Annotated in this window: 200 protein-coding genes and 2 pseudogenes (2 of these 202 cut by a window edge); 99 read left to right on the top strand and 103 right to left on the bottom strand. The window is 65.5% G+C overall.

The features are described from left to right. A protein-coding gene (locus tag IB261_RS17515; protein WP_192382698.1) for a hypothetical protein crosses the window boundary here: on the top strand, positions 1-442 show its 3' portion. 428 nt of this gene lie to the left of the window's left edge; 442 of the gene's 870 nt are visible here — the last part of the coding sequence; its start codon lies beyond the left edge, outside the window; it ends in the stop codon at positions 440-442. A 59-nt stretch (positions 443-501) separates the two neighbouring features. Here the strand turns inward: IB261_RS17515 and IB261_RS17510 are convergent, their stop codons facing one another. From IB261_RS17510 to IB261_RS17500, 3 genes are all read right to left on the bottom strand, one after another. Then, entirely contained in the window at positions 502-828 is a 327-nt protein-coding gene (locus IB261_RS17510; RefSeq protein ID WP_192382697.1) for a hypothetical protein, read from the bottom strand. A 5-nt stretch (positions 829-833) separates the two neighbouring features. Continuing rightward, a complete protein-coding gene (locus IB261_RS17505) occupies positions 834-1,433 on the bottom strand; it encodes an NAD(P)H-binding protein (protein ID WP_192382696.1) in 600 nt (199 codons plus the stop codon). A gap of 94 nt (positions 1,434-1,527) precedes the next feature. Continuing rightward, the gene (locus IB261_RS17500) at positions 1,528-2,316 is read right to left on the bottom strand and encodes an AraC family transcriptional regulator (RefSeq protein WP_192382695.1); all 789 of its coding nucleotides are present in this window, start codon (positions 2,314-2,316) and stop codon (positions 1,528-1,530) included. 143 nt (positions 2,317-2,459) lie between these two features. Here IB261_RS17500 and IB261_RS17495 point away from each other — a divergent pair, with 143 nt between their 5' ends. Further along, entirely contained in the window at positions 2,460-2,813 is a 354-nt protein-coding gene (locus tag IB261_RS17495) for a VOC family protein (RefSeq protein ID WP_081518306.1), read from the top strand. On the opposite strand, the gene IB261_RS17490 is transcribed toward IB261_RS17495, so the two are convergent. Then, positions 2,783-3,673: a LysR family transcriptional regulator gene (locus IB261_RS17490; protein ID WP_081518305.1), complete on the bottom strand. Its 891-nt coding sequence runs from the start codon at positions 3,671-3,673 to the stop codon at positions 2,783-2,785. The genes IB261_RS17495 and IB261_RS17490 overlap by 31 nt on opposite strands. Positions 3,674-3,814: 141 nt before the next feature. On the opposite strand from IB261_RS17490, the gene IB261_RS17485 reads away from it, so the two are divergent. Both IB261_RS17485 and IB261_RS17480 read left to right on the top strand, forming a co-directional pair. Beyond that, entirely contained in the window at positions 3,815-5,362 is a 1,548-nt protein-coding gene (locus IB261_RS17485; protein ID WP_192382694.1) for an MFS transporter, read from the top strand. Positions 5,363-5,515: 153 nt separating this feature from the next. Further along, on the top strand, positions 5,516-5,767 hold the full coding sequence (locus IB261_RS17480; RefSeq protein ID WP_192210771.1) for a hypothetical protein: 252 nt from the start codon (positions 5,516-5,518) through the stop codon (positions 5,765-5,767). Positions 5,768-5,785: 18 nt separating this feature from the next. Here IB261_RS17480 and IB261_RS17475 read toward each other — a convergent pair whose 3' ends face one another. Then, positions 5,786-6,367: a sugar O-acetyltransferase gene (locus IB261_RS17475; RefSeq protein WP_192382693.1), complete on the bottom strand. Its 582-nt coding sequence runs from the start codon at positions 6,365-6,367 to the stop codon at positions 5,786-5,788. Positions 6,368-6,566: 199 nt separating this feature from the next. Here IB261_RS17475 and IB261_RS17470 point away from each other — a divergent pair, with 199 nt between their 5' ends. The 7 genes from IB261_RS17470 to ocd all read left to right on the top strand — a co-directional run bounded on the left by IB261_RS17470 (position 6,567) and on the right by ocd (position 13,598). Then, entirely contained in the window at positions 6,567-7,424 is an 858-nt protein-coding gene (locus IB261_RS17470; protein ID WP_192382692.1) for a MurR/RpiR family transcriptional regulator, read from the top strand. A gap of 2 nt (positions 7,425-7,426) precedes the next feature. Then, positions 7,427-8,068, top strand: coding sequence for a cysteine hydrolase family protein (locus tag IB261_RS17465; protein ID WP_081518701.1), 642 nt, complete (start codon positions 7,427-7,429; stop codon positions 8,066-8,068). 15 nt (positions 8,069-8,083) lie between these two features. Beyond that, a complete protein-coding gene (locus tag IB261_RS17460; protein WP_192382691.1) occupies positions 8,084-9,424 on the top strand; it encodes a glutamine synthetase family protein in 1,341 nt (446 codons plus the stop codon). Continuing rightward, positions 9,408-10,151 carry an N-formylglutamate amidohydrolase gene (locus IB261_RS17455; RefSeq protein ID WP_192382690.1) on the top strand — a complete coding sequence of 248 codons (744 nt, stop codon included), beginning with the start codon at positions 9,408-9,410 and terminating at the stop codon, positions 10,149-10,151. Before IB261_RS17460 ends, IB261_RS17455 begins: the two co-directional genes overlap by 17 nt. Before the next feature lie 127 nt (positions 10,152-10,278). Further along, complete coding sequence (locus IB261_RS17450; protein WP_192382689.1) at positions 10,279-11,622, top strand: APC family permease; 1,344 nt, start codon at positions 10,279-10,281, stop codon at positions 11,620-11,622. Positions 11,623-11,741: 119 nt separating this feature from the next. After that, entirely contained in the window at positions 11,742-12,227 is a 486-nt protein-coding gene (locus IB261_RS17445) for an Lrp/AsnC family transcriptional regulator (protein ID WP_081518297.1), read from the top strand. A gap of 309 nt (positions 12,228-12,536) precedes the next feature. Continuing rightward, the gene (gene ocd, locus IB261_RS17440) at positions 12,537-13,598 is read left to right on the top strand and encodes an ornithine cyclodeaminase (protein ID WP_192382688.1); all 1,062 of its coding nucleotides are present in this window, start codon (positions 12,537-12,539) and stop codon (positions 13,596-13,598) included. Positions 13,599-13,601: 3 nt separating this feature from the next. Here the strand turns inward: ocd and IB261_RS17435 are convergent, their stop codons facing one another. Next, on the bottom strand, positions 13,602-14,549 hold the full coding sequence (locus tag IB261_RS17435; protein WP_192382687.1) for a LysR substrate-binding domain-containing protein: 948 nt from the start codon (positions 14,547-14,549) through the stop codon (positions 13,602-13,604). 130 nt (positions 14,550-14,679) lie between these two features. Between IB261_RS17435 and IB261_RS17430 the strand changes: the two genes are divergently transcribed. After that, positions 14,680-16,278 carry a zinc-binding metallopeptidase family protein gene (locus tag IB261_RS17430; protein WP_192382686.1) on the top strand — a complete coding sequence of 533 codons (1,599 nt, stop codon included), beginning with the start codon at positions 14,680-14,682 and terminating at the stop codon, positions 16,276-16,278. Between the two features lie 111 nt (positions 16,279-16,389). On the opposite strand, the gene IB261_RS17425 is transcribed toward IB261_RS17430, so the two are convergent. The 5 genes from IB261_RS17425 to IB261_RS17405 all read right to left on the bottom strand — a co-directional run bounded on the left by IB261_RS17425 (position 16,390) and on the right by IB261_RS17405 (position 21,484). After that, the gene (locus IB261_RS17425; RefSeq protein ID WP_192382685.1) at positions 16,390-16,638 is read right to left on the bottom strand and encodes a hypothetical protein; all 249 of its coding nucleotides are present in this window, start codon (positions 16,636-16,638) and stop codon (positions 16,390-16,392) included. 14 nt (positions 16,639-16,652) lie between these two features. Continuing rightward, positions 16,653-18,689 carry a pyridoxamine 5'-phosphate oxidase family protein gene (locus tag IB261_RS17420; RefSeq protein ID WP_192382684.1) on the bottom strand — a complete coding sequence of 679 codons (2,037 nt, stop codon included), beginning with the start codon at positions 18,687-18,689 and terminating at the stop codon, positions 16,653-16,655. Between the two features lie 55 nt (positions 18,690-18,744). Continuing rightward, a complete protein-coding gene (locus IB261_RS17415; RefSeq protein WP_081518291.1) occupies positions 18,745-19,368 on the bottom strand; it encodes a glutathione S-transferase family protein in 624 nt (207 codons plus the stop codon). Between the two features lie 305 nt (positions 19,369-19,673). Beyond that, positions 19,674-20,576, bottom strand: coding sequence for a LysR family transcriptional regulator (locus IB261_RS17410; protein WP_192382683.1), 903 nt, complete (start codon positions 20,574-20,576; stop codon positions 19,674-19,676). Further along, entirely contained in the window at positions 20,573-21,484 is a 912-nt protein-coding gene (locus tag IB261_RS17405; RefSeq protein WP_192382682.1) for a LysR family transcriptional regulator, read from the bottom strand. Before IB261_RS17405 ends, IB261_RS17410 begins: the two co-directional genes overlap by 4 nt. 190 nt (positions 21,485-21,674) lie before the next feature. Between IB261_RS17405 and IB261_RS17400 the strand changes: the two genes are divergently transcribed. The 5 genes from IB261_RS17400 to IB261_RS17380 all read left to right on the top strand — a co-directional run bounded on the left by IB261_RS17400 (position 21,675) and on the right by IB261_RS17380 (position 27,620). Further along, complete coding sequence (locus IB261_RS17400) at positions 21,675-22,559, top strand: DMT family transporter (protein ID WP_192382681.1); 885 nt, start codon at positions 21,675-21,677, stop codon at positions 22,557-22,559. A gap of 292 nt (positions 22,560-22,851) precedes the next feature. Beyond that, positions 22,852-23,601: a creatininase family protein gene (locus tag IB261_RS17395; protein ID WP_151187432.1), complete on the top strand. Its 750-nt coding sequence runs from the start codon at positions 22,852-22,854 to the stop codon at positions 23,599-23,601. Between the two features lie 174 nt (positions 23,602-23,775). After that, entirely contained in the window at positions 23,776-24,165 is a 390-nt protein-coding gene (locus IB261_RS17390; RefSeq protein WP_151187431.1) for a hypothetical protein, read from the top strand. A 23-nt stretch (positions 24,166-24,188) separates the two neighbouring features. Beyond that, positions 24,189-24,605: an organic hydroperoxide resistance protein gene (locus IB261_RS17385; protein ID WP_192382680.1), complete on the top strand. Its 417-nt coding sequence runs from the start codon at positions 24,189-24,191 to the stop codon at positions 24,603-24,605. A gap of 141 nt (positions 24,606-24,746) precedes the next feature. Continuing rightward, on the top strand, positions 24,747-27,620 hold the full coding sequence (locus IB261_RS17380) for an ATP-binding protein (protein WP_192382679.1): 2,874 nt from the start codon (positions 24,747-24,749) through the stop codon (positions 27,618-27,620). A 6-nt stretch (positions 27,621-27,626) separates the two neighbouring features. On the opposite strand, the gene IB261_RS17375 is transcribed toward IB261_RS17380, so the two are convergent. The 3 genes from IB261_RS17375 to IB261_RS17365 all read right to left on the bottom strand — a co-directional run bounded on the left by IB261_RS17375 (position 27,627) and on the right by IB261_RS17365 (position 31,527). Further along, a complete protein-coding gene (locus IB261_RS17375; RefSeq protein ID WP_225606074.1) occupies positions 27,627-28,271 on the bottom strand; it encodes a response regulator transcription factor in 645 nt (214 codons plus the stop codon). Positions 28,272-28,345: 74 nt separating this feature from the next. Beyond that, a complete protein-coding gene (locus IB261_RS17370) occupies positions 28,346-28,717 on the bottom strand; it encodes a response regulator transcription factor (protein ID WP_151187427.1) in 372 nt (123 codons plus the stop codon). Further along, entirely contained in the window at positions 28,717-31,527 is a 2,811-nt protein-coding gene (locus IB261_RS17365; protein WP_192382677.1) for a PAS domain-containing protein, read from the bottom strand. Before IB261_RS17365 ends, IB261_RS17370 begins: the two co-directional genes overlap by 1 nt. Positions 31,528-31,748: 221 nt before the next feature. Between IB261_RS17365 and IB261_RS17360 the strand changes: the two genes are divergently transcribed. The 5 genes from IB261_RS17360 (at position 31,749) to IB261_RS17340 (ending at position 36,428) form a co-directional block, all read left to right on the top strand. Next, the gene (locus IB261_RS17360) at positions 31,749-33,098 is read left to right on the top strand and encodes an epoxide hydrolase family protein (protein WP_225594933.1); all 1,350 of its coding nucleotides are present in this window, start codon (positions 31,749-31,751) and stop codon (positions 33,096-33,098) included. A gap of 57 nt (positions 33,099-33,155) precedes the next feature. Beyond that, positions 33,156-34,163: an alpha/beta fold hydrolase gene (locus IB261_RS17355; protein ID WP_081518699.1), complete on the top strand. Its 1,008-nt coding sequence runs from the start codon at positions 33,156-33,158 to the stop codon at positions 34,161-34,163. A 14-nt stretch (positions 34,164-34,177) separates the two neighbouring features. After that, positions 34,178-34,678, top strand: a complete 501-nt coding sequence (locus tag IB261_RS17350; RefSeq protein ID WP_081518280.1) for a cytochrome P460 family protein — start codon at positions 34,178-34,180, stop codon at positions 34,676-34,678. Between the two features lie 57 nt (positions 34,679-34,735). Then, positions 34,736-35,572 (top strand): oxidoreductase, encoded by an 837-nt coding sequence (locus IB261_RS17345; RefSeq protein WP_192382676.1) that lies wholly within the window; start codon positions 34,736-34,738, stop codon positions 35,570-35,572. An 82-nt stretch (positions 35,573-35,654) separates the two neighbouring features. Continuing rightward, positions 35,655-36,428, top strand: coding sequence for an alpha/beta fold hydrolase (locus IB261_RS17340; protein WP_192382675.1), 774 nt, complete (start codon positions 35,655-35,657; stop codon positions 36,426-36,428). Between the two features lie 219 nt (positions 36,429-36,647). Here IB261_RS17340 and IB261_RS17335 read toward each other — a convergent pair whose 3' ends face one another. Both IB261_RS17335 and IB261_RS17330 read right to left on the bottom strand, forming a co-directional pair. Next, a complete protein-coding gene (locus IB261_RS17335) occupies positions 36,648-37,166 on the bottom strand; it encodes a ProQ/FinO family protein (protein ID WP_081518277.1) in 519 nt (172 codons plus the stop codon). A gap of 345 nt (positions 37,167-37,511) precedes the next feature. Beyond that, positions 37,512-37,943, bottom strand: coding sequence for a hypothetical protein (locus IB261_RS17330; protein ID WP_192382674.1), 432 nt, complete (start codon positions 37,941-37,943; stop codon positions 37,512-37,514). A gap of 377 nt (positions 37,944-38,320) precedes the next feature. Here IB261_RS17330 and IB261_RS17325 point away from each other — a divergent pair, with 377 nt between their 5' ends. After that, positions 38,321-39,247, top strand: coding sequence for a cation diffusion facilitator family transporter (locus IB261_RS17325; protein ID WP_192382673.1), 927 nt, complete (start codon positions 38,321-38,323; stop codon positions 39,245-39,247). A 45-nt stretch (positions 39,248-39,292) separates the two neighbouring features. Here the strand turns inward: IB261_RS17325 and IB261_RS17320 are convergent, their stop codons facing one another. Beyond that, positions 39,293-40,336: a helix-turn-helix transcriptional regulator gene (locus tag IB261_RS17320; RefSeq protein ID WP_177429489.1), complete on the bottom strand. Its 1,044-nt coding sequence runs from the start codon at positions 40,334-40,336 to the stop codon at positions 39,293-39,295. 135 nt (positions 40,337-40,471) lie between these two features. Between IB261_RS17320 and IB261_RS17315 the strand changes: the two genes are divergently transcribed. The 4 genes from IB261_RS17315 (at position 40,472) to IB261_RS17300 (ending at position 46,255) form a co-directional block, all read left to right on the top strand. Then, positions 40,472-42,292: a DUF1302 domain-containing protein gene (locus IB261_RS17315; protein ID WP_192382672.1), complete on the top strand. Its 1,821-nt coding sequence runs from the start codon at positions 40,472-40,474 to the stop codon at positions 42,290-42,292. Between the two features lie 2 nt (positions 42,293-42,294). Then, positions 42,295-43,641, top strand: a complete 1,347-nt coding sequence (locus IB261_RS17310; RefSeq protein WP_192382671.1) for a DUF1329 domain-containing protein — start codon at positions 42,295-42,297, stop codon at positions 43,639-43,641. 61 nt (positions 43,642-43,702) lie between these two features. Beyond that, positions 43,703-45,085: a DUF1254 domain-containing protein gene (locus tag IB261_RS17305; protein ID WP_192382670.1), complete on the top strand. Its 1,383-nt coding sequence runs from the start codon at positions 43,703-43,705 to the stop codon at positions 45,083-45,085. Positions 45,086-45,265: 180 nt separating this feature from the next. After that, entirely contained in the window at positions 45,266-46,255 is a 990-nt protein-coding gene (locus IB261_RS17300) for an AraC family transcriptional regulator (RefSeq protein ID WP_192382669.1), read from the top strand. On the opposite strand, the gene IB261_RS17295 is transcribed toward IB261_RS17300, so the two are convergent. The 3 genes from IB261_RS17295 to IB261_RS17285 form a co-directional block, all read right to left on the bottom strand. After that, positions 46,252-46,785 carry a GNAT family N-acetyltransferase gene (locus tag IB261_RS17295; RefSeq protein ID WP_151187417.1) on the bottom strand — a complete coding sequence of 178 codons (534 nt, stop codon included), beginning with the start codon at positions 46,783-46,785 and terminating at the stop codon, positions 46,252-46,254. The genes IB261_RS17300 and IB261_RS17295 overlap by 4 nt on opposite strands. Positions 46,786-46,878: 93 nt before the next feature. Then, a complete protein-coding gene (locus IB261_RS17290) occupies positions 46,879-48,165 on the bottom strand; it encodes a glycosyltransferase (RefSeq protein ID WP_192382668.1) in 1,287 nt (428 codons plus the stop codon). A gap of 86 nt (positions 48,166-48,251) precedes the next feature. Next, a complete protein-coding gene (locus IB261_RS17285) occupies positions 48,252-49,184 on the bottom strand; it encodes a GntR family transcriptional regulator (protein ID WP_151187415.1) in 933 nt (310 codons plus the stop codon). Between the two features lie 199 nt (positions 49,185-49,383). On the opposite strand from IB261_RS17285, the gene IB261_RS17280 reads away from it, so the two are divergent. From IB261_RS17280 to IB261_RS17240, 9 genes are all read left to right on the top strand, one after another. Next, entirely contained in the window at positions 49,384-50,433 is a 1,050-nt protein-coding gene (locus tag IB261_RS17280) for a polyamine ABC transporter substrate-binding protein (RefSeq protein WP_017519222.1), read from the top strand. Positions 50,434-50,605: 172 nt separating this feature from the next. Next, a complete protein-coding gene (locus IB261_RS17275; RefSeq protein WP_081518266.1) occupies positions 50,606-51,478 on the top strand; it encodes an ABC transporter permease in 873 nt (290 codons plus the stop codon). Continuing rightward, complete coding sequence (locus IB261_RS17270; RefSeq protein ID WP_081518265.1) at positions 51,471-52,286, top strand: ABC transporter permease; 816 nt, start codon at positions 51,471-51,473, stop codon at positions 52,284-52,286. Before IB261_RS17275 ends, IB261_RS17270 begins: the two co-directional genes overlap by 8 nt. Continuing rightward, complete coding sequence (locus IB261_RS17265) at positions 52,279-53,358, top strand: ABC transporter ATP-binding protein (protein WP_192210758.1); 1,080 nt, start codon at positions 52,279-52,281, stop codon at positions 53,356-53,358. The genes IB261_RS17270 and IB261_RS17265 overlap by 8 nt, the downstream gene beginning before the upstream one ends. Positions 53,359-53,390: 32 nt before the next feature. After that, positions 53,391-54,695: a nucleotide disphospho-sugar-binding domain-containing protein gene (locus IB261_RS17260; protein WP_081518263.1), complete on the top strand. Its 1,305-nt coding sequence runs from the start codon at positions 53,391-53,393 to the stop codon at positions 54,693-54,695. After that, positions 54,688-55,068, top strand: coding sequence for a cupin domain-containing protein (locus IB261_RS17255; protein ID WP_081518262.1), 381 nt, complete (start codon positions 54,688-54,690; stop codon positions 55,066-55,068). Before IB261_RS17260 ends, IB261_RS17255 begins: the two co-directional genes overlap by 8 nt. 221 nt (positions 55,069-55,289) lie before the next feature. Next, positions 55,290-55,634, top strand: a complete 345-nt coding sequence (locus tag IB261_RS17250; RefSeq protein ID WP_081518261.1) for a cupin domain-containing protein — start codon at positions 55,290-55,292, stop codon at positions 55,632-55,634. Positions 55,635-55,638: 4 nt separating this feature from the next. Beyond that, on the top strand, positions 55,639-56,691 hold the full coding sequence (locus tag IB261_RS17245) for an aminoglycoside phosphotransferase family protein (RefSeq protein ID WP_081518260.1): 1,053 nt from the start codon (positions 55,639-55,641) through the stop codon (positions 56,689-56,691). Then, complete coding sequence (locus IB261_RS17240) at positions 56,688-58,190, top strand: aldehyde dehydrogenase family protein (RefSeq protein ID WP_192382667.1); 1,503 nt, start codon at positions 56,688-56,690, stop codon at positions 58,188-58,190. Before IB261_RS17245 ends, IB261_RS17240 begins: the two co-directional genes overlap by 4 nt. A 7-nt stretch (positions 58,191-58,197) precedes the next feature. Here IB261_RS17240 and IB261_RS17235 read toward each other — a convergent pair whose 3' ends face one another. The 4 genes from IB261_RS17235 to IB261_RS17220 all read right to left on the bottom strand — a co-directional run bounded on the left by IB261_RS17235 (position 58,198) and on the right by IB261_RS17220 (position 61,740). Then, positions 58,198-58,794 carry a GNAT family N-acetyltransferase gene (locus IB261_RS17235; protein ID WP_192382666.1) on the bottom strand — a complete coding sequence of 199 codons (597 nt, stop codon included), beginning with the start codon at positions 58,792-58,794 and terminating at the stop codon, positions 58,198-58,200. Between the two features lie 111 nt (positions 58,795-58,905). Beyond that, positions 58,906-59,580 carry a polysaccharide lyase family 7 protein gene (locus IB261_RS17230; RefSeq protein ID WP_081518257.1) on the bottom strand — a complete coding sequence of 225 codons (675 nt, stop codon included), beginning with the start codon at positions 59,578-59,580 and terminating at the stop codon, positions 58,906-58,908. A gap of 98 nt (positions 59,581-59,678) precedes the next feature. Further along, a complete protein-coding gene (locus tag IB261_RS17225) occupies positions 59,679-60,365 on the bottom strand; it encodes a response regulator (protein ID WP_192382665.1) in 687 nt (228 codons plus the stop codon). Positions 60,366-60,417: 52 nt separating this feature from the next. Further along, positions 60,418-61,740, bottom strand: coding sequence for a CapA family protein (locus tag IB261_RS17220; protein ID WP_192382664.1), 1,323 nt, complete (start codon positions 61,738-61,740; stop codon positions 60,418-60,420). 296 nt (positions 61,741-62,036) lie between these two features. On the opposite strand from IB261_RS17220, the gene IB261_RS17215 reads away from it, so the two are divergent. The 6 genes from IB261_RS17215 to IB261_RS17190 all read left to right on the top strand — a co-directional run bounded on the left by IB261_RS17215 (position 62,037) and on the right by IB261_RS17190 (position 70,299). Further along, entirely contained in the window at positions 62,037-63,890 is a 1,854-nt protein-coding gene (locus IB261_RS17215; protein ID WP_081518697.1) for a DUF1302 domain-containing protein, read from the top strand. A 27-nt stretch (positions 63,891-63,917) separates the two neighbouring features. Then, positions 63,918-65,276: a DUF1329 domain-containing protein gene (locus IB261_RS17210; RefSeq protein ID WP_151187408.1), complete on the top strand. Its 1,359-nt coding sequence runs from the start codon at positions 63,918-63,920 to the stop codon at positions 65,274-65,276. 347 nt (positions 65,277-65,623) lie between these two features. Then, entirely contained in the window at positions 65,624-66,529 is a 906-nt protein-coding gene (locus tag IB261_RS17205) for a LysR family transcriptional regulator (RefSeq protein WP_081518253.1), read from the top strand. Between the two features lie 123 nt (positions 66,530-66,652). Next, the gene (locus tag IB261_RS17200) at positions 66,653-67,861 is read left to right on the top strand and encodes a M20 aminoacylase family protein (RefSeq protein ID WP_192382663.1); all 1,209 of its coding nucleotides are present in this window, start codon (positions 66,653-66,655) and stop codon (positions 67,859-67,861) included. Further along, positions 67,858-69,132: an MFS transporter gene (locus tag IB261_RS17195; protein WP_138216978.1), complete on the top strand. Its 1,275-nt coding sequence runs from the start codon at positions 67,858-67,860 to the stop codon at positions 69,130-69,132. The genes IB261_RS17200 and IB261_RS17195 overlap by 4 nt, the downstream gene beginning before the upstream one ends. 57 nt (positions 69,133-69,189) lie before the next feature. Then, the gene (locus IB261_RS17190; RefSeq protein WP_192382662.1) at positions 69,190-70,299 is read left to right on the top strand and encodes a M14 family metallopeptidase; all 1,110 of its coding nucleotides are present in this window, start codon (positions 69,190-69,192) and stop codon (positions 70,297-70,299) included. Here IB261_RS17190 and IB261_RS17185 read toward each other — a convergent pair. The 5 genes from IB261_RS17185 to IB261_RS17165 all read right to left on the bottom strand — a co-directional run bounded on the left by IB261_RS17185 (position 70,269) and on the right by IB261_RS17165 (position 73,661). Then, positions 70,269-70,784 (bottom strand): GNAT family N-acetyltransferase, encoded by a 516-nt coding sequence (locus tag IB261_RS17185; protein ID WP_192382661.1) that lies wholly within the window; start codon positions 70,782-70,784, stop codon positions 70,269-70,271. The genes IB261_RS17190 and IB261_RS17185 overlap by 31 nt on opposite strands. 96 nt (positions 70,785-70,880) lie before the next feature. Then, complete coding sequence (locus IB261_RS17180; RefSeq protein WP_024762799.1) at positions 70,881-71,060, bottom strand: hypothetical protein; 180 nt, start codon at positions 71,058-71,060, stop codon at positions 70,881-70,883. Positions 71,061-71,225: 165 nt separating this feature from the next. Next, entirely contained in the window at positions 71,226-71,672 is a 447-nt protein-coding gene (locus tag IB261_RS17175; RefSeq protein ID WP_192382660.1) for a hypothetical protein, read from the bottom strand. 608 nt (positions 71,673-72,280) lie between these two features. Next, positions 72,281-72,502: a hypothetical protein gene (locus tag IB261_RS17170; RefSeq protein WP_138216975.1), complete on the bottom strand. Its 222-nt coding sequence runs from the start codon at positions 72,500-72,502 to the stop codon at positions 72,281-72,283. Between the two features lie 490 nt (positions 72,503-72,992). After that, complete coding sequence (locus IB261_RS17165; protein WP_494515517.1) at positions 72,993-73,661, bottom strand: helix-turn-helix domain-containing protein; 669 nt, start codon at positions 73,659-73,661, stop codon at positions 72,993-72,995. A 196-nt stretch (positions 73,662-73,857) separates the two neighbouring features. Between IB261_RS17165 and IB261_RS17160 the strand changes: the two genes are divergently transcribed. From IB261_RS17160 to IB261_RS17125, 8 genes are all read left to right on the top strand, one after another. After that, positions 73,858-74,754 carry an ABC transporter substrate-binding protein gene (locus tag IB261_RS17160; protein ID WP_242015438.1) on the top strand — a complete coding sequence of 299 codons (897 nt, stop codon included), beginning with the start codon at positions 73,858-73,860 and terminating at the stop codon, positions 74,752-74,754. Between the two features lie 10 nt (positions 74,755-74,764). Further along, positions 74,765-75,517 carry an ABC transporter permease gene (locus IB261_RS17155; protein WP_192382659.1) on the top strand — a complete coding sequence of 251 codons (753 nt, stop codon included), beginning with the start codon at positions 74,765-74,767 and terminating at the stop codon, positions 75,515-75,517. Continuing rightward, on the top strand, positions 75,510-76,199 hold the full coding sequence (locus tag IB261_RS17150) for an ATP-binding cassette domain-containing protein (protein ID WP_138216971.1): 690 nt from the start codon (positions 75,510-75,512) through the stop codon (positions 76,197-76,199). The genes IB261_RS17155 and IB261_RS17150 overlap by 8 nt, the downstream gene beginning before the upstream one ends. Then, complete coding sequence (locus IB261_RS17145) at positions 76,196-76,639, top strand: CopD family copper resistance protein (RefSeq protein WP_138216970.1); 444 nt, start codon at positions 76,196-76,198, stop codon at positions 76,637-76,639. The genes IB261_RS17150 and IB261_RS17145 overlap by 4 nt, the downstream gene beginning before the upstream one ends. A gap of 28 nt (positions 76,640-76,667) precedes the next feature. Next, positions 76,668-78,782: a TonB-dependent receptor family protein gene (locus IB261_RS17140; protein ID WP_138216969.1), complete on the top strand. Its 2,115-nt coding sequence runs from the start codon at positions 76,668-76,670 to the stop codon at positions 78,780-78,782. Positions 78,783-79,268: 486 nt separating this feature from the next. Further along, positions 79,269-79,784, top strand: a complete 516-nt coding sequence (locus IB261_RS17135; protein ID WP_138216965.1) for a hypothetical protein — start codon at positions 79,269-79,271, stop codon at positions 79,782-79,784. A 190-nt stretch (positions 79,785-79,974) separates the two neighbouring features. Continuing rightward, the gene (locus tag IB261_RS17130) at positions 79,975-80,634 is read left to right on the top strand and encodes a hypothetical protein (RefSeq protein WP_138216964.1); all 660 of its coding nucleotides are present in this window, start codon (positions 79,975-79,977) and stop codon (positions 80,632-80,634) included. Between the two features lie 242 nt (positions 80,635-80,876). Next, positions 80,877-81,272 (top strand): DUF4280 domain-containing protein, encoded by a 396-nt coding sequence (locus IB261_RS17125; protein ID WP_192382658.1) that lies wholly within the window; start codon positions 80,877-80,879, stop codon positions 81,270-81,272. 6 nt (positions 81,273-81,278) lie between these two features. Here IB261_RS17125 and IB261_RS17120 read toward each other — a convergent pair whose 3' ends face one another. The 10 genes from IB261_RS17120 to tssB all read right to left on the bottom strand — a co-directional run bounded on the left by IB261_RS17120 (position 81,279) and on the right by tssB (position 93,403). Further along, complete coding sequence (locus IB261_RS17120) at positions 81,279-81,824, bottom strand: toxin-antitoxin system YwqK family antitoxin (protein WP_192382657.1); 546 nt, start codon at positions 81,822-81,824, stop codon at positions 81,279-81,281. Positions 81,825-81,834: 10 nt separating this feature from the next. Then, entirely contained in the window at positions 81,835-83,841 is a 2,007-nt protein-coding gene (tssI, locus tag IB261_RS17115; RefSeq protein WP_192382656.1) for a type VI secretion system tip protein TssI/VgrG, read from the bottom strand. An 18-nt stretch (positions 83,842-83,859) separates the two neighbouring features. After that, positions 83,860-84,927 carry a hypothetical protein gene (locus IB261_RS17110; protein ID WP_192382655.1) on the bottom strand — a complete coding sequence of 356 codons (1,068 nt, stop codon included), beginning with the start codon at positions 84,925-84,927 and terminating at the stop codon, positions 83,860-83,862. 57 nt (positions 84,928-84,984) lie between these two features. After that, positions 84,985-87,522, bottom strand: coding sequence for a type VI secretion system ATPase TssH (gene tssH, locus IB261_RS17105; RefSeq protein WP_192382654.1), 2,538 nt, complete (start codon positions 87,520-87,522; stop codon positions 84,985-84,987). Beyond that, complete coding sequence (tssG, locus tag IB261_RS17100) at positions 87,522-88,535, bottom strand: type VI secretion system baseplate subunit TssG (protein WP_192382653.1); 1,014 nt, start codon at positions 88,533-88,535, stop codon at positions 87,522-87,524. Before tssG ends, tssH begins: the two co-directional genes overlap by 1 nt. Next, positions 88,499-90,325 (bottom strand): type VI secretion system baseplate subunit TssF, encoded by a 1,827-nt coding sequence (tssF, locus tag IB261_RS17095; protein WP_192382652.1) that lies wholly within the window; start codon positions 90,323-90,325, stop codon positions 88,499-88,501. Before tssF ends, tssG begins: the two co-directional genes overlap by 37 nt. Continuing rightward, positions 90,309-90,737, bottom strand: a complete 429-nt coding sequence (tssE, locus tag IB261_RS17090) for a type VI secretion system baseplate subunit TssE (protein WP_192382651.1) — start codon at positions 90,735-90,737, stop codon at positions 90,309-90,311. Before tssE ends, tssF begins: the two co-directional genes overlap by 17 nt. Before the next feature lie 12 nt (positions 90,738-90,749). Further along, positions 90,750-91,247, bottom strand: a complete 498-nt coding sequence (locus tag IB261_RS17085; RefSeq protein WP_045209415.1) for an Hcp family type VI secretion system effector — start codon at positions 91,245-91,247, stop codon at positions 90,750-90,752. Positions 91,248-91,317: 70 nt separating this feature from the next. Beyond that, on the bottom strand, positions 91,318-92,805 hold the full coding sequence (gene tssC / locus IB261_RS17080; protein ID WP_138214555.1) for a type VI secretion system contractile sheath large subunit: 1,488 nt from the start codon (positions 92,803-92,805) through the stop codon (positions 91,318-91,320). Between the two features lie 25 nt (positions 92,806-92,830). Continuing rightward, a complete protein-coding gene (gene tssB, locus IB261_RS17075) occupies positions 92,831-93,403 on the bottom strand; it encodes a type VI secretion system contractile sheath small subunit (RefSeq protein WP_169938042.1) in 573 nt (190 codons plus the stop codon). A 226-nt stretch (positions 93,404-93,629) separates the two neighbouring features. Between tssB and IB261_RS17070 the strand changes: the two genes are divergently transcribed. The 6 genes from IB261_RS17070 to IB261_RS17045 all read left to right on the top strand — a co-directional run bounded on the left by IB261_RS17070 (position 93,630) and on the right by IB261_RS17045 (position 102,615). Beyond that, entirely contained in the window at positions 93,630-94,085 is a 456-nt protein-coding gene (locus tag IB261_RS17070) for a type VI secretion protein (RefSeq protein WP_192382650.1), read from the top strand. A 56-nt stretch (positions 94,086-94,141) separates the two neighbouring features. Next, on the top strand, positions 94,142-95,473 hold the full coding sequence (gene tssK, locus IB261_RS17065; RefSeq protein WP_192382649.1) for a type VI secretion system baseplate subunit TssK: 1,332 nt from the start codon (positions 94,142-94,144) through the stop codon (positions 95,471-95,473). Between the two features lie 15 nt (positions 95,474-95,488). Then, entirely contained in the window at positions 95,489-96,259 is a 771-nt protein-coding gene (locus IB261_RS17060) for a DotU family type IV/VI secretion system protein (RefSeq protein WP_192382648.1), read from the top strand. Beyond that, the gene (locus tag IB261_RS17055) at positions 96,256-100,080 is read left to right on the top strand and encodes a type VI secretion system protein (protein WP_192382647.1); all 3,825 of its coding nucleotides are present in this window, start codon (positions 96,256-96,258) and stop codon (positions 100,078-100,080) included. Before IB261_RS17060 ends, IB261_RS17055 begins: the two co-directional genes overlap by 4 nt. Next, positions 100,077-101,132: a type VI secretion system protein TssA gene (gene tssA, locus IB261_RS17050; protein ID WP_192382646.1), complete on the top strand. Its 1,056-nt coding sequence runs from the start codon at positions 100,077-100,079 to the stop codon at positions 101,130-101,132. Before IB261_RS17055 ends, tssA begins: the two co-directional genes overlap by 4 nt. 280 nt (positions 101,133-101,412) lie before the next feature. Then, the gene (locus tag IB261_RS17045; RefSeq protein ID WP_192382645.1) at positions 101,413-102,615 is read left to right on the top strand and encodes a hypothetical protein; all 1,203 of its coding nucleotides are present in this window, start codon (positions 101,413-101,415) and stop codon (positions 102,613-102,615) included. Positions 102,616-103,550: 935 nt separating this feature from the next. Here IB261_RS17045 and IB261_RS17040 read toward each other — a convergent pair. After that, positions 103,551-103,850: a hypothetical protein gene (locus IB261_RS17040; protein ID WP_192382644.1), complete on the bottom strand. Its 300-nt coding sequence runs from the start codon at positions 103,848-103,850 to the stop codon at positions 103,551-103,553. A 148-nt stretch (positions 103,851-103,998) separates the two neighbouring features. Between IB261_RS17040 and IB261_RS17035 the strand changes: the two genes are divergently transcribed. Then, complete coding sequence (locus tag IB261_RS17035) at positions 103,999-104,217, top strand: hypothetical protein (RefSeq protein ID WP_192382643.1); 219 nt, start codon at positions 103,999-104,001, stop codon at positions 104,215-104,217. Positions 104,218-104,503: 286 nt separating this feature from the next. On the opposite strand, the gene IB261_RS17030 is transcribed toward IB261_RS17035, so the two are convergent. Both IB261_RS17030 and IB261_RS17025 read right to left on the bottom strand, forming a co-directional pair. Then, positions 104,504-105,538, bottom strand: coding sequence for an AraC family transcriptional regulator (locus IB261_RS17030; protein WP_192382642.1), 1,035 nt, complete (start codon positions 105,536-105,538; stop codon positions 104,504-104,506). A gap of 52 nt (positions 105,539-105,590) precedes the next feature. Next, complete coding sequence (locus IB261_RS17025) at positions 105,591-106,529, bottom strand: LysR family transcriptional regulator (RefSeq protein WP_192382641.1); 939 nt, start codon at positions 106,527-106,529, stop codon at positions 105,591-105,593. Positions 106,530-106,625: 96 nt separating this feature from the next. On the opposite strand from IB261_RS17025, the gene IB261_RS17020 reads away from it, so the two are divergent. The 6 genes from IB261_RS17020 to IB261_RS16995 all read left to right on the top strand — a co-directional run bounded on the left by IB261_RS17020 (position 106,626) and on the right by IB261_RS16995 (position 114,062). Then, the gene (locus tag IB261_RS17020) at positions 106,626-107,471 is read left to right on the top strand and encodes an AraC family transcriptional regulator ligand-binding domain-containing protein (protein ID WP_192382640.1); all 846 of its coding nucleotides are present in this window, start codon (positions 106,626-106,628) and stop codon (positions 107,469-107,471) included. Between the two features lie 84 nt (positions 107,472-107,555). Next, complete coding sequence (locus tag IB261_RS17015; RefSeq protein WP_225606071.1) at positions 107,556-109,385, top strand: DUF1302 domain-containing protein; 1,830 nt, start codon at positions 107,556-107,558, stop codon at positions 109,383-109,385. A gap of 11 nt (positions 109,386-109,396) precedes the next feature. Beyond that, positions 109,397-110,734 (top strand): DUF1329 domain-containing protein, encoded by a 1,338-nt coding sequence (locus tag IB261_RS17010; RefSeq protein ID WP_192382639.1) that lies wholly within the window; start codon positions 109,397-109,399, stop codon positions 110,732-110,734. A 223-nt stretch (positions 110,735-110,957) separates the two neighbouring features. Further along, entirely contained in the window at positions 110,958-112,301 is a 1,344-nt protein-coding gene (locus IB261_RS17005) for a DUF1254 domain-containing protein (protein WP_192382638.1), read from the top strand. A 3-nt stretch (positions 112,302-112,304) separates the two neighbouring features. Beyond that, positions 112,305-113,711 carry a DUF1254 domain-containing protein gene (locus tag IB261_RS17000; protein WP_192382637.1) on the top strand — a complete coding sequence of 469 codons (1,407 nt, stop codon included), beginning with the start codon at positions 112,305-112,307 and terminating at the stop codon, positions 113,709-113,711. Positions 113,712-113,744: 33 nt separating this feature from the next. Continuing rightward, a complete protein-coding gene (locus IB261_RS16995; protein ID WP_225606070.1) occupies positions 113,745-114,062 on the top strand; it encodes an autotransporter domain-containing protein in 318 nt (105 codons plus the stop codon). 454 nt (positions 114,063-114,516) lie between these two features. Here the strand turns inward: IB261_RS16995 and IB261_RS16990 are convergent, their stop codons facing one another. The 3 genes and pseudogenes from IB261_RS16990 to IB261_RS16980 all read right to left on the bottom strand — a co-directional run. Beyond that, positions 114,517-114,738: a hypothetical protein gene (locus tag IB261_RS16990; protein ID WP_192382636.1), complete on the bottom strand. Its 222-nt coding sequence runs from the start codon at positions 114,736-114,738 to the stop codon at positions 114,517-114,519. 453 nt (positions 114,739-115,191) lie between these two features. Next, positions 115,192-115,701, bottom strand: coding sequence for a hypothetical protein (locus IB261_RS16985; RefSeq protein ID WP_192382635.1), 510 nt, complete (start codon positions 115,699-115,701; stop codon positions 115,192-115,194). 71 nt (positions 115,702-115,772) lie between these two features. Beyond that, positions 115,773-115,991 (bottom strand): annotated as a pseudogene (locus IB261_RS16980) (anti-virulence regulator CigR family protein); the annotation flags it as partial. Between the two features lie 326 nt (positions 115,992-116,317). Between IB261_RS16980 and IB261_RS16975 the strand changes: the two are divergent. Next, positions 116,318-116,467 (top strand): annotated as a pseudogene (locus IB261_RS16975) (hypothetical protein); the annotation flags it as partial. A 728-nt stretch (positions 116,468-117,195) separates the two neighbouring features. On the opposite strand, the gene IB261_RS16970 reads toward IB261_RS16975, so the two are convergent. After that, positions 117,196-118,083: a LysR family transcriptional regulator gene (locus tag IB261_RS16970; RefSeq protein ID WP_138216960.1), complete on the bottom strand. Its 888-nt coding sequence runs from the start codon at positions 118,081-118,083 to the stop codon at positions 117,196-117,198. Positions 118,084-118,179: 96 nt separating this feature from the next. Between IB261_RS16970 and IB261_RS16965 the strand changes: the two genes are divergently transcribed. The 5 genes from IB261_RS16965 to IB261_RS16945 all read left to right on the top strand — a co-directional run bounded on the left by IB261_RS16965 (position 118,180) and on the right by IB261_RS16945 (position 122,464). Next, entirely contained in the window at positions 118,180-118,680 is a 501-nt protein-coding gene (locus IB261_RS16965) for a lactoylglutathione lyase family protein (RefSeq protein WP_192382633.1), read from the top strand. Beyond that, positions 118,677-119,648: a zinc-binding dehydrogenase gene (locus IB261_RS16960; protein ID WP_192382632.1), complete on the top strand. Its 972-nt coding sequence runs from the start codon at positions 118,677-118,679 to the stop codon at positions 119,646-119,648. Before IB261_RS16965 ends, IB261_RS16960 begins: the two co-directional genes overlap by 4 nt. 11 nt (positions 119,649-119,659) lie before the next feature. Next, positions 119,660-120,757, top strand: a complete 1,098-nt coding sequence (locus IB261_RS16955) for an NADH:flavin oxidoreductase/NADH oxidase (RefSeq protein ID WP_192382631.1) — start codon at positions 119,660-119,662, stop codon at positions 120,755-120,757. 24 nt (positions 120,758-120,781) lie between these two features. Further along, positions 120,782-121,804 carry a YncE family protein gene (locus tag IB261_RS16950; RefSeq protein ID WP_192382630.1) on the top strand — a complete coding sequence of 341 codons (1,023 nt, stop codon included), beginning with the start codon at positions 120,782-120,784 and terminating at the stop codon, positions 121,802-121,804. 147 nt (positions 121,805-121,951) lie between these two features. Then, positions 121,952-122,464 (top strand): SRPBCC family protein, encoded by a 513-nt coding sequence (locus IB261_RS16945; protein ID WP_192382806.1) that lies wholly within the window; start codon positions 121,952-121,954, stop codon positions 122,462-122,464. Between the two features lie 222 nt (positions 122,465-122,686). Here IB261_RS16945 and IB261_RS16940 read toward each other — a convergent pair whose 3' ends face one another. From IB261_RS16940 to IB261_RS16915, 6 genes are all read right to left on the bottom strand, one after another. Continuing rightward, a complete protein-coding gene (locus tag IB261_RS16940) occupies positions 122,687-124,288 on the bottom strand; it encodes an aldehyde dehydrogenase family protein (RefSeq protein ID WP_225606069.1) in 1,602 nt (533 codons plus the stop codon). Then, positions 124,281-125,582, bottom strand: a complete 1,302-nt coding sequence (locus tag IB261_RS16935) for an NAD(P)/FAD-dependent oxidoreductase (RefSeq protein ID WP_192382629.1) — start codon at positions 125,580-125,582, stop codon at positions 124,281-124,283. Before IB261_RS16935 ends, IB261_RS16940 begins: the two co-directional genes overlap by 8 nt. Before the next feature lie 14 nt (positions 125,583-125,596). Further along, entirely contained in the window at positions 125,597-126,934 is a 1,338-nt protein-coding gene (locus IB261_RS16930) for an aspartate aminotransferase family protein (protein ID WP_043089917.1), read from the bottom strand. A 56-nt stretch (positions 126,935-126,990) separates the two neighbouring features. Beyond that, positions 126,991-128,409 carry an amino acid permease gene (locus IB261_RS16925; RefSeq protein ID WP_192382628.1) on the bottom strand — a complete coding sequence of 473 codons (1,419 nt, stop codon included), beginning with the start codon at positions 128,407-128,409 and terminating at the stop codon, positions 126,991-126,993. Positions 128,410-128,586: 177 nt separating this feature from the next. Beyond that, positions 128,587-129,459, bottom strand: a complete 873-nt coding sequence (locus IB261_RS16920) for a MurR/RpiR family transcriptional regulator (protein ID WP_192382627.1) — start codon at positions 129,457-129,459, stop codon at positions 128,587-128,589. A 255-nt stretch (positions 129,460-129,714) separates the two neighbouring features. Beyond that, complete coding sequence (locus IB261_RS16915) at positions 129,715-130,596, bottom strand: alpha/beta fold hydrolase (RefSeq protein WP_138216832.1); 882 nt, start codon at positions 130,594-130,596, stop codon at positions 129,715-129,717. Between the two features lie 131 nt (positions 130,597-130,727). Here IB261_RS16915 and IB261_RS16910 point away from each other — a divergent pair, with 131 nt between their 5' ends. After that, complete coding sequence (locus tag IB261_RS16910) at positions 130,728-131,312, top strand: CGNR zinc finger domain-containing protein (protein ID WP_138216831.1); 585 nt, start codon at positions 130,728-130,730, stop codon at positions 131,310-131,312. Positions 131,313-131,638: 326 nt separating this feature from the next. Here IB261_RS16910 and IB261_RS16905 read toward each other — a convergent pair whose 3' ends face one another. From IB261_RS16905 to IB261_RS16885, 5 genes are all read right to left on the bottom strand, one after another. After that, the gene (locus IB261_RS16905; protein ID WP_138216850.1) at positions 131,639-131,806 is read right to left on the bottom strand and encodes a carbon storage regulator; all 168 of its coding nucleotides are present in this window, start codon (positions 131,804-131,806) and stop codon (positions 131,639-131,641) included. Between the two features lie 68 nt (positions 131,807-131,874). Further along, a complete protein-coding gene (locus IB261_RS16900; protein ID WP_151187358.1) occupies positions 131,875-132,786 on the bottom strand; it encodes a recombination directionality factor in 912 nt (303 codons plus the stop codon). A 79-nt stretch (positions 132,787-132,865) separates the two neighbouring features. Further along, a complete protein-coding gene (locus IB261_RS16895; protein ID WP_138216828.1) occupies positions 132,866-133,870 on the bottom strand; it encodes a YqaJ viral recombinase family nuclease in 1,005 nt (334 codons plus the stop codon). An 82-nt stretch (positions 133,871-133,952) separates the two neighbouring features. Continuing rightward, positions 133,953-134,546 (bottom strand): DUF4339 domain-containing protein, encoded by a 594-nt coding sequence (locus IB261_RS16890; protein WP_138216827.1) that lies wholly within the window; start codon positions 134,544-134,546, stop codon positions 133,953-133,955. A 70-nt stretch (positions 134,547-134,616) separates the two neighbouring features. Beyond that, a complete protein-coding gene (locus tag IB261_RS16885; protein WP_138216826.1) occupies positions 134,617-135,279 on the bottom strand; it encodes a hypothetical protein in 663 nt (220 codons plus the stop codon). Between the two features lie 195 nt (positions 135,280-135,474). Between IB261_RS16885 and IB261_RS16880 the strand changes: the two genes are divergently transcribed. Next, a complete protein-coding gene (locus IB261_RS16880; RefSeq protein ID WP_138216825.1) occupies positions 135,475-135,705 on the top strand; it encodes a helix-turn-helix domain-containing protein in 231 nt (76 codons plus the stop codon). Positions 135,706-135,755: 50 nt separating this feature from the next. Here the strand turns inward: IB261_RS16880 and IB261_RS16875 are convergent, their stop codons facing one another. The 6 genes from IB261_RS16875 to IB261_RS16850 form a co-directional block, all read right to left on the bottom strand. After that, a complete protein-coding gene (locus tag IB261_RS16875) occupies positions 135,756-136,724 on the bottom strand; it encodes a DUF932 domain-containing protein (protein ID WP_151187356.1) in 969 nt (322 codons plus the stop codon). A gap of 1,109 nt (positions 136,725-137,833) precedes the next feature. Then, positions 137,834-139,513 (bottom strand): YfjI family protein, encoded by a 1,680-nt coding sequence (locus tag IB261_RS16870; protein WP_138216822.1) that lies wholly within the window; start codon positions 139,511-139,513, stop codon positions 137,834-137,836. Between the two features lie 778 nt (positions 139,514-140,291). Beyond that, the gene (locus tag IB261_RS16865) at positions 140,292-140,591 is read right to left on the bottom strand and encodes a DDE-type integrase/transposase/recombinase (RefSeq protein ID WP_138216820.1); all 300 of its coding nucleotides are present in this window, start codon (positions 140,589-140,591) and stop codon (positions 140,292-140,294) included. A 46-nt stretch (positions 140,592-140,637) separates the two neighbouring features. Further along, positions 140,638-140,769 (bottom strand): hypothetical protein, encoded by a 132-nt coding sequence (locus tag IB261_RS16860; protein WP_353620486.1) that lies wholly within the window; start codon positions 140,767-140,769, stop codon positions 140,638-140,640. Between the two features lie 50 nt (positions 140,770-140,819). Further along, the gene (locus tag IB261_RS16855; RefSeq protein ID WP_138216818.1) at positions 140,820-141,302 is read right to left on the bottom strand and encodes a transposase; all 483 of its coding nucleotides are present in this window, start codon (positions 141,300-141,302) and stop codon (positions 140,820-140,822) included. 106 nt (positions 141,303-141,408) lie between these two features. Continuing rightward, positions 141,409-141,750 (bottom strand): hypothetical protein, encoded by a 342-nt coding sequence (locus tag IB261_RS16850; RefSeq protein ID WP_138216817.1) that lies wholly within the window; start codon positions 141,748-141,750, stop codon positions 141,409-141,411. 108 nt (positions 141,751-141,858) lie between these two features. Between IB261_RS16850 and IB261_RS16845 the strand changes: the two genes are divergently transcribed. Beyond that, positions 141,859-142,632: an ABC transporter ATP-binding protein gene (locus IB261_RS16845; RefSeq protein WP_192382626.1), complete on the top strand. Its 774-nt coding sequence runs from the start codon at positions 141,859-141,861 to the stop codon at positions 142,630-142,632. Between the two features lie 52 nt (positions 142,633-142,684). On the opposite strand, the gene IB261_RS16840 is transcribed toward IB261_RS16845, so the two are convergent. The 3 genes from IB261_RS16840 to IB261_RS16830 are packed head-to-tail and all read right to left on the bottom strand — an operon-like array spanning position 142,685 to position 144,935. Beyond that, positions 142,685-143,035, bottom strand: coding sequence for a hydroxyisourate hydrolase (locus tag IB261_RS16840; RefSeq protein WP_138216815.1), 351 nt, complete (start codon positions 143,033-143,035; stop codon positions 142,685-142,687). Next, the gene (locus IB261_RS16835; protein WP_138216814.1) at positions 143,032-143,541 is read right to left on the bottom strand and encodes a nucleoside deaminase; all 510 of its coding nucleotides are present in this window, start codon (positions 143,539-143,541) and stop codon (positions 143,032-143,034) included. The genes IB261_RS16840 and IB261_RS16835 overlap by 4 nt, the downstream gene beginning before the upstream one ends. A gap of 56 nt (positions 143,542-143,597) precedes the next feature. Beyond that, complete coding sequence (locus IB261_RS16830) at positions 143,598-144,935, bottom strand: nucleobase:cation symporter-2 family protein (RefSeq protein WP_138216813.1); 1,338 nt, start codon at positions 144,933-144,935, stop codon at positions 143,598-143,600. 175 nt (positions 144,936-145,110) lie between these two features. Between IB261_RS16830 and IB261_RS16825 the strand changes: the two genes are divergently transcribed. Next, positions 145,111-146,025, top strand: coding sequence for a LysR family transcriptional regulator (locus IB261_RS16825; RefSeq protein ID WP_138216812.1), 915 nt, complete (start codon positions 145,111-145,113; stop codon positions 146,023-146,025). A gap of 46 nt (positions 146,026-146,071) precedes the next feature. On the opposite strand, the gene IB261_RS16820 is transcribed toward IB261_RS16825, so the two are convergent. The 20 genes from IB261_RS16820 to IB261_RS16725 all read right to left on the bottom strand — a co-directional run bounded on the left by IB261_RS16820 (position 146,072) and on the right by IB261_RS16725 (position 169,896). Next, a complete protein-coding gene (locus IB261_RS16820; RefSeq protein ID WP_138216811.1) occupies positions 146,072-147,697 on the bottom strand; it encodes an alpha/beta hydrolase in 1,626 nt (541 codons plus the stop codon). Then, positions 147,694-148,890: an MFS transporter gene (locus IB261_RS16815; RefSeq protein WP_138216810.1), complete on the bottom strand. Its 1,197-nt coding sequence runs from the start codon at positions 148,888-148,890 to the stop codon at positions 147,694-147,696. The genes IB261_RS16820 and IB261_RS16815 overlap by 4 nt, the downstream gene beginning before the upstream one ends. A 1-nt stretch (position 148,891) precedes the next feature. After that, the gene (locus IB261_RS16810; RefSeq protein WP_138216809.1) at positions 148,892-149,083 is read right to left on the bottom strand and encodes a hypothetical protein; all 192 of its coding nucleotides are present in this window, start codon (positions 149,081-149,083) and stop codon (positions 148,892-148,894) included. Continuing rightward, positions 149,080-150,231: a PepSY-associated TM helix domain-containing protein gene (locus tag IB261_RS16805; protein WP_138216808.1), complete on the bottom strand. Its 1,152-nt coding sequence runs from the start codon at positions 150,229-150,231 to the stop codon at positions 149,080-149,082. Before IB261_RS16805 ends, IB261_RS16810 begins: the two co-directional genes overlap by 4 nt. A gap of 18 nt (positions 150,232-150,249) precedes the next feature. After that, positions 150,250-152,658 carry a TonB-dependent receptor gene (locus tag IB261_RS16800; RefSeq protein WP_225606067.1) on the bottom strand — a complete coding sequence of 803 codons (2,409 nt, stop codon included), beginning with the start codon at positions 152,656-152,658 and terminating at the stop codon, positions 150,250-150,252. Between the two features lie 124 nt (positions 152,659-152,782). Continuing rightward, positions 152,783-153,721: a FecR domain-containing protein gene (locus IB261_RS16795; RefSeq protein ID WP_192382625.1), complete on the bottom strand. Its 939-nt coding sequence runs from the start codon at positions 153,719-153,721 to the stop codon at positions 152,783-152,785. Next, positions 153,718-154,224, bottom strand: a complete 507-nt coding sequence (locus tag IB261_RS16790) for a sigma-70 family RNA polymerase sigma factor (RefSeq protein ID WP_192382624.1) — start codon at positions 154,222-154,224, stop codon at positions 153,718-153,720. The genes IB261_RS16795 and IB261_RS16790 overlap by 4 nt, the downstream gene beginning before the upstream one ends. 93 nt (positions 154,225-154,317) lie before the next feature. After that, a complete protein-coding gene (locus IB261_RS16785; RefSeq protein WP_138216805.1) occupies positions 154,318-155,259 on the bottom strand; it encodes an aldo/keto reductase in 942 nt (313 codons plus the stop codon). A gap of 10 nt (positions 155,260-155,269) precedes the next feature. Further along, the gene (locus IB261_RS16780; RefSeq protein WP_192382623.1) at positions 155,270-156,886 is read right to left on the bottom strand and encodes a gamma-glutamyltransferase family protein; all 1,617 of its coding nucleotides are present in this window, start codon (positions 156,884-156,886) and stop codon (positions 155,270-155,272) included. A gap of 18 nt (positions 156,887-156,904) precedes the next feature. Further along, positions 156,905-157,999, bottom strand: a complete 1,095-nt coding sequence (locus IB261_RS16775; RefSeq protein WP_192223659.1) for a polyamine ABC transporter substrate-binding protein — start codon at positions 157,997-157,999, stop codon at positions 156,905-156,907. Between the two features lie 15 nt (positions 158,000-158,014). Further along, positions 158,015-158,794, bottom strand: a complete 780-nt coding sequence (locus IB261_RS16770; RefSeq protein WP_081518195.1) for an amino acid ABC transporter ATP-binding protein — start codon at positions 158,792-158,794, stop codon at positions 158,015-158,017. Between the two features lies 1 nt (position 158,795). Continuing rightward, complete coding sequence (locus tag IB261_RS16765; RefSeq protein WP_192382622.1) at positions 158,796-159,563, bottom strand: amino acid ABC transporter permease; 768 nt, start codon at positions 159,561-159,563, stop codon at positions 158,796-158,798. An 11-nt stretch (positions 159,564-159,574) separates the two neighbouring features. After that, positions 159,575-160,381: an ABC transporter substrate-binding protein gene (locus tag IB261_RS16760; RefSeq protein WP_081518193.1), complete on the bottom strand. Its 807-nt coding sequence runs from the start codon at positions 160,379-160,381 to the stop codon at positions 159,575-159,577. A gap of 129 nt (positions 160,382-160,510) precedes the next feature. Continuing rightward, the gene (locus IB261_RS16755) at positions 160,511-161,176 is read right to left on the bottom strand and encodes a GntR family transcriptional regulator (RefSeq protein ID WP_081518192.1); all 666 of its coding nucleotides are present in this window, start codon (positions 161,174-161,176) and stop codon (positions 160,511-160,513) included. A 340-nt stretch (positions 161,177-161,516) separates the two neighbouring features. After that, complete coding sequence (locus IB261_RS16750) at positions 161,517-163,490, bottom strand: PhoX family protein (RefSeq protein ID WP_192382621.1); 1,974 nt, start codon at positions 163,488-163,490, stop codon at positions 161,517-161,519. Then, positions 163,487-164,245, bottom strand: coding sequence for an energy transducer TonB (locus IB261_RS16745; protein WP_318652468.1), 759 nt, complete (start codon positions 164,243-164,245; stop codon positions 163,487-163,489). Before IB261_RS16745 ends, IB261_RS16750 begins: the two co-directional genes overlap by 4 nt. Next, the gene (gene tolR / locus IB261_RS16740; RefSeq protein WP_017516969.1) at positions 164,242-164,679 is read right to left on the bottom strand and encodes a protein TolR; all 438 of its coding nucleotides are present in this window, start codon (positions 164,677-164,679) and stop codon (positions 164,242-164,244) included. Before tolR ends, IB261_RS16745 begins: the two co-directional genes overlap by 4 nt. A gap of 13 nt (positions 164,680-164,692) precedes the next feature. Beyond that, positions 164,693-165,397 (bottom strand): protein TolQ, encoded by a 705-nt coding sequence (gene tolQ / locus IB261_RS16735; RefSeq protein ID WP_151187332.1) that lies wholly within the window; start codon positions 165,395-165,397, stop codon positions 164,693-164,695. A gap of 43 nt (positions 165,398-165,440) precedes the next feature. Continuing rightward, on the bottom strand, positions 165,441-167,324 hold the full coding sequence (locus IB261_RS16730; protein WP_192382620.1) for a phytase: 1,884 nt from the start codon (positions 167,322-167,324) through the stop codon (positions 165,441-165,443). Between the two features lie 58 nt (positions 167,325-167,382). Continuing rightward, a complete protein-coding gene (locus IB261_RS16725; protein ID WP_192382619.1) occupies positions 167,383-169,896 on the bottom strand; it encodes a TonB-dependent receptor in 2,514 nt (837 codons plus the stop codon). A 348-nt stretch (positions 169,897-170,244) separates the two neighbouring features. On the opposite strand from IB261_RS16725, the gene IB261_RS16720 reads away from it, so the two are divergent. The 7 genes from IB261_RS16720 to IB261_RS16690 all read left to right on the top strand — a co-directional run bounded on the left by IB261_RS16720 (position 170,245) and on the right by IB261_RS16690 (position 191,223). Then, on the top strand, positions 170,245-171,165 hold the full coding sequence (locus tag IB261_RS16720; RefSeq protein WP_192382618.1) for a GGDEF domain-containing protein: 921 nt from the start codon (positions 170,245-170,247) through the stop codon (positions 171,163-171,165). A 10-nt stretch (positions 171,166-171,175) separates the two neighbouring features. Beyond that, positions 171,176-172,246 (top strand): AraC family transcriptional regulator, encoded by a 1,071-nt coding sequence (locus IB261_RS16715; RefSeq protein WP_037005978.1) that lies wholly within the window; start codon positions 171,176-171,178, stop codon positions 172,244-172,246. Positions 172,247-172,539: 293 nt separating this feature from the next. Further along, the gene (gene mqo / locus IB261_RS16710) at positions 172,540-174,174 is read left to right on the top strand and encodes a malate dehydrogenase (quinone) (RefSeq protein WP_192382617.1); all 1,635 of its coding nucleotides are present in this window, start codon (positions 172,540-172,542) and stop codon (positions 174,172-174,174) included. Between the two features lie 814 nt (positions 174,175-174,988). Beyond that, a complete protein-coding gene (locus tag IB261_RS16705; RefSeq protein WP_192382616.1) occupies positions 174,989-186,622 on the top strand; it encodes an Ig-like domain-containing protein in 11,634 nt (3,877 codons plus the stop codon). A gap of 17 nt (positions 186,623-186,639) precedes the next feature. Beyond that, a complete protein-coding gene (locus IB261_RS16700; protein WP_192223653.1) occupies positions 186,640-187,884 on the top strand; it encodes a TolC family protein in 1,245 nt (414 codons plus the stop codon). Continuing rightward, entirely contained in the window at positions 187,884-190,043 is a 2,160-nt protein-coding gene (locus IB261_RS16695; protein WP_192382615.1) for a type I secretion system permease/ATPase, read from the top strand. Before IB261_RS16700 ends, IB261_RS16695 begins: the two co-directional genes overlap by 1 nt. Then, positions 190,033-191,223, top strand: a complete 1,191-nt coding sequence (locus IB261_RS16690) for a beta-barrel domain-containing protein (RefSeq protein WP_192382614.1) — start codon at positions 190,033-190,035, stop codon at positions 191,221-191,223. Before IB261_RS16695 ends, IB261_RS16690 begins: the two co-directional genes overlap by 11 nt. Positions 191,224-191,498: 275 nt before the next feature. On the opposite strand, the gene IB261_RS16685 is transcribed toward IB261_RS16690, so the two are convergent. From IB261_RS16685 to ccoN, 5 genes are all read right to left on the bottom strand, one after another. Further along, positions 191,499-192,158, bottom strand: a complete 660-nt coding sequence (locus tag IB261_RS16685) for a hypothetical protein (protein WP_192382613.1) — start codon at positions 192,156-192,158, stop codon at positions 191,499-191,501. Positions 192,159-192,271: 113 nt separating this feature from the next. Further along, positions 192,272-193,132, bottom strand: a complete 861-nt coding sequence (locus tag IB261_RS16680) for a LysR family transcriptional regulator (RefSeq protein WP_151187316.1) — start codon at positions 193,130-193,132, stop codon at positions 192,272-192,274. 74 nt (positions 193,133-193,206) lie between these two features. Next, complete coding sequence (locus IB261_RS16675; protein WP_192382612.1) at positions 193,207-194,340, bottom strand: HPP family protein; 1,134 nt, start codon at positions 194,338-194,340, stop codon at positions 193,207-193,209. Positions 194,341-194,463: 123 nt separating this feature from the next. Next, positions 194,464-194,667, bottom strand: coding sequence for a hypothetical protein (locus IB261_RS16670; protein WP_081519702.1), 204 nt, complete (start codon positions 194,665-194,667; stop codon positions 194,464-194,466). Positions 194,668-194,677: 10 nt separating this feature from the next. Further along, positions 194,678-196,123, bottom strand: a complete 1,446-nt coding sequence (ccoN, locus tag IB261_RS16665; protein WP_192382611.1) for a cytochrome-c oxidase, cbb3-type subunit I — start codon at positions 196,121-196,123, stop codon at positions 194,678-194,680. A 381-nt stretch (positions 196,124-196,504) separates the two neighbouring features. Between ccoN and IB261_RS16660 the strand changes: the two genes are divergently transcribed. From IB261_RS16660 to IB261_RS16630, 7 genes are all read left to right on the top strand, one after another. Continuing rightward, complete coding sequence (locus IB261_RS16660; protein WP_192382610.1) at positions 196,505-196,876, top strand: DUF6306 domain-containing protein; 372 nt, start codon at positions 196,505-196,507, stop codon at positions 196,874-196,876. 212 nt (positions 196,877-197,088) lie between these two features. Beyond that, complete coding sequence (locus IB261_RS16655; RefSeq protein WP_081519704.1) at positions 197,089-197,829, top strand: FadR/GntR family transcriptional regulator; 741 nt, start codon at positions 197,089-197,091, stop codon at positions 197,827-197,829. Between the two features lie 138 nt (positions 197,830-197,967). Further along, positions 197,968-198,879, top strand: coding sequence for a 5-dehydro-4-deoxyglucarate dehydratase (kdgD, locus tag IB261_RS16650; protein ID WP_081519705.1), 912 nt, complete (start codon positions 197,968-197,970; stop codon positions 198,877-198,879). A gap of 13 nt (positions 198,880-198,892) precedes the next feature. Further along, entirely contained in the window at positions 198,893-200,332 is a 1,440-nt protein-coding gene (locus tag IB261_RS16645) for an aldehyde dehydrogenase family protein (RefSeq protein ID WP_081519706.1), read from the top strand. 542 nt (positions 200,333-200,874) lie between these two features. Then, positions 200,875-202,239, top strand: coding sequence for an MFS transporter (locus IB261_RS16640; protein WP_192382609.1), 1,365 nt, complete (start codon positions 200,875-200,877; stop codon positions 202,237-202,239). Positions 202,240-202,271: 32 nt separating this feature from the next. Beyond that, on the top strand, positions 202,272-203,828 hold the full coding sequence (gene garD / locus IB261_RS16635; RefSeq protein WP_081519708.1) for a galactarate dehydratase: 1,557 nt from the start codon (positions 202,272-202,274) through the stop codon (positions 203,826-203,828). A 138-nt stretch (positions 203,829-203,966) separates the two neighbouring features. Next, on the top strand, positions 203,967-205,334 hold the full coding sequence (locus tag IB261_RS16630) for an OprD family porin (protein ID WP_192382608.1): 1,368 nt from the start codon (positions 203,967-203,969) through the stop codon (positions 205,332-205,334). A 194-nt stretch (positions 205,335-205,528) separates the two neighbouring features. On the opposite strand, the gene IB261_RS16625 is transcribed toward IB261_RS16630, so the two are convergent. Together IB261_RS16625 and IB261_RS16620 are read right to left on the bottom strand one after the other, a co-directional pair. Then, on the bottom strand, positions 205,529-208,255 hold the full coding sequence (locus IB261_RS16625; protein ID WP_081519710.1) for a cation-transporting P-type ATPase: 2,727 nt from the start codon (positions 208,253-208,255) through the stop codon (positions 205,529-205,531). Positions 208,256-208,444: 189 nt separating this feature from the next. After that, entirely contained in the window at positions 208,445-209,008 is a 564-nt protein-coding gene (locus IB261_RS16620) for an AraC family transcriptional regulator (RefSeq protein WP_192382607.1), read from the bottom strand. A 215-nt stretch (positions 209,009-209,223) separates the two neighbouring features. Here IB261_RS16620 and IB261_RS16615 point away from each other — a divergent pair, with 215 nt between their 5' ends. Next, positions 209,224-210,135, top strand: a complete 912-nt coding sequence (locus tag IB261_RS16615; protein WP_151187304.1) for a LysR substrate-binding domain-containing protein — start codon at positions 209,224-209,226, stop codon at positions 210,133-210,135. Positions 210,136-210,468: 333 nt separating this feature from the next. Here IB261_RS16615 and IB261_RS16610 read toward each other — a convergent pair whose 3' ends face one another. Beyond that, the gene (locus IB261_RS16610) at positions 210,469-211,341 is read right to left on the bottom strand and encodes a LysR family transcriptional regulator (RefSeq protein ID WP_192382803.1); all 873 of its coding nucleotides are present in this window, start codon (positions 211,339-211,341) and stop codon (positions 210,469-210,471) included. A gap of 134 nt (positions 211,342-211,475) precedes the next feature. On the opposite strand from IB261_RS16610, the gene IB261_RS16605 reads away from it, so the two are divergent. Next, on the top strand, positions 211,476-212,684 hold the full coding sequence (locus tag IB261_RS16605) for a YbfB/YjiJ family MFS transporter (protein ID WP_192382606.1): 1,209 nt from the start codon (positions 211,476-211,478) through the stop codon (positions 212,682-212,684). Position 212,685: 1 nt separating this feature from the next. Here the strand turns inward: IB261_RS16605 and IB261_RS16600 are convergent, their stop codons facing one another. The 3 genes from IB261_RS16600 to IB261_RS16590 are packed head-to-tail and all read right to left on the bottom strand — an operon-like array spanning position 212,686 to position 215,086. Beyond that, positions 212,686-213,957: an OprD family porin gene (locus IB261_RS16600; protein WP_192382605.1), complete on the bottom strand. Its 1,272-nt coding sequence runs from the start codon at positions 213,955-213,957 to the stop codon at positions 212,686-212,688. Next, positions 213,954-214,370, bottom strand: coding sequence for a DoxX family protein (locus IB261_RS16595; RefSeq protein ID WP_081520540.1), 417 nt, complete (start codon positions 214,368-214,370; stop codon positions 213,954-213,956). Before IB261_RS16595 ends, IB261_RS16600 begins: the two co-directional genes overlap by 4 nt. Before the next feature lie 59 nt (positions 214,371-214,429). Then, positions 214,430-215,086, bottom strand: a complete 657-nt coding sequence (locus tag IB261_RS16590; protein ID WP_151187302.1) for a hydrolase — start codon at positions 215,084-215,086, stop codon at positions 214,430-214,432. 348 nt (positions 215,087-215,434) lie between these two features. Here IB261_RS16590 and IB261_RS16585 point away from each other — a divergent pair, with 348 nt between their 5' ends. Together IB261_RS16585 and IB261_RS16580 are read left to right on the top strand one after the other, a co-directional pair. Continuing rightward, a complete protein-coding gene (locus IB261_RS16585; RefSeq protein WP_192382604.1) occupies positions 215,435-216,391 on the top strand; it encodes a GlxA family transcriptional regulator in 957 nt (318 codons plus the stop codon). Between the two features lie 204 nt (positions 216,392-216,595). Beyond that, entirely contained in the window at positions 216,596-217,975 is a 1,380-nt protein-coding gene (locus IB261_RS16580; RefSeq protein ID WP_192382603.1) for an ATP-binding protein, read from the top strand. A 32-nt stretch (positions 217,976-218,007) separates the two neighbouring features. Here the strand turns inward: IB261_RS16580 and IB261_RS16575 are convergent, their stop codons facing one another. Further along, a complete protein-coding gene (locus IB261_RS16575) occupies positions 218,008-219,069 on the bottom strand; it encodes an ABC transporter substrate-binding protein (RefSeq protein ID WP_081520536.1) in 1,062 nt (353 codons plus the stop codon). A 258-nt stretch (positions 219,070-219,327) separates the two neighbouring features. Between IB261_RS16575 and IB261_RS16570 the strand changes: the two genes are divergently transcribed. The 3 genes from IB261_RS16570 to IB261_RS16560 are packed head-to-tail and all read left to right on the top strand — an operon-like array spanning position 219,328 to position 223,427. Continuing rightward, positions 219,328-220,944 (top strand): ABC transporter permease, encoded by a 1,617-nt coding sequence (locus tag IB261_RS16570; protein ID WP_225606066.1) that lies wholly within the window; start codon positions 219,328-219,330, stop codon positions 220,942-220,944. Then, positions 220,941-221,768, top strand: a complete 828-nt coding sequence (locus IB261_RS16565; protein WP_192382602.1) for an ABC transporter ATP-binding protein — start codon at positions 220,941-220,943, stop codon at positions 221,766-221,768. Before IB261_RS16570 ends, IB261_RS16565 begins: the two co-directional genes overlap by 4 nt. A 48-nt stretch (positions 221,769-221,816) precedes the next feature. Then, a complete protein-coding gene (locus IB261_RS16560; RefSeq protein ID WP_192210944.1) occupies positions 221,817-223,427 on the top strand; it encodes an arylsulfatase in 1,611 nt (536 codons plus the stop codon). Positions 223,428-223,598: 171 nt separating this feature from the next. On the opposite strand, the gene IB261_RS16555 is transcribed toward IB261_RS16560, so the two are convergent. Together IB261_RS16555 and IB261_RS16550 are read right to left on the bottom strand one after the other, a co-directional pair. Continuing rightward, complete coding sequence (locus IB261_RS16555; protein ID WP_167523197.1) at positions 223,599-223,751, bottom strand: hypothetical protein; 153 nt, start codon at positions 223,749-223,751, stop codon at positions 223,599-223,601. A gap of 2 nt (positions 223,752-223,753) precedes the next feature. After that, positions 223,754-224,131, bottom strand: a complete 378-nt coding sequence (locus tag IB261_RS16550; protein WP_151187296.1) for a DUF3509 domain-containing protein — start codon at positions 224,129-224,131, stop codon at positions 223,754-223,756. A 413-nt stretch (positions 224,132-224,544) separates the two neighbouring features. On the opposite strand from IB261_RS16550, the gene IB261_RS16545 reads away from it, so the two are divergent. Continuing rightward, positions 224,545-224,772, top strand: a complete 228-nt coding sequence (locus IB261_RS16545; protein WP_081520531.1) for a hypothetical protein — start codon at positions 224,545-224,547, stop codon at positions 224,770-224,772. A 43-nt stretch (positions 224,773-224,815) separates the two neighbouring features. On the opposite strand, the gene IB261_RS16540 is transcribed toward IB261_RS16545, so the two are convergent. Continuing rightward, positions 224,816-225,133, bottom strand: a complete 318-nt coding sequence (locus IB261_RS16540; RefSeq protein WP_192210945.1) for an ElaB/YgaM/YqjD family protein — start codon at positions 225,131-225,133, stop codon at positions 224,816-224,818. 354 nt (positions 225,134-225,487) lie between these two features. On the opposite strand from IB261_RS16540, the gene IB261_RS16535 reads away from it, so the two are divergent. The 3 genes from IB261_RS16535 (at position 225,488) to IB261_RS16525 (ending at position 227,552) form a co-directional block, all read left to right on the top strand. Next, a complete protein-coding gene (locus IB261_RS16535; protein WP_192382601.1) occupies positions 225,488-225,937 on the top strand; it encodes a GNAT family N-acetyltransferase in 450 nt (149 codons plus the stop codon). Continuing rightward, complete coding sequence (locus IB261_RS16530; RefSeq protein ID WP_225606065.1) at positions 225,931-226,242, top strand: DUF2388 domain-containing protein; 312 nt, start codon at positions 225,931-225,933, stop codon at positions 226,240-226,242. Before IB261_RS16535 ends, IB261_RS16530 begins: the two co-directional genes overlap by 7 nt. 200 nt (positions 226,243-226,442) lie before the next feature. Beyond that, a complete protein-coding gene (locus IB261_RS16525; protein WP_192382600.1) occupies positions 226,443-227,552 on the top strand; it encodes an alkene reductase in 1,110 nt (369 codons plus the stop codon). A gap of 248 nt (positions 227,553-227,800) precedes the next feature. Here IB261_RS16525 and IB261_RS16520 read toward each other — a convergent pair whose 3' ends face one another. Next, positions 227,801-228,205 carry a hypothetical protein gene (locus tag IB261_RS16520; protein WP_081520527.1) on the bottom strand — a complete coding sequence of 135 codons (405 nt, stop codon included), beginning with the start codon at positions 228,203-228,205 and terminating at the stop codon, positions 227,801-227,803. Between the two features lie 128 nt (positions 228,206-228,333). Next, complete coding sequence (gstA, locus tag IB261_RS16515) at positions 228,334-228,942, bottom strand: glutathione transferase GstA (protein ID WP_192223635.1); 609 nt, start codon at positions 228,940-228,942, stop codon at positions 228,334-228,336. Between the two features lie 109 nt (positions 228,943-229,051). Here gstA and IB261_RS16510 point away from each other — a divergent pair, with 109 nt between their 5' ends. Next, a protein-coding gene (locus tag IB261_RS16510) for a winged helix-turn-helix transcriptional regulator (protein WP_081520525.1) crosses the window boundary here: on the top strand, positions 229,052-229,167 show its start. The gene runs 208 nt beyond the window's last position; 116 of the gene's 324 nt are visible here — the first part of the coding sequence; its start codon is at positions 229,052-229,054; the stop codon falls past the right edge of the window.

The following is a 229,167-nucleotide window of genomic DNA, read 5'->3' as shown; positions in this document are numbered from 1 at the left end:
GCGCAAAGGCGCCGACGGCAAGCTGCAGGTCGACCAGGCCCGCCTGGGCGAAGTCATGGCCGTGCGCATGGCCCTGGCCCGCACCGACGCCGAGTACTTCACCCTGATCGCCGAGAAACTGCAGCAGACTCCCGGTCTCACCGATGCCCAGTACCAGTCACGCACCCGCGAGCTGTTCTCCGAACTGGCGCCGGCCTACCTCAAGCGCGTGAAGGAGCAGATGCCGCCGGCTGGCACCCGCTTCGACCTGAAGCAGATGGACAGCGAGCGCTTCGCCTTCAGCACCTCCAACGGCGGTGAATACGAATACACCAGCGACGGCATGACCCTGCGCCAGGACAACATCACCTGGTACGGCGATGGCCAGCTGATGGGCCAGCCGCATACGCTGAAGGTGGCCTATTACCCCCATGCAGTCACTCAGGTCGTGGATCACCCCTGAGGCTCGAGGGCGCGACGGACGGTGGTCCAGGCCATCGTCCGCCGTCGCACCGCTTTCACTCATACCCCCGGCCGGCTGTCGCTGCGGCTTTCGCGCATGATCCGGCGCAATCCATACGCCACTCCCGCCCCCAGCATTGCGCCCAGCAGCGTGGCAAGCAGCTCCGCCAGCAGGCCGATGGCGCTGTCGATGCTCATGCTCCGCAGGTAATTGCCCAGCTCCGGCCATAACCCGAGCCAGAGGCCGACGAACACCAGCACCAGGTCATACCAGATACCGCTGACGCCGGCCGGGCGATAGCCGCGCACGAAGAGGATGAAGGCGCTGAAGGCCAGCGCCAGTAGCAGGGTGCCGAGAAACTGGCTGAGTGCATCGGGGCCGGACATGGCGGCTACTCCTCACCGCTGCGCAGACGCAGGCACTGGCCGCTGTGCAGGCTCAGCTGCATCTCGTCCAGCAACGCCTCGGCGTAAGACAGCGCCAGGGCGGAGTCCTCGGCGGAGGCGCTTCCGGCGCGGCTGAAGTCGTCGATGCGCAGGCCCTCGGGCATTGGCGGTGCTTCCACCAGTGTCCAGTCCAGGCCGCTCACTTCGAGGCTGCGGGCGAGGCCGGCGCCGAGTTGTTCCTGTTCGGCATCGGCAGGTTCCACCAGCCAGCCCCAATGGCCCACCAGCAGCAGGCGCGGGACTTCCGCGCGCAACGCACCCTCGATCAGCGCGCCGCACTGCGGCGGCAGCTCTTGCGCTGGCTGGTCGGCGAGGAAGGCGAAGACTACATCCAACCCCGAAACGGCCTGGCTGACCACGATGGACGAGTCCAGGCTGCCCAGCTTGCAGCGCAGGCCGGGGCGCGCACGCAGGCGGTTGAGGTCGTCGAGCAGCACGGTCACCTCGTGCTGGCGTTGCAGGGCGCCTGCTATCAGCGCCTGGCCGAAGCTGCCCGAGGGTTTGAACAGTCCCAGCTTGAGGGTCGGGGTTTCCAGGTTGTGCATGGAGGCTCCTTCGACAGCGGTGGTTCGACGGATGCGACATGTGCATATCGAAGGAGAGGGCCGGCGAGGGTTCAGTCCGATTGCGCCAGCGGTGCTAGGCGGTCACCGCAGTGCTGTCCGCCGAGGCCTGGTAGCTGCTGGGTGCCACGCCCAGGCTGCGGCGGAACATGCTGGAGAAGGCGCTCGGGCTGTCGTAGCCCAGCTCCAGCGCCACGCGGGTGACCGGGTTGCCCGCCGCCAGCCGGGTGACGGCGGCGAGCAGGCAGGCCTGCTGGCGCCAGGCGCCGAAGGAGAGGCCGGTCTGCTGGCGGAACAGCCGACTGAAGGTGCGCGTGCTGCAATGCAGCTCGCCGGCCCAGCGCTCCGCGGTGACGTCGATGGCCGGTGCGCGCAGGAACTCCCGGCACAGCTCCAGCAGGCGCGGGTGCGCCGGCAGGGGGGCAAACAGCGGCAGGCTCGGCGCCTGGCGCAGCTCGTGGAGCAGCAGGCGGATCAGGTCGCCGTCGCGGCCGCGCTCGTCGTGCAGCGCCGGCACCTCGACGCTGGCCAGCAGCAGGTGATGCAGCAGCGGCGAGACGGTCAGCGCCTGGCACAGCAGGGTGTCGCGCACCGGCACCTGCGGGTCGATGTACAGACTGCGTGTGCTGACCCCGCGCATCAGCACACGGTGCTGCTTGCCGGCGGGAATCCACACGCCGCTGTAGGGCGGGATCACCCAGGCGCCGTCCTCGGTCTCCACCTCCATCAGCCCGCTCATGCCATAGAGGAACTGCGCCCGGCGGTGGGCGTGGGGCTTGAGCAGCGTGCCGAGCGGATAATCGGTGCCGATGGCGAGCACAGCGCGGTCGACGTCGTCGACGCTGGCGAGGGGGATGTTGAGCATGGTGGCGAATCTGGCTGAGTCGCGATGATTATTCGTCAATCGGCGTAAAATGGCCAATCAGCCTGCGGCCGACCGGCGCGGTGCGCTTTGCTCGCGGGGATTTGCCGTAGGATCAGGCCGACAGGACTTGCCAGGAGGCGACTATGGGTATCCGCGGGAACGACCGTCAGATCGACAACATCGAGTTCAACGTCAGCGACATCGCGCGCAGCAAGGCCTTCTACGGTAGCGCCTTTGGCTGGAGCTTCACCGACTACGGTCCCACCTACAGCGAATTCAGCGACGGTCGCCTCACCGGCGGTTTCACCACCGGCGAACCGGTGCGCCCCGGCGGTCCGCTGGTGATCCTCTACGCCGATGACCTGGCACAGACCCAGGCCCGCCTGGAGGCGGCTGGCGCCACCATCAGCCGCGCGACCTTCGCCTTCCCCGGCGGCCGGCGCTTCCATTTCATCGACCCGGACGGCTACGAGCTCGCGGTGTGGTCGGCGGACTGAGCCCGGACCTGTTCGATATAGCGCCGCACCAGCGGTGATTTCTCGAAGCGCCGGTGCAGCAGTGACAGCCACGAGCGCGGCGCGCAGTCGGCGAGCGGACGGTAGTTCACCTGCGGCAATTGCACCCGGCGCACCACGGACTCGGGGACGATGGCGACGCCGCGGCCGAGGGACACCAGCGCGATCACCGCGACCAGGCTGCCCGGCTGCTGCCCCAGGCGCGGGGCAAAGCCGCCGGCGCTGGCCACTTCCAGCGTGCCGGAGATCTGCTCCGGAAGGATGAAGGTTTCACCACTCAAGCGCGCGGCGCGAATCTCCGGCAGCTCGTTGAGGCGCGAGGAAGCGGGCAGGGCGAGGACGAAGCCTTCCTCCTGCAGGGCGATGGCTTCCAGCTCCTCCGGCAGGCTCATCGGCGAGCGCACGTAGGCGAGGTCGAGCGTACCGTCGCGTACCTGCGCCGGCAGTTGCGCCATGGGCGCTTCGCTGATGTCCAGGTCCACCGCCGGTAGGGCTCGGGTGAATTCCTCGACATGCTGCTGCAGCACACCGGAGTAAGCCGCCGAGGCCACGTAGCCCAGGCGCAGATGCCCGGTTTCGCCCCGGCCGGCGCGCTGCGCGCCCAGTTGCGCGGCGTCGAACTGGCGTACCGCGAGTCCGGCTTCCGCCAGCAGGGCTTCGCCAGCGGCGGTCAGGCGCACCTCGCGCTGGCTACGCTGGAACAGCAGCACGCCCAGCTCCTTTTCCATGTCCTGGATCTGCCGGCTCAGGGTTGGCGGGGCGATGCCCAGCTGTTCGGCCGCGCGGGTGAAGTGGCCGTGGTGGGCGACGCTGAGGAAGTAGCGGAAATGACGGATTTCCATGTTCGTTAGTCGCAGGCTAATGACGAAGGCCGCCGTGGCTAACAAGCCCGGCGCACGCGGGCGTTACCGTGGAGGCAACACTACAAGGCTGGCGCGACGAGGGCAAAACCCGGCGCGCCGGCCAGCGCGGGAAGCCTTGCCATGTCCGACCCTGTGATTCGCCCACGACCCTCCGCCCGTTTCACCCTGCTGACCGCTTCGGCGGTGTGCGCGCTGATCATCCTCGACACCAACATCGTCGCGGTTTCGCTGCCGAGCATCGCCCGCGATCTGTCCGGCTCCTTCGCCGATATCGAGTGGGTGGTCAGCGCCTACCTGCTGGCCTTCGCCGCCTGCCTGCTGCCCGCCGGCAGCCTGGCCGACCGTTTCGGCCGGCGGCGCATGCTGCTGCTCGGGCTGGTGCTGTTCGGCGCAGCCTCGCTGGCCTGCGGTGCGGCGCCGAGCCTGCTGTTCCTGGATATCGCCCGCGCCGCCAAGGGAGTCGGTGCCGCGCTGTTGCTGACCTCGGCGCTGGCCGCCATCGGCCATCGCTTCCACGAACCCGAGGAGCGCCTGCGCGCCTGGGCCTTCTGGGGCGCGTGCATGGGCGCCACCATCACCTTCGCGCCGCTGCTGGGCGGGGTGATATCCGCCACCCTGGGCTGGCGCTGGATCTTCTACCTCAATCTGCCGCTGGTGGTGCTGCTGGGGGCGATGGCGCTGCGCAGCATCGAGGAGTCCCGCGACAGCGCTGCCGCGCGCCTCGACCCGCTGGGCAGCCTGACCTTCGCTGGCGGCCTGGGCTACCTGATATGGGCGCTGATCGATGGCAACCGCGTCGGCTGGGACAGCCCGCCGACCCTCGCGCGGTTGCTGGTCAGCGCCGGCCTGCTGGGCCTGTTCGTGCTGGTGGAGCGCAGCCAGGCGCGGCCGATGATCGACCTGCGGCTGATGCGCAGCGGCCGCTTCATCGGCGCCTTGCTCGGCATGTTCGCCTACGCCGCCTGTGCCCAGGTGATGATGACTCTGCTACCGCTGTACCTGCAGAACGGACTGCAGCTGTCGGCGGTGGCGGCGGGCGCGGGGATGCTGCCGTTCGCCGTGGCGATGCTGCTGGCGCCAAGGGTGGGTATGCGCCTGAGTGGACGCTTCAGCCCGGCGCAGATTTTTGCCTTCGGCCTGGTGCTGGTCGGCGCGGGCAACCTGCTGTGCGCGCTGGCGGCCGGGCAGCGCGGCTACCTGGCCTTCGCCCTCGCCAGCCTGGTGCTGGGTGCCGGCGCCGGGCTGCTCAACGGCGACACGCAGAAGAACATCATGGCCTGCGTGCCCCGCGAGCGCACCGGCATGGCCTCGGGGTTGAGCACCACCACGCGCTTCGCCGCCATCGTGCTGGCCATCGGCATTCTCGGCGGCGTCCTGGCCGCACGCAGCGCCCAGTTGCTGCGCGACGCACTGGCAAAGCTTGCCCCTGCGCAACTGGACAAGGCTGCCGAGATGGCGACCCGCGCGGCGGCGGGTGACTTCACGGCGGCGCTGTCGCTGGTCGATCCGACACTGCGTGATGCGCTGGCGCCCGCAGTGCGCCAGGCCTTCATCGGCGGTTTCGAGGGTGTATTGCTGGCGGCGGGTGTCGCGGCGCTGGTGTTCGCCGTGCTGGTGGGCACGCTGCTCAAGCGGCCGATGCCGGCGCATGAGCCGGTGCCGGCCTGAAACGGCCGTTTGTCCGTTAGCCGACGGGACGGCGGTGGTTGCCGGAACTGTGGTTCGTTCGGCCGGGTCAGGAATCAGGAAGAGTGCGCGTTGTGCGCCTCGTCGCCGCCATCCAGAGCAGAACGGGCCATCCGCGGCCAGGGGGAGAAGCGCATGCAGCAGTCAGTCGAGCCGGAATTCATGGCGCCCAGTGAATACCTGACGTCCACGGGCGTCGCCGTGTTGATGTCGCCGCGTTACATCGCCCCGGGGAAGGTCGGCGAGGTGCTGCTGTCGCTGGCCAAGATGCCGGCCGGCGTGTCGCCGCTGGATGTGGTGGTCGGCCCGTGGGAGTCCCACGAGGAAGCCTTCCAGGCGTCCCATGACGCCGCCGAGCGCTGGGTCGAGCGCCTCGACGACGCCTGAGTCAACGTGGTACGGCCGTCAGCGGTAGCGCTGGCGGTCCGCCTCGCTGATCGGCCGGGTGACTCGCGCCGGGTTCCCGGCCGCCAGTACGCCTTCGGGGATGTCACGCACCACCACGGCGCCGGCGCCGATCACGCTGTTCGCGCCGATGCTCACGCCGGGGAGGATGTTCACCCCGGCGCCGATCCATACGTTGTCGCCGATGCTCACCGGGTGCGCGTACTCCAACCCCTGGTTGCGCCGCTCGGCGTCCAGCGGGTGGCCCGCCGTGTAGATGCCGACGTTGGGCGCGATGAACACGTTGTCGCCGATTGTGACCCTGGCGCCATCGAGGATCACCAGGTTGACGTTGGCGTAGAAGCGCTCGCCGATCTCGATGTTGAAGCCGTAGTCGCAATGCAGCGGGCCTTCGATCACGAAGCCTTCGCCGATGCGCGCGAACAGCTCGCGGAGAATTGCCTCGCGGCGCTCGCCGTCATCCGGGTGGCTGTGGTTGAACTCGAAGAGCTTCGCCTTGGCCTCGGCGCGCTGGCGCAGTACCTGCGGGTCGTGGTTGGCGTCGTAGAGCAGCCCGGCGGCAGCTTTTTCCAGTTCGTTCATCGAGGCGGGTCCTTGTTGCGTTGAGAGGTGTTCGACGCGCACAGGGCAAGCCGGTTCCCTCCCCGGGCAACAGCCTCCAGGGCTCTGTGTCGCGGAGCGGAAGAGTGCGTCGGTGATTTGTAGTGAATACTACAAAAAATACGTATTGAAAGTTTCTGAAGCGCATTATACAAATTACGCCATAACAAGAGGCGCCTCCATGCTCACACTCAAAGATCGCCTGAATTCCCCGGAAGTCGAACTCACCAAGGCCGAACGCAAGGTCCTGCGCGCCTTGCTCGACGACTACCCGCGCGCCGGCCTCGGGCCGATGTCGCGCCTCGCGCGCCAGGCCGGGGTCAGCGACCCCAGCATCCTGCGCCTGGTGAAGAAGCTTGGCTTCAGTGGCTACAGCGACTTCCAGAACGCGCTGATGGCCGAGGTGGATGACCGCCTGCGCTCGCCGCGCACCCTGCTTGCCGGGCGCCGCGAGGGCATGAGCCGCGACGACGTCTGGTCCAATTACCTGAGCGACGCCAGCGAAGGCATCCAGCGCACCCTGGCGCTGACCCAGGCCGACGACGTGCGCCTGCTCGGCGACTGGCTGCTCGACCCCAGGCTGCGCGTGCTCTGCCACGGCGGTCGCTTCAGCCGCTTCCTCGCCGGCTATCTGGTGGCGCACCTGCGCATGCTGCGCAGCGGTTGCCTGTTGCTGGACGACGGCGCCGCACTGCCCGACCAGTTGGGCGACATCGACCGCCAGACCCTGGTGGTGGTGTTCGACTACCGCCGCTACCAGGCCCAGGCGCTGGGCGTGACCCGTGCGGCCAAGGCCCGTGGCGCCCGCGTGGTGCTGTTCACCGATATCTATGACTCGCCGCTGCGCGAGTTCGCCGACCTGATCATCAGTGCCCCGGTGGAATCCCCATCGCCCTTCGACACCCTGGTGCCGACCATGGCCCAGGTCGAGGCGCTGATCGCCAGCCTGGTAGCGCGCATGGACGGCCAGCTCGACGAACGCCTGGAAGGCATCGACCACCTGAGAGCTGCCTTCGGCAGCCACATCCTCGAGGAATGACCGTGTTCAGCTTGCCCCACCAATCGCCCCGTGACCTTCCGTTCACTCGCGGCCAGACCGCCATCCTGTTCGTCGACATGCAGAACGCCTGGGTCATCCCCGGCCGCGATGCTCATGTCGATCCAGCGACGCACCGCTACTTCTACGACCGTGTCGAGGCGAGCGTGATACCCAACCAGCAGCGCCTGCTGGCGGCCATGCGCGAGGTGGGCGGGGAGGTGCTGCACACCATCATCGAGAGCCTCACCGCCGATGGCCGTGACCGCTCGCTGGACCACAAGCTCTCCGACATGCACCTGCCCAAGGGCAGCCCGGACGCCCAGGTGATCGACGCCCTGGCGCCGCGCGAGAACGAGATCGTGCTGCCGAAGACGTCCTCGGGAGTCTTCAACTCCACCGCCATCGACTACGTGCTGCGCAACCTGAATACCCGCCACCTGATCATCTGCGGCGTGGTCACCGACCAGTGCGTGGACATGGCCGTGCGCGACGCCGCCGACCGTGGCTACCTCGTCACCCTGGTCGAGGACGCCTGCGCCACCCACACCGCCGAACGCCACCAGGCCTGCCTGGAAGCGATCAAGGGCTACTGCTGGATCGCCGACACCGACAGCGTGCTGGCCCGTATCGCCGCGCTGGCCTGAGGCCGGGAGAACGTCATGAGTCAGAACAATAACAATCCCGCTCCGATGCGCCTGACCAGCTTCGTCACCACCGACCTCTGCGGCATCACCCGTGGCCGCTCGCTTCCCGAATCGGAAGTCGCCGAGCAGCTTGTCACTGGTTGTGGCTGGGTGCCCGCCAACAGCGCGCTGACGCCCCAGGACATCATCGCCGACGACAATCCCTGGGGCAGTCACGGCGACTTGCGCCTGCTGCCCGACCCGAGCAGCCGGGTGCGTCTTGAATACGGCCCGGACGCCCAGGCCGCGCCGCTGGATTACCTGCACGGCGACCTGGTGACCACCACCGGCGCGCCCTGGCCGGTGTGCCCGCGCACGCTGCTGTGCGAGGAGATCGCCCGCTACCGGGAGCTCGATCTGCAAGTCACCGCCGCCTTCGAACACGAATTCAACCTGCTGGGCCTGGCGGACGAACACGCCGCCGCTTTCTCCCTGCAAGCCCAGCGGCAAACCGGCAACTTCGGCGGCTGGCTGATGAGCGCGCTGGAACAGATCGGCGCCGAGCCGGAAATGTTCCTGCCCGAGTACGGCCGCAACCAGTACGAAGTCACCTGCCGGCCGACCCAGGGCGTTGCTGCGGCCGACCGCGCAGTGAACGTCCGCGAAGTCACCCGCGAGATCGCCCGCCAGTTCGGCTGGCGCAGCACCTTCACGCCGCTGCTGGCGCCCGGCGCTGTGACCAACGGCGTGCACCTGCACCTGAGCCTGCAGCGCCTGGACGGCACCCCGGTGTTCTACGACGAAGCCGCGCCGACCAACCTGTCGAAGCTCGCCGAACACTGGGCCGCTGGAGTACTGCGCCACCTGCCGGCGCTGTGCGCGCTCACCGCACCGACGGCGGTGTCCTACCTGCGGCTGAAGCCGCACCACTGGAGCGCCGCCTACGCCTGCCTGGGGCTGCGCAACCGCGAAGCCGCGCTGCGCATCTGCCCGGTGGTGGAAATTGGCGGCAAACCCAAGGCGCGCCAGTTCAACCTGGAATTCCGCCCCATGGACGCCACTGCCAGCCCGCACCTGGCCATGGCCGCCGTGCTGATTGCCGGGCGCCTGGGCATGCAGCAGGAACTGCCGCTGTCGGCGGTCACCGATGTCGATCCGCACAGTCTCAGCGACGCCCAGCGCGAGGAGCTGGGGATCAAATCGCTGCCGGGTTCGCTGGAGGAGGCCCAGCGCCTGCTGCTCGCCGATAGCGAACTGTGCGCCCAGCTGCCGCCCGCGCTGCTGCAGACCTACGTCTCCATGAAGCGCCAGGAACAGGCCCTGACCCGTGAACTCAGCGAAGAACAACTCTGTGAATCCTATGCAAAGTTCTACTGAATCCGGTCTCTTCCGGCGTCCGCCGTTCGAGATCGTCAATCCGCAGGGCAGGAGCCCGGTGCTGCTGGTCTGCGAGCACGCCAGCCGCTACATCCCCGAGGAACTGGCACAGCTGGGCCTCGACGATGCGGCCGCTGCCGAGCACATCGCCTGGGACATCGGCGCGCTGGACCTGGCCCGCGAGCTGTCGGCGCGCCTGGACGCCACGCTGCTGGTGGCCAACTACTCGCGCCTGCTGATCGACCTCAACCGCCCGCTGTCCGCGCCGGACCTGATTCCCGAGCACAGCGAGATCTACCCGATCCCCGGCAACCGCAACCTGAGCGCGGCGGCCCGGCAGGAGAGGGTGGCGAGCCTGTTCGAACCCTTCCACCGGCAACTCACCGCGCTGCTCGACGAGCGCCTGGCGGCCGGCCGGCCGACCCGTCTGGTCGGCGTACACAGCTTCACCCCGAGCTATCGCGGCGAACCGCGTCCGTGGGTCGCCGGGGTGCTCTACGCAAAAGCCGAAGCCTATGCCCAGCGCATGGTCGCCGGGCTACGCGAAAGCGGCGAAGAAATCGGCGCCAACCAGCCCTATGTGATCGACCCGCTGGAGGACATGACGGTCCCGGTGCATGGCGACGAGCGCGGCGTGGACGCCGTGCTGATCGAAATCCGCAATGACGGACTGCGGACCCCGCAAGGGGTGGAAGCCTGGGCAGTACGCCTGGCTCCCTGGCTCTGAGGACCCAAGCCCGGCCAGCCATCTTCTGGCGAGTGCGTTCGGCCGGCCGGGCAGGTTCTGAAAACAACAACAATTCAGCGCATGAGCGCCGAACCCTGAATGCTGCCGTTCCCAGAGGAAGTGCCCCGTGGCTATCGAACAGTTCGGATACAAGCAACAACTGCGCCGCAGCCTGACGCTCGGCGACCTGGTGATCTACGGGATGATCTTCATGATCCCGATCGCTCCCTTCGGCGTTTACGGCTGGGTGCATGCCGACGCCCACGGCATGGTGCCCATGGCCTACCTGGTGGGCATGGTGGCGATGCTTTTCACGGCGCTCAGCTATGGCGCGATGTCCCGCGCGTTTCCCATCGCCGGCTCCGTGTACTCCTACGCCCAGCGCGGCATCCACCCCAATGTTGGCTTCATCGCCGGCTGGGTCCTGCTGCTGGACTACCTGCTGATTCCGCCGCTGCTCTACGTGTTCAGTGCGCTGGCGCTGAACCACCTGTTCCCGGCGATCCCCAAGCTGGTGTTCATGCTGATCTTCCTGGTGTCCGCCACGCTCATCAACCTGCGCGGCATCACCCTGGCGGCGCGCTTCAACCTGCTGTTCCTGATCGCCGAACTGGCGGTGCTGGCGATCTTCCTGGCGGTGGGTTACCACGCGCTGGAAGGCGGCCTGGGCAATGGCCGGCTGACGCTGGAACCGCTGCTGCAGCCGGAGCATTTCAACCTCGGCCTGGTGATGAAGGCGGTGTCCATCGCGGTGCTGTCGTTCCTCGGCTTCGATGCGATCTCCACCCTCGCCGAAGAGGTCAAGGGCGACCCGGCCAAGCAGATCGGCCGCGCCTCGCTGATCGCGCTGTTCGTCATGGGCGCTATCTTCATCGTGCAGACCTGGCTGGCCACTGACCTGGCTGCGGGCATGACCTTCAAGTCGGCGGACACCGCCTTCTACGAGATCGCCGAAGCGGCCGGCGGCAGCTGGCTCTCCACGCTGACGGCGGTGTCCACCGCGCTGGCCTGGGGCGTGACTGTGTCGATCACCTCGCAAGCCGCCGTTTCGCGCCTGCTGTACTCAATGGCCCGCGACGGCAAGCTGCCGCGTGTGCTGGCCAAGGTGCATCCGAAGTACCAGACCCCGCACATCAGCCTGTACCTGGTCGGCGTGCTGTCGCTGGGCATCGGTATCTACTTCCTCGATTCGCCGGACGTGCTCACCTCGCTGGTCAACTTCGGCGCGCTGACCGGCTTCTGTCTGCTGCACCTGGCGGTGATCAACCACTACTTCATCCGCCAGAAGAGCGGCCAGGTGCTGCGCCACCTGGTGTTCCCGCTGGTTGGCCTGGTGATCATCGCCTACGTGCTGTTCAGCATGAGCCGCGAGGCGCAGGAGCTGGGCGCAGGCTGGATCGCCATCGGCCTGGTGTACCTCGCGGTGCTCAGCCGACGCGGCAACGGCAGCGAGCTGGCGCGGGAAATCTGAAGGGGTGCGCCGTGCTGTCGCAGACGGCACGGCGCGCTTTGACAGACGGCGGGGCGTGCCCCATAAAGATCGGGCGGTGCAGGGACGCCGCCAACACCGACGAACCAGCGTGAAACAGCATGAGCAGGAAAGATCAGGACAGTACGCCCTTCACCCTGGACCGCATCGACGAGGAGATCATCCGCATCCTCCGTCACCAGGGCCGCATCACCTACGGCAAGCTGTCCGCGCTGGTCCACCTCACCCCGCGCCCCTGCCAGGAGCGCGTCCGCAAGCTGGAGCGGCACGGCATCATCCGCGGCTATGGCGCCGTCATCGACGAACAGAAGATCGCCTCGGGCCTGTCGCTGCTGGTGCTGGTCGCGTTGTCCAACCAGAGTGGCCGCACCGCGCAGAAGGCCTTCGAGGCACGCATGATCGCCTGCCCGGAAGTGCTGCACTGCCAGCTGATCAGCGGGACCTTCGACTACAGCGTGCGCATGCGCTGCCGCGACATGGAGCACTACCGCGCGCTCACCGAAACCTGGCTGAACGATGAGAGCCTGCACATCGACAAGCTGGTTGCCCACCCTGAGCTGACGACTATCAAGGAGTCCGCCAGCTAGCGCTGTGGACTCGCTTTTCTCCTGCGTTTTCCTCCGCTGATATCCCCCCGCCAGCGGCTGCCTCAAGCACAGCCGAATCGGCTGTCGTGACCCTTCAATACAGCCGTATCGGCCGGTGAAGCCTTGCATTACAGCCGGGTTTTCCCCTTGCCCGGTGGGAGAATCGTGTGGCCCCTCTCCTGAAGTGCAGACCTGATCCAGGGCCTCTGCGACGTTGTTGTGCCCGCTGTTCGAGGCATGCTGGAGCGGGGCGGTGCCGTTCGAATACACCGACAGAAAAGTCCAATCACAACAATCGGAGGTCCCACCATGACTCGCTTCGTCGACGTCCCCACGATGTCCCAACTGGTCCAGCAGATCGGTGTCGCCCGCTTCATCGGCGAACTTGCCGACACCATTGCCCAGGATTTCGTGCGCTGGGAATCCTTCGACAAATCCGCCCGCGTCGCCAACCACTCCGAGATCGGCGTCATCGAACTGATGCCGGTATCCGACACCGCCCGCTATGCCTTCAAGTACGTCAACGGCCACCCGCAGAACACCCAGCGCGGCCTGTTCACCGTCATGGCCTTCGGCGTGCTGGCCGATGTCGAGACGGGCTACCCGGTGCTGCTCTCTGAGCTGACCGTGGCCACCGCGCTGCGCACCTGCGCCACCTCGCTGATGGCTGCCCGCGCGCTGGCCCGCCCGGATTCGCGACGTATGGCGCTGATCGGCAACGGCGCACAGAGCGAGTTCCAGGCCCTGGCCTTCCATCACCACCTGGGCATCGAGGAAATCGCCGTCTACGACATCGATCCGCAGGCCACCGAGAAGCTGATCCGCAACCTGGCGGATGTCCCCAACCTGAAGATCATCCGCGCCGGCTCCACCGCCGAAGCGGTGCGCGGCGCCGACATCGTCACTACGGTGACCGCCGACAAGGCCTACGCGACCATTCTTACCCCGGAGATGATCGAGCCGGGCATGCACATCAACGGCGTGGGCGGCGACTGCCCGGGCAAGACCGAACTGCACGCCGACGTCCTGCGCGCCGGCAAGGTGTTCGTCGAGTACGAGCCGCAGTCCCGCGTCGAGGGCGAGATCCAGCAGATGCCGGCGGACTTCCCGGTGAACGATCTGTGGCGCGTGCTTACCGGCCAGCTCGCCGGGCGCGACAGCGCCGAGCAGGTGACCATCTTCGATTCGGTCGGCTTCGCCCTCGAAGACTATTCCGTGCTGCGCTACGTGAACGAGCAGGCCAGCCGCCTGGGTCTGGGCGAGCGCATCGACCTGGTGCCCTGGAGCGAGGAGGAGGACAACGACCCCAAGGACCTGTTCCGCTACACCCGCTCCGCCAAGGCGCGCAAAGGGCTGCGGCGCATCGCCTGATGTTCAGCGCGCCAGCTCTGCCTCTGGTGGAATCGCCAGGGGCGGGCGGCTGAGGTCGCTGGCGCTCTGCGTGGTGGCGACGACGCGGGCCTTCAGCCATTGGCTGAAGGCTTTCACCACCGCACGTTCGGCCTTCACCGGGTCGGTCACCAGGAAGTAGCCGCGGCTGGACTGGATGGTGATGTCGAACGGGCGCACCAGCAGGCCACGGGCGAGGGCATCGCCGCTGAGCAGGTTGTCGCCGATGGCCACGCCCTGGGCGGCGATGCACGCGGTGATGGTGCAGGGCGCATCGGCGAACAGCACGCCGGAGCGGTGATCGATGGCACTCGCGCCCACCGCGCCGAGCCACAGGCGCCAGTCGGCAAAATCATTCATGTGCAGCAGCGTGTAGTGGGCCAGGTCCGCCGGCTGCTGCAGGCCGCCGCGCGAGTGGATCAGGCGTGGGCTGCAGACCGGGAAGAAGTGCAGGGCCACCAGTTGCTCCACCGTCTGGTTCGGCCAGTCGCCGCTGCCGTAGGCGATGAACAGGTCGGCGTCGCTGGCGCTGGTGTCCTGCGGCACGCGCGGCGTCACTACGTGCAGTTGCACCTGCGGGTACTGCGCGAGGAAGTCGCCCAGGTGCTGGCACAGCCAGTAGGTGGCGAAACCGGGATTGCAGCTCACGCACAACGGGCCGCTGACCTGCTGCTCGTCGAAGCTGCTGCCGGCCAGTTGCACCTCCGCGAGGATGCGCCGCACGTCGCGGGCATACCTTTCCCCCCGATAGGTCAGGCGAATGCCGCGCCCGGTGCGCTCGGTCAGGGCGAAGCCGAGGCGCTCCTCCAGCGTGGCGATGCGGTGGCTGACCGCGCTGCGGGTGAGGTTCAGCTCCGTTGCGGCGGCAGACACGCTGCCCATCCGGGCCACGGCATCCAGCGCCCGCAGGGCGGTCATCGAGGGAAAGTGCATGGGGATTCCAATGGGTGATTGGTGAAACTATCAGGACATGAGGTGGCGAAATCCTGCGCTTGTTGCAAATTCCGCTTCACCAATACTAGGCCACACGACAACAACAACAGGCAACGATGAGGAAGCCGCCATGTCGAAATTCAAGGCCTACGTCCAGCAGTGGATCGACGAACACCGCCAGCAATTGTCCGACTGGCACCAGGTGATCTGGCATTTCGCCGAGCCGGCGTTCCGCGAGTACAAGTCCTGCGCGTGGTACGTGGAGCTGCTGCGTAACGAAGGCTTCACCGTGGAAGAGGGCAGCGGCGGCATGCCCACCGCCTTCGTCGCCACTTTCATCAATGGCGATGGCAGCCAGGGTGACGGGCCGATCCTCGCTACCTACGCCGAATACGACGCCGTGCCCGGCAACTGCCAGGCGGCGGCGACCAGGCCGATGCCACGCGATGGCCTGTCCAGGTACGCGCCGGGCCACACCGACCCGCACTCCGCGCTGGGTATCAGCGCCCTGGGCGGGGTGCTGGCGGCCAAGGCGGCGATGCTGGAATTTGGCATCGCCGGCACCATCAAATTCTTCGGCGAGCCGGCGGAAAAGCTGCGCGCCTCCAAGCCGGTGCACGCCGCCAAGGGCTACTACGACGACCTCGACGCCGCCGTCAGCTTCCATCCCACCTACATGCTGCCGCTGAACAACACCACCACCTGGGACACCCACTGCGGCATCGCCTACTCGTACATCTACACCTTCACCTGCGAGGACCCGCAGAACTGGATCGCTGCCGACCGCTACAGCCCGATCCCGCAGAACCACCTGGCCGCCCGTGCTCCTGGCGCCAATGATGCGCTGGTGCACTTCTACACCCTGAACGAGAGCCTGCGCCGTTCGACCCTGCCGTTCACCGGGCTGTGGAGCTTCAACGAAGCCATCCTCACTGCCGGGCAAGCTACCGCCGACAACCTGCCGCCGCACATCTCGCAGATCCAGTACCTGCTGCGCTGCGACTCCATCGAGCAGGCCGAGACCATCTCCACGGTGATGGACAACAACGCCGCCGCCGCGGCCATGGCCACCGGCTGCCAGTGGAAGAAGACCTGGGTCTGCAAGTCCCGTGGCGGGCTGGCCAACCATGCGCTGGCCCAGGCCTGCTACGACAACCTCGCCGCCATCGGCGCGCCGAGCTGGGGCGAGCAGGCCATCGCGGTGGCGCGGGAAATCCAGGTGAACCTCGGCCTGGAGCCCATGGACGAACCCTTCCTGCCGGCCACCCAGGCGCTGATCGAACCCCAGGAATGCGAGCGGCAGATGCGCCTGCAGATGCCGGCCTGGCAGAAGTACCTGACCTCCGACGACTACCCCGAATACACCTGGCACTGCCCGACCGTGCGCCTCTATGTGGCCCGGCCGATGCTCAGCGCGCCAGCCGGCTTCACCTACCCGGACTGGGTGTCCAACGCCCTGGGCGGCATCCGCGAGACCATCGACCCGATGATAGATGTGGCCTCGAAGACCATCGGCAGCACGCTGATCGAGCTGTTTACCGATGCCGACCTGCTGGCCGAGGCGACCCGCGAATTCAACCAGCGCACCGGCGGCGGCATCGGCGGCGAACAGTGGCAGGCGCCGCTGCTGCCGAAGGACTTCAAGGTCCCGCACCGCTTCCGCTGGCCGGAGTACATCCGCACGGTGCGCGGCGAGGAGTGGTGGATTCCGGCGCGCGAGGACGAGTGATCCCGAGCTACCGAACCCGCCAGGAAATGCGCACGTAGGATGGGTGGAGTGCAGCGATACACATCGATCCCTGCCTGCGATACAGCATGGGTATCGCAGGCTCCACCCATCCTACGTTGGCGTTCCCTTGTGATTTGGCGTGGTTGGTTGTGAGCGTTTGAACCAGCGGACCAGTGCCGCGCTAATCTCCATGGCGCGCGAGCGCGACGGACAGCCCGGCGTCGAGAGCAGCTGTGGCAGCAGGAAACCCACTTCCGCTTCGTTCGGCCCGCAGAGACCCGGCGCGGCCGATTCGAAGACTTCCTCGTCCCAACGCGGGAAGCGCTCGCTCCCGCTTTCGAATGCAGTCAGTGCGTTCATGATCGTTTCGCCTCCTAGAGGTCCAGCACCAGCGGTTGCACGCCGCTGTCGTCCTGCGCCGGGATGGCGCAGCAGATCAGTACGCTGCCCGCTTCGGGCAGTTCCGCCGGTGGATTGGGGTAGTGCACCTGGCCGCTGACGATCTTCGTCCTGCAGGTGCCGCAGGAGCCGCCGCGGCAGCTGAAGTCGGGTGCCAGCCCCCGGGCCTCGGCCAGCTCCAGCAGGCTGCCGCTCTCGGGCTTCCAGCGGGCCTCCTTGGCCGAGCCGGCGAAGTACACCGGCACCGGTTCGGTGGCAGCGGGCGGCTGCATCAGCGTCGGCTCCTGGCCGTCACCCCGGCGCTTGAGCGTCGAGGGACCGAAGGTTTCGGCATGGATGCGTGCGTCGGCGATGCTCAGGCCGCGCAGGCCGTCGTAGATCGCCTGGGTGAATTCGCCGGGGCCGCAGACATAGAAGTCGTAATCGTCCAGCGGCAGCCGCGCCTTGATCGCCTCGATATCCAGGCGCCCAACCTGTTCGAAGTCGCGACCGGCCAGCGCTTCGGGCTCCGGACGGCTGAGTGCGCGGTGGACCAGCAGTTGCGGCGCGCGCTGGCGCAGCTCGGCGATCTCGCGCTGGAACGGTAACTGGCCCAGCGTCCGCGCAGACTGGAACAGGTGAACACGCCGCGCCGGGCCTGCCACCAGCTCGCGCAGCATCGACAGCAGCGGGGTGATGCCCACGCCAGCGCCGATCAGCACCACTGGCCGTGTGCTGTCGCTTTTCAGGGTGAAGCTGCCCATGGGGGCGCGGACCTGCAGGTGATCGCCGACAGCAATCCTTTCATGCAGGTACCGGGACGCCGGGCCCTGGGCCTTTACGCTGATGCGCAATTGGCCGTCAGACGGCGCGCTGGAGAGGCTGTAGGTGCGGATCAGCGCCTGTTCGCCGGCCGCCAGGCGCACCGGCAGGTGCTGGCCCGGAACGAAACTCACGGCGAGGCCGGTGGGTGGTTGCAGGTAGAACGAGCGGATGTCTTCGCTTTCCGGTTCCACGCGCAGCACCTGCCAGTCCTGCCACTGTTGGCGCTGCTCGCGCTCCTGCAGTCTGGCGTCGGCCTCGGCCCAGGTGCCGGTCATCAGGCTGGTGGGCGAGTACTCGCGGAAGTTCCAGCGCAGCGCCAGGGCGTTGCGGCGCAGCACCGCGTGCTGTACGTCCAGGGTCCACAGGCGTTCGGCGCCTTCGAAGGCCGCCAGCAGCGGGCTGTCGAAGAGGATTTCGGTGCGGCCGTGAACCTGCAGCACGTCACCGCTGGTGAAGTCGACGAACAGCAGCCCCGCCTGCGGGTTGGCCTGCAGGTTGCCGAGGGTGTTGAAGTGCAGGTTGCCGGCATAGTCGGGGATGGTCAGGCGATTACCGTCGACCCGGACGAAGCCGGGGCGGCCGCCGCGATGGGAGACGTCCCCCGAGCGCTCGCCGTCCTCGTGCTGGACATAGCTGGCGACGAAGAAGGTGTCGGCGTTGCGGATGATGGTTGCCAGCTCCACGTTCAGCGCACCGAAATCCTCACGCGGGGCGCGCTGGCTGTAGCGCTGCTCGTCGCGGCTCCACTCGCGCTTCTGGATGTACTGCGGGCAGTTGCCGAAGGAGTGCTCGACCGCCACCGTCAACAGGCCGCCATCCACTTCGCGGAGGACGCCGTTCATACGGTTGCGCCGGCGGGTGTGCAGCTCGATGCCCAGCAGGCCGATCGGGTGGCCGGCTTGCAGGCCGCTGACGGCGGGGTCCTGGCTGTCGGGGACGCTGTCGAGCAGCAGGCTTTTCGGGTCGGGCGAGGTGACGAAGCCTTCCGCACCTTCGAGCAGGGTTGCCCAGGGCCGACCCTGGTCATCCACGGCGCCGGCGATGATGAAGGGCAGCTGATGGTAGAACTCACGGTGCTGGTCGGGCATGTAGTCGCGGATGACTTTCTGGCCATGGACTTCCATGCGCTCGGCGACGCCGACGCGCTCCTGGATCGCCTTCTCGCCGGCGTGCCAGGGGGAAGTACGGTGTTTGGGCAGCTGGAACATGACGGGCACCTCGCGACGAAGGGGCTGCCGGGTCACCCCGGCAGCGAAGGTTGCATCAGGCTTGCAGGCCGATGGCGGTGCGCTGCATCGGTACGAAGTGCGGCAGGGCCTCCACGCGGGCCAGCCAGGCGCGCAGGTTGGGGTAGTCCTGCAGGGAGACGTTGCCCTCCGGCGCATGGGAAATGTAGGAGTAGTTGGACACGTCGGCGATGGTCGCCTCGCTGCCGGCCAGGAAGGGCGTCTTCGCCAGTTCGCGTTCCATCACCTGGAACAGGGTGTGGGCGCGGGTGGCGACTTCCTCGGGGTTGAAGGCGGCGCCGAACACGGTGATCAGCCGCGCAGCGGCCGGGCCGTAGGCAACTTGCCCGGCGGCGACCGACAGCCAGCGCTGCACGCGGGCGGCGCCCAGCGGGTCTTCCGGCAGCCAGCGGCCGTTGCCGTATTTTTTCGCCAGGTAGACCAGGATGGCGTTGGAGTCGGAGACGATGACGCCTTCGTCATCGATCACCGGCACCTGGCCGAAAGGGTTCAGGGCGAGGAAATCCGGGTGCTTGTGGGCGCCCTTGGCGAGGTCCACCGAGATCAGTTCGGTGGGCAGCTGCAGCAGCGAGAGCATCAGCTCGACGCGGTGGGCGTGGCCGGACAGCGGGTGGCGGAAGAGTTTGATGGTGTGGGACATGACCGTGACTCCGTTGGCTTGAGTGGGTGGGCAGCGCGAGTCGGTCCGGGGCGGGTTGCTCGAGCTGATGGGTGAATGCTGCGCCCGATGGCCGGCGCGCAGAATCACCACGGCGGGCAATCCAGCGTTTCAGAATTCGGAAGAATGGGCGGTGCAGGTGAATGCCGGTGGCGTTTGCATGCGGGGTGGGCGCCGGCCCTGCCGGCGGATCGCGGGCATGGCCCGCTCCTACAGGGGGCTTGGCGTGTAGGCGCCGGCCCTGCCTGCGACAGCCCGAGCGGCGGGGCCACAGGCGAGGGGCGAACCTACCCGCGCAACGCCGGATGCGCCCGCAGGCGCGGCACCACGAAATCGAGGAAGGTACGCACCCGCGCTGCCGCGCGGCGGCCTTCGCGGTAGATCAGCTGCACCGGCAACCCTGGCGCCGCGTAGTCCTGCAACACCACCTGCAGGTCCCCGCTGCTCAGTTCGGCATGGGCCTCGTGGCTCATGCAGCGGGTCAGCCCGAGCCCCAGGCTGGCAGCGCGGATTGCCGCGTGGGTGGTGCTGCACGCCAGCTTCGGTGAGAGACGCACCGAACGCGGCGCGCCCTGATGACGGAAGCGCCATTCGCTGACAGCGCCCTGGCTCCCGGCGACGATGATGCGGTGCGCCTTGAGGTCTTCCGGCGCCCGCGGCACGCCATGGCGTGCAAGGTAGTCGGGCGATGCGCAGATCACCGGCCGCACCGTGCCCACCGGCAAGGCGAAGCCGGACGAGTCGGGCAAGGTGCCTATCACCAGCGCCACATCGATGCCGTCTTCCAGCAGACGCGGCAGGTCCTCGCGGTGACGGCTGACCAGGCGTACATCGGGAAAGGCCGCCAGGTAGTCCAGCGCGATGGGCGCGAAGAGGCGGTCGGCCATCAGCAGCGGCAATGTCAGGTTCAACTGCCCGGCAGGGTGGGCCTGCAAGCCGTCGAGCGAGCCTTCCGCCTCATCGATACCCTGGAGAATCTGCCGGCAACTGGCGGCGAAGGCTTCGCCACTGGCGCTCAGCTCGACCCCACGCGGGCCGCGCAGCAGCAACTCGCATTGCAGGCGGGACTCCAAAGCGGCAACCAGGCGCATCACCGTCGCGGTGGACAGCTCCAGCCGACGCGCGCCCGCGGCGAGGCTGCCGGAGCGCGCCACGGCGTCGAACGCCTGCATTTCCCGGTAGCGGCTCACGGCTGTGTGGCTTGCAGGGCCGGGTCGGCGCGCAGGCGTTCCGCGCAATGCGTGACGAAGCTGCGAACCTTCGCCGGCAGCCGCGTGCTGTCCTGATAAAGCAGGTGGATCGGCAATGGCGCCGTGGCGAACTCGTCGAGGACGATCTCCAGCTCGCCACGCGCCACGGCCTCGGCGGCCTGGTAGGAGAGGACGCGGGTGAAGCCGCCGCCCAGGCGCGCGGCGTGGATGGCGGCGTTGTTCGAGCTGACCACGAAACGCGACGGTGGGCGCAGGGTCAGCGGGCCGTCCGCGGTGACGAACTGCCAGTCGGTGAGCAGCACGCTGGTGGCGGCCATCACCACCGGCACGTCGAGCAGTTCGTTGGGGTGCTGCGGGCGGCCGTGGCGCTCGAGAAAGGCCGGGGAGGCACAGACCACCGGGCGGATTTCGCCGACTTTCAGCGCGGTCAGGCTGCCCTCGGGCAGTTGGCCGATGCGCACGGCGACGTCGATGCCCTCGTCAAGCATGTTCACCACGCGATCGACCAGCAGCGCGTTGACCGTCACCTCGGGATGGGCTTCCAGGTAGCCGGCGATCAGCGGGATCAGGTACAGCTCGCCGAACAGCACCGGGGCGGTCACCGCCAGGTTGCCGCGCGGTCGCAGGGCGCTGCCGGAGGCCAGCTCCTCGGCTTCTTCGAGTTCCTGGAGGATGCGCCGGCAGTCCTCGACATAGCGCTGGCCGGCCTCGGTCAGCCGCACGCTGCGGGTGCTGCGGGCCAGCAGCAGGGTACCCAGGCGCTGCTCCAGCGCGGCGATGGCGCGGGTCACGCTGGGCGGCGACAGGCCCAGCTGCTTGGCGCCAGCGGCAAAGCTGCCGGCTTCGGCCACGGCCAGCAGCACTGTCATTTCCTGAAACCTGTCCATGGATCACCGTTGTCGCCTTGAGCGGGTCGCCAGACTGTAGTGGGAAGCCGCGCCGGTTTGAAGTGCCGGCGGCTTGCGGGCGACATCGGCGTGCTTGCCAGCGCCCTGTGGCTTGACCGCGCCCCGGCCACTCCGGCACAAGCGCTGGAGGCGCCCGCCGCGAGGCCGCCACCGCCAAGAGCCTTCTCCCATGACCAGCAAGACCTCGGCCACCGCGCTGGCCGCTGCGAACAATCCGCGCCTGGGCATCGCCCTGTGCCTGCTGTCGATGCTCATCTTCGCCTGCCAGGACGGCATCACCAAGGTGCTGGTCCGCCACTTGCCGGTGGCCGAACTGGTGATGGTGCGCTACTGGGTGTTCGTGCTGTTCGCGCTCATCGTCTGTCGCTCCCAGGGCGGCGCGCGCGCGGCCAGCCGCAGCGCCAGTCCCTGGCAGCAGGTGGTCCGCGCGTTGCTGGGCGTAGGCGAGATCGCCATCTTCGGCCTGGCCCTGCGCTACCTCGGGTTGGCCGAGACCCACGCGCTCTACGCGGTCTTCCCGCTGATGACGCTGGGCCTGGCGCGGCTGTTCCTCGGCGAGCGGATGGTCGGCCGGCAATGGCTGGCGGCGGCGGTGGGTTTTGGCGGTACGCTGCTGATCCTGCGCCCCGGCATGGGCGTGTTCGAGCCCGCGGCGCTGATCCCGCTGGCGGCGGCGCTGACCTTCGCCTTCTTCAACATCCTCTCGCGGCGTATCAGCCAGACCGACTCCTTCGCCACCACCACCCTGTACATGGCCGTGGTCGGCGCCGTGGCGGCCACCTCCGCCGGGCTTCCTGCGTGGGTCACGCCGACGCCCCACGAAGCGATGCTGATGTCGATCGTCGCCGTCTCCGGGGTGATCGCTCAGCTGCTGCTGATCCAGGCGCTGAAGTACGCCCAGGCCTCGACGCTGCAGCCGTTCAACTACTCGCTGCTGGCCTTCGCCACGCTGATCGGCCTCATCGTCTTCGGCGAGACGCCGACCCTCTGGACCCTCACCGGCGCGCTGCTGATCCTGCTGGCGGGGTTGTATTCGATCCGGCCGAAAGGTTAGCCCCTGATGCCTCTGCGCCGGGCTGTCGCAGGCATGGCCAGCTCCTACACCAGCCTCGTACTCCGTGCCCCCTTGTAGAAGCGGGCCATGCCCGCAAACGGCGGACAAGGTCCGCCGTCACCCAGGCGCGCCAACCCTCCGATAGACACCATGGTGCAATGTCCGACGTCTCGGCCTTCGTGGTGTCATTTCCGGCAGGGGAAACCCGGCCATAGCTCCGAGAACCCCGCAGTCCGAACGTGCGCCGCACGCTCATCCCACCCAGGCGAACCCGTCGAATCGCGAGGTCTCCATGCTCCTACCCCTTTGCACCTGGTCCGAAATCGAGCAATTCCTTGGCCGCAGCCGGACCATCGTCATCCCCATCGGCTCCAACGAGCAGCACGGCCCCATCGGCCTGCTGGGGACCGACTGGATGTGCCCGGAAATCATCGCCCACGAAGCGCAGAAGTCGGCGGACATCCTCATCGCGCCGACCTTCAACATCGGCATGGCGCAGCATCACCTGGGCTTTCCCGGCACCATCACGCTGCGCCCCTCGACCTTCATCGCCGCCATCTGCGACTGGGTGAATTCCCTGGCTGCCCACGGCTTCGAGAAAATCCTCTTCCTCAATGGCCACGGCGGTAACGTCGCCTCCATCGAGGCCGCCTTCTCCGAACTCTACGCCCAGGCCAGCTTTGCCCGCCGCCCGGCCGGCTTCGCCCTGAAGCTGTGCAACTGGTGGGACCTGGAAGGCGTCGGCGAGCTGGCCAACCGGCAGTTCCCCAAGGGCCATGGCATTCACGCCACGCCTTCGGAGATCGCCGTGACCCAGTGGGCCTATCCGCAGCACATCAAGTCGGCCGAGTACTCGCCGCCGATCGCCAACTGGGGCCCGATCCGCGAAGCGGCGGACTTCCGCGCGCGCCATCCGGACGGCCGCATGGGCTCCGATCCGGGCCTTGCCACGCCGGAGAAGGGGCGCGAGCTGGTGATGCTCGCCGCCCTCGGACTGGTGCAGGCGGTCGAGGCCTTCAGCGGGGAACCCTCGCCGTTCTGAGTGCCATCCGCCGCTGCGTTACCTCACGCAAACCCGAGCCTCGCTCGGGTTTCTGTTTTTTTGCGCCGCGCAAAGCCGGCCAGCTAACAAGAGCTAACAGCAGATAACTCGCCCGATTGCGCCGGCCTTGCCACTCTGGCAACCGGGTGTCATTGGCTAACCAGGGAGGCCTCCATGACCCAGCATGATGGCTGCATGAATCTGGCGGGGCGGCGCAGCAATGCCGAATTCGGCGCGTTGATCCTCGGCTCCGGCGAGCACGACGAGGTGGCATCGCGCCAGCTGTACATGGCCGTGCTGCCGCTGCTCATCGCCTTCTTCGAGGGCCAGGCGCAGGCCGGGCGCATCGGCCAGCAGGATATGGGCGACCTGCTGCGCGCCACCCTGCGACAGGTTGGCCGACAGCGCGCCAGCTACGACCCGGCCGTGCCTTTTCGCGCCTGGCTGCTGGAGCTGGCTCGGCATGAACTGAGCGCCCACCGTTGCGCGCTGCCGGCCGCAGGGCCCGTCGTGTGTGAAGCGCAGAAACCGGCGCGGCGCAGGCGTACCGCCGCCGCCCACTGAGTCCAGGTTTTCAGGAAGACCCGATGCAGTCGATCGAGAAGGTTCTCTACACCGCCCGCGTGCATACCCGTGGCGGCCGTGATGGTGAAGCACGCAGTGATGATGGTCGGTTGCAGGTTCGGCTGACGCCACCGGGAGCACCGGGGGAGGGAAGCAACCCCGAGCAGTTGTTCGCCGCTGGCTGGTCGGCCTGCTTCATCGGCGCGCTGCGGCATGCCGCGAATGCGCGCAAGCAGGAGTTCCCGGCGGACACGACGGTGGATGCCGAGGTGGAGTTGATGCACGGCGAGCAGGGTTTCTTCCTGCGGGCCCACCTGGCGGTCCACCTGCCGGGGCTGGACCCTGAACTGGCGCAGCGGCTGCTGGATGCCGCACAGCAGAGTTGCCCCTACTCGAAAGCGCTGCGGGGCAATGTCGCCGTCACCCTGAGCCTGTGCTGATGGGGCATCGCCACCGGCCCTTGGGCGTGACAGCCCGCATAAAAGGTCACGCAAAGGCTTGATCGCGTGCTCGAAACTCCTATCCTGCTAGGACTTGCGGGCCAGTCTCGCGCCCACTCCCTCTGTCGGAAGAGACGCCCCGTGGAGTCCGCAGCGGACGATCTGTCCTCCTCACTCAAAACGCCGGTCGAATTCGGCCCGTTCCGGGTCGTGCCCGGCAAGCGCCTGCTCACCCGTGATGCGCAGCCGATGGATATCGGCGGGCGAGCCTTCGACCTGCTGCTCGCCCTGCTGGAAAAGCCCGGTCGCGTGCTCTCCAAGCGTGAACTGCTCAAGCGCGTGTGGCCCGACATGGTGGTGGAAGAGGGTAGCCTGCGCTTCCACATGACCGGCCTGCGCCGCGCCCTGGGCGACGGCGAGGACGGCGCGCGCTACATCGCCACCCAGGTGGGTGTCGGCTATGCCTTCGTCGCACCGGTGAATCTTGGTAGCGAAGCGGTGTCGGCAGCGCCGCCGGTAATGAGCATGGGCGAAGGCGTCGGCAGCTTGCCGCCGCGGGTGAAGCTGATCGGCCGCGAGGCCGATGTGCAGATGATCCTGCAGCGCCTGCGCGAGCCCCGCCTGTTCACCATCGTCGGCACCGGCGGAGTCGGCAAGACCAGCCTGGCCAACGAAGTGGGCCACCGACTGGCCGCCGAACGCCGGCAGGCCGTGCGCTTCATCGACCTGGCGCAAATCGAGGATGAGCAGCTGGTGGCCTCGGCGCTGGCCGCCTCGGTGGGTGTGCCGGTGCAGTCCGAGGACCCGCTGGCGGTGCTGCTGGCGCACCTCCGGGGCCAGGACCTGCTGCTGATCGTCGACAACTGCGAGCACGTGGTGGACGTGGTGTCCGCGCTGGCCGAGCGTATTCGCGATGCCGCTCCCGGCGTCGGCCTGCTGGCCACCAGCCGCGAGCCGCTGCGCGCGCGGGACGAAGAGGCGCACTGGCTGGGCCCGCTGGATTTCCCCGAAGACCCGCAAGGCTTGCCGGCAGAAGATTTGCTGGCGTTCCCCGCCGTGCGGCTGTTCGTCGAGCGCGCCGAGGCCGCCAACGCCTCGCTGCAACTGCAGGACGGCGACGCCGACCTGATTGCCGACATGTGCCGGCGCCTGGGTGGCATGGCCTTGCCCATCGAACTGGCGGCGGTCCGGGTGGCCATCCATGGAGTGAAGGCCACCCATTCGCTGCTGGGCGAACGCTTCTCCCTGGGCTGGTCCGGCCGGCGCACCGCGCAGCCGCGCCACCAGACGCTGCGCGCCATGCTGGACTGGAGCTACGGGCTGTTGTCCGGCAGCGAGAAACTGGTGTTCGACCGCCTTTCGGTCTTCGTCGGGCCGTTCTCCCAGGAGGCGGCCGCGCAGGTCGTCGCCGATGCACGGATCGATGCGCTGGAAGCGGCTGCCATCCTCGATGAGCTGACCGCCAAGGGCCTCGTGGCGGTGGACCGCAGCGAGGCCGCCACGGCCTATCGATTGCTGGAAATGACCCGCGCCTTCGCCCGCGAAAAGGCTGCTGCCCATGGCCATGAGGAGGCGCACGCCCTGGCCTTCCGTCACGCCGCCTATTACCTGTGGTTGCTGGAGCAACTGGGTAGTGTGCCCGAGGTCATCTACGCAGGCTGTGCGCGTCTGGCCAGCCAGCTGGGCAACGTGCGCAGCGCGCTGGAGTGGAGCTTCGGCCCGCAGGGCGACCCTGGCCTGGCACTTCCGCTGGCTGCGGCCAGCGCGCCGCTGTTCCTGCATTATTCACTGCAGGTGGAATGCCGTACCTGGTGCGCTCGGGCCACCGAGTTGCTGGAGCTGGGCTACTTCGGCACGCCCACCGAAATGGAGCTGCAGGCGGCCCTCGGGCTGGTGCTGATGTTCACCCGCGGCAACAGCGAGGCCGCCGGCAAGGCCCTGCTTCGCGCGCTGGAAATCGCCGAGGCGCTGGGCGACCACTGGGCCGAACTGCGGGTGCTCGGGCGCCTGCAGATCTTCTACGAACGCATCGGTGACTTCGCCTCTTCGCTGGCCTGGGCGGAGCGCGCGGTGCTGGTCGGCGATACTCTGGGCGAGCCGGAAGCAGTGGCCGTGGCTGCCTCGCTCGCCGGTATCTCCCATCACCTGTTGGGCGACCAGCAGCGGGCGCGCGAGGAGCTGGAAAAGTCCCTGCGCAACAGCCTGCCTTCCGAACGCAGCCGCACGTTGCACTATGGCTTCGACCACCACAACCGCACGGGCCTCGCCCTGGCGCGCACGCTCTGGCTGCTGGGTTGCGCCGACCAGTCGCGGCGCTGGGCGGACCAGGTGGAAGCCGAGGCGGCGGAGCTCAATCATCCGGCCACCCATTGCATCGCCCTGGTGTGGACGCTGTGCATCCATCTCTGGACCGGCGAGCTGGACAAGGCCGAGCGCAGCCTGGCGACCTTCAGCCGGATCGCCGAGGCCAACGCTTTCGCCCCCTATCAGGCCGCGACCCCGGGCCTGCGCGCGGCCATCGCCATTCGCCGCGAACAACCCGGCGACGCGGTGCGCCAACTGGAAGAAAGCCTCACGCGCCTGCACGGCATGCGCTACGAGTTGCTGACCACCTCCTTCGAGATCGCCCTGGCCGAAGGCCTGATCCTTGCCGGCGAACACCGCCGCGCGCTGGGCGTGGCGCGGCGCTGCATCGCGCACTGCCGTAGCAGCGGCGATGCCTATGCCTTGCCGGAGCTGATGCGTATCGAGGCGCAGATCATCGCTGCGCTGGGCGAGGAGGGGGATCAGGTGGTGGAGCGTGTTCTCCAGGAATCGCTGGCGATGGCCGGCGAACAGGGCGCGTTCGCCTGGGTCTTGCGTTCGAGCCTGGACCTGGCACGGCTGCGCGCGAAGCAAGGGGATGTGGCCCAAGCGCTGGCGCTGCTGGAAGCCTGCCAGCCCGAAGAAGGCCTGGACACGCTCGACGTCTGCCAGCTGGAAGCTTTGCGGCGGGCGCTGGGCGCTACCGCCTGAGCGATATCAGCGGCTCTCGGCCGGCCCGATGGCGAGCAATGCCGCCATGTTCACCAGGTCCGGCAGCGTGCGCGCCTGCATCTTGCGCATGACCCGGCCACGGTGCGCCTTCACGGTGATCTCGCTGATGCCCAGGTCGGCGGCAACCTGCTTGTTCAGCCGGCCGGCCACCACCATCTCCAGCACTTCCCGCTCGCGGCTGGTGAGCAGGGCGTAAGCCTGGCGCAGGGCGTCGAGGCGGGACTGCTGGCCGAGCGCTGCGCGGCTGTGTTCCAGGGCGTCGGTGATGGCCTGCAGCAGCGTATCGCTGTCGAACGGCTTGGTGAGGAACTCCACCGCGCCAGCTTTCATCGCGCGCACGGTGAGCGGTACGTCGCCGTAGCCGGTGATGAAGATGATCGGCATCGCCGGGCGCGCACCGGCCACGCTGCTTTGCAGGTCGAGGCCGTTGAGGTCCGGCAGGTTGACGTCCAGCACCAGGCAGCACGGCGCGAGGCTCGGTGGCTGGTCGAGGAAGGCGCTGGCGGCCTCGAACAGCACCGGCTGCCAGCCAGCCGAGCGGATCAGCAATTCCAGTGACTCGCGCACCGAGATGTCGTCGTCGACCACGTAGACAATGGGTGTCGCCTCTGGCTTGGGCCGGGTTTCCATGCGCGGGGATGAGCCTGGATGAGGTGGGGAGTGGTGCAACATGCCATGTCCTCCGAGTGGCGTCGACCGGGCTGTCAGCCGACCGGCAGGGCGGCGCTGAGCGCCTTGAGCAGTTCCGCTTCGCTGAACGGCTTGAGCAGGCAGGCCACCGCGCCCTGGGCAATCAGGCGCGGGCAGGTGGTCGCGTCGCTGTAGGCGGTGATGAAGATGATCGGTACGGGGATCGCGCGCGCGGCCAGCTCCTTCTGCAGCTGCGGCCCGCTCATGCCCGGCATCGACACGTCGAGGATCAGGCAGCGGGTGCGCAGCAGGGCGTCCGAGGCGAGGAAGTCCTCCGCGCAGGAGAACGCGTTCACCTCGAAGCCGAACTCGCGCAGCAGGTCCGGCAGGGATTCGCGCACCGATTCGTCGTCATCGACCACCGACACGAGCAGGGGCGTGGCCATCAGCAGATCTCCGTCGGTTGGTCGTGGCTGGTCGGTGCCGGCGTCAGTGCCTGCGGCAGCGCGAAGATGAAGGTGGAGCCCGGCCCGTCGTGGGTGGTAGCCCAGACCCGGCCGGCGTGGTGCTCGATGATCGAGCGGCTGACCCACAGGCCGATGCCCATGCCCGACTGCTTGGTGCTGAAGAAGGCATCGAACAGGCGCCCGGCGTCCTCCGGCGCGAAGCCCGCGCCGTTGTCGCGGACCGCCAGGAAGATGCTCGCGTCCAGGTCATGGCCGGTGCTGATACGCAGCTGGCGCGGGCGGTCGTGCACGTCGTCCAGCGCATCGATGGCGTTGAGGATGAGGTTGAGGATCACCTGTTGCAGCTGCACGCGGTCGCCGCTCACGGCGGGCAACCCTGCCTGCAGCGTGGGCAGCACCGTGACACCGTGGCGCTGCAGCTCGTTGTGCAGCATGGCGATGACTTCCCGCGTGGCCTCGTTCAGGTCCACCTGTTCGCTGACCGTTTCGTGGCGGGCGAACAGGGCGCGCAGGCGCTTGATCACATCCGCCGCGCGGTTGCCGTCGCGGATGGTGCGCCGCGCGGTTTCCCGAGCACCTTCCAGATTGGGAGTTTGCGCACCCAGCATGCGCAGGCAGGTGCTGGCATTGGTGATGATGCCCGACAGCGGCTGGTTGACCTCATGGGCGATGGACGCAGTCAGCGCGCCCAGGCTGGCGACGCGGGCGACATGTGCCAGTTCGGCGCGGGTCCGGTGCAGGGTCTCCTCGGCGAGGCGGCGCTGGGTGACGTCCTGCGCCGTGGCGATGTACAGCAGCGCGCCGTCGGCTTCGCGGGTGGCCTGGGCGACCAGGTGGACGTGGCGCACGGCGCCGCTGGGGAGCAGCAGCCGGTGTTCATGCTCGAAGTCGCAGCCGTCGCGGCGCTGGCGCCTGAGCATGGCTTCCACCGTGGCGCGGTCGTCCGGGTGGATGCGCGAGAAGATCAGATCGAAGCCCGGCGTCAGGCCCGGCTGCAGGTCGAGGAGCCGGTAGATTTCTTCCGACCAGGCGATCTCGTCGTTATCCACGCGCCAGGAGAAGGTGCCGGTGAGGCTGATGCGCTGGGCCTTGGCCAGGAAGGCTTCGCTCTGGCGCAGGGCCGCTTCGCTGCGCGCGCGGTCGATGGCGATGCTGGCGAGGTGGGTGAACTGCGAAATGAGCGCGCACTGGTTTTCGGCCACCTTCTGGGGCTGGCCGAAATAGACCGAGAGGATGCCGCTCACTTCGCCGTGGTTGGACACCACCGGGATGGCCGCCAGCGCGCGCAGCCCGCAAGCCTGCGCGTGTTGCCGCCAGGCGGGCCAGCGCGTTTCGCCGTCCAGGTCGTCGATCTGCACGGTGGCGTTTCCGAGCACGGCTTGCGCTTGCGGGCTGCTGAGCGCGTCCACCGGCTGGCCGTCCGTGCCGCCATACATCGAAGTCGGCAGGTGCGGTGCGGCGCCGGCCTGCAGGCGCAGCGTCGCTTCTGGCAAGCGGCCATGGCGCGGCGCGACCAGGGTGATGGCGCAGCGGCTGCCCTCGAGGTTGGCTTCCACCAGTTGGCAAAGGGTTTCCAGCACCTGCGGCAGGGCGCAGCCGCCGGCCATCAGGCCGAGCAGGCGTTTTTCGCCGGCCAGCAGCAGCTCGGCGCGCTTGCGCACATGGATGTCGGTGTTGCCGCCGTACCATTTCAGCACGCGGCCAGCCGCGTCCAGCTGGGGCACCGCGCGGATGAGGAACCAGCGGTAGCTGCCGTCGAAGCGGCGCAGGCGCGCTTCGAACTCGCCGGCGCTGCCCGCTTCCAGCAGGCCCTGCCAGTAGACGCCCAGTGCCGGCGCGTCCTCGGGGTGCAGGGCGGTCATCCAGCCAACGCCGGCGGCGCTTTCCGGGGTCATGCCGGTGTAGTCGAACCAGCGCTGGTTGAGGAACTCCACGCTGCCGCCCGGATCGGTGCGCCAGACGAAGCCGGGCACGGCGTCGATCAGGGTGCGCAGGCGGTCCTCGGAAACGCTGACCTCTTCCAGTGCCTGGGCCAGCGACTTCTGCGCCTGGGCGATCAAGGCCTGGTCGCGCCGCTGTTCGTCGATGTCCACCTTCAGCACGAACCAGCGCTGAATACGCCCCTCGGCATCGCGGTGGGGCAGGCCGCGCACGTGGAACCAGCGGTAGATGCCGTCCGCGCCGCGCACCCGCTGCTGGAAGTTGTACGGATCGCCGCTGGCCACCGAGTGCTTCCAGGCGGCCAGCGCGCAGGGCAGGTCTTCGGGGTGGATGGTGTCGGAGCTGGTCCAGCGTCGCAGCTGATCGAAGCTGGCGCCGAGGTACTCGCGGTTGTGCCGGTTGACGCACTCCAGCTCGCCGGTGGGCGTCATCAGCGAGATCAGCGCGGGAATGCTGTCGATCAGGTCCTGTGTCTCGCGCGTCACGGTCAGGGGCGGCGCCGGCAGCAGGTCCTCGATGTCGATGCTCTGGCCGCACCAGCCGGTGGGCTCGCCGAGGTCATTGGTGAGCGGGCGGGCGCGCAGCAGGAAGCGGCGATAGACACCGTCGTGCCGGCGCAGGCGGGCCTGCAGGTCATGGGCGACGCCGGACTGGCGGATGGCGCTCCAGGCGTGCTGCAGCGCCGGCAGGTCGTCGGGATGCACCAGCGCCTGCCAGGCATGCTCGCCGAGGGCGTCGGGGGCGCGCCCGGCATAGAGGCGCCAGGCCTGGTTGACGCTTTCCAGGCGGCCTTCGACGCTGGCGGTCCACGCCATGTCGGGCAGCTTGTCGACGACTTCGTTGTGCATACCGGTCCTCTCCCGGCGCTAGCCGTGGGGCGAGCATGCGCCTTGCTGGCGGGGCTGCCAATGATACCTAGGTGTCGGCCGCGGCACCGCAAGTGCGTCACGCGCCGGGCCCGATACCAAGGTATCGACCGACACCATGGTGCAATCGCGGCACCTCCCGGGCTTTGTTGAGATCGCTGCAGGTCGCCGATCCGTCGGCCAGTGACTCAGGGAGATCGACCATGCCTGCCGCCTTGTTATCGCCTCACCTTCGCCGCCGCTTCAGCCGCACGCTCATGGCCTCCGCCGTGGGCCTGTTCCTGCTCGGTGACGGCCAGCATCACCTGCTCCAACAGACCTTTGCCGCGACCGCCAGCAGCGCCGCCACCGCCGATGACAGCGTGCGGCCGTTCCGCATCCAGGTGCCGCAGGAACAACTGGACGATCTGCGCCGGCGCATCGCCGCGACGCGCTGGCCGGACCGCGAGACGGTCAACGATGCCTCGCAGGGCATCCAGCTGGAGAAAGTCCGAGCGCTGGTGGACTACTGGGGCAAGGACTATGACTGGCGCCGCGCCGAAGCCCGGCTCAACGCGCTGCCGCAGTTCATCACCCGTATCGATGGCGTGGACATCCAGTTCATCCACGTGCGTTCGAAAGAGCCGCATGCCATGCCGCTGATTCTCACTCACGGCTGGCCCGGCTCGCCGCTGGAGTTCCTCAAGACCATCGGCCCGCTGACCGACCCGGTGGCTTATGGCGGGCGCGCGGAAGACGCCTTCGACGTGGTGATCCCGGCGATCCCCGGCCATGGCTTTTCCGGCAGGCCGACCGCCACCGGCTGGGGCCCGGACCGGGTGGCCCGCGCCTGGGACGTGCTGATGAAGCGCCTGGGCTACAGCCACTATGTGTCCCAGGGTGGCGACCATGGCTCGGTGATCTCCGATGCCCTCGGCCGCCTGGCCCCGCCCGGCCTGCTGGGCATCCACCTGAACATGCCGGCGACGGTGCCGCCGGAACTGGTCGGGCCGATCAACAGCGGCGCTCCGGCTCCAGCCGGGCTGGGCGCCGACGAGCGCCGCGCCTTCGACGCGCTGAGTACCTTCTTCGGCCGCAATGCCGCCTACGGCGCGATGATGGTGACCCGCCCGCAGACCATCGGCTATTCCCTGGCCGATTCGCCCGCCGGCATGGCCGCGTGGATGTACGAGAAATTCGCCGCCTGGACCGACAGCGGTGGCGAGCCCGAGCGCGTGCTGAGCCGCGACGAGATGCTCGACGACATCTCGCTCTACTGGTTGACCAACACCGGCGCTTCCTCCTCGCGCTTCTACTGGGAGAACAACAACAACAACTTCAGCGCCGCCGCGCAGAAGACCTCGCAGATCAAGGTGCCGGTGGCCATCACCGTATTCCCCGGCGAGATCTACCGGGCGCCGAAAAGCTGGGCGCAGCGCGCCTATCCCTCGCTGGATTACTTCCACGCGGTGGACAAGGGCGGCCACTTCGCCGCCTGGGAGCAACCTCAGCTGTTCAGCGAGGAACTGCGCGAAGCGTTCCGCCCGCTGCGAGCTGGCCTCACCAGCCACTGAACCCGCCGAATGCCGGCAACCATCGGGCAGGCCGAACGCCTGCCCTGGAGAACCCTGATGACCCTGTTCAAGCATCCGCACCTCGGCGCCTCGGCGCTGGCCATCGCCCTGGCGCAATTCACCTCCTGCTCGGTGGCGCAGGCCGCTACCGCGCCATCGACCGACCCGGCGTTCGGCACGCTCAAGCACGTCGACGCCGGCCTGCTCAACGTCGCCTACGCCGAAGCCGGCCCGGCCGATGGTCCGGTGGTGATCCTGCTGCACGGCTGGCCGTACGACATCCACAGCTACACCGAGGTGGCGCCGCAACTGGCCGCCAAGGGCTATCACGTGCTGGTTCCCTATGCCCGCGGCTACGGCGAAACGCGCTTCCTCTCCGCCTCGACCCGGCGCAATGGCGAGCCGGCCGCGCTGGCGGTGGACGTCATCGACTTCATGGATGCACTGAAGATCAAGAGCGCCGTGCTGGCCGGCTACGACTGGGGCGCGCGCTCGGCTGACATCGTCGCGGCGCTCTGGCCGGAGCGGGTGAAGGCGCTGGTGTCGGTCAGCGGTTACCTGATCGGCAGCCAGGAAGCGGGCAAGGCGCCGCTGCCGCCAGCCGCCGAGCTGCAGTGGTGGTACCAGTTCTACTTCTCCACCGAGCGCGGCAAGGCCGGCTACGACAAGTACCGCCACGAGTTCGCCAGGCTGATCTGGCAACTGGCTTCGCCGCAGTGGAAGTTCGACGACGCCACCTTCGAACGCAGCGCCCAGGCCCTGGACAACCCCGACCACGGCGCGATCTCCATCCACAACTATCGCTGGCGCCTGAACCTTGCCGAAGGCGAACCGCGCTACGCGGAGCTGGAGAAGAAACTCGCAGCCTTCCCGAGCATCAAGGTGCCGACCATCACCCTCGAAGGCGACGCCAATGGCGCGCCGCACCCGCCGGCCGAGGCCTACGCCAAACGCTTCAGCGGCAAGTACGAGTACCGCCTGATCACCGGCGGTATCGGCCACAACCTGCCGCAGGAGGCGCCGGACGCCTTCGTCAAGGCGGTGGTCGACGCCGATCATCTGTGAGCCGGAGAGCCGCCATGAACATCACTGGAAACACGCTGCGCCGTATCGCCCTGACCGGCTTCGCCCTGCTGGTGGCGACAGGCGCCAGGGCCGACGGTGACGCCTCGCCGATCTACGGCGTGCGCATGCCCGAGGGCTACCGCAATTGGCAGCTGGTGGCGCCCGCCCAGGAGGCGGCGCCGCTGAACGAACTGCGCGCCGTGCTGGGTAACGACATCGCCATGAAGGCCTACCGCGCCGGCACCTTGCCGTTCCCTGACGGCAGCGTGCTGGCCAAGCTCGCCTGGAAGCACGTGCAGTCGCCGGAGTTCGAGCCGGCGTCGATCCCCGGCGCGGCCACCACCGTGCAGTTCATGGTCAAGGACTCGAAGAAGTACGCGGCTACCGGCGGCTGGGGCTTCGCCCGCTTCATCGACGGCAAGCCCGCCGATGAAGCGCAGCACCAGACCTGCCTGGCCTGCCACCAGGCGCGGGTGAAGGACCACGACCTGGTCTTCACCCGCTACGCACCCTGATAGCTGCTCCTGAGCACTGCACCTTGAGCGCTACACCTTGAGAGAAGTGGAGGTCCCATGAACCAACGATGGCTGATCACCGGTTGCTCCCGCGGCCTGGGCCGCGCGTTGGCCGAGGCCGTGCTGCAGGCCGGGCACCGCCTGCTGGCCACCGCCCGCGATCCGGATGCCCTGGCGGACCTCGCCCGGATCTACCCGCAGACGCTGCGCCTGGCGCCGCTGGACGTCACCGACCCGGCCGCCGCGCAGGACGCCGTGGCGCAGATGGTCGAGGAATTCGGCGGGCTCGACGTGCTGGTCAACAACGCCGGCTACGGCAATATCAACTCGGTGGAGGACACCTCGCTGGAAGCGTTCCGCCGGGAGATCGAGACCAACCTGTTCGGCACCATCATCGTCACCAAGGCGGCGATCCCGGTTCTGCGCCGACAGCGCAGCGGCCACATCATCCAGCTGTCATCGGTGGGCGGGCGGATCGGCGCACCAGGGCGTGCGCCCTATTCGGCGGCGAAGTGGGGCGTGGAAGGCTTCTCCGAAGTGCTGGCACGCGAGATGGCGCAGGTCGGCGTGCGGGTGACGATCATCGAGCCCGGCGGACTGCGCACCGACTTCGCCGGTGCTTCGACGACGCTATCGGAAGGGCGCCTCGAGTACGACGCCGTGGTCGGTGCGGTGGCGCGCCGGCAGCGCGTCTACGACGGTCAGCAACCGGGCGATCCGCAACGCGCCGCGCAGGCGATCCTCGCGGTGGCCTGGATGGATCGTCCGCCGTTGCGCCTGGCCCTGGGCAGCGATGCGCTGCAGGCCATCGAGAACGCCGACAAGGCACGCCTGGCTGAGCTGCGCCTGTGGCGCGAGCTTAGCCAGTCCAGCGATTTTCCCCGCTCGGCATGAGCGTTCCCCGCACGGTCCGAGATTCCCCCGAGCCGCCGTGCGGGGCTTTTTATTCCTCACATCCTCAGCAAGGAGATCCACCATGAAGACGACCCTCACCGCCCTGGCGCTCGCCAGCGGCCTGCTGGCCGGCAGCGCCTTTGCGGCCACGGTGAAACCGACCGTGGTGCTGGTACACGGCGCCTTTGCCGACGCGTCCAGCTGGAACGGCGTGACCCGCATCCTGGAAAAGGACGGCTACAGCGTGATCGCCGCCGCCAATCCGCTGCGCGGCGTGGCCAGCGACGGCGCCTACATCGGCAACATAGTCGGCAGCGTCAAGGGCCCGGTGGTGTTGGTGGGGCATTCCTACGGCGGCAACGTGATCAGCGCGGCGGCCAGCGACCGGGACAACGTCAAGGCGCTGGTCTACGTCGCCGCGTTCGCCCCGCAGAAAGGGGAGAGCGCTGCCGAACTGGCCGGTAAGTTCCCCGGCAGCACCCTCGGCCCGACCCTGGCCGCCCCGGTGGCGCTGGCCGATGGCGGCAAGGACCTGTACATCCAGCAGGACAAGTTTCACGACCAGTTCGCCGCCGATGTTCCTGCCGGCGAAGCCGCGCTGATGGCGGCAGCGCAGCGGCCGGTCACCGAGGCGGCGTTGAACGAGAAGGCCGGTGCGGCTGCCTGGACGGCCATTCCGTCGTGGTTCGTCTATGGCGATGCGGACCGCAACATTCCGACGCAGGCGATGGCCTTCATGGCCCAGCGCGCCCAGGCGAAGGACGTCGAGGTGGTCAGCGGGGCTTCCCATGTGGTGATGGTCTCGCACCCCGAGGCGGTGGCGCGCTCCATCGAGAAGGCGGCTACCGGCTACTGATTGCCGGGAGCAGGTTGTTGCGTGACGGCTGGCGCTTCACTGCGCTGGTACCATCGGAGACAGCGGGGCAAATGGCTTCTGCCAGGTGTGGGTTCAACCCGTGAACGCAACACGCAGAACCCTGTGTGAGCAGAGGCAGCTTCCGACCTGAAGCGGACTGCCATATCGGCCAATCCCCCATCCGGGTGATGGCCGATACGATTCGGTGCGCGAGCGAGCTCAGTCGGGGGTCTGAGCTGCGTTGGTCTCAGCAGCGGAATCGGCAGCGACCGGAGTGCGGTTCTTCAACTTCTCGCGATTCCGACGTTCCTGGCTGCGATGACGGGCAGCCTGCTGCTTCGCATGCAGGGCCTGGGCGGCGGTCACGGTGCCGACGGGCTGGCCGTTCAAGTCCAGACGCGGCGCGTTCTCCACCATGCTGGCCCAGTATCGGGTTCCCTTGCACCAGGCCGCGACGCCCAGTTTGAGCTGCTCGCTGGTAATCCCCAGTTGCGCCAGGTGTTGCTCGGCATCCTTGAGAATCCCCTCCTTGAGCGGAACCTTGGGCGCCGGATTCACCGGGAAAGCCAACGGGAAATGCCGCTGCAAGCGCCAGATCGCTTCCAGCGCAGGATCCTGCTCGCGAGGTTTCTCCTGCGGTGTGGTCTTCGGCTTGCGGCGCTTCTCGTTAGCGGCCTTGGCCTGCTCTTTTTCAGCCCGCAGGCGGTCACGTAGCCCAGCTAGTTGTTCAAAACCCATCGTTCAATTCACAGCTTCGAGGTTGATTGCGTGGTGCAAGGTTATTCCATACAGCTCTCGGGATCACCTGTATCAGCACAATTCGTCGCTGTTTTCGTCGGTTAAGGGTGAATTCGCAGCCGACAGAGGCTCGGCGCAAAGCCTTCCGGAGGGCCGAGTGGCTGATCCTCAAACCGTCGCCGGGTGCAGATGAATCTCTACATGGCCTTGCTGGGCGCGGGTCGATGCACTGGGTGTTCCTGCTGGCGTGCCTGGTCAGCGCGGTGGCCTTCGCGCTGTCGTGGTTGCTGCAAGAGGTGCCGCTGCGCAAGGCCTGAGCTTGCTCGGAAGAGGCAGCGCTGCTGACTACTGTCCCGCATTCAGGCGAAGGGCTGCGCTCTGCCGGCGCAGGTAGACAAATGCCAGGACGTAGGGGACCACGGCAAGGAAGGCGCAAGCCAGGAAGGGGAGCGAAAGGTGGTTCAACGCCGGGGTGAGGCTCAAATCCATGCTTTGCATGATGTAGGGGAGTGTACCGAGGATGCCGCATGCGACGGTCCCGGAAACGGCGCTGACCGCATAAAGCAGAAGAATCAGCCATTGCCCTGTGCTGCCCTTCTCGGCGGGCTTCAATAGCAGGAGTGCGTACGCGAACGAGATCAGCGAAAGGCCCACGAGCAACATCGTCAAGGGCAGGCTGTTGGGGTAGTGCTTGACCCCGTTCAGCAGATTGAACGCACCTGACAGTGCGCTGATGACGGAAACCGCAAACATGACCGCGAGATTGACGCTCCGCATGACGCTTCCTTGTGTGTGGCGATAAGCGCGTGAAACGAACGGACCGTGCCGGGCGTTCGTGCCGGGTGTCGCTGCAGTTCCTTGAGCAATCCCCACCAGCGCTGGCCTGTCGGCAAACCGGGTGAGCGGCTGGTTGCGTGCAGCTTACGAAGACACCGGCAACCTGTCCATTGGGCAGCCGGCCTGGGCCTCACTGATCGCCGAGGCCCGTTTCCGCAGAGCACTTGCCTTGCGAAAGTGCATAGCGACTTTGCCCAGGCGCCAATAGCCTTGGTGCGGGCGCTGGCATATAGTCGCGCCCCCCAGCGAAGCCGCCAGCTCCCATCGGGCCTCCATCCGGCTACGCAACCACTCAAGGCGCGAGGAGCACGCCAGTCATGAAAACAGAACAGGGCATCCTGCGGCTTTCCATCATCGTTACCGTCCTGCTGGCCGGTTTCGGGATCATCGTCGGCCTGCTTTCGGGATCCTTCTCCATCGTCTTCGACGGCGTGTACTCCCTGGCCGATGCCAGCATGAGCGGCCTGGCACTGATGGTGGCGACCCTGATCCGCCGCCATACCACCGAGGGCGACGCCAGCCGGCGTCTGGCCGAGCGGTTCAACATGGGCTTCTGGCACCTGGAACCCATGGTGCTGGCGCTCAACGGCACGCTGCTGTCAGGCGTCACGCTGTACGCGCTGATCAACGCCATCGGCCGGTTGCTGACGGGCGGCCATGCGCTGGAGTTCGGTTTCGCCATCCTCTACGCGGCAGTTGCCACGCTGGTCTGTTTCGCCCTGGCGGCGGTGCAGTTCCGCGCCAACAAACGCATCGGCTCGGACTTCGTCACCCTCGACGCGAAGTCCTGGGTGATGTCCGGCAGCATTTCCCTGGCCTTGCTGATCGCCTTCCTGGTCGGTGATGTGGCCACAGTGAGCGGCTACGCGCACATCGGCCCTTATGTCGACCCGGCGGTGCTGGCGCTGATCTGCCTGGTGATTCTGCCGATTCCCTTCCTGACCATCCGCCAGGCCTTCAAGGACATCCTCCTGGTCACCCCGCCGGAGCTCAAGGAGCACGTCGACGAGGTGGCCGCGGCTGTCGTCTCGCAGCATGGCTTCCTGGCGTACCAGGCCTACGTCGCCAAGGTCGGGCGAGCGCAGCAGATCGAGCTGTATTTCATCGTTCCGCCGGACTGGCCGGCGCAGACGCTCGCCGAATGGGACAGGCTGCGCGACGAGATCGGCGAGGCCATCGGCGGCGAAGGCCCCAATCGCTGGCTGACCATCGCCTTCACCACTGACCCGCTCTGGACCCGCTGAGGGGTATTGGGGCCGGGGATTGCCGCCGCTCGCGCGGCGATCGCCTCATTGCCTCTGCATCCGGTACGCGCCGGGCGTGGCGCCATACCAGCGGCGGAAGGCGCGGATGAAGCTGGACTGTTCATCGAAGCCGAGCCGGTCGGCGATCTCGGCGATGGTGCTGGCGGTGGCTTGCAGCAGGTCCACCGCCAGCAGGCGTCGGTGCTCCTCGACAATGCGGCCGTAGGACCAGCCATCGCGCTGCAATGCGCGGTGCAGAGTGCGCGGCGTCATGTGCAGACGAGTCGCTACTTCATCCAGCCCCGGATTGTCCGCCAGCCTGTGCAGGACCTCGGCGCACACGCGCTCAAGCTCCGAGCCGGTTTCGGTCTGCGCGGCGTACTCGCGCAATGACAGCTTCAGCGCTTCATGGATGGCCGGGCTGCCCCCATCGCGTGGTTCCTGCAGGGCGGCGAGGTCAAGGAGCATTTCGTCCCGGCAGGAGGAGAACACCACCGGTGCCCGGATGACCTGCAACCAGGGCCGCGGATCGGACGGCTCCGGGCGCCGCAGGCGCACTTCGCGCAATGCCGGCAATGCACCGGGAGCGCTGCGCAGGTGGCGCAGTTGGCGAACCATCCAGTAGTCCACTTCAGGAAGGGCCAGCTGATAATCGTTGACGGGCCGAAGAGTCAGTCGCAGGCAGTCGCCATGCTGTTCGAGCCGCTGCTCGAAATGTGCGGCGACCAGTGGCCAGAAGTGCAGCATCTGCTGCAACGCCGAATAGCGATCCGGCATCAGCTGCATCAGATAGGCCAGACCCTGCATCTGCACCGGGTCCAGTTGCCGGGCCAGCTCCAGGCCGATGGCCGGGTCCGCGCTCTGCTCCAGTGCCACTTCCCAGAAGCGCCGCGCGAGAAACAGTGGCAGGCGCAGATTGCCCGCGCGCAAGGCCGCAGGATCGACACCCCACGCCGGGAAGAAATGCGCCAGGTCCACGCCCTGGTCCTCCAGCCCCTGTACCCACGACAGGATGATGGAGCCGCATAAGGCCCCCCTATGTCGGTGCTCGGGAAAACTATTTGTCCCTTCCAGACTATCTGCCGACACCGCGCTGCTCCCATCTTGCCCACGGGCTGCGGTCACTCCGCACCCGGGACTGGAATTTAGTGGGCGCCTCTGTCGCCGGCAACTCCCCCGAGTCCCTCGACCTGCCAACTACAACAACTACAGGTACGTCTCAGCATGAATCACCTTCTGCATGCCCGGGGAATCGCACGCCCCAGCCTGCTGGCGCTGTGCATCGGCGCCGCCATCAGCCCAGGCGCCCACGGCGTCACCTGGCAGCTCAACGATGACTGGAGCGCCACCTCCAATACCACGCTCAGCCTCGGCACCAGCTGGGCTCTGGATGCTCCCGACAAGCACCTGCTGACCGCGGCCGATGCGCGCAGCATCGGCCGCGAGGGCAGCGGCATCAACTACAACGGCGACGACGGCAAGCTCAACTACCGCCGCAACGAGACAATCTCCACGCTGTTCAAGGGCCTGACCGACCTGGATGTGCAGGACGGCAACCAGGGCGTGTTCCTGCGCTTCAAGTACTGGTACGACCAGGCGATGGAGGAGGGCAATGGCGACTTCCAGCGTTTCGACGATTCCGGCTGGCAGGACCTGGCCAGATTCAAGGGCTTCGAGAACCTCGACGCCTACGTCTGGAAGGACTTCCAGGTTGCCGATCGCAAGCTGGGTGTGAAGGTCGGCAAGCAGGTACTCAGCTGGGGCGAGGCGCTGTTCCTGCAGAACGGCATCAACGCCATCAACCCGCTGGATGCATCGGCTTTCAACCGCCCCGGCGTCGAGCTCAAGGAAGGCCAGCTGCCGGTGGAGATGGTCAGCTTCAACTACGACCTCGCGGACTCGCTCAGCCTCGAGGGCTTCTGGCAGTACAACTTCCGCCCGACGGTGCTGGATGGCTGCGGCACCTTCTTCAGCAGCAATGACAACATCGCCGAAGGTTGCCAGGTCGATTACATGGTTTCCGGCGGCACCGGCACCACCGGCCAGGCGCTGGCCCAGGGGCGTTACCTGCAGCGCACCAGCACCGACTACCCCAGCGATACCGGCCAGTACGGCCTGGCCATGCACTACGTGATCGAAGCGCTCAACGACGCGGACCTGGGTGTCTACTACGCCAACTACCACAGCCGTACGCCGCTGATTAACGGGGTGATCGCCCGCAAAGGGCCAGTATCGGCCTCACGCACCAACCTCAATACCGGTGACTACTTCACCGTCTACCCCGAAGACATCCATATGTTCGGCCTGAGCATGAGCGGCGTAGCGGGCACCACCGCGTTGTTCGGCGAACTCAGCTACCGGCCGAACATGCCGCTGGGCTACAACCCCGCGGACCTGGTGGCACTGCTCTCCGGGCAGGCCAATACGCCGATCCTGCCGATGACCGCCGCCGAGCTCGGCGCCGCCAGGGGCGATGAAGTGCAGGGCTACGTGCGCTTGCCAGTCTGGCAGTTCAGCCTTGGCGCCACCGACACGGTGAACAACGTCCTGGGCGCTACTCGCCTGGCCTGGGCAGGAGAGGCGGGGGCCAACCTGCTCCAGGGCATCGGTGATGATCGCCTCGGCCGCGCCGGCTCGTTCGGCCGCACGCCGCCCTCCAATGGCGTGCAGTGCAGTGCTGCCTCCGCAGCCGGTATTCCCGGTGGTGTGACGGCCGCGCAGCTGGCCGACTACAACGCCGACAACTGCAACACCGACGGGCTGATGAGTCACTTCTCCTGGGGCTATCGCCTGCGCCTGGCGCTGAACTACGAGGACCTGCTGCCGGCGACGGTGGTTACACCCTCGATCAACTGGCGCCACGACGTGCAGGGCTACGGCCCGAACTTCCAGGAAGGCCAGCAGGCGGCAGGACTCGCCCTGACCTTCGACTACCGCAACAACTACTCGCTGGAGCTGGCCTACAACAGCTTCTTCGGCTCCAACGAGTTCTCCACTGTCGATGACCGTGACTTCGCCTCTGTCACCCTGAAAGCGAGCTTCTAGCCATGCGCCCACTTCTTTGCAAACTTTCCCTGGCGGTCGCTCTCGTAGCCGCTTGCGGCCTGGCGCAAGCCAAGCAGACCGACGCCGCATTGCTCGACGGCAAGCTCACTCCGGTAGGCGCCGAACGCGCCGCGAACGCCGACGGCAGCATTCCTGCCTGGACTGGCGGCATGAAGGCCGGCGCCGCCGCCATTGCCGGCAATGGCGACTACAGCGACCCGTTTGCCAGCGAGCAGCCGCTGTATGTGGTCAGCAAGGCCAATCTGGCGCAGTACAAGGACCTGCTCAGCCCCGGCCAGCAGGCCATGTTCGTCCGCTACCCCGACTACCGCATGCGTGTCTTCCCCAGTCACCGCAGCGCGGTCATTCCCCAGGCGTACCTGGATGAATCGCGCAAGAACCTCACCCAGACAGGCCTGGCAGACAACGGCAACGGCCTGACCAACTATCACTTCGGCGTTCCCTTCCCTGAACCCACCGAGGCGCTGGAAGTGCTGTGGAACCACATCACCCGTTACCGCGGTGGCTCGATCGCGCGTGACTTCTCCTCGGCCACCGTGCAGGCCAAGGGCGACTACACGCTGGTCACCTACAGGCAACTGGTGGGCTTCCGCGAGAAAATCAGCGACCTCGAACCGGAAGCGAACCTGCTGTTCTACACCCGTGTGCAGACCAACAGCCCGTCACGTTATGCCGGCGAAGTGACGCTGGTACAGGAGCCGATCAACCAGGTCAGCACCCCGCGTGCAGCCTGGCAGTACAACCCCGGCCAGCGCCGCGTGCGTCGCGCGCCGACTGTGGCCTACGACAACAGCGCGCGGTACAGCTTCGGCCAGGTGGTTTCCGACAGCGTCGATGGCTTCAATGGTGCGCCCGATCGCTACGACTGGAAGCTGATCGGCAAGCGCGAAATGCTGGTGGGCTACAACGCCTTCGGCCTCGCCAGCAAGCAGGTCGGCTACGACCAGATGCTCAAGCCGGGCTACATCAACCCGGACGTCAACCGCTACGAGAAACACCGAGTGTGGGTCATCGAGGCCACCCTCAAGCCGGGAGCCCGGCATGTCTACGGCAAGCGTCGCTTCTACATCGACGAAGACACCTGGCAGGTCATGGCCAGCGACATCTACGACAACCGTGGCGAGCTGTGGCGCAACTACGAGTCGTTCCTGACCATGTACCACGACCTGCAGCTGCCGATGACCGCGGCCGAAGCCACCTATGACCTGATCTCCGGGATCTATGCGGTGAACTACCTGACCAACGCGATCGGTCACCGCGCCGAGTTCGGCAAGGAAGTGAAGGAGGCCGAGTTCACCCCGGCCGAACTCAAGCGACTGGGCAAGTAAGCGCGGGCAGGGGCCATGAGGCACGGCCCCTGCGAACCCTACCTCTGAGGATCGATCACAGATGCCATTCTCCAAGCGAACCCGAATCGGCCTGGGGCTGACCGGTGCTGTGCTGTTGGCCGCCGCTGGTGCCGGCTACAGCCTTTATCAACAAGCCCGCGCTACAGCCGAGGCCTACGCCTTCGGCTACCCGCTGGTGATCATGGAGCTGACCAAGCAATACCAGCTTGGTCGCGGCCAGACTTCGGTGAACCAACTCAATCACCGTCTGCGCTTCCCCGATTACCGTTTCAACAGCGTCGTCGCGCCCAACGTCGACACGCTCTATTCGCTGTCTCACCTGGACCTGCGATCGGGGCCGGTGGTGCTGAGTGTTCCCGACACGGACGGGTACTACTACATGATGCCGATCCTGGATGCCTGGACCAACGTGGTGGCCAGCCCCGGCACCCGTACCCAGGGCAGCAAGGCCGGGCGCTTCCTGATCGCCGGCCCGCACTGGCAGGGCACTCTGCCGGAGGGCATGCAGCTCATCCGGGTGCCCACGCAGATGGCCTGGATCATCGGCCGCTTCAAGAGCCACGGCCCGAGCGACTACGCCGAGATCAACGCCCTGCAACGCCAGTTCGACCTGCGTCCGCTCGAGCAGGGACAGAAGGCTTCACAGCCGGACCCGGCCATGGCCAGGTTGCCGAAGCTGAGCGACGACCTGCCGCCGGACCAGCAGTTGCAGGGCTGGACCCAGGATGAATTCTTCTCGACCTTCTGCCAGTTGCTCGCGGACAACCCGCCCAGCGGTCTCGACGACGAGCAGATGCGCCGCATCAAAAACGCTGGCCTGGTCAGCGCGGACTGCAAGCCCCATCAATCTGCCTGGCAGCGCCTGGGCAGCCGCATCGGCTACCGCAAGGTCACCGACCTGATGGCGCATTCCGAGGAGCTGCGCGACAAGCTGCCCACGGTCAACGGCTGGAGGGTCAGCTACGACATGGGGGCATATGCGGACCGTTATGCCCAGCGAGCGCTGGTGGCGAAAATGGGCCTGGGTGCCAACACGGCGGACGACGCGATCTATCCCAATACCCGTGCCGACAAGGATGGCCAGCTGCTCAGCGGACGGCATCGCTACGTGATCCACTTCGACAAGGCACAGCTGCCACCGGTGAAGGGTTTCTGGTCGCTCACGCTGTACAACCCCCAGCTGCTGCTCGCCGACAACCCGCTGAACCGCTACGCCGTCGGCGACCGTGACGATCTGCACTACAACGCCGACGGCTCGCTGGACCTGTACATCCAGCACGAAGCGCCCGAGCGCCCGGAGTTGCGCAGCAACTGGCTGCCTGCGCCGGACAGCGAGTTCAGCCTGTTCCTGCGCCTCTACTGGCCGAAGCCGGAGGTCCTCCAGCGTGACTGGCAACCGCCGCTGGTGCAGCGGGAGTCCTGATTCATCGTGCGACTGCTCCTTTGTGCCCCGGCCCCCACCGGGGCTTTTTTTGCAGGGGAGGTTGAATGCGCTGCGCGCCGCGGCCATGCTCGTTTCAGAGCCACCGTCCGTCAGCCGAACATGAAGCGCACTTCCCCTGTCTCACTGCCGCCCAGCACACAGGCTACTGTCGTGCGCTGCATGGCGACCACCCTGGGCCAGCACTACGGGATCGATCCCATTCCGGTGCTCAGGCGCGCAGGGATCGATCCGGGCATCATGCAGGAGGTCGACGCACGCCTGCCCATCACCTCGCTCAGCCCTCTGTGGTTGCTCTGCGCAGAAGTCACTGGCGACGCGAACTTCGGCATCCGCGCGGCACGTTACCACCTGTCCGCCAACCTCTACGGGATGGACCTGGCGCTATACGCCTGCACCACGCTCGGCGAGGCTGTACAGCGCCATGTGCAGCTGGTCAACCTGGCCAGCACCGTAGGCCAGCCGCTGTTGATACAGGACGAGCGGAGTGACTGGCGGATGGAGTTCCACCTCAATGGTGGTTACACGCCCACCGACATTGCCCGCGACTTCTACTGGCATTTCCACGTACGCATGTTCGAACGCCTGACGGGAAAGCCGGCTGCCACATTCATGCGCGGTATCGAGCTGGCCCGGAGGAGCCCGGCGGACCGGCAGGAGTGGGACGCGCTGAATGTACGGGTCAGCTTCGATCAGCCGCTGAGCGCCTTTGTGTTCCACAATGCTTCCTGGGATTTGCCTCTGCCGGGGGCCAACCCGCGCCTGCTTGCCCAGGTGGAACGCCCCATTCTGCAGTACCTGGCCCAGCACGGCATGCCGCTGCCGCTCAGCGCCCTGCGCGCGCGCCTGGCGGAATTGCTCACCGGGCCGAGTTCACTGGAGGAGCTGGCGGGGCATCTGGATATTGCCCGTGGGCAGCTCGAGACGGCCTTGCAGCAGCACGGCCTGAGCTTTGCCCAGCTGCTCGACCAGACGCGGGAGGCGCAGGCGCTGCAACTGCTACGCGATCCGCAGTGGTCGATGGAGCAGATCGCCGAGCGAATCGGCTTCAGCAGCGCCAGCAGCCTGATCCGCGCCTTCCGCCGCTGGCAGGACTGCACGCCGCTGGCCTGGCGCAAGCGCTGGCTGTCGCAGGAGTCGGGGCGGGTCTAGGCGCTGCCCCAGCGCTGGCGCGGCAACTCATAGCAGAGCCAGGATGCGGGTGTGCCGGAGAGGTCCAGGTCCGCCTGATAGGCCAACCTCGCGCCCAGCTTGGCCGTGCCTTTCTGCGAGCGGATATTGCTCGGCGCGATGTGGAACCACACGCGCTCGAAATGCTGGAAGGCATGGCCGAGCATCAGCGTCTTCAGCTCGCGGTTGGTCGCGCCGCCCCAGTAGCGGTGGTTGATGAAGGTGAAGCCGATGCCGATGTCGGCCGGCTGGTCCGGTACCGGGTAGTAGCGCGAGCAGCCGATGGCCGCGCCTGTCTGTCGGTCGAGGATCAGCAGGCAGCCGCCGGCCTGTACCAGGAACTGGAAGTAGGGCTCGAAGACTTCGCGGCGATAGCGCTCGGTGGCCGGGTGGCCGGCCCAGGTTTCCGGCGCACTGGCAGCGGCGAACAACGAGTCGAAATCATCGGCGCGCAGCGGGCGCAATTGCAGGGTGTCGCCGAGCAGGGTCGGCTGGTCATCGAAGGCGGTCATGCCGGGCTCCAGGGTGGCTGGAGCCCAGCTTAAGGGGGGAATGGTCCGTCGCCGAGTGCCAATCGCCAGTACTTCGACAGAGCCAATCCGTTGTCAGTCGGCGCAGATGCCGAGGATCGCCCGCGCCGCCGTTTCGGTGCCGCGCGAGGCCTGCATCTGCTCGCGCACGGTGCTCAGGCGTTGCGCCATGGCCTTGTCCGCGAGCAGTTCGGCAAGGGCGGCGGGCAGCGCCGCCAGCGGGTCCTCGAAGCGCGGCAGGTAGCGCGCCACGCCGACTTCCTCGGCGCGCCGGGCGTTGTCGTGGCCGTCCCAGCAATAGGGGATGATCACCGACGGCAGGCCGAAATACAGCGCTTCGCAGAAGCTGTTGTTGCCGCCGTGATGGATGAACAGCTGGCACTCGCGCAGCACCGCCGGCTGCGGATACCAGCTGTCGAGGTAGACGTTGTCCGGCACCGTGTCGTAGTGCTCGCGGTAGGCGCCGACGTTGATCAGGAAGCGGTACGGCAGCTGCGCCACGGCATCGATCAGCCGGCGCATCATCGCCACGTCGGCGGCGCCCAGGCTGCCGAAGCTCACGTAGATCAGCGGCGCATCGTCATGGCGGGGGAACTGCGGCGGGATGTATGGCGCCTCGCTGCGCACGCAGCCGTCGAGGTACAGGTAGCGCTCGGCCGGCAGCGGCTTCTCGCGCTCGTAGCGCACCGGCGTTGGCGACAGCAGCAGGTTGAGCCAGGGCGAGTCCTCGAGGAACTGGCCGGCGGGCAGGGCGGGGTGGCCGCACTCGGCGAGGAAGCGGGCGAAGCGCTCGTGTGCCGGCCTGGTCGCGTGCAGGTAGTGCTCGCGGTAAGTCGAGCAGGCCTGAGCATCGCTGCTGCTGGCGCCGGACAGGTACGGCGGCACGGCAGCATCGGGCAGCTCGGTTTCCGCGCAGGAGACCATGCGCACCCAGGGGCAGCCGGCGGCGGCGATGGCCGGGAAGCTGACCACGTTGTCCAGCACGATGGCGTCGGGCTTGAGCCGGGCGAGCAACTGCTGCAACGGCTTTTCCGACTCGATGGCGGTGTCGATGATGGCTTCCCAGGCCGGCGCCACGTAGCTGTCGATCTGCGCCAGGGGCGGCTGGTCGAAGTACGGCACGTTGCGCTCGATGAAGCGCTCCCAGTAGTGCTGGTGGTCGGCGGCGGAGAGCGGCGAGTCCAGCTGCAGTGGGTACTCGGCGAAGCCGTACTCGGCGAAGATGCCCTGGAAGTGCGCATGGCAGATGAACACCGGGCGGGCGCCGAGCTCGCGCAGGGCCTGGGCGATGCCGATGCAGTTCAGCGCGGCGCCGAAGCTGGCCTCGGGGAAGAAGGCGATGGTTCTTGTTCTTTGCGTCATGGGCACATCCGGGTGTTGCTCACGGGCACTGCGTGAAACTGATACTGCATTTTTTCGTTAAAAAAAACACCGCGAAGTAAAAATAATCAGCGGCGCCCCAGGGCGAACGACTGCGGAATCCCGCGGTTGGCGGTCTGCGGCCGTTGCGCGAAGGACAGCCGCAGGTGCAGGCGCATCAGGTCGGCGGCGACTTCCAGCTGGCCGCGTTCGATCTGCTCGATGATCCGCAGGTGCTCGCGCAGGGCTTCCTGCAGGCGGTGCACGCTGACCATCGGCAGCAGGTTGGGCAGGCGGCGCAGGCGCTGGTGCTGCAGCAGGGCGTCGCCGACGAAGCGGTTGCCGCAGCCCTGGGCGATCAGTTCGTGGAAGCCGATGTCCAGCTCGCGGAACTGCGCCACGTCGAAGCGCTCGATGGGCGCACTGAGTAAGTCTTCCATGGCGCCGCGCAGTAGGGCGAGGCGCGCCAGATCAGGGTCGAAGCCGGGCGCCAGCAGCGCTTCCGGCTCCAGGATCAGCCGGTAGCGCAGGCTGTCTTCGAGCGCCGCGAGGTTGTTCAGCAGCGGGCGGAACGACCAGCTCTGCCCGGCGCCGCGCTCCAGCACCTGGTCTTCGCTGAGCTGCGCGAGGACCTTCTGCGCGGCGGCGCGGCCGATGTCGTAGCGGCGCATCAGCTCGCTGGCGCTGAGGCTGTTGCCCAGCCGCCCTGCCATGCGGTCGCGCAGTACCGAGGCGGCCAGCGCCTGTTCCTCGGCCTGGGGCAGGGCGGGGCCGAGTACCTGGGCGGAAGGGTCGGCGGCGAGGCGATAGCCCTTGCCCGGCTCGTGGGCCACCAGTTGCTGTTCCAGCAGCAGGTCCAGCCCCGCGCGGATCAGCGTGCGCGATACGCCGAAGGTGCGCGCCAGTTGCTGCTCGGACAGGCCGTCGCCATCTCCCAGCCCGGTGTCCTGGGCGTGCTCGATGATCCGCCGGGCCAGTTCCAGGTGGTTGGTGCGCGGTCTTTTCTCGGTGTCCTTGCTCAAGCGGCTTCTCTCCAGCAGGCCCCGGCAGGCGTGTCGCCGCGGGGCGACCCCTTATGCCACAGCGTGGGTGGTCCAACAAGAATGCAAGAAATGGTTGACTTCGCCAGTGGTTCGGTTTTTATTTTGAAAAAAAGACATGTAGTACGCTTTTCGTTCCGCTGCCGTCGACACAACAACAACCAATCGTCAGGTGCGCAAGATGAAGCTGAAGACCATGCTCTACGCAGGGGCAACCCTCGCGCTCACGCTGTCCGCCACCACGGCCAGTGCCAAGGATCTGGTGATCTCCATCTGGGACGGCTACATGGCCCCGGACAACCTGGAGAAGTTCCAGAAGGCCACCGGGCTCGAAGCCGACAAATCCCTTCACGCCACCAACGAAGAGATCATGGGCAAGCTCATGGCCTCCGGCGGCGAAGGCTATGACGTGGTGTTCGTTTCCTCGCCCTTTGCCGAGATCCTGCACAAGCAGGGCCTGCTCGCCGAGATCGATCCGGCCAAGGTGCCGAACCTGAAGAATCTCTACCCCGAAGCGCAGAAGCTCGAATACGACGTCGGCAATCACTTCTCCGTGCCTTACACCTGGGGCACCACCGGCATCTGCTACCGCTCGGACAAGGTCAGCCCGGCGCCTTCGAGCTGGAGCGACCTGCTCAAGCCCTCCGACGCCCTCAAGGGCAAGACCACCATGCTCGCCACCGACCGCTGGCTGTTGGGCGCGGGCTTCCTCGCCAACGGCTGGTCGGTGAACGACGGCAACCCGGACCAGATCAACGCGGTGCGCGACCAGCTGATCGCCACCAAGAAACGCCTGCTGTCCTTCGACGACACCACCTTCTACTCCAAGCTGGCCTCGGGCGAGGCGCTGATGGCCCACGCCTGGGACGGCTGGTGCAACTACGGCACCCAGGCCAACGAGTCGATCAAGTTCGTCGTGCCCAAGGAAGGTTCCGACCTCTGGGTGGACACCATGGTCGTGCTGAAAAGCTCGAAGAACCCCGACGCCGCCTACCGCTTCATCAACTACATGCTGGAGCCGGCGAACCACGCCTGGGTCGCCGAGAACATCCTCTACAAGGTGCCCAACCAGGCGGCGATGGCGACCTTGAAGCCCGACCTGCTGGCCAAGTACCCGAACCTCACCACCACGCCGGCCGAACTGGTCAAGCAGCAGCAGTTGCGTGACGTCGGCGGCTCCACGCAGAAGGCCTATACCCGCGCCGTGACCGAGATCATGGCTGCACAGTAGGGCCGGCTGCGCGTCGGCGATGCTGCGTTGAGAACAAGCGCGGGCTTGCTTATTTACATCCGCGCCCACGCTTGTTCTCGCCTTGCCTCGCTCTAGCTCGCTCGCCCCACAAGTTCACTGTATTCAATAACCCTGAAGCACCCCGCCTGGCGTGGGGTTGGGGGAACTACGCATGACCGCTTTGTCCGCCGACCGGAAACTCTCGGCCTGGCTGCTCGCGCCCGGCCTTGGCTGGCTGGCCCTGTTCCTGCTGCTGCCGTGCCTGCTGGTGCTGGTCTACAGCTTCCTCGAGCGTGGTGCCTATGGCGGCATCGACTACGTGTTCACCTGGGAAAACTACCGCCGCGCGGTGGACCCGCTGTACCTCGACATCCTCCTGCGCTCGGCGAAGATCGCCGGCCTCGCCACGCTGTTCGCGGTGCTCATCGGCTACCCGGCGGCCTACGCGATCACCCGCAGCACTCCGCGCCGGCAGGCGGTGTTCCTGTTCCTGGTGATGCTGCCGTTCTGGAGCAACTACCTGATCCGCACCTACGCCTGGATCGTGCTGCTCAACCGCGAAGGCCTGCTCAACCGGCTGTTCAATCTGCTCGGCTACAGCGGCGAGCCGATCAGCCTGCTGTACACCGACGCCACCGTGGTGCTCGGGCTGGTCTACAACTACATCCCCTTCGTCATCCTCGCCATCTACAGCTCGCTGTCGCGCATCGACAACGAACTCTGGGAAGCCTCGCGGGACCTCGGCGCCTCCGGCTGGACCACCTTTCGCCGGGTGATCCTGCCGCTGTCGGTGCCGGGCGTGGCCGCCGGCGCGGTGTTTGTCTTCGTGCTCTCCATCGGCAACTTCATCACCGCCGACCTCTTGGGCGGCAAGCAGGTGCAGATGGTCGGCAACCTGATCTACGCGCAGTTCCTCACTGCCCGCGACTGGCCGTTCGGCGCGGCGCTGAGCTTCTTCCTGATCGGCATCATGATGCTGTTGCTGTTCATCCAGGCCATGGTCTCGCGCCGGGCCCAGGGTGCGGAGGGCGAACGCCATGCGTAACTCCAGCAACGTCTCCGGCATCGCCCTCGGCGCGCACCTGTGGCTGGTGTACGCCTTCCTCTATGTACCGATCCTGGTGCTGATCCTGCTGTCGTTCAACGCCAGCGGCCTGCCCACCGCCTGGGGCGGCGCGTCGCTGAAGTGGTACGCCAAGCTGCTGGCCAACGCCTCGATCCAGCACGCGGCGCTGAACACCCTGATCGTCGCGCTGACCTCCACCTTCATCGCTTGCGTGCTGGGTACGCTACTCGCCCTCGGGGTGGAGATGCGCGCGCGCAACAACCCCGGCAAGAAGGGCGCGAACCTCGCCGATACGCTGCTGATGGCGCCGATGATCATCCCCGACATCGTCCTGGCCATCGCGCTGCTGAGCTTCTTCAACCTGCTGAAGATGAGCCTGGGGCTGCACTCGATCATCCTCAGCCACGTGGTGTTCAACATCGCCTTCGTCTGCGCGGTGGTGCGCACGCGGCTCAAGCATTTCGACTACTCGATCCTCGAAGCCTCCATCGACCTCGGTGCCGGCTGGTTCACCACCGCGCGCCGCGTGCTGCTGCCGGCGATCTTCCCCGGCGTGATGGCCGGCGGGCTGCTGGCATTCACCCTGTCGGTGGACGAATTCATCATCGCCTTCTTCAACTCCGGTTCCGGCAGCGCGTCCACCACGCTGCCGATGCAGATCTACTCGATGATCCGCTTCGGCGTGACCCCGGAAATCAACGCCCTCGCCACCCTGGTGATGCTGGTCAGCTTCACCGCGCTGTTCGCCTCCCAACGTCTGAACAAGGTGCCCAAAGCCCATGACTAAGTCATCCGACCTGCTCGTGCTGGAGCAGGTGAGCAAATCCTACGGCGAGGGCCTGACGGCGGTGGACCAGGTGTCGCTGAGCATCCGCGAGAACGAGTTCTTCGCGCTGCTCGGTCCCTCCGGCTGCGGCAAGACCACCCTGATGCGCATGATCGCCGGCTTCGAGACGCCCAGCTCCGGCGCGATCTATCTCAACGGCCAGGACATCTCGCCGCTGCCGCCGAACAAGCGCCCGCTGAACCTGATGTTCCAGTCCTATGCGCTGTTTCCCAACATGACCGTGCGCGGCAACATTGCCTACGGTCTGGAGATGGAAAAGCTGCCGGCCGCTGAAATCCGCCAGCGCGTCGATGCGGTGCTGGAAACCGCGCAGCTCGGCTCGCTGGCCAACCGCCGGCCGGACCAGCTCTCCGGCGGCCAGCGCCAACGCGTTGCCCTGGCCCGCGCGCTGGTCAAGCGCCCGCGCGTGCTACTGCTGGACGAACCCCTCGGCGCGCTGGACAAGAAGCTGCGCGAAAAGATGCAGCTGGAGCTCAAGCGCCTGCAGCACGAGAGCGGCATCACTTTCATCATGGTCACCCACGACCAGGAAGAAGCCCTGGTCATGTCCGACCGCATGGCCGTGCTGCGTGACGGCAAGGTCTGCCAGTGCGGCAGCCCCAGTGAACTCTACGAGAACCCAGGCAGCCGCTTCGTTGCCGACTTCATCGGCGTCAGCAACCTGATCGAAGGCCGCCGCGTGGGCACCAATCGCCTGCAGGCCGGCGACCAGGTGCTGAACATCGAGACCACCGCCGAGTCCAGCCCGGAGAGCGTGACCCTCGCGCTGCGTCCGGAACGTCTGCGCGTGCTCACCGACGCCACGCCGGCCACCGACAACCAGATTCACGGCGAGGTGGCCGAAGTGGCCTACCACGGCCTGGACACCAACCTGCACGTGAACACGGCGCTCTCCAGCAAGCCGCTGATCGTCCGCGTGCCGTCCTCGGACTACGACTTCTTGCGCCTTGCCGCCGGCATGCCGGTGCGCCTGGGCTGGGATGCGCGGCACGGCCGCGTGCTGACTCACTGATCGCCTTAGAACAAGACTGACTGGAGAGCACCATGAGTAGTGAACGCAAGGTCATCGCATTCTTCCCCGAGGCCGCCTACGGCCCGGCCCTCAATTCCGTAGGCATCGCCCAGGCCTGCGAGGCGATGGGGCACAAGGCGGTGTTCCTCACCGATCCGGGGATGACCGGGGTGTACTCGGCCTACGGCTTCGAGGAGCACTACGTGAACATGTCCGAGCCGATGCCGGCCGAGGAAATGGCGCGCTACTGGACCGACTTCATCAACGGTCACATCCCCAACTTCCGCAAGGCGCCGATCGACCAGCTCGACAACTACGTGAAGGAGTGCTGGGAGGCCATCGTCTCCACCTCCAAGTGGGCGCAGAAGGAGCTGCCGGCGATCCTCGACCGGATCAAGCCGGACCTGATCTGCGTGGACAACGTGATCCTCTTTCCGGCCATCAAGCACTACGGCAAGCCCTGGGTGCGGATCATCTCCTGCTCGGAAAACGAAGTGCACGACCCGGACATCCCGCCGTACCTGTCGGGCATGAGCGTCGATGACAAGGACGGCCACGCGCGCTTCCAGAAGCGCTTCGAGGAAGTGATCGCGCCGATCCACGCCGACTTCAACGACTTCCTCGCCGAGTGTGGCGAGCGGCCGTATCCGCTGGGCACCTTCTTCGAAGAGTCGCCCTACATGAACCTGCTGCTCTACCCGGACCCGGTGAAGTTCGAACGTCGCCACCCGCTGCCGGCGCGGCAGTTCCATTACCTGCAGGGCTGTGTGCGCACCGACAAGCCCTATGAAATCCCGCAGTTCAAGGCGCACAACGACAAGCCGCTGCTGTATGTCAGCTTCGGCAGCCTGGGCTCGGGCGACGTCGAGCTGCTCAAGCGCCTGGTCACCACCATCGGCAAGCTGCCGTACCGCGCGCTGTTCAACGTCGGCGAGCACGTGGAGAAGTACACCGACCTGCCGGACAACGTGATCGTCTCCAACTGGTACCCACAGCCCTCGGTGATCGCCCAGGTCGACGGGGTGATCCACCACGGCGGCAACAACAGCTTCACCGAGTGCCTGTTCTTCGGTAAGCCGGCCATCGTCATGCCCTACGTCTGGGACGGCCACGACAACGCCATGCGCGCCCAGGAAAGCGGCCACGGCCTGCGCATGGACCGCTACGACTGGAGCGAGGAAGACCTGGCGCGCAACATCGCCCAGCTGCTGGGTGACCAGCTGATGCAGGGGCGCCTGGCGCGCACCAGCGACTACATGCGCTCGCGCAAGGGCCCGGAAGACGCTGCGCGCATCCTCGACCAGTTGGTGCAGGGCAAGGCGGTGAACCATGCCTGAGTTCAAGGCCGCTTCCTTCAATGGAGAGAGCACCGCGCCGCACATCCGCGGCGCCCGCGACTACGACGACCTGGTGGACTGGGGCGTGCAGTCCGACGCGCTGGAGGGTGTCTCGCACTCCAGCGGCCGGCTGCTGTTCAAGGGCCCGAACAACAGCCCGGAAACCGGCCTGTGGGTCTGCACCCCCGGCCGCTGGCGGCTGTCGATCCCGCGCGACGAGCTCTGCCACTTCGTCGCCGGCAGCGCCACCTACCGCTCCGACGAGGGCGAGGTGATCGAGGTCGAGCCCGACACCCTGGTGCTGTTCCCGGCCGGCTGGACCGGCGAATGCACCGTGCACAGCACGCTGCGCAATCTCTACATGCTGGCCTGAACCCGTAGGGCGGATAACGCCCCAGGCGTTATCCGCCGTCGATTTCCACCCGAACCCATCGGCGGATAACCGCGAGCGGTTATGCGCCCTACAAAGGGGAGTGAGTTCGTAGGGCGCATAACGCCACAAGCGTTATCCGCCGTCGATTTCCACCGATCCCACCGGCGAATGACCACGAGCGGTTATGCGCCCCATACGATTCGACCCATCAGGAGTGAACGATGAAGACCCCCGTTATCTACCGCCCGCTGCAGGTCACCGAACTCAAGGACTGGGGCGTGATCCCGACCATGCTCGAGGGCGAGTCCCATGTCAGCGGCGTGGTCCTGCACAAGGGGCCCGAAGGCCAGTCCGAATGCGGCATCTGGCACTGCACGCCGGGCAAGTGGTTCTGCCACGTGACCAGCGACGAGTTCTGCCACTTCCTCGAGGGCCGTTGCACCTACGTGCACGAGTCCGGCGAGGTGATCGAGATCGAGCCGGACACCGCGGCCTTCTTCCCCAAGGACTGGAAGGGCGTGTGCACCGTGCACGAGACCATCAAGAAGGTCTACATGATCCGGTGATGCCATGAACCTGCCCTGCGAAACCACCCGTGCCGCTGCCCGCGAGACCTTCCTCGCCGGCAGCGGCCTGTCCGGCGCGGCCATCACCGCGCTGCCGGCGGACGCCTCGATGCGGCGCTATTTCCGCCTCGACGGCAAAGGACTGCTGCTGATGGATTCGCCTCCCGGCGCCGAGCCGCTGGCCCCTTACCTGCGGGTGGCGCAGCTGCTGCGCGACTGCGGGCTGTCGGCGCCCAGCGTGCTGGCCGCCGACCGCGAGCTGGGTCTGGCGCTGGTGGAGGACTTCGGACAGGCCACCTATACCCGGTTGCTTGCCGACGGCCATGACGAGGTGGCGCTGTACCGCCTTGCCGTGGATGCCCTGGTGCGCCTGCACCGCGCGGGCCCCCAGGCCGCCGAAGGCGTGGCGGCCTACGACGGGCAGAAACTGGGCGATGAAGCGGCGCTGTTCATTGACTGGTATGCGCCACTGCTGGTGGGCGAGCAGGCTGCCGCGAAGCTGCGCGAGCGCTATCTGGCGGAGTTCGCCGCGCTCTGGCGCGATGTCTCGCTGCGCCGTGAAGTGCTGGTGCTGCGCGACTACCACGTCGACAACCTGATGCTGCTGGAGGGCAGGGCGGGCGTGGCGGCGTGCGGGCTGCTGGACTTCCAGGACGCGCTGTTCGGCGCGCCGGCCTATGACCTCATGTCCCTGCTCGAAGACGCGCGCCGCGATATTCCCGAAACCCTGCGCGTGACCCTGCTCACCCATTACCTCAGCCAGCGCCCGGAAGTGGACGGCCGGCGCTTCATGGCCGACTTCCAGGTGCTCGCCGCACAGCGCCACGCCAAGGTGCTGGGCATCTTCGTGCGCCTGGCCAAACGCGACGGCAAGCACGGCTACCTCAAGCATCTGCCGCGCGTGCTGCGGCTGTTCCAGCGCGCGCTCGACAGCGAACAGTTGCGCCCGCTGGCAGCGCTGCTCGACACCCATCTGCCGAACTGGCGCCAGGGGCTTGAGAGCGACGTGATCGCCCAGCGCCTGGCCTCATCCGAATCCCTGCGGAGCATTCCATGACCGACTTTCACGTTGATCTGCCCCTGCGCTTCATCGGCCCGCAATACCAGGGCGTGGCGACGCAGCGCCTGCGCGACATCATCAACCCCGCCGACCTCACCCCGGTCGGACGCATCGCCCTGTGCGACGCGGAAGACGTGGACGCCACCATCGACGCGGCCAACGCCGCCCAGCGCGAGTGGAAGCGCGTGGACGCGAAGTCCCGCGCGGCTATCCTTCACCAGCTGGCCAACGCTATCGAAACCGACCAGGCCACCCAGCGCGAAGTGGCGCGGCTGATGACCCTGGAAATGGGCAAGCCATTCCCCGAAGCCATGGGCGAGCTGGCCAACTGCGCGCCGATTTTCCGCTATTACGCCGAGATGGCCCGCGACGAGGCCGGCAAGGTCGCCGGCACCACGCAGCTCGGCTCGTTCCAGCATGTGCGCTACGAACCCTACGGCGTCAGCGTGCACATCATGCCGTTCAACTTCCCCATCCTGCTGATGTGCTGGACCCTGGCCGCCTCGCTGGCGGCGGGCAACGCCTGCATCGTCAAGCCGGCGGAAAGCACCACGCTGTGCACGCTGAAGTTCATGCAGCACTTCAAGGTGCTGCCGGCGGGCATGGTCAGCTGCGTGCCGGGCGACGCCAGCACTGCGCAGCGCCTGGTGCAGTCCGAGCGTACCCACGCCGTGGCCTTCACCGGCAGCGTCGCCGCCGGCAAGGCGGTGGCGGTGGCCTGCGCCGAGCGGATGAAACCGGCGGTGATCGAGGCCGGCGGCAGCGACCCGATGATCATCTCCCGCCACGCGCCGCTGGAAGTCGCGGCGGCCGGCGCGGTGACCGCAGCCTTCCACCTGAGCGGGCAGATCTGCACCTCGGCGGAGCGCTTCTATGTTGTCGATGAAGTCCATGACGAGTTCGTCGCGCGCTTCGTCGAGCGCACCCGCGCGTTGCGCATCGGCCACGGCCTGGAGCGTTCCGAGATCGGTCCGATGGTCAGCGAGGCGGCCCGCGCCAAGGTCATCCGCCTGGTGGACGACGCCATAGCCAAGGGCGCCACGCTGGTCTGCGGCGGGCGCATTCCCGAACAGTTCCCGGTGGGCTGGTATTACGAGCCGACCATCCTCACCGACGTCACCCCGGCCATGGCGATCTTCCATGAGGAGTGCTTCGGCCCGGTGGCGGCGATCTGCAAGGTGAAGGACTTCGACGAGGCGGTCCGGCTGGCCAACGACTCGCCCTTCGGTCTGGGCGCCTCGCTGTTCTCCACCGACCTGGCCGAAGCCATGGAAGCGGCGGATCGCCTGGAGGCGGGGATGGTCTGGGTGAACAACCCGCTGATCGACAACGATGCGTTGCCGTTCGGCGGCTGGAAGATGTCCGGCATGGGTCGCGAGCTGGGCCGCCAGGGGCTGGATGCGTTCCGCCGCTCGAAGATGGTGATCATCGACCACCAGCCGCAGATTCACTCCTGGTGGTACCCGTACAGCGACGAGGTGTTCTACCAGGGCTGAGCGGCCATCAGGTCGGGGCGCGGCCGAGCCTTTCCAGCAGCCGTGCCTTCACCTCCGGCCACTCGCTGTCGATGATGCTGAAGCGCACCGAGTTGCGCTTGCGGCCGTCGGGCATGATGCGCTCGTGGCGGACGACGCCTTCCTGCACCGCGCCCAGGCGCAGGATGGCGGCGCGGGACTTCTCGTTCAGCTCGTCGGTGGTGAACTGCACGCGCACGCAGTCGAGTTCCTCGAAGGCGTAGGTGAGCAGCAGGAGCTTGGCCTCGCTGTTGATCTGCGTGCGCTGCGCCGACAGCGCGAGCCAGGTGTGGCCGATCTCCAGCTTGCGGTTGGCGCGGTCGACCTTCCAGAAACGGGTGCTGCCGACGACCCTGCCGGTGCGCCGGTCGAGGATGGCGAAGGGCAGGACGCTGCCTTCCTCCAGGCCCTTTTCGGCCTTGGCGATATAGCCCGCGACGGTATCCGGGCCGGGTACCACCGTGACCTTGAGGTTCCACAGTTCGCCATCGGCGGCGGCGTCGAGCAGCCCCTGCGCGTGTTCCGCGCGCAGGGGCAGGAGTTCGACGTGCTGGCCTGTCAGATGGGGGCAGGTGAGGGCGGGCATACGGACGGGCTCTGGGTGCGACGATCCCACAGCCTACCGGATGCCGGTGCTTTTCTGTAGGAGCGGGCCATGCCCGCGAACAGCGCCTGTAAGGCGCCGCTTTCCCCGCACTCACGCATGCCTGATCTGCAGGTCCTTGATCACGCACACCGAAGCATCGCTAGCCAGGGTCGTGTCGGTAAAATCGATCTGGTTGTAGACCCCGCCGTGGAAATCGAAAACCCGTGCTGCCCAGCTGACATCCAGCGGCATCGAAGGCACCGCCGAATTACGCCCGTTGCAGCTGGCCTGCACCGTCAGCATCAGGCTGGACGTGGCGAGGATCAGGATGTCGAACTCCGCACCCAGCGGCACGTTGTCCAGCACGGTGCTGTTCACCGGCGTGGTCTGGTTGAAGTTCTGGCGGAAGCCCATGGTCAGCTTGCCCTTCTGCCAGAACACCTTGAGCAGCGGGCTGTCGTCGTCCTTCACGTGCATCTGCGCCACCACTACCTTCTGTGCCGAGTTCACCTGGGTGACCTTCATCAATTGGTGGTTCACATGCTCGGTGGCGCCGCTCAGGGCCCAGTAGATCGGTTCCTTCCATTCGCAGCGGGTGCGGTGGACGCTCTTGCTCGCCACGCCCTTGGTCGGCGCGGTGAGTTGCAGGCTGCCGTCGGGCAGGCGGGTGACCAGGTTCGGGTACTGCGCCAGCGCCTGCGGGCCGGGAATCTCGATGGAGACGGTGTCGGTCGGGGTCTTGCCCACGGGCAGGGCGATATTGAGGTTGTCGATGCTGACGGTCATGCCGGGCACTCCTGCGGCGGTGAGGGTGCCTGGTTTGACTGGACGGAGTTCCCCGCGCGACGAATTTTCGGCCGGGCGGTCATGCGGACTAAGCGCTGTCAGCCGACGAAGCGATAGCCCTTGCCGCGCACCGTGACGATCAGCGGACTTGGCGGGTCCTGGTCCAGCTTGGCGCGCAGGTGGGCGACGCGTACGTCCACCGAGCGGTCCAGGCCGTCCCAGGTGATGCCGCGCAGCGCCAGGAGCAGGTCGTCGCGGCTGAGGGTCTGGCCGGCGTGGGCGACGAGTTGCCAGAGCAGGTCGAACTCGGCGCCGGTCAGGTCGATGCGCGAGCCGTTGCGCCGCACTTCGCGCTGGCGGGCATCGAGCACCAGTCCGGAGCGCTCCAGGCGGTCAGTCGGCTCGGGTACGTTTCGTGGCCGTCGCAACAGGGTCCGCACGCGGGCCAGCAGCAGGCTCGGGCGCACCGGTTTGCAGACGTAGTCGTCCGCGCCGTTCTCCAGGCCGTCGATCTGCTCGGTGTCTTCGGAGCGCGCGCTGAGCATGAGGATCGCGCCCTGGTAGCGCGGACGGAGGCGACGGCAGATGGAAAGGCCATCCTCGCCGGGCAGCATACGGTCGAGGATCACCAGGTCCGGGCGCTCGTCCAGCACCCGGTCGGCGGCGCGTGCGCCGTCAGGCTCGATGCCGGCGCAGAGGCCGTGGTGTTCGAGGAAGTCGCGGGTGAGGGCGGCGAGGCGCAGGTCGTCCTCGACGATGAGAATGCGTGGGCTGGTCATGGGCATCGCAGAAGAAAGAAGGGCGCCGGGCAGCTTGTGGCCGCCCGGCGCTGCGGCATCAGAGTGTGACGCGCGCAATCGAGCCGTCTACCGACAGCCGAGTACCGTAGGGTTCCGACAGCGCGGCGAAGCGCTGCAGGATCGCTTGTGCGTGTTCGCCTTCGGCCAGGCGTGGGCGGCCACGGCGGTGTACCGCCTCGCCCAGGCCCAGGCTCACCGGGTGCAGTTCAATGCCGGTGAGGCGGCGGCCGTCGAACTGGCAGACCGGCACCAGGCTCTCCCAGAAGCGCGCATCGGAGGGGAAGCTGCGGGTGTCGTTCTGGGTGCGCTGCAGGAACACCTTCGAAGGCGTCTGGTTGCGGTCCACGCGGAATTGCTCGTAGCTGTCCGCCGGCAGGCGCTCCACCAGCTCGTTCTGGCCGATGAAGTTGCCCAGGCTGTAGAAGATCGGCTTGCCGTTGTAGATCTCCATGCCGCGCAACAGGTGCGGGCCGTGGCCGACCACGATATCGACGCCGGCGTCGATCATGCGCCGGGCTACCGGCTGGATGAATTCGGCAGCCACTTCCAGGTCCCACTCACCCTTGGCGTCGTGGCCCAGTTCGTGGGCGTGGATGCTCAGCACCACCACGTCGGACAGCGTCCGTGCTTCCTCGACCCAACGCAGGATGTCGTCCATGTCCTTCTTGCGCGGCACGGTGCGCAGGCGCGCGCTCTCGCCCTGGCGGAACAGCAGCGGGGTGAAGGGGCCGAACACCGCCAGCGACGGATCGGGGATCGGGTGGGCGAAGCCCAGGTCCACCGCGCCCTGGTACAGACGGTCCAGGCCGAGGCTGGCGATGATGCCCCGCATGGCTTCCATCTGTGCGCCGTCGAGCTGGTGCACGGTGTCGTAGCGCAGCGGGTTGAGACCGGGGCGGCCGGGCATGTCGCGGGTCTGCTCGCTGGCTTCCTGGCCTTTGCCGAAGGTGGAGGTGCAGGCCAGCAGCGAGACGGTGCCGGCAGGCTTGGTGCAGTACACCGGGCGGCGGGCTTCCTCGAGGTTGCGGCCGGTGCCGGCGAACAGCAGCTCGCGCTTGTCCAGCTGTGCGTGGGCGGCCTGCAGACCGGCGATGCCGTAGTCCAGGCTGTGGTTGTTGGCGGTGGAGAACAGGTCGAAGCCGCCCTCCACCAGCTCGTCGAGCACCCACGACGGCGCACCGAAGTGCGAGCCGCCGCTTTCCAGCACGGCGTCGCCCTGGAAGTCGTTGGGCAGCACTTCCAGGTTGGTGAAGCTGACGTCGGCGCCGCGCAGCAGGTCGAACAGCGGGAGCAGGGTTTGGTCTTCGCGGCTGTTCAGGCGGCGCTGCAGGATGCTGTCGCCGGTCAACGCAATCTTCATGGTCCACCTCAGGGTCGGGGAGTCGCTGATGGCGGCGGACTTTAGGGCAATGTGCGGCCCGGGTCGGCTGAATCCTGGGTATCGCGATAGCCGTCGGTTATCACCCGCAGAGCCGCACCCGCAAAGCCTCGCGCGCTGCGAGACGGCGGCGTTTTCATTCTGGCTATGGGCATCACTTTTTTTCAGAAGTCAGCATTGTGACAGCGCTCTAACCTGCGCTCGCCTCCCGGCCCAAGAGCCGCGGAGCAGGGGTGGCACGGCTTGCCGTGACCAGCACGATCCAGGCGGAGAGCAGCATGAAAAAAACAATAACCGGCGCCGCAGGCTTCAAGCCGCACGCGCTGGCGCTGGCTACCAGCATGGCCCTTGGCGGGGCATCTTCGGCTCAGGCAGTGAGCTTCAACGTGGGGGAAATCGAGGGTCGCTTCGACTCGACCCTGTCCATTGGCGCAAGCTGGGCGATGGACAGCCCGGACAAGAAATTCATCGGCACCCGCAACGGCGGCACGGCGTCCAGCCAGACCTCCGATGACGGCCGGCTGAACTTCAAGCGCGGCGAGACCTTCTCCAAGATCTTCAAGGGCCTGCACGACCTGGAGCTGAAGTACGGCGACAGTGGCCTGTTCCTGCGTGGCAAGTACTGGTACGACTTCGAACTGAAGGACGAACACCGTCCGCTCTATGACATCGACGACAGCGGCCGCGATACCGCCGCCCAGTCTTCCGGCGCCGAGCTGCTCGACGCCTTCCTCTACCACAACTACGAACTGCAGGACCGGCCGGGTACCGTGCGCGTGGGCCGCCAGGTGGTGAGCTGGGGCGAGAGCACCTTCATCCAGAACGGCATCAACTCGATCAACCCGGCGGACGTCGCCGCGCTGCGTCGACCCGGTTCCGAGGTGAAGGAAGCGCTGATCCCGGTGAGCATGCTGTACTTCAACCAGGGGCTCACCGACACCCTGTCCATGGAGGCCTTCTACCAGCTGGAGTGGGAGAAGACTGTGCCGGACAACTGCGGCACCTTCTTCGGCAGCGACGTGGCCGCCAAGGGCTGCGACATCAACATGGCGGTGAACGGCAGCGACTTCGACCGTGACATCGATGGCACCGGCATCCGTGGCGGCTACGGCTATGTGCCGCGTGGCAAGGACCACGACGCCCGCGACGGCGGCCAGTTCGGCGTGGCGCTGCGCTGGATGTATAACGACACCGAGTTCTCCGCCTATGCGATGAACTACCACAGCCGCACGCCGACCAGTAACTGGGTGGTGGGCAAGGGCGCGCTGGCCGACCCGGTCGGCGGGCTGATCGGGCAGGGCGGCGTGAGCACCGCGCGCTGGTACCTGGACTACCCCGAGGACATCCGCCTTTACGGCCTGGGCTTCAACACCACCTGGGGCAGCACCGCGGTGCAGGGCGAGATCAGCTACCGGCCGAACATGCCGCTGGGCATCAACTCCAGCGACGTCTCCGGCGCCGCCACCCTCGGCTCGGCGGCGACCAGCCCGCTGGTCAACGGTGGCCTGCCGATCTTCTCCAGCGGCTGGGCCGACTCGGCCTACGGTTCGCTGATCCAGGGTTACGAGCGCAAGCCGTTTACCCAGGCGCAGATGACCTTCACCAACACCTTCGACCAGATCGAACTGATCGGCGCCGAGCGCCTGACCCTGGTGGGCGAGATCGGCTTCAGCCACATCGCCGACCTGGGCTCCACCGACGGCTCCGACCTGCGCTTCGGCCGCAGCAGCGTATACGGCAACGGTGAGCTGGCCAGTGCCGGCACCTCGGCGCTGCTGGGGCTGTCGGGCAACGCGATCTGCCAGAAGGTGGTGAACACCGCCAACCCCGGCCAGTGCGATGACAAGGGCTTCTACACCCAGAACTCCTGGGGTTACCGCGTGCGCGCGGGCCTGGAATACAACGACCTGCTCGGTGGCGTTTCGCTGCGCCCGAACCTGGCGTTCTCCCACGACGTGCAGGGCTACGGCCCGACCTTCAACGAGGGCGACAAGTCGGTCAGCGTCGGCGTCGATGCCGAGTACCTGAGCCGCTACACCGCCAGCATCAGTTACACCGACTACTTCGGCGGTGATTACAACGTCAACACCGACCGCGATTTCCTCGCCGTCAGCATGGGCGTCAGCTTCTGATGCCCGCCAGCCCCCTGAGGTAAAAGCATGAACAACAAACAATGGTTGCAGGCCGGCTGCCTGACGCTGAGCCTGCTCGCCGGGCAGGTCATGGCCGCAGTCGGCGCCGACCAGGCCGCGCGCCTGGGCAATGAACTCACCCCGATTGGCGCCGAGAAAGCGGGCAACGCCGACGGCAGCATCCCGGCCTGGACCGGTGGCTTGGCGCTGAACGCTGGCACGGTCGACGCTGGCGGCTTCCTCGCCGACCCCTATGCCGCGGACAAGCCGCTGTTCACCATCACTGCGCAGAACGCCAGCCAGTACCAGGACAAGCTCACGCCGGGGCAGCTGGCGATGTTCCAGCGCTTCCCCGAGACCTACCGCATTCCGGTCTACCCCAGCCACCGTAGTGCGAGCTACCCGCAGGCGGTGATCGACGCGGCGAAGAAGAATGCCACGGCGACCTCCCTGGCCGAAGGCGGCAACGGCCTGACCAACTTCAGCATGACCATCCCGTTCCCGATCCCGCAGAACGGCCTGGAAGTCATCTGGAATCACGTCACCCGTTACCGGGGCAACGCGATGCTGCGCACCACCGCGCAGATGAACCCGCAAACCAACGGCGCCTACACCATCAGCTACATGAAGGAGCAGTTCGCCTTCCCGTTCGGGCTCAAGGACTACGACCCGGCGAAGATGGACAACATCCTCTACTACTTCCGCCAGGAAATTCTCTCGCCGCCGCGCCGCGCAGGCAGCGTGATGCTGGTGCTGGAGACCATCGACCAGGTCAAGGAACCGCGCATGGCGTGGATGTACAACGCCGGCCAGCGCCGCGTGCGCCGAGCCCCGCAGGTGGGCTACGACAGCCCCGGCGCGGAAGGCATGCGGACCTACGACGACTTCGACATGTTCAACGGCGCACCGGATCGTTACGACTGGAAGCTGGTGGGCAAGAAGGAGCTGTACATCCCCTACAACAGCTTCGCGCTCGACTCGCCTGCGCTGAAGTACGACGACATCGTCAAGCCCGGCCACCTGAACCCGGACCACACCCGCTACGAACTGCACCGCGTGTGGCACGTGGTGGCGACCCTGAAGCCGGGTCAGCGGCACATCTACAGCAAGCGTGACCTGTACATCGACGAGGACAGCTGGCAGATCGCCGAGGCTGACGCCTACGACGGCCGTGGCAGCCTCTGGCGGGTGTCCGAGGGCCATGCGCGGCCGTTCTACGACCAGCAGTTCACCTGGCTGACGGCGGAGACCCACTATGACGTGCTGTCCGGCCGCTACACGGTGTCCGGTCTGCGCAACGAGGAGAAGAGCAGTTACGACTTTGCGGTGAAGGCCAGCAGCAACGACTTCACCCCCAACGCCTTGCGCGCCACCGGCATCCGCTGACGGCGGGCTTGACTGGCGCTCACCGGCGCTCCGATGTGTTTATCAGCGGCCTTCGGGCCGCTTTTTTTTGTGGCTCGCGCAATCACCTGTAGGAGCGGGCCATGCCCGCGAATCCACCCACCCGCACAGTGGCAACAGGAAAACCTCGTCGTAGGATGGCGTGGAGCGCAGCGGTGCCCATGCTGGCGATGCACGAAACTCCCAGAGATGCCCACCGCCTGAATCAGCCGGCAAAAACACCCCCGCGACCCACCAGTCCACCCGCGTTTACCAACCGTTACTCACGCCGGCCTCGATTTTGCTTTATGTTCCGACCTGTTACCGATCCCCGAGCCGACGACCACTCCATGAAGTTGCATCAACTCCGCGCCATCGTCGCCATCTGCGAAAGCGGCAGTATCCAGGAAGCTTCGCGCCTGCTGCACATCTCCCAGCCCGCCCTGTCCAAGAGCATCAAGGAGCTGGAGGCCGAGCTGGGCGTGCCGCTGCTGGTGCGTTCCAACCGTGGCATCACCGCCACCGAATACGGCGAGCGGCTGGTGCGCCGTGCCCGCCTGGTGGTCGAGGAAGTGCGACGCGCGCGGGACGAGATCGAGACGCTGAAGGGCGCCATGGATGGCCGCGTGGCCATCGGGGTGTCACCGGTGACGCCCAGTCAGCAGTTCGCCAGTTGTCTGCTGCGTTACCGCAAGCGCTACCCCAAGGTGCAACTGCAGATCAGCGAACTGCGCCCGGCCAAGCTGCTCGAAGGACTGCGCGAAGGCCAGCTGGACCTGGTGCTGACCTCGCAGCCCTCGTCACGCAACGTCGACGGCTTCCATTGGCAGGAACTCTACGCCCAGCCCACTACGCTGGCGGTACGCAAGGGCCATCCGCTGCGCAACGCGCGCTCGCTGCACGAGCTGCTCGACGAGGAGTGGCTGGTGCCCGATTCGCTGGATGTGTCCCTCGCCGGGCAGATGTTCGAGCAGTACCAGGTGCGCCACCCCGAGCGCGTCATCGAGTGCGCCTCGGTGGTGCTCTACGCGGAGCTGGCGGCCAACACCGACGCGGTGAGCTTCTGGTCGCGACGGGTGTTCGACCTGCCTATCGTCTCCGGTACCCTGGACGCGCTGGACATCGCCGAGACGGTGCCGGGCACCGACATTTCCCTGGTCTGCCGTCCGCCGGAGCTGATGACCCGCGAGGCGCAGACCCTGGTGGACGAGCTGGTCTACGCCTTCAAGGGTCCGCACCTGCGCAAGGCCGACTGATCCTGGCTGGATGAAAGCCCGTCTCGATAACCAGCCTTGATAAGCATGCGCGAAGGTCATTATTCAGCGCCTCGCGCGTGGGGCATCCTGCCGGCCACATCAGAACAATGAGCAGGATGCGGCATGAGTCAGCACCCCCTTACCCAGCACGAGACAGTCGAAAGACTATTCGCTTCCCAGGAAGCCTTCGCCCGGATTCGTCGGGACCTTCACCAGTATCCCGAACTGGGCTTCGAGGAGGCACGCACCGCCGCCATCGTTGCCGGCTACCTGCGCGAATGGGGCTATGAAGTCCATGAAGGCGTGGGTGGCACCGGCGTGGTCGGTGTGCTGCGCCAGGGCAGCAGTGCGCGCAGCATCGGCATTCGTGCCGACATGGATGCATTGCCCATCGACGAAGCCAGCGGCGTACCCTACGCCAGCCAGCACGCCGGCCGCATGCACGCCTGTGGGCACGACGGGCACACCGCCATCCTGCTCTGCGCCGCCCGCGACCTGGCCGAGCAGCGCCACTTCGACGGCACCCTCAACCTGATCTTCCAGCCCGCCGAGGAAACCCTGGGTGGCGCCGTGGCAATGATGGACGACGGCCTGTTCGAGCGTTTCCCCTGCGACGCGGTGTACGCGCTGCACAACGCGCCGGGCCTGCCGGTGGGCTGCTTCCTGACTCGCGAGGGCGCGCTGACGGCATCCTCGGATCGCGTGTCGATCCGCCTGACCGGTGTCGGCGGCCATGGCGCCATGCCGCACCTGACCAAAGACCCGATTGTCGCCGCCGCCGAGCTGGTGCTGGCGCTGCAAAGCATTGTGGCGCGCAACGTGCCGTCCACCGAAGTGGCCGTAGTGACCGTGGGGATGCTCAAGGCAGGGGAGGCGGCAAACGTGATTCCCGACCACGCCGACCTGCGCCTGAGCGTGCGCGCCACCAAGCCGGAAGTGCGTGAGTTGCTCAAGCAGCGCATCGGCGAGATCACCCGTGGCGTCGCCGCCGTGCACGGCATGGAACTGCACTACGAGTACGAGGAGCTGGTGCCGGTGCTGGTCAATACGCCGGAGGAAACCCGCCTCGCACGCCAGGTGCTGACCGAACTGGTCGGCCCGCAGCGCCTGCAGTCCGATATCCCTTCGGGCTTCCTCGGCAGCGAGGATTTCGCCTGGATGCTGGAGCGCCGTCCCGGTTGCTACATCGCCCTGGGCAACGGCAACAGCGGCCCCAGCGGCTGCATGGTCCACAACCCCGGCTACGACTTCAACGACGGCGCCATTCCCTTCGGCGCGGCGCTCTGGGTGCGGCTGGTGGAGACTTCGCTGTCGAGAGGGGGGCAGGCATGAAACAGCGCACCGTAGTCCTCATCCTGCTGATGCTGGTGATGGTCATCAGCGTACTGGACAAGACCATCTTCGCCTTCGCCGGCGCGCAGATCATCGACGAGCTGAAGCTCTCGCCAACCGAGTTCGGCTTCATCGGCAGCGCGTTCTTCTTCCTCTATTCGATCTCCGGCGTGCTGGTGGGCTTCCTCGCCAACCGCTTCCCGACACGCTGGATTCTCGCCGGCATGTCGGTGGTCTGGATGGCCTCGCAACTGCTGGTGGCGCTGTCCAGCGGCTTCGCCGCGCTGGTCGCCGGGCGCCTGCTGCTGGGCGCCGGCACCGGGCCGGGCACGGCGGTTACCCAGCACGCCTGCTTCAAGTGGTTCGGCCCGAAGGAGCGTGTGCTGCCCTCGGCGCTGATCCAGGTGTCGATCATGCTCGGCGCGGTACTTGGCGCGCTAAGCCTGCCGCTGGCGATCCAGCACTTCGGCTGGCGCACCGCGTACTTCCTGCTGGCGCTGCTCGGGCTGGTCTGGCTGGTCGTCTGGCTGATCTTCGGCCGTGAAGGCCAGCAGACCGAGGAAGAGGGGCCGGGTTCGTCACTGCGCCTGCCGTACAGCCGCCTGCTGCTCAACCGCAGTTTCATCTGGATCACCCTGATGGGCTTCCTCAGCTACCTGCCCACTGCGCTGGTGTACAGCTGGGTGCCGGTGTACCTGCAGAAGGGCCAGGGCATGACGCCCATGCAGTCGGGCTACACGGTGATGGTGGTGACGGTCGGGGTGATCCTTGCCAACCTGCTGCTCTCCACGCTCTCCCAGCGGGCGATGAAGCGCGGCGCCTCGGTGCAGCGCGCCATGGTGCTGCCGCCGATGGCCTTCGCAGCGGTCGCCGGTGTTGCCTTCTGCGCGCTGACCCTGCTGCACGGCGATCGCCTGGCGATCCTGGTGCTCTACGCCCTGGGCGCGATCCTGGTGAACGTCCTGCCGACCTTCTGCAACACCCTGGTCGCCTACATCGCCCCGAGTGCCCAGCGTGGCTCTATGCTGGCCATTCACATTGGCGGCATGACCAGCGCCGGCATGCTCGCGCCCTGGATCGTCGGCCAGTTGGTCGAGCTGCGCGGCGGTGACATCGCCCATGGCTTCGAGACGGCGCTTGGCCTGTTCGGCGTGCTCACCGTGGTCGGCGCAATCCTCGGCTGCCGGATCATCGCCCCCGAGCGCACCCGCCAGTCCCTGCAGGGCGCGCACAGCGAAGCGCCGCTGCCCGGTGCGGTCGGCCACGCCTGATATTCCCCGAAGGGCCCGCCCAGCGGGCCCCGCAACATCCAATCATCCGGAGCGGTGATGAACCCGTCTGCCTGTTTTTCCCAGAGCTACGCCGAAGCGCGTGGCAAGTTTCTCGCCGCGTGCCTGTCCGCCGGCCTGGTCGTCGAATCCCACCGCCACCCGCTGGCCGGCCGCGATGGCGAACCGCTCGCGCTGGACGTGGCACGCAGTGGTCCGCGCGATGCGCAGAACCTGCTGATCATCAGCAGCGGCTGTCATGGAGTGGAAGGTTTCTGCGGCTCGGCGGTGCAGGTTGCGCTGCTCAATGATCCCGACTGGCTGGAACAATGCGCCAAGGCCGACTGCGCGGTGCTCTACCTGCACGCGGCCAACCCTTACGGTTTTTCCTGGTGGCGGCGCTGGACCCACGAGAACGTCGACCTCAACCGCAACTTCATCGACTTCTCCCAGCCGCGACAGCGCAACCAGGCCTACGCGGCGCTCGACCCGATCCTGATCCCGCGCCGCTGGCCGTCCTTCGCCAGCCACCTGCGCCTGCTGCGCTACGCCATGCGCCACGGCCGCAAGCAACTGCAGGCGGCCATATCCAGCGGCCAGGACAGCCATCCCAACGGCCTGTTCTACATCGGCGCCAAACCGACCTGGAGCAACCAGGCCGTGCGCCAGGTGCTGCGCCAGCATGCCCGGGACTGCGCACGACTGGGCTGGATCGACGTGCACACCGGCCTTGGGCCCAAAGGCCACGGCGAGCGCATCTATGTGGGCGGGAACGATCCGCAGACGCTGGCGCGCACGCGCCGCTGGTGGAGCAATGAGGTGACTTCGGCGCACGAAGGGGGATCGGTGTCGGTGCAGCTGCAGGGGCAGATGATCCTCAGCGCTGCGAGCGAGTGTCCGCAGGCCGAGCTGACCGCCATCGCCCTGGAGTTCGGCACGCTGCCGGGGCTCAAGGTGCTCAAGGCGCTGCGCGCGGACCAGTGGCTGGCCAACAACCCCGGCGTACCGGCGGAGAAAGCCCTGCGCATCCATCGCCAGCTGCGTGATGCCTTCTACGTGGACGAGGACGGCTGGAAGCGCCAGGTGCTGGAGCAGGCCGGCGAAGCGGCACGGCAAGCCCTCGCCGGTCTGGGCGAAGCTCAGGCGGCGCCGGTTCGCGCGTCCAGGTAACAGATCGTCGTGCGCCGCGACCCATAGGGGCGGCGCTGCGGGTCGGCGAAGGTTTCCAGCTCGTCGAAGCCGGCCTTGCGCATCATCCCGGCGGAGCCGGGGTTCTCCTCGTGGCGCTCGATGTAGATGTCGGGCAGGCCACGGGCGAGCAGATCGGCAATGGCCGCGCGCAGCAGGCGCGTACCCAGGCCGCGCCCGGCTTCGCCGCGATGCACCGTGGCCTCGGCGATATAGGCGTGACGCGGGCGCCCTTCGTGCTGGAAGCGGCCGAACGCAGCGCTTTCATGGAAGGTCACCAGGCCGCGCAGCTCATCGCCATCCACTGCGACCAGCGCCCAGACCGTCCCCGTGGCGATGCCCTGGAAGTGCTCGCGAACCGGACCGTCGGGCAGGAAGTTCCAGTCGTTGGGGCCGTGCTCGAAGATCAGGTCCAGCATGGCCGGAACGTCATCAGCGGTGGCGGGGCAAATCTGCAGGTCGGCCATGGTGCTTTCCTTGAAGTCGGGACGAACGACTCTAGCCACGGTCGTTGCCCGGTTGCAGGCACAGTGGCGCAGGAAAACTGTACGGGTAGGGCCGGATCAGCGGCCGGGCAGCATCGGCGTCAGGTGCAGGATGTTCAGCAGGTGCGGAACGCGCAGCGGGTAGCAGGCCTGCAGGCGCACGCGCGCTTCGGAGAGGGTCATCTGACGGGAAAACGAGCGCAGCACGGTCTTGCCCAGGCAGTGACCGTCCTGAAAATGCACGAGGAATTCATTCATGGCGAAGCGACAACGAGGAAACACGCACGAGGTGGCGCACAGGGCGCGAATAATAGCGACTTCGACGCGTTCATCGTTGCCATAAATCATCCTTTGCAGGAACTGTCCGACGGAACGCTCGTTCCGCCACCGGCCGAACCGACGACCGGCGGCGTCGGAAAAGGCCTATAGCCCAGAAGCATGCTCGTAAGAGTAGTCCAGGCGCAGCACGTTGTAGTCCAGCCGCATGCCAAAGGCGTGCATGAAGAAGGCTTCCAACTGCAGTTCCAGCGAGCGCGAGGTCAGCGTCGACAGACGCGCGCCCTGGCGGCGTGTGCGGCGGTTCACCGCGGTAAACTCCTCATGGACTATGCCCTGGGCGGCCGGGTCGGCGATCAGTCGGTAGCAACTGTCCGGAAGGTCATCACGCTGGGTAGCGCTAAGGCTGAGTTCGGGGTGGCCGTCAGCGTTGGTGATCAGTTCCACGCTACAGCGCAGGCCTCGGTCGCGGGCGAAGCGCGAGGCCTCTTCGAAGGCCGGCAGGGCCTTCTGCAGGACCTGGATCTCGAAGGCGAGGAGGAATTGCTCGTCGAATTCGACGTCCTGGGTGTTCCGGGCTGCCTGGTTCAACATCGCCGGCATCTCCTGTGTCGATGAAACGAGAAAACTTTCGTAAGCGAGTCGGGATCGCCAAAGTTTCGTCATCGCGGCATTGCAGGACACAACGCACACACAGTCGGCCAGCAATGCCATTTGCCTGAACGAAAGGCCATCACACTTAAGCGGCGTACGACTGTCAATGAGCATTCCTGCATAACGGCGTCCCCCTGCAATAGCCAAGCGTGCACACGCCTGGGGCGCGGCCTGTTGTTGCCACGGCCGGCAGGATCGAAGGCAGGTGTAAAGCTGTCGTTACGGATGGCGCCCGCCCGCCGAGACTTCGGACGGGCGGGCATGTCCGCTCAGAACGTGAAGTCATCCACGGCAAGGGCCGCGCGGGTAATATGTCCGTCTCTGGCGGCTGGCCCCCCCCTACGGAGGCTTGACAATCCGCCCCTCATGGATCTCCTGGACGAACCCCTCCAGGGGGGCGGCATCTTGCTCCTGCTGACTGGCCATTGCGCGCAACTCAGTCCTAACCTCAGGCACCCGAAGGGCGGGCGCATTCAACCGATCGGCTACCGAGGCGTTGTTGAATGAAGTAGTGCGCAGCGCAGTAATCTGCTGCTTCTCCGCGCTATTCAATCCAATACCCGAATGCTGCCGCCTTGGGTTCGCTCAGCCAGCGTCCGGAGCTTGTCGGCGTCATCCTTCAGCAGGGCTATCACGTCGGCAATATTCGCCGCGTAACCCGCCGGCAACTCTTGTATCGCCTGGTCAAGAACCATTGCGATCGATTCACTGTGAAACGCCAGCTCAGCGAAGGTCACCCGCAATTGTTGAGTAGAGTAGTCCAATGGCATCGCAGCCTCTCCGTGATTAGTGGCGCTCACACCAGTGAGTCGCCATTTCGATCGCATGGCGCCTTGCATCAGCAAAGCACTCCCATGGCCCTGTGGCTGAGCAAACAATCTGGTCAGAAACGCTCACCTGCACTTCGCGTGGCACTAGATCGCCAGGGGCGCCCCACTCAAGTTCAATGAGCGTCTTAGCCCCTGTCGGGTGGACGTAGCTGATCGGGCCTGACCTGTCCGTTATTAGGTGCATGTCAACCCCGGTCGTCCCGAGTCCAGATATCAGCAATAGTCCATCAAGGTGTTCATTTCCATTTCACAAGCTGCTAAGCCACCGACGGATATGGCGTATGGGAAGGCTTGCTAAGCAACGATGGGCAGACCCATTGGCTGTTCAAGGCCGTTTGCCTACGCTGGTCAAGGACAGCTACCGACCCATAGCGGGGTCTCAGGTTGTTGTTAGGGCTAGATGCCTGCTGCAGGCCGATGGGCGGCCATCTCAGAAAGAACGCACCGCCGGGCTGGCCAACTCCTGCAGGTAAGTGAGATCGCATAGCAGCCATTGCCGGAGCCGGCCCTGGATGCGCCCCGCGTGCTGCCAGTCGGAGAGCAGCCGACTCAGGGATTCAGGACGAATGCCCAGGTGCGTGGCGAGTTGGCGTTGGCTGATCGGCAGATTGAGACACTCGCCCTGGCGACGGTGCAGGCCGAGCAGATAGGCGGCCAGACGCTGGGAGGCGGAACTCGCCGTCAGCCAGTCGACCTCGTTGACCTGGCGGTAGAGGCGCAGGCTGAGATTTTCCAGCATGCGCATGGCCAGCGGCGGATGGCCCTCGCAGGCCTTGCGCAGTGCGATGCGGCTCAGTCGGAAGAATTCTCCGCTGTCCTGGCTGCGGGCGTTCATCGGGTAGCGGCCGTGGGGCATGAACATCGCCGCTTCGGCGATCAACTGGCCTTCGCGGAACAGGTGGAAGACGCGCTCCTCGCCATCGCAGGTGAAGCGCAGCATTTCCACACAGCCACGCCGTACCAGCAGGAAATGCTCGGCGGGATCGCCTTCGCGGAACAGCAGCCTGCCGGCCTCAGCGCGTAACAGGGTCGCCGATTCACATAATCCGGCCATGAGGGCGTCCGGCAGGTCGGCGAACTGGGGGAGGGCACCGAGCAACCGCTGGCATTCACCGCGATCTGGCGCGAACTTAACATTTGTCATTCGTGATGAGCGTGCAGGCTGCAATTATTTGCGAATGAAGATAAGACTTATTCGCATATCAATCAATCGGAGGCTTTCGCGCCTCTTCCTTTCACTTGCACTGGTCGCCTGCACCTGTCTGACTTCACCCGGCGGCATGGCTCGGGAAAAGGTGTTGCGGTTGGGTGGCCCCGGCGCGGTGGTCAGCTTTCCGCTGCTGCACATGGTGGAAACCAACGCCCTGGCGGAGTACGCCGAGCGCGTCGAGTTCCGGCTCTGGCAGAACCCCGATCAGTTGCGCGTGCTGCTGGCCAAGAACGAACTCGACTACAGCGCCGCCCCGGTGAACCTGCCGGCGCTGATGGCGGGGCGCGGGCAGCCCGTGCGGCTGCTCAATGTCTCGGTGTGGGGAATCATCTGGCTGGTAAGCCGCGACCCACAGGTGAAGGGCTTCGCCGACCTCTCCGGCAAGGACGTGGTGCTGCCTTTCCAGCGCGACCTGCCGGCGATCCTGATCGATGAGCTATTGCTCAGCCATGGCCTGGAGCCGGGCAAGGACCTGACGCTGCGGCCGGTCCGCGACGGCCAGGACGCCCAGGCGCTGCTGCTGGCAGGTCGTGCCGATCACGCCCTGCTGGTGGAGCCGGCGGTGTCCCTGCTGCTTTGGCGCAACCGCAGCGAGGGTGGGGCGCCGCTCTACCGCGTGCAGAGTCTGGAAAGCGCCTGGAAGCAGGCTTTCCCTCTGCAACCTGAACTGCCTCAGGCAGGACTGATGAGCAGCCCACAGCGCGCCGAGGACGGCGAGTTGGCGCGCGCTGTGGAGGCCGCCTACGCCGAGTCCGCCCGCTGGTGCAGTACGCAGCCGCGGAACTGCGCGGAACTGGTGCATCGGCACCTGCCGCACCTGCCGGTGGAGGCGGTAGAGGAGTCCATCCGCGTCACGCGCCTGGACAGTGTTGCCGCCAGCGCCGCGCGCGGGCCACTGGAGGCGCTGTTCGGCCTGATCGCCGAACGCCATCCGCAGGCCATCGGTGGCTCTATGCCGCCTGCCAGCTTCTATGGGCCGTGAGATGAGCCGAATGACTTCCCGACGCTGGGCCGTGCTGGGTGGCGCCCTGTTGCTGGTGGGCTGGCAACTGCTGGCGATGCGCCTGGGCTCGCTGCTCATGGCAACTCCCTGGCAGACGCTGCAAGCCATGGCCCGCCTGCCTTTCGAGGCCGACTTCCGTCTTCATGCCGGCACCAGTCTGCTGCGCATTGTCCTGGGCGTTGGCCTGGGTTGCCTGCTGGGCTTCTGTCTGGGCTTGCTGGCCGGGCTGGACGCTCGTGTACGTGGCCTGCTGGAGCCGTTGCGCTGGCTGCTGATGTCGGTTCCGCCAGTGGTGGTCGTGGTGCTGGCGATGCTCTGGGTCGGGCTCGGCTCGGCCATGGTGGTGCTTATCAGCGTTCTCATGCTGGCGCCGGGCATGTACGTGAACACAGTCAAGGGCATGCAGATGGTCGACCGTGGTCTGCTGGAGATGGCGCGGGTCTACCGCTTCAGTCCCTGGCAGAAGTTGCGGCGGCTCTACATCCCTTCACTGACCGCGCCGCTTGGAGCGGCACTGTTGATCGCTACCTGCGGCGGCGTGCGTCTGGTGGTGATGGCTGAAGTGCTTGGCGCGGAAAGTGGAGCCGGTTTCGCGCTGGCTAACGGGCGCAGCACGTTCGACAGCGCCGGGCTGTATGCCTGGACTCTGCTGATCCTACTGCTGGTCGCTGCACTGGAGTTCCTCCTGCTGCAGCCGCTGCAGCGGCGCATGGGCCGTTGGCAGGAGGCCGCCCATGCTTGAGTGGTACGGAGTCGATCTGCGGCTGGGCGAACGGCGCGTACTCGCCGACGCTTCCCTGCGCCTGCTACCCGGTGAGCGGGTTGGCATTCTCGGGCCCAGCGGCGCCGGCAAGAGCAGCCTGTTGCGCCTGGCGGCCGGCCTCCTGAGGCCCCATCGGGGGCAAGCGGACAACGGATTTCGCCATCCCGTGCTGGCCTTCCAGGAGCCGCGCCTGCTGCCCTGGTGCCGGGTTGCGGAAAACCTGGAAATCCCTCTGCGCGCCATCGGCCACGACCGTGCAACGGCGCGTCGGCTGGCCAGCCATTGGTTGGAGCGCGTCGGCCTCGCCGGGCATGAGGGTGCCTGGCCGAATCAGCTGTCCGGCGGCATGGCCCAGCGTGTTGCCCTGGCGCGCGCCTTCTCGGTCGAGCCGGACCTGCTGCTGCTCGACGAGCCATTCAGCGCGCTGGACCCGGCCCTGCGCGAGTCGCTGCTCGATCTCTGCCGCGACTGGTTGGCCAGCTCGGGTGCGGCCCTGCTGTGCGTCAGCCACCACCCCGGCGAGCTGGTCGGCCTCGTCGAGCGCTTCGTGCTGGTCAACGACGGCTCGCTTCGCCCCTTCGACCTCAGTGGACACACCGCCGATCAAGCGGCGGCGGTCCTTCATCAGACCCTGCTGGCCCTGGAGATACCCGCGCCATGATCTATCCGATCCTGCTGACCCTGCACCTGTTCGCCGCGCTGATGTTCATCGGCACGGTGTTCTTCGAGGTGCTGATCTTCGAGAGCGTGCGCAAGCACGTGCCGGCCGCGGTAATGCGCCAGGTGGAGCAGGGCATCGGCAAGCGTGCGCGGCGGCTGATGCCCTGGGTGTTGCTGGTGCTGTTCAGTGCCGGCCTGGGCATGGTCTGGACGCGCTACCTGCCGCTGCTGGCAGACCCGCTGGCGTCCTCCTTCGGCACCTTGCTGAGCCTGAAGATCCTCCTCGCCCTGAGCGTACTCGGGCACTTCTTCACCGCCATGTTCCTGCTCTACAGCGGGCGCATGAACTCGACGTATTTCCGCCGGATTCACCTGAGTGTCTTCAGCCACATGGTCGGCATCGTGCTGCTGGCCAAGGGCATGTTCTACCTGAGCTGGTAAGCCAGATTTCGTGCAGACGGAGCTTGTCATGAGTCGTTGCTTGTCCCCCAAACGCCACTTCCCTTCGAAACTCTCTTTCCCCCTGCTGGCCCTCGGCCTGCTGCCCCTGGCGGCGGTGGCGGAAGATCGCCTCGAGCTGGAGCCGATGCAGATCAGCGAGAAAAGCCCCGCGCCGGTCAGTGTGTCGGCGCAGGCCGAACGCCAGCGTCTGGCCCGCGTGCCCGGCGGCACCAACCTCGTCGAGCCACAGCAGGAGACGCGGCTGGCGACCCTGCGCGACGCGCTGGACTACCAGCCCGGCCTGGTGATCCAGGACTTCTTCGGCGGCACCGACCAGCCGCGCCTGAACATTCGCGGCTCGGGCATCCAGAGCAATCCGGTCAACCGGGGCGTGCTGTTGCTGCAGGACGGCCTGCCGCTCAACGAGGCCGATGGATCCTTCATCATCGGCCTGCTGGAGCCACGCAATGCCTCGTGGATCAGTGCCCGACGCGGTGCTAACGCCGGCAGTCCCGGTGCGACCGCGCTGGGCGGCGAGCTGGAGTTCAATTCGCTGACCGGCGCCGACGAATCCGGACGCGTCCGACTGGAGGCCGGCAGCTTCGGCCGCCAGGGCCTGCAGGCCGCCGCCGGGCTGGATGGACGCGGGCACGATGCGCGGGTGAGCGTCAGCCATGACGAGTACGACGGCTATCGTCATCACTCCGCTTCCCATCGCACCGTGGTGCAGAGCAACTTCGGCCTGGACCTGGGCAACGGTGTGCAGAACCGCAGCTACCTGTCCTATAGCGACCTGACCTTCGAGATCCCCAACGTCATCACCAAGGCGCGTCTGAAGGACGATCCACGCAGCGTGCTGGGTGACGGCAACACCGCGCAGGACCGCCTGCTCAACGTCTACAAGCGCGACCCGCACCGCGACACCCAGCAGCTGCGCCTGGCCAACCGTACGCAGTGGAACGGCGCGGGCTGGCAGCAGAGCTTCGGTGTCTACGGGCAGAACACCCAGGACGATTTCACCGACCCGCTCAGCCACACCCTGACCGACAGCGATACCCTCGGCGCGCAATGGCTTCTCGAAGGCGAACAGCGACTGTTCGGCTACCGCCTGGGCGCCAGTTGGTCCTACAGCGACATGACACGCGAGCTGTACGCCAACAACCCGCAGAACGGCAGCCGCATGCAGCGCTTCGGCAACTTCGACCTGGAGGCGTCCAATCTCGATCTGCTGCTCGGCCTGGACTGGCACCTGGCGCCGGACTGGACCCTGGTCACCGAGGTGAAGTGGAGCGATGTCCGTCGTGATGCGGACTCGCGTGATGGCGCCGGTCATCTCGACCAGGGCTGGAACTTCGCCACGCCGAAGATCGGCTTGAACTGGACGCCCAGCCCGGACCTGCGCTGGTACGCCAACATCAGCCGCAGCCACGAAGCGCCGACATTCTGGGAAATCGTTTCCGCCGAAGTCTCTCCCGCGGCCCCCGCGGCGGCACAAGCGCAGCTGGTCGACCTCGACGTGCAGCGCGCGACCACGTACGAGATTGGTGGCACCGGTCGAATCGCCCAGACCGACTGGAGCCTGACGCTGTACCAGAGCAATGTGGAAGACGAACTGATCTCCACCAGCGATGCCTACGGGGTGAAGGTGGGGACCTACAACTACGGCTCGCGTACCCGCCACCGCGGCGTTGAGGCCGGGATCAACGGCATGCTACCGACGGCGGCGCGCATCGGCGGCGACCTGGCCTATCGGGTGGCATGGACCTTCAGTGATTTCCGCTTCCGCGGTGGTGAGTTCCAGGGCAACCAGATCGCTGGCGTGCCGCGTCAGCTGTGGTCGGCCGAGCTGCTCTACCGGCGCGGGCCGTGGAGCGTCGGACCGAACCTGCGCTGGCTGCCGCAGGACACGCCGACCGACCACGCCAACACCCGCAACAACTACCAGGACTCCTACGCGCTCTGGGGGCTCAAGGCCAGCTACAAGGCGAGCGAAGGGCTGAGCGTCTACGTACAGGGCGACAACCTGGCGGACAAGACCTATGCCAGCAGCTACGTGATCCGCAACCGTGCCGACGCCAGCCAGCCGACCTTCCTCAGCGGTAATGGGCGCAGCCTGAGCGTGGGGGCCGAGTATGCGTTCTAGGTGCTGCGACGTAAAAATCGCGGCGTATCTGGCGGTGAGCTGCAGCAACCAGGCCTCACCGCACACTGCTTCAATAAAGTGAATTTTCGATTCCGGCTAGTTTCAGTCACTGGGCGGTAGACAAGGAGCGCGGTTGCGGAATTCATGGCGCAGGTTGGTATATCGATCGCTTGGAGACTGCGTAACTACGGGGTCTCAGGCGAACGAAGAACAACCACCCAGGGGAATCCTCGTAGATAGTGGTAAAGCGGGGCTCGAATCACTCTCATCGGCCCCTAGTGCCTTAGGGGCCTCACTCGCTTCCGGCGACAGCTACCGACCCATAGCCGCCGCTTGTGGGTGACTTGAGCTTGTCTGCAGACGGCATCCATAATCATCCGGGACACGTTACTCGCGACTCCGTAGCCTAGAAGGAATCACCGCTTCTGGCGCACTACTCCTAATCTCATTTCAATATTCCAGCCTGAAGAAATGGAAGTATTGTTCATGGAAAGAAAACGTAATGCTGATGGGAGTTTGGAAGAGTCAAAAGCCTCTCCCGCCTGTACGCATTCAAACGCCAAAGATGGACTCATCCATGAGGCTCGGCTGTTGATCCTCGCTTACCGAATAGGCGCAGCACCTCTAGCAGCGTTGATTGCATGGGCTGATGAGAAAATACTGGAATGGACCGAGCCACCAGGCTTTGTCATTGATCTTGCTTTAGGGATGATCCCTGAAGTTCCTCAGGAGCTGGATGTCAAACGCAACAGAGTTAGCAGTCTGGAGTGTTCGCAGTTGATTCTTGGGATCTCAGATGAGCTGTCAAAGGGGCGGATAGACCTGAACGAGTTCGGGCGCCGATGCTACGAGCTTGCCCTGATTACAAACGGCCGGAACCAGGACTTGCTGCACTGGATTTCGGATGAGCTCTATTTGTGCAACGAAGGGATAAAGTCTTTTCAAGAGTCAGAAGAGTCCATCAGGTCAGCCATCAGTGAAGTCGCTGCAGCCAGTAATTGACAACACTCTCTGTTTTGCTAACGCCCTGCGCCGCCGCCCCACCCCCTATGAGCTGAAGGGTCGCGTCTGGTTGATTGCGACCCCTGACGAGAGGCCGCTACCGACCCCAAGAGGGGCATCGCTCCAGCGCGCAATACGTATTACCCTCCAGCTTAAGCCAGGGTGGCAGGATTGAGTAAGGTACTCAGTGATGCAAGCTTCTACTTTTGAGATGCTACGGATAGAGCATATTCACGACATTGTATTGCCGAGCGTGGAAACTTGCCTGAAGCCGTTGGGCTTCGAGACTCAGGGGCCTTTGCGGTGGATTCGAAGCACCGATGCTCCGATTCGTCAGTGCTTTCGTCTAGAGCAGTGGAAAGGCGGCATTCTTTCTCCCACATGGGGGCTTTCGCTGGATTTTGTTCCCCACCTATCTGGCAATCAAATCAAGTGGCATCGCACTCCCAAATCAGCCCTGCCCGACCTCACCTTCGACCCGCGTGACAGGTCAATGGAGGTTTCTTACATGCGGGGGATTGACGAAGTAGCACAACTCGTCCCGAGTGTGATGCAAGAAGCTGTCATACAGGCGGGGTATTTCTGGGAGAGCGCTCGTTCAATCGATCAATTGCCAGAGGTATTTGCAGGGGTGAAGAGACATTTGTCCTCCGGTGGGCTGGGCTTCTATAACTTCAGGCAACATCCCATCGCGTACGCATTTGTTCTCGCCATGAACGGCCACCCGGACCTTGCTGAAGCAGAGTTCCAGAAATACACCGAAGGACTACCCAGTACTACCCGAGCTAAGCTGCGAGAGATTTTTGTAGCTGCAGGCGGGCGCCCAAACCAATATGCTGCCTCGACTTAGGAATTTTGGATGGCCGCTCCTGGCCGATTGCTGCTCCTGGCGAGAGGCCGCTACCGACCCACATATGCCGTCATGCAATAGCGCCAGTCCCAGCACCAGCAACTGATGGCCGAAGCACAACCTTGAACGGGCTAATCTACCTGTCACAAGCGTTGGCGTTTGGAAGGGCTATATTTCACCCACTCATCCTCAACTGCGACACGAAGGAAGGCTTGCCAGACGAAGGTAGGCGAGGTGACTCCATGGGCTGTCCCCAGGTCTGCAGCGGCGCGACGCTGCAATGCAGTTTCGGTGTTGCTCCGTCGGCGCTCAACGTACTGCCGGTCAATCGCACCCTTACCGGGGGTATGCCGGCAGCCAACCTGCAGGATCACATCCCTCTGCTGAATATCTTGCCTTTCGGCATGTGCACCAGCCCAGCCAATCCGACGGTGGCCGCCGCTACTGCAGCCGCCCTCGGGGTACTGACGCCAATGCCCTGCATACCGGCCACCGCCGCGCCGTGGATACCCGGCGGTCCGCCCACGACGCTGCTGGGCGGGATGCCGGCGCTGGATGCCAACGGCACACTGATGTGCACCTGGGGCGGGGCGATCAAGGTGGTGTTTCCCGGCCAGGTGCAGATGCTGATTCCCTGATTTGGATCAGGCTTCGCTGGGCTCGCCGCGGTTGCCCAGCCACCAGCGCAGCCGCGAAATGGGTTTGCCGTTTTCGTCCAGCGGGCGACCATCCTCGGCATAGGCGCGTGGCTGATCCAGTGGCGCACCTTTCACGTAGCGTGCCTCCTGCGCCAGTTGGCCGTTGCCATGGAAGCGGCGGAACGGGCCCTCCTGTACACCCTCGCGGTAGAAAGCCTGCTCGGCAAGCGTGCCATCGGCGAGATAGCTACAGGCCTCGCCGTGCATCAGCCCGTCGCGATAACCCACCTTGCGCTGCAGCCAGCCTTCGGCCGCGAAGAAGCGCGCCTCGCCCTGCAGGCGTCCACGTACGTAGGGCAGCCGCGCGCTGGCCTGGCCGTTGGGGTGATAGAGCGTGCTGGTGCCGTGCAGCTCGCCTTCGCGATAGTCCAGGCTGGCCTGCGGGCGGCCGCGCTCGCTGATGCGCAGCGGGCCTTCCAGTTCGCCGTCCTGCAGGCGGCCCTGCAGGGTGCTGTCGCCACGCTTGAGATCGAGGGATGCGCTGTTGCCCATGTCGTTGCCCCTAGTTGATCTTCACCAGGCCACCCTTGAGGGTCAGCATGCCGCCGCCGTCCACCGTCTGCTCGGCGGCGGCCTTGTTGGTGAGGCTGACGCCGGCGTCGTTGGTCAGGGTGGTACCGGCCTTGTTGGTGAGCGAGGTGCCCGCCTGGTTGGTCAGGGACGTCCCCGCCTTGCTGGTCACCGAAGTACCGGCCTGGGCGGCGAGATCGGCGTCGGTTTTCAGCGTCAGGCTGCCGCCACTCTGCAGGGTGAGGGTGCCGCTGACCTTGATAGTGAGGTTGCCGTCCACCGTCAGCTCGAAATTGCCACTGACCTGGTGGCTGTAGTTGCCGCCAGTGCTGTGGGTCTGGTCGGCGCCGACCTTCACCGTACGGGTGTCCTTCACGTCCAGCGCGTCGCTGCCGGTCTGGATGGTCACGCTGCGCTTGCCCTTTTCCAGGGTGATGGTCTCGTCGCCTTCCTTCACCGTGCGGGTGCGGGCGTTCTGCACCGTGAGCGTTTCGTCGTGGCCGATGGTGGCGGTGCTGTCGTTGAGCACGTTCACCTTCATGTCCTTCTGTGCCTGCAGGAAGACTTCCTCGGCATCTTTCTTGTCCTCGAAGCGCAGCTCGTTGAAGCCACCGCCACCCTTGGACGAGTTGGTCTTGATGCCGGATTGTGTCTGGTTGTCCGGCAGCGCATAGGGCAGGGCGTTGTCGCCGTTGTAGACGCAACCGGTCACCAGCGGACGGTCCGGGTCGCCGTCGATGAAGGTGACGATCACCTCCTGGCCTATGCGTGGGATGAATTGCATGCCGAAACCCTTGCCGCTCCACGGCAGTACCACGCGCACCCAGCAGGACGAGGCTTCGTCGTTCTTGCCCTCGAGGTCCCAGGGGAACTGGATCTTGATGCGGCCGTACTGGTCGGTCCAGATCTCCTCGCCGGCCTTGCCCACCACCTTGGCGGTCTGGGTGTGCATGCGCGGCTTGGGCGTGGTGCGGGAAGGGCGGTAGGCAGTGGACTTGGGGATGGCCTCGAAGCGATTGCTGTAGTGCTCGTGGTCGGCCTCGTGGGTCACCGAGGTCAGTACCCAGTCGATATTCAGGCTGGCGTCGTCATGCCCGGTGAGGGTGAACCAGTGCCCCGGCACCAACCAGCGGCAGTCGCTCTCGCCGATCAGGCGCTTCTCCTGGCTGCGCAGGCCGTCCACCCGCTGCTTGGTCAGCGCATCGCCGCGGGCCTTGGCGGTATAGCCACCGGGATGTTCGTACTGCGCGCGCGGCCCGGCCTCGGCCTGTGCCTGGGAGTAGAGCGAGGTGGTGGGCGTGGTGAACTCGTAGTCGGTGGCGCTGTAGGTCCCGGCAACCGCCTGCAGGCAGTACTGCGCCGAACGGATGCCGTGCAGTTCGCGTACGCCGATCTCCTGTCCCAGGTATGGCACCTTCGGCCCGTTGGGGATGGGCGGGAAGGCGTCGTTGCTGTCCGCCAGCACCAGCGTGTGCTTGCCCTCTTCGTGGGTGAAGAACCAGAAGATGCCTTCTTCCTCCAGCAGCCGCGAGACGAAGGCGAAGTCGGTTTCGCCGTACTGCACACAATACTCGCGCGGCTCGTAACTGCCGCTCAGTGACAGCTTGAAGTCGGTGAAGCCGTGGGCCTTGAAGACGGTGGTAACGATGTCGCTGGTGGCGAGGTTCTGGAATACCCGGTTGTTGCTGGCCAGGGTCAGCCACCAGAGCCAAGGGCGCAGCACCAACTGATAGCACTCGGCGGTGGCGTTGGCGGGGAGCTGGTGGATTTCGGCGATGAGGGCGTCGAGGGGGCGTTGCTGGGCGTCGTTGTGGAGTGTGGCGGTGATATGAGAGGCCACCGTACTGGAAAGCGAGAGTGGACTTGTGCTAATGCCAATTAGATACAAGTTGACGAAGTTGCTCAACGCTTCGTGCCCTGAAACTGTTTGCGCACGGAGCCCCGTCAGCGCTGTTGCCGTGACGGAGATGCTAGTGGTGGCATCAATGGGGTGAGGCATATTGATCTTAATATTCTGTTAATAGAATGGCCTGTCGGTGTTGTGGGTGTTTTTGAAGTGTGGGTCTAGGCCTAGGTCGAGTTCGATCTCCCAATAGTTGAGGTCGCATTCTCCAGATGTCGTTTTCTTATATGGTTTAAGTAGCTCGAAGCTATCGCCCCAAAAAAAACCGACCTGACGCTGCTTTACGCAAGAATTGGAGCTATCGCTACAGGCATGAATAAGATATCCGGATTTTTTTGTAGTAAGAGATGCCTCCCTTTCCCTTACTGAGGCAGAGGTGATTATGTGAATGTCAGGTTCGCCGTAGTGCGGAGTGTCGCGGGCAGCGGTTTTATATACATGGTCAAGGCATATTTCAATTCCGCAGCGAATTGATCGATGTCTTGTGTTCGTTGTTTTTATGTCAAATCGTCCATCTTTACTTCCTGGAATGTGGACGGTTTGTCCGTTAGTAAGAACTTCGTGGAAGTCTCCTTTCTTGTTGTATTTGCACAATATTTCTCCGTCGAGAAAGACGTATGCAGTGTTGCGTCCGATGTAACTGGCTGTCGGGGCGGTGGGTAAGCCGTTGGTTTCTCCTACTTGGGTTAACTTCTCGTTTGTGGTGAGCGCGTTGCGACCCGCGCTAGAGCCAGAAAGTTGGTCATTAATGGCAATTCCAACTAGCGTTGGATACGCCTTTAAAGCTTGAATTGCCTTTTGTTGGCGGGTTAAAGGATTTGTTGAGAACGAATACCACTCGCGATTCAGGGTTTTTTGCCAAGCTATTGTTCCTGGTATGAAGACTACTCCTGGATTAGCCTCGCTGTAGTTTTTAAGTTCGGCAAGAAGTAGGTTCTTTTGATCTGAGCTAAGATGCCGTTGATCGCCATATTTATGGGCGCCATCTGGAGCTTGTTCGGCAAAATAATATTCCGGGGCTACAAATATTCCTGCTGGCTTGTCGGTAAGTGGGAGCTTTGTATTTATCTCTTTATAAGCCTCATCCATTGCGGCTTTTAGTTTTTTTTCGCGAACAGCAACAGACCAGTGCTGCATGGCTTGAGTATTCATTGACCAAATGGCCACGATCATCTTTTTCATCGAAAACTCCACCTGTCAGATCAGCAAATGGTATGGGGTGTGGATGTCTCGTTGATCCTATTCCAATACCCACTCCGCCAACTTCCCTGTCACTTCCGCCATCAGCACATTCTCGATATCCCTTGCCCCCGCCGAGCTGCATTTGGCGAGCACGGCCTTGACGATCGCCTGGTCGAAATCGAACTGTTTCCCGGTCGCCGCCTTGTAGCGCTCACGCAGTTTTTCCAGCTTGGCGACGACGATGCCTTCCAGCGTCGCTTCCTCCAGCGGTCGATAGGGCACCACCGTCATGCGCGCCAGGAAGGCGGCACGGAAGGCTTGCAGCAGCACCTTGCGCAGGCGTTCGTCGGCGATCTGTTCGGGTGGGACGTCCAGCAGCAATTCGGCGGCGACGTTGCTGGTGGCGAGGATCACGGTGTTCTTGAAGTCCACCACCAGGCCGGTGCCGTCTTCCATCACACCCTTGTCGAAGACGTTGTAGAAGGCCTCCAGCACGTCGGGGTGGGCCTTTTCGATTTCGTCCAGCAGCACCACCGAGTAGGGGCGGCGGCGCACGGCTTCGGTGAGCACGCCGCCGGTGCCGTAGCCGACGTAGCCGGGCGGGGCGCCCTTGAGTTGGCTGACGGTATGGGCTTCCTGATACTCGGAAAGGTTGATGCTGATGAGGTTGCGCTCGCCGCCATAGAGGGCATCAGCCAGGGCGTAGGCGGTCTCGGTCTTGCCCACGCCGGTGGGGCCGAGCAGGAGGAACACGCCCACCGGTTTGGCCGGGTCGGTGAGGCCGGCGCGGTAGGCCTGGATGCGCTGGGCGATGGTGCCCAGCGCGGCTTCCTGGCCCATCACCCGCTGGCCCATGCGCTGGGCCAGGGTGCGGATGGCGTGGGCTTCGTCGGCGAGCATCTTGCCCACTGGGATGCCGGTCCAGCCCGCGATCACCGCGGCGACGGTCTTCGAGTCGACCTGTTCGGGAACTAGCGGATCGTCCTCGCGGATGGCATCGAGGCCGGCTTCCAGGCGCGCCAGTTCGGCGGCCAGGTGGTCGATGCGTCCGTCGAGTTCCTCGTCGGGTTTAGCGGCGTCGGCGCTCTCGCTCAGGGTCAGCAGTTCGCGGCGTGATTGCAGCAGCTCGCGCACGGCTTCGCGCTCCTCGCCCCAGCGTTTTTCCAGGGCACGGATGGCCGACAGGTTGCCCACTGACTCCTGCTCCAGGCCGGTAATGCGCGCGCTGTGGTCCAGGCCGGTGGCCTGCTCGCGGCGCAGGCGTTGCAGCTCTTCCTCCACTGCCAGTTCGCGGTGGCGCAGGTTCTCCAGAGCCGGCGGCACGTCGTGCTGGGCCAGGGCGACGCGGGCGCAGGCGGTGTCCAGCACGCTGATGGCCTTGTCCGGCAACTGGCGGCCGGAGATGTAGCGGTGCGACAGTTTGACCGCGTCCTGAATGGCCACGTCCAGTACCTGCACGCCGTGGTGCTGTTCGAGTTTGGCGGCGACGCCGCGCAGCATGTCGACGGCGGTAGCCTCGTCGGGCTCCTCGACCTGCACCAGCTGGAAGCGCCGGGCCAGCGCCGGGTCCTTCTCGAAATACTTCTTGTATTCCAGCCAGGTGGTGGCGGCCAGGGTGCGCAGTTCGCCACGGGCCAGCGCCGGCTTGAGCAGGTTGGCGGCGTCGCTGCCACCTTCCGCGCCCCCTGCGCCGATCAGGGTGTGGGCCTCGTCGATGAACAGGATGATCGGCTGTTCGCTGTTGCGCACTGCATCAATCACGCCTTTCAGGCGCTGTTCGAACTCGCCCTTGACCCCGGCGCCGGCCTGCAGCAGGCCGAGGTCCAGGACGCGCAGCACCACGCCTTGCAGGGGCGGCGGCACCTCACCGGCGGCGATGCGCAGGGCCAGGCCTTCCACCACTGCGGTTTTGCCGACACCGGGGGCGCCGACCAGGATCGGGTTGTTCTGCCGGCGGCGCAGGAGGATGTCCACGCATTGGCGGATCTCGCCGTCGCGCCCGACTATGGGGTCGATGCGCCCGGCGTGGGCGTCGGCGGTGAGGTCCTGGGTGTACTGGTCAAGCACACTGTCCTGGGCCGGTGCGCTGTTGGGTGCGGCCTTGGCCGGAGGGCGTGCGCCGGGCGGCTGCTCGCGGGAGCCTTCGGTCCATTCCAGGAGCTTCTCGCGCAGTGTCTCGTGGGGAATGCGCAGTAGCGATGAGGCGCTGTTGAGCAGCAGGGCGCGGCGTTCCTCGCGGTCGAGCAGGGCGAGCAGCAGTAGCCCGGAGCGGATCGCCGGCTGGCCGAGCACGCTGGCTTGCACCACCGCGTCTTCCAGCAGGCCGATGGTCTGCGGCGACAGCGCCGGGGTGCGCGTGCTGCCAATGCGGAACAGCTCCAGCGCGGTGTTGATCTCGCCCACCAGTTGGTCGCGTTCGAGGCCGAAGCGAGGCAGCAGGCGGGCGAGGTCGCCGCCGTCGATGTCCAGCAGTTCCAGCAGCAGGTGCTCGATCTCGACATAGTGGTGGGTGCGTTGCAGACAGCGCTGCGCGGCGCGCTCCAGGGCGCGGCGGGATTCGGGGTTGAGGCGGCCGATCAGGCTGGCGAGGTCCATCAGGGCATCTCCGCGTGGCGCAGGGTCAGGTCGATGGGTTGTATGGCGCCGCCGCTGCGGCGCAGGCCGGTGTTCCAGTTCAGTCGCGGGCCATTGCCATGTCCCAGGGCCAGCGGTCCGCTGGCGCGCACCAGCAGGCGGAGGCGGCAGTCGAGGTCGGGGCCGAAGTACAGCGCGCAGAGGTGGGCCAGCAGCGGATAGGCGATGCCGTCCGGGAAGAAGTGCCGCGCCGTGGCTTCGTCCAGCGGGCCTAGGCGCAGGTGGAAGCCGGCGTGTTCGTCCCACACGCGGGTGCCGGCGATGGCGTCGCGGCCGAGGCCGAGGTTGGCGCCGCCGCGTTGCAGCACGCTGCGCCGCGCCGGCGGAATCTCGCGCCAGGCGCCGGCATAGGCCTCGCACTCGGCAGGGATGCCGAACTGTTCGCGGAGCATGGCGGCGAAGCCCACCAGCGAACGGCGATTGCCCGAGAAGTGCGCGCTGCGGGCGAGTACGCCGGCGTCGGGCAGCGCGCCGCGCTCATGCAGTCCTGCTGGCAGCAGCCCCACCAGGGCCCGCAGCGGGCGGCGCAGGGGCGAGGCGGCAGGATTCTGGAAACCCACGGCCAGCCGGTGTTTGCGCAATACCCGGTAGAGCAGGCTGAGCAGACGGTGCTGGAACAGGTCGAGGAATTCAGCGGGGGCGTGGTCCTTCTGCCGGGCGCGTTGCTGCAGCCATTCCTGGTAGGCGTAGGGCAGGGCACCGTCGGCACCGCCCAGGCCGAAGATGGAGGTGCTCAGCAGCGGCCGGTCGTCCTCGTCTTCCAGGGCGTCGATCTGGCTGGGGGCGAACACCGGCGTCAGCGGGCCGCGCAGGCGCAATGCTTCGGCGTCCGGGCGGCTGCCGTGACCCAGTGGCGTGGCCTGGGGCTGTTCATGCTCGAGCAGCAGCAGGGCCTGCAGCCACTCGAAACGATGCGGCTCGGCGCGTAGGCGCCGGCTCAGAGAGTGATGGGCTGGCCGGCCTGGGGCTGCCATCGGCAAATCTCCTGGTCCGATTGCACCAGCACCGTGCGCACGAAGCGGTTGGCGTTGGCGTAGAGCGAGAAGAACTGTGCGAGCACGGCGCCGAACAGCACCGCGCTGGCGCCGACGTAGGCCTGGCGTTCCAAGTGCACGCGAACCTCCAGGCCGTTGCGCCACCCGCGCCATGCATCGCTGCCTACATGGTCGACGACACGTGTACAGTCCAGCCGGACCAGCCCCTCGATCTGCCGGGCGGCCAGCTTGTCTTCGCTGAAATCGTGCAGCGAGAGAATTTCCCGCAGGGCGTCGAGGGCCTGCGGGCCTTCCACCAGCGACAGGTGGTTGAGCGTGAGCTGCGAGACCAGTTGCCAGCGTGAAGGACCATCCAGCCCCGGTTGGCATTGCCGACTCGGTGCGCGCAGCAGGCTGGCGCGGGCCACCGGGCCGGGGCGCTCGAAGGCCAGCTCGGTACCGGCCGGCAGGTACTCGGCCAGGCTGCGATTGGTGCACAGCAGCTCGGCGCTGAGGCTGTACTGGGGCGTTTCTTCCAGGGGTTGCAGGCCGGCGTCTACCAGGGTCAGCAGGAGGTCGCTGCCGCGCCGGTTGGGCGTCATGCCTTCGACCCGCCGTGCTTGCCAGTACAGGCCGAACGCGCCGGGGCGGTGCTGGGTGCCGTGGTAGGGCGCGACCTCGACCACGCCCAGCGGGGTGCTGGCACGCAGGGAGCGGATGCTGTGGATTTCCACCGAGTTCTCGCGGTGGGCGTCGGCGATCAGACGGTATTCGCTACGCGTGCCATCCGGCCGCAACGGTTCGGAGGTGCGCGGGAACAGATTGATCGCCGGCACGCAGCCCAGCGCCAGGTCGCTGGCCTGCAGGGTCAGGCGGGCGGGCGCGGGGCGGTCGAAGAGAATGTACAGGTAGAGTTGCTCGCCGCTGGCCCGTAGCCCCTGGAGCGGCAGGTCGAAGAAGGCGAACTTGTCGGGGAAGGCGAAGTATTCGGCGAGCAGGCGCAAGCCGGGATGCACGCGTTCGTCTTCCGGTAGCAGGGCCTGTTCGGCGGCGAACCCGACCCGTTGTGGCAGGCCGGCGAGGCGTTGCGGTTCGGAGCCCTGGGCTTCGGCGATGAGGCCGCAGGCATGGGCGCCGAGCAGGTCGTAGAGGGCGGCCTTGGCAACGGCGTTGGCGGTCAGGTGGATGCGCAGGCTCTCGATGTCCAGGCCGGCCCAGCCGTCCTTGTCGAGGCAGCGCAGGTCCAGGCGCAGGGCCCCGCGCACGCCGGCGCTGCCGGTGGCGGCCTGGGCTTCTTCGGCGCCGAGCAGCACGACTTCCTCGATGCGGAGCGGCCACAGGGTGACTTCGGCGGTGGTGCGCCAGTGCAGGGTCTGGCCGCGAAGTTCTTCAGGCAGTTCGATGCGCTCCTGGCCCGGCACGCTGACGAACAACGGGGTGCCGCGCGGCAGGTGGAAGCCGGCGCTCAGCTTGCCCTTGGCCGGGTCCGGCTCGAAGCGCACCACGGCGCAGGAGGGCAGGGGCCGCAGGGCAAGGGGATAGAGTTGCTCCAGCAGGGCGTCGCTGAACTGCGCGTAGTCGTCGTCCAGGCGTCGTTGCAGGCGCGCAGCAAGCAGGGCGAAGCCTTCCAGCAGGCGTTCGACGTGGGGGTCGCCGCACTCGCCGGGGCCTAGTTCCAGGCGGCGCGCCACCTTGGGATAGCGCGCCGCGAAACCGGCGCCGGCGTGGCGCAGCCAGGTCAGTTCGCGCTGGTAATAATCCAGCAGTTCGGCATCAATCGAGTCGCTCATGGCGTACTTCCAGTGTTCCGCCAACGGGGATGAGTTCGAACAGAAGGGGCGCTCGGCCAGTGTCCTGGCGCAGGTTGCCGAGCAGGCGTACGCGCAGGCGCTGCGGGTGCTGCGGATCGGCATCGACCACGACTTCGCTCAGCCCCAGGCGTGGTTCGAAGCGGGTCACCGCGCGGCGGATTTCACGGGCCAGGTACAGACGGTCGGCTTCGCGTCGGGCCTGCAGGGCCGTCCAGTCAGCAATGCCGTAAGCCAGGATGCCAACACCGTTGCCCGCGGGGCTGCGGCTGTTGAGCAGACGCGACAGTTCCTGCGCGACCGAGGCCGCCAGGGCTCGCTGGTCGAGTGCCGGTTCCGCCTCTCCGGCTTCGGAGAGGCGGTCCAGCAGTGGTGGCCGAGCGATGCCGTGCAAGGCCCGGTTTCCTTAACTGGCCAGCTTGTTGGCGGCCATGTCCCAGGTCGAGGCGGCGGTGCCTTCCTTGCTGCCGTCGTCCTTCTGCGCCGTGAGCTCCCATTTGATCTTGGTGAAGTTCAACGACATTGTTTCCACCGGTTTGCCACCGGCGCCACCGCTGACGCTGACGTTGGACAGCACCACGTTGTTCAGTGTGTAGGTGATGAAGGGCATGATCTTGCCGTCGCCCTCGGCGGCGTTGCGGCCGATGGTCAGGGTGGCGGTGGGGATGGCTTTGCCGGAGCAGCAGTATTCGTTGAGCGTCGGGGTCGAGGTGTCGACGAACTTGGTCAGGGTGAATTCGCCGATGTGCGGTTTGCCGGAGGTGCGCTCTGAGTTGCTGACATCGTTGGTCACCTGCATGGCGACGTTGTGGCTGTACGACATGATTTCGATCTTGTTTTCGAAGCCGGCCAGCAGGCTGTCGCCCTTGATGTCGTCGCCCAGGTCGAGAAGTATCGCATCCATGTTGGAAAACTCCGCTGCATGAAAGAGGTGGGATCAGGTGAAGAGGCCGCCCGTGCGGGCGGCCCCTGGCTCAGGCGGCGACCGGCGGCGGCAGGCTGGCTACCAGGCGGATCGAGGCGGTCAGTTCCTCGAGCTGGAAGTGCGGGCGCAGGAATACCGTGGCACGGTAGACGCCCGGCTTGCCGGCGACCTCGCTGACATCCACGCGGGCTTCGCGCAGCGGGTACTGCGCCTTGATCTCCTGTGGGGCGTTGTCGTTGATCAGCACGTAGTCGGCGATCCAGTTATTGAGGTAGGTCTGCACGTTGTCGCGGGTCATGAAGCTGCCCACCTTGTCGCGCATGATCACCTTCAGGTAGTGGGCGAAGCGCGAGGCCGCCAGCACGTACGGCAGCATCGCCGAGAGCCGCGCGTTGGCGTTGGCCTCGTTGGTGTTGTACTGGCGTGGCTTGTTGGTCGACTGGCCACCGAAGAACACGGCGAGGTCGGTGTTCTTCTTGTGGCACAGGGCGATGAAGCCCAGGTCGTTGAGCTCCTTCTCGCGGCGGTCGGTGATTGCCACCTCGGTCGGGCATTTGAGCGACAGATCACCCGCCTGCGTGCGGAAGGTATGCGCCGGCAGGCCCTCGACGGCACCGCCGCCTTCGCTGCCGCGGATCGCCGCGCACCAGCCGTATTTGCTGAAGGCCTCGGTGATGCGCTGGGCCATGACCCAGGCGGCGTTGCCCCAGAGGTATTTGGCGTGGTCGGTGCCGTCCACGTCCTCGATGAAGTTCATGCCTTCCACCGGCAGGGTTTCCGGGCCGTAGGGCAGGCGCACCAGGAAACGCGGTAGCGCCAGGGAGACGTAGCGCGAATCCTCGCTCTCGCGGAACGAGCGCCACTTGATCAGCTCCAGGCTCTCGAAGACCTTGCTCAGGTCACGTGGCACTGCCAGCTCAGTGAAGCTGCCCATGTCGAACAGGCGCGGGCTGGCCGCGGCGATGAAGGGCGCGTGGGCCGCGGCGGCGACATTGGAGAGTTTCTCCAGCAGGGCGATGTCCTGGGGGTGGCGGCCGAAGGAGTAGTCGCCCACCAGCAGGCTGAAGGGGTGCCCGCCGAAGGTGCCGTATTCCTCTTCGTAGATCTTCTTGAACAGCGCGCTCTGGTCGAACTCGACGGCCTTCTCCAGATCGTTCTGCAGGTCCTGCTGGCTGACGTTGAGCAGGCGCAGCTTGAGGCGCGTGCCGGTCTCGCTGTTCTGCACCAGCTGGTGCATACCGCGCCAGGAGGATTCGAGTTGCTGCAGTTCGGGGTGGTGGAGGATCTGGTTGAGCTGGGCGCTGATCAGTTCGTCGATGCGACCGATGCGCTCGTTGATCATGGCCACGGTGTCCTTGCTGACGGCCATGCCTTCGTCGAGGACCTGGGTGGCGAACTCCGCGAGCATGTCGCGGGCGTATTCCTGCTGGCTGTCATCGTGGGCCATGCGGCCATCGGCGATGATGCGGTCGAGCAGGTCGAGGGTTTGGGTGCTGCCTTCGGCGCCTTGCGCCGCGGCGGAGCTGGGTTTGGCCATTGCTGTGCTCTCCTTGCGGGCGGGATCAGGCTTGTGGTTCGGCAGGTGCTTCGCCTTCGTCGGCGGCGGCCTGGGCGGTGTCGTTGGCGGCGCCGGCATCGGCGGTCACCGGGTGAGTCGCGCGGATTTCCTGCAGGCCTTCGGTATTGCTCACCACGTCCTGCAGCAACTGGTCCAGCTCATCGTTGCCGTCGAGCTTGGTGAGCAGGTCGCGCAGGCGCTGGCGGGCTTCGAACAGGCGACGCAGCGGCACCACCTGGTTGACGATGCTCACCGGGTCGAAGTCGTCGATGTGCTTGAAGTTCAGCTCGACATTGAGCCGGCTGCCGTCGTTGCTCAGAGTGTTGTCGACCTGCAGCGCCACGCGCGGTCCGATGGACGCGAGCACGGCGTTGAAGTTGTCACGGTCGATCTCGGTGAAGCGGCGCTCGCCGAGCTTGGGCAGGGGCGTGACCGGCTTGCCGGAGAGGTCGGCAAGGATGCCCACGACCAGCGGCAGCTCCTTCTTCTCGATGGCATTGCCGATTTCCACGTCGTAGGTGATCTGGACGCGGGGAGGGCGCACCCGATCCAGTTTGTGCTGCGTGCTTTCTGCCATGCTGGCGAACTCCACTGCGTAGGAGACGGGCACGTCGCAGCGGGGCTCGCTGTCGTCGCGCTCCTTGGTTGGACCACACGACAGGAAAGGGGAAATGCGATACAGGCCTGTCCTTGGCGATCCCATCTGAGCTCGTTGTCCACGAGCTAACCAAGCAAGCTAGATCAGGTTGCTAAAAACGCAAATCCGAAAATAATCTCTGACAGACATTTCACAAGGACGTTTCATGAAGTCGACGAAAGCCTGCCTCTGTGCTGTGCTCCTGGCAGTTCTCGGAGGCTGTTCCTGGTTTGGCCCGAAGGTCGATGTCGACCGTCTGACCCTCGACGTCGCGAGCAAGGCCAATGGCGATTCGCCGATCGCCGTGGACTTCGTCGCGGTGCAGGATGCGGACCTGCTCAAGCTGCTGTCGGCGATGAGCGCCAAACAGTGGTTCAGCGACCGTGAACAGTACCGCCGCGACTACCAGAAACAGCTGAACGTGTGGAGCCTGGAGCTGGTGCCGGGGCAGTTCATGGAGGCCAGGGACTTCCCCCTGGCCGGCAAGCCGGCTTCTGGACTTTTGGTCTTTGCCGGCTATAACACTCCCGGCGCCCATCGTATGCGCCTGGATCAGCAGCCCAACGTGTGGCTGCGTTTCGACAGCAGGGAGATGCGCCTGCTGAGTGCCGAGGAGCACTGATCCACCGCCTTGCGGGGCGGGCCCATGACAATCCAGGACGTCGAAGGGGGAGTGGCGTGAGAGTTCTGCCTGACGCAGTTTGTTGGCACGAAGGGATGCAACTGCTTCCCCAGCACTTCCAGCTCCAGGGACTGCGCGCCGAAGTGCTGTCCGCACGCCTGGTCCATGCGGCCAATCCCTGGTTCTGGGGACTCGAGCACCTGGAGCTGGACCCTTCCGCCCTGAGCACCGGCGTGGTGCGTATCCTCGCGCTGGAGGCGATCCTGCCCGATGGCCTACCTGTCAGCCTGGGCCAGGGCGATACCCTGATGTTCGACGCCACGGCTGCCATCGCCGCGGCCCCCGAAGCCAGCATCAGCCTCTACCTCGCACTCAATCCGCTCGCCCGTGGCGGCCAGGTGCTGCCGCTCAAGGGTCGCCTGCAATCCTCCAGCGGGCCGGCCGTGCCGGACCTAGCCAGTGGCGAGAACCCCGAACCCATAGTCGTATGGCGCCCGGCGTTGCGCCTGGTGACCGAGGCGCAGCGCGCTGACTCGGTGTGCCTGCCGCTGCTGCGCATCGGCAAGGACGCCGGTGGTTTCGTCCGCCTGCCTTACGTGGCGCCGACTCCGCGCATCGCGCCGGCGTCGATGCTCGGGCAGGCGCTGGTGGCGCTGTGCGCCCATGCGCGGGAGAAATGCGTGTTTCTCGCTGGCCGCCTGCGCCAGGCTCAGCAGGTGGAGAACACCGAGGACAGCCAGGAAATCCGCCGCCAGTTGGCGGCGCTGTGGGCGCGCCTGCCGGAACTGGAGGCTTCGCTCTACAGTGGCACAGCGAGCCCGGCACAACTGCATGCTCTGCTGTGCGGTATGGCCGGCAGCTGGAGCGAACTCGATCCGCTGGGCGGCGTTCCGGCCTTCCCGACCTTCGATTTCAATGAACTGCTGCGGACCTTCAACCCGGTGATCGAATGGCTGGAAGTCACCCTCGGACGGGTGCGCGCGGGCTATCGTAGTCTGGCATTTGAACGGGTCGGCAATGACTTCACGCTGGCCCTGCCAGACTTGCGATCGCCGGTACAGCGCCTGGTCATCGGCCTGCGCATGCCGCCCGGTTGTGGCGAGGAGCAGGCGCACGAGTGGCTGTCACACTGCATCGTCGCCTCCGAATCCAGCCTGGCGATACTGAGCAGGCAGCGTATGTCCGGCCTGGAACATCTGCCCATGAGCCGCGCCGAGCAGATCGCCTACAGCGTAGGGGAGGACACCCACCTGTTCGTGGTGCAGGCCGAGGGCGACTGGTTCGATCCCGCCCAGCGCCTGTGCCTACGCGCCGCCGCGGCAGGCAGTGCCGGTGGCAGTCCCTGGCAGGTCGTGCTGTTCACCGTGGACGGCGCCAGCGGCGCCTGAGGCAGGGAAGCGAAGATGCTTGAAGAGAGTCAGGCGATCTATCCGCCGTCGTTTGGCGAGGCACCCCTGAGTGGCGCTTTCCAGGGCGCCTGGCTGGAGTGGCGCAGGCGCTGGGAAGACCTGCGCGAATCCACCGGCGACGACAGCGCGACCCTCGAACGGGTTGCCGACGAAGCCCAGGCGGTAGTGCGTCGGCTGTGGCGCAGTGCCAATGCCAGCGTCGGCGATGCCGCCGGCGATCAGGTGAAAGGCATGGTCTATGCCTTCGTCGCATTGCTCGACGAAAGCCTGCTGTTCGATCCCTGGAACGGCCAGTCCACGTGGCAGGATCGGCCACTGGAAGCCCGTCTTTACGGCACGCGCAATGCCGGGGAGCGCGTGCCCCAGGCCATTCATGCCCTGCTGGATACCCGCGCACCGGGCACCCGTGATCTGGCCAACGTCTACCTGCAGTGCCTGCTGCTGGGTTTCCACGGCAAACTGCGTGGCCCGAAAGGCGAGGCGCTCCATGAAAAGTGGCGGCACGCGCTGTTTGCCCATGCCTGGCAGCGTGACGCCGAAGTGCCGGCGCTGCTGGAGACCCTGGCGCGCCCGGCCGCTGCAGCGCCGCTGCGACTGCCACTGCGGCGCGCCTTGCCCGACGGCCTGCGCCTGACGCTGATGGTTGTCGCCGGCGTCCTCCTGCTCATTGTCCTCGGCCATTGGCTGTGGAGCGACGTGCGCGGTGAACTGGCGCCCTTGCTCGACCTGGCCAGTGTGGCCGCCTTCCCGGAGCTGGTGGCTTGAGCGGCTGGTTGCTGCTGGCCTTGCTGTTGCTGCTGGTGGTGGCGCTGGCGGTCGCGGGATTCCTCTGGCTGCGCAGCAAAGGTGGAGAAGCGGTGCGCACCTTCTACCTGACCGTGCGGCAAATGGAGCAGGACCACGATGTCGCCGATCGCTACGACGTGCCCTGGTATCTCCTGCTGGGCGACCCGCTGCTGGGCGAGCGCCTGGCCGCGGACTGGAGCCTGGCTCCGGTTAACCGCCCGGCCTGGTTCGGCCGCTGGTGGGCCGATCAGGACGGCGCCGTGCTGGCGGTGCCGCAGACCTTGTTCATGCCGGAGGAGGGCGGGCCGTCGTCGCTGCAGCCCTGGCGGCGCCTGCTCGGCCTCCTGCTGCGGATGCGCCCGCGCCGCCCGCTGGATGGCGTGATCTGGGCGGTGCCGGCGGAGCGCCTGCTGGACCCGGCCAGCCTGGCCCAGGAAAGCATCCAGCTGCGTCGGCGCTTCAACGACCTGTTGCAAAGGCTGGGTCTGAGCCTGCCGGTCTACGTGGTGGTGACCGGGCTGGAAGAGCTCGACGGATTCGCCGAACTGCGCTCGGCGCTGCCTGTCGAGGTTCGCGAGCGACCGCTGGGTTGGGCCTCACCCTTGCAGGCGGATGCGGCCTGGCAGGGTGAGCATCTGGAGCGCGGCTTCCATCAGGTATTGCAGGTGCTGCAGGCGGCAATCCTCGAAGCGGGCGTGCTCAAGGGGCAATTGAGCGAGGAGCTGTATCGCTTCCCGCAGGCGCTGGAGAGTCTGCGCGAAGGCCTGCGCCAACGGCTGGAGCCGGTCTTTCAGGGCAACGCGCTGGGAGAGGCGCCGCGTTTGCGCGGCCTGTACTTCAGCGGCGCGTACCGCATAGCACCTAGTGGTGATGACTGGGCGCTTTCGGCGAGGGAGGAAGCACCCGCGCAGTTGCTGTTCACCCAGCATCTCTGGCAATCGCGCCTGCTCGCCGAGCGCGGGCTGGCCCAGGCCGTGCCGCGAGTCCTGCGTCTGCGCCAGCGCTCGCAGCGTGTGCTGGGGGCGGTGGCTGGCGTGGTCGGCGTCTGCTGGCTATTGGGGATGCTCTGGGTCTGGCACGTGGATTCCCGCGAGGCGCAGGCGCTGGGGCAGCGCATCCTGGCCATGCAGCGTGGGCAGGGCGAAGGCGATGCGGGCGGAGTATCGCCGGAGGAAGCCGCCCGACAACGCCTGCAGGCCTACTGGGCGATGCTGCAGGCTGCGCCGCGCTGGCACTTCAGCTCACTGGTGTATCCGAGTTCCTGGTTCTCCGGTTTCGATGAGCACATGGATGAGCTGCTGCGCGACCTGGCCCGCCGCGAAGTGCTGGTGCCCCTGCAGCAGTCGCAGGCCGCTGAACTGGTCCGGCTGCGCGCCATCCGCAGCGGTGAACGCCGTGCCAACGTGCAGAGCGACAGCCCGGAGCAGTGGCCGAACTTCGTCGCCGCTCGTGACCTGGCGCACGGCGTACTGGCCTTCGAGCAGCGCAACCGCTGGTACACCGAGTTGCGCGCCGGCACCTCGAAGAACGCTCTGGAAAGCCTCGGCAAACTGGGCGAGCAGGCTTACGGCCTGACCTTGGAGCCGGGCTCGCTGCGCAACGCCGGCTACCTGCAGTCGGTGCTCGGCCAGGGCATTCCCGATGCTCCGGCGCCAGTCGACCCCGGCCCGCGCGAGGGGCAATTGGCGCGTAACTTCGACGACCTGATGAGCCTCTGGCTCGACCAGTTCTTCCTCGCCGACAACTTCGTGCGCCCGGCCGGCTTCCTGCGCCTGCACCTGAATGAACTCAAGGCGCGGCAGGGCAACAGCCTCGAGGAGCTGGAAGAGACCGCCGCTCAGATCGACGCGCTGCGCAACATGGTAGCCCTGACCAACGCCGCCTGGAGCCACGGCAATGCCCAGGAGCTCGTGCCGGGCTTTCGCGCGATGCTCGACGACGTGCGCCAGTCCTACCTGCTCGGCCCCGCGGCGGAGTCCCGGGTAACCAGCCAGGCCAGCAAGCTGCAGCGCGCCTTCCACGACCAGTGGATATCCGCCGCCGGCTCCCGTGACAACCTGTTGCAATTGCAGCCCGGCGGCACCCTGGCGTTGCAGGAACATGTGATGGCGCTGGGCAGCACCATCGATTTGCTGTTGCGCCAGGACTTCGCCGGCACGGCCCTGAGCAAGGGTGACCAGGACATCGATCCGCGCGCCCTGGGCAATCTCGATGCGCATTCGCTGAACGCCGCGCTGGCGTATTACGCCAGCTACCGCAAGTACAGCGAACAGGAGCAGGCGCGGATTCCGGCCGAGTACCGCGATGCGCTCGCCGAGAGTGCCGCCGCCGCTGCCGCCAGCGCGATGTGGAGCAGTCTGACGCAGTCCGCACTGGCCAGCAGCGCGCCCGAGAAGAACACCTTCGACGTGCCGCTGGAACAAGCCGAGCAGGTTCGCTCGGCCCTGGAAGCCGTGCAGCGCAGCGATCTGGCGAATGCGCTGGACATCCATCTGACCCGCGGCGCGCTGGCCGACGTCGACGGCGTGTTGAAGTCGATCGATACGTTGCCACTGTTCCGTGTGCGCTCGGAGCCGTCTGGTTGGGATGGCACGCGTAACTTCGGCCTGCAGTTGTACCGCTCCACCGACACCCAGGACCTCAAGCGCAATCTCGCCCAGCAGTTCGAGACCATGCTCGCCTTGAGCGAGGAGCACGCACCGGCGCTGACCTGGCTGCGAGACCGCGGCAATCTCGGTTTTGCCGATGCGGACAAGGTACGGCGCTTCGCCGACCTCAGCGACGAGCTGATCAAGTACAAGGCGCAGAATCCGACCAGTTCGCCAATGCTGCTTGATCAACTGGTGACCCGCGACTTCGTGGAAATGGACGCCGCCAGCTGCGGAAAAATTCTCGGCACCTCCGCACTGGTGCCCGGGCAGGGCGATGTGGCGCGCTTCACCCGAGGGCTGCACAGCCAGGCGCAGCAGCGCTGCCTGGAGCTGCAGCAGAAGGATGCCGCCCAAGCCTGGTCCGCCATCGCTGACTACTTCAACCAATACCTGGCCAATCGCTTCCCCTTCGCCTACAGCTTGCAGGCCGAAGACGCCGACCCTGCGCGGGTGCAGCATCTGGTCGAGTTGCTCGACCAGAACCTGGAGCGAGCCCAGGAAGGCCTCAAGCTCAGCCAGTCGGCCGACCGCGTGGCGGCGGCGGATTTCCTCCAGCGCCTGCAATTGGCCAAAGCCTGGATGGGCCCCTTGTTCCAGCGCGACAAGGGTGGGGCGCAAGGCGTCGACCTGGACGTGCGCTGGCGCACCGACCGCGAGGCCGAGCGTGGCGCCGACCAGGTGATCGCCTGGACGCTCTATGCGGCGGACCGCCCGCTGAGCTTCCCTGGCAGCGACAGCCAGCGCCTGCACTGGAACGTCGGCGAACCGATGAAGTTGATGCTGCGCTGGGCCAAGGACAGCCCGCAACGGCCGGACATCGATCCGCAACAGGCGAGCATGGCCGTCGCGGACCTGGAAGTGGGCTGGGAATATGGCGGTCCCTGGGCGCTGATGCGCCTGCTGCGGTCACACCTGATCCTGCAGCGCCAGCCCAGCGCCGACTACACCGACTTCCCGCTTGCGTTGCAGGTACCGGTTCGCCTGCCGAACAGCCGCGAGCCCGAGGCGCGGATGTTCCTGCGCGTCTCCCTGATGACCCAGGACGCCAAGCAGCCGCTGTCCGTCCAGCCCTTGCCGGTCCGCGCGCCGCGCACACCCTTCAGCGGGGTGGGCGTGGCGACCTTTGCCGGCGCCCAGGAGTTGCCATGATTTCCGACGAGGCGCTGCAAGCGCTCCTGCAACCTCTGCCGGGCGAGTCGCCGTGCGGAGAGTCGCTGCGCCATGATCCGCTGATGGACCGTCTGCGTGAGCTGCGCCGTGAAGAGGATACCGAGCTGCCGGCTGGCGTCTGGCAGGCCGAGCCCAAGCGAGCGGACTGGTTGGCGCTGGCGGTGCTCGCCGAGGAGCTGCTGGCGCGGCGCAGCAAGGACCTGACCATCGCCGGCTTTCTGGGAGAGGCCTGGATCATCTCCGAGGGGCCTGCGGGCCTCGCCGCTGCACTGGGCCTGCTGGCCGATCTTTGCGATGCATTCCCTGAGCAACTGCACCCGCAGCCCACCGACGGTGACCAGGAATGGCGCGCGGCACCGCTTGCCTGGTTGGCGCGGCGCTACACCGAACTTCTGCACACTCGCGTGCCGCTGTGCAGCGGCTGGCCCAAGACCACTCTGCATGGCTGGCAGGAGCTGCAGCGACGGCAGGTGCAGGCCAGTGACAACAAGGTCGACAAGGTGGCGGCGGAGAACGCGCGACAGGAGCAGAAACGGCTGAACGAATCAATCCGCAACGGTGCGGTGAATGGCTGGGCAGCGACACTGGCCCAGCTGGACAGCGCGGCCGGCTACCTGCGACGTCTGGATGCCTGGTGTGATCGCCAGCTCGGCGATGCCGCACCGAGCCTGCACCAACTCGCCGCGTCCATCGACGCTTTCAGCCACGTCATCCAGGGATGCAAGGCCATGGCCCCGCAAGATTTCGCACCCACCGCCGCATCGGAAACGCCTTCCGAGCCGGAGTCCGCCCCTGTGTCTGCTTCCTCGCTTCCCGCCAGCGGCGCTCCGCAGAACCGCGAAGAGGCCTACCGGCAGCTTACCGCCATTGCCGAGTACCTGGCGCGTACTGAGCCGCACAGTCCGGTGCCCTACATCATCCGTCGGGCGGTGGAGTGGGGCGGCATGCCGCTGAGTGCGCTGATGGATGAGCTGGTCCATGCCGACGCGGAGGCCCGCCGGGTATGGGTCATGCTGGGGGTACTTCGCTAGCTAAGAGCCCAGATGAGACTCGTTAACGCAGCAGTGCTGAGCTTTCACAGGTTCGGAGGCTGGGTCCCCTGTACTGATTGTTGTGGCCCTTATAACTCAATTATGAGCGGAGAAAAATCACGACTAACTAGCAGGGAGAAGATGTAAGAACCAAACCTTAAAAAATCCATGGTTAGGAAGGGTCCTGCTCTTAGTTAATCACGAAGGAATCGGGGCTCTATGCACGTAATGAGAGGCGGCATAGCGCCGCTAGTAGATTCTAGAGCAGGGAGCGCGGAAGATGCCTGTAGATCGGATATTGGTATTGTGCGGGACTGATTCCTCAGATGGAAGTGGAGACATTCTTGCCGATACAAAGAAGTATCTTGCCAACCCAGAAATAGCTGTGATTCTTCCAGGTCCAGGGGGGTATGGTGCAGATGCTGAGGGATTTACCGAAGCTGGCCCGGTTTACTTTGAAGGAAAGACGTATTTTCCAGAAGATACTCCCGGCTTCGATATCTTGGCGGAGTTGATGGGTGGGCTTCATGGAAAGAAGATCATTCGCTGGGCGCTGGAGCAGATAGAGCGGGATATTAAATCCGGCAAGAACGAGTTTATAATAGCTGGCTGGTCGAGAGGTGCCTATAACGCCTATGTTCTTATGGATTTATTGAAATCGAAGGGCGTTCTTGATCAGATAAAAGTATCAATGTTCCTTATTGATCCGGTAAAGCAGACTGATCTCTTGTCCTGGGCTAGGCCACTGCCGCATGTTGAGCCGGCTGAACTGATTCTTGCTGGACAGGAGTGGCGAAATTCTATATTCCCGCTCTACACACCTTCGGCTAAGTCTAAGGAAACATTAGTCACGCCAATCATACTGCCGGGCGATCACGGAAGTGTTGCACGATCATCATCTGAGTGCGGAAAGATTACTGAGGAGCGTTATTTGCTTTTCCTGGCTAAAAAAGGAATTAAAGTGGTTCGGCCAGTTGGAGAGGAAGAGCACTTGGGTAGAGTCCTTAACATGTACTTCAATTCCGACTCGCCCTATAACTTCTCGCGACTCACTGCAATTCAACCTCCCTCAGAGTTCGGCATGGCACCGCCGGCTGACGGGTTTCAGCCGCACCAGCACAAGCTTATTGAAGACTTTCAAAAGCTCCAAGGGCTAAAAAGGGCTTATTCGAATTCGAAGCCGGCGCCATGGCTAAGTTTCGAGGCTTGGTTTAGCCAGGAGAATCAGGATGCGTGGCAGCGACGTCAAAGTATGCAGGAGCAGACTCTTAAGTTTAATCGGGATTTTGAAGCGATAACTAGGCGGGCTCAAGCAGCCAATCTAATGCTTCCCAAAATGATTTCGTACAGAACCCAGATGCAGCCAGAGCCTTCAACGACTTTTCTTCGTAAGTCGTTTGTTAGGACTGAAAGCAGTAGCTCTCTTATCCCTGACGCAGCAAAGGCGTTTAGGTTTCTGGTGAAAACTGCGACAAAAAAATGAAGATGAGGCGAGTTCGTATGCCCTGAACTGAATAACATTTTACTAAGGGTTGATAATGCCCACCGCTATGAGCTGCTATTGGGGCGCTTGAACGGGCTGGGTTCGGATGTCCTGCTCAGGAGAGAACTTTGCAGGCACGCAAAGGCATAGCCAAAGGGCGTGGTGATTTTGCCTGTGCCTGCCAAAAATGGCCAACCGCGCAAGCGAGTGACGGCTGTTAGCTGTTTGTGTGCGTAGTTGGTGGGGAACTTCACAGGAGCCGCTGGTTCTATCCACGAGCATCGGTTAACGCTACTGAGAAACTTGCAACTCGGCGCCATTCACAAGGCGGCCCGCTCTGTAAGCGCGTCGTTAGAGAATTTTTAGCGCGCAAGCTTTGGCTTTCGCCTCCAGGAAATGAACCGCAAGACATCACTTCTCAAAAGTAGGGCTAGTGCCAACAGGCAGGCCAACGTCAGAGACATTCCCTCAACGAGAATGGCTGGATTGCTTTCCTGGTGACTATGCATTCGACCGAGCTGGTTGACGACGGTGGATGCAAACATCTGAGCAGGGAAACACAGCAAGATCGCACAAACACGTCGCACCGAGACATGCGGTCGGTTCAAACGAGCTGGGACAACGGCCGGAAGCCAAGCAGGAAAGCTGAACGCGACGCCTATCGCCAACCAGGCAGCAATGGCGATTCGTGAGGATTGTGGCTCGACAGCAAAAGTGAACGTTACGCCGAGGAGTGCGAAAGAGCCTCCAATGACGCACGCGAGAAGCAGCAAGATGACTCGGGTTAAGTTGGACATCTCTTTACCGACAGGCGAGAAGCGGTGACCAGTTGGCGAGTGAAGCACAAGCGCTATAAATGTGCTGTGTTCAACGTCCGCTTCTGGCCGATTACTGCCCTTGGCGAAAGGCGGCTGCCGACCCAAAGCGGACGTTCTCTATACGCGCTTTCCGCCCACAAAGAACGGAATTCGCTGAATCTCCAGTTCGGTCATAGGGCGCCAATCGCTTTTTAGAATGCCGTATTCGGTCTCGGCGCTATCCATTGCCTCCTCTAGGCTCAGCATCAGATGGTCACCCTCGATCTCAAGCGCATCGTAGTCCAGGAAGCGAATTTCCAGATATACGGGATTGCCATCTGTGGCTTCCATACCGAAGAGCACAATGGCAGTTACATCGGGACGGAAGTCGCTAATTTTTCTTACGTTGGCAAAGAGATGTTTGGCGGGCTGAGGCATGGGGACGCATACGCTGGACGTTGAGAGTTGACGGTATTCTAACTTTCCCCTCTGACTGAAGCGCGCCTGCATTTATGAGCGCTCAGGTTTGGGGCAGTGATACACCCGTTGCACGCATGCCCCCCTTATTGAGGTTGTCTGAAGAAGCATGGAAAGCAATCTGTCGTTGCAGATCGAGCGCGCCGCGCATGAGGAGTTTTTCCGGCTGTGGGCCGAGGGGCGCTTCGAGCATCAGCGACTGGGACAAGCGTTCTATAACCACTTCAACCTCCACAAACTCACCGATCAAGCTTCATTGCGGGGCCTCTACGAGGCTGACGGTGAGAAAGCCTCGCGCTTGATCATGAGGCTGCTCCATCTCCACTGAGAGGCAGCTACCGACCCATATGGGACATTCAGGAAGGGAAGCTCAACGCCTAGCTGGGGGGCGAAACTAATCCTCTTTGGTTCGCTGAAGGCCGAACGGGTGTACCTGACGCGATATGCCCGTTCCCAGGAGGAGAAGACCGGCCTATTCGACGACGTCCGCTTCTACAATCACTGCAGTCGACACCTGACGCTGGGCTGCCTCGGTCAGATGGTATGTGAGGGGCAAAAATATGAACAGCAGCTCTTAACTACCTTCCCTCGGTTCCGAAGCCGACCAATCTATTTCAGCGCGCTAGCGCGTTGCGCCAGGCGCCAGGGCTGCTGTCATACCAGCGGCTGAACGCTCGTGAGAAGCTCTGCATGTCGCCATAGCCGAGCTGGTCGGTTATTTCTGCTAAGGACAGAGCTGACTCCCCCAAGAGATCCAGTGCCATGTAACGGCGTTGCTCGTCGAGCACTTCGCTGTATCGCCATCCATGACTCAGCAGCCTCCGTGCAGCTGTGCGCTCAGTTAGATGACATGTCTCGCAGAAGGACTGGAAACTCGCACCCTCTGCCAAGGTGACGGCGATATGGTCGGCAGCTTCGTCCAGCAGGGTCCGCTGGGTCTGCCCGCGCGCCTGCTCGACGATGCGGACGAGGGTTGCCTCCAGCTCGGGGTTGGCCGGGGACAGCGGGTGGCGGAACAGCGCCGGCTGCAGTTGCAGCATTATCTCCGACGCATCGCTGCACCAATGCAGGGGCGCGCGCAGCGTCTGCTCGTAGAGGTCGGTGTCTGCCGGTGCGTGGCCGGGCAGCCGGATGCCGAGCAGCGGGTCCTGGGCAATGCCGCTGGCCAGCAGCTTGCGCCGCAGCAGGCTGCAGATGCCGACCAGGGTGTACTCACGGCTTTGCCGGCCGGACAGCAGCGCGCCGCACTCGGAAAGCACCAGGGCGACGCCGTCACCTTCCGCGCGCAATTCGATACGCAGCGATCCGTTGAAGTAGGGGAAGTACCGGGCGAAGTAGGTGCAGGCCGCTTCCAGGGTTGGTGCCACATCGAACAGGTAGGTCAGGCCGTTGGTCAGGGTCGACACGAAGCGCTTGCCCGCCAGCAGGCCGATGGCGGCATCGCCGCTGGATCGCTCGGCCAGATCCCAGAAGCGCCGGGAGAGGAACAGAGGCACGCGCACCAGCGGCGTGCGCAGCTCCAGCAGCGTGCGGCGCATGCAGGTTTCCAGATCCGTGGCGGCAACACCGCGGGCGAGCAACTCTTCCATGGCCGGCAGTAGCGTCGGCGCGTAGAAGGCGTTGGACGGACGGGCGGAAGCTGGGCTCATGGCGTGCGATGACTCAATGATTCGACGAACCGATGGGGCGGGCGGGACGACCTTACGCATTGCGCCCGGCACCGGCAAGCCCGCGCGGCAGACGCTGGTCCGCCGCGAAGATCGCCTCGACCATCGCCTGCGCAGCCGGTGACAGACTGAAGCCGGCGCGGCTGACAATGCCGTAGTGCAGGCGCAGTTCGGGACGGTTCTGGGGAATGTCGGTGATCATCAGCAGGGCCACTTCGCCACGCTGCACCGGGTCGTGCAGCGCCTCCACCGCCGCCAGGCCGACCGCTTCGGAGCGCGCGACTATGTGCAGGATCGCCGCGAACTGCGCGCACTCGATGTTCATGTGGAAGTCGCGCTCGCCGATCACCTCGGCCAGCACCTTGCGCAGCGGCGGCGGAATGCGCGTGCCGACGCGCGGGTAGTCGAGCAGATCGGCCAGCTTCAGCTTCGCCTCGGCTGCCAGCGGATGGCCGGAGCGGCAGAAGAAGCGGCCGGGGCGGAACTCCATCCAGCGCACCTGATACGCGGGATCGTCGGCGAACTCGCGGGCGTCGCCGACGAAGAATTCCACCTGTTCTTCCCTGAGCAACTGCGCCATCTGCTCCCAGTCGCCCATCAGGAAGCCGACATTGATCGCCGGGTGGGCGCGGATGAAGTCGGCCATCGCCTCGGGTACCAGCAGTTGCGCCGGAAAAGGGCCGCAGCCGAAACGCAGCTCGCCGGCGTCGAGGCCGTTGTACTGCTGCAGTTCGTTGCGTAGCGAACGGGTGCCGGCAAGCAGGCGCCGCGCGTGCTGCAGCACCAGCTCGCCCTGACCGGTCAGACGGAAGTCACGGCTCTGGCGGTCCACCATCAGGCAGTCCAGGTTGCGCTCTAGGGACTGGATGCTGCGGCTCAGCGCCGACTGGCTGAGGCCGATGGCGTCGGCGGCGCGCTGGTAGTTCTGGAAGTCGGCGAGGGCGGCCAGGTGGCGGAGCTGTCTGAGTTCCATCATGCGTCCTGCGCATAAAAGCGTTGAGTCGAATGAATTTGATGGATAGCAGACTCAGCTGGTCTAGTAAACCGCCTGCCGAACCGGACCCGCCCCATGTCGCCCTTGCTGTTCGCCTCCAGCGCTTTCGCCAGCACCATCCTCCTGCATGCCGCCCGCCTGGGATTGTGCGCGGCGGAACTGCGCCTGCGCGCCGGGATCGCCGAGGCGCAGCTGGCGGATCATCGCGCGCGCATCCCAGCCGATCAGGTGGAGCGCCTGTGGAGCGAGTGCGAGCGCGCCAGCGGCAACCCGCAGTTCGGTTGCGAGCTGCTCAACGGCATGGCCACCCATTGCCTGCAGGGGCTGAATATCCTGCTGGACTCCGCCCCGGACTTGGGCACCAGCCTTGCCGCCTTCTGCCAGTTCCTGCCGACGGTGACCAATTGCGTGCAGGCGCGCCTGGAAGAGGAAGGCACGGTCTCCCGCCTGACCCTGGAGCTGGTGCGCGACGACCTGCACCACTTCGGCCTAGACGCCGCGGTGCTGACCCTGATCCGCAACATTGCCCGGCGTGTCGGACTGCCGGCGACGCAGGCGTGCCGGGAGGCCGGCATCGCTGCGCAACAGCGCTGCGCCGCGACGCTCGACAAGTGGGGGGTGCCCTGCCGGGTGGTGTCTTCGCCGTTCCTGCTGCTGCCCACGGCGTTGCTGGCCACGCCACTGGCGGGCGCCAACGAGTTCCTCTACCAGAGCCTGCGACGCCAATGGGGCGATGCGCGCAAGGACGGAGAAAGCGACGGCCTGAGCCTGGCGCGCATCTGGCTGCGTTCCTCCGACCAGCCCATCGAGCGGATCGCCGAGCGCATCGGCTACCGGCAGAGCGGCAACTTCATCCGTGCCTTCCGCAAGCGCTTCGGTGTCACGCCCAAGCAGTTCCGTCTCGGCCAGTACCCGGCATGATCGGAATTTGTCGGTCCCGGCTTGTGGTCGCCGCGCCTGTGCCCCTCATGGTTGGCCGGCGGTACCACCCATCCGGAGCCCATAATGACAAGAATCCATCCGGCCCCTGTCCCCCTCGCGTTCGTGGGGCAGCGCCAGCACTGCATTGGCAGGCCTTTACTGCTTGCCCTGGCGGTCAGTAGCGCCTTCGGCGCACAGGCCACCACCTTCCAGCTGAACGACGACTGGAACCTGTCCACCAAGACCACCCTGAGCCTGGGGGCGAGCTGGTCGGCGCAGGACCCGAATCGTCACCTGATGACCCACGCCAACGCCATCCAGGCCCAGCACATCACCAATGCCGATGGCACCAGCGTGAGCGCCGACGACAACCGCCTGAACTTCAAGAAGGGCGACCCCATCTCGCAGATGTTCAAGGGCCTGACCGACTTCAGCCTGGAGGGCGACGGGCAGGGCGCCTTCGTCCGCTTCAAGTACTGGTACGACCACGCCTACGAGACCGGCGACGGCCGCTTCAAGGACTTCGACGACAGCGGCTGGCCGACCCTGGCACGCTACCACGGCTTCGACACCCTCGACGCCTATGTGTGGAAGGACTTCGACGTTGACGAGCACCCGCTGAACCTCAAGCTCGGCAAGCAGGTGCTGTCCTGGGGCGAGTCGATCCTGATCCAGAACGGCATCAACGTGATCAACCCGCTGGATTACAGCGCCTTCAACAAGCCCGGCGTGGACATCAAGGAAGGCCAACTGCCGGTGGAGATGCTCTCGTTCAACCTCGGCCTGACCGACAAGGTCAACCTGGAAGGCTTCTACCAGTATAACTGGCGGCCCAGCGTGCTCGACGGCTGCGGCACCTTCTTCGCCACCAGCGATGCGATCCAGCCCGGTTGCGGCCCGCTGTACCTGAGCCAGGTGCAGACCGACACGCAGATGCAGGCCAGCGGCCTGTACGCCTCCCACGGCGACGACCAGGCCCCGTCCGACCAGGGCCAGTGGGGTGTCGCCCTGCGTACCCTGATCAGCTCGCTGAACGACGCCGAGGTGGCCTTCTACTACGTCAACTACCACGCGCGCCTGCCCTACCTGGAACTCACTGCGCGGGACGTCAGCAAGCCTGGCAGCTTCCCGATTGGCCGCGTTAAGGGCCCGGTGTACGCCGCTGCCTTTCCGGAGAACATCCACCTCTACGGCCTGAGCATCAACGGCGCGCTGCCCGGCTGGGGCACCTCGCTGGCGGCGGAACTGAGCTACCGGCCGAACATGCCGGTGGCGCTAAACGGCCCGGACATGAACGTGGCGATGATCACCGGCCCCGGCGGCAGTTCGTCGATCACTGACGTACCGGCCAACGCTTCCACCACTGGCCAGGCCCTCGACGGCTGGAATCGCAAGCCGGTCTGGCAGATGACCGCCTCGGCCACCCAGATCGTCGACAACGTGCTCGGCGCCACCCGGCTGACCCTGCTCGGAGAGGCCGGCGTGGTGCACGTGGGCGATGTCGGCGACGAGCGCCTGGGGCGCAACTCCGCCTTCGGCCGCAGCGCGCCGCTCAATGGCAGCAGGTGCAACACCACGGCCAGTGGCGTGACCAACCGCTACTGCACCGACGATGGCTTCACCACGCCCTGGTCCTGGGGCTACCGCCTGCGCGCCGGCCTGGAATACAGCGACGTGCTGCCCGGAGTGAACATGCTGCCTAGCCTGAACTTCCGCCACGACGTCGAGGGCTACTCCTACGATCCGGGCGGCCCGTTCCAGGAAGGGCAGATGGCCGCCGGCCTGTCGCTGGCTTTCAACTACCTGAACGATTACAGCCTGGAGTTCGGCTACAACAGCTTCTTTGGCTCCAACAAGTACAGCACGCTCGACGACCGCGACTTCTACAGCGTCAGCGCCAAGGTCGACTTCTAAGGAACCGCCCCATGCACCTTTCGAACATTTCCGCCCTGGCGCTGGCCATGGGCCTGGCGTTCTGCGCCCATGCCGCCACTCCCGCCGACCTCGGCAACAGCCTGACCCCGGTCGGCGCCGAGAAGGCAGCCAACGCCGACGGCAGCATTCCCGCCTGGGATGGCGGCCTGAAACCCGACGCCGGGCAGGTCGACGCCAAGGGCGGCTATGCCAACCCCTACGCCGCCGAGCAACCGCTGTTCACCATCACACCGGCCAACGCCGGGCAGTACAGCCAGTGGCTCAGCCCCGGCGAGCAGGCGATGCTCAAGCGCTATCCCAACACCTACAAGATCAACGTCTACCCCAGCCACCGCAGTGCGCGGCTGCCCGACGAGATCAACGCCGCGACCCGCGACAACGCCGCCAATGCCAAGCTCGCCGACGGCGGTAACGGCGTGCTGAACTACCAGCGCGGCGTACCCTTCCCGCTGCCCAGGGAGGGCGTCGAGGCGATCTGGAACCACATCACCCGCTACCGTGGCGGCAGCATCGAGCGCACCTTCAGCTCGGCCAACGTGAAGGAGAACGGCGTCTACAGCCTGGTCCGCTCGCAGACCGACATGAACTACGCAGAGACCGTCGACGACCTGCCGCAGGGCGCCAACCTGCTGTACCTGTTCAAGACCCGCGTGCTCGAGCCGGCTCGACTCTCCGGCGAAGCGGTGCTGACCCACGAGCCGATGGACCAGCTCGCCGAACCGCGCGCGGCTTGGCAGTACATCCCCGGCCAGCGCCGGGTGCGCCGCGCCCCGCTGATCGCCTATGACAACAGCGCACGCTACAGCGACGGCATGGTTACCGCCGATAGCCTCGACGGCTTCAACGGCGCGCCGGACCGCTACGACTGGAAGCTGGTGGGCAAGCAGGAACTGTTCGTGCCCTACAACAGCTTCCGCCTGTACGATCGCTCGGTGAAATACGCCGACATCCTCAAGACTGGCCATCTGAACCCCGACCTCGCGCGCTTCGAGAAGCACCGCGTCTGGGTCGTCGAGGCGACCCTCAAACCGGGTGCGCGCCACGTCTACAGCAAGCGTCGCTACTACCTCGACGAGGACAGCTGGAACATCCTCCTCGGCGAGCTGTACGACAGCCGTGGCGAGCTGTGGCGCAACTACCAGTCCCACGCCATGCCTTACTACGACAAGCAGTTCACCTTCGAGGCGCTGGCTGCCGCCTATGACCTGATCAGCGGGCGCTACTTCGTCAACGGCCTGATGAGCGAAGAGAGCAGCGGCCTGAAGACCGGCCAGCACGCGAAGATGAGCGACTACACTCCGTCCGATCTGCGCCGCTGGGCGAAGTAGCCTTGTGCTCCTTTCCCCTGCCTGGCGTGGCCGGGGTTCTTGCGCCATCCCGGCAAGCTGGGGATGGCGTCGTTGTTCCGGCAGCGGTCAACGGCAGCCCGCCATGATCGCTTTTTGTCCGCTGGTGCTGGCCGCCGCCCACGCGGAATGCCGCACTCTGGCCCGACACCCGCCGTCGGCGCCGCATGGCCGGGCGGTCCAACAAGAAGAACGAGGAACCCCCATGCGCCACTGGCTGCCCGCACTCGCCATCCTGCCCCTGTTCGCCGACCACGCCTGGGCCGCCGCGCCCACTGCGCAGCAGGCCCGCGACCTGGCCGAGCAGGCCTACCTGTTCAGCTTCGCCACCGCCGAGCACGGCAAGACTCTGCAGGCGATCGCCGCCAAGCTGCCGGTCAACTACCTGTACAACCGCAGCACGCTGCTCGGTCCGGAAGACCGCACCGTGGTTTCGCCGAACAACGACACGCTTTATTCCTATGCACTGCTGGACCTGCGCGAGCACCCGGTGATCCTCGAGGTGCCGGCGGTGCCGCAGCGTTACTACAGCTTCCAGCTGATCGACATGCGCACCGACAACCTCGAGTACATCGGCACACGCGCCACTGGCCGCGCCGCCGGCAGCTTCCTGATTGCCGGCCCCGAGTGGGACGGCAAGACGCCAGAGGATTTCCACGGCAAGGTGATCCGCTCGCCCAGTCGCATCCTCTTCCTGCTCGGCCGCACCGCCGTCGATGGCGAGGCGGACGTCGCCGCCGCCAAGGCAGTGCTGGACGGCTACAAGCTGCGCAGCACCAAGCCGACCCTGCTGCCGCACAAGATGGACGTACCGCCGTACCAGCCGACCAAGGAAGGCCCGGCGCAGAACGCCTTCGTCGACTTCAATGCGCTATCCGCCTGGCATGCCTGGAACCCGCAGGAACAGGAGCGCCTGGCGCAGTTCGCGCAGATCGGCGTCGGCACCGGCAAGCCCTTCGACCCCGCGCAGCTGCCGGCGGATATCGCCCAGGCCGTCGCCCAGGGTGCGGAGGACGGGCGCAACAAGGTTTTGGCCGCCACCGAAGGCTTCTCCAAACCGAGCAATGGCTGGCAGAAATTCCCCGCCAACATTGGCCATTACGGCAGCGATGACCTGACCCGGGCGGCCGTGGCCTGGAAGTACCTCTATGCCAACGACGCGGTCGAGGCAATGTACCCGGTCACCCACGTCGACGCCGATGGTCAGCCGCTGGATGGTAAGCGCAGCTACCGCCTCCACTTCGCCCCCGGCCAGTTGCCGCCGGTGGACGCCTTCTGGTCCGTCACCCTGTACGACGGCAAGACCCAGATGCTCTCGGCCAACCCGCTCAACCGCTACACGCTCAACAGCGAAGGCGGCCTGAAGAAGGATGCCGATGGCGGCCTGATCCTGAGCATCCAGCATGAGCAGCCGGCCACCACTGACAACTGGCTGCCCGCGCCGCAGGGGCCGTTCAACCTGATCCTGCGCATGTACCTGCCGCAGGAAACAGCGCTCAAGGGCGATTACCAGCCGCCGGCCGTGCAGCCCGTCAACAGCCAGGAGTAAGCCATGAACCCGATTCTGACCCGCCGCCGTTTCCTCGGCGCCAGCGGTGCGCTCGGCTTCGGCCTGGGCTGCGTGCCGAGTTGGCTGCTGGCCGCTCCCGCCGAAATCGAAAGCGACCCGGCCGTGTTCCAGGATATCGTTCGCCAGGCGTGGATCTACGCCTACCCGATGCTGATGCACTACCAGACGATGCAGAAGCAGGCGCTGAGGCCGGCATCGCCCGAGTACGTCGGCGGCTTCGGTGTGTTCCGCCATTACAGCGAACTCTTCACCCCGAAGAACCGCGACGTGGTGACCCCCAACAACGACACGCCGTACTCCTGGGCCTGGCTCGACTTGCGCGCCGAGCCCTGGGTGCTCAGCGTGCCGGCCGTGGCGGGCGACCGCTACTACGTGCACCAACTGGTGGACCAGTACACCTTCAACTTCGGCTACGTCGGCGTGCTCAGCACCGGTCGCGAGGCGGGCGATTACCTGATCGCCGGGCCTGACTGGAAGGGCGAGATGCCGGCCGGTATCCGCCAGGTACTGCGCAGCGAGACGCAGATCGCCATGGTCCTGGGCCGCACCGGCCTGCGCAGCGCCGATGACCTGCCGGCGGTGCGCGAACTGCAGCGCCAGTATCGCCTGCGCCCGCTGCATGAGTTCGCCGGCAAGCCCGCGCCCGCTGCCGCGCAGGCGGTGCAGTGGCTGCCCTGGGAGCTGCCGCGGGACCTCGGCGCGGGGTTCATCCCCCATCTGAATCAGATTCTTGCCTTCTGCCCGGTGGACCCGAGCGAGGTCGAGCTGCGCCAGCGTTTCGCCCGCGCCGGCATCGGTGCGGGGCTGCCGTTCAACCCGGCAGCACTGAGCCCGGCCCAACGTCAGGCGCTGGCCGCTGGTATCCAGCAAGGTGTCGAGGAACTGAAGGCCGAGGGCGCCACGCTGCGTTCATCCGCCGGCCTGTTCGGCACCCGTGCGGCGATGCACAACGACTACCTGAGCCGCGCCGCAGCGGCCGCCAGTGGCATCTACGGCAACAGCGTGGAAGAGGCGATCTACCTGGGCAGCCGCAAGGACAGCACGCAGCAGCCGCTGCAGGGCGGGCAGCGTTATCGCCTGCGCTTCGCTCCGGGGCAGTTGCCGCCGGCCAGGGAGTTCTGGTCGCTGACGCTCTACGATCTGCCGGATCGCCAACTGGTCGACAACCCAATCCAGCGCTACTGCCTGAGCAGTCGTGATCCCCTGGTGCGCGATGCCGATGGCGGGGTGACGCTGTACATCCAGGCCGACTCGCCCGGCCAGGACCATCAGGCGAACTGGCTGCCGTCGACCCGGCAGGGGCCGTTCAACCTGATCCTGCGCATCTACGGGCCGGAGCAGCCGGTAGTGGCAGGGCAGTGGACGTTGCCGGGTATCGAGCGGGTCTGACCTCTAAATACCTGGCTCCGCCAGGTGAGGTGAATGCCCGAACCAGATCGCTTTACTGATGTATCCGCCTATGAGGCAGATAAGGATCTCTGGATAGAGCCACAAGCTCAGGTGATCTACAGCTACGTTGACCTCAATGACAACGATGATGTCGGTGCAGCTGTTCGGTTCAAGGACGGCGAGTCCCTGATCGGCCGGCTCGGCGTGCGCATTTCCAAGGACTGGAAGACGGAAGATGGCGACAAGATTCGTCGTCGCACGCAGGGCTGGATTCGCCCCAGTGTCTGGCATGAATTCGAGGGGCAGCCCATGACCAAGTTCTCCTCGCAGTCCGGCTACATACCGTTTTAGGCGGACATCGATGGCACCTGGCGGGAAGCGAACCTCGGCATAGATCACCAGGACAGCGAGAAGGTGACTTTCACCGTCTCTGCCAGCTACCGCGAGGCCTTTGATAGTGTCAGCCATGGGTACGACGACATGGCTGGATTCAAGTGTCTGTTCTAGAGACGCAGAGCTAGCCATCAGGCACAGGTTTTACGGCTATGGCTTTCCGCTCTGCTTATCCAGTGTCTGCTTCTGGCCGCTGGCTGCCTCTACGGAGACCTGACAATCCGCCCCTCATGGATCTCTTGCACGAACACCTCCAAGGTGTCGGCATCTTGCTCCAGCTGACTGGCCATCGCGCGCAACTCAGTCCTAACTTCAGGCACTTGAAGGGCGAGCGCATTCAACCGATCAGCTACCGAGGCGTTGTTGAATGAAGTAGTCCGAAGCGCAGTAATCAGCTGCTTCTCCGCACTATTCAATCCAGCACCTGGATTCTGCCGCCTTGGGTTCGCTCAGCCAGCGTCCGGAGCTTGTCGGCGTCATCCTTCAGAAGGGCTATCACATCGGCGATATTCGCCGCGTAACCCGCCGGCAACTCGTGTATCGCCTGGTCAAGAACCATTGCAATCGATTCACTGCGAAACGCCAGCTCAGCGAAGGTCACCCGCAATTGTTGAGTCGAGTAGTCCAGTGGCATCGCAGCCTCCTCATGAATAGTGGTGCTCACACCAGTGAGTCGCCATTTCGATCCCATGGCGCCTTGCATCAGCAAAGCACTCCCATGGCCCTGTGGCTGAGCAAACAATCTGGTCAGAAACCCTCACCAGCACTTCGCGTGGCACCAGATCGCCAGGGGCGCCCCACTCAAATTCAATGAGCGTCTTAGCCCCTGTCGGGTGGACGTAGCTGATCGGGCCTGGCCTATCCGTTATTAGGTGCATGTCAACCCCGGTCGTCCCGAGTCCAGATATCAGCAATAGTCTATCTAGGTGTTCATTTCCATCTTACAAGTCGCTAAGACACCGACGGAAATGGCGTATGGGAAGGCTTGCTAAACAACGATGTGCAGCCCCATAGGCTGTTCATGGCGGTTTGCCTACGCTGGTCAGGAACAGCTACCGACCCATAGCGGACGTTTCGCATGGGACGCTCAGTGCTTGTCTGGATAGCTGGCGGTGCTGCCAGTCAACTCCATTAGCACCTTGAGCTGGGCGGCCTTTATCGGAACGGTGAGATGTTCTGCGCCGTCAATGATGGCTGTCTGCATATCCGAAGATAAGCCGCTCAGAATCAACTCACAGAGCTTGCGCACTTCATCGAGGGTTGCGTGCTCGGCGGCCAAAATGCGTTTGCCCGGATGGTCGTCATGCGATGCTCCTAAAGCCACAGGCTCCCGCACCTGAAGGCCACTGGTCTTTCCCTTCTCCAACGAGTCCAACGAGTAAGCAGGTAGAGCAAAAGCGATCTCGATCTGCCTGGCCAAGTCCTCATCGATCCGCCTGAAGCCTTGCTTGGATGTTGGCCATAAGCATCGTGATATCAGGGTCGGATTTTTGCCGAGCTTTTCAGCAGCTCGGCTCTGCGCACCTGGGGCGTTTACCCCGTAGGTGCGATCCAGGAGGCGACGGAAGTTGAGCCGGCGAATCTCGTAGTCAACCATGATGCGCATTACTCACGTAGATGATTCCGAAACGCATTACTGTTCGCCAGCTGCGCTATCAACACAGATGCTCAATCCAGCACGTTGCGCAACACCTCATAGATGACGCCGGTGGCAATGGTTACCAGAAGCAGGTCGGTACCAGCCTGCTGCCATTCATAGCCGTCGTAGTGAGGTAGGCGACCGACCAGTCGGCCGTCGAGTTTCTTCGCGATACCCGGTGGTAACGGCTTGCCGCGAGCGAGGTTCTTCTGGATTCCCGGCGGTAGCGATGCACCAGGATTCCAGTATCTGTGCCTTCGCACTTGGTGCCACAGCAATGCTGCCCGCCGACCTCTCTCCGATTGGTTCGGTCTATGCCAAGGGCAACGGTGGTGGCGGTGGTAATGGTGGTGGCAACGGCGGAGGAAACGGTGGCGGCCACGGCGGCGGTAATGGTAGCGGCCATGGTGGTGGTAACAGCGCCGGGCATTCGGGTGGTAAATCCGATGGAAATTCGGGTGTGCATGGTGCCAAGAGCAATGGTGCGAACGACGGTGGCGAGCACGCTGGTAAGGCCACTCGTGATCATGGCCTGAGCGGCAACCATTACGGCAGCGCCCGCAATGACGATAGCGGCCATGGCTCGACTACCTCGGGCGTCGCGCACTCCAAGGACACTCGTGGTCTTTCCAAGGCGACAGCCATCTCTTCCACGACGCCTGGCACCCACAACAACAAAGGTCTGAGTAACGCAGTGGATTCGTCTACGAAGAACGATGACTGATTGCTTTTATAGCGACGCCCAAAGGGCCGGCTCGAAAGACCGGCCTTTCTTTTTGGAGGGGCTAGAGCAGGGAGCGCTCGTGTTATCGCTGCGATTCGCTACTAGGCGGGGTGCGATCAGCGGAGCCGAAATACGCCTCGGACGCTGTAGCCAGTAAGCTCTGCAGCTCAGCGTGCTCTTCAGCGCTGCGAGGATAGCCGCCAACTCTCCGTATGAAATCCAGCAGGCGTTGTTGTTTTGCTGCCGATGCGACGCTGTGCTCGACGTTTCTGCCTGTCATTTCCAGCACCTCACAATCCTTGGTTGCTTGGCCTCGCCAAGCTCCTGATGGTTTGAGCTGAAGTATTTCTGATTTGGTACATCAGTACATTGTTGTCGGCAACTTTGTGACACGCTTCACAGGTTCGCTTTTCGTGCTGGCAAATTGCCCTTTTTGACAGCCCGTACGTCGCCTGCCAATAAGTACGGCGCCCTTGAGAAGGCAGCTATCGGCTTTGATGTCTGCTACTGGCCGATCTCAGACGGCGGCGCCGTAGTGCCCACGGCCATGTGGGTCGAGTTCATCCAGCCTCTAAATGCATGTGGAATTGGATGATTGCTGCTTCTGACCGCTTGCGGCCAACGGTGATGGGCACCTGCCGACCAATAGCAGGCATAGACGGCAAAGCTTCCACGCCTCGTTTGCGGTTCCAGCCGATAATTAATGCGATTGAGAGGTGCTAACTGCTTCAACTCGGCCGAGTAAGCGAGGAAATATGAAGAGTGAGTCTTTCGATCGATTTAGCTGCCCGCCGTGAGAGAGGCCACTCCGCTCGATGGATCAGCCAGAGTTTGTCCACCACCGGGGCGCCACATTCCATTACGGCGATCTCGGCCTGCCGGACGAATGCCTGTCGGGCGTAGCGCGGCAAGACGGTGAAGCCGAGGCCGCGGGCGACCGGCTCGAGGATCAGCCCGATCTGGTTGCTGAAGCCGTGCAGCGGCAGATTACGGAGCCCAGGGTTGCCGGGGAAACGGCGGCTCAGCAGGCGGCCAGCCATGGCCTGGCCGTCGGGGTGGTCGATGAAACCCAAGCGCTCCAGGCTTTGCCAGTCGTGCACCTCGATTCCCGCCGGCACCACCAGTTCCAGCGGTTCCTCGGCAAATAGCCTCGCGCTCAGGCGCGGGTCGTCAGGCTTGAAGCTGAGCAGGCCCAGTTCATAGTGGTTTTCCAGCACAGCGCTCAGCACCTCGCTGTCAGGCGCGAAACGGTGGCGCACGACCAGCCCAGGCGTGGCCTTCTGCATCTCCAGTAGCAGCGGATAGAGGAACAGGCCGATGCTGCCGGGGCTGATCAGAGCGATTTCTCCGTGTTCGGCATCGGCGCCTTCCAGCTCTTGGCGTAGGCGGCGATCTGCCTGGTTCACCTCGGCGCAGTAACGCAGCAGTGCCTGACCGGCAGGCGTCAATTCCAGCAGGCGCGGCCGGCGGATCAACAAAGGGCCGAGTTGTTCTTCCAGGTGGCGGATGTGCTGGCTGACGGCGGCCTGGGTGAGGTCTAGGCGGTCGGCGCTGCGCGTGAAGCTGCCGACCTCAGCCAGAGTGGAAAAAGTGCGCAGCCACTGGGGATTAAGCATAACGATCTCTTATTGGTTCAATAACATCTGCGTTGTTTTCATTATAGCGGTTCGTCCCTAGGCTGGTGATACATCCGTATCATCGAGGCCTGAGCCATGAGCGCCACCTATCCCCGCAGCTTTTCCCACATCGGCCTGGCCGTCACCGACCTGGGCGCCGCCGTCGAGTTCTACACCCAAGTCCTGGGTTGGTACTTGATCATGCCGCCCACCACCATCAGCGAAGACGACTCCGCCATCGGCGTGATGTGCACCGATGTGTTCGGCGCTGGCTGGGGCTCGTTCCGCATCGCCCACCTGTCCACTGGTGACCGCGTTGGCGTGGAGATATTTCAGTTTCCCAATGCCGAGCGCCCGCAGAACAACTTCGAGTACTGGAAGACCGGTGTCTTCCATTTCTGCGTGCAGGATCCGGACGTCGAGGGCTTGGCCGCCCGCATCGTCGCCGCCGGCGGCAAGCAGCGAATGCCGGTGCGTGAGTACTTCCCTGGCGAGAAGCCCTTCCGCATGGTTTACATGGAAGACCCCTTCGGCAACATCCTAGAGATATACAGCCACAGCTACGAGCTGACCTATTCGGCTGGGGCCTACCAATGAGTTCATCCCGGGCCTGGACTTGGCAAGGCGGTGCCCAGGCGCAGCAGTTGCAGTTGCAAAGCCGCGCGTTGCCCGATCCCGCGCCGGGTGAAGTGCTGGTGCGCAATGCTGCCATCGGCCTGAACCCCGTGGATTGGAAGGTTCTAGGCGGTGAGCTGGTGGATTGGCAGCCGGGGAAAATCCCCGGCGTTGATGGCGCTGGCACCGTAATAGCGGTCGGTCAGGGTATCGATGAAGACTGGCTGGGGCGGCGCGTGGCCTATCACCAGGATCTGAACAAGCCGGGTAGTTTTGCCGAGCACACGCCCGTTGCCGCGCGAGTGCTGATGTGTCTGCCGGATGCGCTGGATTTCGCCCGTGCCGCCGGCTTTCCTTGCCCGGCACTGACCGCCTGGCAGGCCCTCGACAAGCTGCCGCTGCACGAAGATGACCTTCTGCTAATCAGCGGGGCCGGCGGCGCCGTCGGCCAGTACCTGGTGCAGTTCGCCAGCGAACGCGGTGTGCAGGTCAGCGTCATGTGCCATTCGCGACACTGGCAGCGGCTGCAGCGGTTGGGCGCCGCCCAGGTGCTACCCGGCCCGCTGGCCGATGACGAAGTCTGGGCCGCCGGTGAGCGATTCCATGCCTTGATCGACTGCATCGGCAACGACCATGCGCAGCGATTGGCGCCAGCTCTGCGCGCCAATGGCCATCTGCTGTGCATCCAGGGGCGCGTCAGCGATTGGCCTAACCCGCCATTCGGTCGCGCGCGATCGATGCATGAGGTGGCCCTGGGAGCACTACACCGGCACGGCGACGACGTCGACTGGGCGCGCCTGGTAGCCGCCGGTGAGCGATTGCTGCTGGCCGCCGCCGAGGGACAACTGCAAACCGAACCGCTGGTCATCGGCGAATTCGAATCGTTGCCCGAGCGCCTTGCAGACCTGCGGCAGCGCAGTTTCTCCGGCAAACCTGTCATTCTTTTCTGAGCGAGAAGTCCATGTCCGCCCTGTTCTCTCCGTTCCGCCTCAAAGACGTCGAGCTGCGCAACCGCATCGCCGTACCGCCCATGTGTCAATACATGGCCCGCAACGGTTTCACCAATGACTGGCACCCAGCCCACTACGCCGGTCTAGCCCGAGGCGGCGCCGGACTGGTAATTGTCGAGGCGACCGCGGTGTCGCCCGAAGGACGCATCACACCAGCCTGCACCGGCCTGTGGAATGATCAGCAGGCCGAGGGCATGGCGCAGATCGCCGCCTCGATCAAGGCCGCTGGCGCAGTGCCGGGCATCCAGATTGCCCACGCGGGACGAAAAGCCAGCGCACACCGACCTTGGGAAGGCGACGATCACATCACCGAAGGCGACCCCAGCGGCTGGCAGACTATCGCACCGTCTGCTTTGGCCTTCGGCGCTAATCTGCCGAAAGTGCCGCGCACCATGACCAGGGAAGACATCGAGCGCGTCCAGCGCGATTTCGTTGCCGCTGCACGGCGGGCCCGTGACGCCGGCTTCGAATGGCTGGAGTTGCATTTCGCCCACGGTTACCTGGCGCAAAGCTTCTTCAGCGTCCACGCCAACCAGCGCAATGACGAATACGGCGGGGAATTCGCTGGACGCAGCCGCTTCCTCTTGGAAACCCTGCGTGCGGTACGCAAGGTCTGGCCCGAATACCTGCCGCTGACCGCACGGTTCGGAGTCATCGAGTTCGACGGCCGAGACGAGCAGACCCTCGCCGAATCCATCGAGCTGACCCGCCTGATGCGCGATGAAGGTCTAGACCTGCTCAATGTCAGCGTCGGCTTCTCCATCCCGCAGACCGACATCCCTTGGGGGCCGGCCTTCCTCGCCCCGATTGCCGAGCGCGTGCGCCGTGAAGCGCGGCTTCCCGTAGCATCGTCCTGGGGCATCGAGCGGCCGGCGGATGCCGAGCGCGTCGTCGCTCAAGAGCAGATGGACTTGGTAATGGTGGGGCGCATGCACCTGGCAGATCCGCATTGGCCGTTGCGTGCGGCGCAGGCGTTGGAGATCGAGCGGCCAACGTGGGTGTTACCGGCGCCATATGCACACTGGCTGGAACGCTACCAGAGCCGCTGAAATACACCCCAGGAGATGCGCTCGATGAAGCTGAGTGAACTACTGCTGTCGGCTCTGCTGGTGGTGCTACCTGTCGCCGCCATGGCAGCGGAAACGCCTAAGCAGTTGCTGCTGATTGCCTCCAAGACCGACCACCAGCTCCAGCTCCGTGATCCACTCAACTTCGAGCTGATCGCGCAGGTTGCGCTAGGGCCTGACCCGCACGAAGTGGAAGTCACGACTGATGGGCGTGTGGCCTACGTTTCCAATCCGGGGTACGGGGCCTTCCACGAAATCGATGTGATCGACCTGGCTCATGCCGTCGCCCAGACGCCGATCAGCACCTTGCCGCTGATCGGCCCGCATGGACTGGCCTACGTGGGCGGAAAGCTCTGGTTCACCGCTCAGGGCTCAAAGGCCGTGGGGCGCTTCGATCCGGCGCAGGGACGCGTGGACTGGGTCATGGGCACAGGACAAGACACGACGCACATGTTGTACGTGAGTCCGGACGCTAAGCATATGTACGCCACCAACGTCGGTTCCGGTACGGTCAGCCTGCTCGAGCAGCGCATGGTAGCGCCGGCCATGCCGCCAACAGGAGTCCTACCGCCAGCGGCAAAGCCGCGGCTGGACTGGGTGCAGACCTTGGTGTCGGTGGGCAAGGGCGCCGAAGGATTCGACGTCTCTCCCGATGGTCGGGAGCTTTGGACTGTTACGCCCGGCGGCATCTTGTCTATCGTCGATGTGCAGGCGGAAAGGCTAACGTCACAGATTTCTACCGGGCTGGACGGTGCCCATCGATTGAAGTTCACACCCGATGGCAAGCAGGTATTGGTGGTCAGTGTGAAAACCGGCGCGCTGGTGTTCTATGACAGCGCCACTCGCAAGCCGCTCAAGCGTCTGCAAATCGGGCGCGGCGCCGGAATCTTCATCGATGCAGCGACAGGACGCGCGTTCGTTTCCTGTACGCCCGACAGCGTGGTTTCGGTGATTGATCTGGCAAGTCAAGAAGAGGTAGGACGCATCCCTGTCGGACGCCCTGACGGTGTCGGGATAGCCCGGCGTTGAAACCCGGCTGATTCGCAGCGGGTATTAGTAATGACTATGCCTGGTGTTAGAAGTGATCATTGGTGCTAATGGCTGGGTGTCGTCATCCTTTTGCCATGAGCTACCCATCCCCGGCGGTTCAATCCTCATAGGAGCAAAAGCGTGACCATGAATTCGATCCATTGGCCGGAAGGATTCGTCCCCGGCTTCACCGAAAATTTCGCCTCCAACGAGGCGATAGTCGCCGGCCTCAGCGCTCAGGACATCTGGCCGCTGCTCAGCGTACCGTCGCGCTGGCCTAGCTATTACGCCAACTCCGCCAATGTGCGCTTCTACGACGACAAGGGCCCCGAACTGGCGGATGGTGTGCGCTTCTACTTCGAGACCTTCGGCTTCCCTGTCGAGGCGCAGTGTAACGAGTACGTCCCGCCGGCGAACGGCCGGCCAGGGCGGGTTGCCTGGCACGGCTGGGCGGGAGAAGGCGAGACGCGCCTGGACGTTCATCATGCCTGGCTGGTGGAAGACCTCGAAGGCGGTCGCGTGCGCATCCTCACCCAAGAAACACAGAAGGGTAAGCCGGCTGAGGAACTGCACCGGACTAAGCCCAACCCTATGATTAACGGCCACCAGGATTGGCTGGATGGCCTTGTCATAGCCGCTAGCAACGAACAGAGCAGTTAAGTCGGTTGAAAGGGCAAAGTTGAGATAAGCAACATGGTCAGACGGGCGGACATCTGGTTCAGTGCCCGCTTCTGGCCGATTGCTGCCGTTGGTCAGCGGCCGTATCGAATCAGTTACGGGTACCGAAGACGCAGTGGTGCGCAGTGCTCGAAAGTCTAAAACAGTCCAGAAATGAAAACGCCCCGGCAGAAACCGGGGCTTTCCTGGGTGTGAAGGGAGGGCTTAGCGAAGAATCGTGTGGCTCTGCTCGCGCATGTACTGCGGCAGGTAGTTCGGGCCCAGGCCGCCTTTGTGGCTCATGCCCGACCCCTTCCAGCCACAGAAGCTTTGCACGCCAGGCCAGGCGCCCGTGGTCGCACCGCTGGGACGGTTGGCATAGAGGGCGCCGGCTTCCGCATGTTCCAGGAAGTACTGCAGCTCAGCTTCTTCAGTGGTGTAGACGCCTGCCGCGAGACCATAGTTAACCGCATTGCCTTCAACCAGCGCTGCTTCCAGGCCATCCACCGAACGGATTGCTACGAACGGGGCGAACAGCTCGACACGAACTAGGGGATGGTCTTTCGGCAGCTCAACCACTGCCGGAAGCACGTAATGGCCTTGGGCGTAGGGAGCGTTCTCGACACGGGTACCGCCGTAAAGCACGGCACCGTCGCGCCGCGCAGTTTGAACGGCGTCGAGGAAGCGCTCGATGGCTGCCGAATCGTAGAGCGGGCCCATCCAGGCGTCGCGGGTCTGCGGGTCGCCGATGGCGACCTGGCGGGCTTCGGCGATCAGTGCCTGGACGAATTCATCCTTCACCTTGCTGTCGACGTAGACCACCGAGCAGGCGCTGCACTTCTGGCCCTGTAAACCGAACGCAGAGCGCGCCACGCCTCGGGCTGCGTGTTGCAGGTTCGCGCTGGCACAGACGTAAGCGGGGTTTTTGCCACCCATCTCGGCGATCAGCGGCTTGGAATAGGGTGCTTTGGCCAGCTCACGATGAATCGCCATGCCGGTGGCGTAGGAGCCGGTGAAGGCGATGCCATCGATCTCGGGATGGGCGACCAGTGCCTTGCCGCATTCGTCGTGGCCGGCGAGCAGATGGATCAGATGCCCCAGGTCCGCTTCACGCAGAGTGTCGACCAGCAGGTTGGCGGTGATGCCGCAGTTGGGCGAGGGTTTGAACACTACTGTGTTGCCGCCTAGCAGGGCGCCGGTGACCAGGTTCACAGACAGCACCAACGGGAAGTTGAACGGCGCGATGACCCCGAACACACCGATCGGGCGCAGGCGGGTGCTGGTTTCCTCGGTGGGGAATTCGCGGCGCAGGGGCTGCAGGTAGCCGTTGTTACGCTCGTACTCGCCACAGTAATACTCGACCATGTCGAGAACTTCATCGGCTTCGCCCAGTGCTTCGATACGCGACTTACCGATCTCCAGCAAGCAAGCGATGGCGATGTCGTATTTGCGACGACGCAGTACTTCCACCCAGCCTTGGAGGGCTTTTACTCGCTCCTGCCAGGGTGTGCGGCCCCAGGTCTTGAACTGCTTGCGAGCGGCCTGGACAGCGCGGTCAACGGCAATTGTATCGGCGGATACGAAGGTACCTAGCAGTGTCTCGTTGTCGATCGGGCTGAAAGCCGAATACTTGGTGCCTTGTTCGCTTGCTTGGCCATCGATCAGATTGGGCCAGTGACGGCCCAGCCATTTGGCGCGAAACGCCGGGATTTCCTTGTCCAGAAAATCATGCAGTGCTGATAGGTCTTCGCCCTGAGTGGCGTAAGTGACGCGCGGGAATTGGGTTGTCATTGGAATACTCCGTTGGTCAAAAGAGGGCTCACGCAAGAGCGCCGGCAGGTGTGCGTCGATCGAGGAAGCGGTAGTAGCCGAATACTGCCGGCAGGAACCACGGCTTCTCGCTGTAAAGGGGAAGGCTGGGGAAGTTGCGATCACGGAAGACCGTGAATGCGTCCGCGCGATCGAGAATGCCGGCGGCGATCTTGCCGCCCAGGTAGGTGCCCATCGGTACACCTACGAAGCAGTAGCCCAGCGAGTAGTGGATGCCCTGATGAGTACCCAGGTGCGGGTACAGGTCAAAGGTTCCGCTGCAGCGGCCAGTCCAGGAATGCTCGATGGCTACCTGGCCCAGGTCGGGTAGCAGGCGGCACAGCAACGCGCGCAAGCGCTCGCCCTTCTGCTCAGGGGTATCGGGCTGCTCGCCCGTGAGGGCGCCGAATAGTAGGCGGGTGCCATCCGGCGATTGGCGCACGAAGAACGGGTTGTGGTTGGTGTCGATGCATACCCGACCATTGGGGATGATTCGCTTCACCAACTGCGGGGACAGGACCTCGGTGGAGATCATGTGTGCGTCGAATGGAATGATGCGACGACGCAGCCAGGGGAGCAGCGTGTCGGTGTAGCCATTGGTGGCCACGACCACGTCCCTGGCCATGATTTCGCCACGCGATGTCTCCACTCGTACCTGGCCATCGCCTTGCGGTTGAAGGTTGCTGACGTGGGTATTGGGGATCACCGTCGCGCCTGATTTCAGTGCGCTGGCCAGAAGCCCTGCGTGGTACTTGCCTGGGTGCAGTCCACCCAGGTCGGGTAGCAGGGCTCCACCTTGATAGATGTCCGTGGCGAGCTCGTTTCGGACTCGCTCACGGGGAATCATCTCGAACTCGAAGCCCAGGTGCCGACGCTGGGTATCCAGGTCATTCGCCAGGGCTTCATAGGCTGCTGCAGTTGGGGCTGGCATGAAGCGTCCGATCATCTGCAGATCACAGTCGATCGATTCGCTCTGCACCATGTGACGTACGGAGTCCACGGACTGCTGCAGCTCCCGGTGCAACTGGATGGCGTAGTCCTGGCCGTGCTTGCGTTCAAGGTCGCCGAAGCTGTGCTTGAAGGAGCGCGATACGTATCCGGCATTACGAGTGCTGGCACCGCTGCCGATCTCTCCGGCGTCGACGATGGTCACGCTGCGCCCTGCTCGGAGGAGAGGGATGGCTGCGCACATAGCCGTGATGCCGGCGCCCACGATCACCACGTCGCTGTAATTCGGCAACTGCTCGCCAGCGTCCCTGGCGAGTGGTGCTGCCTCCCACCAGTACGGGCTGCTGTTGATGGGTTGATTCATCTTGGAAGTACCTCTCAAACTGCTTGGGCCGTTTCCAGGCTCTGTACGACGTCGTGCAAGGCACCTTCGGCCGCGGCAATCACCTGATCGATGTCAGCGTCCGACATGCTGGTCGAGAGCGCCATCAGACCATAGCTGGCTGCCAGGACGCCTCGGTTGAGCAAGCCAAGATTGAAGGTGGCCAGCAGCTTGGCGGTATCTGCGTTCTGGTAGGCGCTGCGGTAATCCACCACCGCGTTGTTGGTGAAGTGAACCTTCAGCAATGAACCGCGACCGGTGGTGCGTCCTGGAATGCCCAGGCGCTCGAAAGCGGCATCGATACCCTGGCGAACTCGATTGCCGATAGCTTCAAGGCGCTCGAAGGCAGGCTTGTCGAGCAGACGCAGGCTGGCGATGCCCGCTCGCATGCTGATGGGGTTGGCGGAGAAGGTGCCGCCGTGAGGGAGCGCTGGCTTGCCCGAGGTGGGATCGAACACGGCCATTACTTCTTCACGACCACCCACGGCACCGATGGGGTAACCGCCACCGATGATCTTGCCCATGGTGGTGAGGTCGGGTTTCACGCCCCAGATACCCTGGGCGCCGTGGTAGCCCAGACGCAGGCTGATCACCTCGTCGAAGATCAGCAGAGTGCCCGTTTCCTTAGCTACGCGAGCCAAGCATGCCATGTACTCGGCAGTAGCCGGTACGAGGCCGGCACGGTTGGGCATCGGGTCAACGAGCACGGCGGCCAATTGGCCGGCTTGCTCGCGCAGAAGACGCTCGGTGAGTTCGATGTTGTTGAACGGCAGCACCACCACGTCATCGAGCACGCCGGTGGGAGTGCCTTTGGCATAGGGCGTGGAGGTCGGTGCCGAGTCGCCCCAGTTCGCGGGCGCGGAATCCAGGCTCACCTCTGCGTAGTCGTAAGAGCCGTGATAGGCACCTTCGACCTTGGCGATTTTCTCTCTGCCGGTGAAGGCTCGTGCGGCCTTGAGCGCCATCATCACGGCTTCGGTACCGGAGTTGGTGAAGCGTACCTGGTCTACGCCGGCGAGGCGTTCACAGAGGATTTCGGCCAGCTCGATCTCACTCTCTGTGGGCATGCCGAAGCAGGTGCCCAGAGCAAGTTGCTCGCGTACAGCCTCGTCCACTTTCGGGTGGCAGTAGCCATGGATCATCGCAGTGAAGTTGTTGATGCAGTCAATCCGCTCGGCGCCATCGGCATCCCAGACCCTGCAACCTTCACCGCGAACTGCATAGAGCGGGAACGGCTTCATGTAGACCGTTGTGCGGGTGTTGCCCCCGGGAAGCACATGACGGGCACGCGCATAGATCTGTTGAGAGGCGGGGGCGTCATCGGGGTAGTTCATGCGTATCTCCAGCGTGAGCGAGCCGCCGCTGGGCGGCTCGCATGATGACGGTGACGTCAGTTGGCGCGACGGGCGCGAAGGATCTGGTCGAGGTGCGCTGCCGAGCCGGAGCTGGCGGTCTTGCGCAGCTTGTAGATGGCCAGCACGACTGCAAGCAGAACAACGGAGGCGACGAACTGGGTCTGGAACTCAGGACGTAGCGCCATCGCAATGAGCATCGCGGAGATCGCTGCGATAACGGCGTAGGTAAGCCAGGGGAACAGCCACATGCGCAGGCTGAGCGCCTGGGGTGCTTCCCGCTCGAAGCGCGTGCGGATGCGCAGTTGTGCAGCGGCGATGAGCAGGTAGATGAACAGCATGATTGCGCCCGAGGCGTTCACCAGCCAGAGGAACACTCCCTCGGAAGAAACGATGGAGCTGAGCACTGCCACGAAGCCGATAACGCTGCTGAACAGAATGGCGCGTTGCGGTACGCGATTCTTCGACAGCTTGAGCATGCCGGCAGGCGCTTCACCACGCTGCCCGAGACTGAACAGCACGCGGGAGGCGACATACAGCCCCGAGTTCAGGCAACTGAGGACAGCAATCAGCACCACGGCGTTCATCATGTCGCCGGCGTACGGAATGTTCATCAGATCCATGGCCGCCACGAATGGGGAGTGGCCCGCTTTCAAGGTGTCCCAGGGCACGACACAGACAATCAGCAGGATCGAACCGACATAGAAGGTCAGTACGCGCACGATGACCGAGCGAGTCATGCTGGCGACGCCGCGAGCCGGCTCGTCCGACTCTGCCGCTGCAATGGTGGCGATCTCGGCACCGCAGATGGCGAAGATCACCATGGGCACTCCGGCGATGACGGCCTGGAACCCGAAGGGCATGAAGCCACCGTGGTCGACGATATTGCCGAAGGTTGGGGCAGGGGACGTGATGCCCAGCGCGTAGGAGGCAGCGACGACGATGAAGACGATGATCGCGGCGACCTTGAGCGAGGCGAACCAGTATTCGAACTCGCCATAGGAGCGCACCGAAAGCAGGTTCACTACGGTCATGGTGCTTAGCAGCACTATGCCGATGATCCATTCGGGTACGGGGATCCAGCGATGGAGCATGCCGGCGCCTACGACTACTTCTACGGCAACCACGATCACCCAGAAGTACCAGTACAGCCAGCCGGAGGTGAAACCTGCCCAGTCGCCCAGGCCGACGCGGTTGTATTCGGTGAAGGCACCGATGCCGGGAATCGCAATAGCCATCTCGCCGAGCATGCGCATGACCAGCAGGACGACCAGGCCGGCCAGCGCGTAGCTGAGCACAGCGGCTGGGCCAATGGTGGTGATGACGGCGCTGCTGCCTACGAACAGGCCTGCGCCGATGATCCCGCCCAGCGAGATCATGGTTACGTGGCGTTGCTTGAGCGCACGACTCAGCTTGGCCTCGCCCTTATGGGCTACAGAGGGGGTGGAATCACTCATTTCCGGGGCCTCGTTGGAGTTATTGTTGGCAGATCAAGTGTTTCATTTTCTATTTTTAGTGCAACAAGTGTTTCATTTCGAGGCGAGCATAAGGCTCATTGAAGGGAGCGTCAACTACGTTTTGAAACGAATGTTGCAAACGGTCGGCGGAGTGCCTACGGGGCGCGCCGAGAGGCCTCAGCGCTCTTTCACATAGACGTTGAAATGGCGCAGTTGGGCATCGCTGTTCGCGACTTCCTGCATGCTGGTTTCTGCGCTGTTGGCAATCAGCAGAGCAGCCAGAGTCTGCGAAACCGCCAGGGCTGGTAACACAGAGGGAAGCAGGGAAGGAGTGGTGTTGGGGGCCAGCAGTACGCAGCTTGCCGCGGGTGCCGTCGGCGCCAAGGGGCTGTCGGTGACGGTGATGATCTTCGCCCCGCGCTCGGTGGCGAAGGTGATCGCCTTCAGCGAGTCCTGGGTATAGGGGTGGTAGCTGAATACCAGCAGTACGTCCTGGTCGTCGATGCGCCGCAGTTCATCGGCGAAGGTGCCGCCGATGCTCGTCACCATGGTGACGTTGTCCATGAACATGCTGCAGGTGTAGTTGAAGTAGAACGCCGCCGAGAACAGGCTGCGCAGGCCCATGACATAGATGCGCCGCGCCTGTTGCAGGAGCAGCAGCGCCTCGGCGATGGACGGGTGCCGCTCGGCTCCCAGGGTCTGGACGAGGTTGTGCGACTCGGCGTCGAGCCACAGGCTCACCAACTCTGCATTGGCGTCACCGTGCGGCCCCTGGCGCAAGGCCTTGGCGCGGTCGGTCAGGGGCGAATCGCGATCGGCCAGCCAGCTGCGGAAATGCTCGCGGAACACTTCGTAGTTTTCGAACTTCAGATGCCGCGCCAGTCGCAGCATGGCAGCGGGCTGAACGCCGGCTTTGCGCGCCACCCCACGCATGGAGTCGAGCGCCACTTCCGTGGGGTTGGTGATGACGAATCTGGCGGCTTGCTGTAGCACTCGCGGCAGCGAGTCGAACTCCGCTTCGATCAGCTTCTCGATCTTTTGCTTGTCCATTCAGTATCCAGGTGGTTTTACCTTGGATGGGAACTGTAATGGATTTGGATGAAACAAGTGGATCATTCATTTCTGTGCGAGCTATGGGGGCGGGTTCGCTCTCGGCTCCGGCCCTCTGCGAGAGGCAGCTACCGACCCATAGCGGACGTTCCAACGAAACCGAATTTGGACGATTGCTGCCTTCGGCCCAAACCACTACCGACCCAAAACAACGACGGCCGACGCGAAGGTTGCTCCACGCCGGCAGTCATTTTCTCAGTTGATGTGGTCGCCCAGTACTTCAACGATACGCCGAGCAATATGTTCTACGTGAGTCTCCAGCGCAAAGTGTCCGGTATCCAGCAACTCGACCACTGCATTCGAATTGTCCCGCTTGTAGGCTTCGGCGCCTGGCGGAATGAAGAACGGGTCGCCCTTGCCCCAGATCGCCAGCGTTGGCACTTGGGTGTCTCGGAAGAACTGCTGAAACGCCGGGTAGAGCTTCAGGTTGTTCTGATAGTCGTAGAACAGATCAAGCTGAATGTCCTTATTGCCTGGACGCTCCAGCAGTAGCGCATCCAGGTAGTACGCCTCGGGCGCTATGAGATCCGGATTGCTTACACCTTCCACGTACTGCCACCGAGTGCCTTCCAGATGCAGGATGGCATCGTTGATCACTTGACGATTGGCTGGCGACGGATCGGCCCAGTACTGACGAATTGGCGCCCAAGCGTCCCCCAGGCCTTCGAGGTAGGCATTGCCGTTCTGAGAAATGATCGCGCTCACGCGCTCCGGATATGCCAGCGCCAACCGCAGCCCGGTAGGCGCGCCGTAGTCGAAGAAGTACATCGCGTAACGCTTCAGATCCAGCGCATCGACAAACTGACGGATCGTCTCTCCGATTGCGTCGAAGGTGTAGCGGTAGTTGCGCTCGGACGGCACCTCGGTGAAGCCAAAGCCGGGCAGATCCGGCGCGATCAGGCGGTACTTGTCCGCCAGTAGCGGCATCAGGTCACGGAATTGGTGGGAGGAGCTGGGAAAACCGTGCAGAAGCAACAGTACCGGTGCGTCCGGAGCACCCGCCTCACGGTAGAACACCTTGATTCCATCAGCTTCGACGGACTTATAGGCAACTTGGATGTGCTGTGAAGTGATCATGGCTGAATCCCCTTGTAACTGATTAATGTTGGTTTTACGGGTTACTTGAGATTCATTTTGCACAGATTTTGTAACTGGTCAAATGATTTTTATGGGTTACAATCTGGCGGCTGACTCGCTGGAGAAATGTCATGACCGCCGCGCTTACAGAACTGCCAATCCCTTTGGTGCTCGCCGATCACCCGGCATTGGACTTGCTGAATACTCAGATGATGGTCGACGGACAGCGTCGCGATCTTCTCAGCAGTGACGCCGACGCGACGGAGTGGCTGGATCGAATCGGTATTGAGCTACAGGGGGAAGCCGCCATAGGCGACGGGCAATTGCTTGGCCAATTGCGAGCTCTGCGTGAATGCTTTGAAGTCTTACTGGTAGCCAGGCGTGAAAAACGTGTGGCGGATCCAGCGGCGCTCAACGCGTTTCTCCTGCGCGCTGTGCCACAGCTGGTTTGGGAGGAGGCGGGCGCACCGGTATTGGATCGCTTCCGTCAGTCTGATGCCGTAAGCCAGTGCTTGGCGCGACTGGCATTTGCTGCTGCCGAGTTGCTGGCTGACGGTGATTTCAATCTCGTGCGTAAATGCGAGAGCGCTGATTGTTCGCTGATGTTCTATGACCGCACCAAGTCTCATAAACGCCGTTGGTGCAGCATGGCGCTGTGCGGAAATCGGCATAAGGTCGCCGAGTTTCGCAAGCGGCGTCAGAGCGTGGGCGACTGACACTGCATCCGGCCGACGTGCGAGACGGCGCTAATCTTGAGTCGGCGTCCGCTTCTGGCCGGAAACTGCCTCTCAATCAAAAAAGAAAGTGTCGCAGGAGCCCGTAAGGCTCCTGCTTATGGCGGGTTGCCGCCTTGAGGACGTAGGATGCGCGTGGACGCTAGTTGAAATATGGCGAGTGTCAGTAGAAGCACCAGCGTCAATGGCCAAAACCGAATTGTCAGAATTACCAAAGCCACAACGGTAATGGTTCCTGCGAAGATGCTGACCAGTATGAACAGTAAGCCTAAGAACCGCAGCAGGCTCATGAGGAGCTCCTCGAGTAGTCAGAACGACTGTCGAATGCGTTGATACACCTCTTCTCGATGCACCGTGATTTCGGGTGGTGCGGAAATGCCGACGTATACTTGGATGCCCCTGATTTGAAGAATCAGGATCTTGATGTCATCGCCAGTGCGGATGGTTTTGCGGACGCTGCGTGTGAGGTTAAGAATGGTTCATACACCTGTAGATAAAGGCTGGCGTCGAGGTCAACTCGAGGCCAGCCTTTTTCATGGGGGAGTTACTGATTGCGTGCTTCTGCCCGATCGCGCAGGAGCGCCGATAGCGCGGGACGAGCGGTTGAATTGGGGAACGTGTCGGCTGTAGACGGGGATGTGTTTACAGCAGTTGGAGCTTCATGAAAGAGCTCTTGCACTATGGCCTCTGCTTCCTCTTCGCTGTCCTCGAATGCACCATTGGCAAATCCCGATCTTGCAGCTGCGTCCAGAGCATTCTGATCAAAGCCCGATGCCTGCCGTGCCTCATAGATTTCTCGAGCATGCTGCAGCGCTTTCTCCATCGATATGCCGTCACGCACGGTGATGTCGACATAGAAGATCGGCAGTCCATGACTTTGCCGTGTCGATTTCCCACGAAGGCGCAGCTCTAGCGGAAGGCAGGCCAAACGATTGCCGGAGATTGCCTGGAGATACTGCAGTCGAGCAGCCAAAGTACGAATACTGTTGAAGCCCGTCGTACGAAATACAAAGCTGCCCAATGAGTCTTCATCACCGATGGCAACATTCAGCCGGCCATAGGGCTTGCAGGCGCCACCTTTCGCCAGCGAGCAACCATCGGGCGAAGGGCAGGGCAGAGACTCGACTCCGTCCTTGCCTCGGCGCTTACAGGTCTCTCCGTTGCCCACGCAGACAGGTCGACCTGTCTGCCGATCAAAAAGGCAGTACTCGGCTCGAAAATTCAGATCTGGTGAGTTGAACAGCAAACGAATCGGGATGCTGCGGATCTTGCCGCCTTGAGCCTTCCGAAGCTCGTCGTCGAGAGGGTGAAGCAGCCAGTGGTCGCGCAACTGGACTTGCGTGGTGATGGTGAATTGATCGTCCTTCTCTGGTAGGCGCTTGCCATTCTTTTCAACGACCTTGCCGATGGAAATCCGCCCGAGCACCGGCGGGGTGATAGCCAAGCCTTTGAGCATTGGTGGTTCTCCAATGGATGAATAAAAAAGGCCACCTAGGTGCTCAGGTGCACCAGGGTGGCCAATGGGGGAAGCGCATTTAGAGGATCAGGAAACGACGGCTGCCGGTTTTGGTGGTGGGGTAGCGGGCGAGGAGATAAGGCTTCTCCTTGAGGGCCTGAGAAACATCGAGCGTGATGCTGTCTTTAGCCTTGCGCCAAGACACCATGCCGTTGGCAAATACTGCCCGGCTGGCATCTCCCATGGCCTGTTGGAGCTGTTGCTTCAGCTCTGCTTCTCGCTTGCTTTGACGGTCGAGAGTGACGCGCACAGATTTCAACTCATCGAACGCCGCTGATAGGGAGACGTCCTCCGAGAAATCCAATGTGCGGCCTTGGTCCAAGGGATAGAGACAGCGCAGTGCGCGCTCTGCGGATTCCGATCCGTCTGCAGGAGGAGGCGTGTCGCGTTGGACGTAGCCCCAGAACTCCTTCTCCAACTCGATCAGCCAATGGATGAGCTCGTCGTCGCGCTCGATGCGGTGGATCTCCAAGTGCTGGCCACCGAGCAGTACGGCAACGTCGGCAGCCTGCTTCCCTGTGACTGCCAACTGGTGCATCACCTGCAATTGCACGTAGACCGGTACGCCTTCTCTCCAGAGAGTTGCTCCATTGAGACCGGCGGTTTTGCATTCGAGTATCTGTACATCCTCTGCGCCGATGACTTCACGATCAATGTTGGCCAACATCCAGTCGAGTTTGGTGTCAGGGTGCTGCAGCACTGCATTGATGCGGCGTACGCGATTACCGGTTCGCTGGGTGTAATGCCGTGCGACGATCGACTCCAGAATGTTGCCCCAGTAGGTCGGACTCTCCTCATCGTTCACATCGCTCTTAGGCAGGCCAGAATCGCGGCCGGTCTTCTCGAGCCACAACTCCAGCTGCGACTTGTAGGGGTTAAGACCTACCGCAGCGGCAGCATCAGAGCTGCCAATGCCACGCTTGCGGACAGCAAGCCAGTCGTCGCGAGACAGATCCTTGGTGCTAACCAGGCGCAGGGCAGGGCGCAGTTGTTCCGTGCAAGGGGTGAAATAGGCGTGGGCCATAGAAACCTCCGGGCATAAAAAAGCCCAGCAGGTTTTCACCGGCTGGGCGTGCAAGGGATTTGGGCTTAGTGCGCTAGGGCGCTTAGCCCTGGTGAGCACCGATGCTGATGAAGAAGCAAACGATCCAGGTGATGAAGTAGGCGAGGTTCTGGTTCAGCAGCTTGGAACGCTGATACAGGTAAACCGGAACCACGAAGACCCAGCCTTTGAATCGGCTGACATTATGACCCGCTTGCTTGAGGCGCTTGGAGTCGAGCACCGACAAACCGATGTTCAATGCCAGGGTGACGTACCAATAGCGGTTCTCCGACATGGCTCGCTCCCACTGAGCTTCATTTGCACCGAACAGACCGGCGACGAAGGACTCCAGGATGTAGCCAATAATCGGAGCGAAGGCGAGCAGCCAGACAATCTTGTTGCTCACGCCGGAACCCGTGAGGGGCGGCGGACCAAACTCCTCCAGGTGCGGGCGCAGCTCGGTCTGCTCGATCTTGGCCCAAGCTGACATGCCTTTCTTCCAGACCATTGAGCCGTAGGTCAGCGTTCCACTGCGGATCAAGTCGATGATCTGCTGCTGATCGAAGCCGCCTTTGCGTTCTCCGTTTTGCTCGTAGTGCCATTGATTGCCGGCCGGATCGATGCCGTTGGATTGGGCGTTATCAAAACTGGTGCTCATGACATTTCCTTAGGGTGAGCGAGCTCGCTGCAGAAGTTGGCTTCCACAGTGCTTTGGGGGATTTAGGGGGTTATTTTTTAGGAAGCATGTCGGCATTTACGCCGATCTGTTTTCCGCTCTTGTCGTAGCACATCGGCAGGGAGTCGCAGTTCCCGCCTTTGGCGGTAACGTCGGGTTCATTGAGCGCTGGGATACCGATAGTTGGCAGGTTGGCCAGCTTCACAGTGATAAGCCCGATAGCCGTATCGACAGTGCAGTACTCGCTGTCGGTAAAAGGACAGACCGCGTGGAAGTTCTCACCGGGCTCACGTTTTCCCAGGGGATTGGCAGTCTGACGTTTGCCGTTGAATCCAGGGCCCGTGCCATTGGCATAGGAAACCGGGTTGCCGGCCGTGTCGACTCCCATGTACCAACCTGCCGCGACGACATAGTTTCCTTTGGGCGCACTGCCGTAGAAATCCTTGCCTAGGGCACAGATTCCATCCTCACCGCAGGTGACCGGTTTGTAGCCTGAGACGGACCGTACTTCGCCATTAGGCATGACGAGGCGAGCGACTTTAGGAGCATCGAGCGGTAAGCACGTGCTGGCCGGTCCCTCAGCGGCAGTGAATAGCCCCCCAAATGGCGAGCCTTTCAGGTCCCACGGTTTCGAGCAGGGCATGACGTTGTCAGCTGCCTGAGTGACCGTTGCTGCGGTAGCCAAGAGCAAGGCTACGAGTACTGCGATTCTCATGGGATTCTCTCTCTGATTTTTCCTTGCTGGGTGGTGCTTTAGGTAGATGCGAGTTCGCCAACGTCTCTTAAGAGGAATTCGTGTCTTGCATGACATGCTCCCAAGTGCGGGCTGCTGTGGCTTTGGAATGAGAAAACTGTTCAATGTCACGATTAGTGTGTTCACGATTAGATCACATTAATCAACGATCTGGAAATGACGCATCCCTCCCAGCATCCAGCCCTCCGCATACGCTTCGGCTCCCGAGTCCGGGAGTTGCGGCTGGCTAGTGGGGTAACGCAGGAAGAGTTTGCGGAGAGATGTGGATTTGCCCGGACGTACATGTCCCGCATAGAAACCGGCGGAGCAAATCCTAGCCTTGATGCTATTAAGGTGTTGGCTGATGCACTGGGTATTTCGATGTCCCTGTTGTTTGAGAACCTGTGACGTCCATGTCGTTTGGCTCCCTCATAGGCGCAGTGGATGCCTGGCGCGAGCTACGCAGCTAGAGCCAGGGCAGCATTTAACGCCTCCTGCTTGATCACTGCTCCCTGGCCAAACCACGCCGAGTCCATGCGGTATTCATTGCTGCGCGCGCGCCGTTCGTGATCCACAAACTCGGTGACTGCATTGAGCAGTCCCCACGCGGTTCCCTTAGCTGCTTCCAGATGCGAACCGCGCCCGGCACCCTCATACAGTTCGTGTACCTTGCGTAGTGCGCGCTCGTTAACGAGCTTGTCGGGTATCTCCTGGTTCGCTCTCACGCCGCACATGACGTTCATGAAAAAGCTCGTCGCTTCTCGCGGGTGCACCTTGATGTCGGCCAGGATGCGCATGCGGTACATGAACTCATCCCACTGCGAGACGGCGATGCCGAGTTGCTTCTTCACTGCTTGAGCGTCAAAGCGAGTGCTATGCGGAACCTTGATCGCTCGGGTGGCGCCGTCAACGGCGATGGTGAGGGTGTTGTTGCACACGACCCGTACGGTTGTCGGAGTAGCTGTCGTGGCCAAAGTCCCGTCGCAGGACGTGGCCAGGAGCAGATAACCGTTGACCAGGTCGTTACCCTTCAGCGAGGTGTTCTGCCCGGTGCGAGCAAGTGCCCAAAACTTGCGGCCGCCTTTGAGCACGCCGGCGGTTTCAAGCTCGTAACCGGAGACCTGGGTGAGGTCTCGGTAGAACTCCAACACCTCCCGCGGTTGCACGACTTGGTAGCGTTGAGAGACGACGGAGAGGGGAGCCTTGGTGTCGGAGCGGTAGAGCACTTTCTGCTCGGGGAAGGAGTGGATGCTGCCGAGGTGGCCAGCGGCGTCTGATTTAAAGTGGACTGGGCTTTCCTGGATTTGCCAGTCCATGCCGGCTTCACGTTGCCAGACTTCAAGAGGTTGTCGCTGCGATAGACGACTACCCAGGCCGTGCCAGGGAGCTTCGCCAACGTAAGCCATGCTTTCTATGAGATGAGCCATGATGAAATTCCTTTGAGCATTAGCCGGCATAAAGCGCTGCGTCGCACGCAGCACCGGCGAGATGTTTATTTGAAGTGTGTGGAGGTGATGGAGACCGATTTGGCCGAAAGGTTGAAGCGAGTGCCGCAGCTCAAGCAGATATGGTCGGTGGGCGAGTGACGGTCGATTTGCTCACCGAGTTGCGCGCCGAGTGCGCAACCACTGATGGCGCCAGTCAAGCCTCGGAGAATGACCGCAGATAGAGAGCTGACGGAGAGGGTTAAGGGCGTGGCAACTGGACCCGCCATGCTTGTTCGATTTCCTGCCAACGCGGCCAAAGCACCGCGGGCTGCACCACAGAGAGTTCCGACAATGATGCCGGCCTTCATGATGGGTTTTGCAGATTCGATCCTGTGCGAGTGACAGCTAGGGCAGTGCAATGACATGTCGCAGACTCTCCTGTTGGTATGTCATTGCAGTGATATAGGACTGAGATTTTTTTGAGTGAGATCGTTGCTTGAAATGGCTTTCGATTCTGCGCGGTCCGACAAGGAAACGGTGTACCTCGCGGCTGCGCGGAGCGCCCTAGAGCAGTTGGTTGCAACCCATCGCCAGAGTCGCCGGCATGTCGTCGTTTACCTACTGGCGGCCTGCAGTATTGACGCACAGGTTGTCCGACGAGATGTCAACGTTGGTGGTTCTGATCAGGTTTCCGGCGTGCTTGCGCTCTGGTCCCCGTTGGCCAGCAGGAAAATGTCTGGCGCCGGTAACGCAACGCAGCAGGAGGGCGCATATGCAATGCAGATAGGAGGGGGGGCGGATTGCTTGCTTTTGTTACTTTTGTGCTTTTTCCCCAGTGGCTGAATGCAGCACTCGGATTAGAGGCTCCTATCTATTTTGGCCTAGGAGACTCGGCACTTGGCGTTGGAGGTGTGGTTGCGCTTCTGAGTGGGGTTAGCTGCAGCAATTGCATGACAGATATCGAAAAGGCAAGCCGTCGAGATTCTTTCGTCGAAGGTTTACATGATTAGCTACTATAGAAATTCGCGCCAGAATTTATATGTGTCACTTGCGCAATGGCGAGTCTGCTGTCGCGGGCTTCAATGGAAGCCCGCAATTGCTCAGCTAATTCAGATTGGTAGCCTAATGCAGTAGCGCTTTTCTGCTAAATGGCGGATGGGATGTTCAGGTTTATAGAGTTCTTGGTCGCTGAATAGCGGGAGAACATTTATTGTAATGCTTTCGCCGTTTCTCAGTTCTGGTTCGCCATTATTTATGATTGACTCCCTGAAGCTATATTGGGATCCGTTCTTGGCAAGATGGCCGAGCCTGGTGAGAATTTCGATGGATGCGAGTAGCCGTTCCGCGTTGGCTCGTCCCCGAAGTCTGTTCGGGCCGTACTGCTTTATCTTGGTAAGAGTTACCGTGGCTCTCATTCCATCTCTCAAATGGGCTGGAAGGCTTCTCTCGAGCCCTCGTTTGTTCCGCTTGTGCAGGCCATCTTCAAGGATCTCTTTGTTTCGAATATCCTTATAGCACTCCTGAATTAAGAAGCTTGCAAGCTCGCAGGTGTCTGTAACAATTTGTGGGTCGCTAGCGAGATTGCTCTTAAAATGCCTAGAGCAGGCCTGGGCGAATTTCCAGCTGAATTTTAAAGTGAAAAGATCTATTTCTGAGTTGTCTTCAGATGTGCGCTCAAATGCATGGATAATTGCCGCTAGCCGACTGGTGTTTTCCAATAGCTTGGATGCGTGGTCTCTCATGTAGCGGTACCAGCCGCCATCTTGCATTTGCTTCTCGAGATTCTCGTTAATTTTAAACCATAGGCTCTTTGCTGGTTCAGAGAATGTTAATACTTGTCGTGCTTTGGGGGAGGGGGCTTCTAATAGATTTCTAACTCTTTCATTAAATAGGGTCTTTCGTGGGTTTCCCCTTTCTCCTGCCAAGCTAGAGCGCTCTCCAGCCATGGGCTTAGGTTTTGAAATCAAAAAACGAGCGAGAAATCCTGTCCCGCGCGCTTCTTCTCCGCGACGGCCCATAAAGTTTGATATTACGCTGGGTTGTGCCATCAGCGACATCGTGAGTCGGGCGTTCTTAAGGGTGATCGGGGCTCTAGAAAGACGATCTACTATCAGGCTTCCTCCATCCCAAAGAGTATTTAACTTGTCGAGTTCGTTGACGATCTTTCCGTTAAAAATACTATTGGCTTCGCTGGTAAGTAGGCAGCCGTGTGCTGAGTTTTCGTAAAGATATTGCACCAGCGCTTGCGGTGTTGTGTCCTCATAGAGGAACTTTTCTGAGCGATTAGGCTCAGGCTTGTTCCTTAGGTGGTCTTCAAGCTCTTGGAGCGCGGCATCTGCTTCCCCCTTACCTCCTGAGCTGGCCAGCTTTCCCCACGAGCGCTCAAAGTACTGCTTTTGAGTGCTCCAGATTTCTTGCTTTATGCGGTGCTCACGCAGAGCTGCGTCGTGAGCGTCTATGGCCTCTTGGTTTACTGCTGAGATTGACTCAAAAAAATAATTTTGCGTGGTGGTCTTGCGCTCACCCGACTCGGCGATAGTTAACAGCATTAAAGAGGTGGTCGACTTGTTCCCCGGAGGCATCTGCACATCTACATGCCGTTGGCAGGCCGTAGCCATAGCGCCGAATGCACACATCATACTCATCTCTCGCGATACCTCTAATTGGCGAGATGACTCCTCCACTGCCCCTTCAAAAAGGCTGTGCTCCCGATAGCACGGCCACCCATCTTGCATTCTCGGGTCTGCGGGGTCAGTGTCTTCAAACCGCGCATCGAAAATCTGGCTCACATTGATGATTCCGCTATTTCCGCTAGAGCTAGCGAAAGTAGCAGACCACGTCAAAGTCGGGTCGTAAGTTTCATGCAATTTGGTACGATCCCAGAAAGAATTGATCTAGAGCAATTCTTTCTGGGGGCGGGGTAGGGAGGCGCTAGGTGGCCGGCCCGGGAGCACTCTAGAGGCTTCCGTGTTGTAAAGTCTGGCGGTGATTTGCTAACGAACCCGCCAATCCTTTGAGCGAAGAATAGGAGCCCGCTTATGAGGACGATGCGACTTCGAGAATCCTTGGAACTCATAGACCTAACCAAGTCAACAATTTATAGGCTTGTTGTTGGTGGCGAACTCCCAGAATCATCTTCTCTGAGGCATTGTGCAGGCTGGGTGGAGGAGAAAGTGATTTGAGCGGGTTCTTGTTAAGATTGACGAGCGAGACGCTAATTTAGAAAACACCCTTGATAGATGAGTGGGTCTGCGATTCGGAATAAACGCCATGGCTGATTACGTTAGGTCGTGGCGTTTATGCTGGAGGCTATGATGTTTTTTAAGTATTAAGACGCGCTGTGCTTAGTGTTTTATTTAAATAAGGGTTATTCGTCATTAGCGCAGGCATGCGAAATCCTCCTGTGTAGAGGGCGCATCGCTATCCCACGGGTAGGACAGGACATTCAGGGTGCAAAACAAGGTTCCTATCCGGCCACTGACGGCAGGCCTAGCAATGCCAGGAAACCTCAGCAGCCAATCGACAGGTCAATGCGGAGGCAATCCAGCAAGCCAATCCCAGCACGAGTTAGATTGGGCTTACGTTCAGGAGGACAGTGAACTGAGTATCCCAACAGTTTTCTCGCTGCGAGTAGCTGGGCGCGATGCGATGTCGTCGAAGCAAGGCCTGGTACCCGTAGGTGCAGTACTGGCTGCCGCGATCCGAGTGCAACAGCATCTCTGCTTGTGGCTGTCGGCGTGCCACAGCTATCTCTAGCGCGGCGTGCACTAGGGCCTGCTGCACCGCCCAATCGACAACGGCGCGCGAATAGAGATCAAGCACGACGGCCAGATACAACCAGACTTGGGCCGTCCGTGCGTGGGGCATGTCCGAAACCCAATGCCGGTTGGCGTGATCCTGGCGAACTGGCGATCTAGATGATCCGGTGCAATCGACAGATCGTGGCGACAGCCGGATTCCAGCCGCCAACGTTTTCGCGAACGAACACGCAGGCCGCTTCGCGAGTCAGTCGAGCGACTCGGGGCCGTCCACACGCTTGCCCCATGGCCGTCAGCTCAGCCCTGATGCGGCGATGACCATAGATCCCATTAACCGTCATGGATGGTGCGGATATCCTTGCCCAGACGCCAATTCGCCATCTCTCTCCGAGGGAGGTCGGTGCTGCCGGGCATAGAAACCGCTGCGTGATACCTGCAGCAACCGGCGCATCGGTGCTACGGGATAGCGACCTGCCAACGCCTCGATGGCGCGAAACTTCACATCGTCCGCTGCGAGAAGATGGTGAGCGCTTTTTTGTGTATCACGCTCCACGGTGACCTGCGCCAACTGCTGGCGTAGGCGACGAAGCTCCGAGCTCTCGCCGCGCTGCTTGCCGTTGCCTGGAAAAGCATCGTCACCTTGCTGTTCATATTGGCGCTTCCATTTGCCCAGCAGGCTTTCAGCGATGGCCAACGTGTCGGCTACGTGACGAAGCGGCGTACCGGCAAGCACTTGGTCTAGCGCTTCGCGTTTGACGGATTCGGGGAAACGTCGTCTGGTCTGGAGGCATGAACACTCCTTGCGGTGGACATTATCCACCTTAAGTCAGTTTCCACTCAGTCTGGGACAGATCACTCGCTGTTCATCTCTCTGGACGGGACGTTGGAGCAGTTGCCGTCCGGTGGCTTGAATGCAGTGCAACGGATCAGGAGATGGGCGCAGAGGTTATTGCCCAAGTGATGAAGCCGGCGTTGACAGCCGTAAAAGCCAAGGCGATCAGGAATACGGTGTCAGCTACCCGCATCATCCGCTGACCACGCAGGGTGTGGTGAGTACGCAAGCTCCAGTAGGAAGTGAACGCCGAGACCAGGTAGAAGGTCGTGTTGACCGCCAACAGATCATCGATGATCAGATCCTCCCGGCGCAGGGTGAGAATGACCCGGATGATACCGATCACTGTTAGGCACACACCCACCATGGTGGCCGAGACTGAAAAGATGTGGATGCAGATATCGTCATCGAGGCTGGGAGGTTCCAGTTCACTCATTGCGTGACACTCGCTGGCAGGAAATGTGGAAAGTGTAGTGAAGGCTTGAGTACAAAGCCTAACGCGCCTACTGTCAGCGTCTGCCCTCAGTCCTGATACGAAAAGCGCATGATCGACTTCAACAACGTCACCGCCTTCCAGCAGCAGACCCGCGTGCTCGACAGCTTCTCCCTGCACATCGGCGAAGGCGAGAAGGTCGCCATCCTCGGCCCCAACGGCGCCGGCAAGAGCACTCTGCTCAAGTTGATCAGCCGCGAGCTTTACCCGGTGGATCGCCCGGACAGCTCGCTGAACCTGTTCGGCCTGCAGAACGTCACGCTCTGGGACCTGCGCAGCCGCATCGGCTTCGTCTCCCAGGACCTGCAGGAAGACTACACGCCGTTCACCCAGGCGCTGGATGTGGTGATCTCCGGTTTCTTCGGTGCCATCGGCAGCCATGGTCACCTGCAACCCACGCCGGAGCAGGTCCAAAAGTCCCTCGAGATGCTCGCCGCCGTGGAGATGGGCGACTATGCCGAACGCATGTTCCAGCGCCTCTCCACCGGCCAGAAGCGCCGCCTGCTACTGGCCCGCGCACTGATCCACGAGCCCCGCGCACTGATCCTCGACGAGCCGGCCAACGGCCTGGACATGGGCGCCAGCCTACAGATGCTCACGCTGCTGCGCCGCTTCTGCGGGCCTGAGCACGCGATGATCATCACCACCCACCATCTGGACGAGATCATCCCGGAGATCGAGCGCGTGGTGCTGATCGCCAATGGCAAGGTAGTGGCCGACGGGCCAAAGGCCGAGATTCTCACCAGCTCGCACCTGTCGGCCCTGTATCAGGCACCGCTGAAGGTGACTGAACAGGACGGCTGGTATCGCTGCTGGCATGCCTGACCGAGCGCAGGGGCTTCGCCGATGGCGAAGCCCCGCTGCATCGTTGCGTGGCTCAGGCTCCGCCACGGAAGCAGGAAAGGCCCCACGCGGTGAGTTTGAACGGCAGGTGATAGTGCTGGTGCGCATCGCCGATGCCGAAGCGGTAGATCAGCTCGTCGAGAAAGGGCGTGTCGGGCAGCGCAGCTCCGGCTGCCCGGTAGAAATCGGCGACTTGCAGGCGCACCTCGTAGACCCCGCTGCCAAACTGCTCGGAGAGCGCCTCCAGTCCCGGCAGCAGCCCGCGCTCATCGATACGGCCGTGCAGGATGACGCTGCCATCGTACCGCCCCACGCTCAGTTCCAGCCCTTGCGCGACCCGCCCGCTGGCGATGTCGACGACATGGATGGACAGGCCGCCATTCATTCCCAGAACCCCACATGGGCCGTCGCGGCTTCGTCCTCCAGCATTGGACCGTGCACGTCGATCACACGCTGGCCACGGGCAAAGACTTCCCGGCAGGGCAGGGAGAAGGTCGGGTTCTCCGGATGCGCGCCGGTCAAACCGAGCAGCGAGTGCTCGGAGAGCGCGTAGACCACGCGACCGATGCCGGTCCAGTAGATCGCCCCGGAGCACATGCAGCAGGGTTCGGCGCTGGTGTAGAGCGTGCAGTCGGCCAGCTCTTCCGGGCTCAGCTGACGCGCGGCAAGGGCGGCTGCCACCAGTTCGGCGTGCTGGGTCGGGTCGCCTTCGGGCGGCATCGAGTTGTTGCCGGCGCTGGCGATCACCCGGCCCTGGGCGTCGGCCACCAGTGCGGCGAAGGGATGGCGCCCGCGCTCACGGGATTCCTCGGAAAGTCGGATCGATTGGCGCAGCAGGTCGAGGTCGAGATCCGACAGTCCGGCAGGGGTGAGCTTGCTGAAGTGAGTCATGGAAGTTCCTTGGGCAGTGAAGTGGTGCGTGCGCCCTGGGGCGCACGCCGGATGGATCACTCGGTGGCGCTGGCCTGTCCGGCGGGTTCGGCGGTAGCGCTCTTGTCGTTGTTGAGCAGCAGGTTGAGCAGGATGGCGGTGAGCGCGCCGAGGAAGATGCCGCTCTCCAGCACCAGCTTGAGCGGGCCGCTGGCATGTTCGAAGAGGGCGGGGAAGGACATCGGCAGCACGCCCACGCTGACCGAGACCGCGACGATGATGCCGTTACGGGTGCCTTCGAAACGCACGCGGGAGAGTTCCTGGATGCCGGCCACGGTGGTCATGCCGAACATCACGATGGCGCAGCCACCGAGCACTGGTGTGGGGACTGCTGCGATCAGTGCGCCGAGCTTGGGGAACAGCCCCATCAGCACCATGATTGCGCCGGCGGCGGCGACCACGAAGCGGCTCTTCACGTTGGAAAGGGCGATCAGCCCGGTGTTCTGGGTGAATGCGTTGTAGGGGAAACTGTTGAAAATGCCGCCGAGCAGGGTCGACAGGCCGTCGGCACGGAAGGCATTGCCCAGGGTGCGCTGATCGGTCGGCTTGCCCACCAGCTTGCCGATGGCCAGGCAGTTGCCGGTGGTCTCGGCCATGATCACCAGCATCGCCAGGACCATGATCAGGATCGGTGTGAGGGAGAACTGCGGGACACCGAAGGCCATTGGCGGGCTCAACTCGAACCAGGCTGCTTCGCCCACCCGGCCGAAGTGGGTCATGCCGAAGGCGGCGGCGAGCAGGCTGCCGGCGACCAGCCCGATCAGCACGCTCAGATTGCCGATAAACCCTGAGAAACGCGCATAGATCACCAGGGTGATCGCCACCGTGGCCATCCCCAGCAGCAGGTTGGCCGGTTTGCCGAAGTCCTCCGATCCCGGATTGCCGCCGCCCAGCCAGATAGCGGCGGCGGGCATCAGCGAGATGCCGATGATGGTGATCAGGCTGCCGATGACCACCGGCGGAAAGAACCGCAACATCCGGCTGAACACCGGCGCGATGGCGATGGTGATGGCGCCGGCGGCGATCACCGCACCGAACACTTCCTGCAGGCCGAACTGCTTGCCGATCATGATCATCGGCGCCAGGGCGATGAAGGAGCAGCCCTGGATCAACGGCAGGCGAGCGCCGAAGCGCCAGAAACCGAGGGTCTGGATCAGCGTGGCGATGCCGGAGGTGAGCAGGTTGGCGTTGATCAGCGTGACGATCTGCGCCTGGGTCAGGCCCAGGGCGTTGCCAAGGATGAGCGGCACGGCGACGGCGCCGGCGTACATCACCAGGACGTGCTGCAGGCCGAAGGTGAAGAGCTGCCGCAGGGGCAGGATCTCGTCCACCGGGTGAACGCGGGTAAGGCTCATGTCATGAATCTCCTGAAGGTGCGGCTCTTGTTGTTATTACGGGCGCCCGGAGTGACACGCAGCACAGTGGTCGGGGGCAGCTGCTGCCGATGTCGGGAGGAATATTCCTGCGAAATAAGCGATGGAACAAATGAATAACCATCGCTAGCATCGATGGATCGAAGGGAGATCAGCCATGCGCTTTTCGCTGGAGCAGTTGCAGGTGTTCGTCACGGCGGTCCAGGCCGGGTCCTTTTCCGCCGCGGCGCGGCGTCTGGGGCGGACGCAGTCCACGGTCAGCGCGGCGATCGCCAACCTGGAGACGGACCTGGGCGTGGAACTGTTCGACCGCTCCAGCCGCATCCCGGCCCTCACCGCTGCCGGCCGCAAGCTGTTACTGCAGGCAGAGGCGGTACTGGAGCGCTGCTATGCGCTGGAAGGCAGCGCCGACAGCCTGGCGGAACAGGTCGAGCCTTCGCTCACCCTGGCCATCGAAGTGCCCTACGGTTCACTGATCCCGGTGCTGCGCGAATTCGACGTCGCATTCCCCTTCGTCGACCTGCTGATCCGCCACCCCGTGCACGGTGATGTCAGCGAGTTGGTGCTCAAGGGGGAGGCTGACCTCGGCGTGGCGTTCTCCCAGCCGGAGTACCCACAGGAGCTGGCCTTCCAGCAACTGGGCAAACTGATCATGGCCCACGTCTGCCATGCGCAGTTCGCGCTGGCACAGCGCGAGCGAGTTGGCTTCGCGGACCTGCACGCGCACCGTCGCCTGGCCTTCGTCGCCCATGCCCACAAGCTGCCCAGCAGCGAATACCTTCGAGCCGCCCAGGTCTGGCAGGCGGAAAGTTACCTGGCACTGGTGGAAATGGTCCGAGCCGGTCTCGGCTGGGCAACCCTGCCTCGGCAACTGATCCAGCGCGAGCTGGCAGCGGGCGAACTGGTGGAATTGCAGCTGGAGGCTTATCCGCACACGGACTGGTTGGTGGGCGTCGACCTGCTCTGGCAACGCCGGCGCCAACCGGGCAAGGCCGAGCGTTGGCTGCGCGAGTGCCTGCAGCGCAGCAAGGTGTTCGAGCTGGATCGGCGCGGCGTGTCCACGACCTTGTGAAGGCGTCTGTGGCTAAGGCAGCCGATCGGTTGCGCCCGTCAGACTTTCAGCGGCCCCGCGCCTGACGCTGGGCGTGCATCGCGCGGATGCGTTCTTCCCACTGGGTACGTTCGAGCTCCGGCAGAGCGTTCCACCACTGGCTCACCGCGCTGTTGCTGTAGGGCGTCAGCCAGTCGGCCCAGGGCGCGATCTGCGCCTGCGGGAAGCCGTTGTCGCGCCCGCGCAGGTAGTGGTCGAAGAAGCCCAGAACCAGCGCCGCCGGTGCCTCGATCAGAACGTCGGTGGGTGCGCTGCCAATGAGCTTGTCGCGCAGTGGGCGGCGCATGTACAGCGCATTGTCGGTGAGGCCCGCATGCAGGGCGTCGCGCAGTACCAGGCGATGGATGCGCGGGTTCTGCCCGGCGTGTTGCAGGCTCTCGTAGGAGAAGTCGTTGAAGCTGCGCGGCCGGGACGGCGGCGTGAGGCCGAGCATGCGGTAGAACAGCGACAGGTCCGAATGCAGCATCAGCAGCGGCACTGGCAGGTCCTTGTCGAAGGGCAGGAAGTCGAAGTCGCCACCGTCCAGATTCACCGCCGCCGCGCAGCGCTTGTCCACCAGGCAGACGGCGCCGCTGGTGGAGCCGCCGAAGGACATGCCCATCTCGCCGGTATGCGCGAAGTCGCTGGCGGCCACCAGGGCGGCCACATTCGGCGGCACTTCGCCGGCCTGCAGGCGGTCGTGGACGAACAGCCGGTCGGCCAGCCAGACCGGTGCGCTGAGGTGGATGGCGCGGTCGGCTGGCGGCGTGGTTTCGGTCGCGAAACGCAGTTGGCCGTCGAGGCGGCGGGCCAGGTCGTCCTCGCCGTAGCCTTGCAGCAGCAGCGGCGAGAAGCCGTGTTCGAAGGCGTAGCGCAGGTGTTCGTAGAGTGCCGGGTCAGTCGGTGTTACCTCGCCGTTGGGGAACTGTGTGGGAGACGCGTCACCGGTGTGCTGCACGGAATAGACCGCGTAACCGTTGCTCGCCAGCTCCTCCATGATCCGCCCGTTCATGCCGGCGAACGAGCCATAGCCATGGCTGTAGAACACCACCGGCAGGCTACCCAGGTCGGCGCGCAGCGGCGCGTTCTCAAAAGAGTTGGTCCGCAGATGACGCAAGTACGTGAGCAGGGGCGGGAAATGGAACAGCTCGCCGAAGCCGCGCGCGGTGCTGCGTGATTCAGCGGCGCTGAAGTAGTTGCGTGGTTTGCTGCCCGCCACTGGCCGGGCCGGATACCAGACCCGCACCAGCAGGCGCCGGGCCTTGCCGGCAGGCGTGCCGAGCACGCCGGTACGGCTGGCGTCGACCAGCTCGAAGTCGCGTACGCCGACCTGATAGGGCCCGCCCGGCTTGGGCAGTGGCGAAACCGGGAAGCAGTACAGCGTGGTGACCGCCAGGCCCGTCAGCAGGCTGAAGAGCAGTCCCGACCAGAGCGGGAGCCGCGCCGGGCGCTTGCGCCGCAGTAGCAGGGCCAGCACCAGCAGCAGGGCGACCACTGCGCCGACTCCCGCCTGCCAGCGGTCGTCCCATACGTCGTACAGCGCCGCGACCAGAGCGAGCAGGGCTGCGACCATTGCCAGGGCCCGCCGTCGCAGCCACCAGCCCAGCAACGCAACAGCGAGAAGGGCCAGCAGTGCGACGTCAGCGAGAGTCATGCAGTGGCGCCCTTGCGCGGCAGCACGGTCCAGGCGACGCCAAACAGCAGCAGCGCCGCGACCAGTACATACGGCGCGCGGCTATCCAGCTGGTGCAGCAGGGTGCCCAGCAACGGGCCGCTGATCATGCCCAGCCCATGCACGGCCACCAGGCTGCCTGCAGCGGCGCCTTGCTCGTCTGCTTCCACGGCATTGGCGTTGAGCGCCGAGACGGCAGGGAAGACCCAGCCCATGCCGGCGGCAGCGACGAAGCAGGAGGCATAGAGCATCCATGGGGCCGTGGCGAAGCACACCGTGGCGAAGCCCAGCGCGGAGACAGTGCCGCCAACGCCGATCAGGCGCAGCGGCGCCCAGTTCAGCTTGCGTACCAGCATTTGCGCGCAGATCAGTGCCACGCCCACCGACGTGAGCGCGATACCGGCGACGCGGGCGGCGTCCGCAGGCTGCAGTTGCAGGCGGTCGAGGGCGAAGAAGCCGACGGTCATCTGCGCCACGGTCACGCAGACCATGGCGATGAAGCCGAGGGTCAGCGAGCGGCGCAGGCGCTTGTCGCTGATCGCCAGCGCCGGGCCCTTGCGTTCGCTGACGCGCTGGCTATCGGGCAGCCAGCGCCACAGAACGGCGAACGCCAGCAGCGGCAGCAGGCAGGTGAGCAGCAGCGGCAGAGCCAGACCGAGCATGGCCAGCAGACCGGCGAAGCTCGGGCCGACCACCATGCCTACGGCACTCGCGGCACCCAGCCCGGCCATGGCCGAAGCGCGCTTGTCCGCGCTCACATGGTCCGCGACCAGCGCCGCCGAGCAGGCCGGCACGGCCGCATAGAAACCGCCCGCCAACCCCCGCAGTGCGACGATGCCGATGAAGGCGGGCAGCGGTGACATCGAGGTATTCAGTGCCAGCGCCATGAAAGCGCAGAGCAGCGCGTAGGTCACCGCAAAGCCGGCCAGGCCGCTGAGCAGCACGCGGCGGCGGCCGAGGCGGTCGCTGGCGATACCCCATACGCGCGCCATGAGCATCCACGCAATGCCGCCGACGGTGACCGTCATACCCGCCTGCCAGGGCGCCAGGCCCAGGGTGCGCGCCACCGGGCCGATCAGCGCGACGAAGGACATCACCGCCACCGTGCAGACGAAGGTCTCGAACATCAGCGGGCGCAGGTTGAGGGTGGGCGCCTGGGGCGGCATGGCGGTCATTTCAGCGTGGCTCCTTGGGACGACGGGGCATTCTCATCCATACAAAGACGATCAGCAGCAGCGGAACACCAAGGGAAATCCACGACAGCAGGTCGAAAACCCCATCGCCCAGCAGCGCCGAGAGCAGCCCGAAGGTGCTCAGCACGGCCAGCGCGACGGGCCAGCGGAAGATCATCCAGAGTCCGCGTCTCATGCCTTTACCTCCGTCGCCAGGCCACCGGAATCCAGTTCCGCCAGGCGCTTCTCGATGGGCGTGCGACGCCGGCCGAGCCACAGGTACAGGCCGCTGGCGAGGATGACGATGCTGACGATATCCAGCAGTGCCCAGACGATCTTCAGCGGCATGCGGCCGTAATCGCCGAAGTGCAGTGGCTGGGACAGCAGCAGGGTCTTCACGTACAGCGGCATTTCGCGCATGTCGGTCAATTCGCCGGTTTCGGCATCCACCAGCGCGGGCTTGAGCAGGCGTTCGGTCAGCGGCGTGTTGCCACGCATGAATACCGCGTAATGGTGCTGGCTGCTGAACTGCGTGCCGGGGAAGCCGACGAAGCTGGGCTTCATGTCCGGCGCCGCCTGGCGGGCGGTCTCGATGGCCTTGTGCAGCGAGCCGAGCTGTTCCAGCGGCGGCAAGTCCTTGTAGGGCGCGGTCATCTCGGCCAACTGGCCGCCTTGCCAGAGCATGAGGATCGGCAGCGCCAGGGTGTTGATCACTCCAGTGACGCCCACCACCAGCACCCAGGCGAGAGTGACGATACCCAGCACGTTGTGCAGGTCCAGCCACTTCAGTCGAGAGCTGCGCTGCGAGCGCACGGTGGCGAAGTCCAGCTTGCGCATGAAGGGCGTGTAGACCACCACGCCGGACACCAGCGAGGCCACCAGCAGCAGCCCCATGAAACCCAGGAACAGGTAGCCGGGCAGGCCCATGAACAGGTCGGTGTGCAGCTTGAGCATGATGTACATGAAGCCGCCCGGTGGTGGCAGCGGATCGAAGAACTCCCCGGTGCGCGCGTCGAACGGCTGGATGTGGCCATTCTCCGGCGGCGGCACCAGGGTCGGAGCGGTGAGGACCGCGCCCAGCGGATCGTCCTGCTCCCAGAACACGAAGCGCACCACTTCGCCGGGCCGCTTGGCCAGGGCGCGAGCCACCACGTCGTCGTAGTCGATCTTCGGCGACTGCTCGGTGAGCGGCTTGAGCTCCGGGTGCGGCTCGAAGTAGTGCTCGATCTCTTCGTGGAAGATCAGCGGCAGGCCCGTGAGGCAGAGCATCAGCAGGAATACCGTGGAGATCAGGCTGGTCCACTTGTGCACCAGGTACCAGGTGCGGAGGGCTTTGGCGGTCATCGTCAGGCTCTTTCTTCGTTAGAAGTCCACGCTCGCGGACAACTGCAGGGTGCGTCCCTCGCCCAGGTACAGGTACCCGGCGGTGGAAGTGCCCCAGTAGTCCTTGTCGAACACGTTATCCAGGTTGGCGCGCAACACCACCGGCTTGCCGAGAGTGTCGAAGCGGTAACGCGCGCCCAGGTCCAGGCGCCACCAGTCGGGGATGCTCAGGCTGTTGGCCTGGTCCACGTACTGCTCGTCGGTGTAGATCGTGCGGGCGGTGACGGTCAGGCCGGGCACCTGGGTGATGTCGTACTCGCCGCCGAGGTTCAGCTGCTTGCGCGGCACGCCGATGCCATCGTTGCCGTCGTACTGGCCGTCCTGGGTCTTGGTCAGCTTGGCCTGGGTATAGGACGCGCCGCCGAGCAGGCGCACGCCTTCGGTTACCTCGCCGAACAGGCTCAGTTCAAGGCCACGGTTGCGCTGTTCTCCACCTCGGGTGAAGCGACCGTTGTCGTTGACGCTGTTCGGGCGCTTGATCTCGAACGCGGCCAGGGTCGCGCCGAAGCCGTCCCACTCGCCCTTGATGCCGACTTCCTTCTGTTTGGAGACATAGGGCGAGAGCATTTCGCCGGCGTTGATGCTGCCGATGGGGGCGGTTTCGCCCGGGCTCAGGCCCTCGATGTAGTTGGCATAGAGCGAAATGTTTTCCCACGGCTTGACCACGATGCCGCCCATGGGCGTGGTCTCTTCCTCGTCGTAGCCGTCGCCCACCGGGGTGCCGACGTTCATCTCGAAGTTCTGCGATTCCACGCGCTGCTTGCGCGCTCCGAGGGTCAGTTCGACGCGGCCGTCGAGGATCGACAAGGTGTCGGCCAGCGCGTAGCTGGTGAGGGTCTGGGCCGTGTACTTCTGCACATTCTTCGGGTAGCCGTCCGTGCTCGGCGTGCCTTCGTAGACCGGGTTGTAGATATTCGACGCACGCGACGGGAAGGCGGTGTAGAGGAAGAAGATGTCCGAGTTCTGCACCACGCGGGTCGCGCCGAAGTTCAGCCGGTGCTCCACCGGTCCGGTGTTGAAGGTGCTGCGCAGGCCCGCCTCGGCAGAGTGCGAGCCAACGTCGTAGACCTGCCAGGCCGGGCTGGAAACGAAGTCACCGTCATTGCCCATGAGCACCGGGTTGCCGGCCAGCGCATCCATCTCGCTGCGCCGGTCGCCATAGCCGGCGTAGCCGGTCAGCCAGTCAGTGAGGTCGTATTCGCCGCGCACCACCAGGGTCCGGTCGATCATTTCGGAATCGCCGTAGCCGGGGTAGTTCAGATCGTTGTCCGGGGCGTGGGGAATCTTCGTCACACCGGGGCCGACGGAGAACTGGCGGACCACGTTGGTGATGTCCTCGCGCTGCCAGATGTAGTCGGCGGACAGGCGCAGGCGCTCGCCAGCGTAGTCCAGGCCAAGGGAGCCCAGGCCGTCTTCCAGTTCCTGTTTGTCGATGGTGGTGTCGCCATTGCGGTACACGCCGTTGAAGCGCACGCCGAATTCCTTGCTCTCACCGAAGCGACGGCCGACGTCGATATGGGTTCCGAACACCGAATCCGACAGGTAGTCCATGGTCACGCGAGTCAGCGGTTCGTCGCCGGCGCGCTTGGTCACCAGATTCACCGCGCCACCGACGTTGCCGCTGGGAGGCATGCCGTTGAGCATGGTGCTCGGGCCCTTGACCACCTCTACGCGTTCGGCCATTTCCACCGGGACGCGGAAGAATGGCGCCAGGCCGTACATACCGTTGAGTGCGACGTCCGCGCTGACCACCGGGAAGCCGCGCAGGGAGAAGTCCTCGTTGAGGTTGGTGCGCGCACTACCGATCTGCGCCGATGGCTCGTTGCTCAGTACATCGGCGACGCTGCGCGCTTGCTGGTCCTGGATAGTCTTCTCGGTGTAGCTGGTGATGCTGAAGGGCGCATCCATCAGATCAGTGTTGCCCAGCAGACCGAGGCGTCCCCCGCGCGCCACCTGGCCGCCGGTGTACTCGGCGGGCAGGTCTTCAGGGCCGGCGGCCTGGCCGGTGATCAGCGAAGGCTGCATTTGCAGGGCATCGGGGCTGGGCGAACGGATCAGAGTGAAAGTGCCGTCGCCGCGCTGCTCCAGCTCCAGGCCGCTGCCTTGCAGCAACCGCTCCAGGGCGCTTCGGGTCGAGTAGTCGCCGCTCAGGCCAGGGCTCTGCAAACCGTCGGTCAGCGTCGGGTCGAAGGACAGGTGCACGCCGGTCTCGGCGGCAAACGATGCCAGGGCGCGACCCAAGGGACCGGGGGCGATGCTGTAGCTGCGCACTTCGCTGGCAGCCGGCGCGGCCGTCACTGGCGTCGCCACGGCAACCGCCAGGGAGAAGAGGGCGGTGCGTACCGCCAGGGAAAGCGAAGAGGGTTGCGCGTGTCGATTGCTGGACATGGACGGGGTACCTTCGGGCCTCTGCGGGCTTCGTGTCGGGAGATGTTCCCCTGTTGCCAGCTGAAGTGAGAAAAAGTCTCACTTCTTTTTGAAAATATTTTGCATCAACGCCCGGCGCTTGTCTTCAGGCTGCTGTGACAGTGATCCAGAAGTCCGTCACCCGGCGGATTCGCAGGGGATAGGTGGACTGCAGCATCGACAGCGCGAGGTTGCTGTCCAGCAGCGGGAAAGCCCCGGATACCGCCAGATTTGCCACGGCGGGGGCGCAACGCAGCAGACCATGGCGGTAGCGACTCAGCTCGCCCAGCAATGTCTGCAGGGGCATGCGGTCGGCCATCAGCATGCCGTGGGTCCAGGCATCCGGGCTGGGGGATGGTAGGGCGGCGTTGATACTTCCTGCCGACAGCAGTACTGACTCCCCGGCGCCCAGCCATTGGCTGAGGCCCTGCAGCGGCGCAACTTCGACGCGACCGTGAACGACGGAGACGCTGGTTGAGGTGTCGCCCTGACGCACGTTGAAGCGCGCCTCGCGGGTATGCACCCGGCCTTCGCGGGTTGTGACCAGAAATGGCCGGCTGTCCGCACGCGCATCGAGGAATATCTCCCCGCGCAGCAGGCGCACCAGGCGCTGTGCCGGGGTGAAGGCGATGTCCACCGCGCTGTCGGTGTTGAGCGTCAGCAGGCTGCCATCGGGTAGCGGCAACTTGCGCAGCTCGCCGATCCCGGTGTGCTGGTCGGCGCTCCAGTCCTGCCAGGGCTGCGTCCGCCAGGCGGCCAGGCCGACCGGAGCGACGGCCAACAGCACGGCCAGTTGCTTGAGGGCGCGTCGGCGATCCAGCGTGCGTTCGCGGCCCAGTGTCGGCATCGCCAGCGCCGGAGGCAGGCTGCCAAGGTGGCCCAGCAGACGTTCGGCACGATCCCAGGCTCGCGCGTGTTGCGGGCTCTGGCGTTGCCAGTCGACGCAGGCGCGGCGGTTTTCCTCGCTGGCATCCTGCTGCAGGCGAACCAGCCAGTCCGCCGCCTCGTCGAGGATACGCGCGGCGATAGGCTCGGCGGTGCTCATTCCATCAGCTCCAGGCAATGGCGAAAGGCTTGCTGCATATAGCGCTTCACCGACCCCAGGGATACGCCAAGGCGCTGGGCGATGGCCTCGTACTTCAGCCCCTCGATCTGCGCCAGCAGGAAGGCCTGGCGCACAGGCTCGGGCAGGCGGGCGAGGAGGGCATCCACCTCGTGCAGGGTTTCCAGCACGAGGTAACGCTGCTCCGGCGAGGGCGCCAGCTCTTCGGGCAGATTGGCGAGCGCTTCGAGGTAGGCGCGTTCCAGCGACTGGCGCTGGAACCAATTGATCATCAGCCCCTTGGCCACCGTGGTGAGGTACGCGCGCGGCTCGCGGGCATCCAGTACCCGGCGTGAGCCGAGCAGGCGCGTGAAGGTGTCCTGGGCCAGGTCGGCGGCCTGTTCATGGCAGCCCAGGCGACGACGCAGCCAGCCTTGCAGCCAGCCGTGATGGTGCTGATAGAGCTCACTGACGGCGGCGTGGAGGGGAGCGTCGACCGAGGGCATGGCAGAACTTTTATCATTTGAGAATGCTTCTCATGATAAGGGTTGCTGCGCTCTGCTCACAAGCCCTCCTGAAGGAGGGCTCGCAGTAGCTCGTCAGCCCGCCCGGCTGGCGAGGTCGAGGGTGGCGAGTTGGGTGGCGGAAAGGCTCAGCAGGGTAGCCCGCACCAGACTGGTGAGCTGGCGTTCACTGGTGGCGCTGGCGATGGGAGCGGTGATGCCGGGCTGCTGGCGGAGCCAGGCGACGGCGATTTCGGCCGGCGACGAGTGGGTTTCTTCGGCGACCTGGTCCAGCGCTGCGAGAATCTTCAACCCGCGGGCATCGAAGTAACCCTTCAGGTCTTCGCCACGAGCACTGCCAGTGAGGTCGCTGGTGCCACGGTACTTGCCGGTGAGGAAACCCGAGGCGAGGCTGAAGTAGGTCACCACGACGTTGCCGTGCTCGGCAGCGATGGCTGCGGTTTCCGTTTCGTGGCCCGCGCGGTCGTAGAGGTTGTACTGGACTTGCAGCGCGGAGTACGCGGGGAGGCCGGTGTTGCGCGAAGTTGCCTTGGCCGCCTCGAGTTGTTGCCGGCTGAAATTGGACGCACCGATGGCGCGTACCTTTCCAGAGGCGATCAAGTCTTCGTAGGTGCGCAGCGTTTCCTCGTGGGGCGTGCAGTCATCGGGGTAATGGCTGAAGTACAGATCGATGTAGTCGGTGTTCAGGCGCCGCAGGGAGTCTTCGACGCCCTGCAGGATCCAGCGGCGCGACAGCCCGCGCCGCTGTACCGAGAGTTCGGCGCCGACCTTGGTGCACAGCGTCACCTCGGTGCGGCGCCCCGGCTGGCTGGCGAGCCAGCGGCCGATGATGGCCTCCGACTCGCCGCCCTCGTGACCCGGCACCCAGACCGAGTACATATCCGCGGTGTCGATACTGCTCAGCCCCGCGTCGAACGCCGCGTCCAGCAGGCGTCGAGAAATGGCTTCGTCCACCGTCCAGCCGAACACGTTGCCGCCCAGTATCAGTGGCGAAAGGTTGAGGTCACGAGCGTGCATGGCTTTCTCCTCAGCACACGGCGATATGCGAATCCGCACGCGGTTCGGTGCCGCCGCAGAGCACGCCGGTCTGCGGATCGCGGACGATGATCTGCCCGCGTCCGTAGTCGGTCAGGTCGCAGGCGATCTCCACCTCGTGGCCGCGCCGCGCCAGGCCGAAGGCCAGGTCACGGTTGGCGTGCTGCTCGATGCCGACCTTCATGCCGCCCAGCCATTGCCAGCGCGGGGCATCCAGCGCGGCCTGGGGGTTGAGGCCGAAGTCCACCAGGTTCATCACCATCTGCACGTGGCCCTGGGGCTGCATGTAGCCACCCATGACGCCGAACGGGCCGACGGCCACGCCATCCTTGCTGAGGAAGCCGGGGATGATGGTGTGGAAGGTCTTCTTGCCCGGCGCCAGGGCGTTGGAGTGCGCCGGGTCGAGGCTGAACTCCGAGCCACGGTTCTGCAGGCCGATGCCGCTGTCAGGCAGCACCACGCCGGAGCCGAAGCCGTGGTAGGCGCTCTGGATGAACGAGACCATGTTGCCTTCGCCGTCGGCGGTGGCGATGTACACGGTGCCGCTGGAGTGTGGGTCGCCATGTCTGGGCTCGGCAGCCTGTTCGCCGATCTCGGCGCGGCGGCGCGCGGCGTAGTCGTCGGACAACAGCGCAGCCGTGCTGACGCGCATGTGCTCGGCGTCGGTGATGTAGTGCAGGCCGTCGGCGTAGGCCTTCTTCATCGCTTCGAGCTGGCGGTGCCAGGTGAGCTGGCTGTCGCGCTGGTCGAAGTCGTAGCCCTGGAGGATGTTGAGGGTCATCAGGGCGATCAGGCCCTGGCCGGCCGGCGGGATTTCCCAGACGTCATAGCCGCGGTAGTTGGTCTTGATCGGCTCGACCCACTTGGGCTTGTAGCCGGCCAGGTCAGCGGCGCTCAGCGCGCCACCGGTGGCGGCGGAGTGGGCGGCCAGGCGCTCGGCGATGGCGCCGCGGTAGAAGCTTTCGCACTTGGTCTCGGCCAGCTCGGCGAGGGTTTTCGCCTGGGCCGGGTTGCGGAACAGCTGGCCGGCGCGCGGTGCTTCGCCATTGACGGTGAAGGTGTCGAACCAAGTCTCCAGTGCCGGTACGGCGGCGCGGCTTTGCTGGTATTCGCGGCGGGCGATTTCCCACTGGTGGGCGACCACCGGGGACACCGGGAAGCCATCGCGGGCCAGAGCGATGGCGGGCTGCAGCAGGTCGGCGAAAGGCAGCTTACCGAAGCGCGCGGACAGTTCCGCCCAGGCCGAGGGAATGCCCGGCACGGTGACCGGCAGCCAGCCGTGTACGGGCATCTTGTCGAAGCCTGCGGCCTTGACCTTGTCGATGGAGAGGGAGGCGGGTGCGTGGCCGCTGGCGTCCAGGCCGTGCAGCTGGTCCTTGACCCAGACCAGGGCGAAGGCGTCACCGCCGATGGCACAGCCGGTGGGTTCGACCACGGTCAGCGCGGCGGCGGTGGCGATGGCGGCGTCGATGGCGTTGCCGCCGGCACGCAGCATGGCGATGCCGGCCTCGGCAGCCAGGGGCTGCGAGGCGGCGACCATACCGTTGCGGGCGAAGACGCTCTGGCGCTGGGAGGCGTAGGGATACTCGTGAGCGGAAAACTTAAGCATGGCAGGGCTCTTCGAAGGTCATTGGCCAGTCTTGATTCGGGTCCATTCGCGGGTGATCACGCGCTGGATTTTCGGCGGGAGGTCGGCGGAGACGTAGAGCTTCTCGATCACCGCGTCGCTGGGGTAGATGCCGGGGTTGTCACGCACTTTCGGGTCGAGCAGCGCGGTGGCTCCGGTATTGGGGTTGGCGTAGCCGACGTAGTCGCTGACCGGGGCGATCACTTCCGGGCGCAGCAGGTAGTTGACCAGCTCGTGGGCGCCCTTGGGGTTCTTCGAGTCGCGCGGGATGGCGAGCATGTCGAACCACAGGTTGGCGCCTTCCTTGGGGATCACGTAGCGCACGTCGATCTTCTTGCCGGCTTCCTGAGCGCGGGTCTGCGCCTGCATCACGTCGCCCGAGTAGCCGACCGCCACGCAGATGTCGCCGTTGGCGAGGTCGGTGGTGTACTTGGAGGAGTTGAAGTAGGTGATCGACGGGGCGAGCTTCTGCAGCAGGGCGGAGGCCTTGGTGTAGTCGTCCGGGTTGGTGCTGTTCGGGTTCAGACCGAGGTAGTGCAGCGCCTGCGGGATGATCTTCACTGGCGCGTCGAGGAAGGCGACGCCGCAACCGTGCAGCTTGGCCAGGTTCTCCGGCTTGAAGATCAGGTCCCAGGAGTCCAGCGGGGCGCTATCGCCCAGTGCGGCCTTGACCTTGTCGTAGTTGTAGCCGATGCCGACGGTGCCCCACATATAGGGCACGGCGTACTGGTTGCCCGGGTCGGCGGCTTCCAGGCGCTTCATCAGGCGCGGGTCGAGGTTCTTCCAGTTGGGCAGCTGCGAGCGATCGAGCTTCTGGTAGACGCCGGCGTTGATCTGCTTGGTGAGGAACTGGCTGGACGGCACCACCAGGTCGTAGCCCGAGTGGCCGGAGAGCAGCTTGGCTTCGAGCATCTCGTTGGTGTCGAAGACGTCGTACTGGACCTTGACGCCGGTGTCCTTCTCGAAGTTCTTCAGGGTGTCCGGGCCCATGTAGTCGGACCAGTTGTAGAAGCGCACCAGCTTGTCGTCGGCCTGGGCGGCGGTGGCGCAGGCGAGGAGGGTCAGAGTGCTGGCGAAGAGAACGCGTTTACGCATGACTTGTCCTTATCGTTAGAGAACGCGGCTTAGAAATTCCCGCGTGCGCGGGTGGTGCGGATTGCCGAAGACCTGCGCGGGCGGGCCTTCCTCGATGAGTTCACCCTGGTGCAGCACCACCACGCGGTCTGCCACTTCGCGGGCGAAGCCCATCTCGTGGGTGACGACGACCATGGTCATGCCTTCGTCGGCCAGCTCCTTCATGACCTGCAGGACCTCGCCGACGGTTTCCGGGTCGAGGGCGCTGGTGGGTTCGTCGAAGAGCATGGCCTGGGGCTTCATCGCCAGGGCGCGGGCGATGGCCACGCGCTGCTGCTGGCCGCCGGAGAGCTGGCCGGGGTAGTGCTCGGCCTTGTCCGACAGGCGTACCCGTGCCAGTAGCCGGCGGGCCTGATCCAGCGCCTCGCCCCGGGGTACGCCGAGCACCTGGGTCGGCGCTTCGATGATGTTCTCCAGCACGGTCATGTGCGGGAACAGGTTGAAGCGCTGGAACACCATGCCGATGTCGCGGCGGCGGCGGGCGATGTTGCTTTCCGAGTCACGCACCAGCTTGCCGTCCGGGCGTTCGCGGTAGCCCATCAGCTCGCCGTTGACGCGGATGCTGCCGCCCTGGATGTCTTCCAGGTGGTTCATGCAGCGGATGAAGGTGGTCTTGCCCGAGCCCGAGGCGCCGATCAGCACCACCACTTCGCCACGGCGCACCTCCAGGGACACGCCCTTGAGGATTTCCAGCTCGCCGAAGGCCTTGTGTACGTCGCGGGCCTGGATCACCACGTCTTTCATGTCCGGGATCATCTCAACGCCCCCTCAGCAGTTTCATCGCCTGCCGGCCGAACATGCGGTTCGGTGCGGCAGTGTGGCCGTCGGATTTGCCGAAGCGCATTTCCAGCCAGCGCTGGAAGAAGCCCCACAGGGTGGTCAGGGCGAGGAAGTAGATCGCCACGACGAGGTACAGTTCGAACACGCGGAAGGTCGCCGAAGTGACCATCTGGGTGCTCAGCAGCAGTTCCTGCACGCCGATCACGCTGACCAGCGTGGTGTTCTTCAGCATCACGTTGAACTCGTTGCCCAGCGGCGGAACGATCACGCGGAAGGCCTGCGGCAGCACGATGCGGCGCATCAGCTTGGGGAAGGTCATCCCCAGGGATTTGCCGGCCTCGTACTGGCCCTTGTCCACCGCGCCGATGCCGGCACGGATGATCTCGGCCATGTACGCGCCTTCGTTGAGCCCCAGGGCGATGATCGCCGCCTGGATGTTGCCCGGCAGGATGAACAGCCCCAGGTCAAGGTCCTCGAAGCGGAAGATCCCGCCGGCGGCCAGCGCGGTGTAGAGGAAGACGATCTGCACCAGCAGCGGCGTGCCGCGCATCAGCCACACGTAGAAGCGCACCGGGTATTGCAGCAGCGGGTTGGACGACAGGCGCATCAGCGCCGCCAGCAGCCCGAGCACGCAGCCCAGGACCATCGCGCTGACGGCGATCACGCAGGTCAGCCAGAGGCCGTAGAGGTAGATGTCGCTCGGCCGCAGCAGGTATTGCCAGAACACGTCCCAACTGAAGTTCATGTCTCGTTACCTCAGTCCAGTTTGTCGCCTTCGATGTGCCACTTGGCCAGCAGCGCGGCGTAGCTGCCGTCGGCCTGCATGTCCTTGATGATCTGCGTGACGGCCTCGCTGAGCTGCTTGTCGTCCTTGCGGATGCCCAGGCCGGTGAGGATGCGCGCGAAGGCCGGCACGCCGATCTCGAACAGGTCCGGCGCCATGCTCTGGTAGTAGCCGGCGGTTTCCACGGTGGTGCCGTAGGCGTCGGTCTGGCGGATGCGCAGGGACTGGAAGGCATCGGTGTCGGTGTTGTAGACCACCACCTTCATCGGCGGCTTGCCGGCCTTGGCCAGCTTCTCGTTGTGGGCGTCGAGCAGGGTGCGGATGGTTGAACCGTTGAGCACCGCGACCTTCTTGCCGGAGAGGTCGTCCAGCGTGCGGATACCCTCGGGGTTGCCCTTGGCGACCACCACGGCCTGGCTGGAGTACATGTAGTTGACCATGTCGATCACTTCGCGCCGTTCGGGCTTGTCGAACAGCTGATCCACCAGCATGTCGCACTGGCCGGCCAGCAGCGCCGGGATCAGCCCGGAGAAGGGCGTGATGCGCCAGTCGATCTTCTTGTCGCCCAGGCGCTTGGCGATGGCTTCGCCGAGGTCGATGGTGACCCCGGTGAGCTTCTGGTTCGAGTCATAGAAACCCATGGGCGGGGAGTCCATGCCGCCGCAGAAGGTCACCTTGCTGGCGTTCTGCAAGCGGTCGGGAATCTTCACATCGGCGTGCGCCAGCGGGGCGGCCAGGCAAAGGGCGAGAAGGCACTGCGGGATCCTGCGTTCGAACATGTTGAGCTCCGGGGTGGGGTTGCCAGGGGCAGTTCAGGGACACAGAAGTACGGGTCTAGGCGCCCGTTGCTTCGATTCGCTTCTTCGTGGATTGCGTTTGGGTGGATTGCGCGTGGGTGGCACGCGCTTTCAGGTGGCTTGAGCCTCCAGAAACTTCGCCAGCGAGGGAATCGTCCCCTCGATGTGGTCGCAGATCACCCGCTCGGCTTCGCGGGCATCGCCCGAGCGCAGGGCGTCGAGGATCACGGTGTGTTCCTCGCGGGCGCTCATGGGCTTGTCGACGTGCTGCAGCCACAGGCGCATGTGCGGCTCGATCACCGAATAAAGCGCGGTGATCTGGCGCAGCAGGCGCGGGCGCCCGGCGAGGCTGCAGAGGTATTCGTGGAAGGCGCGATGACGGCTGACCCACTCGGCGCTGTCGTCGCGGTAGTCGTCCATCTCGTCGAGCATGCGCTCCAGACGGGACAGGTCGCGGTCGGTCAGTTGCGGCACGGCGATGCGGATGGCCAGGCCTTCCAGGGCGCTGCGCATCTCGAAGACTTCGCGCATCTCTTCGATGTTCAGGCCACTGACGATGGCGCCGCGATTGGGCCGCAGGGTCACCAGGCCCTCGGCGTCCAGGCGCTTGAAGGCGCCGCGCACGGGCATCCGGCTCATGCCGATCTCGCTGGCGATATCTTCGGCCACCAGGCGGTCGCCGGTCTTGTAGCGGCCGGTGCAGATAGCCTGGAGGAGGTAGTCGTAGGCCTCGTCTTCGGCGCTCATCGGTGGGCGGGCAGCGGGTACCAGGCGCATGGGGTGTTCCTCGTGGATTTTTGGATCCAATTATCCATGCATGCAATTAAGCAGTTGCCATGCCAAAGACGGCGAAACGATTGGAAGTGGGCGGGGTAGAGCGGTGCGCGCAGGAAACCGGCGTAGGAGGCGCGACGGGGAAAGGGGGCGAAACGGTAACGGATGGGGTGATTCGTGCGCGTTCACGGTGCGCATCGGTAACGTTGTGGTGCGTGTTTAGACGGTGCAGGAGCGGGTCGTGCGTGCGACCAGCTGCGCGCCAGGTCGGTCAGGCAGGCGCGCAGTTGGCTCCGGCCTGCCGGCCGGTTCGCGGGCAGGGTCCGCTCCTGCAGGGGACCGATCAGGTACCGATCACGCCGCCATCATCCTTGGTGATCACCAGCGTCGTGGAACGCGGGATGCTCTTGCCGTCGCTGGCCGGGAAGCTCAGGGTCGGGTGCTGGATGTTCACCCACAGTGTCTTGCCGTCCGGGGTCTGGGTGATGCCGGTCAGCTCGCAGCCGCGCGGACCGACCAGGAAGCGCCGTACTTCACGGCTGTGCGGGTCGGCGCAGAGCAACTGGTTGCAGCCCATGGCTTGCATCGCCGGGACGTCATCGTCGTAGTCGGTTTCGATCCACAGGCGCCCGGCGGTGTCGAAGTACAGGCCATCCGGCGAGGAGAAGATGTCGCCGTTGATGGTGCCGATCAGGTTTTCCGGCGCGCTGGCGCCCTTGTGCTCGCCGGCCAGCAGGAAGATGTCCCACTGGAAGGTGGTGGCGGTCGGGTCGCCGCCGGCCTCGTTCCAGCGCAGGATCTGCCCGTGCAGGTTTTCCTTGCGCGGGTTGGCGGCGTCCACCGGCTGCTTCTTGCCGCGGGCATCGTTGTTGGTGAGGCTGACGTAGACCTCGCGGGTGGTCTGCTGCACGGCGACCCACTCGGGGCGGTCCATCGGCGTGGCGCCCAGCTTGTCGGCGGCGGCGCGGGCGTTGACCAGCACCTCGGCCTGGCTGGCGAAGCCGTTCTCGGCGCTCAGGCCATTCTGCCCGTGCACCAGCGGCAGCCACTGGCCGCTGCCATCGGCATTGAAGCGGGCGACGTAGAGGGTGCCTTCGTCGAGCAGGTCGACGTTCGCCGCGCGGTTGTTCGCGTCGTATTGGCCGGCCGGGACGAATTTGTAGATGTACTCCCCCTTGGTGTCGTCGCCGTAATAGAACGCCATGCGGTTGTCGGCGCCCAGCGAGAGGGTCGAACACTCGCGGCAGAAACGGCCGACGGCGGTGCGTTTCTTCGGCGTGGAGGTCGGGTCGAAGGGGTCGATCTCCACCACCCAGCCGAAGCGGTTCGGTTCGTTGACGTGGCCGCCATGGGGCTGGTCGGCCTTGGGCGTGGCGTCGAAGCGCGCATCCACCGCTTCCCAGGCGTAGTAGTTGCTGAACTGGCCGTTGGACAGGCCGTAGCGCTTGTGCGAGACGCGCTTGGCGTAGTCGTCCTTGTCGCGGTTGACGAAGTACTGGTGCCAGTTCTCTTCGCAGGCCAGGTAGGTGCCCCAGGGCGTGACGCCCATGGAGCAGTTGTTCAGGGTGCCGAGCACCTGTTTGGCCTCGGGGTCGCTGGCGGTGCGCAGCAGGTCGTGGCCGGCCAGCGGGCCGGACAGGTCCAGTGGCGAGCTGCCGGTGATGCGGCGGTTGTAGCTCGAGCCCTCGACGCGCTGCCACTGGCCGCCGGGGTCCTTCTTCACCTCGATCACGCTCAGGCCATGGGCGGCGATTTCCTTGCGTACCTCACCCTCCGGGCGGCCGCGCGAACCATCGGGGCGGTCCTCGAAGGTCTGGCCCTTGGGGTGCAGCGTCGGGTTGATGTACTCGTGGTTGATCACCAGCAGGCCGTGGCTGTCCGGCGCATCGGGGAAGGGGAAGTAGTGCATGCCGTCATGGTTGTCGCCGGCCTGCAGTTCCTGGGCTTTCCAGTCCTCGCTGGCATCGCCTTTCCAGGCCGGCGAGCCGCTCACCACGGCGTCGCCCCAGGAGAAGAACGGCCGCGCGCTGTAGCCTTCGGCGACTATCACCCGGTCGAACTTCGGGTCCTGCTGCACCGGCACGCCCTTGAAGCCCAGCAGCGCGGTGGGCACCGGGGCGTCGGCGGCAAACAGCGAGCGGCCGGGGAACAGGCCGCCGCCGAGGAAGCCGACGGCGCCCAGCACCAGGCTGTTCTTCAACAGGCGGCGGCGCGAGGCGTCGATGATCTCGCTCATCGGCAGGTTGCCGGAGGGGTTGATCGACTCATCGTCGAAGGCGGAAAGATGGGCGTGGAAATCGGTCGGCTCGGCACTCATCGGGAGGTTTCCTGGATTCGGTAATGGAAGGTGTTGCGCACGTTGGCCACGGCGACGGCCTGGCCGTCGATTACCCGTGGCTGGTAGCGGAAGCGGGTGGCGGCCTGCAGCGACGGGCGCTCGAACACGCTGTGGCTGCAGGCGCCGGGGACCACGCGCGGGTCGCGCACCGAACCGTTGGGGGCGACGGTGTATTCCACCGTGCAGTCGCCTTCCAGATGGCGGTCGAGGGCGCTGTCCGGGTAGGTCGGAGCCTTCTTCACCAGTGGCTGGTAGTTCTGCGCGGCGCGGGCGGCCTCGGCGGCGGCTGCCTGCTGTGCGGCGAGCTGGCGGTCGTGTTCGGCGCGGGCCCGTTGCTCGGCCTGCTGGCGTGAGCGCTGCTCCTGTTCCTGGCGTTGCTGCTCGGCGATGCGCTGCTGCTCCTGGCGCCGTTCCTCGCGCTGGCGCTCTTCGCGTTCACGCTGCTCGGCCTTGCGCCGGGTCAGTTGGGCGACGTCAGGTTGCGGCGTCGGACGCGGCGCCTCGACCTGTGGCGGGGGCGGTGTAGCGGGCTCGGGCGGTTGCACCACGGGGGGCGGCGCTGGCGCGATGGGCGCGGGGCTCGGCAGGCTGACCAGCGCGGTACGCATCACCTTCGGCGCCGGGGTAGCCGGCGCCGACGGGTGGAAACCGATGTACAGGCCGGCCAGCGCGAGCGCGTGCAGCCCGACGCTGATGGCGGCAGGCAGGGCGCGGCGGGTGATCCTGGGGTTCACGATTGCGGCGCCTCGGTGATCAGTCCGACATCGCTGACGCCGCCGCGCTGCAGGGCGGCCATGGCGGCGATCACCCGACCGTAGTCCACCGCCTGGTCGGCGCGGATCAGCACCTGGGTGTCGGCGCCCAGGCGGGTGAGCTTGGCGGTCAGCTCGTCCAGGTTGCCGGCGGCGTCGGTGCGCTGTTCGGTATCCACCTGGCTGCCCAGGTACCAGTGGTAGCCGCCGTCGGCCTGCACCGTGAGCGTCAGCACCGGGCGCTCGGTCTCGCTGGGTAACGCCTCGCTGGCCACCTTGGGCAGTTCCACCTTCAGGCCCTGCTGGATCATCGGGGCGGTGACCATGAAGATCACCAGCAGCACCAGCATGACGTCGATGTACGGCACTACGTTCATTTCCGCCTTGGGCGCGTGCTTGCTGCGTATGCGTCGCATGGCCGGCCTCCGGTCAGGCCGCCGCGGCCAGCGCCGGGGCGGCGTGGATGCGGCGGTTGAGCTGGGCCTGCAGCTGTTCGGCGAAGGCGCAGTAGCGGCCCAGCAGCTGGTCGGAACTGGCAGCGAAGCGGTTGTACGCCATGACTGCCGGGATTGCTGCGAACAGGCCGACGGCGGTGGCGACCAGGGCTTCGGCGATGCCCGGCGCGACGGTGGAGAGGGTGGCTTGCTGCACGCCGGAGAGGCCGATGAAGGCGTTCATGATCCCCCAGACGGTGCCGAACAGGCCGATGTACGGGCTGGTGGAGCCGACCGTGGCAAGGAACGGCAGGCCGCGCTGCAGGCGTTCCTCCTCCTGGGCGATGACCACGCGCATGGCGCGCTCGCTGCCTTCGATCAGCAGCGCGGGATCGATGCCCGGCTCGTCACGCAGGTGCAGGAACTCCTGGTAGCCGGCATGGAAGATACGCTCGACGCCGGCGTCCTCGCCGGGTTCGGTGGTTTCCCGGAACAGCCGCTGCAGGTCGCCGCTGGCCCGCCAGCGCGCTTCGAAGGCGCGCAGGCGACGGCGGGCGCCGCCCAGCAGCAGGCTGCGCTGGACGATCACGTACCAGCTCGCCAGCGAGGCGGCCAGGAGGATCAGCAGCACGGCCTGGGCGAGCGGGCTGGCGGCTTCGACCAGTGCCCAGATGCTGGTGTGTTCGAGAGTGGCTTGCATGGTGATCTCCCGGTGAGGCTCCCCGACACGGGGAGCCTGGTGGTCAGTCGAGGTTGAGGGCGCGGGCGATGTCCGCCCACGGCACGTACTTGAAGTTCTGCGTGCCTTCGGGCAGGCGCTTGCGGCCGTCCTGCACCACCAGCATCCCCTGGCCGAACGCGCCGCCCAGGTTGGCCGAGGTGACTTCGATACCGTCGGTTTCCGAGGTGCCGTCGATGCCGGCAGCGGCGTTCAGGCCGACGCGGAAGGCACCACGAACGCGGTAGGGCGCGGCGGCGTCGAGCACCAGGTAGCTGTCGTTGCCCTGGCTGGAAACCAGCAGGTAGCTGGCCTTGGCACCGTGGTAGAGGGCCAGGCCCTCGACGTCGTCACGAAGCAGGTCGCCCACGGCCAGTACCTGTTCCGGCTCGGCCTTGGCGTCCGGCTCGGCCCCGAGGGTCCAGACCGCCACGTCTTCTTCGCCGAGGAACAGCCGCTGGTTGCGGTCATCGGCGACGCAGCCTTCGGGCTGGCTGGCGACGCGGAATTCGCGCAGCAGCTCGCCTTTCACCTGGCCGCCGGGGGCGCTCAGCCGGTACTGCTGGAAGCGTCCGTCCTTGTCATTGACGAAGGCCTGGATGTCGCCGTCGCGGGGCGCGTACAGGCACAGGCCGTAGACTTCCTCCAGCGGCGTTGGCACCCGGCCGATCTCGCGCACCTTGCCGTCGGCCGGCTCGATGGCGAACAGGGTCAGGCTGTTGTCGCTGCGGTTGCTCGCCACCGCCAGGTCGACGCGGCGATTGCCGAGCCGGAAGCCGTGGCGCACGTCGACGTTGTTCACCAGCCCGGCAGCCAGGCTCTGCAACTGGCGACCCTGGAGGTCAAAGACCAGCAGGCCTTCCTGCTTGTTGGTGCCCAGTACGCGGCTGAGTTTCGGGTTCTTCGCGCTGACCCAGATCGCCGGGTCATCGGCGGCGTCGCCATGGCGCTGCACGCTCTGCGTCTGCACCGCCGGCATCACCTCGGGTAGCGTGCGGGGCGCTTCGGCGCGTGCGGGCAGGGCAGGGACTTCGGCGTGGTAGTAGTGCCCGCTGGCGTCGTCCTGCAGGACGATGCGCAGCGTGCCGGCCTGTTCGGTGGCCGCGAGTTGTTCGGCTTTCTTCGGGCCGTTCAGCGCGATCGCGCCGAGGTTCTCCCAACCGTCGCCCTGACGCACGTAGCGCTGCAGGGCAGGGCCCTTGTCCAGCGCGAGCACGCCGTCGGACACCACCGCCAGTCCGCTGACCGATCCGGCGAGCCTGCCATAGGGCGCGCTCAGGTCCACCGGCAGGCGGCTGCCGTCAGCCTCCGGGTTGGCAGCATAGGCCCAGAGGCCTATGCCGGGTTCGTCGACGTACAGGGTGCCGTCGCTGTCGTCGGCACGGCACAGCTCGGCGCTCGGCGGCAGGGCCAGGCGACGCACCTTGCGCGCCTCGCGCTCGAGCTTCTGGCCGTGGCCGACCAGCCATTGCTCGCCCTGGCCGTTCTCGCCGACCAGGAACAGGTAGAGGTTGGCGCTGGCGTCACGGTAGAGGCACTGGCCGTTGACCGCGAAGTCCGGGCTCGGCAGGCGCAGCGCAGCACCCCAGTGGCCGTCGCCGGCCAACGGCTGCAACAGCGGCTGCTGGCGTTCCCGGTCGAAGGTGGCGAGCAGGCTGCCGTCGCCCCAGGGGCGCTGGTCGAGGAAGTCGTAGCGGCCGGCGAGGCGACCGCGTTCGCTGCCTGCCTCGTCCAGCAGCAGGAGACCGTCGCGCTTGCTGGCGACGACGCTGCCGGCGCCGGGCAGCAGGGCGATGGCCTGGGCCTTGGCACGGGTCGGCCAGGGTTGCAGGGCGACGGATTCGGCGCAGGCGTAGCCGGCCAGCAGCAGGCCGGCGAGCAGCGGAGTCAGGGAGTAGCGGCGTTTCATGGAAGGCGTCTGTCCTTGTGGTGCTGCGCGGACGCCGGCGGACCGGCGTGCGCGGTCCTCAGAAGTGGGTGAGGGTCAGGCCGACGGTGTAGGTCGGGCCGTACTCTTCGTACTGGTAGTTGTAGCGACGGTGGCCGCTGTAGATGTAGTAGGGCTCGTCGCCGAGGTTTTCGGCGTTGAAGAACACCTGCAGGTTGTCGGTCAGCGAGTAGCGCGCGCTGAAGTCGATCTGCGTCTGGTCGTCGACGCGACTGTCGTAGCGCTTGTCGCTGACGTTGCCGACCTCGTAGAGGTAATCGGACTTGTAGTTGGCGGTCAGGCGCAGGCTCAGGCGGTCCTTCTCGTAGCCGATGAGCAGGTTGCCGGTGACGTCGGACTGGCTGGGCAGGTCGATGTTGCGCTTGTTGCCGTCGGCATCGGCGATCTCGGCACGCGAGCGACTGAAGGTGGCGTTGGCGCCCAGCAGCAGGCCGTCCCAGGGCGCAGGGAACATGACCATTTTCTGCGACCAGGCCAGTTCCAGGCCGTAGACCTTGGCCTTGTCGCCGTTGGCGAAAGTGGCCGCCTCGTCGAAGTCCACCCAGGCGCCGCTGCCGGCGAGGTCGGTGTTGTAGACGAAGTTCTTGATGTCCTTGTAGAACAGCGACGCCGAAACCACGCTGGCGCGGCCCAGGTAACGCTCGATGGTCAGGTCCAGGTTGTGCGAGCGCAGGGCGGCGAGGTCGGGGTTGCCGAACTCGGCTTCGTCGCCGTCGATGGCATAGCCGGGCGCGAGTTGCTCGAAGGTCGGGCGCACCACGGTGTTGGTCCAGGCCGCACGGATCTGCGTCTGGTCGTCCAGCTGGTAGCGGGCGTGCAGACCCGGCAGCCAGTGGTGGTAGTCGCGCTTGCGCTCGATGGCCTGGTAGTCGCTGTTGTCGATGCCGGTGCCGCTGGCCTCGAAGTGCGTGCCCTCGTAGCGCAGGCCGGCGATGAAGCGCCAGTCGCCGACGTCCACGGTATTCATGAAGTAGCCGGCATCGATGTCTTCGTGCATGCGGAAGTCATTGATGGTGGAGGCCTCCTCGTCGTAGTACTGCGACGCGTCCAGCCCGCCGATGAGGTGCTTGATGGCGTCGGCGGAGATGCCCTGGCCAAACTTCTGCAGGCGGTAGTGAACGGTGCCGTCCAGCGCGTTGGAGAGGTTCAGCTGGTCATCGCTCAGGCCCGCGTCGGCGAGGTCTTCGTACTTCCAGACGTCCTCGTCGTTGTCCTTGGTGCGTCGGCTGAGCTTGCCGCCGAACTTGAAGGTCGACGCGTTGCCGGCCAGGTCGTAGTCGCGGGCCAGGTCCAGGCGCAGGTTCTTCTCGCGGTCGGAGGTGTAGGACTTGCCCCACTCGACCTTGTCCAGGCTGAACCGGGTCGGGTCGTAGAAGGCCGAGTCGATGTTCAGGCGGGGCTTCTCGCTGTCATACCAGCCACTGTCCATGTCGCCGCCGCTGTAGACGGCCGGGTCGATGTGGCCGGGACTGTCCTCGTCGGATTTGCTCCAGCCGACCTGGCCGCTGAAGGTCCAGTCGCCGCGCCGCTGTTCGCCGCCGAAGACATAGGACTGGATGGTCTGGGTCTCCTCGCGGCTCTTCAGGCGCCGCTCGACTTCCGCTTCGCCGCTTTCGCCTTCGGCCAGGGCATCCTCGAAGTCGATCTTGGTGGACTGCCGGGTTTCCTCGTCCTTGAACTCGCTGTAGAGCGTGCGCAACCAGAGCTTGCTGTCGTCGTCCGGGCGGTAGTCGAAGTTCAGCGCGCCGCCGCTGCGTTCACGCTGGATGTCGTAGTCGCGTTGCTCCAGGCTGTTGAGCCGGGCGCCGTCGTCGAAGTCCCAGTCGCCGCCGGTCTCGACGTTGTCCGAACCGAACTTGCGCTTCTGCCAGCTGAGCGCGGCGGCCACGCCGAAGTTGTCGGTGCCGTCGCCCAGGCTGAAGCGCTGGCTGGCGGCGCCGGAGTATTTCGGGCTGAAGCGGTTGGTGTTCTCGTCGTAGCTGGTCTGTGCGGTGCCGCTGAAGAACAGGCCGTCATGGTCGAAGGCGGAGAGGCTTTCCACCTCGATGGTGCCGCCCAGGGAGTTGGCGTCCATGTCCGGGGTCAGGGTCTTGACCACCGACAGTGACTGGATCAGTTCGCTGGGCAGCACGTCCAGCGCCACGGCGCGGCGACCGGCCTCGGGCGAGGGCACCAGGGTGCCGTTGATGGTGACGGCATTGAGGTCGGGGCCCAGGCCGCGAACCCGCACGAAGCGGCCTTCGCCCTGGTCGCGCTCGACGGACGTCCCCGGTACGCGCTGCAGGGCTTCGGCGGCGTTGCTGTCGGGCAGCTGGCCGATGCTGTCGGCATGCACCACGCTCTCCACGCTGTCGGAGCGGCGCTGCTGACGCAGGGCCTTGTCCAGGCTGTCGGCCTGGCCGTACACGGTGACGCTTTCGCCGGCCTCGGTGGTTTCCTCGGCCCAGCCTGACGGCGTGGCGGCAATCGCCAGCGCCAGGGCGCTGACCTTGAACAGCGGACGCAGCGTCCGCGGCAATTGCTGATCGATCACGGCATTTCCCCTTGTGCCTGTTCCCCCGACCGGGGCGATTGGGCCCGGTCAACTGGGGAGCGGAAGCTAGGCAGCGGGAATGACGGTTACGTGACAGCGATCGGCTGCAGGCCGCGAAATACAGGGGTTTCAGCGTTGCAGGGCGCGTTTCTGAGCCCAATTGACCCGGTGCGTTCGGCTCAGCCCCGGCGGCAGGGCGCAGGGCTTGGTGCGGGGAGCGGCGGCACAGGACTTTTTCGCAGGATGGGGGCGGTTTCGAGTGAGCCGATTGCACCCTCGGCACTGTCATCAAAGCATCACGGGGACCTGTTTGGCTGGCGTCCGTCACTCGTTGCGGATACCGCTCCCATGTCCAACCTGCTCAAGCTGCACCGCCTGAAACTGATCGCACTGGTCGTGCTCGCCAACATCGGCCTGGTGCTCTACCTCGCAGCCGGGCACATCAAGACCTGGGAGCGGATCGACTGGCTCGACGTGGTGGGCGAGGGCGGTTCGGCGCTGCTGGCCTTCTGCTGGGTCTGCCTGGTGCTCGCGCACCGGCCGGCCGGGCGGGTCACCACGTTGCTGGCGGTGGGCCTGGGAGCGGTGTTCTTCTCCATGTGGATGGATGCCCTCGACGAATTCATCCAGCTGCCTGCGGAGATTTCCTGGGACCACTGGCTCGAATCGGTGCCGATGCCCATCGGCCTGCTGCTGATCACGCTCGGCCTGTACCACTGGAGCAAGGAGCAGAAAGCCCTCGGCCAGCAGCTGAGCAAGCGCGAGCGGCTGTTCCGCGAGCACCTCCACCACGACCGCCTGACTCCGCTCAACGGCGCTGCCTACCTGCGCCGGCAGATCGAGCTGGAGCAGCGTCGCTCCGGCGAGGAGCAGCAGGCGTTCTCCCTGGTGCTGGTGGACCTGGACGACTTCGCACCCTTCAACCGCAACCATGGCCACGCCGAGGGCGACCGCGTGCTGCAGGCGGTGAGTCAGTTGCTGTTGCTCAACCTGCGCCACTGCGACCTGTTGTGCCGGCTGGCGGGTGATCGTTTCGTTGCCCTCCTGCCCGGCACCGGCGAGGCCCAGGCCTGGCGCATCGCCGGGGAGCTGGAGAACGCCGTGCGCTACTACGCGCACAAGAGCGTGCCCCAGGGCGAGAGCCTCGTCCTCAGCGCCACTGCGGTGGCCTGCATGGCGCGCGACGAATCGTCGGACAGCCTGCTGGAGCGGCTGAGCCTGTCCATGGCGCGCGCCAAGTCACGGCCGCGCCTGGCCCGCAGCGCCTGAGGCCTGTCGCATGGAGGCCCCGTTGAACTACTACGAGCGCGACCTGCGCTTCATCCCGGCGCAACACCAGCCAGCCTGCCTGCTCGACCTCGCGCTCAGCCGCGAACTGGACAGTCACCGCCTGCTGCGTGGCACCGGGCTGTTCCAGGAAGACATCATCGCCGGCCAGCGGTTGATCAGCGCCGAGCAGTACCTGCGGCTGGTGGACAATTGCCGCCAGGGCAGCGGCGGCGAGGAGCTGGGCTTTCTCTTCGGCCAGCGCCTGCTGCCGGGGCACCAGGGCGCCGCCAGTGGCGCGCTGATGCACGCCGCCAACCTGCAGGAAGCGCTGGACCTGCTGATCCGCCACCGCGCGCGCTTCAGCCCGTTGCTCGCCCCGCGCCTGCTGGTGGAGGAGCGCTTCGCCTGCCTGTACTGGGTCGACGCCTGTGGTGTCGGCGGCGCCCGTCGCTTCCTGGTGGAGAGTGGCATGACCGCCGTGACTGCGCTGTGCCGCTGGTTGTCCGACGAGCGCCTGCCGTGGAAGTACCTGTTCGCCCATTCGCGGCCCGACTACATCGAGCAGTACCAGGCGCACCTGGGGCTCAACCTGCAGTTCGACTGCCATGTCGATGCCATGCTGATTCCCCGCGACTACCTGGTGAAGCCCTGGCCGCGCGCCTCGCTCACCGCCGGCCAGGCGGCGCAGCGCGATGCGCGGCGCGAGCAGGAGCAACTGGGTCTGGGTGAGGGCGTTCTGGAGCATGTCTACCGCCTGTTGCAGCGCGAGGCCCGCGACCCGCTGAGCCTCGACCGGCTCGCCGAACGCATGGGCATCAGCCCGGCCACCTGCAAGCGCAAGCTGCAGAAACACCAGACGCACTTCCAGGCGGTGCACGACGAGGTGCGCAAGCACGTGGCGCTTTACCTGTACTGGTCGCGTGGCTACAGCAACGAGGAGGTCGCCGAGTACCTGCGCTTCACCGACACCACCAACTTCCGCCGCTCATTCAAACGCTGGACGGGCCTGGTGCCCAGCGCGGTGCGGGATCTGCGGCCGGGGCGGGATAGCTGGCTGGAACACCGTGCAACGGATAGTTGAGCGAAACGGTTGGTGATGCAGTTCGCTTTCTATAGAATGCGCAAACGTTTCAGCAGACCATGCATCCCTCCCACAACAAAAGCCAAAGCCGAAGGCTTTGCGTGTCTCTCTGCGCAGGACGTCCCTCATTCCATCAAGCAGGCCCCAGAGCCGGCGGAGGAGGGAACTGAGTCCCGACTCATCCTCGTCATCTGTCGCCTTGCCCATCGTTTGCGCTCCGTGCGCGGGGCCTGGCCTTCACGCTGTATGACGCCGGTGGGGACGGCCAAGCCCTAACGACGAGAAACCTTTCGATGATCAAGAAAGTTAGCGGGGCGCTGCTGGGCCTCGCTCTGGCAGTGAATTGCGCGCCCGCGTTCGCGGACACCAAGAAAGTCGATGTGCTGCTGATCGGCGGCGGCATCATGAGCACCACCCTGGGCGTCTGGCTCAACGAGCTGGAACCGGGCTGGAGCATGGAGATGGTCGAGCGCCTGGACGGCGTCGCCCAGGAAAGCTCCAACGGCTGGAACAACGCCGGCACCGGCCACTCCGCCCTGGCCGAGCTGAACTACACCCCCGAGGACAAGGACGGCAACGTCACCATCGCCAAGGCGGTGGAGATCAACGAATCCTTCCAGATCTCCCGTCAGTTCTGGGCCTGGCAGGTGCAGAACGGCGTGCTGAAGAACCCGCGCTCGTTCATCAACACCACCCCCCACATGAGCTTCGTCTGGGGCGACGACAACATCGCCTTCCTCAAGAAGCGCTACGAGGCGCTGCAAGCCAGCCCGCTGTTCCGCGGCATGCAGTACTCCGAGGACCCGGCGCAGATCGCCAAGTGGGTGCCGCTGATGATGCAGGGCCGCGACCCGTCGCAGAAGATCGCCGCCACCTGGACGCCGATCGGCACCGACGTGAACTTCGGCGAGATCACCCGCCAGTTCGCCGGCTACCTGCAGACCAGGCCGAACTTCAGCCTGAAGCTCTCCAGCGAAGTCGAGGACATCACCCGCAACGACGACGGCACCTGGCGCGTCGGCTACAAGAACCTCAAGGACGGCAGCGTTACCCAGACCGACGCGAAGTTCGTCTTCATCGGCGCTGGTGGCGGCGCCCTGCGCCTGCTGCAGAAGTCCGGCATCGAGGAAGCCAAGGACTACGCCGGCTTCCCGGTGGGCGGCTCGTTCCTGGTCACCGAGAACCCGACCATCGCCCAGCAGCACCTGGCCAAGGCCTATGGCAAGGCGTCGGTCGGCGCACCGCCGATGTCGGTGCCGCACCTGGACACCCGCGTGCTCGACGGCAAGCGCGTGATCCTCTTCGGGCCGTTCGCCACCTTCTCCACCAAGTTCCTCAAGGAAGGCTCGTACCTCGACCTGCTGGGCAGCACCAACGTCCACAACGTCTGGCCGATGACCCGCGTGGGCATCGACGAGTACCCGCTGGTGGAATACCTCGCCGGCCAGCTGATGCTCTCCGACGACGACCGTCTCGCGGCGCTGCGCGAGTACTTCCCGGAAGCCAAGGCCGAGGACTGGCGCCTCTGGCAGGCCGGCCAGCGCGTGCAGATCATCAAGCGTGACGCGGACAAGGGCGGCGTGCTGAAGCTCGGCACCGAGATCGTTTCTGCCGCCGACGGCAGCATCGCCGGCCTGCTGGGTGCATCGCCCGGTGCTTCCACCGCCGCGCCGATCATGCTCAGCGTGCTGGAGAAGGTGTTCAAGGACAAACTCGCCACCCCTGAATGGCAGGCCAAGGTCCACCAGATCGTCCCGAGCTACGGCACCAGACTCAACGACAGCCCGGAGAAGACGTTCGAGGAGTGGAGCTACACCGCCAAGGTCCTGCAACTGGACCCACCGCCGGCCATCGACCAGGCCCCGGCCCCCCAGCCGACCGATGCCGCCCCGGCGCCGGAAAAGACCTCCAGCGATATGGCGCTGTAAGTTGCCGCGTTGAGTAAGCGAGTTCCGAGGCCCGGACTTCCCGTTCGGTCTTCGGACACTCTGCTATATATCCCCGGCGGTCTAACTGCCCCGGCTTTAGTTGGGCAGCCGTCGCGCGATAACTCCTGGCGGATGCCATTCGTTATTCCGCCGTTGACCGCTTTTATTGCGGACGCTGATTCCAACTCTGGAATATCAGGGACTATCCGAGCCTTCAATCAAGCGCGGTTCTACAGGTCTCGCCTGAAGTTGATCCAGCGCTATTCAACAGGCGGAACCGGCTGTCGTTTCCCGCTGGGGATAGGCCTTTTACATACATTTTTGCATGTCAGCGGATCTGTTCTGCCGCTTCGCTCTGTTTCGGGGCTCCGGGACTTTTTGTGTGCCGGTTATGGCCTGTCCGGGCGGACAGGATCGAGTCGGATCAGGCTATCCGACGAACGGCTTTATGTAATCCAGGGATTACAAGGATGTCAGCCATTGGCGATAGTCGAACAAGCGACTGAATATTGTCGGATGCCTGTCTCGATATGCGGTTCAAGTTATCGATTCACCCGGTTCGTGCGAAAGAGCAGAGCGCACGGCGCCTGCGGCAAATGTCAAATAATTGTCAAAAAGCGCAGCGGTAGTTGATGGCGATCCTATCTTCCATTGATCAATAAAATCTGAACTTACTGCCCGGTGCATAGGTTACTACCTTTCAATTAAACCCTTCGTCCAAGAGCCTTTCGGAGCGCTTCCGGCGCGCTGCACAGAAGCTGCTATCTCTTTCTGGCCATAAACAAAAACATTATTCCGGGCAGAGGAAGTCAGCATGGCGATCCAGGCGAAGGTCGTGGCGTCTCAGGTGCAGGTGGCCACCGCCACGCAGCAGACGGTCGAAGGGCGCATCGTTCTTCAGCAGGCCAGCAACGTGGCCCTGGACGTCACTGCCGACGCGGTCGCCAGTTACCAGCAGGTCGGCGCCGACCTCGTGGTGCAGCTCAAGGATGGCGAGACCCTCCGCATCGCCAACTTCTTCGCCGCAGGCCAGCCGCCCAGCCAGCTCTACCTGGTGGACGAGAAGGGTGACCTGGTGGTGACCGAACTGGATCAGGTCGCCGCTGACGGCACGCTGATGCCTACCTATGCCGCCGAGCCCATCGATGCCGGATTCGAGTCACTCACCGAGGCCGGCGCAGCGGCAGACAGTGCGGGCGCCGCCGGTGGTATTGCCGGCTTGGGAACTGCCGGGACCATCCTCGCCGGCGCCGCGGTGATTGCCGGCGGTGCCGCCATCGCCAGCAGCGGCGGTGGCGGTGGCGGTGGTGGCGGTGGTGGAGGCGGAGGCGGCAGCAACCCACCCGCGCCTCCCGCGCCGGCGACCGATGTCACGGTCAGCCCTGACGGTGGCGTGATCACCGGCCGTGCCACGCCGGGTACGACCGTCGAGGTGGACGTCGACGGCGATGGCCAGCCCGACTACACCGCGCCAGTGGATGGCAACGGCAACTTCCAGGTGCCCGTCAGCCCACCACTGAGCAACGGTGAGAATGTCACAGTGGTCGTGCGCGGGCCCAATGGCGGCAGCGCCAGTTCCGGCACAACCGTCACGGCGCCGGATACCACGGCGCCGGGTGCCGCGACGGGTGTGGCGGTGTCGGAGGATGGCAGCAAGGTCAGCGGCAGCGCCGAGCCGGGCTCCACCGTGAAGGTCGACACCAATGGCGACGGCATCCCCGACGCCACCGGGGTCGCCGGCTCCGACGGGCATTTCGAGATCACCCTCCCGACTCCGGTGACCAACGGCCAGGGTGTATCGGTGACGGTGACCGACCCGGCCGGGAATACCAGCCCGCCGACCGTGGTGAACGGGCCCGACACGACGCCGCCGGAACCGGCCCATGACCTGACGATCAGCGCCGACGGCAGGGGCCTTGCCGGGATCGCCGAGCCAGGCAGCTCGCTGTCCATCGACCTGAACAATGACGGCATCCCTGACCTGACCGCGCAGGTCGGGCCCGACGGCCGCTTCAGTCTCAACCTCGATTCGCCGCTGCCAGCCGGGCAGATCGTTTCGATCATCGTCCGCGACGCAGCCGGCAACGCCAGCCCGATTGCCACCATCCACGCGCCGGGCGGGAGCGTGCCCGCACCGGTGATCGACCCGAGCAACGGCCACCTCATCCAGGGCACCGCGACGGTCGGCACCCAGGTCTACCTGACCAACGCCCAGGGCACCCTGATCGGCGTGGCACTGGTCGGTGGCGATGGCCACTGGAGCTTCACCCCCCTCACTCCGCTGGCCGACGGCACCGTGGTCAATGCCGTGGCACGCGGGCCGCAGGGGGAGAGCGGTTCCACCAGCGTCACGGTGGACGGCATCGCGCCCGGCACGCCCGTCATCACCTCGGGCAATGCCGGAGGGCTGGAGGGAACGGCGGAGGCCGGTGCAACGGTCGTGCTCACCACCGGTAACGGAACCCCGCTGGCGACCGTCGTTGCCGATGGGACCGGGCACTGGAGCTACCATCCCGGTTCGCCCTTGCCCAACGGCACCCAGGTCACCGTCGTCGCCAAGGACGCTGCCGGCAACCTCAGCGGCCCGGCGCAGACCACCCTGGATACCCAGCCGCCAGTGGCGCCCACGGTCAACCCTAGCAATGGCGGGCTGTTCAGTGGTATCGCGGAAGCCAACAGCACGGTGTTGCTGAGCAATGCCGACGGCCAGGTGATCGGCCAGGTCCAGGCCGACGGCAGCGGCCACTGGCAGTTCATCTTCAACCCGCCGCTGGCCAATGGCGCGGTGGTATCGGTGACGGCTACGGACGCTGCCGGCAACACCGGAGCGGCGGCCAGCGTCACGGTGGATTCCAGCATTCCCTCGACGCCCACGGTCGACCCGAGCAACGGTTCGAACATCAGCGGCCTGGCGGATGCCGGGGACCGCGTGGAGATTCGCGACGCCAACGGCAACCCGATCGCGACCGTGACAGCCGATGGCGACGGTCACTGGAGCTACATCCCCGGCGTGCAGTTCCCCGATGGCACCCAGTTGCAGGTTGTCGCGGTGGATCCGCAGAGCGGTCAGCAGAGCCAGGTGGTCAACCTGGTCGTCGACGGGGTGGCGCCCGATGCGCCCCAGGTGGACGTCAGCAACGGCACCGTTCTCAGTGGTATCGCCGAGCCCGGTAGCCTGGTGACCCTCGTCGACAACCAGGGCAACCCCATTGGCCAGGTGCGCGCCGACGGTCTAAGCGGCGCATGGTCCTTCACTCCCGGAGCCTCGCTGCCCGACGGAGCGGTGGTGGTGGTCCGGTCCGTCGACGCCGCCGGTAACCCCAGCCCGCCCACCAGTGTCGTGGTGGACGCCGTCGCGCCGCCACCGCCGCAGGTCAACGCCAGCAATGGTCTGAGCTTCAGTGGCAGCGCCGAGCAAGGCGCCACCGTGATCATCCTCGATGCCAATGGCAATCCCATCGGCCAGGTCACGGCCGACGCCAGCACCGGGCAGTGGAGCTTCACGCCGCCGTCGGCCTTGCCCAGCGGCACGCAGATTTCCGTGGTTGCCCGCGACGCTGCCGGTAACGTCGGTCAGCCGACGCCTGTGATCGTGGACCGCCAGGCGCCCGATGCCCCGCAGATCGACGCGAGCAACGGCGACGTGCTGCATGGCTTGGCCGAGCCGGGCAGTACGGTGACGCTGACCGATGGCAACGGCAACCCCATCGCCCAGGTGGTGGCCGACCCGATCACCGGGGACTGGTCGTTCACGCCGGGCACGCCCCTGGGCAACGGTACCCAGGTGCGCGCCACCGCGACGGATGCGGCGGGCAACGTCAGCCAGGTCGGTCAGATCACCGTCGACAACCTGGCGCCCACTGCGCCCTCGGCCGGGCCGAGCAACGGCACGCAGATCAGCGGGACCGCCGAGCCGGGCAGCACCGTGGTGATCATGGATGCTTCCGGCCAGCCCCTGGGAGAGGCGGCGGTGGGCCTCAATGGCTTCTGGTTGTTCCGCTTCAGCCAGGCATTGCCCACTGGCTTCGTGCTGCGTCTGGCGGTGCGCGATGCGGCGGGTAATGTCGGGGCGGAAACCACCACGACGGTGGACAGCAACCTGACCACGCCGCCGACACCGGATGCGAGCAACGGCAGTGTCATCAGCGGCACCGCCGAGGCCGGCCAGCAGGTGATAGTGCGCGATGCCAACGGCAACGAGATCGGCCGCACCACCGCCGATGGCGACGGCAACTGGAGCGTCACGCCGGCTTCGCCGCTGGCCAACGGCTCCGATTACCAGGTGGTCGCCGTCGACCCGGTCAGCGGCCATGAAAGCGTGCCCATCGTCGGCACGGTGGACTCCGTGGCGCCGGCTGCGCCCACCATCAACGGCAGCATGGGCGTAACCCTGACGGGCACGGCGGAGCCAGGCTCCACGGTCACGCTCACCGACGGCAGCGGCAACCCCATCGCCGTGGTCACGGCAGACGACAACGGCCAGTGGACCTTCACACCCGGTACGGCCCTGCCCGACGGTACGCTGGTCAACGTCACGGCGACCGATGCGGCCGGCAATGTCAGCCAGCCAGCGAACACCACGGTGGATTCCGTGGCACCGCCTACGCCGCTGGTCGATCCGAGCAACGGTCAGCTGTTCACCGGCACCGCCGAGGCGAACGCCACGGTGATCATCCGCGACGCCGGCGGCAACGTCATCGGCGAGGCCATCGCCGATGGCGGCGGTGTCTGGAGCTTCGCTCCACAGCCGGCGCTACCCAACGGCACCCAGGTGACGGTGATGGCCCGCGACGCGGCGGGCAACGAAAGCGGCACCGTGGGCGTGACCGTGGATGCACAGCCGCCGGCTGCGCCGGTGGTCACCCCCAGCACCGGCGCCGAACTGAGCGGCACCGCCGAACCCAACGCGCAGGTGGTGGTGATCTCCGCCAACGGCCAGGTGATCGCCGAGGTGCCGGTCGGCCCCGGCGGCACCTGGAGCTATACCCCGAGCACGCCGCTGCCCGATGGCGCGACCCTGAGCGTCGTCGCCGTGGATTCCTCCGGTAACCGCAGCGAAACCACCACGGTGACCGTCGACAGCACGCCGCCGGCCGACCCGCTGGTCAACCCCGGCAACGGTACGCAGGTCAGCGGTACTGCCGAGCCGGGCAGCACCGTCACGGTGACCGATGGCAACAACAATCCGGTGGGGCAGACCACCGCCGACGACCAGGGCAACTGGAGCATCACCCCGGCGTCGCCGCTGCCCGATGGCAGCAGCGTGACCGTGGTCGCCACCGATGCGGCCGGCAATCCCAGCAATGGCACCACGCTGACCATTGACACCAGCGCACCGACGACTCCTGCCGCCGGGCCGAGCAACGGCACCGTGCTCAGCGGTACGGGGGAAGAGGGCAGCACCCTGGTGTTCACCGATGGCGCCGGCAATGCGCTGGGGCAGGTCACGGTGGGCGCGGGTGGCAACTGGACCTTCACCCCGGACCAACCCCTGGCCGACGGCACCGTGGTGACCATCGTCGCCCGTGACGCAGCCGGCAACGAGAGCGGCCCGGTGCAGGTGACGGTGGATTCCAGCGCCCCCAGCACTCCAACACTCGACCCGAGCAATGGCCTGGCACTGGGTGGCACCGGCGAGATCGGCAGTACGGTCATCGTCAGCGTCGCCGGCAGTGAAGTGGCCCGCGTCCAGGTCGGCCCGGACGGGCGCTGGAGCTACACGCCCGGCAGCCCGATCGCCGATAGTACGGCCATCTCGGTGCAGGGCACCGATGCCGCCGGCAACACCACGCCGATCGTCAACGGCAGCGTGGACGGGCTCGCCCCCGGCGCGCCGGACATCCTCCCGAGCAACGGCAGCACCTTCACCGGTACGGCCGAGGCGGGCACCACGGTCATCCTCAGCGGGCCGGATGGAGAAATCGGCCGCGCCCTGGTGGATGCCGAAGGCCGCTGGAGCTTTACCGCGACCACCCCGGTGGGCAATGGCGTGACGGTCAGCGCGGTAGCCCAGGACGCCGCCGGCAACACCAGTGGCAGCGACAGCGTAGTGGTCGATGCTTCCGCACCGCTGGCGCCGAGCATCGAACCGAGCAACGGTACGCTGATCACCGGGACCTCCGAGATCGCCAGCACCATCACCCTCGTGTACGCCAACAACGTACTGATCGGCCAGGCCACCACCGACCCGGACGGCAACTGGACCTTCACCCCGAACCCGCCGCTGGCCGACGGAACGAAGATCGACGTGATCGCCCAGGACGCCGCCGGTAACGCCAGCTCGGTGGCGAGCATCATCATCGATGCCACGCCGCCGGCGGCGCCTGTGGTTGCGGCGAGCAACGGCAGCGTGCTCACGGGCACCGCAGAGCCCGGCAGTACCGTGACCATCAGCCGTGGCGGCGTCGAGCTGGGCAGCGCGACCGCCGACCCGGTGACGGGGCAGTGGAGCATCACTCCAACGAGCGCCGTCGGCGACGGGGAAGTACTGCAGGTTGCCGCGCGCGATGCAGCGGGCAACATCAGCCAGCCGACCGCAGTCACCATCGACGCGGTGCCGCCGGGGCAGCCCGTCATCAACGCCACCAACGGCGCCTTGCTGTCGGGGACCGCGGAGGCTGGCAGCACCGTGCTGCTCAGCGACGGCAGCGGCAACCCGCTGGGAACGGCCATCGCCGACGCCAACGGCCACTGGAGCCTCACGCCGGCCAGCCCGTTGCCCGACGGCACCACGGTAAACGCCGTAGCGCGTGACGCGGCGGGCAACCAGGGACCGTTGCAGAGCGTGGTGGTCGACAACACCCTGCCTGACGCGCCGATCATCAATGCCAGCAATGGCAGTGTGATCTCCGGCACCGCCGTGCCCGGCGCGGAGGTCGTGCTGAGCGATGGCAACGGCAACGAGATCACCCGCGTCACTGCGGACCCCATCAGCGGCCAATGGAGCTATGAACCCGGCTTGCCCCTGGCCAATGGCACCGAAGTGGTGGCCGTGGCCGTGGTCGAGGGCCGCACCAGTGGCGTCAGTGCCATCACCATCGATGCCCTGGCGCCCGATACGCCGACCATTGTCCCGAGCAACGGCACCGAGTTCAGCGGCACCGCCGAGGCCGGCAGCACGGTGATCCTCGCCGATGGCAACGGCAACCCCGTGGGGCAGACCACCGCCGATGGCACCGGGCACTGGAGCTTCTCCCCCGTTGCGCCGCTGGCCAACGGCACGGTGGTCAATGTCGTCGCGCAGGATGCCGCCGGCAACGCCAGCGCGTCCGCCAGCACCACGGTGGATGCGGTGGCGCCCATCGCCCCGACCATCAACGCCAGTAATGGCAACGTGGTGACCGGCAGCGCCGAGCCGGGCGCCACGTTGCTCCTCACCGACGGCAACGGCAGTCCCCTCGGCCAGGTCGTCGCCGATGCCACCACCGGGCAGTGGAGTTTCACCCCCAACCCGCCGCTGGTGGGTGGCACCACGGTGAATGCCGTGGCCCAGGATGCCGCCGGCAACACCAGTAGCGTGGTCAACACGGTGGTCGACACCACCGCGCCGACCACGCCGAGCATCCTGCCCAGCAACGGCAACGTGCTCAGCGGCACCGGCGAGGCCGGGGCGAGCATCGTGCTCACCGATGGCAACGGCAATCCGATTGCCCAGGTCGGCGTCGATGGCAACGGCAAGTGGACCTACACGCCATCGCCGGCTCTGCCCAACGGCACCACGGTCAACGCCGTTTCGGTGGATGCGGCCGGCAACCAGAGTTCCTCGGTCAGCACCACGGTGGACACCACCGCGCCGGCCGACCCGACCATCAACCTCAGCAACGGCACGCTGCTCACTGGCACCGCCGAAGCCAATGCGCTGGTGCTGCTGACCGACGGCGGCGGCAACGCCATCGGTCAGGTGCGCGCCGACGCCAATGGCGCCTGGAGCCTGGCCGTAAGCCCGGCTCTGGCCGATGGCTCGGTGGTCAATGCGGTGGCGAAGGACGCCGCCGGCAACACCAGCAACAGTGTCAGCACCACGGTGGACTCGGTCGCACCCGTCGCACCGACCATCGCGGCGAGCAATGGCACCGAACTGCACGGTACGGCGGAGAACAATGCCACCGTGCTGCTCACCGACGGCAACGGCAACGTGATCGGCCAGACCACCGCCAATGGCAGCGGCAACTGGACCTTCACCCCTGGCACAGCGCTGGCCGATGGCACTGTGGTCAATGCCGTGGCCAGGGATGCCACCGGCAACACCAGCGTCGCGGCCACCACCACGGTGGACAACCTGGCGCCGCCCATCCCAACCATCAATGCCAGCAACGGCGCGCTGCTCACGGGCACTGCCGAGGCAGACGCCACGGTCATCCTCACCGATGGCAACGGCAACCCCATCGCCCAGGTCACGGCCAATGGCTCCGGGGAGTGGTCCTTCGCGCCGGGTGTCCCTCTGCCCGATGGCACCGTGGTCAACGTCGTGGCGCAGGACGCCGCGGGCAACACCAGTGGTTCTGCCAGCACCACGGTGGACGCCGTGGCGCCGGCCAGCCCGACCATCGATCCGAGCGATGGCGTGCACATCACCGGTACCGCCACGGCCGGCGTCACCGTGGTGCTCACCGATGGCGGCGGCAATCCCATCGGCACCACCGTCGCCGACGGCGCCGGCAACTGGTCCTTCGACCCGGCCACGCCGCTGGGCAATGGCGTGGTCATCCAGGCCGCCACCCGCGATGCGGTCGGCAACACCAGCGGCTCGGTCAGCACCACGGTCGACAACGTCGCACCGCCGCCGCCGACCATCGAACCCAGCAACGGCACCGAACTGGTCGGTACCGCCGAGGCCAATGCCACCGTTGTCCTCACCGACGGCAACGGCAACCTCATCGGCACCACCCAGGCCAACGGCAGCGGCGACTGGGCATTCACCCCCAGCCCGGCGCTGGCCAACGGCACTGCAGTCACCGCCGTGGCCCAGGACGCCGCCGGCAACACCAGCGGGTCCGCTTCCACGGTGGTCGATAGCCAGGCGCCCGAGCCGCCGGTGATCGACCCCAGCAATGGCACGCTGCTCAGCGGCACTGCCGAACTGGGCGTGACCGTGGTGCTCAGCATGGATGGCGTGGAGCTGGCGCGGGTGGCGGTGCAAGGTGACGGCACCTGGTCATTCCCGGTGCCCTCGGCGCTGGCCAACGGTACGGTCGTGGACGCCGTGACGGTAGATGCCACTGGCAACCTGAGCGCGAGCGTCAGTGTCACCATCGATGCCCTGGCGCCGCTGGCGCCCACCGTAACGCCCAGCGATGGCGCCGTGCTGGCGGGTACTGCCGAAGCCAACGCGACGGTCCTCCTGCGCGATGGCCTGGGCAACCTGATCGGCTCGGCCCAGGCCGATGCCAACGGCAACTGGCACTATGTGCCGGACGCGCCGCTGGCCGACGGCCTGGAAGTGGTGATCAGCGCTCGCGACGCGGTCGGCAACGTCAGCCTGACGACCAGCGTCGTCATCGACGCGAGCCTGCCGGCGGTCCCGGTCATCACCCCGAGCAACGGCACGGTCATCAGCGGCACGGCCGAAGCCAACGCCACCATCCTCCTCACCACTACCGGCGGCTTGCCCATTGGCCAGGTCAGTGCCGATGTCAACGGCAACTGGAGCTTCACCCCGGGCACGCCGCTGGTCGACGGTACCGTGATCAACGCTGTGGCCCGCGATGCCAGCAACAACCTCAGCGGCGTCGCCACCGTAGTTGTCGATGCGGTGGCGCCGAACGTGCCGGTGGTCTCGCCGAGCAATGGCAGTGTGCTCGCCGGCACGGCGGAGGCGGGCGCCACGGTGGTGCTCAGCGTGGCTGGCGCGCCCATCGCCCAGGTCGTTGCCGACGGCTCCGGGCACTGGACCTACAGCCCCGGTATACCCCTGGCCAACGGCGTGCAGGTCAGCGTGGTGGCCAGGGATGCGACGGGTAATACCAGCGTCGCGGCGAGCGTTACCGTGGACAGTGTCGCGCCCAATACGCCGACCATCGCCGCCAGCAACGGCGTCACTTTCACCGGCACCGCCGAAGCCAATTCGACGGTGATCATCAGCGGCGCCAATGGCGCTCTGCTCGGTCAGGTCACGGCCAATGCCAGTGGTATCTGGACCTTCAACCCGACCACCCCGGTGGGCAATGGCGTGGTAGTCAGCGCGGTGGCCAAGGACGCCGCCGGCAACGTCAGCCTGATTGCCGCCACCACCACGGTGGATGCGCTGCCACCCGCGCTGCCGGTGGTCAGCCCGAGCAACGGCGCGCTGCTGGCCGGTACTGCCGAGGCCGGTTCCACGCTGGTACTCAGCGTGGGCGGCAACGTCATCGGCCAGGTCACCGCCAATGCCCAGGGCCAGTGGAGCTTCGCCCCCGGCGTGGCGCTGGCTAACGGTGTGCAGGTCAGCGTGGTGGCCAAGGATGCCGTGGGCAATACCAGCGTCGCCGCCAGCGTCACGGTGGACGCCGTGGCGCCGACCGCGCCGGTTGTCGCGCCGAGCAATGGCACGGTCCTCAGTGGCACGGCAGAGATCGGTTCGACGGTGATTCTCAAGGTCGGCGGCGCTGTCATCGCGCAGGTCACCGCCGATGCCACCGGCAACTGGAGCTTCACCCCCGGCAGCCCGCTGGCGAACAACACGCAGGTCAGCGTCACGGCCAAGGACGCCGCCGGCAACACCAGCGTGGCGACCACCATTGGCGTCGATAGCGTGGCGCCGGTCGCACCCAGCGGCCTGAGCGTTTCCGCCAATGGCACGGTGCTCACCGGTATCGCCGAGGCCAACAGTACGGTGAAGGTGGTCATCAATGGCGATGCGGCCAACCCGATTACGGTGCAGGCCAACGGCAGCGGCAACTTCACCGTCAACCTCAGCCCGGCGCTGACGGCGGGGCAGCTGCTGACGGTCAACGCGGTGGATGCTGCCGGCAATGCCGGGGCCACCATCCAGGTGCAGGCGCCAGACCTCACGCGACCGGTACTGACCATCGCCGAAGCCGCCGACGGTTACATCAACAAGGCCGAGCTGGCCGACGGTATCCAGGTGCGTGTGGGCCTGACGGCCGGCGCCCGCGCCGGGCAGACCCTGACCCTGCGCTACAACGGCCCCGGCGGCTATACCTTCAGCCAGGCCCATGTGCTCACGGCGGCGGAAATCACCGCTGGCGTTGTGCTGGTGAGCATGCTCCCGGCGGCCGGCGTGGCGGCGATCCCGCAGGGCGCGGCGACCGTCACTGCCGACGTCAACGGCGGGCTTACAGCGACCCCGGCGAACTTCACCCTCGACACCATCGCGCCGGCCAACCCGGTGCTGTCACTGGTGGGCAACCTGCTGACCATCGGCGCCGAGCCCAGCAGCACCCTGCTGGTGGATGCCAAGCTGCTCGGGCTGGTGTCGCATACGGAAGTCTCGGCAAGCAACGCCGGGCTCGCTTCGCTGGACCTGCTGAGCGGCCTGGCTACCGCCATGAGCTGGGACCAGCTGCTGGACGCCAATGTCACCGTCGGCGCCCGTGATGCGGCAGGCAACGTCGGCAACCTGGTGGGCATCAACCTGGAGAACGTGCTGACCCAGAACACCGTCACCATCGGCAACCTCGGCCTCGCCGTCGGGCTGCTGCCGCCGGTGCTGGGCCTCAGCGGCACGGCCATCGCCGGCGGTAGCCTGGGCGTGGAGGTCATCACGCCGCTGCTGAACGTCGCGCTGCACCCCATCGTCGACAGCACCGGCCATTTCACCATCAACCTGCTGGCGCCGGACCTGCTGGCGCAACTCGGCCTGTCCGTCACCCAGCTGCTCAACCTGGGCAGCCAGCTGAGCATCAACCTGATTGCCTACGACGCCGCCGGCCACGCCAGCGCGACCTACGGCATTTCCCTGACCGGCTCCGGCCTTGGCCTGGCGCTGGGCGAGATCAGCGTCAGCGGCACCGCCGGCGCGGACGTACTGATGGGCACCAGTGGCACCGAGCACTTCTACGGTAACGCGGGAGCGGACCTGTTCCTCCATGTCGGCACGGGCGACATCGTGCAGGCGGGCGATGGCAACGACACCATCCAGTTGCAGTCGACCACCTTCAAGAGCGTCGACGGCGGCGCCGGCTTCGACACGGTGATGCTCGACAGCGGCATCAACCTCACCTACGGCTCGCTGTTCACCGGGACCATGACCAACATCGAGCGGATCAGCCTGGGCAAGGGCGACGCCGCGCCCAGCAGTCTGACCCTCACCGCGGCGCAGGTCGATGCGGTGACCGATGCCAACAATGTCCTGCAGATCACCGGTGACACCAACGACACCCTCACCGTGAGGGGCGCGGTGGATACCGGCGCCAATCAGGTCCACAGCGGCGTCAGTTACGACGTCTACTCATTCGGCAACACCACGCTGCTGGTGGAGGAGAACACCGTCCACGTCGTCGTGTCCTGAACAAGGAAAACAACTGGATGACACTACGCAACGCCTGGCTGTACGGCCTGCTGCTGGTGAGCGCGGCAGGCCAGGGGCAGACACTGGAGGAGGCCGTGCGCGCCGGCCTCGCCATCCATCCCGAAGTCCGCGCCGCAGTGGCGGAAGCGGAGCGCGGCAAGACCGATGTGGAGATCAGCAAGGGCGGCTACTACCCGCAGGTGAGCATGTCCGGCGGGCCCAACGAGTTCGACTTTGGCGAGGTGGTCTACGACCTCACTGCGTCCCAGATGCTCTACGACTGGGGCAAGATGAAGAGCAAGGTGGACAGCGCCAAGGCCAGCCACCGTCAGCTCGACGAAACCGCGCTGGTGAGCCGCGAGGATGCGGCGCTGGACATCACCGAGACCTACCTCGACGTGCTCGCCGCCCAGGCGCGGATCGAGACGGTACGCGAGCATATCCAGCGCCTCGGCGACATCCGCGAGATGACCCAGGCACGCGGCGGCGATGGCTATTCCGACCGCAGCGAACTGGACCGCGCCAACCTCGAGCTGTCCCGCGCGCAGGAGCAGTTGTCGCTGGAAAAGGGCGCCCTGCAGGACGCCCGCAACCAGTACGAAGTGCTGGTCGGCAAGCCGCCGGCCGACCTCGCCGAACCGGAGCCCCTGTCCATGCAACGCTACCTGGTCGGTACCGACATGAACCGCCTGATCGTCGACAGCCCGCTCTACCGCAAGGCCGCCGAGGATGCCGAAGTGGCTGAGGCCAAGCTGCGCGAGAGCAAGGCCTCGCTGCTGCCGCAGGTGAACCTGGAGGCCTCGTCGCTGCGCCGGGAGATCGGCGGGCACCTGGAAAACGACTCGGTGGTGTCGCTGCGCCTGCGCATGGATACCTTCGAAGGTCTGTCCAACTTCCGCCGACCCACCGCCGCCCAGCAGCACCTGGAGTCCACCCGCTGGACCCGCGACGCCATGCAGCGCGATATCAAGCGCAAGCTGCAGACCCTCTTCGACACCGACGACACCCTGCGCTGGCGGCAGGATTCGCTGGTACAGCAGGTGCGCGAATCGGAGCAGGTCAGTGGCGTCTACCGGGACCAGTTCGAGGTCGGCCGGCGCGACGTGATCGACCTGCTCAATGTGCAGCGCGAGCGCTTCGAGGCCGAGCGCCAACTGGCCAACCTGCGCTTCGAGCGCAAGCGCGTGGAGTACCGTGCCGCCGCGCAGATCGGCCTGCTCGGGCCGCTGCTGGAAAACCACCTGGCCCCGGGAGCCTCCTGATGAACGCCGAGAATGTGGTTCTGCTGGCGGATCACGAAGTCGAGACCGATCCCCTGCGCCAGGGCCTTTCGCTGCTCTGCCGGCAGTTGGGCCGGCCACTGGGCGTGGCCGAGCTGGGGGAGGGCATGCCGCTGCACCAGGGCCGGCTGCCGCTGCGTTTTGTGCCCCGCGCCTTGCGCCGCGCGGACATAGTCGCGCGGGTCGATCGCCTGGCCCTGGCGAAGATGGATAACTACCTGCTGCCGGCGCTGCTGCTGCTCGAAGACGGCGGCACCCTGGTGCTCTGCGAGCAGGATGAGCAGACCGCCAGCGTGCTGGTGCCGCACAGTGATGGCGGCGTCGAGCGGATTGCGCGGGCCGAACTGGAGCATCGCTACAGCGGTGTTGCGATCTTCGCCAAGTGCCGTTACCGGGCGGACGGGCGCGTCGGCGACTTCGCCAGGCGTGAGCCGGATCACTGGTTCTTCGGCCCGCTGAAGCGGCTCTGGCGTTCGTATTTCGAAGTCGCCATGGCGGCGATGATGGCGAACCTGCTGGCGATTGCTTCGGCGCTGTTTGCCATGCAGGTGTATGACCGCGTGGTGCCCAACGCGGCCATGGACACCTTGTGGATACTCGCCAGCGGCGTGGGCCTGGCCATCGTGCTGGAAGGCGTGATCCGCGGGTTGCGCGGGCACCTGCTGACCACCATGGGCAAGCGTATCGACCTGCAGCTTTCCACGCTCCTGTTCGAGCGCGTGCTCAACACCCGGCTGGCGGCCAAGCCCGGTTCGGTGGGCGCCTTCAGTACGCAGGTGCGCGAGTTCGAGGGCGTGCGTGAATTCTTCACCGCCTCCAGTGCGGCGATGATCAGCGACCTGCCGTTCGTGCTGCTGTTCCTGTTGATCATTGCGCTGATCGGCGGGCACCTGGTCTGGGTGCCGGCGGTGGCGGCATTGCTGATGTTGATTCCCGGACTGTTCTGCCAGGGCGTGCTGGCGCGGCTGTCGCGGGAGAACCTGCGAGAGGGCGCGGTAAAGAACGGCATCCTGCTCGAATCCATCGAGAACCTCGAGTCGGTCAAGGCCACCCGCGCCGAGGGTCGCTGCCTGCACCTCTGGGAAAACCTCACCGCGCAACTGGCCGGCAATGCCATGCGCACGCATACGCTGACCACGGCGCTGTCCTATGGCGCGAGCATCGTGCAGCAGTTGTGCTACATCGGCGTGGTGGTGTTCGGCGTGTACCGCATCAGTGCCGGCGAACTGAGTGTCGGCGCGCTGGTGGCCTGTTCCATCCTTGCCGCTCGTGCGGTGGCGCCGCTGTCCCAGGCCGCCGGCATCCTCGGTCGCTGGCAGCACACCCGGGTCGCCATGGAAGGGCTCGACCAGCTGATGAAGGCGCCCATGGAGCGCCCGCAGGACAAGCGCTTCGTGCGCAAGGAGCGCCTCGCCGGGCACTACCGCCTGGAGGCGCTGAAGCTGGCCCACGGCGAGAACCCGCCGGCGGTGGACATCGCTGCGCTGGAGATCCGCCCCGGCGAGCGCATCGCGCTGCTGGGTGGCAACGGCGCCGGCAAGTCGACCCTGCTGCGCCTGCTGGCCGGGTTGTACGACGCGCAGTCCGGGCGTCTGCTGCTGGACGACGTGGCCATCGCGCAGATCGACCCTTCCGACCGGCGCCGTCACATAGGCTATCTGCCGCAGGATGTCGCGCTGTTCTACGGCACCCTGCGCGACAACCTCAACCTGGAAGGCGCGGCGATCAGCGATGACGAGATGTTCGAGGCGCTGGATGGCGTCGGCCTGGGCGACTTCGTCCGCTCGCACCCGCTGGGGCTGGACCTGCCGCTGCTGGGCAACGGCAGCCTTTCCGGCGGTCAGCGCCAGGCCGTGGGGCTGGCCCGCGTGCTGCTGCAGGACCCGCCCGTGGTGCTGCTCGACGAGCCCACCGCGACCTTCGACCAGAGCACCGAGCTGCACGTCATCGGCTACCTGCAGCGTTGGCTGGAAGGTCGCACCCTGGTGATGACCACGCACAAGAAGACCATGCTCGCCGTGGCCACCCGTGCCGTGGTGCTCAGCCAGGGCAAGGTGGTGATGGACGGTGCGCTGGACCAGATCGTCAAGGACCGCACCGTACAGATTCCCGGACAGGAAGGAGCCGTCCATGGCCAGTGAAACCCGCGCTGCCGAACGCCTGCGCCGCGAGCTGCAGGACCCGCTGCTGGCTTCCAGCCACCCGGTGTCGCGGCCGCTGCTCTGGGCACTGCTGCTGAGCCTGGTCGCCGCTGTCGCCTGGGCAGCCTGGGCCGAGCTGGACGAGGTGACACGAGGCGATGGCCGCGTGGTGCCCTTCAGCCGCATGCAGAAGATCCAGAGCCTGGAGGGGGGTATCCTCGACCGTCTGCTGGTGCAGGAGGGCGAGCTGGTGCAGGTCGGCCAGCCGCTGGTGCGCCTGGACCGCACGCACTTCGAGACCTCCTGGCAGGAAGCGGCCAACCAGGCCGAGGTCCTCGGTGCTGCCATCGCCCGGCTGGACGCGGAAGTCATGGGACAGGACCACATCGTCTTCCCCGCAGGCATGCCCGCCGACGGCCCGGTGGCGCGTTCCGAACGTGAGCTGTTCAAGTCGCGGCGCGACAAGCTGGAGGAGAACACCCGCTCGCTGCAGCAGCAGGTTCGCCTGGCGCAGAGCCAGCTGGCGCTGGTCAAGCCGCTGGTGGAGCGCCGCGCGGTGAGCCAGATGGAAGCACTCAAGCTGAGCCAGGACATCGCTACCCTGAGCGGCAAGCTCACCGAGCTGAAGAACACCTATTTCCAGGATGCCTACACCGAGCGGCAGGAGAAGAAGGCCCAGCTGGCGCAGATCGAGCCCATCGTCCAGCAGCGCAAGGACCAGCTGCGCCGCACGGAAATCCTCTCGCCGGTGCGCGGGCGGGTGAACACCGTGCTGATCAGCACCCGCGGCGGCGTGGTGCAGCCGGGCGAGCCGATCATGGAGGTGATCCCGGTGGAGGAACGCCTGCTGGTGGAAGCCAAGGTCAAGCCGCGCGACGTGGCCTTCCTGGTGCCGGGCATGCCGGCCAAGGTCAAGATCACCGCCTACGACTACAGCATCTACGGCGATTTGAAGGGCACCCTGGAACAGATCAGCGCCGACACGATCGAAGAAGATACGGTGCGCGGCAAGGAGTACTACTACCAGGTGCTGATCAAGACCGACGGCAGCCAGCTGATGCGCAACGGCGAGGTGCTGCCGATCATCCCCGGCATGGTCGCCGAGGTGGACATCCTCAGCGGCAAGCGCAGCGTGCTGAACTACCTGCTGCGGCCGTTGCTCAAGGCGCGGTTGATGTAACCGCGGCCAATAGGGCAGCCGCGCAGGGCGGATAACCCGGAACGGGTTATCCGCCCTGCGTATCAGCGTTGAGGGCTGCGGACCTTGTCGGCGAAGGTTTTGCGAACACAGGAACACCCGGCATACGCCTCCTTCCCCTGACAGGAAAGGGCCGGGAACCTGGGGAGGACAAGGGCGTGGTACCTGTAGGGGCGAGCCTGCCTGCCATGGTTGTCCGGGCGGGGCTTGCGGGCGGGCTCGCTCCTACGGCGGCCGTGGACTGTGCCCAGGCACACTCAGCAGTTGGTGATCTGCCCCGCGTCGATCTCATCCACGCGGCCTTTGGCGAAGTGCAGCCAGAGCCAGTTGGTGCGGTATCGGGTTCTATCGCACTTGCCTTCGATCCGGCGGTGATGTTCGAAGCGCCACCAGCCGTCCGCCGGCGGTGTCGATACTCCCATGACCGCCTGCACTTCCGCACTCGACGCACCAATCCAGTCATAGCCATCGAGCGACAGCGAAAGCTGGGGAGACCGTAGTGCCGCGCACGCGCTGGTGGTTTGTGGCTGGGGCTGGTTGCGCAGGGTGATGCGCGTGATGCGATGGCTGCCATCGGTCTTCCTGGCGTCGGAAACCAGCCATAGGCCCAGCCTTGCATGCGGGAGCCAATAGCAGAGCCAGTCGCGGCTGTCTTCGCCGTCCATGTCGTGTTGCCACTCGCCGGAGCCCAGGTTATTGCGGGCGCCCTCCAGCGTGACGAGTTTCGCTTCGGTAACCAGGTTGCCCACTATCAGGGATCGCCACAGCGGCGCGCCAACGGTGAACTGGGCTGTGGCCAGGCGGAGTAGCTCGGGAGGTGTGTTGCTGTCGGTCGCCTGTGCCAGCGAGGCGACGCACGACAGCATTATCAGCCAGGGGCGCAGCAGCGAGTGGCGGATGAGAGAAAGCGGTTTCATGGTGGGCGCACTGGAGAAAGAGGGCGCCATGGTGGAAGTGAGGCCGATTTGCCCCTATGAGATTACTCTGGAGGAGGGTTCATAGGATTCTGATCCTGCCCGGCTCTGGCGGCTTAGATCATCGGGTCCCAGCGCTGCGACCAGTCCGGGTCCTGCGCCACCACCTCGCGCAGCACCGCGAAGGCCTGCTGCAGCGCCTGCGAGTCGCGGTCCCGCGAATACACGAGATAAGTCGGGTAGCTGAACTCCGGTGCCTTGGGCACGCGGCGCAGCACCTTGCGGTCGAGGTAGCTCTGCACCACCCGCGTACGGAAGTAGCCCGAGCCGCCGTTCTCCAGGATGTACTGCAGCGCCAGCGGGCCGAGGTTGAACGATACCGGCGCCTTGGACAGTTCCGGCAGGGCGCTGTCGTGCTGCTGGCGGAAGCCTTCGCCCCAGTCGATGTAGACGTAGGGTTCGGGGTTCTGCGCGCGCACCAGGATCAGCTTCTCCTCCAGCAACTGCTCCACCTGCATCCCCGGCCAGTAGGTCGGCTGGTAGACCAGGGCGGCATCGAGCACGCCCAGCTCCAGCTGGCGCAGCAGGCTCTGGCCGTCGCCGATCTCGGCGCGCACTGCGTGGTCGCCGATGGTCTGGCGGATACGGCTGACCCAACGCAGCATCAGCGGGTTGCACAGGCTCACCTCGCCGCCGATGTGCAGCACGTTGTGGATGCCTTCGGGCAGTGGCAGGTCGCGCTGGGCGGCTTCCCATGTCTGCAGGATCTGGTTGGCGTAGGTGACGAAGGCCTCGCCGTCCGGCGTCAGGCGGGCGCCGGCGCGGTTGCGCACGAACAGCGTGCAGTTGAGGTGTGCCTCCAGCTTCTGCACCCGCGCGGTGACGGCGGTCTGGGTGACGTGCATGCGGTCGGCAGCGGCCACGAAGCTGCCGTGGCGGACGATTTCCAGGAAGGTGCGGGTGAGGTCGATGTCCATGCAAAGGCTTCTGCGCGATTCAGGCGGCCAGTGTAACGGAAAGGGCTGTCAGCCCAGGCGAACTGAAAGCGCGGTCAGCCCAGGTGACTGAGCAGGTCGCGCTCCAGCGCGGCGATCAGGTCGGTCTGGGTGATCACGCCCACCAGTTCGCCGCGCTCCAGCACGGGCAGGCAGTGCAGGCCGTGGTCGGAGAGCAGCGGGATCAGTTCCACCGCATGGGTGTCGGCATCCACATGCAGCACCGGGCGGGTCATCACCTCGCCCAGCAGGCGGTCGCGGCGCAGGCCGATGCCGCCGAGCAGGCGCTTCCACCAGGCGCCCCTGGGCACCAGCAGGTCGATCAGGCTGACGATGCCCACAAGCCGGCGCTCCTCGTCGAGGATCGGCAGGGCCTTCAGGTGGTGCTTCACCAGCAGGCGCAGGGCGTGGCTGAGCGGGGTTTCCGGCGAGGCGCAGATCAAGTCGCGGGACATTACCTCCCGCGCGCGGGTCTCGCCCATGCTGCGGCGCAGGGCGTGGCGCTCGGTGCTGCGCACCAGGCGCTCGAGGTCGTCGCGGGTGATGTCGACAAAGCCCTCAAGCTCGTCCAGCGCCTGGTCGAGGTCGGCGGCCTGGATGCCGACCCGCGCGCCGGGGGCCGGGTCCTGGGTCTGGTGGTTGTCCGGCGCGAGGCTGCGGCGGCGCGGGTAGGGCATGCGTGTCAGGTTGTTGAACAGCAGCGCAAGCAGCACCAGGCCGAGGCCGCCGCTGATTGCCGGCAGCGATGCCATCCACGCCGGCTCGCCGGGCAGCGGCGAGGCGAACACCATGCAGAAGGCCAGCGCACCGCCCGGCGGATGAAGGCAGCGCAGCGGGTACATCAGCAGCAGGCTCAGCCCGAGGGCGAGGGCCGCGCTGGCGATGCCGGCGGGCAGGAACAGGCCGATCAGCAGCGCCACCAGCGAGGCGCACAGGTAGCTGCCGATCACCGACCAGGGCTGGGCGAGGGCACCGGACGAGACGGCGAACAGCAGCACGGCCGAAGCGGCCCAGGGGCCGGCGAAGTGCAGCGCCACCGAGGAGCCGAACAGCAGGCCGCAGGTGGCGGCGCTGAGCAGGAAGCCCAGGCTGGCGCCGAGCGAGGCGCGCAGCCATTCGCGCGGGCGGGTATGGGGAATGTCGGGCAGGTACGCGGCGGCGCGGTGCCGCCAGCCGGTGAGGGCGGGCATCGGAAGGTCCGGGGAGCGAAGTCTGAAAAAAACGGGCTCTCGCGGGAAAGAGCCCTGCAAGGTGCCAACATCGGCACTCGGGGAGGCTCCGTCCGTGGAGCAGGAAATCACTGGCGTCGGAGATCAGGCGCGCAGTCGGTAGGGCGGTGGCGGCTCCGGCAGCGGCTGGACGATCCTTTCGCAGTGCCGGCCGGTGGCCGCGCTCATGCGCCGTGCGGCTTCCGGGTCGTCGGCGAAGGGCAGCAGCGCCGCCTGTTCGTCGTCATGGCGGCAGGATTGCCAGCAGGCGGCGATACAGGCGATCAGGCCGATAAGGCTCAGCAGCATCGTCGCGTCCTCAGGCCGCGGCCGCTTCGAGGTTCGACACCGGCTTGCCGGCGCGCACCGTGGCCCAGGTATTCCAGGCCATCAGCAGCATGCCGCTGGCGAAGGTGGACCCGCCGATCAGCCGCACGATGTAGCCCGGATGGCTGGCCGCCAGCGCCTCGACGAAGGAGTAGGTCAGCGTGCCGTCCTCGTTCACCGCGCGCCACATCAGGCCCTGGGTGATGCCGTTGACCCACATCGAGGCGATGTACAGCACGGTGCCGATGGTTGCCAGCCAGAAGTGCGCATTGATCAGCCCGACGCTGTGCATCTGCTCGCGACCGTAGAGCTTGGGGATCATGTGGTAGAGCGCGCCAATGGAGATCATCGCCACCCAGCCCAGGGCGCCGGCATGCACGTGGCCGATGGTCCAGTCGGTGTAGTGCGACAGCGAGTTCACTGTCTTGATCGCCATCATCGGGCCTTCGAAGGTGGACATGCCGTAGAACGCCAGGGACACCACGAGGAAGCGCAGGATCGGGTCGGTGCGCAACTTATGCCAGGCACCGGAGAGGGTCATCATGCCGTTGATCATGCCGCCCCAGCTGGGCGCCAGGAGGATCAGCGACATCACCATGCCGAGGGACTGCGCCCAATCGGGCAGGGCGGTGTAGTGCAGGTGGTGCGGGCCGGCCCAGATGTACAGGGTGATGATCGCCCAGAAGTGCACGATGGACAGGCGATAGGAGTAGATCGGCCGCTCGGCCTGCTTGGGCACGTAGTAGTACATCATGCCGAGGAAGCCCACCGAGAGGATGAAGCCCACCACGCTGTGGCCGTACCACCACTGGATCATCGCGTCGGTGGCGCCCGAGTAGAGCGGATAGGACTTGAACAGTGTCACCGGGATTGCCAGGTGATTGACCACGTGGACCATCCCGGTGACCACGATGAAGGCACCGTAGAACCAGTTGCCGACGTAGATGTGGCGCACCTTGCGCCGGGCGATGGTGCCGAAGAACAGGTAGGCATAGATCAGCCAGAGGAAGGTCACCCAGACGGCAATGGGCCACTCCATCTCGGCGTATTCCTTGGAGGTGGTGATGCCCAGCGGGTAGCTGATCACCATGGCCACCAGGCTCGCCTGCCAGCCCCAGAACAGCAGGTTGGCCAGGCTGTCGGAGATGATCCGCACACGGCAGGTGCGCTGCACCACGTAGAAAGAGGTGGCGAACAGCGCGCTGCCGCCGAAGGCGAAGATCACCAGGTTGGTGTGGATCGGCCGGATGCGCCCGAAGCTGGTCCAGGGCATCTCCAGGCTCAACTGCGGCCACACCAGCTGGGCGGCGATGAACACGCCCATGAGCATCCCGAGGATGCCCCAGCCCAGGGTGGTGAGGGTGAAGCGGCGAACGATGTCGTAGTTGTATTCGGCGTCGCGGGGGGTGTGCTGATAGAGGGGTATCGCGCTGTCCATCTTGATTCCGTCGTACTCCGGTTGACTGACGGCTCCCTGGGCACCCGAGAGTGCTAAGCGTTGCTTAATCGGCGAAGAGGCAAGGTAGGAGGCAATTCGCCGCAGGGAGCCCGATCAGTCTGAACAGACGCAATGGATGCAACAAACGAATAATAATGCTGCATAAGTGCAGTTATTTTGATTTGAAAGCGAAGAGCTGGCACGCGGCCGCTCTGCAATGCTTTGTCCGGGGTCAAGGCCGACGAGCGGCGCAGCGGAAATGAAGAGGTACGGCGCGGGCTGGATGTATTCGGAAAATTGCAGCGTCAGTGCAATTCAATTCATTTAAAACCATTTCGCGAGACGGTCTAGGATGGGCCTTCGCGATGACCTGGGGGCTTCATGTCCGACGATCTGATTGACTGGTTGCAGACCTTGATGCGCGCCGAGCGCGCTGGTGCGCGGGTGATGCTCGACAGCCTGCGGCAGGCCGACGAGACCGTGGCACGGAACCGCCTGGAGCGTTTGCACCAGGGCGAGGCGGAAAGCTGCCGGCGCCTGCGGCGCTGCCTGGAACGACTGGGCGCCACGCCGGATACCGGCGTGGGCGACTTCCATGCCAGTGCCATGGCCATCGACGACCTGGAGCTGCGTTTCGACTTCATCGGCCGTGGCCAGCGCTGGGTTGCCCGGCAGATCACGCAGCGCCTGCCGGAAATCCATGAGCCCTGGCTGCGCGAAGAGCTGGAGGCGGTACTGCGGTTACACCAATGAGCGTAGGAGCGGACTCCGTCCGCGATCGGTTCGGTGCCACTCCGGCCAAACAAGGAGCTGGGCGAAGCCATCGCGGACGGAGTCCGCTCCTGCGCGCGATGTGGCATCGGCGGAAGGGGCAGGGCAGAGTCATCACACAACTGGCCAGCCATGGCCGGGCGCCATCCCGATGTTGTACGATGACCGCCACTTCATCTATTCCAGCGACCACCATGCCGACCAGTCCGCTTCCCCGCAAACGTTCCCGCAGCCTCGCCCATGACGTGGTCGCCGAGCTTTCCGCGCGTATCCGCGATGGTCGCATCAAGCCCGGCGACAAGCTGCCCACCGAGTCGGCGATCATGACCGAGCAGGGCGTCAGCCGTACCGTGGTCCGCGAGGCGATCTCCCGGCTGCAGGCCGCGGGGCTGGTGGAAACCCGCCACGGCATCGGCACCTTCGTGCTGGACACGCCCAAGGACGGCCCGTTCCGCATCGACCCGGCGACCATCGTCACCCTGCGTGACGTGCTGGCTGTGCTGGAGTTGCGCATCAGCCTGGAGGTGGAGTCCGCCGGGCTCGCCGCCCAGCGCCGCAGCCCCGAGCAGCTGCAGGGCCTGCGCGACGCCCTGGATGCGCTGGAGGAGAGCCAGGCCAACGGCCGCGACGCGGTGGCCTCGGACTTCCAGTTCCACCTGCGCATCGCCGAAGCCACGGGCAACCGCTACTTCACCGACATCATGAGCCACCTGGGGGCGAGCATCATCCCGCGCACCCGCCTCAACTCGGCGCGCCTGGCCCATGACGACCAGAGCCACTACCTGGCGCGGGTCAACCGCGAGCACGAAGATATCTTCGACGCCATCGCCCGCGGCGACACCGACGCCGCCCGCGCCGCCATGCGCCTGCACCTCACCAACTCCCGCGAACGCCTGCGCCGTGCCCACGAATCGGCCGAGGAAAAACTCGGCTGACGAGCGGACGGAAGAAAAGGTTGTCTGACGACTTGTCGGCTTTTGTTTGTAGTTGTACGATGACCGACAACATGACGCCATAAGCCGATTGTCGTTGCACCTCTTCCTATAAAAATTCGCTTTGCAGGGTGATCGCCAATGAATCCACAAGAACTGAAGTCCACCCTTTCGTCCGGTCTGCTGTCGTTCCCCGTGACGGACTTCGATACCCAGGGCAACTTCCGCGCGGACACCTACGCCCGCCGCCTGGAGTGGCTGGCCCCTTACGGAGCCAGTGCACTCTTCGCGGCCGGCGGCACCGGCGAGTTCTTCTCGCTGGAGCCCAACGAGTTCTCCTCGATCATCAAGACCGCGGTGGATACCTGCCGTGGCCAGGTACCGATCCTCGCCGGCGCCGGCGGCCCGACCCGTCAGGCCATCGCCTACGCCCAAGAAGCCGAGAAGCAGGGCGCCGCCGGCATCCTGCTGCTGCCGCACTACCTGACCGAAGCCAGCCAGGAAGGCCTGGTGGCCCACGTCGAGCAGGTCTGCCGCTCGGTGGACTTCGGCGTGGTGGTCTACAACCGCAACGTCTGCCGCCTCAACGCCGACAGCCTGGAAAAGCTGGCCGACCGCTGCCCGAACCTGATCGGCTTCAAGGACGGCATCGGCGAGATCGAGCCGATGGTCGCCATCCGCCGCCGCCTGGGCGAGCGCCTGACCTACCTCGGCGGCCTGCCGACCGCCGAGGTCTACGCAGCGGCATACAAGGCGCTGGGCGTGCCGGTGTACTCCTCCGCCGTCTTCAACTTCATCCCGAAGACCGCCATCGATTTCTACAACGCCATCGCCAGCGACGACCACGCCACGGTCAACCGCCTGATCGACGATTTCTTCCTGCCGTACCTGGCTATCCGCAACCGCTGCGAAGGCTACGGCGTGAGCATCATCAAGGCTGGCGCCAAGCTGGTCGGCCATGACGCGGGCCCGGTGCGCGCACCGCTGACCGACCTCACCGGCGAAGAAGTCGAGATGCTCGACGCGCTGATCAAGAAACTCGGCCCGCAGTAAGCCGGAGGTTCCCGTGGCTCAACAGTATTCGCACTACGTCGACGGCCAGTGGCTGGCCGTTACCGACGCAACCCCGAACCGCAACCCGTCGGACCTGTCCGACGTGGTCGGCGACTACGCGCTGGGCGACGCCGCGCTGGTCAACCAGGCAGTGGAGGCGGCCCGCGCTGCTTTCCCGGCCTGGTCCAACAGCAACGTGCAGGCCCGCGCCGACGCGCTGGACAAGGTCGGCAGCGAGATCCTCGCCCGCCGCGCCGAGCTGGGCGCGCTGCTGGCGCGGGAGGAGGGCAAGACCCTTCCCGAAGCCATCGGCGAAGTCGGCCGCGCGGGGAACATCTTCAAGTTCTTCGCCGGTGAATGCCTGCGCCTGGCCGGCGACCTGCTGCCCTCGGTGCGCCCCGGCGTCAGCGTCGAGGTGACCCGTGAAGCGGTGGGCGTGGTCGGCCTGATCACCCCGTGGAACTTCCCCATCGCCATCCCAGCGTGGAAGATCGCCCCGGCCCTGGCCTACGGCAACTGCGTGGTGATCAAGCCTGCCGACCTGGTGCCCGGCAGTGCCTGGGCGCTGGCGGAAATCATCTCCCGCGCCGGCTTCCCCAACGGCGTGTTCAACCTGGTGATGGGCCGTGGCAGCGTGATCGGCGAGGCCCTGGTCAACCACCCGCAGGTGGACGCCGTGAGCTTCACCGGCTCGGTCGGCGTCGGCCGGCGCATCGCCGCGCAGTGCGTGGCCCGTGGCGCCAAGGTGCAGCTGGAGATGGGCGGCAAGAACCCGCAGATCGTCCTCGATGATGCGGACCTCGCCAGCGCCGTGGAGCTGTCGGTGCAGAGCGCCTACTACTCCACCGGCCAGCGCTGCACCGCGTCGAGCCGGCTGATCGTCACCGAAGGCATCTACCCGCGCTTCGTCGAAGCCATGGTCGAGCGCATGCGCCGGATCAAGGTAGGCAATGCGCTGCAGGACGGCATCGACATCGGCCCGGTGGTTTCCGAAGCGCAGTTGCGCCAGGACCTGGACTACGTCGAGATCGGCCGCAACGAAGGCGCACGCCTGCTGTTCGGCGGCGAGCGCCTGTCGCTGGCCACCGAGGGCTACTACATGGCCCCGGCGCTGTTCGACGAGACCACCCCCGACATGCGCATCAACCGCGAGGAAATCTTCGGCCCCGTGGCCAGCATCCTCAAGGTGAAGGACTACGACGAAGCGCTGGCCCAGGCCAATGCCACCGAGTTCGGCCTGTCCGCCGGCATCGCCACTACCTCGCTCAAGCATGCCGCGCACTTCAAGCGGCACGCCCAGGCCGGGATGGTGATGGTCAACCTGCCCACCGCCGGCGTGGATTACCACGTGCCGTTCGGCGGTCGCAAAGGCTCGTCCTACGGGCCGCGCGAGCAGGGCCGCTACGCCCAGGAGTTCTACACCACGGTGAAGACCGCCTACGTCGGTGCCTGACCGATAGCAGTAACAGCGGGTGGCGCCTGCCAGCGCCATCCGCTGCACAAGACATGACCCGAACCCCGACACAAGAACAAAGCAGGGGAAATACCATGACCATCGACTGCCCGCCGTCGACACGTACCCGCGAACCCAGGCGCTGACCGCGCCCCGAGCTGTCCCACTCCGCTCAACTTCGCAGGTAGGTCGTCATGCAGAACCGTCCGATCTCACATCGCCGCGCCACCGTGCGCCGGCTTTCCCCGCGCCAGTTCCCTGGCCGCGCCGTGTCGTCTCGCCTGCTCGCCAGGCGTCCGGCGGGGCCCTTTTCTTCGCTCCACGCTCTCTCGCTGTACGCCATCCGGCTGCCTGCCGGCCGTGGCGCGCTATCTGCTGTGTCGCTCGCCGCTGTGTCCTGCGTGCGAGTCGGAACGGACGTACCGGCCGCGCCCGCCGTACGTCGGCAAGGAGGCGGTAACGGCTCGCCACGACGGGCCGGCTGATAATCTGGCCGGCCTGCGCCGGTCGCTCCCATAACAACAAGACAAGAGACGCAATCGATGAGCCAAGCAACCGCCAAACCGACGCATGTGCGTTACCTGATCCTGCTGATGCTGTTCCTGGTAACCACCATCAACTACGCCGACCGCGCCACCATCTCCATCGCCGGCTCCAGCCTGCAGAAGGACCTGGGCATCGACGCGGTCACCCTGGGCTACATCTTCTCCGCCTTCGGCTGGGCCTACGTGGCCGGGCAGATTCCCGGCGGCTGGCTGCTCGACCGCTTCGGCTCGAAGAAGGTCTACGCCGCGGGCATCTTCATCTGGTCGCTGTTCACCTTCCTGCAGGGCTTCGTCGGCTACCTGCCGGTGGCCAGCGCGGTGATCGCACTGTTCCTGCTGCGCTTCATGGTGGGCTTCGCCGAGGCGCCGTCCTTCCCGGGCAATGCGCGCATCGTCGCCGCCTGGTTCCCTACCGCCGAGCGCGGCACGGCCTCGGCCATCTTCAACTCTGCGCAGTACTTCGCCACCGCGCTGTTCGCACCGATCATGGGCTGGATCGTCTTCCACTTCGGCTGGGAGCACGTGTTCGTGGTGATGGGCGTGCTGGGCATGGTCTTCGCCGGTATCTGGATGAAGACCATCTACAACCCCAAGGAACACCCGCGTACCAACGCCGCTGAAATCGCCGCCATCGAAGCCGGCGGCGGCATGGTCGACATGGACCAGAAGCGCGCCAGCGACGGCCCGAAATGGCACTACGTCAGCCAACTGCTGCGCAGCCGCATGCTGCTGGGCGTGTACCTGGGCCAGTACTGCATCAACGCCATCACCTACTTCTTCCTCACCTGGTTCCCGGTGTACCTGGTGCAGGAGCGCGGCATGTCGATCCTCAAGGCCGGCTTCATCGCCTCGCTGCCCGCGCTGATGGGCTTCCTCGGCGGCGTGCTGGGCGGGATCATCTCCGACTACCTGCTGCGTCGCGGCCATTCGCTGACCTTCGCCCGCAAGCTGCCGATCGTCTGCGGCCTGCTGCTGTCCACCACCATGGTGTTCTGCAACTACGTTGACGCCGAGTGGATGGTGGTCGGCTTCATGACCCTGGCGTTCTTCGGCAAGGGCCTGGGCGCGCTGGGCTGGGCGGTGGTGGCGGACACCTCGCCCAAGCAGATCGCCGGTCTTTCCGGTGGCCTGTTCAACACTTTCGGCAACCTCGCCTCGATCACCACGCCGATCGTCATCGGCTACCTGATCAGCGCCACCGGCTCGTTCAAGTGGGCCCTGGTGTTCGTCGGCGCCAACGCGCTGGTGGCCGTGCTGAGCTACCTGTTCATCGTCGGCCGCATCGAGCGTGTGGAGCTGTGCGAAGAAGACCCAAAGGGTCGCCAGGTGCCTGAAAAACGTCTGGCCCCGGCCAATTCCTGAGCAGTTCCGGGGGTATTTCGGAGATGAGTGTCATGCAGTTGATCCCGCACCAGGACTCGCCGCGCTATGTGAAATTGCACGCGGACGATAACGTCGCCATCGTCGTCAACGACCAGGGCGTCGCCGCTGGCGGTCGCTTCCCGGATGAGCTGGTGGCCGCCGAGTCGATCCCACAGAGCCACAAGGTGGCGCTGGTGGACATCGCCGAAGGCGCGCCGGTGCTGCGCTACGGCACGGTGATCGGCTACGCCCTGGCGCCCATCGCCAAGGGGCGCTGGGTGACCGAGCAGTTGCTCAGCCTGCCGGAGCCGCCGGAGCTGGATGCGCTGCCACTGGCCACCGAGGTGCCGCCCACTGCCGAGCCGCTCACCGGCTACAGCTTCGAGGGTTACCGCAATGCCGACGGCAGCGTCGGCACGCGCAACCTGCTGGGCGTCAGCACCACGGTGCAGTGCGTGACTGGCGTGCTGGATCACTGCGTGGAGCGCGCCCGTCGCGAACTGCTGCCCAAGTACCCGCACGTCGATGACGTGGTGGCGCTGACCCACAGTTATGGCTGTGGCGTGGCGATCAATGCGCCGGACGCCATCATCCCGATCCGTACGCTGTACAACCTGGCGCGCAACCCCAACCTCGGTGGCCAGGCGCTGGTCATCGGTCTGGGCTGCGAGAAATTGCAGCCGGTGCAGCTGATGGACGGCGACGCACTCACCGCCGGGCAGGACGAGGCACAGTGGCTGTACCGCCTGCAGGAATCCGGCAACGGCTTCCAGGGCATGGTCACGCAGATACTGGAGCTGATCGAGGAGCGTCTGGTGGTCCTCGACCAACGCCGCCGCGAGACGGTGCCGGCCTCGGAACTGGTGGTGGGCATGCAGTGCGGCGGCAGTGACGCCTTCTCCGGCGTCACCGCCAACCCCGCGCTGGGCGTCGCTGCCGACCTGCTGGTGCGGGCCGGCGCCACGGTGATGTTCTCCGAGAACACCGAGGTGCGCGATGGCATCCACCTGCTCACCGCCCGCGCTGTCAACCGCGAGGTGGCCGAGCAACTGGTCGCCGAGATGGACTGGTACGACCGCTACCTCGCCCGCGGCATGGCCGACCGCAGCGCCAACACCACGCCGGGCAACAAGAAGGGCGGGCTGAACAACATCGTCGAGAAGGCCATGGGTTCCATCGCCAAGTCCGGCAGCAGCGCCATCGCCGGCGTGATCCCACCGGGCGCACGGGTGAAGGGCAGGGGCCTGCAGTACTGCGCCACCCCGGCCAGCGACTTCATCTGCGGCACCCTGCAACTGGCCGCGGGCATGAACCTGCATATCTTCACCACCGGGCGCGGCACGCCCTACGGGCTGGCCATGGCGCCGGTGATCAAGGTGGCGACCCGCACCGAACTGGCCGAGCGCTGGCCGGACCTGATCGACGTCGACGCCGGCCGCGTCACGTCCGGGCGCATGACCCTGGACGAGCTGGGCTGGGAAATCTTCCAGCTCTACCTCGACGTGGCCAGCGGCAAGGTCCACACCTGGGCCGAACGGCATCACCTGCACAACGACCTGGTGCTGTTCAACCCGGCCCCCGTGACCTGATGCAACCGCTGGGCTGATCCACCCCTGATCGACGGCGCCTCCCGGCGCCGCCGGCCTCCCTTTGCCTGAAATCCCGCGCCTGCCCGCACCACTGGGACGGGTGGCGCTCACCCTGACATCCACGAACCGGAGACAACAATGAAAAACTCCACCCTGGGCGCTGCCATCGCCTGCGCCGCCCTCGGCCTTCTCGTGCCCGCCGCCCAGGCTGCCGGCTTCATCGAAGACAGCAAGGCCAGCCTGACCCTGCGCAACTTCTACATCAACAGCGACAACCGCAACGGCACGGCCGAGCCGAGCCGCCAGGAAGAGTGGGGCCAGGGCTTCATCCTCAACTACGCCTCGGGCTACACCCAGGGCACCGTAGGCCTTGGCGTCGACGCCATCGGCCTGCTCGGCATCCGCCTCGACAGCGGCGGTGGCACCCATTACGAATCGGCCAGCCAGCAGGCCGGCACGGTGTTTCCGTCGAAAAGCAACGGCGAGGCGGTGAACGACTTCAGCAGCTTCGGCCCGACCCTGAAGGCGAAGATTTCCAGCACCGAACTGCGCTACGGCACCCTGATGCCCAAGCTGCCAGTGGTGACCTACAACGACGGTCGACTGCTGCCGGGCACCTTCGAGGGCGGGCAGGTGACCAGCGCCGATATCGACAACCTCAGCCTGGTGGCCGGCAAGCTGGAGCACACCCGTGGGCGCAACTCCAGCGACTGGCGCGGCATGTCGATCCAGGGCGCCAACAGCGGCGCCACGGCCCGCGACAGCAACGAGTTCTACTACGCCGGCGGCGACTACAAGCTGAGCAAGGACCTGACGCTGCAGTACTACTACGGCCAGCTCAGCGAGTTCTACCAGCAGCACTTCCTCGGCCTGCAGCACAGCCTGAACCTCGGCCCCGGCGTGCTGAAGACCGACCTGCGCGCCTTCGACAGCGACTCCGACGGCAAGAATGGCAGCGCCTCCGGACGCGCCGATGGCTACCTCTCCAGCGGCTACTACGGCAATCGCGTGACCAAGGGGGAAGTGGACAACCGCGCCTACAGCGGGATGTTCACCTACAGCCTGTCCGGGCACAGCCTTGGCGCCGGCTACCAGGTCATGAACGGCGACAGCGACTTCCCCTACCTGAACCGCGGCGACGGCGCCAGCGGCAGCGCCTACCTGATCACCGACGTGCAGATCGGCAAGTTCCTGCACGCAGGCGAACGCACCTGGGTGGCGCGCTACGGCTACGACTTCGCCCAGGCCGGCCTGCCGGGCCTGACCTTCGCGGCGATCTACCTCAAGGGCGACGACATCAGGACCGCCAGTGGCGACCAGGGTGAATGGGAGCGCGACCTGACGTTGTCCTACGTGATCCCCGAAGGCACCCTCAAGGGCCTGGGCTTCTCCTGGCGCAACGCCATGCTGCGCAGCGGCCTGCCCGCCAGCGGCTCCGGCACCCCGACCCAGCGCGACCAGGATGAGAACCGGCTGATCGTCAGCTACACCTTGCCGCTGTTCTGAGTCCGGGCCGGCGGCGGACCTTGTCCGCCGTTCGCGGGCATGGCCCGCTCCTACAGGGTGCACGGTGCTCTTGCAGGAGCGGGCCATGCCCGCGAGATCCCCGCGACGAGCTTCCAAGGGGCAAGAAAAAAGGCCCCTCGCCGGACTGGCGAGGGGCCTTTTCGCGGACGAAGTCCGCCCCTACGTCAGTTGCATCATCCGCGCGAAGCCTTCCAGCGACGGATCACCAGCTTCTCCAGTTCCACCGCGAAGAACACCGCGATACCGATACCCAACGAGATCAGCCAGCCGCTGAAGGGCAGGGCGACGGTGTGGAAGGCGGTCTGCATGAAGGGCACGTAGATCACGAAGCACTGCAGCAGGATCAGCGCCAGGGTCACGGTGAGCAGCGCGCCGTTGCGCAGCAGCGCCGTGTTCAGCGAGAACTCCTCCTGCAGGCGGCAGTTGAACAGGTAGGCCCACTGCGCCGTGACCAGGGTGTGCAGGATCATGGTGCGGATGTGGTCGGTGTCCTGGCCGTTGCTGACCATCCAGGCTTCCAGCAGGAAGGCCGCCGCGGTCAGCAGGCCACCCACGTAGAGCACCCGCCAGACCGCGAAGCCGTTGAGGATCGACTCCTTCGCGTTGCGCGGCGGGCGGCGCATCATCCCCGGCTCGCCAGGCTCGAAGGCCAGGGCGAAGGACAGGGTGGTGGAGGTCGCCATGTTCATCCAGAGGATCTGCAGCGGCGCCAGCGGGATCACCGCACCGGCGAGGATCGCCATGACGATCAGCAGACCCTGCGCCATGTTGGTCGGCAGGATGAACAGTACGGTCTTCTTCAGGTTGTCGTAGACCCGGCGGCCTTCGCGCACGGCGCCGGCGATGGTGGAGAAGTTGTCATCGGTGAGCACCATGTCGGCGGCTTCCTTGGTCACCTCGGTGCCCTTGATGCCCATGGCGATGCCGACGTCGGCCTGCTTCAGCGCCGGGGCGTCGTTGACCCCGTCGCCGGTCATGCCGACCACTTCCTCGTTGGCCTGCAGCGCGCGCACCAGGCGCAGCTTGTGTTCGGGGCTGGTGCGGGCGAACACCGAGTACTGCATGGCGAGGGCTTTCAGTTGCGAGTCATCGGCCTGCTCCAGCTCCTGGCCGGTCATGGCACGCAGGTCGTTGCCCATGCCGAGCATGCCGGCGATGGCCACGGCGGTATCCGGGTGGTCGCCGGTGATCATCTTCACCTGGATGCCGGCGCGCTTGCACAGCGCGATGGCCTCAATGGCCTCCGGGCGCGGCGGGTCGAGCAGGCCGGCGACGCCGAGGAAGATCATGCCCGCCTGCACGTCCTCGTGGTCGATCACGCCGTCATCGGGCTGCACCGGCTTGTACGCGGCGGCTAGCATGCGCAGGCCTTGCCCGGCGATGAAGCTCATCTCGCGCTCCCAGTACTCGCGGTCCAGCGGCTCCACGCCGTTGGCGCCGAGCTGTTGTTGGCACATGCGCAGCAGCACGTCGGGTGCGCCCTTGAGGTAGACCAGGCTCTGCCCGGCGACGTCGCAGCGCCGCGCCATGTACTTGTAGGCGGAGTCGAAGGGAATCTTGCCGAACTTCTGGAACTCTATTTCCGGCAGGTTCGCCTTGCGCGCCAGGACCTTCAGCGCGCCCTCGGTGGGGCCGCCGACCACGCCCCAGCGTCCTTCCTCGTTGAGTTGCAGGCTGCTGTCGTTGCATATGTCCACCGCGCGGATGAAGTCGGCCAGCGCGGCGTGTTGCGACCAGTCCAGCTCATCGCTGGTGCTGCCGAAGGTGATGCGGCCCTTGGGCTCGTAGCTCTGGCCCTCCACCGCGTAGAGACCGTTGGCGAGCAGCACGCTCTTCACGGTCATCTCGTTCATGGTCAGGGTGCCGGTCTTGTCCGAGCAGATCACGCTCATGGCGCCCAGGGTTTCCACGGTGGGCAGCTTGCGGATGATCGCCTTGTTCTGCGCCATGCGCTGCACGCCCAGCGACAGGATGATCGAGACGATCGCCGGCAGGCCCTCGGGCACCGAGGCCACCGCCAGGCTGATCAGCGACAGCAGCAGCTCGCCGAAGGGGTAGTCGTGCCAGAAGAAACCGATGACGAACAGCACCACCATCATGCCGATGATCAGCTGGAAGATGCGCTTGCCCAGTTCGGCGATCTGTCGCAGCAGCGGGGTTTCGCCCTCGTCGACGTTGGCGATCAGCTTGTTGATGCGCCCAAGCTCGGTGGCCGGCCCGGTCTCGATCACCACGCCGCGCGCGTTGCCGGCGCTGACGTTGGTGCCGGAGAAACCGAGGTTGGTGCGGTCGGCCAGCAGCGCTTCCTTGTCCAGTGCGTCGGCGTGTTTGCCCACGGTGAGAGATTCACCCGTGAGCATGGATTCCTCGACCTGCAGGTGGTGCACGTCGAACAGGCGCACATCGGCGGGAATCTTGTCGCCGGGGCGCAGGATGACGATGTCGCCGGGCACCAGCTGGGCGGCGTCCATCTCGATCTTCTTGCCGTTGCGCACCACATGGGCGGTGCTGCTGAGCATGCCGCGCAGGGCGGCGAGGGATTTCTCCGCCTTGTTTTCCTGGAAGAAGCCGATGCCCGCGTTGATCACCGCCACCAGCAGGATGACGAGGGTGTCGGTCCAGTGGCCCATCAACGCGGTGGCCACGGCGGCGGCCAGGAGGATGTAGATCAGCACGTCGTTGAAGTGCCGGGCGAAGCGCAGCCAGAGCGGGTCGACTTCCTTGGCCGGCAAGGCATTGGGACCAACGCGCAGCAGCCGCGCCTCGGCTTCGTCGGGGGAAAGGCCTTGCGCGCTGGTCTGCAGATCGGCCAGGGTCTGGTCGACGCTCTTGCGGTACCAGTCGGTGCCTTTGGGTTCGGTGTCTTGCGGTTTGCCGTCGGTGGTTTGCGGTGCAGTCATGCTTCGACTCCCGGCTCCTGCCTGTTGGGAAAGTGGGACTGCCCCCAGACTAGACCGCGGGAATTGCACCGGAACTGTCATACCTCAAAGTTCTTCGATTCCTAGCTGAACGCTTCCTGAACGGCGTAGGAATTGCTCGGAAACCGGTAGGAGCGGGCCATGCCCGTGATCGCGGACAAGGTCCGCGCATCAAGCCGGCGCAGAATCCGCCGCCATATCCTCCGTCCCGCCCACCCGAATGGCCTGCCGCCAGCGGTTCGGCGTGCAGCCCACCAGCTTGCGGAAACTGCGGCAGAAGTGCGACTGGTCGGCGAAGCCGCATTCCTGGCCGACCTGGGAGATCGGCGCATCGCCGCTGGCCAGCAACTCGCGGGCGCGGTCGATGCGCAGGCGCAGCGCCCATTCCCGTGGCGCAAGCCCGGTGGCCTGCTTGAAGGCACGGGAAAAATGGCTGCGTGACATGCCGCATTGCTCGGCGACATCGGCGATGTACAGGCGGCTGAGCAGGCTGCCGGCGAGAATGTCCTTGGCCTTGCGCTCCTGCCAGGGGGCGAGGGCGAGGCGTTCACCCGTGTCCGCACCATCGTTACAGGGCTCGGGCACCCTGTAGTGTTCCAGCAGATGCTGGCAAAGGCGCTGGCTGGCTTGCTGTACGCCGTCGCCCTGGCTTTCCAGCTCCTCCATGAGCTGCCGGACCAGGCGGTGGGTCTGGGGGGCGAGCATGGTCGCTACCTGGTGGGCAGGTGCGGGCATGGCGTCTCTCTTCTCGTTCTAATGGCGGCCGAAATGCCGCTCCGGAATGTAAAAAATTCAAGGTAAATCAAGGTGATCCGATGCTCAATCGGATTAAGCCAAACGGTACGCGAATGAGCACACACGTCCAAGAAAAATGCCCTGTTTCATGATCGACTGGCGCGACCCTTGTCTTGTGCAAAGATGCCGACTCCCACAGCCCCGAGCGACCAGCCATGAACCGAAACGACCTGCGCCGCCTGGACATGAACCTGCTGGTGATCTTCGAATCCCTGATGCTGGAGCGGAACCTCACCCGCGTCGGCGAGAAGCTGTTCATCACCCAGTCCACCGTCAGCGCCGCCCTGGCGCGCTTGCGCGACCTGTTCGACGACCCGCTGCTGGTGCGCGCCGGCCGCGCCATGGAACCCACCAGCCGGGCGCTGCACATCTTCGAGGAGCTGCGCCCGGCGATGGACGTGATCTCCGCCGCGGTCAGCCGCGCCAAGACCTTCGAGCCGGAGAGCAGCTGCAATATCTTCCGCCTGGGGCTTTCCGACGACGCCGAGTTCGGCCTGTTCCCCGCGCTGCTGGCACGCCTTCAGCTGGAAGCGCCGAACATCACCGTGGTGGTGCGCCGCGCCAACTTCCTGCTGATGCCGGCGCTGCTGTCTTCCGGCGAAATCACCGCCGGCGTCAGCTACACCACCGACCTGCCGGCCAACGCCAAGCGCCGCAAGCTGCGCGATATCGGCGTGAAGGTGCTGCGCGGCGACGATCGTCCCGGCCCGCTGAGCCTCGACGAATACTGCTCGCGACCGCATGTGATGGTGTCCTTCTCCGGCGATCTGAACGGCGCCATCGACCTGGACCTGGAGCGCATCGACCGCCGCCGTCGCGTGGTGCTGGCCGTGCCGCAGTTCGGCAGCCTGCGCGCTCTGCTGCGCAACACCGAGATGATTGCCACCGTCCCCGACTACGCCGCCTGCGCGCTGGTGGAAGACAGCTGCCTGCGTGCCGAGGACCCGCCGCTGGAGATCAAGCCCGCGGAGCTCTCGCTGGTCTGGAGCGCCGCCCACGACAACGACCCGGCCGAGCGCTGGCTGCGCGAGCGGATGGTCGAGTACATGAGCGCGCCGGTGCCCTGAGGCCCGAGTTTCGGCCTTTGTAGGATGGGTGGAGCCTGAGCGATACCCATGCTGCTGGTGCATGGGATTGATGGGTATCGCTGCGCTCCACGCCATCCTACGGTGTGTTTCTCCTGATGACTTACCAGGCACCCTTGTAGCTCGTAGGGCGAATAACCTGGAACAGGTTATCCGTCGGTTCAGTTGCGGCGGATAACGCTGGCGCGTTGTGCGCCCTGCGAACTGAGCAGAGCACCCTTGCAGGTGCGGGCCAGGCCCGCGATCGCGGACAAAGTCCACGTCCAGCGGAGTGCGTCGGTGCCGGGCATATCCCGCTCCTGCAATGGCTGCTCGCTACGGCGCGACGGCGCTGAACGCCCGCGCGAGGGCGTCGATCACCGCCCGTACCCGCGCGGTATGGCGCACGTCCTTGTGGGTTACCAGCCACACGTCGTAGGGCTGGGGCGGGCGCTCCGGCCACAGGCGGACCAGTCCGTCCGCCTCGCCCATCGGCAGCGGCAATTCCCCTACGCCAAGGCCGGCGGCCAGGGCGCGGCGGACCATGAAGCCGGAAGTGCAGGTCATGGCGATGCGTCCGTGGATGATTGGCTCGCAGGCGAGAAATACTTCCTTGCCCGCGTCGATATACGGCTGATAGATCACCAGGTCGTGCCCGGCGAAGGCGCTCCCCGGTTCGGGAGCCCCGAGTTGCTCGACATACTGCGCGGAGGCGAACAGTCCGCTGCCCCAGCGTGCCAGGCGTCGTACGATCAGGTCAGGGTTTTCCGGCTGGTGGGTACGCACGGCGATGTCGGCTTCGCGCTTGCTCAGGTTGAGCATCTGCGTGGAGGTCTGCAGTTGCACTTCGATGCCCGGTTCCTCGCGGTGCAGGGCGGCGACCGCGGGGATGATGAAGTCGGCGGCGAAGGAGTCGGTGGTGGTGACCCGCACCACGCCGCTCATGCGGTCGTCCATGCCGAGGATCCGCCGTTGCAGCTCGGCAGCGGACGACTCCATGGCCTGCGCTGCCGCCAGGGCGATCTCGCCGGCGGCGGTCAGGCTGTAGCCGGCCGAGGTGCGCAGGAACAGCGTCGCCTCCAGCGAACGTTCCAGCGACGCCAGGCGCCGGCCCACGGTCGCCTGGTCCACCGCGAGCACGCGGGCGGCGCCGCGGAGGGTCTGTTCGCGGCACAGGGCGAGGAACACCCGCGCGTCGTCCCAGTTCATCATGGCGAAATCCTCTTGATGCAAAGATGCGGTGCTGAGATGAAAACTCGCTGCATTATTTCATCTTCGCGCGACTTTATGATCCCCCCATCACCACTCAACGGCGCCGCCCTGACGGCGCGATAGGGGTTGTCATGAATACCGATGCTTCCCGCCTCGTCAGCCGAGGCTCCCTCTGGTTGCCGATCTGGGCGGGCCTCTGCGCCAGCCTGGTCGGCATCGGCCTGGCGCGTTTCGCCTACACGCCGCTGATCCCGGCGCTGATCGAGGCGCACTGGTTCTCGGCTTCCGCCGTGGTTTATCTGGGCGCCGCCAATCTTGCCGGCTACCTCGTAGGGGCGCTGGCCGGGCGCCCGCTGGCGGCGCGCTGGTCGAGCACGGCGGTGCTGCGCGGCATGATGCTGCTGGTCACGCTGTCGTTCTTCGCCTGCGCCTGGCCGCTGAACCAGGCGTGGTTCTTCTTCTGGCGGCTGGTCTCGGGGATTTCCGGCGGGGTGATCATGGTGCTGGCCGCCAGCACCATCCTCCCGCACGTGGCCGCCAATCGGCGTGGTCTGGCGAGCGGGGCGATCTTCCTCGGCATCGGCCTGGGCATCGCCGCCTCTGGCACCCTGGTGCCGCTGTTGCTGGCGCTGGGGCTGGTGCAGACCTGGCTCGGCCTCGGTTTGTTGGCCCTGGTGCTCAGCCTGAGCAGCTGGTTCGGCTGGCCACAGGAGCAGGCTCATCCCCAGGCGCACAGCGTTGAGGGCGTGCGCGCCTCGGCGGGCATCTACGTGTTGTTCGCCCAGTACGCGCTGATGGCCGCGGCACTGGTGGCGCCGATGATGTTCCTGGTGGACTACGTGGCCCGGGGCCTGGGCGCCGGTACCCACGGCGGCGCGCTGATCTGGACGCTGTATGGTGTCGGCGCCATCGTCGGGCCGGTGGTCTACGGCTTCCTCGCCGACCATCTCGGTGCGCGGGCGGCTATCCGCCTGGTGCTGGTGGCGCAATGCATTGCCCTCGGCCTGCTGCTGGAAACCGGCGACCTGCACCTGCTGGGCGTGGCGAGCGTGGTGATCGGTTCGTTCCCGCCGGGCATCGTGCCGCTCGCGCTGGCGCGGGTGCATCAGCTGGTGCCCGGTCACGCTGCGCAGAACGCTACCTGGAGCCGTGCGACGGTGTCCTTCGCCAGCTTCCAGGCCATCGCCGGCTACGCCTACTCGGCGCTGTTCAGTGCAAGCCACGGGCACTACGCGCTGCTCTTCGCGGTGGCAGCGGGAGCCATAGTGCTGGCCCTGCTGATGGAGACGGCGCTGCTGTTCAAGGCCTCGCCCCAGTCCGGCGTGCCGGCCCGCGGCTGACTCAGAACATGCCCTTGAGCGGGTACTCGACGATCACGTAGATGCGGTCGATATCCGCGCCACCCTGGGCGTCGTTGGCACGGTGCGAGACCTGCGCGAAGCTCAGCGCCAGGTCCTTGGCTGGGCCGGATTGCACCACGTAGCGCAGGTCGAGATCGCGCTCCCAGTGGCGCCCGCCGTCGCCATAGGCAGGCTGGCAGGCCCCGCCGTCCATGGGGTTGTAGGCGCCGCCGCACGGGGCGTGAGTGCCGTCGATGCCGCTGCCGCGCACGTAGCGCGTGGAAAAGGTCAGGCCGGCGAGGCCGGCGCTGGCGCCGTCCCACTGGTAGCGCGCCTGCCAGGAGTGCTCGCCGGGGCCGTTGAAGTCGGCGTACTTGATCGAGTTGGCGAGGTAGATGGAGTCGCCGCCGACGAAGTCGAAGGGCGTGTCGCCATCGATCTTCTGGTAGGCAAGACTCAGCGCATGGCTGCCCAGGGCGACCTTGCCCAGCAGGCTCCAGGCCAGGGTGTCGATCTCGCCGGCGCGGGCGCTGCCGGTATCGCCGGTCTTGTACAGGTTGGCGTCCACCGACCAGCGACCGAAGTGGCCGTTGAGGTTGGCGTAGGCCTGTCGCCAGACGTCGTCCAGCTGGCTGGCGTAGAGCGCGCCGCCCCAGTTGGCGTCGGGCGCGCTCCAGGTGGCGCCGGCCAGGCTCAGGCCGCCGAAGCGGGTGCTGGCGCCGTAGCCTTCGAACTCGCCGTGGCTGGAGCTGGAGTCCTGGTTCTTGAACGCAGTGAAGCGCCCGGCCTGCAGTCGCAGGTTGGACAGGCTACGGTCGTCGAGGAACCAGCCGGTGGCGTATTCGGGTTGCAGGCGCTTGTCACCGGTGTCGAACACTGGGGTCTCCACTTCCATCTCGCCCCAGGCGAGGGAAGTCTTTTCATGCACCAGGCGCAGCGCGGCGCCGGCGTCGGAATACTCGCTCTCGCTGCGGCCGTCGCTGTCCAGTGGCAACAGGCCGGTGCCGGCGTGGCCGCGCCCGCCGTCGAGCTTCAGGCCGAGGAAGGCGTGGGCATCGACACCCAGGCCGACGGTGCCGGGTGTGACGTCGCTGCTGAACTTGCCGATGAAACCCTGCGCCCATTCACGGCGCAGGCTCTGGCCGTTGGGGCCGGGGCCGGGGCTGCGGTAGTCGTTGTCGAGGAAATAGTTGCGTGACAACAGCGACCAGTCGGCGGCGTGGGCCTGGACGCAGGCAAGCGTCAGTGCGCAGGGGAGCAGGAGGTTTTTCACGGTCGGGGCTCCGTCCGAAGTTCACCCAGGCGGGGCAGGGCGAGGCGATAGCTGCCAGGGCCGGCCATCGCCAGGCCGGCGAAGAGGATCAGCATCCACCAGGCGAACTGGCCTTCTTCCAGCGACCATTGAGGGTGCACGAACAGCAGTGCCACCAGGAGCACGGCGATTACCGGCAGGCAAGCGAGGCGGGCGAACACGCCGAGGATCAGCAGGATCGGGCAGAGCACTTCGGCGAACACCGCCAGTGCCAGGGTCGGCGTGGCGCCGAGGCCGAAGGGGTCTTCGATGTGCTGCAGCTCGTTCTGCCAGTGCAGCAGCTTGGGCAGCCCATGCACCTGGAGCAGCAGGAGCGCGGCGGCTACGCGCATGAACAGCAGCGCCAGGGCGCCGGAACGGTCTTGGGTCGGCATGGTGGGTATCCCGGAAATGAAAAAGGGGCGGCAATGCCGCCCCTTTCTGCTGCTCAGGCTCAGTGGCCTTCGCTGGCGTTGAACATGGTCTTGGCGTAGATCAGGCCGAGGCCGTAGGCGCCGCCGTGCTCGATGGAGGTCTTCACGGTCGCATCGTAGGTTTCGCCGCGGGCCCAGTCGCGTTGCAGTTCCAGCAGGTACTGCAGGGAGGTCATGGGGCGCGCGCCCAGCTGGATCATTCGTTGCAGGGCCATCTCGTGGGCTTCGGTGGACACGTCGCCACAGGCGTCGGCGATCACGTAGACCTCGAAGCCCTGGTCGATGGCCGACAGGGCCGGGCCGACGATGCACACGGAGGTCCAGAGGCCGGCCAGGACGATCTTCTGCTTGCCGAACTTGTTCACTTCCACGGCGATGCGCGGGTCTTCCCAGGTGTTCATGCTGGTGCGGTCGATGACGTTGTGTTCGGGGAAGACCGACTTGATCTCGTCGAAGATAGGGCCGGAGAAACTCTTCTCGGCAACGGTGGTGAGGATGGTGGAAACACCGAATTCCCTGGCTGCCTTGGACACCAGCGCTGCGTTGTTGCGCAGGGTTACCGCGTCGATGGACTTGGTCGCGAAGGACATCTGCGACTGGTGGTCGATCATGATCAGGGTGTGGTCGGTGGGGTTGAGCAGGGTCTTGCCGGGAACGGCTTTGGCGATGGCGGTCATGGTCGGATTTCCTGGTTGATTGCGTGGAGTGGGAAGAGGGCGTCTGGAGTGTCTTTTCGGCCTGCAGGACTTGGCTGCAAACCGTGGACACATCTTTGCCGAACGCTGCGAGGCGCGGAACAGACAGCCCTGCAGGGTGGCTTTGCAGTTCTGCAAGGGCGTCCGGGGCGCTTCGATGGGCAGACTATGGTTTCGCCGCCACGGCATTTATTGGACCTGTGTGCTCGGCCCGCCTGGCGGAGAATGATGCAAACGTGCGATTCGCCGGCGCGGCGAATGGGTACAGTGGTTTTTTCCTATACCGGGGCACGCGAGACCGCCAAGCCCCGTTTGCGTGCGAGTAGAAGAATGAAAACAGTGGCCATGGTGCTGTACGACGATGTGCTGGCGCTGGATGTAACGGGGCCGATGGAGGTGTTCTCCATGGCCAACCGCTACCTGCCGCCGGAGCGGCATTACCGATTGCTCACGGTGGCGGCGAAGCCCGAAGGCGTGCGCGCCTCCAGCGGCCTGAAGATGAGCGCCGACCTGCCGCTGGAAGCGCTGCTCGCCGGCGTGGACCTGCTGCTGGTGCCCGGCGGGCCCGGTGCCTACAACGGTAGCAACGAGGCGCTCAACGCCTGGTTGCCGGCGGCGGCGCGCGCGGCGAAACGCTACGGCGCGGTGTGCACCGGCGCCTTCCTGCTCGGTGCGGCCGGGCTGGTCGACGGCTACCGCTGCACCACTCACTGGAACTACCTGGACCGCCTGGCGCAGCTGTATCCCCGTGCCGAGGTGCAGGCCGAGCGCATCTACGTCATCGACCGCAACCTGATCACCTCCGGCGGCGTCACCGCCGGCATCGACATGGCGTTGGCGGTGGTCGCCGAGGACCACGGCAAGGACGTTGCCCTGGAAGTCGCCAAGGTGCTGCTGGTGGTGCTCAAGCGCCAGGGCGGGCAGACGCCGTTCGGCCCGCTGCTGGTCTCGGTGGTGCGCGACGGCTCGGTGATCGCCCGTGCCCAGGCCCACGTGGTGGACCACATCGACGAGCCGCTGACAGTGAATCGCCTGGCCGAGCTGGTGGCCATGAGCCCGCGCAACTTCGCCCGCGCCTTCCAGCGCGAGACCAGCATGACGCCCATGCAGTACGTGCAGAGCGCGCGAATCGACCATGCGCGCAAGCTGCTGGAAAGCAGCGACCTGCCGCTCAAGCAGGTGGCCAGCCGCAGCGGCTTTGGCAGCCCCCGGCACATGCGCACGGTTTTCGGCGAGCGGATCGGCATGACGCCGAGCCAGTACCGCGAGCAATTCGGCTTTGCCTGATGGCAGCAAGCCGCATTTTTGGCCGGTTGACCGTCCGGCGCACCCAAGTTGGCCGAATCCTTCCCCCTGCGGGAATTGCGCTGTCAAACGAGGGCGGGAAAATACCCTGACCAATCATCAGGGGCGCGTCACCTCGGTACTGGCCAGATCGCCTGGAGGACCCGTTGTAGAGCGATCCGTCAGATCCGCAGACGTGAGCAGGACATGAGCGCAAGCACGGAAAACCGCACCGAGACCATCCTGCAGTTCGGTCGCTTCCAGTTCCATCCCTACAAGCGCCAGTTGCTGCAGGGGGATCGCCCGGTGCGCATCGGCAGCCGGGCGCTGGATATTCTCCAGGTGCTGATCCGCCAACCCGGCGAAATCATCGGCAAGGACAGGATCATTGCCCAGGTCTGGGGCGATACCGTGGTCGAGGAGATCAACCTGCGCGTGCACATCGCCGCCCTGCGACGTGCACTCGGCGAGGGCCGCACGGGTGAGCGCTACATCGCCAACGTGCCGTTGCGCGGCTATGGCTTCGTCGGCGTGGTGGAGAGCGTGGTCGCTCCGGCGCAGGCTGTGGCACTGCCGTGTGAAGTGCGCGCGAGCAACCTGCCGGTCCTGCTGATGGGCCTGGTCGGCCGCCAGGCGTTGCTCGAGCGGGTGGTGAAGCAGATGCCCGCCACGCGCCTGATGACCCTGGTCGGCCCCGGTGGCATGGGCAAGACCTCCCTGGCGATCCACGCTGCCGAGCAGCTCGGCAGGCATTTCAGCCAGGTGCGCTTTCTTGACCTCTCCGCCGACCCGGATGGCGTCTCCCTCAGCCAGAGCCTCGCCGTTCTCCTGCGCGAGCCGGCCTATGAACCGACCCTGCTGTTGCTGGACAACTGCGAGCACCTCGCCGACCGCTGCGCCGAGGCGGTGGAGCACCTGCTGCGCCTGCACCCGGCACTGAGCATCCTCGCCACCAGCCGCGAGCCGCTGCGCGCGGAAGGAGAACGTGTGGTGCGCCTGCCGCCGCTGGAGGTGCCTGCGCAGGACGATGCGCCACTGGCACTGGCCATGTGCAGTTCGGCGGTGCAGCTGTTCGTGATGCGCGCGCGGGAGGTCTGCGACCGCTTCGAACTCAAGTCCGGCCAGGTGCGCGCGATCATCGACGTCTGTCGGCGCCTGGACGGTATTCCCCTGGCCATCGAGATGGCCGCGCGGCAGGTGGGCATCCTTGGCCTCGCCGGGCTGCCGGCACTGCTGGACACGCCCATGCAACTGCTGATGCCCGGCCGCCGCACCGCGCCAGCCCGACAGCAGAGCCTGCGGGCGACCTACGACTGGAGCTACGCGCTGCTGGACGCCGTCGAGCAGCGCTGCCTGGGCTTGCTCGCGCAACTGGCGGACGGCTTCACCCTGGACACCGCCGTCGCCTCGCTGGACGACAAACGCTGGTGCCGCGAGTGCGTGTTCGCCGCCGTGCGACAACTGGCAGACAAGTCCTTGTTGTGGGTGGAGCAGGGCGAGAGCGAAGTGCGCTACCGAGTGCCGCATACGGCGCGTGCCTATATGCGCCAGGTGACCTTGCCGGAGCTTGCCATCACCACCGTGTAAACGTTCCCCTTCCCACAGGTGAGTCCGGGCGGCTACTGAATCGCCGCCACCGGCTGCCCGGCTACCTGCCGGCTTGCCGCTTCCTGCGGGGCGGGGTTGGCCCAGTCGGCGGCCTTGAAGTCGCGGCGGATCAGGCCGTAGCTCTTCGCGGCCGTGATGGACGCATCGAGGCGGCCGAGGAAATCGGCGTCCAGCTTCGGCGACAGTACTTCCACCAGCGGCCGGTCCTGGTACTCGCTCTTGAAGATCACCGCCGGGTAGCTGGCCTGCTTCGACACCAGTTCGATATAGGCATCGCGGTTGGCCTCCGCACTGGCCCATTGCACGGCCTGCAGCTGCACCTTGAGCAGGCGCTCGGTGATGTCCGGGTGGGCGTCGACGAATTCGCCGTTGCCCACCAGCAGCGCCTGCAGGGTGCCGGCGCCGCCGAGGTCGCGGGTGTTCAGCGGGATTTCTGCCAGGCCCTTGTCGCGCAGGGCGAACAGGCCGGCCAGACCCCAGGTGGCGTCGATCTGCTTGGCCGCCAGCGCCGCGAGGGCTGCGCTGAAGTCGAGGTTGATCACCTTCAGGTCCTTCTCGGTGAGGCCGGCGCTGGCCAGGGCGTTGTCGAACGAGAGTTGGCTGGCAGTGCCGCGGAAGATGCCCACGCGCTTGCCCTTGAGGTCGGCCAGGGTCTTGATCCCCGATCCCGGCTGCACGCCCAGGTAATGGTTCACGCCGCGCGCGGTGGCGGCCAGCACGCGGCTGTCCAGGCCGCTGGATTTGCCGATGATCGCCGCCAGGTCGCCCAGGTAGGCGAAGTCCACCTGGCCATTGGCGAAGGCTTCATTGACCACCGGGCCGGCCCCCTTGAAGAAGCTCCATTTCACCTGGATACCGTCCTTGGCGAATTCCTGCTCCAGCAGCTGGCGGGTGTAGAGGATGTCCACCACGCCGCCGCCGGAGTGGTTCTGCCCGGCGCTGACGTCGGGCACAGCGATGCGGATTTCCTTCACCGGGTCGGCGGCCTGGGTGACCAGCGGATAGGCGCCGAGCAGGCCGGCCAATACCGGCGCAGCGAAGAGGGACAGCAATTGAGTAGTGAGGGCCTTCATGGCGCCTGCCTCCTGCAGATGGGGGAGCGCGTGTGGCTCCGGCGCCCGCACTAAAGGCATGGGGCTGCTCATCAACAAAATAATAAAAAGTGATTTTTTAGTAATTATTCGAGCTAAGCGAGCAGCCGCAGGCCTCTGCGGGCAGATGCCCTGCGGGCATAAAAAATATTCGGCGAATGCATTGGATGAGCGTGCGGGCCTTCCCTTAAATGGCCTGTGTTAGCTCATAAATGCATTGATATAACTATTTATATTCCAATGAAGAATATTACGAAGCCGTATCGCCTTGCTCTTCCCAGCCCCCGCCTGAGGCCTTCCATCTTCGGCTGGCGCGGGCTCGCACCCATCCTGCCGTGGCTGGTGCCACTGGCCATCGGCGTGCTCTGGTGGTTCGCCAGCCACCGTCACTGGATGTCCGCGCAGATCCTGCCCACGCCCGAGCTGGTGCTGCAGGCCGGCCGCGAGCTGCTTGCCGGCGAGCTCTGGCAGCAACTGGGCATCAGCCTGAAACGTCTGCTCTGGGGCCTGCTGGCCGGCATCCTCAGCGGGCTGGCACTGGGCGCCTGGCTCGGCTTCAGCCGCCGCGCCGAGCGTCTGGTGCTGCCCACCTTCAGTGCCCTGGCGCAAGTTCCGACCCTCGCCTGGATTCCGTTGTTCATGCTGTTCTTCGGCATTGGTGAACTGCTCAAGCTGGTGGTGCTGATCAAGGCCATCATCGTGCCGGTGACGCTGCACACCCTGGTGGGCGTGCGCGATGCCCAGCCGCGCCTGCGCGAGGCCGCTGCCGTGCTGCGCCTGCCGCGCCGGCTGTTGCTGTGGCGGTTGATCCTGCCGGCGGCGCTGCCGGCGTTCCTTACCGGCGTACGCCTGGCATTGGCGCAGGGCTGGACCTCGCTGCTGGCCGTGGAGCTGCTGGCCTCCAGCGAAGGAGTCGGCTACCTGATGGTGCAGGCGCGCCAGCTGTTCATGCTCGATATCGTGTTTGTCTGCATCCTGGTCATCGGCCTGGTGGGGGCGGCGATGGACCGCGGCATCCAGGCGCTGGACCGGCGCCTGGTGCACTGGCCACAGCAGGCTGCAGGGGAGCTGCGCCGCGCAGCGTTCCAAAGCAGCGGAACGGGGCAGGGCTGGGAACGCCTGCAACCCTGGCTGCTGCCGCTGGCGCTGCTGGCGATCTGGCAGGCGGCGAGCGCGTCGGAGTGGGTCGATCCCGCCATTCTCGCCAGCCCCGCGTCGGTAGCTGTCGCGCTGTGGGATGGATTGCTGGATGGCAGCCTGACCGTCGCGTTGCTGGCCAGCCTGCAACGCACGCTCGCCGGCCTGCTGTTGGGCGGCTCGCTGGGCTTCCTGCTCGGCCTGGGACTGGGCCTGTGGCGCCCGGCGGAGCGGCTGCTCGGTCCGTCCTTCGCCGCGCTGCGGCAGGTGGCGATCTTCGCCTGGGTGCCGCTGCTCACCGCCTGGTTTGGTTTGGGCGAGCTGGCCAAGGTGGTGTTCGTCGGCCTGGCTGCATTCTTTCCGCTGCTGCTGGCGACCCAGCGCGGCATCGCCAGCCTGCCGGCGCAACTGAGCGAGGCGGCCATCGCCCTGCGCCTCTCGCCCTGGCAACGGTTGCGCCGCTTGGTGCTGCCGGGCGCCGCGCCCTCAGTGTTCGCCGGGGTGCGCCTGGCGCTGATCTACGCCTGGCTCGGCACCATCGGCGCCGAGTACTTCATGCCATCGGACGGCGGTATCGGCAGCCTGATGATCGGCGCGCAACAACTCTTCCGCATGGACCTGGTCGGTGCCGGCATGTTGCTGGTTGGCCTCACCGGAGCCCTGCTGGCCGCCCTCGGCCAGCGCATCGAAGCGCGGGTGACGCGCTGGAGACACGCATGAACGCATTCGCATCGCAGGCACTGGTGAGCTTTCGCCAGGTCGCCAAGAGTTTCCCCGTGGACGGCCGCGAGCTACAGGCCATCGAACGCTTCGACCTGGAGATCGCCGACGGTGAGTTCATCGCCATCGTCGGCGCCAGCGGTTGCGGCAAGTCCACGCTGCTGCGGCTGCTGGTGGGGCTGGACCGCGAATTCCAGGGCGAGATCCGCATCGACGGCGCGCTCATCGACGGCATTGGCGGCGAGCGCGGCATCGTGTTCCAGGAGCACCGGCTGTTCCCCTGGCTGAGCGTGGAGCAGAACGTCGCCCTCGGCCTGGTCAACGAACCGCTGAGCGAGACCGGCAAGGCCGCCAGGGTCGCCGATTATCTGCAACTGGTCGGCCTGACGGCCTTCGCCCGCGCCTACCCGCATCAGCTTTCCGGCGGCATGGCGCAGCGCGTGGCAATTGCCCGCGGCCTGGTGGCCAGCCCGCGCATCCTGCTGCTGGACGAGCCCTTCGGCGCGCTCGATGCGCTGACCCGCCAGCAGTTGCAGGAGGAGCTGCTGCGCATCCGCCAGCGCGAACGCATTACCACCGTGCTGGTGACCCATGACGTCGAAGAGGCGCTGTTCCTCGCCGACCGCGTGGTGGTCATGGCGCCGCGTCCGGGGCGCATCAAGCGCATCATCGAGGTGCCGCTGGCGCATCCGCGCGAGCGCGGTGGCTACGACTTCCTCCGCCAGCGCGAGGCGCTGCTGCACGAGTTGACGGGCGAGGGCGACTACGTCGCGCCGCAGCTCAAGCGGGTGGAAGACCTGCCGTTCGAGTTCATTGCCTGCTGATCCAGAGAAACCGCCCTTGCAGGCTCACCCAACCTAACGAGTCCGACCATGAGCAAACGCCCCAACTTCCTCGTCATCGTCGCCGACGACCTCGGCTTCTCCGACCTCGGCGCCTTCGGTGGCGAGATCGCCACGCCGCACCTCGACGCCCTGGCCCTCGACGGTCTGCGCCTGACCGACTTCCACACCGCGCCGACCTGCTCGCCGACGCGCTCGATGCTGCTTACCGGCACCGACCACCACATCGCCGGCATCGGCACCATGGCCGAGGCGCTGACCCCGGAGCTGGAAGGCAAGCCCGGCTACGAGGGCTACCTGAACGACCGCGTGGTGGCGCTGCCGGAGCTGCTGCGCGAGGCCGGCTACCAGACGTTGATGGCCGGCAAATGGCACCTGGGCCTGAAACTGGAGCAGGCGCCCCACGCGCGCGGCTTCGAGCGCTCGTTCTCGCTGCTGCCGGGTGCCGCCAACCACTATGGTTTCGAGCCCCCCTACGATGAAACCACGCCGCGCATCCTCAAGGGCACGCCAGCGCTGTACGTGGAGGATGACCAGTTCATCGAGGAGCTGCCGGCGGACTTCTATTCCTCCGACGCCTTCGGCGACAAGCTGATCGACTACCTCAAGGAGCGCGACCAGAGCCGGCCGTTCTTCGCCTACCTGCCGTTCTCCGCGCCGCACTGGCCGTTGCAGGCGCCCAGGGAGGTGGTCGACAAGTATCAGGGCCGCTACGACGCCGGCCCCGAGGCGCTACGCCTGGAACGGCTGGAGCGGCTCAAGCAGCTGGGCCTGATCGAAGCCGACGTGAACGCGCATCCGGTTTTGGCAATCAGCAAGGAATGGGGGCGCCTCAGCGACGAGGAAAAGGCGAAATCGGCGCGGGCCATGGAGGTCTACGCGGCGATGGTCGAGCGCCTGGACTGGAACGTCGGGCGTGTCGTCGAATACCTCCGTCAGCAGGGCGAGCTGGACAACACCTTCGTCCTGTTCATGTCCGACAACGGCGCCGAGGGCGCGCTGCTGGAAGCCTTCCCGCGCTTCGGCCCTGATCTGCTGAGCTTCCTCGACCAGCACTACGACAACAGCCTGGAGAACATCGGCCGCGCCAACTCCTACATCTGGTACGGCCCGCGCTGGGCCCAGGCGGCCACCGCGCCGTCGCGGCTGTACAAGGCCTTCACTACGCAGGGCGGCATCCGCGTGCCGGCGCTGGTGCGTTACCCGGCGTTGCAGCGCCAGGGTGAGATCAGCCACGGCTTTTCCACGGTGATGGACATCACCCCGACCATTCTCGACCTGGCCGGCGTGCGCCATCCGGGCAAGCAGTGGCATGGCCGCGAAGTGGCCGAGGTGCGTGGCAAGTCGTGGCTGGGCTGGCTGTCTGGCGAGACCGAGCAGGCCCACGACGAGAAGACCGTCACCGGCTGGGAGCTGTTTGGCATGCGCGCCATCCGCCAGGGTGACTGGAAAGCGGTGTACCTGCCCGCGCCGGTCGGCCCGGCCACCTGGCAGCTCTACGATCTGGCCAGCGATCCCGGCGAGACAAGGGACCTGGCCAAGAGCGAACCGGCGAAGCTGGAAGCGCTGATCGAGCACTACAAGCAGTACGTCAACGAGACCGGCGTGATCGACGCGCCGCCACCGTTCCTGGCGCGCTGATTGCCAGCGCCGGAGCCTGTCTGCTCCCTCGCTCATGCGTGCCCGTGCGGGAAGGAAGGACAGTCCCGCGCGGGGGAGAGAACCGGTGGCCGCCCGACTGCTCGGACTGACGGCGGCCACCGGAATGCACTTCCCATCGGTTTGGCTGCGCTGGCCTTCTGTCTTATCGGCTTACGTCGGCCCGTCCTTGAGGCCGTCCTGGTGGGCCGCGGACAGATGGGGCTCCTGCCGGCTGTCCTCGGGCTCGATGTCCACCAGTTCTTCCAGCGACTCCTCGCGGGTCACTCGAGGGTCGGGGTCAGGGGTATCCACGGGGGTTTTCATGCTCACCTCGCTTGCGGGGCCTGCTTGCCGGCCAGGGCGCGCAGACGTGCACCGGCCACGACCACCTTGCGCGGCCGGTGGGTCGGATTCACCGGAACGAAGGTCTGCAGTTCGATGCGCTTGAGAAACCAGTCGACGTTGTCCTCCTCCAGCGGACCTTCCACGGTCATCAGGTCTCGCCGGATACGCTCCACGAGGTTGTTCAGCAACACGGCGCTGGTCTGCTCCTCGTGCTGGATGACACGGGAGATCAGGCGCTTGCCCGCGGCATTGCGCAGGTTGATCAGCAGCGTGCCGTCGGGCCTGGTGGTGAACTGTGGACGGTAGTCGCTGAACAGGTGGCTCAGGTGCTCGATGGCAGTGTCGCGGCAACTGGACATGTCGATCCCTCCCGGTGGTTGGCAAAAGCCGGAGCGCTGGCTTGAGCCTGAAACCTCGCATCAGCCGTGCCAGGCCGGGAAAGACTGTTTCATCCGCTTAACAGGTTGTTATTGCTGGAAATCGTGCGCACATGCTGGCCTTTGGTCACTTGCAGGATGCAAGGTTGCACCGGCAAGAGGCTGGATAATGCACGGCCATCAGCTTTGCCGCCGTTATCGTAGCCATGGTTGCCCCCTGGCAGGCCTTCCGTCCGAAACCCGCACGGGCCCGAAGGTAGCCTTGATATCAGCGGCGCCTGCCAGCGCGGGCGATCCGCTTGCCGATGCCGGCGAGTCCCGGCGCCTGGGCCAATCGCCAGCATTTCCCTCCGGCAGCCGAGCGGGCAGGGTTGAACCAGGGAGAGGAGGTGGCCATGACGCAGTTCCGACGCCTGGACGTGGAAGCGGTGCTCCACGAAGCCTACCCGCTGTTCAATTTCTCCTGCTACCGGGAGGAGGGTGGTCGCTATTCGATCCGACTCAGCAGTCAGCTGGCGGACATGCCCTGTACCACCGTGGTCGGCATCCACGGCGACGAACTGAGCAGCGCAGGGCGGGTGCGCAGTCTTGGCCTGGAGCTGATCGACAGCTTCATCGACTAGCGCGCGGTGAGCGGCAACGCTGCGGCCGCTCACCGCCCGGGCGTCAGTGCTGATGACGGCTCAGGGCACAGGCAGCCGCCAGCAGGCCCGCGGCTGTGGCCAGTACCGCAACGGTCTGCCAGGGGTGTTCACCGGCATACTCGCCGCCCGCGCGAATGGCCCGGCGGCTGCGCTGAATCAGGTGTTCGCTGGTTTCGCGGCTGTCGTCCACCAGGTCCCGCAGCCTCGTCTTGAACGCCGGCAGTTGTTCTGCCGTCAGGTCGCGGCTGCTGGCCAGCAGGGATTCCAGGTCGTTCACCAGGGATTGCAACTCCTGCACGCCACTGTTGCGGGTAGAGGGGAACCATCGATAGCTGCCCATTGACTGTCTCCTTGATTGCTTCAGGTTGGAATTCGCGGGTCGGTTGTGCCCTCGGGCTTCTATCCGCCACGGGCGTCGGCACGCGCTGCCGCGCGCATTGGCGGATTTGCCGGACCCATTCGAGAGAGCCCCGAGACCGCCGGTCGTTCACTGATTCGGATGAGTGGAACCTGACGGTTTGCCTCGGGCGTGCTTGAGTGCAAGGGTCGCTCGCCGGCTCTTTTTTGCCATTGTTGGAGGCTGCGCAGGTGCGACGATTGGTGGCAGTGCGCGGGGGAGCGCAGGGGTGATCGCTTGTGCGAGGATGCCGCCCGCCACGCCATGAGCACTTAAAAAGACCGGGAGACGACTCCGATGCAGATCCGTGACTTTCGCGATGACGACATGGACCGGGTGCTGGATATCTGGCTGCGCGCTTCGCAGCAGGCCCACAATTTCATCGATACCGATTTCTGGCAGCAGCGCCTGCAGGACATGCGCGACGTCTACCTGCCTGCTGCCGCGTCGCGCGTCGTCGAGAGCGACGGCTGCGTGATTGGCTTCTACAGCCTGCACGACGGCGCACTGGCCGCCCTGTTCGTTGCCCCCGAGTGCCAGGGCCAAGGGCTGGGCTCGCACCTGCTGAGCGACGCCAAGATTCACCTGCCGATGCTGGAACTGGCGGTCTATTCGGCCAATGCCGGCGCCGTGGCGTTCTACCAGCGGCACGGTTTCGAGGTGCTGGAGGAGCGCAAGGACGAACACACCGGGCATCCCGAGACGCGCATGGGCTGGACCGCGCGTCCGGCGGTCTGCGGATGCTGAAGAAAGCCGCTGCCGTTCTGCTGCTCGCCATTGCCGGCCCCGCCGCTGCCATGGATGGCAAGGGCAACTCCTCGGATCACTTCACCGTCGGCACCAGCCTCGGCACGGCCGCCGTCAGCGAGTCCAGCAGCCAGGCGCCACGCGCCTATCAGCAGGCTCGCGACGATGCACTGGCGTACGTCGCTTCGGCCGGGCAGATTCATGGCGCCCAACTCGAACAAGCCCTGCGCCTGTACCGCAGCGAGCACCCGCAATCACCCTTGAGTGACCAGCAGGTAGCCCAGGCCATTGCCAGCCAGGGCTGAAGGATTCTCCGCTCCCAGACAGGCAATTCGGCTTGCATTCGTGAGCTGGAATCAATTGATTTTGCCGAAACGGCGTCTTAATCCCCGTCGGAAAAGCCCGCAGACTGCTTTCCATTCGAACGATCGAGTGGTTCGCGGCGCTGCACCAAGGCCCCCACGGACTTCCCGATCGCGCCTCTTGTCGCTGAAGGAGTTCCGCCATGACCACCAACGCATCCCCGCTGTTCCAGTCCTATTCCCTGGGTGGGCTCGAGCTGCCCAACCGCATCGTCATGCCGCCGATGACCCGCTCCCGCGCCAGCCAGCCGGGTGATGTGCCCAACGAGCTGATGGCCGAGTACTACGCCCAGCGCGCCGGCGCCGGCCTGATCGTCAGCGAGGGCACCTGGATTTCTCCGCTGGGCAAGGGCTACGCCTGGACGCCGGGCATCCACACCCCGGCCCAGGTCGCCGGCTGGCGCAAGGTCACCCAGGCGGTGCATGCCGCCGGCGGGCGCATCTTCGCCCAGCTCTGGCACGTCGGCCGGCTCAGCCACATCAGCCTGCTCGACGGCCAGTCGCCGGTGTCTTCCTCGGCGATGCAGGCTGAGGGCGTCAATGTGTTCGTCGCCGAGAGCGACGGCACTCCCGGTTTCGTCCAGGCCTCGAAGCCCCGCGCGCTGAAGGTGGAGGAAATCCAGGTCATCGTTGACGAGTACCGCCAGGCCGCGCGCAACGCCATGGCCGCCGGTTTCGACGGTGTCGAGTTGCACGCCGCCAACGGCTACCTGGTCAACCAGTTCATCGACTCCAACGCCAACGACCGCACCGACCAGTACGGCGGCTCGCTGGAGAACCGCCTGCGCTTCCTCGCTGAAGTGGCCCAGGCGCTGGTGGAAGGCACCGGCGACAAGAGCCGCGTCGGTATCCGCCTGGCCCCGCTGACCACCCTGAACGGCTGTTCCGATGCCGACCCGGAAACCACCTACCTGGCCGCCGCGCGCCTGCTGGGCGAGATCGGCGTGGGCTACATCCACATCGCCGAAGCCGACTGGGACGATGCCCCGCACATGCCGCTGGAGTTCAAGCGCCGCCTGCGCGAAGTGTTCCCCGGCGCGCTGATCTATGCCGGCAAATACACCGCCGAGCGCGCGACCGCCGCGCTGAATGAAGGCTGGGCGGACCTGATCGCCTTTGGCCGGCCCTTCGTTGCCAACCCGGACCTGCCCGAACGCCTGCGCCTGGGCGCACCGCTCAACACGCATCAGCGCGAAACCCTGTTCGGCGGCGGCGCCCACGGCCTCACCGATTACCCGCGCCTGACTGCCTGACCTGCATCATCGTCTCCGGCTCTTGCACTGGCGCGCAGGGCGCGATGGATGCTGAGGGCGTGCGCGCGGTGTGGTTCGGAGCCTTCACTCCGGAGGCCATCACTGACACGACGCAGGCGCCCTGTTCACCGGCATCCATGTCGATGGCCCGGCGGCGCCAGAGTAGAAACTCGAAGACTGATCGCGTCCAGCAAAAAGCCCCTTGCCCGTAATCCGGGCAAGGGGCTTCCTCGTTCTTGCGCGACGGATTACCAGAAGCCTCCCGCGTGCCGGCTGGAGGCGTAGTCCAGGTGCAGGGCGAAGGAGCTCTGGAAGAACTCCAGCAACCGGGTGTCCAGCACCAGCTCGTTGAGCGAGGCCAGCGAGCCGATCACCTGCTGTACGTCGGCTTCGGTCTCGCCGCAGCGGTTCTCGTGGCACAGGCGCTGGGTCTGCGGGTCGGCGCTGATACGGCAGACGCACTCGGCGTCGTAGCAGGAGTGGCGGACCTTCAGGCTCAACTCCGGCAGGTCGCGGCGGCCATCGAGCAACTCAACGCTGCATTCCAGACCGTGTTCGCGGGCGAATTCGCTGGCGCGGGCGAAGGCCGGCAGGGCCACCTCCACCAGGGCACTCTGGTAGGCATTGGCGAAACTCTCGGGGTCATCGCTCATCCATGGTCTCCTGTGCTGATTGCACGATGCCCGGCCTGCGGGCGGCCGGGGTTGAGTGATGGACCACGGAACACGCGGCTTTCACGATGTATCGGGTGGATTTCCGCCGAGCGGTCGCTGTCGCTCCGTCAGGCGGATTCAGCCTCCGCCCGAAGCGCCTCGATGACGGTCTTCCGTGCTCCGATCACTTCGAGGAAACGGCGGGTCGCAGGGAAGGGGGAGAGATCGACTTTCAGGTGATCCGACCAACCCAGTACGGTGAACAGGTAGGCGTCGGCGACAGTGAACCGGTCGCCAAACGCATGCCCGCTTTCCGACAGCACCTGCTCCATGTAGCCCAGACGCTTCGCCAGCTTGCCCCGCAGCAAGGCCTTCACTTCGTCCGGAATCTCGCTGCTGAACAGCGGGCTCATGCCGGCATGCAACTCGCTGCCGATGAAGTTCAGCTGGGCCTGCAACTGTGTGCGCGCCAGGCTGCCGTTGACCGGCGCAAGGCCAGCCTCGGGCTGCAGGTCAGCGAGGTACTGTAGAATCGCCGCGCCCTCGGTCAGCACCGTGCCGTCTTCCAGCTCCAGCGCCGCGACATAGCCTTTCGGGTTGATCCGGTAGAAGTCGGCGCCGTCGGCGGTGCGCTTGGTCTGGTTGTTCACGCGCACCAGCGAGAATGGCAGGCCCAGCTCGCGCAGTACGATGTGCGGGGCGAGGGAGCAGGCGTTGGGGGCGAAGTAGAGCTTCATCGGGCGGACTCTGGTCGGAAATGGGCGGCCAGTATTCCCGACCCCGATGCGGCGCGTAAGAACGCACTTTTTTGTGCGCTGGGCACAAAAAGGTTACCGGGAAGCAAAGATGAAGAAGAACGTTTCGGGCTGCTCGGTCGAGGAAGCCATGCGGGTGATCGGTGGTCGCTGGCGGCTGTTGCTGGTGTCTTACCTGCTCGACGGCAGCAAGCGCTTCAACGAGTT

Source organism: Pseudomonas sp. PDM20 (genome assembly GCF_014852575.3).
Taxonomy (GTDB): Bacteria; Pseudomonadota; Gammaproteobacteria; order Pseudomonadales; family Pseudomonadaceae; genus Pseudomonas.
This window is presented reverse-complemented; position numbering and strand designations above follow the sequence as displayed.

Bases quoted from the DNA above. Each gene is read 5' to 3' on its own strand.
- IB261_RS16605 (WP_192382606.1), top strand. From the start codon at position 211,476: ATGAATACCGATGCTTCCCGCCTCGTCAGCCGAGGCTCCCTCTGGTTG.
- tssG (WP_192382653.1), bottom strand. From the start codon at position 88,535: ATGGCAGCCCCAGGCCGGCCAGCCCATCACTCTCTGAGCCGGCGCCTA.
- IB261_RS16585 (WP_192382604.1), top strand. From the start codon at position 215,435: ATGAAAACAGTGGCCATGGTGCTGTACGACGATGTGCTGGCGCTGGAT.
- IB261_RS16770 (WP_081518195.1), bottom strand. From the start codon at position 158,794: ATGATCCCGGACATGAAAGACGTGGTGATCCAGGCCCGCGACGTACAC.
- IB261_RS17495 (WP_081518306.1), top strand. From the start codon at position 2,460: ATGGGTATCCGCGGGAACGACCGTCAGATCGACAACATCGAGTTCAAC.
- IB261_RS17425 (WP_192382685.1), bottom strand. From the start codon at position 16,638: ATGAACGCACTGACTGCATTCGAAAGCGGGAGCGAGCGCTTCCCGCGT.
- IB261_RS17200 (WP_192382663.1), top strand. From the start codon at position 66,653: ATGAGTCAGCACCCCCTTACCCAGCACGAGACAGTCGAAAGACTATTC.
- tssH (WP_192382654.1), bottom strand. From the start codon at position 87,522: ATGGACCTCGCCAGCCTGATCGGCCGCCTCAACCCCGAATCCCGCCGC.
- IB261_RS17010 (WP_192382639.1), top strand. From the start codon at position 109,397: ATGCACCTTTCGAACATTTCCGCCCTGGCGCTGGCCATGGGCCTGGCG.
- IB261_RS17325 (WP_192382673.1), top strand. From the start codon at position 38,321: ATGAAAACAGAACAGGGCATCCTGCGGCTTTCCATCATCGTTACCGTC.
- IB261_RS17150 (WP_138216971.1), top strand. From the start codon at position 75,510: ATGCTTGAGTGGTACGGAGTCGATCTGCGGCTGGGCGAACGGCGCGTA.
- IB261_RS17225 (WP_192382665.1), bottom strand. From the start codon at position 60,365: ATGCCCATGACCAGCCCACGCATTCTCATCGTCGAGGACGACCTGCGC.
- IB261_RS17445 (WP_081518297.1), top strand. From the start codon at position 11,742: ATGAGCAGGAAAGATCAGGACAGTACGCCCTTCACCCTGGACCGCATC.
- IB261_RS16960 (WP_192382632.1), top strand. From the start codon at position 118,677: ATGAGTTCATCCCGGGCCTGGACTTGGCAAGGCGGTGCCCAGGCGCAG.
- IB261_RS16550 (WP_151187296.1), bottom strand. From the start codon at position 224,131: ATGTCCAGTTGCCGCGACACTGCCATCGAGCACCTGAGCCACCTGTTC.
- IB261_RS16985 (WP_192382635.1), bottom strand. From the start codon at position 115,701: ATGGTTGACTACGAGATTCGCCGGCTCAACTTCCGTCGCCTCCTGGAT.
- IB261_RS17025 (WP_192382641.1), bottom strand. From the start codon at position 106,529: ATGGAACTCAGACAGCTCCGCCACCTGGCCGCCCTCGCCGACTTCCAG.
- IB261_RS17385 (WP_192382680.1), top strand. From the start codon at position 24,189: ATGCAGTCGATCGAGAAGGTTCTCTACACCGCCCGCGTGCATACCCGT.
- IB261_RS17280 (WP_017519222.1), top strand. From the start codon at position 49,384: ATGAAGCTGAAGACCATGCTCTACGCAGGGGCAACCCTCGCGCTCACG.
- IB261_RS16990 (WP_192382636.1), bottom strand. From the start codon at position 114,738: ATGCCACTGGACTACTCGACTCAACAATTGCGGGTGACCTTCGCTGAG.
- IB261_RS17015 (WP_225606071.1), top strand. From the start codon at position 107,556: ATGACAAGAATCCATCCGGCCCCTGTCCCCCTCGCGTTCGTGGGGCAG.
- IB261_RS17435 (WP_192382687.1), bottom strand. From the start codon at position 14,549: ATGCACTTTCCCTCGATGACCGCCCTGCGGGCGCTGGATGCCGTGGCC.
- ocd (WP_192382688.1), top strand. From the start codon at position 12,537: ATGACTCGCTTCGTCGACGTCCCCACGATGTCCCAACTGGTCCAGCAG.
- IB261_RS16565 (WP_192382602.1), top strand. From the start codon at position 220,941: ATGAACGCATTCGCATCGCAGGCACTGGTGAGCTTTCGCCAGGTCGCC.
- IB261_RS16520 (WP_081520527.1), bottom strand. From the start codon at position 228,205: ATGAGCGATGACCCCGAGAGTTTCGCCAATGCCTACCAGAGTGCCCTG.
- IB261_RS17375 (WP_225606074.1), bottom strand. From the start codon at position 28,271: ATGGAAACCCGGCCCAAGCCAGAGGCGACACCCATTGTCTACGTGGTC.
- IB261_RS17245 (WP_081518260.1), top strand. From the start codon at position 55,639: ATGAACCTGCCCTGCGAAACCACCCGTGCCGCTGCCCGCGAGACCTTC.
- IB261_RS16545 (WP_081520531.1), top strand. From the start codon at position 224,545: ATGACGCAGTTCCGACGCCTGGACGTGGAAGCGGTGCTCCACGAAGCC.
- IB261_RS17210 (WP_151187408.1), top strand. From the start codon at position 63,918: ATGAACAACAAACAATGGTTGCAGGCCGGCTGCCTGACGCTGAGCCTG.
- IB261_RS16610 (WP_192382803.1), bottom strand. From the start codon at position 211,341: ATGAACTGGGACGACGCGCGGGTGTTCCTCGCCCTGTGCCGCGAACAG.
- IB261_RS16915 (WP_138216832.1), bottom strand. From the start codon at position 130,596: ATGATCACTTCACAGCACATCCAAGTTGCCTATAAGTCCGTCGAAGCT.
- IB261_RS17030 (WP_192382642.1), bottom strand. From the start codon at position 105,538: ATGAGCCCAGCTTCCGCCCGTCCGTCCAACGCCTTCTACGCGCCGACG.
- IB261_RS17125 (WP_192382658.1), top strand. From the start codon at position 80,877: ATGGGCTGTCCCCAGGTCTGCAGCGGCGCGACGCTGCAATGCAGTTTC.
- IB261_RS17455 (WP_192382690.1), top strand. From the start codon at position 9,408: ATGCAAAGTTCTACTGAATCCGGTCTCTTCCGGCGTCCGCCGTTCGAG.
- ccoN (WP_192382611.1), bottom strand. From the start codon at position 196,123: ATGGACAGCGCGATACCCCTCTATCAGCACACCCCCCGCGACGCCGAA.
- IB261_RS16755 (WP_081518192.1), bottom strand. From the start codon at position 161,176: ATGCGCCTGGTACCCGCTGCCCGCCCACCGATGAGCGCCGAAGACGAG.
- IB261_RS16575 (WP_081520536.1), bottom strand. From the start codon at position 219,069: ATGAAGGCCCTCACTACTCAATTGCTGTCCCTCTTCGCTGCGCCGGTA.
- IB261_RS17295 (WP_151187417.1), bottom strand. From the start codon at position 46,785: ATGACCGCCTTCGATGACCAGCCGACCCTGCTCGGCGACACCCTGCAA.
- IB261_RS17235 (WP_192382666.1), bottom strand. From the start codon at position 58,794: ATGCCCGCCCTCACCTGCCCCCATCTGACAGGCCAGCACGTCGAACTC.
- IB261_RS17315 (WP_192382672.1), top strand. From the start codon at position 40,472: ATGAATCACCTTCTGCATGCCCGGGGAATCGCACGCCCCAGCCTGCTG.
- IB261_RS17365 (WP_192382677.1), bottom strand. From the start codon at position 31,527: ATGCACAACGAAGTCGTCGACAAGCTGCCCGACATGGCGTGGACCGCC.
- IB261_RS17430 (WP_192382686.1), top strand. From the start codon at position 14,680: ATGTCGAAATTCAAGGCCTACGTCCAGCAGTGGATCGACGAACACCGC.
- IB261_RS17330 (WP_192382674.1), bottom strand. From the start codon at position 37,943: ATGCGGAGCGTCAATCTCGCGGTCATGTTTGCGGTTTCCGTCATCAGC.
- IB261_RS16560 (WP_192210944.1), top strand. From the start codon at position 221,817: ATGAGCAAACGCCCCAACTTCCTCGTCATCGTCGCCGACGACCTCGGC.
- IB261_RS17290 (WP_192382668.1), bottom strand. From the start codon at position 48,165: ATGACGCAAAGAACAAGAACCATCGCCTTCTTCCCCGAGGCCAGCTTC.
- IB261_RS16580 (WP_192382603.1), top strand. From the start codon at position 216,596: ATGAGCGCAAGCACGGAAAACCGCACCGAGACCATCCTGCAGTTCGGT.
- IB261_RS16690 (WP_192382614.1), top strand. From the start codon at position 190,033: ATGGCCAGTGAAACCCGCGCTGCCGAACGCCTGCGCCGCGAGCTGCAG.
- tssI (WP_192382656.1), bottom strand. From the start codon at position 83,841: ATGCCTCACCCCATTGATGCCACCACTAGCATCTCCGTCACGGCAACA.
- IB261_RS16640 (WP_192382609.1), top strand. From the start codon at position 200,875: ATGAGCCAAGCAACCGCCAAACCGACGCATGTGCGTTACCTGATCCTG.
- IB261_RS17505 (WP_192382696.1), bottom strand. From the start codon at position 1,433: ATGCACAACCTGGAAACCCCGACCCTCAAGCTGGGACTGTTCAAACCC.
- IB261_RS16840 (WP_138216815.1), bottom strand. From the start codon at position 143,035: ATGAATGGCGGCCTGTCCATCCATGTCGTCGACATCGCCAGCGGGCGG.
- IB261_RS16655 (WP_081519704.1), top strand. From the start codon at position 197,089: ATGCCGACCAGTCCGCTTCCCCGCAAACGTTCCCGCAGCCTCGCCCAT.
- IB261_RS17215 (WP_081518697.1), top strand. From the start codon at position 62,037: ATGAAAAAAACAATAACCGGCGCCGCAGGCTTCAAGCCGCACGCGCTG.
- IB261_RS16630 (WP_192382608.1), top strand. From the start codon at position 203,967: ATGAAAAACTCCACCCTGGGCGCTGCCATCGCCTGCGCCGCCCTCGGC.
- IB261_RS16805 (WP_138216808.1), bottom strand. From the start codon at position 150,231: ATGACCGCCAAAGCCCTCCGCACCTGGTACCTGGTGCACAAGTGGACC.
- tolQ (WP_151187332.1), bottom strand. From the start codon at position 165,397: ATGCAAGCCACTCTCGAACACACCAGCATCTGGGCACTGGTCGAAGCC.
- IB261_RS16705 (WP_192382616.1), top strand. From the start codon at position 174,989: ATGGCGATCCAGGCGAAGGTCGTGGCGTCTCAGGTGCAGGTGGCCACC.
- IB261_RS17180 (WP_024762799.1), bottom strand. From the start codon at position 71,060: ATGAATGAATTCCTCGTGCATTTTCAGGACGGTCACTGCCTGGGCAAG.
- IB261_RS17205 (WP_081518253.1), top strand. From the start codon at position 65,624: ATGAAGTTGCATCAACTCCGCGCCATCGTCGCCATCTGCGAAAGCGGC.
- IB261_RS16795 (WP_192382625.1), bottom strand. From the start codon at position 153,721: ATGAGCACCGCCGAGCCTATCGCCGCGCGTATCCTCGACGAGGCGGCG.
- IB261_RS16775 (WP_192223659.1), bottom strand. From the start codon at position 157,999: ATGCGTAAACGCGTTCTCTTCGCCAGCACTCTGACCCTCCTCGCCTGC.
- IB261_RS17145 (WP_138216970.1), top strand. From the start codon at position 76,196: ATGATCTATCCGATCCTGCTGACCCTGCACCTGTTCGCCGCGCTGATG.
- IB261_RS16825 (WP_138216812.1), top strand. From the start codon at position 145,111: ATGCGCTTTTCGCTGGAGCAGTTGCAGGTGTTCGTCACGGCGGTCCAG.
- IB261_RS17420 (WP_192382684.1), bottom strand. From the start codon at position 18,689: ATGTTCCAGCTGCCCAAACACCGTACTTCCCCCTGGCACGCCGGCGAG.
- IB261_RS17130 (WP_138216964.1), top strand. From the start codon at position 79,975: ATGCAAGCTTCTACTTTTGAGATGCTACGGATAGAGCATATTCACGAC.
- IB261_RS17335 (WP_081518277.1), bottom strand. From the start codon at position 37,166: ATGGGTTTTGAACAACTAGCTGGGCTACGTGACCGCCTGCGGGCTGAA.
- IB261_RS17230 (WP_081518257.1), bottom strand. From the start codon at position 59,580: ATGACCGTCAGCATCGACAACCTCAATATCGCCCTGCCCGTGGGCAAG.
- gstA (WP_192223635.1), bottom strand. From the start codon at position 228,942: ATGAAGCTCTACTTCGCCCCCAACGCCTGCTCCCTCGCCCCGCACATC.
- IB261_RS16895 (WP_138216828.1), bottom strand. From the start codon at position 133,870: ATGGCCCACGCCTATTTCACCCCTTGCACGGAACAACTGCGCCCTGCC.
- IB261_RS17310 (WP_192382671.1), top strand. From the start codon at position 42,295: ATGCGCCCACTTCTTTGCAAACTTTCCCTGGCGGTCGCTCTCGTAGCC.
- IB261_RS16750 (WP_192382621.1), bottom strand. From the start codon at position 163,490: ATGAGTGCCGAGCCGACCGATTTCCACGCCCATCTTTCCGCCTTCGAC.
- IB261_RS16780 (WP_192382623.1), bottom strand. From the start codon at position 156,886: ATGCTTAAGTTTTCCGCTCACGAGTATCCCTACGCCTCCCAGCGCCAG.
- IB261_RS16625 (WP_081519710.1), bottom strand. From the start codon at position 208,255: ATGACTGCACCGCAAACCACCGACGGCAAACCGCAAGACACCGAACCC.
- mqo (WP_192382617.1), top strand. From the start codon at position 172,540: ATGATCAAGAAAGTTAGCGGGGCGCTGCTGGGCCTCGCTCTGGCAGTG.
- tssB (WP_169938042.1), bottom strand. From the start codon at position 93,403: ATGGCAGAAAGCACGCAGCACAAACTGGATCGGGTGCGCCCTCCCCGC.
- IB261_RS17155 (WP_192382659.1), top strand. From the start codon at position 74,765: ATGACTTCCCGACGCTGGGCCGTGCTGGGTGGCGCCCTGTTGCTGGTG.
- IB261_RS17275 (WP_081518266.1), top strand. From the start codon at position 50,606: ATGACCGCTTTGTCCGCCGACCGGAAACTCTCGGCCTGGCTGCTCGCG.
- IB261_RS16530 (WP_225606065.1), top strand. From the start codon at position 225,931: ATGCTGAAGAAAGCCGCTGCCGTTCTGCTGCTCGCCATTGCCGGCCCC.
- IB261_RS16835 (WP_138216814.1), bottom strand. From the start codon at position 143,541: ATGACTCACTTCAGCAAGCTCACCCCTGCCGGACTGTCGGATCTCGAC.
- IB261_RS16880 (WP_138216825.1), top strand. From the start codon at position 135,475: ATGACGCATCCCTCCCAGCATCCAGCCCTCCGCATACGCTTCGGCTCC.
- IB261_RS16955 (WP_192382631.1), top strand. From the start codon at position 119,660: ATGTCCGCCCTGTTCTCTCCGTTCCGCCTCAAAGACGTCGAGCTGCGC.
- IB261_RS16820 (WP_138216811.1), bottom strand. From the start codon at position 147,697: ATGACTCTCGCTGACGTCGCACTGCTGGCCCTTCTCGCTGTTGCGTTG.
- IB261_RS17185 (WP_192382661.1), bottom strand. From the start codon at position 70,784: ATGGCCGACCTGCAGATTTGCCCCGCCACCGCTGATGACGTTCCGGCC.
- tssC (WP_138214555.1), bottom strand. From the start codon at position 92,805: ATGGCCAAACCCAGCTCCGCCGCGGCGCAAGGCGCCGAAGGCAGCACC.
- IB261_RS16700 (WP_192223653.1), top strand. From the start codon at position 186,640: ATGACACTACGCAACGCCTGGCTGTACGGCCTGCTGCTGGTGAGCGCG.
- IB261_RS16950 (WP_192382630.1), top strand. From the start codon at position 120,782: ATGAAGCTGAGTGAACTACTGCTGTCGGCTCTGCTGGTGGTGCTACCT.
- IB261_RS17490 (WP_081518305.1), bottom strand. From the start codon at position 3,673: ATGGAAATCCGTCATTTCCGCTACTTCCTCAGCGTCGCCCACCACGGC.
- IB261_RS16875 (WP_151187356.1), bottom strand. From the start codon at position 136,724: ATGGCTCATCTCATAGAAAGCATGGCTTACGTTGGCGAAGCTCCCTGG.
- IB261_RS17250 (WP_081518261.1), top strand. From the start codon at position 55,290: ATGAAGACCCCCGTTATCTACCGCCCGCTGCAGGTCACCGAACTCAAG.
- IB261_RS17500 (WP_192382695.1), bottom strand. From the start codon at position 2,316: ATGCTCAACATCCCCCTCGCCAGCGTCGACGACGTCGACCGCGCTGTG.
- IB261_RS16675 (WP_192382612.1), bottom strand. From the start codon at position 194,340: ATGCCCGCCCTCACCGGCTGGCGGCACCGCGCCGCCGCGTACCTGCCC.
- tssF (WP_192382652.1), bottom strand. From the start codon at position 90,325: ATGAGCGACTCGATTGATGCCGAACTGCTGGATTATTACCAGCGCGAA.
- IB261_RS17395 (WP_151187432.1), top strand. From the start codon at position 22,852: ATGCTCCTACCCCTTTGCACCTGGTCCGAAATCGAGCAATTCCTTGGC.
- IB261_RS17265 (WP_192210758.1), top strand. From the start codon at position 52,279: ATGACTAAGTCATCCGACCTGCTCGTGCTGGAGCAGGTGAGCAAATCC.
- IB261_RS17260 (WP_081518263.1), top strand. From the start codon at position 53,391: ATGAGTAGTGAACGCAAGGTCATCGCATTCTTCCCCGAGGCCGCCTAC.
- IB261_RS17140 (WP_138216969.1), top strand. From the start codon at position 76,668: ATGAGTCGTTGCTTGTCCCCCAAACGCCACTTCCCTTCGAAACTCTCT.
- IB261_RS16680 (WP_151187316.1), bottom strand. From the start codon at position 193,132: ATGGACATCGACCTCACCCGCACCTTCCTGGAAATCGTCCGCCACGGC.
- IB261_RS17460 (WP_192382691.1), top strand. From the start codon at position 8,084: ATGAGTCAGAACAATAACAATCCCGCTCCGATGCGCCTGACCAGCTTC.
- IB261_RS17135 (WP_138216965.1), top strand. From the start codon at position 79,269: ATGGAAAGAAAACGTAATGCTGATGGGAGTTTGGAAGAGTCAAAAGCC.
- IB261_RS17360 (WP_225594933.1), top strand. From the start codon at position 31,749: ATGCCTGCCGCCTTGTTATCGCCTCACCTTCGCCGCCGCTTCAGCCGC.
- IB261_RS16535 (WP_192382601.1), top strand. From the start codon at position 225,488: ATGCAGATCCGTGACTTTCGCGATGACGACATGGACCGGGTGCTGGAT.
- IB261_RS17510 (WP_192382697.1), bottom strand. From the start codon at position 828: ATGTCCGGCCCCGATGCACTCAGCCAGTTTCTCGGCACCCTGCTACTG.
- tssA (WP_192382646.1), top strand. From the start codon at position 100,077: ATGATTTCCGACGAGGCGCTGCAAGCGCTCCTGCAACCTCTGCCGGGC.
- IB261_RS16555 (WP_167523197.1), bottom strand. From the start codon at position 223,751: ATGAAAACCCCCGTGGATACCCCTGACCCCGACCCTCGAGTGACCCGC.
- IB261_RS16720 (WP_192382618.1), top strand. From the start codon at position 170,245: ATGTCCAACCTGCTCAAGCTGCACCGCCTGAAACTGATCGCACTGGTC.
- IB261_RS16670 (WP_081519702.1), bottom strand. From the start codon at position 194,667: ATGCTGCTGAGCCTTATCGGCCTGATCGCCTGTATCGCCGCCTGCTGG.
- IB261_RS16845 (WP_192382626.1), top strand. From the start codon at position 141,859: ATGATCGACTTCAACAACGTCACCGCCTTCCAGCAGCAGACCCGCGTG.
- IB261_RS17370 (WP_151187427.1), bottom strand. From the start codon at position 28,717: ATGGCCACGCCCCTGCTCGTGTCGGTGGTCGATGACGACGAATCGGTG.
- tolR (WP_017516969.1), bottom strand. From the start codon at position 164,679: ATGCGACGCATACGCAGCAAGCACGCGCCCAAGGCGGAAATGAACGTA.
- IB261_RS17045 (WP_192382645.1), top strand. From the start codon at position 101,413: ATGCCTGTAGATCGGATATTGGTATTGTGCGGGACTGATTCCTCAGAT.
- IB261_RS17340 (WP_192382675.1), top strand. From the start codon at position 35,655: ATGAAGACGACCCTCACCGCCCTGGCGCTCGCCAGCGGCCTGCTGGCC.
- IB261_RS16730 (WP_192382620.1), bottom strand. From the start codon at position 167,324: ATGAAACGCCGCTACTCCCTGACTCCGCTGCTCGCCGGCCTGCTGCTG.
- IB261_RS16760 (WP_081518193.1), bottom strand. From the start codon at position 160,381: ATGTTCGAACGCAGGATCCCGCAGTGCCTTCTCGCCCTTTGCCTGGCC.
- IB261_RS17005 (WP_192382638.1), top strand. From the start codon at position 110,958: ATGCGCCACTGGCTGCCCGCACTCGCCATCCTGCCCCTGTTCGCCGAC.
- IB261_RS16965 (WP_192382633.1), top strand. From the start codon at position 118,180: ATGAGCGCCACCTATCCCCGCAGCTTTTCCCACATCGGCCTGGCCGTC.
- IB261_RS17020 (WP_192382640.1), top strand. From the start codon at position 106,626: ATGTCGCCCTTGCTGTTCGCCTCCAGCGCTTTCGCCAGCACCATCCTC.
- IB261_RS17415 (WP_081518291.1), bottom strand. From the start codon at position 19,368: ATGTCCCACACCATCAAACTCTTCCGCCACCCGCTGTCCGGCCACGCC.
- IB261_RS16800 (WP_225606067.1), bottom strand. From the start codon at position 152,658: ATGTCCAGCAATCGACACGCGCAACCCTCTTCGCTTTCCCTGGCGGTA.
- IB261_RS17270 (WP_081518265.1), top strand. From the start codon at position 51,471: ATGCGTAACTCCAGCAACGTCTCCGGCATCGCCCTCGGCGCGCACCTG.
- IB261_RS17305 (WP_192382670.1), top strand. From the start codon at position 43,703: ATGCCATTCTCCAAGCGAACCCGAATCGGCCTGGGGCTGACCGGTGCT.
- IB261_RS16830 (WP_138216813.1), bottom strand. From the start codon at position 144,935: ATGAGCCTTACCCGCGTTCACCCGGTGGACGAGATCCTGCCCCTGCGG.
- IB261_RS17175 (WP_192382660.1), bottom strand. From the start codon at position 71,672: ATGTTGAACCAGGCAGCCCGGAACACCCAGGACGTCGAATTCGACGAG.
- IB261_RS17350 (WP_081518280.1), top strand. From the start codon at position 34,178: ATGAACATCACTGGAAACACGCTGCGCCGTATCGCCCTGACCGGCTTC.
- IB261_RS17195 (WP_138216978.1), top strand. From the start codon at position 67,858: ATGAAACAGCGCACCGTAGTCCTCATCCTGCTGATGCTGGTGATGGTC.
- IB261_RS16785 (WP_138216805.1), bottom strand. From the start codon at position 155,259: ATGCACGCTCGTGACCTCAACCTTTCGCCACTGATACTGGGCGGCAAC.
- IB261_RS16660 (WP_192382610.1), top strand. From the start codon at position 196,505: ATGTCCGACGATCTGATTGACTGGTTGCAGACCTTGATGCGCGCCGAG.
- IB261_RS16525 (WP_192382600.1), top strand. From the start codon at position 226,443: ATGACCACCAACGCATCCCCGCTGTTCCAGTCCTATTCCCTGGGTGGG.
- IB261_RS16890 (WP_138216827.1), bottom strand. From the start codon at position 134,546: ATGAGCACCAGTTTTGATAACGCCCAATCCAACGGCATCGATCCGGCC.
- IB261_RS17040 (WP_192382644.1), bottom strand. From the start codon at position 103,850: ATGCCTCAGCCCGCCAAACATCTCTTTGCCAACGTAAGAAAAATTAGC.
- IB261_RS17220 (WP_192382664.1), bottom strand. From the start codon at position 61,740: ATGAAGATTGCGTTGACCGGCGACAGCATCCTGCAGCGCCGCCTGAAC.
- IB261_RS17300 (WP_192382669.1), top strand. From the start codon at position 45,266: ATGGCGACCACCCTGGGCCAGCACTACGGGATCGATCCCATTCCGGTG.
- IB261_RS17470 (WP_192382692.1), top strand. From the start codon at position 6,567: ATGCTCACACTCAAAGATCGCCTGAATTCCCCGGAAGTCGAACTCACC.
- IB261_RS17255 (WP_081518262.1), top strand. From the start codon at position 54,688: ATGCCTGAGTTCAAGGCCGCTTCCTTCAATGGAGAGAGCACCGCGCCG.
- IB261_RS17110 (WP_192382655.1), bottom strand. From the start codon at position 84,927: ATGAAAAAGATGATCGTGGCCATTTGGTCAATGAATACTCAAGCCATG.
- IB261_RS16935 (WP_192382629.1), bottom strand. From the start codon at position 125,582: ATGAATCAACCCATCAACAGCAGCCCGTACTGGTGGGAGGCAGCACCA.
- IB261_RS16945 (WP_192382806.1), top strand. From the start codon at position 121,952: ATGAATTCGATCCATTGGCCGGAAGGATTCGTCCCCGGCTTCACCGAA.
- IB261_RS16910 (WP_138216831.1), top strand. From the start codon at position 130,728: ATGACCGCCGCGCTTACAGAACTGCCAATCCCTTTGGTGCTCGCCGAT.
- IB261_RS17120 (WP_192382657.1), bottom strand. From the start codon at position 81,824: ATGGGCAACAGCGCATCCCTCGATCTCAAGCGTGGCGACAGCACCCTG.
- IB261_RS16865 (WP_138216820.1), bottom strand. From the start codon at position 140,591: ATGCCCCACGCACGGACGGCCCAAGTCTGGTTGTATCTGGCCGTCGTG.
- IB261_RS16590 (WP_151187302.1), bottom strand. From the start codon at position 215,086: ATGACCGCCATCGCCAAAGCCGTTCCCGGCAAGACCCTGCTCAACCCC.
- IB261_RS16860 (WP_353620486.1), bottom strand. From the start codon at position 140,769: ATGGGGCAAGCGTGTGGACGGCCCCGAGTCGCTCGACTGACTCGCGAA.
- IB261_RS17070 (WP_192382650.1), top strand. From the start codon at position 93,630: ATGAAGTCGACGAAAGCCTGCCTCTGTGCTGTGCTCCTGGCAGTTCTC.
- IB261_RS16885 (WP_138216826.1), bottom strand. From the start codon at position 135,279: ATGAGAATCGCAGTACTCGTAGCCTTGCTCTTGGCTACCGCAGCAACG.
- kdgD (WP_081519705.1), top strand. From the start codon at position 197,968: ATGAATCCACAAGAACTGAAGTCCACCCTTTCGTCCGGTCTGCTGTCG.
- IB261_RS17190 (WP_192382662.1), top strand. From the start codon at position 69,190: ATGAACCCGTCTGCCTGTTTTTCCCAGAGCTACGCCGAAGCGCGTGGC.
- IB261_RS17400 (WP_192382681.1), top strand. From the start codon at position 21,675: ATGACCAGCAAGACCTCGGCCACCGCGCTGGCCGCTGCGAACAATCCG.
- IB261_RS16815 (WP_138216810.1), bottom strand. From the start codon at position 148,890: ATGACCGCCATGCCGCCCCAGGCGCCCACCCTCAACCTGCGCCCGCTG.
- IB261_RS16595 (WP_081520540.1), bottom strand. From the start codon at position 214,370: ATGCCGACCCAAGACCGTTCCGGCGCCCTGGCGCTGCTGTTCATGCGC.
- IB261_RS16930 (WP_043089917.1), bottom strand. From the start codon at position 126,934: ATGAACTACCCCGATGACGCCCCCGCCTCTCAACAGATCTATGCGCGT.
- IB261_RS16920 (WP_192382627.1), bottom strand. From the start codon at position 129,459: ATGGACAAGCAAAAGATCGAGAAGCTGATCGAAGCGGAGTTCGACTCG.
- IB261_RS17405 (WP_192382682.1), bottom strand. From the start codon at position 21,484: ATGGACAGGTTTCAGGAAATGACAGTGCTGCTGGCCGTGGCCGAAGCC.
- IB261_RS16850 (WP_138216817.1), bottom strand. From the start codon at position 141,750: ATGAGTGAACTGGAACCTCCCAGCCTCGATGACGATATCTGCATCCAC.
- IB261_RS16615 (WP_151187304.1), top strand. From the start codon at position 209,224: ATGAACCGAAACGACCTGCGCCGCCTGGACATGAACCTGCTGGTGATC.
- IB261_RS16900 (WP_151187358.1), bottom strand. From the start codon at position 132,786: ATGCTCAAAGGCTTGGCTATCACCCCGCCGGTGCTCGGGCGGATTTCC.
- IB261_RS16570 (WP_225606066.1), top strand. From the start codon at position 219,328: ATGAAGAATATTACGAAGCCGTATCGCCTTGCTCTTCCCAGCCCCCGC.
- IB261_RS17485 (WP_192382694.1), top strand. From the start codon at position 3,815: ATGTCCGACCCTGTGATTCGCCCACGACCCTCCGCCCGTTTCACCCTG.
- IB261_RS17060 (WP_192382648.1), top strand. From the start codon at position 95,489: ATGCTTGAAGAGAGTCAGGCGATCTATCCGCCGTCGTTTGGCGAGGCA.
- IB261_RS17240 (WP_192382667.1), top strand. From the start codon at position 56,688: ATGACCGACTTTCACGTTGATCTGCCCCTGCGCTTCATCGGCCCGCAA.
- IB261_RS16970 (WP_138216960.1), bottom strand. From the start codon at position 118,083: ATGCTTAATCCCCAGTGGCTGCGCACTTTTTCCACTCTGGCTGAGGTC.
- IB261_RS16620 (WP_192382607.1), bottom strand. From the start codon at position 209,008: ATGCCCGCACCTGCCCACCAGGTAGCGACCATGCTCGCCCCCCAGACC.
- IB261_RS17035 (WP_192382643.1), top strand. From the start codon at position 103,999: ATGGAAAGCAATCTGTCGTTGCAGATCGAGCGCGCCGCGCATGAGGAG.
- IB261_RS17480 (WP_192210771.1), top strand. From the start codon at position 5,516: ATGCAGCAGTCAGTCGAGCCGGAATTCATGGCGCCCAGTGAATACCTG.
- IB261_RS16695 (WP_192382615.1), top strand. From the start codon at position 187,884: ATGAACGCCGAGAATGTGGTTCTGCTGGCGGATCACGAAGTCGAGACC.
- IB261_RS16995 (WP_225606070.1), top strand. From the start codon at position 113,745: ATGCCCGAACCAGATCGCTTTACTGATGTATCCGCCTATGAGGCAGAT.
- IB261_RS16765 (WP_192382622.1), bottom strand. From the start codon at position 159,563: ATGAACTTCAGTTGGGACGTGTTCTGGCAATACCTGCTGCGGCCGAGC.
- IB261_RS16925 (WP_192382628.1), bottom strand. From the start codon at position 128,409: ATGAGTGATTCCACCCCCTCTGTAGCCCATAAGGGCGAGGCCAAGCTG.
- IB261_RS16685 (WP_192382613.1), bottom strand. From the start codon at position 192,158: ATGAAACCGCTTTCTCTCATCCGCCACTCGCTGCTGCGCCCCTGGCTG.
- IB261_RS17345 (WP_192382676.1), top strand. From the start codon at position 34,736: ATGAACCAACGATGGCTGATCACCGGTTGCTCCCGCGGCCTGGGCCGC.
- IB261_RS17355 (WP_081518699.1), top strand. From the start codon at position 33,156: ATGACCCTGTTCAAGCATCCGCACCTCGGCGCCTCGGCGCTGGCCATC.
- IB261_RS17390 (WP_151187431.1), top strand. From the start codon at position 23,776: ATGACCCAGCATGATGGCTGCATGAATCTGGCGGGGCGGCGCAGCAAT.
- IB261_RS17000 (WP_192382637.1), top strand. From the start codon at position 112,305: ATGAACCCGATTCTGACCCGCCGCCGTTTCCTCGGCGCCAGCGGTGCG.
- IB261_RS16715 (WP_037005978.1), top strand. From the start codon at position 171,176: ATGGAGGCCCCGTTGAACTACTACGAGCGCGACCTGCGCTTCATCCCG.
- IB261_RS17475 (WP_192382693.1), bottom strand. From the start codon at position 6,367: ATGAACGAACTGGAAAAAGCTGCCGCCGGGCTGCTCTACGACGCCAAC.
- garD (WP_081519708.1), top strand. From the start codon at position 202,272: ATGCAGTTGATCCCGCACCAGGACTCGCCGCGCTATGTGAAATTGCAC.
- IB261_RS16810 (WP_138216809.1), bottom strand. From the start codon at position 149,083: ATGAGACGCGGACTCTGGATGATCTTCCGCTGGCCCGTCGCGCTGGCC.
- IB261_RS16540 (WP_192210945.1), bottom strand. From the start codon at position 225,133: ATGGGCAGCTATCGATGGTTCCCCTCTACCCGCAACAGTGGCGTGCAG.
- IB261_RS17085 (WP_045209415.1), bottom strand. From the start codon at position 91,247: ATGGATGCGATACTTCTCGACCTGGGCGACGACATCAAGGGCGACAGC.
- IB261_RS16790 (WP_192382624.1), bottom strand. From the start codon at position 154,224: ATGCCCTCGGTCGACGCTCCCCTCCACGCCGCCGTCAGTGAGCTCTAT.
- IB261_RS17170 (WP_138216975.1), bottom strand. From the start codon at position 72,502: ATGCCATTGGACTACTCTACTCAACAATTGCGGGTGACCTTCGCTGAG.